The organism is Pseudoalteromonas sp. CNC9-20, from assembly GCF_022347875.1.
Lineage (GTDB): Bacteria > Pseudomonadota > Gammaproteobacteria > Enterobacterales > Alteromonadaceae > Pseudoalteromonas > Pseudoalteromonas ruthenica.
In genome coordinates this window covers 173,015-386,349 of record NZ_JAKRFS010000006.1, presented here as the reverse complement: position 1 = coordinate 386,349, position 213,335 = coordinate 173,015, and the positions used below count along the sequence as shown (strand labels likewise).

General features: G+C 47.1%; 202 protein-coding genes and 1 tRNA gene (1 of these 203 cut by a window edge). 127 read left to right on the top strand and 76 right to left on the bottom strand.

From position 1 onward, the window contains the following. Positions 1-994: 994 nt before the first annotated feature. Both MHM89_RS16395 and MHM89_RS16390 read right to left on the bottom strand, forming a co-directional pair. Complete coding sequence (locus MHM89_RS16395; RefSeq protein ID WP_239409250.1) at positions 995-3,559, bottom strand: hypothetical protein; 2,565 nt, start codon at positions 3,557-3,559, stop codon at positions 995-997. An 805-nt stretch (positions 3,560-4,364) separates the two neighbouring features. Further along, positions 4,365-4,673, bottom strand: coding sequence for a hypothetical protein (locus MHM89_RS16390; RefSeq protein WP_239409249.1), 309 nt, complete (start codon positions 4,671-4,673; stop codon positions 4,365-4,367). 426 nt (positions 4,674-5,099) lie between these two features. Between MHM89_RS16390 and MHM89_RS16385 the strand changes: the two genes are divergently transcribed. The 3 genes from MHM89_RS16385 to MHM89_RS16375 all read left to right on the top strand — a co-directional run bounded on the left by MHM89_RS16385 (position 5,100) and on the right by MHM89_RS16375 (position 7,657). Next, complete coding sequence (locus tag MHM89_RS16385; protein WP_022946228.1) at positions 5,100-5,486, top strand: hypothetical protein; 387 nt, start codon at positions 5,100-5,102, stop codon at positions 5,484-5,486. A 598-nt stretch (positions 5,487-6,084) separates the two neighbouring features. After that, positions 6,085-6,894: a hypothetical protein gene (locus MHM89_RS16380; RefSeq protein ID WP_239409248.1), complete on the top strand. Its 810-nt coding sequence runs from the start codon at positions 6,085-6,087 to the stop codon at positions 6,892-6,894. 121 nt (positions 6,895-7,015) lie between these two features. Beyond that, the gene (locus MHM89_RS16375; RefSeq protein WP_239409247.1) at positions 7,016-7,657 is read left to right on the top strand and encodes a lysoplasmalogenase; all 642 of its coding nucleotides are present in this window, start codon (positions 7,016-7,018) and stop codon (positions 7,655-7,657) included. Positions 7,658-7,703: 46 nt separating this feature from the next. On the opposite strand, the gene MHM89_RS16370 is transcribed toward MHM89_RS16375, so the two are convergent. Beyond that, a complete protein-coding gene (locus tag MHM89_RS16370; protein WP_239409246.1) occupies positions 7,704-8,468 on the bottom strand; it encodes a transporter substrate-binding domain-containing protein in 765 nt (254 codons plus the stop codon). Between the two features lie 171 nt (positions 8,469-8,639). Next, a complete protein-coding gene (locus MHM89_RS16365; RefSeq protein WP_239409245.1) occupies positions 8,640-9,674 on the bottom strand; it encodes a hypothetical protein in 1,035 nt (344 codons plus the stop codon). Between the two features lie 323 nt (positions 9,675-9,997). Between MHM89_RS16365 and MHM89_RS16360 the strand changes: the two genes are divergently transcribed. Beyond that, positions 9,998-10,309 carry a hypothetical protein gene (locus MHM89_RS16360; protein WP_239409244.1) on the top strand — a complete coding sequence of 104 codons (312 nt, stop codon included), beginning with the start codon at positions 9,998-10,000 and terminating at the stop codon, positions 10,307-10,309. A 73-nt stretch (positions 10,310-10,382) separates the two neighbouring features. Here MHM89_RS16360 and MHM89_RS16355 read toward each other — a convergent pair whose 3' ends face one another. Then, positions 10,383-11,192: a sulfite exporter TauE/SafE family protein gene (locus MHM89_RS16355; protein ID WP_239409243.1), complete on the bottom strand. Its 810-nt coding sequence runs from the start codon at positions 11,190-11,192 to the stop codon at positions 10,383-10,385. Positions 11,193-11,666: 474 nt separating this feature from the next. Between MHM89_RS16355 and MHM89_RS16350 the strand changes: the two genes are divergently transcribed. Further along, positions 11,667-12,644: a DUF1852 domain-containing protein gene (locus MHM89_RS16350; protein WP_239409242.1), complete on the top strand. Its 978-nt coding sequence runs from the start codon at positions 11,667-11,669 to the stop codon at positions 12,642-12,644. Positions 12,645-12,672: 28 nt separating this feature from the next. Further along, a complete protein-coding gene (locus MHM89_RS16345) occupies positions 12,673-13,704 on the top strand; it encodes a methionine synthase (protein ID WP_239409241.1) in 1,032 nt (343 codons plus the stop codon). 119 nt (positions 13,705-13,823) lie between these two features. On the opposite strand, the gene MHM89_RS16340 is transcribed toward MHM89_RS16345, so the two are convergent. Next, positions 13,824-14,483, bottom strand: a complete 660-nt coding sequence (locus MHM89_RS16340) for a hypothetical protein (protein WP_239409240.1) — start codon at positions 14,481-14,483, stop codon at positions 13,824-13,826. A 288-nt stretch (positions 14,484-14,771) separates the two neighbouring features. Here MHM89_RS16340 and MHM89_RS16335 point away from each other — a divergent pair, with 288 nt between their 5' ends. After that, on the top strand, positions 14,772-15,299 hold the full coding sequence (locus tag MHM89_RS16335; protein ID WP_239409239.1) for a hypothetical protein: 528 nt from the start codon (positions 14,772-14,774) through the stop codon (positions 15,297-15,299). A 96-nt stretch (positions 15,300-15,395) separates the two neighbouring features. On the opposite strand, the gene MHM89_RS16330 is transcribed toward MHM89_RS16335, so the two are convergent. Next, entirely contained in the window at positions 15,396-15,740 is a 345-nt protein-coding gene (locus tag MHM89_RS16330) for a mannan-binding lectin (RefSeq protein WP_022946214.1), read from the bottom strand. A gap of 308 nt (positions 15,741-16,048) precedes the next feature. After that, positions 16,049-17,053 (bottom strand): fibrinogen-like YCDxxxxGGGW domain-containing protein, encoded by a 1,005-nt coding sequence (locus MHM89_RS16325; protein ID WP_239409238.1) that lies wholly within the window; start codon positions 17,051-17,053, stop codon positions 16,049-16,051. Between the two features lie 202 nt (positions 17,054-17,255). Between MHM89_RS16325 and MHM89_RS16320 the strand changes: the two genes are divergently transcribed. Both MHM89_RS16320 and MHM89_RS16315 read left to right on the top strand, forming a co-directional pair. Then, the gene (locus MHM89_RS16320; RefSeq protein WP_239409237.1) at positions 17,256-19,655 is read left to right on the top strand and encodes a TonB-dependent receptor; all 2,400 of its coding nucleotides are present in this window, start codon (positions 17,256-17,258) and stop codon (positions 19,653-19,655) included. A gap of 142 nt (positions 19,656-19,797) precedes the next feature. Continuing rightward, entirely contained in the window at positions 19,798-20,820 is a 1,023-nt protein-coding gene (locus MHM89_RS16315; protein ID WP_239409236.1) for a kelch-like protein, read from the top strand. Positions 20,821-20,906: 86 nt separating this feature from the next. Here the strand turns inward: MHM89_RS16315 and MHM89_RS16310 are convergent, their stop codons facing one another. After that, positions 20,907-21,596, bottom strand: coding sequence for an alpha/beta fold hydrolase (locus tag MHM89_RS16310; RefSeq protein WP_235419775.1), 690 nt, complete (start codon positions 21,594-21,596; stop codon positions 20,907-20,909). A gap of 116 nt (positions 21,597-21,712) precedes the next feature. Between MHM89_RS16310 and MHM89_RS16305 the strand changes: the two genes are divergently transcribed. Continuing rightward, positions 21,713-22,798, top strand: a complete 1,086-nt coding sequence (locus tag MHM89_RS16305) for a hypothetical protein (protein ID WP_239409235.1) — start codon at positions 21,713-21,715, stop codon at positions 22,796-22,798. A gap of 113 nt (positions 22,799-22,911) precedes the next feature. Next, positions 22,912-23,160, top strand: coding sequence for a hypothetical protein (locus MHM89_RS16300; RefSeq protein WP_239409234.1), 249 nt, complete (start codon positions 22,912-22,914; stop codon positions 23,158-23,160). A gap of 49 nt (positions 23,161-23,209) precedes the next feature. Here MHM89_RS16300 and MHM89_RS16295 read toward each other — a convergent pair whose 3' ends face one another. Beyond that, entirely contained in the window at positions 23,210-24,358 is a 1,149-nt protein-coding gene (locus MHM89_RS16295) for a hypothetical protein (RefSeq protein WP_239409233.1), read from the bottom strand. A 233-nt stretch (positions 24,359-24,591) separates the two neighbouring features. Between MHM89_RS16295 and MHM89_RS16290 the strand changes: the two genes are divergently transcribed. Both MHM89_RS16290 and MHM89_RS16285 read left to right on the top strand, forming a co-directional pair. Beyond that, on the top strand, positions 24,592-24,837 hold the full coding sequence (locus tag MHM89_RS16290) for a DUF3297 family protein (protein ID WP_022945333.1): 246 nt from the start codon (positions 24,592-24,594) through the stop codon (positions 24,835-24,837). Positions 24,838-25,073: 236 nt separating this feature from the next. Beyond that, positions 25,074-27,089: a TonB-dependent receptor gene (locus MHM89_RS16285; protein WP_239409232.1), complete on the top strand. Its 2,016-nt coding sequence runs from the start codon at positions 25,074-25,076 to the stop codon at positions 27,087-27,089. Positions 27,090-27,134: 45 nt separating this feature from the next. Here MHM89_RS16285 and MHM89_RS16280 read toward each other — a convergent pair whose 3' ends face one another. The 5 genes from MHM89_RS16280 to MHM89_RS16260 form a co-directional block, all read right to left on the bottom strand. Further along, entirely contained in the window at positions 27,135-27,767 is a 633-nt protein-coding gene (locus MHM89_RS16280) for an SDR family oxidoreductase (protein ID WP_239409231.1), read from the bottom strand. Between the two features lie 129 nt (positions 27,768-27,896). Beyond that, positions 27,897-28,520 (bottom strand): trimeric intracellular cation channel family protein, encoded by a 624-nt coding sequence (locus tag MHM89_RS16275; protein ID WP_045978255.1) that lies wholly within the window; start codon positions 28,518-28,520, stop codon positions 27,897-27,899. A 122-nt stretch (positions 28,521-28,642) separates the two neighbouring features. After that, positions 28,643-30,043: an ATP-dependent RNA helicase DbpA gene (dbpA, locus tag MHM89_RS16270; protein ID WP_022945329.1), complete on the bottom strand. Its 1,401-nt coding sequence runs from the start codon at positions 30,041-30,043 to the stop codon at positions 28,643-28,645. A gap of 82 nt (positions 30,044-30,125) precedes the next feature. Beyond that, complete coding sequence (locus MHM89_RS16265) at positions 30,126-31,172, bottom strand: NAD(P)-dependent alcohol dehydrogenase (protein WP_239409230.1); 1,047 nt, start codon at positions 31,170-31,172, stop codon at positions 30,126-30,128. Between the two features lie 53 nt (positions 31,173-31,225). Next, positions 31,226-32,287, bottom strand: a complete 1,062-nt coding sequence (locus tag MHM89_RS16260) for an alpha/beta hydrolase (protein WP_239409229.1) — start codon at positions 32,285-32,287, stop codon at positions 31,226-31,228. A gap of 334 nt (positions 32,288-32,621) precedes the next feature. On the opposite strand from MHM89_RS16260, the gene MHM89_RS16255 reads away from it, so the two are divergent. Then, entirely contained in the window at positions 32,622-33,062 is a 441-nt protein-coding gene (locus tag MHM89_RS16255) for a cupin domain-containing protein (RefSeq protein ID WP_045978252.1), read from the top strand. Here MHM89_RS16255 and MHM89_RS16250 read toward each other — a convergent pair whose 3' ends face one another. After that, positions 33,063-33,980, bottom strand: coding sequence for an AraC family transcriptional regulator (locus tag MHM89_RS16250; RefSeq protein WP_239409228.1), 918 nt, complete (start codon positions 33,978-33,980; stop codon positions 33,063-33,065). It abuts the gene before it with no gap. A 208-nt stretch (positions 33,981-34,188) separates the two neighbouring features. Here MHM89_RS16250 and MHM89_RS16245 point away from each other — a divergent pair, with 208 nt between their 5' ends. Genes MHM89_RS16245 through MHM89_RS16235 form a run of 3 tightly spaced genes read left to right on the top strand, consistent with a single transcriptional unit; the run spans position 34,189 to position 36,228 of the window. Further along, the gene (locus tag MHM89_RS16245) at positions 34,189-34,671 is read left to right on the top strand and encodes a cupin domain-containing protein (protein WP_239409227.1); all 483 of its coding nucleotides are present in this window, start codon (positions 34,189-34,191) and stop codon (positions 34,669-34,671) included. Between the two features lie 12 nt (positions 34,672-34,683). Beyond that, positions 34,684-35,028: a cyclophilin-like fold protein gene (locus MHM89_RS16240; protein ID WP_239409226.1), complete on the top strand. Its 345-nt coding sequence runs from the start codon at positions 34,684-34,686 to the stop codon at positions 35,026-35,028. A gap of 3 nt (positions 35,029-35,031) precedes the next feature. Then, positions 35,032-36,228, top strand: a complete 1,197-nt coding sequence (locus MHM89_RS16235; protein ID WP_239409225.1) for an MFS transporter — start codon at positions 35,032-35,034, stop codon at positions 36,226-36,228. A gap of 31 nt (positions 36,229-36,259) precedes the next feature. Here the strand turns inward: MHM89_RS16235 and MHM89_RS16230 are convergent, their stop codons facing one another. Genes MHM89_RS16230 through MHM89_RS16220 form a run of 3 tightly spaced genes read right to left on the bottom strand, consistent with a single transcriptional unit; the run spans position 36,260 to position 40,994 of the window. Continuing rightward, on the bottom strand, positions 36,260-37,378 hold the full coding sequence (locus tag MHM89_RS16230; protein WP_239409224.1) for a tryptophan 7-halogenase: 1,119 nt from the start codon (positions 37,376-37,378) through the stop codon (positions 36,260-36,262). Positions 37,379-37,420: 42 nt separating this feature from the next. After that, positions 37,421-39,532: a LodA/GoxA family CTQ-dependent oxidase gene (locus MHM89_RS16225; RefSeq protein WP_045978247.1), complete on the bottom strand. Its 2,112-nt coding sequence runs from the start codon at positions 39,530-39,532 to the stop codon at positions 37,421-37,423. Position 39,533: 1 nt separating this feature from the next. Beyond that, positions 39,534-40,994 carry a hypothetical protein gene (locus MHM89_RS16220; protein WP_239409223.1) on the bottom strand — a complete coding sequence of 487 codons (1,461 nt, stop codon included), beginning with the start codon at positions 40,992-40,994 and terminating at the stop codon, positions 39,534-39,536. A gap of 285 nt (positions 40,995-41,279) precedes the next feature. Between MHM89_RS16220 and MHM89_RS16215 the strand changes: the two genes are divergently transcribed. After that, on the top strand, positions 41,280-41,753 hold the full coding sequence (locus MHM89_RS16215; RefSeq protein ID WP_239409222.1) for a VOC family protein: 474 nt from the start codon (positions 41,280-41,282) through the stop codon (positions 41,751-41,753). 30 nt (positions 41,754-41,783) lie between these two features. Here MHM89_RS16215 and MHM89_RS16210 read toward each other — a convergent pair whose 3' ends face one another. After that, positions 41,784-43,667 (bottom strand): propionyl-CoA synthetase, encoded by a 1,884-nt coding sequence (locus MHM89_RS16210; RefSeq protein WP_239409221.1) that lies wholly within the window; start codon positions 43,665-43,667, stop codon positions 41,784-41,786. Between the two features lie 66 nt (positions 43,668-43,733). Here MHM89_RS16210 and MHM89_RS16205 point away from each other — a divergent pair, with 66 nt between their 5' ends. From MHM89_RS16205 to MHM89_RS16195, 3 genes are read left to right on the top strand one after another with little or no spacing between them, the layout of a single operon-like run. After that, on the top strand, positions 43,734-44,654 hold the full coding sequence (locus MHM89_RS16205) for a LytTR family DNA-binding domain-containing protein (protein WP_239409220.1): 921 nt from the start codon (positions 43,734-43,736) through the stop codon (positions 44,652-44,654). 47 nt (positions 44,655-44,701) lie between these two features. After that, complete coding sequence (locus MHM89_RS16200; protein WP_045978243.1) at positions 44,702-45,241, top strand: cytochrome b/b6 domain-containing protein; 540 nt, start codon at positions 44,702-44,704, stop codon at positions 45,239-45,241. Beyond that, positions 45,238-46,455: an erythromycin esterase family protein gene (locus tag MHM89_RS16195; protein ID WP_239409219.1), complete on the top strand. Its 1,218-nt coding sequence runs from the start codon at positions 45,238-45,240 to the stop codon at positions 46,453-46,455. Before MHM89_RS16200 ends, MHM89_RS16195 begins: the two co-directional genes overlap by 4 nt. Before the next feature lie 38 nt (positions 46,456-46,493). Here the strand turns inward: MHM89_RS16195 and MHM89_RS16190 are convergent, their stop codons facing one another. After that, positions 46,494-48,533 carry a S9 family peptidase gene (locus tag MHM89_RS16190; RefSeq protein ID WP_239409218.1) on the bottom strand — a complete coding sequence of 680 codons (2,040 nt, stop codon included), beginning with the start codon at positions 48,531-48,533 and terminating at the stop codon, positions 46,494-46,496. A 208-nt stretch (positions 48,534-48,741) separates the two neighbouring features. On the opposite strand from MHM89_RS16190, the gene MHM89_RS16185 reads away from it, so the two are divergent. Beyond that, positions 48,742-49,125: an MmcQ/YjbR family DNA-binding protein gene (locus tag MHM89_RS16185; protein ID WP_045978240.1), complete on the top strand. Its 384-nt coding sequence runs from the start codon at positions 48,742-48,744 to the stop codon at positions 49,123-49,125. Between the two features lie 7 nt (positions 49,126-49,132). Here the strand turns inward: MHM89_RS16185 and MHM89_RS16180 are convergent, their stop codons facing one another. Then, positions 49,133-49,558, bottom strand: coding sequence for a CBS domain-containing protein (locus tag MHM89_RS16180; protein ID WP_045978239.1), 426 nt, complete (start codon positions 49,556-49,558; stop codon positions 49,133-49,135). Positions 49,559-49,765: 207 nt separating this feature from the next. Between MHM89_RS16180 and MHM89_RS16175 the strand changes: the two genes are divergently transcribed. After that, positions 49,766-50,356: a VTT domain-containing protein gene (locus tag MHM89_RS16175; RefSeq protein ID WP_022945313.1), complete on the top strand. Its 591-nt coding sequence runs from the start codon at positions 49,766-49,768 to the stop codon at positions 50,354-50,356. Here MHM89_RS16175 and MHM89_RS16170 read toward each other — a convergent pair. Further along, on the bottom strand, positions 50,346-51,845 hold the full coding sequence (locus MHM89_RS16170) for an amidase family protein (RefSeq protein WP_239409217.1): 1,500 nt from the start codon (positions 51,843-51,845) through the stop codon (positions 50,346-50,348). The genes MHM89_RS16175 and MHM89_RS16170 overlap by 11 nt on opposite strands. A gap of 144 nt (positions 51,846-51,989) precedes the next feature. Between MHM89_RS16170 and MHM89_RS16165 the strand changes: the two genes are divergently transcribed. Then, positions 51,990-52,340: a hypothetical protein gene (locus tag MHM89_RS16165; RefSeq protein ID WP_239409216.1), complete on the top strand. Its 351-nt coding sequence runs from the start codon at positions 51,990-51,992 to the stop codon at positions 52,338-52,340. An 89-nt stretch (positions 52,341-52,429) separates the two neighbouring features. Beyond that, entirely contained in the window at positions 52,430-52,783 is a 354-nt protein-coding gene (locus MHM89_RS16160; protein WP_022945309.1) for a hypothetical protein, read from the top strand. Between the two features lie 17 nt (positions 52,784-52,800). Here the strand turns inward: MHM89_RS16160 and MHM89_RS16155 are convergent, their stop codons facing one another. Continuing rightward, positions 52,801-53,187 (bottom strand): hypothetical protein, encoded by a 387-nt coding sequence (locus MHM89_RS16155; protein WP_239409215.1) that lies wholly within the window; start codon positions 53,185-53,187, stop codon positions 52,801-52,803. Positions 53,188-53,262: 75 nt separating this feature from the next. Then, the gene (locus tag MHM89_RS16150) at positions 53,263-54,432 is read right to left on the bottom strand and encodes a GGDEF domain-containing protein (RefSeq protein WP_239409214.1); all 1,170 of its coding nucleotides are present in this window, start codon (positions 54,430-54,432) and stop codon (positions 53,263-53,265) included. A 234-nt stretch (positions 54,433-54,666) separates the two neighbouring features. On the opposite strand from MHM89_RS16150, the gene MHM89_RS16145 reads away from it, so the two are divergent. Then, the gene (locus tag MHM89_RS16145) at positions 54,667-55,362 is read left to right on the top strand and encodes a LiaF domain-containing protein (RefSeq protein ID WP_053910256.1); all 696 of its coding nucleotides are present in this window, start codon (positions 54,667-54,669) and stop codon (positions 55,360-55,362) included. A gap of 38 nt (positions 55,363-55,400) precedes the next feature. Here the strand turns inward: MHM89_RS16145 and MHM89_RS16140 are convergent, their stop codons facing one another. After that, positions 55,401-56,741 (bottom strand): sigma-54 dependent transcriptional regulator, encoded by a 1,341-nt coding sequence (locus MHM89_RS16140; RefSeq protein ID WP_235419758.1) that lies wholly within the window; start codon positions 56,739-56,741, stop codon positions 55,401-55,403. A 163-nt stretch (positions 56,742-56,904) separates the two neighbouring features. Between MHM89_RS16140 and MHM89_RS16135 the strand changes: the two genes are divergently transcribed. Genes MHM89_RS16135 through MHM89_RS16125 form a run of 3 tightly spaced genes read left to right on the top strand, consistent with a single transcriptional unit; the run spans position 56,905 to position 58,699 of the window. Continuing rightward, positions 56,905-57,381: a DUF2383 domain-containing protein gene (locus MHM89_RS16135; RefSeq protein WP_022945304.1), complete on the top strand. Its 477-nt coding sequence runs from the start codon at positions 56,905-56,907 to the stop codon at positions 57,379-57,381. 45 nt (positions 57,382-57,426) lie between these two features. Then, a complete protein-coding gene (locus MHM89_RS16130; protein ID WP_239409213.1) occupies positions 57,427-58,068 on the top strand; it encodes a sulfotransferase family protein in 642 nt (213 codons plus the stop codon). 58 nt (positions 58,069-58,126) lie between these two features. Continuing rightward, positions 58,127-58,699 carry a tRNA-(ms[2]io[6]A)-hydroxylase gene (locus MHM89_RS16125; protein ID WP_152440433.1) on the top strand — a complete coding sequence of 191 codons (573 nt, stop codon included), beginning with the start codon at positions 58,127-58,129 and terminating at the stop codon, positions 58,697-58,699. A gap of 24 nt (positions 58,700-58,723) precedes the next feature. On the opposite strand, the gene MHM89_RS16120 is transcribed toward MHM89_RS16125, so the two are convergent. Continuing rightward, positions 58,724-59,275, bottom strand: a complete 552-nt coding sequence (locus MHM89_RS16120) for a DUF308 domain-containing protein (protein ID WP_022945301.1) — start codon at positions 59,273-59,275, stop codon at positions 58,724-58,726. A 215-nt stretch (positions 59,276-59,490) separates the two neighbouring features. On the opposite strand from MHM89_RS16120, the gene MHM89_RS16115 reads away from it, so the two are divergent. The 5 genes from MHM89_RS16115 to MHM89_RS16095 all read left to right on the top strand — a co-directional run bounded on the left by MHM89_RS16115 (position 59,491) and on the right by MHM89_RS16095 (position 65,774). Further along, entirely contained in the window at positions 59,491-61,140 is a 1,650-nt protein-coding gene (locus tag MHM89_RS16115; RefSeq protein ID WP_239409212.1) for a mechanosensitive ion channel family protein, read from the top strand. Positions 61,141-61,478: 338 nt separating this feature from the next. Further along, positions 61,479-63,746 (top strand): TonB-dependent receptor, encoded by a 2,268-nt coding sequence (locus MHM89_RS16110; protein WP_239409211.1) that lies wholly within the window; start codon positions 61,479-61,481, stop codon positions 63,744-63,746. Positions 63,747-63,869: 123 nt separating this feature from the next. Next, positions 63,870-64,166: a hypothetical protein gene (locus MHM89_RS16105; protein ID WP_022945298.1), complete on the top strand. Its 297-nt coding sequence runs from the start codon at positions 63,870-63,872 to the stop codon at positions 64,164-64,166. Between the two features lie 84 nt (positions 64,167-64,250). Continuing rightward, a complete protein-coding gene (locus MHM89_RS16100; protein ID WP_235419754.1) occupies positions 64,251-64,907 on the top strand; it encodes an HAD family phosphatase in 657 nt (218 codons plus the stop codon). Positions 64,908-64,949: 42 nt separating this feature from the next. After that, positions 64,950-65,774 (top strand): DNA ligase, encoded by an 825-nt coding sequence (locus tag MHM89_RS16095; protein ID WP_022945296.1) that lies wholly within the window; start codon positions 64,950-64,952, stop codon positions 65,772-65,774. 29 nt (positions 65,775-65,803) lie between these two features. Here the strand turns inward: MHM89_RS16095 and MHM89_RS16090 are convergent, their stop codons facing one another. From MHM89_RS16090 to MHM89_RS16075, 4 genes are all read right to left on the bottom strand, one after another. Further along, a complete protein-coding gene (locus MHM89_RS16090; RefSeq protein WP_045978231.1) occupies positions 65,804-66,271 on the bottom strand; it encodes a methylglyoxal synthase in 468 nt (155 codons plus the stop codon). Between the two features lie 31 nt (positions 66,272-66,302). Beyond that, positions 66,303-66,935 (bottom strand): LysE family translocator, encoded by a 633-nt coding sequence (locus MHM89_RS16085; RefSeq protein WP_235419753.1) that lies wholly within the window; start codon positions 66,933-66,935, stop codon positions 66,303-66,305. A gap of 99 nt (positions 66,936-67,034) precedes the next feature. Beyond that, the gene (locus tag MHM89_RS16080; RefSeq protein WP_239409257.1) at positions 67,035-68,861 is read right to left on the bottom strand and encodes a S8 family serine peptidase; all 1,827 of its coding nucleotides are present in this window, start codon (positions 68,859-68,861) and stop codon (positions 67,035-67,037) included. A 251-nt stretch (positions 68,862-69,112) separates the two neighbouring features. Next, positions 69,113-70,297, bottom strand: coding sequence for a multidrug effflux MFS transporter (locus tag MHM89_RS16075; protein WP_239409210.1), 1,185 nt, complete (start codon positions 70,295-70,297; stop codon positions 69,113-69,115). A gap of 149 nt (positions 70,298-70,446) precedes the next feature. Between MHM89_RS16075 and MHM89_RS16070 the strand changes: the two genes are divergently transcribed. Next, positions 70,447-70,920 (top strand): hotdog fold domain-containing protein, encoded by a 474-nt coding sequence (locus tag MHM89_RS16070; protein ID WP_081604426.1) that lies wholly within the window; start codon positions 70,447-70,449, stop codon positions 70,918-70,920. Between the two features lie 2 nt (positions 70,921-70,922). On the opposite strand, the gene MHM89_RS16065 is transcribed toward MHM89_RS16070, so the two are convergent. The 5 genes from MHM89_RS16065 to MHM89_RS16045 all read right to left on the bottom strand — a co-directional run bounded on the left by MHM89_RS16065 (position 70,923) and on the right by MHM89_RS16045 (position 76,823). After that, positions 70,923-71,348 (bottom strand): polymer-forming cytoskeletal protein, encoded by a 426-nt coding sequence (locus MHM89_RS16065; RefSeq protein WP_022945290.1) that lies wholly within the window; start codon positions 71,346-71,348, stop codon positions 70,923-70,925. After that, a complete protein-coding gene (locus MHM89_RS16060; RefSeq protein ID WP_239409209.1) occupies positions 71,317-72,420 on the bottom strand; it encodes a M23 family metallopeptidase in 1,104 nt (367 codons plus the stop codon). The genes MHM89_RS16065 and MHM89_RS16060 overlap by 32 nt, the downstream gene beginning before the upstream one ends. 157 nt (positions 72,421-72,577) lie before the next feature. Beyond that, positions 72,578-73,885, bottom strand: a complete 1,308-nt coding sequence (gene fahA, locus MHM89_RS16055) for a fumarylacetoacetase (RefSeq protein WP_022945289.1) — start codon at positions 73,883-73,885, stop codon at positions 72,578-72,580. Positions 73,886-74,014: 129 nt separating this feature from the next. Then, positions 74,015-75,061, bottom strand: coding sequence for a 4-hydroxyphenylpyruvate dioxygenase (gene hppD, locus MHM89_RS16050; protein ID WP_130147455.1), 1,047 nt, complete (start codon positions 75,059-75,061; stop codon positions 74,015-74,017). A gap of 295 nt (positions 75,062-75,356) precedes the next feature. After that, the gene (locus MHM89_RS16045) at positions 75,357-76,823 is read right to left on the bottom strand and encodes a peptide MFS transporter (RefSeq protein ID WP_022945287.1); all 1,467 of its coding nucleotides are present in this window, start codon (positions 76,821-76,823) and stop codon (positions 75,357-75,359) included. 531 nt (positions 76,824-77,354) lie between these two features. Here MHM89_RS16045 and tyrR point away from each other — a divergent pair. Then, the gene (gene tyrR, locus MHM89_RS16040; RefSeq protein ID WP_022945285.1) at positions 77,355-78,911 is read left to right on the top strand and encodes a transcriptional regulator TyrR; all 1,557 of its coding nucleotides are present in this window, start codon (positions 77,355-77,357) and stop codon (positions 78,909-78,911) included. A gap of 18 nt (positions 78,912-78,929) precedes the next feature. Here the strand turns inward: tyrR and MHM89_RS16035 are convergent, their stop codons facing one another. Then, positions 78,930-79,415 carry a hypothetical protein gene (locus MHM89_RS16035; RefSeq protein WP_130147453.1) on the bottom strand — a complete coding sequence of 162 codons (486 nt, stop codon included), beginning with the start codon at positions 79,413-79,415 and terminating at the stop codon, positions 78,930-78,932. 145 nt (positions 79,416-79,560) lie between these two features. Here MHM89_RS16035 and MHM89_RS16030 point away from each other — a divergent pair, with 145 nt between their 5' ends. Beyond that, entirely contained in the window at positions 79,561-80,094 is a 534-nt protein-coding gene (locus MHM89_RS16030; protein WP_022945283.1) for a thioesterase family protein, read from the top strand. Positions 80,095-80,139: 45 nt separating this feature from the next. On the opposite strand, the gene MHM89_RS16025 is transcribed toward MHM89_RS16030, so the two are convergent. Beyond that, on the bottom strand, positions 80,140-80,793 hold the full coding sequence (locus tag MHM89_RS16025; protein ID WP_022945282.1) for an OmpW family outer membrane protein: 654 nt from the start codon (positions 80,791-80,793) through the stop codon (positions 80,140-80,142). Positions 80,794-81,039: 246 nt separating this feature from the next. On the opposite strand from MHM89_RS16025, the gene dapE reads away from it, so the two are divergent. Next, positions 81,040-82,209 (top strand): succinyl-diaminopimelate desuccinylase, encoded by a 1,170-nt coding sequence (gene dapE / locus MHM89_RS16020; RefSeq protein WP_138588783.1) that lies wholly within the window; start codon positions 81,040-81,042, stop codon positions 82,207-82,209. A 56-nt stretch (positions 82,210-82,265) separates the two neighbouring features. On the opposite strand, the gene MHM89_RS16015 is transcribed toward dapE, so the two are convergent. After that, positions 82,266-84,008 (bottom strand): lysophospholipid acyltransferase family protein, encoded by a 1,743-nt coding sequence (locus MHM89_RS16015; protein WP_239409208.1) that lies wholly within the window; start codon positions 84,006-84,008, stop codon positions 82,266-82,268. A gap of 136 nt (positions 84,009-84,144) precedes the next feature. Here MHM89_RS16015 and MHM89_RS16010 point away from each other — a divergent pair, with 136 nt between their 5' ends. Next, positions 84,145-85,068, top strand: a complete 924-nt coding sequence (locus MHM89_RS16010; RefSeq protein ID WP_239409207.1) for a glyoxylate/hydroxypyruvate reductase A — start codon at positions 84,145-84,147, stop codon at positions 85,066-85,068. A gap of 319 nt (positions 85,069-85,387) precedes the next feature. Here MHM89_RS16010 and smrA read toward each other — a convergent pair whose 3' ends face one another. From smrA to MHM89_RS15995, 3 genes are all read right to left on the bottom strand, one after another. Continuing rightward, entirely contained in the window at positions 85,388-85,981 is a 594-nt protein-coding gene (gene smrA / locus MHM89_RS16005; RefSeq protein WP_053910275.1) for a DNA endonuclease SmrA, read from the bottom strand. A gap of 113 nt (positions 85,982-86,094) precedes the next feature. After that, complete coding sequence (locus tag MHM89_RS16000; protein WP_231658063.1) at positions 86,095-86,319, bottom strand: hypothetical protein; 225 nt, start codon at positions 86,317-86,319, stop codon at positions 86,095-86,097. 115 nt (positions 86,320-86,434) lie between these two features. Then, complete coding sequence (locus MHM89_RS15995) at positions 86,435-86,890, bottom strand: hypothetical protein (protein ID WP_239409206.1); 456 nt, start codon at positions 86,888-86,890, stop codon at positions 86,435-86,437. 135 nt (positions 86,891-87,025) lie between these two features. Between MHM89_RS15995 and MHM89_RS15990 the strand changes: the two genes are divergently transcribed. After that, complete coding sequence (locus MHM89_RS15990) at positions 87,026-87,409, top strand: response regulator (protein WP_022945274.1); 384 nt, start codon at positions 87,026-87,028, stop codon at positions 87,407-87,409. Positions 87,410-87,474: 65 nt separating this feature from the next. Here MHM89_RS15990 and rpsT read toward each other — a convergent pair whose 3' ends face one another. Beyond that, positions 87,475-87,735 (bottom strand): 30S ribosomal protein S20, encoded by a 261-nt coding sequence (rpsT, locus tag MHM89_RS15985; protein WP_022945273.1) that lies wholly within the window; start codon positions 87,733-87,735, stop codon positions 87,475-87,477. Between the two features lie 325 nt (positions 87,736-88,060). Here rpsT and murJ point away from each other — a divergent pair, with 325 nt between their 5' ends. From murJ to MHM89_RS15920, 13 genes are all read left to right on the top strand, one after another. Further along, positions 88,061-89,641, top strand: a complete 1,581-nt coding sequence (murJ, locus tag MHM89_RS15980) for a murein biosynthesis integral membrane protein MurJ (RefSeq protein WP_081604425.1) — start codon at positions 88,061-88,063, stop codon at positions 89,639-89,641. A gap of 61 nt (positions 89,642-89,702) precedes the next feature. Beyond that, positions 89,703-90,656 carry a bifunctional riboflavin kinase/FAD synthetase gene (ribF, locus tag MHM89_RS15975; RefSeq protein WP_045978216.1) on the top strand — a complete coding sequence of 318 codons (954 nt, stop codon included), beginning with the start codon at positions 89,703-89,705 and terminating at the stop codon, positions 90,654-90,656. A 21-nt stretch (positions 90,657-90,677) separates the two neighbouring features. After that, positions 90,678-93,500 carry an isoleucine--tRNA ligase gene (gene ileS, locus MHM89_RS15970; protein ID WP_239409205.1) on the top strand — a complete coding sequence of 941 codons (2,823 nt, stop codon included), beginning with the start codon at positions 90,678-90,680 and terminating at the stop codon, positions 93,498-93,500. A 20-nt stretch (positions 93,501-93,520) separates the two neighbouring features. Beyond that, positions 93,521-94,018 carry a signal peptidase II gene (lspA, locus tag MHM89_RS15965; protein ID WP_022945269.1) on the top strand — a complete coding sequence of 166 codons (498 nt, stop codon included), beginning with the start codon at positions 93,521-93,523 and terminating at the stop codon, positions 94,016-94,018. Beyond that, positions 94,011-94,454: an FKBP-type peptidyl-prolyl cis-trans isomerase gene (gene fkpB, locus MHM89_RS15960; protein ID WP_045978213.1), complete on the top strand. Its 444-nt coding sequence runs from the start codon at positions 94,011-94,013 to the stop codon at positions 94,452-94,454. Before lspA ends, fkpB begins: the two co-directional genes overlap by 8 nt. Beyond that, a complete protein-coding gene (gene ispH, locus MHM89_RS15955) occupies positions 94,451-95,380 on the top strand; it encodes a 4-hydroxy-3-methylbut-2-enyl diphosphate reductase (protein ID WP_138508776.1) in 930 nt (309 codons plus the stop codon). Before fkpB ends, ispH begins: the two co-directional genes overlap by 4 nt. Before the next feature lie 17 nt (positions 95,381-95,397). Beyond that, entirely contained in the window at positions 95,398-96,447 is a 1,050-nt protein-coding gene (locus tag MHM89_RS18940; RefSeq protein ID WP_239409204.1) for a histidine kinase, read from the top strand. Further along, positions 96,428-97,144 carry a LytTR family DNA-binding domain-containing protein gene (locus tag MHM89_RS15945; RefSeq protein WP_022945265.1) on the top strand — a complete coding sequence of 239 codons (717 nt, stop codon included), beginning with the start codon at positions 96,428-96,430 and terminating at the stop codon, positions 97,142-97,144. The genes MHM89_RS18940 and MHM89_RS15945 overlap by 20 nt, the downstream gene beginning before the upstream one ends. Positions 97,145-97,251: 107 nt before the next feature. Then, complete coding sequence (pilV, locus tag MHM89_RS15940; RefSeq protein ID WP_239409203.1) at positions 97,252-97,809, top strand: type IV pilus modification protein PilV; 558 nt, start codon at positions 97,252-97,254, stop codon at positions 97,807-97,809. A gap of 2 nt (positions 97,810-97,811) precedes the next feature. Next, positions 97,812-98,819 (top strand): PilW family protein, encoded by a 1,008-nt coding sequence (locus tag MHM89_RS15935; RefSeq protein ID WP_022945263.1) that lies wholly within the window; start codon positions 97,812-97,814, stop codon positions 98,817-98,819. Then, a complete protein-coding gene (locus MHM89_RS15930) occupies positions 98,807-99,286 on the top strand; it encodes a pilus assembly protein PilX (protein WP_328283397.1) in 480 nt (159 codons plus the stop codon). The genes MHM89_RS15935 and MHM89_RS15930 overlap by 13 nt, the downstream gene beginning before the upstream one ends. An 18-nt stretch (positions 99,287-99,304) precedes the next feature. Continuing rightward, the gene (locus MHM89_RS18935) at positions 99,305-102,340 is read left to right on the top strand and encodes a PilC/PilY family type IV pilus protein (RefSeq protein ID WP_239409202.1); all 3,036 of its coding nucleotides are present in this window, start codon (positions 99,305-99,307) and stop codon (positions 102,338-102,340) included. Further along, positions 102,330-102,743, top strand: coding sequence for a type IV pilin protein (locus MHM89_RS15920; protein WP_235419739.1), 414 nt, complete (start codon positions 102,330-102,332; stop codon positions 102,741-102,743). The genes MHM89_RS18935 and MHM89_RS15920 overlap by 11 nt, the downstream gene beginning before the upstream one ends. A 47-nt stretch (positions 102,744-102,790) precedes the next feature. Here MHM89_RS15920 and MHM89_RS15915 read toward each other — a convergent pair whose 3' ends face one another. After that, entirely contained in the window at positions 102,791-103,318 is a 528-nt protein-coding gene (locus MHM89_RS15915; protein WP_235419738.1) for a GspH/FimT family pseudopilin, read from the bottom strand. 375 nt (positions 103,319-103,693) lie between these two features. Between MHM89_RS15915 and pilV (MHM89_RS15910) the strand changes: the two genes are divergently transcribed. Genes pilV (MHM89_RS15910) through MHM89_RS15885 form a run of 6 tightly spaced genes read left to right on the top strand, consistent with a single transcriptional unit; the run spans position 103,694 to position 110,120 of the window. Further along, on the top strand, positions 103,694-104,233 hold the full coding sequence (pilV, locus tag MHM89_RS15910) for a type IV pilus modification protein PilV (protein ID WP_022945258.1): 540 nt from the start codon (positions 103,694-103,696) through the stop codon (positions 104,231-104,233). Beyond that, complete coding sequence (locus MHM89_RS15905) at positions 104,223-105,239, top strand: PilW family protein (protein WP_045978206.1); 1,017 nt, start codon at positions 104,223-104,225, stop codon at positions 105,237-105,239. Before pilV (MHM89_RS15910) ends, MHM89_RS15905 begins: the two co-directional genes overlap by 11 nt. Continuing rightward, entirely contained in the window at positions 105,233-105,721 is a 489-nt protein-coding gene (locus MHM89_RS15900) for a pilus assembly protein PilX (RefSeq protein ID WP_239409201.1), read from the top strand. Before MHM89_RS15905 ends, MHM89_RS15900 begins: the two co-directional genes overlap by 7 nt. Before the next feature lie 18 nt (positions 105,722-105,739). Then, a complete protein-coding gene (locus tag MHM89_RS15895; protein WP_239409200.1) occupies positions 105,740-109,402 on the top strand; it encodes a PilC/PilY family type IV pilus protein in 3,663 nt (1,220 codons plus the stop codon). Then, positions 109,402-109,806 (top strand): type IV pilin protein, encoded by a 405-nt coding sequence (locus MHM89_RS15890; protein ID WP_239409199.1) that lies wholly within the window; start codon positions 109,402-109,404, stop codon positions 109,804-109,806. The genes MHM89_RS15895 and MHM89_RS15890 overlap by 1 nt, the downstream gene beginning before the upstream one ends. Before the next feature lie 5 nt (positions 109,807-109,811). Then, positions 109,812-110,120, top strand: a complete 309-nt coding sequence (locus MHM89_RS15885; RefSeq protein WP_022945253.1) for a TapY2 family type IVa secretion system protein — start codon at positions 109,812-109,814, stop codon at positions 110,118-110,120. Between the two features lie 3 nt (positions 110,121-110,123). Here the strand turns inward: MHM89_RS15885 and MHM89_RS15880 are convergent, their stop codons facing one another. Continuing rightward, a complete protein-coding gene (locus tag MHM89_RS15880; protein WP_053910291.1) occupies positions 110,124-110,663 on the bottom strand; it encodes a GspH/FimT family protein in 540 nt (179 codons plus the stop codon). 48 nt (positions 110,664-110,711) lie between these two features. Continuing rightward, positions 110,712-111,266, bottom strand: a complete 555-nt coding sequence (locus tag MHM89_RS15875; protein WP_239409198.1) for a GspH/FimT family pseudopilin — start codon at positions 111,264-111,266, stop codon at positions 110,712-110,714. A gap of 129 nt (positions 111,267-111,395) precedes the next feature. Here MHM89_RS15875 and MHM89_RS15870 point away from each other — a divergent pair, with 129 nt between their 5' ends. After that, a complete protein-coding gene (locus tag MHM89_RS15870; RefSeq protein ID WP_022945250.1) occupies positions 111,396-111,734 on the top strand; it encodes a P-II family nitrogen regulator in 339 nt (112 codons plus the stop codon). A 74-nt stretch (positions 111,735-111,808) separates the two neighbouring features. On the opposite strand, the gene MHM89_RS15865 is transcribed toward MHM89_RS15870, so the two are convergent. Then, entirely contained in the window at positions 111,809-112,567 is a 759-nt protein-coding gene (locus MHM89_RS15865) for an outer membrane protein assembly factor BamD (RefSeq protein ID WP_045978199.1), read from the bottom strand. A 123-nt stretch (positions 112,568-112,690) separates the two neighbouring features. Here MHM89_RS15865 and rluD point away from each other — a divergent pair, with 123 nt between their 5' ends. The 6 genes from rluD to MHM89_RS15835 all read left to right on the top strand — a co-directional run bounded on the left by rluD (position 112,691) and on the right by MHM89_RS15835 (position 120,487). After that, positions 112,691-113,668 (top strand): 23S rRNA pseudouridine(1911/1915/1917) synthase RluD, encoded by a 978-nt coding sequence (rluD, locus tag MHM89_RS15860; protein WP_045978198.1) that lies wholly within the window; start codon positions 112,691-112,693, stop codon positions 113,666-113,668. After that, positions 113,658-114,398 (top strand): peptidoglycan editing factor PgeF, encoded by a 741-nt coding sequence (gene pgeF, locus MHM89_RS15855; RefSeq protein WP_239409197.1) that lies wholly within the window; start codon positions 113,658-113,660, stop codon positions 114,396-114,398. The genes rluD and pgeF overlap by 11 nt, the downstream gene beginning before the upstream one ends. An 86-nt stretch (positions 114,399-114,484) precedes the next feature. Further along, positions 114,485-117,061: an ATP-dependent chaperone ClpB gene (clpB, locus tag MHM89_RS15850; RefSeq protein WP_045978196.1), complete on the top strand. Its 2,577-nt coding sequence runs from the start codon at positions 114,485-114,487 to the stop codon at positions 117,059-117,061. A gap of 116 nt (positions 117,062-117,177) precedes the next feature. Then, positions 117,178-118,119: an NADP-dependent oxidoreductase gene (locus tag MHM89_RS15845; protein WP_239409196.1), complete on the top strand. Its 942-nt coding sequence runs from the start codon at positions 117,178-117,180 to the stop codon at positions 118,117-118,119. Between the two features lie 60 nt (positions 118,120-118,179). Then, positions 118,180-119,769: a glutamate--cysteine ligase gene (gshA, locus tag MHM89_RS15840; RefSeq protein WP_239409195.1), complete on the top strand. Its 1,590-nt coding sequence runs from the start codon at positions 118,180-118,182 to the stop codon at positions 119,767-119,769. A 109-nt stretch (positions 119,770-119,878) separates the two neighbouring features. After that, entirely contained in the window at positions 119,879-120,487 is a 609-nt protein-coding gene (locus MHM89_RS15835; protein WP_022945765.1) for a transglycosylase SLT domain-containing protein, read from the top strand. On the opposite strand, the gene MHM89_RS15830 is transcribed toward MHM89_RS15835, so the two are convergent. From MHM89_RS15830 to MHM89_RS15810, 5 genes are all read right to left on the bottom strand, one after another. Further along, positions 120,476-120,889 carry a GFA family protein gene (locus MHM89_RS15830; protein ID WP_022945764.1) on the bottom strand — a complete coding sequence of 138 codons (414 nt, stop codon included), beginning with the start codon at positions 120,887-120,889 and terminating at the stop codon, positions 120,476-120,478. The genes MHM89_RS15835 and MHM89_RS15830 overlap by 12 nt on opposite strands. A 59-nt stretch (positions 120,890-120,948) precedes the next feature. After that, positions 120,949-121,746 (bottom strand): alpha/beta hydrolase-fold protein, encoded by a 798-nt coding sequence (locus MHM89_RS15825; RefSeq protein ID WP_239409256.1) that lies wholly within the window; start codon positions 121,744-121,746, stop codon positions 120,949-120,951. Positions 121,747-121,798: 52 nt separating this feature from the next. Next, positions 121,799-122,836, bottom strand: coding sequence for an acyltransferase (locus MHM89_RS15820; RefSeq protein ID WP_239409194.1), 1,038 nt, complete (start codon positions 122,834-122,836; stop codon positions 121,799-121,801). Positions 122,837-122,931: 95 nt separating this feature from the next. Next, positions 122,932-123,720: a trypsin-like serine protease gene (locus MHM89_RS15815; RefSeq protein WP_138547813.1), complete on the bottom strand. Its 789-nt coding sequence runs from the start codon at positions 123,718-123,720 to the stop codon at positions 122,932-122,934. A gap of 158 nt (positions 123,721-123,878) precedes the next feature. Continuing rightward, the gene (locus MHM89_RS15810; protein WP_138547814.1) at positions 123,879-124,103 is read right to left on the bottom strand and encodes an SDR family NAD(P)-dependent oxidoreductase; all 225 of its coding nucleotides are present in this window, start codon (positions 124,101-124,103) and stop codon (positions 123,879-123,881) included. Positions 124,104-124,211: 108 nt separating this feature from the next. Here MHM89_RS15810 and MHM89_RS15805 point away from each other — a divergent pair, with 108 nt between their 5' ends. Both MHM89_RS15805 and MHM89_RS15800 read left to right on the top strand, forming a co-directional pair. After that, positions 124,212-124,922, top strand: coding sequence for a hypothetical protein (locus MHM89_RS15805; protein ID WP_239409193.1), 711 nt, complete (start codon positions 124,212-124,214; stop codon positions 124,920-124,922). A 368-nt stretch (positions 124,923-125,290) separates the two neighbouring features. Further along, a complete protein-coding gene (locus MHM89_RS15800; protein WP_239385340.1) occupies positions 125,291-127,051 on the top strand; it encodes a hypothetical protein in 1,761 nt (586 codons plus the stop codon). A 742-nt stretch (positions 127,052-127,793) separates the two neighbouring features. Here the strand turns inward: MHM89_RS15800 and MHM89_RS15795 are convergent. The 3 genes from MHM89_RS15795 to ccsA form a co-directional block, all read right to left on the bottom strand. Continuing rightward, the gene (locus MHM89_RS15795) at positions 127,794-128,237 is read right to left on the bottom strand and encodes a hypothetical protein (protein ID WP_045978191.1); all 444 of its coding nucleotides are present in this window, start codon (positions 128,235-128,237) and stop codon (positions 127,794-127,796) included. A gap of 340 nt (positions 128,238-128,577) precedes the next feature. Then, positions 128,578-129,861: an HlyC/CorC family transporter gene (locus MHM89_RS15790; RefSeq protein WP_082079246.1), complete on the bottom strand. Its 1,284-nt coding sequence runs from the start codon at positions 129,859-129,861 to the stop codon at positions 128,578-128,580. Between the two features lie 90 nt (positions 129,862-129,951). Next, on the bottom strand, positions 129,952-130,758 hold the full coding sequence (gene ccsA / locus MHM89_RS15785; protein ID WP_239409192.1) for a cytochrome c biogenesis protein CcsA: 807 nt from the start codon (positions 130,756-130,758) through the stop codon (positions 129,952-129,954). Between the two features lie 167 nt (positions 130,759-130,925). Between ccsA and ffh the strand changes: the two genes are divergently transcribed. The 8 genes from ffh to tyrA all read left to right on the top strand — a co-directional run bounded on the left by ffh (position 130,926) and on the right by tyrA (position 136,932). Further along, the gene (gene ffh, locus MHM89_RS15780) at positions 130,926-132,308 is read left to right on the top strand and encodes a signal recognition particle protein (protein ID WP_022945758.1); all 1,383 of its coding nucleotides are present in this window, start codon (positions 130,926-130,928) and stop codon (positions 132,306-132,308) included. A gap of 114 nt (positions 132,309-132,422) precedes the next feature. Beyond that, a complete protein-coding gene (locus MHM89_RS15775) occupies positions 132,423-132,947 on the top strand; it encodes a DUF3750 domain-containing protein (protein ID WP_239409191.1) in 525 nt (174 codons plus the stop codon). Further along, positions 132,937-133,440: a GNAT family protein gene (locus MHM89_RS15770; protein WP_239409190.1), complete on the top strand. Its 504-nt coding sequence runs from the start codon at positions 132,937-132,939 to the stop codon at positions 133,438-133,440. The genes MHM89_RS15775 and MHM89_RS15770 overlap by 11 nt, the downstream gene beginning before the upstream one ends. A 177-nt stretch (positions 133,441-133,617) precedes the next feature. Then, positions 133,618-133,866 carry a 30S ribosomal protein S16 gene (gene rpsP, locus MHM89_RS15765; RefSeq protein ID WP_045978188.1) on the top strand — a complete coding sequence of 83 codons (249 nt, stop codon included), beginning with the start codon at positions 133,618-133,620 and terminating at the stop codon, positions 133,864-133,866. Positions 133,867-133,883: 17 nt separating this feature from the next. Beyond that, entirely contained in the window at positions 133,884-134,420 is a 537-nt protein-coding gene (gene rimM / locus MHM89_RS15760; protein WP_022945754.1) for a ribosome maturation factor RimM, read from the top strand. Further along, on the top strand, positions 134,420-135,172 hold the full coding sequence (gene trmD, locus MHM89_RS15755; RefSeq protein ID WP_239409189.1) for a tRNA (guanosine(37)-N1)-methyltransferase TrmD: 753 nt from the start codon (positions 134,420-134,422) through the stop codon (positions 135,170-135,172). Before rimM ends, trmD begins: the two co-directional genes overlap by 1 nt. A gap of 44 nt (positions 135,173-135,216) precedes the next feature. After that, a complete protein-coding gene (rplS, locus tag MHM89_RS15750; RefSeq protein WP_022945752.1) occupies positions 135,217-135,576 on the top strand; it encodes a 50S ribosomal protein L19 in 360 nt (119 codons plus the stop codon). Between the two features lie 216 nt (positions 135,577-135,792). Continuing rightward, entirely contained in the window at positions 135,793-136,932 is a 1,140-nt protein-coding gene (gene tyrA / locus MHM89_RS15745) for a bifunctional chorismate mutase/prephenate dehydrogenase (RefSeq protein WP_239409188.1), read from the top strand. Positions 136,933-137,001: 69 nt separating this feature from the next. Here the strand turns inward: tyrA and MHM89_RS15740 are convergent, their stop codons facing one another. Next, on the bottom strand, positions 137,002-138,159 hold the full coding sequence (locus MHM89_RS15740; protein ID WP_239409187.1) for a chorismate mutase: 1,158 nt from the start codon (positions 138,157-138,159) through the stop codon (positions 137,002-137,004). 435 nt (positions 138,160-138,594) lie between these two features. On the opposite strand from MHM89_RS15740, the gene MHM89_RS15735 reads away from it, so the two are divergent. Together MHM89_RS15735 and MHM89_RS15730 are read left to right on the top strand one after the other, a co-directional pair. Beyond that, positions 138,595-141,594: an EAL domain-containing protein gene (locus MHM89_RS15735; RefSeq protein WP_235419726.1), complete on the top strand. Its 3,000-nt coding sequence runs from the start codon at positions 138,595-138,597 to the stop codon at positions 141,592-141,594. After that, positions 141,591-142,028, top strand: a complete 438-nt coding sequence (locus MHM89_RS15730; RefSeq protein WP_239409186.1) for a GNAT family N-acetyltransferase — start codon at positions 141,591-141,593, stop codon at positions 142,026-142,028. Before MHM89_RS15735 ends, MHM89_RS15730 begins: the two co-directional genes overlap by 4 nt. On the opposite strand, the gene smrB is transcribed toward MHM89_RS15730, so the two are convergent. Further along, the gene (smrB, locus tag MHM89_RS15725) at positions 142,012-142,575 is read right to left on the bottom strand and encodes an endonuclease SmrB (protein ID WP_026111224.1); all 564 of its coding nucleotides are present in this window, start codon (positions 142,573-142,575) and stop codon (positions 142,012-142,014) included. The two genes, MHM89_RS15730 and smrB, sit on opposite strands and share 17 nt — an antisense overlap. Positions 142,576-142,663: 88 nt before the next feature. Here smrB and prmB point away from each other — a divergent pair, with 88 nt between their 5' ends. The 6 genes from prmB to MHM89_RS15695 all read left to right on the top strand — a co-directional run bounded on the left by prmB (position 142,664) and on the right by MHM89_RS15695 (position 148,480). Then, positions 142,664-143,599, top strand: a complete 936-nt coding sequence (prmB, locus tag MHM89_RS15720) for a 50S ribosomal protein L3 N(5)-glutamine methyltransferase (protein ID WP_138588745.1) — start codon at positions 142,664-142,666, stop codon at positions 143,597-143,599. 42 nt (positions 143,600-143,641) lie between these two features. Beyond that, positions 143,642-144,739 carry a chorismate synthase gene (aroC, locus tag MHM89_RS15715; protein WP_022945746.1) on the top strand — a complete coding sequence of 366 codons (1,098 nt, stop codon included), beginning with the start codon at positions 143,642-143,644 and terminating at the stop codon, positions 144,737-144,739. Positions 144,740-144,827: 88 nt separating this feature from the next. Further along, a complete protein-coding gene (locus MHM89_RS15710) occupies positions 144,828-145,382 on the top strand; it encodes an elongation factor P hydroxylase (RefSeq protein WP_239409185.1) in 555 nt (184 codons plus the stop codon). Further along, the gene (locus MHM89_RS15705; RefSeq protein ID WP_045978181.1) at positions 145,372-146,499 is read left to right on the top strand and encodes an ATP-NAD kinase family protein; all 1,128 of its coding nucleotides are present in this window, start codon (positions 145,372-145,374) and stop codon (positions 146,497-146,499) included. The genes MHM89_RS15710 and MHM89_RS15705 overlap by 11 nt, the downstream gene beginning before the upstream one ends. Before the next feature lie 2 nt (positions 146,500-146,501). Beyond that, on the top strand, positions 146,502-146,780 hold the full coding sequence (locus MHM89_RS15700) for a YfcL family protein (protein WP_022945743.1): 279 nt from the start codon (positions 146,502-146,504) through the stop codon (positions 146,778-146,780). Between the two features lie 143 nt (positions 146,781-146,923). Continuing rightward, positions 146,924-148,480, top strand: a complete 1,557-nt coding sequence (locus MHM89_RS15695) for an AbgT family transporter (RefSeq protein WP_045978180.1) — start codon at positions 146,924-146,926, stop codon at positions 148,478-148,480. A 55-nt stretch (positions 148,481-148,535) separates the two neighbouring features. On the opposite strand, the gene MHM89_RS15690 is transcribed toward MHM89_RS15695, so the two are convergent. Further along, positions 148,536-151,136 (bottom strand): TonB-dependent receptor, encoded by a 2,601-nt coding sequence (locus MHM89_RS15690; RefSeq protein WP_239409184.1) that lies wholly within the window; start codon positions 151,134-151,136, stop codon positions 148,536-148,538. Positions 151,137-151,536: 400 nt separating this feature from the next. Then, complete coding sequence (gene smpB, locus MHM89_RS15685; RefSeq protein WP_239409183.1) at positions 151,537-152,019, bottom strand: SsrA-binding protein SmpB; 483 nt, start codon at positions 152,017-152,019, stop codon at positions 151,537-151,539. A gap of 147 nt (positions 152,020-152,166) precedes the next feature. Here smpB and MHM89_RS15680 point away from each other — a divergent pair, with 147 nt between their 5' ends. From MHM89_RS15680 to MHM89_RS15670, 3 genes are read left to right on the top strand one after another with little or no spacing between them, the layout of a single operon-like run. Then, entirely contained in the window at positions 152,167-152,610 is a 444-nt protein-coding gene (locus tag MHM89_RS15680) for a type II toxin-antitoxin system RatA family toxin (protein ID WP_022945739.1), read from the top strand. Further along, positions 152,607-152,927, top strand: coding sequence for an RnfH family protein (locus tag MHM89_RS15675; protein ID WP_022945738.1), 321 nt, complete (start codon positions 152,607-152,609; stop codon positions 152,925-152,927). The genes MHM89_RS15680 and MHM89_RS15675 overlap by 4 nt, the downstream gene beginning before the upstream one ends. Then, a complete protein-coding gene (locus tag MHM89_RS15670; RefSeq protein ID WP_239409182.1) occupies positions 152,908-153,468 on the top strand; it encodes a YdcF family protein in 561 nt (186 codons plus the stop codon). Before MHM89_RS15675 ends, MHM89_RS15670 begins: the two co-directional genes overlap by 20 nt. Positions 153,469-153,545: 77 nt before the next feature. Here the strand turns inward: MHM89_RS15670 and bamE are convergent, their stop codons facing one another. After that, positions 153,546-153,908, bottom strand: a complete 363-nt coding sequence (gene bamE / locus MHM89_RS15665) for an outer membrane protein assembly factor BamE (protein WP_022945736.1) — start codon at positions 153,906-153,908, stop codon at positions 153,546-153,548. Between the two features lie 69 nt (positions 153,909-153,977). Here bamE and MHM89_RS15660 point away from each other — a divergent pair, with 69 nt between their 5' ends. Further along, positions 153,978-154,325, top strand: coding sequence for a GIY-YIG nuclease family protein (locus MHM89_RS15660; protein WP_022945735.1), 348 nt, complete (start codon positions 153,978-153,980; stop codon positions 154,323-154,325). Here the strand turns inward: MHM89_RS15660 and MHM89_RS15655 are convergent. The 4 genes from MHM89_RS15655 to ilvC form a co-directional block, all read right to left on the bottom strand. Then, positions 154,294-155,169 carry a M28 family peptidase gene (locus tag MHM89_RS15655; protein ID WP_239409181.1) on the bottom strand — a complete coding sequence of 292 codons (876 nt, stop codon included), beginning with the start codon at positions 155,167-155,169 and terminating at the stop codon, positions 154,294-154,296. The genes MHM89_RS15660 and MHM89_RS15655 overlap by 32 nt on opposite strands. Beyond that, entirely contained in the window at positions 155,166-156,335 is a 1,170-nt protein-coding gene (locus tag MHM89_RS15650) for a tetratricopeptide repeat protein (RefSeq protein ID WP_239409180.1), read from the bottom strand. The genes MHM89_RS15655 and MHM89_RS15650 overlap by 4 nt, the downstream gene beginning before the upstream one ends. Before the next feature lie 104 nt (positions 156,336-156,439). Beyond that, the gene (locus MHM89_RS15645) at positions 156,440-158,353 is read right to left on the bottom strand and encodes a methyl-accepting chemotaxis protein (RefSeq protein WP_239409179.1); all 1,914 of its coding nucleotides are present in this window, start codon (positions 158,351-158,353) and stop codon (positions 156,440-156,442) included. 103 nt (positions 158,354-158,456) lie between these two features. Beyond that, a complete protein-coding gene (ilvC, locus tag MHM89_RS15640) occupies positions 158,457-159,929 on the bottom strand; it encodes a ketol-acid reductoisomerase (RefSeq protein ID WP_130147365.1) in 1,473 nt (490 codons plus the stop codon). Positions 159,930-160,061: 132 nt separating this feature from the next. Here ilvC and ilvY point away from each other — a divergent pair, with 132 nt between their 5' ends. The 5 genes from ilvY to MHM89_RS15615 all read left to right on the top strand — a co-directional run bounded on the left by ilvY (position 160,062) and on the right by MHM89_RS15615 (position 164,263). Then, entirely contained in the window at positions 160,062-160,946 is an 885-nt protein-coding gene (gene ilvY / locus MHM89_RS15635) for an HTH-type transcriptional activator IlvY (protein WP_239409178.1), read from the top strand. 131 nt (positions 160,947-161,077) lie between these two features. After that, the gene (locus MHM89_RS15630) at positions 161,078-161,911 is read left to right on the top strand and encodes a MipA/OmpV family protein (RefSeq protein ID WP_239409177.1); all 834 of its coding nucleotides are present in this window, start codon (positions 161,078-161,080) and stop codon (positions 161,909-161,911) included. A 1-nt stretch (position 161,912) separates the two neighbouring features. Further along, complete coding sequence (locus MHM89_RS15625; protein ID WP_239409176.1) at positions 161,913-162,293, top strand: DUF3019 domain-containing protein; 381 nt, start codon at positions 161,913-161,915, stop codon at positions 162,291-162,293. Positions 162,294-162,308: 15 nt separating this feature from the next. After that, positions 162,309-163,001 (top strand): response regulator, encoded by a 693-nt coding sequence (locus MHM89_RS15620; protein WP_022945728.1) that lies wholly within the window; start codon positions 162,309-162,311, stop codon positions 162,999-163,001. A gap of 5 nt (positions 163,002-163,006) precedes the next feature. Next, complete coding sequence (locus MHM89_RS15615) at positions 163,007-164,263, top strand: ATP-binding protein (RefSeq protein WP_045978174.1); 1,257 nt, start codon at positions 163,007-163,009, stop codon at positions 164,261-164,263. Between the two features lie 66 nt (positions 164,264-164,329). On the opposite strand, the gene MHM89_RS15610 is transcribed toward MHM89_RS15615, so the two are convergent. Continuing rightward, positions 164,330-165,502, bottom strand: coding sequence for an acyltransferase family protein (locus MHM89_RS15610; RefSeq protein WP_239409175.1), 1,173 nt, complete (start codon positions 165,500-165,502; stop codon positions 164,330-164,332). 183 nt (positions 165,503-165,685) lie between these two features. On the opposite strand from MHM89_RS15610, the gene MHM89_RS15605 reads away from it, so the two are divergent. The 6 genes from MHM89_RS15605 (at position 165,686) to MHM89_RS15580 (ending at position 173,251) form a co-directional block, all read left to right on the top strand. Continuing rightward, a complete protein-coding gene (locus MHM89_RS15605) occupies positions 165,686-165,916 on the top strand; it encodes a helix-turn-helix transcriptional regulator (RefSeq protein WP_239409174.1) in 231 nt (76 codons plus the stop codon). A 16-nt stretch (positions 165,917-165,932) separates the two neighbouring features. Further along, positions 165,933-166,547, top strand: a complete 615-nt coding sequence (locus MHM89_RS15600; protein WP_235419715.1) for a hypothetical protein — start codon at positions 165,933-165,935, stop codon at positions 166,545-166,547. 333 nt (positions 166,548-166,880) lie between these two features. Continuing rightward, complete coding sequence (locus MHM89_RS15595; protein ID WP_239409173.1) at positions 166,881-168,638, top strand: DUF4856 domain-containing protein; 1,758 nt, start codon at positions 166,881-166,883, stop codon at positions 168,636-168,638. A gap of 126 nt (positions 168,639-168,764) precedes the next feature. Continuing rightward, positions 168,765-170,045: an imelysin family protein gene (locus MHM89_RS15590; RefSeq protein WP_235419713.1), complete on the top strand. Its 1,281-nt coding sequence runs from the start codon at positions 168,765-168,767 to the stop codon at positions 170,043-170,045. A gap of 8 nt (positions 170,046-170,053) precedes the next feature. Then, the gene (locus MHM89_RS15585; RefSeq protein WP_239409255.1) at positions 170,054-172,258 is read left to right on the top strand and encodes a TonB-dependent receptor; all 2,205 of its coding nucleotides are present in this window, start codon (positions 170,054-170,056) and stop codon (positions 172,256-172,258) included. 12 nt (positions 172,259-172,270) lie between these two features. Beyond that, entirely contained in the window at positions 172,271-173,251 is a 981-nt protein-coding gene (locus tag MHM89_RS15580) for a sterol desaturase family protein (RefSeq protein ID WP_239409172.1), read from the top strand. A gap of 76 nt (positions 173,252-173,327) precedes the next feature. Here the strand turns inward: MHM89_RS15580 and MHM89_RS15575 are convergent, their stop codons facing one another. Both MHM89_RS15575 and MHM89_RS15570 read right to left on the bottom strand, forming a co-directional pair. After that, positions 173,328-173,594: a hypothetical protein gene (locus MHM89_RS15575; RefSeq protein ID WP_022945719.1), complete on the bottom strand. Its 267-nt coding sequence runs from the start codon at positions 173,592-173,594 to the stop codon at positions 173,328-173,330. Between the two features lie 270 nt (positions 173,595-173,864). Beyond that, positions 173,865-175,439, bottom strand: a complete 1,575-nt coding sequence (locus MHM89_RS15570) for a cation:proton antiporter family protein (protein ID WP_045978168.1) — start codon at positions 175,437-175,439, stop codon at positions 173,865-173,867. A 195-nt stretch (positions 175,440-175,634) separates the two neighbouring features. Between MHM89_RS15570 and MHM89_RS15565 the strand changes: the two genes are divergently transcribed. From MHM89_RS15565 to MHM89_RS15555, 3 genes are all read left to right on the top strand, one after another. Further along, positions 175,635-176,378, top strand: a complete 744-nt coding sequence (locus MHM89_RS15565; RefSeq protein WP_022945717.1) for a sporulation protein — start codon at positions 175,635-175,637, stop codon at positions 176,376-176,378. Between the two features lie 67 nt (positions 176,379-176,445). Next, positions 176,446-176,889 (top strand): GNAT family N-acetyltransferase, encoded by a 444-nt coding sequence (locus MHM89_RS15560; protein WP_151173720.1) that lies wholly within the window; start codon positions 176,446-176,448, stop codon positions 176,887-176,889. A 116-nt stretch (positions 176,890-177,005) separates the two neighbouring features. Further along, positions 177,006-177,980, top strand: coding sequence for a diguanylate cyclase (locus MHM89_RS15555; protein ID WP_197275948.1), 975 nt, complete (start codon positions 177,006-177,008; stop codon positions 177,978-177,980). Positions 177,981-178,006: 26 nt separating this feature from the next. On the opposite strand, the gene MHM89_RS15550 is transcribed toward MHM89_RS15555, so the two are convergent. The 6 genes from MHM89_RS15550 to MHM89_RS15525 form a co-directional block, all read right to left on the bottom strand. Further along, a complete protein-coding gene (locus tag MHM89_RS15550) occupies positions 178,007-179,356 on the bottom strand; it encodes a sodium-dependent transporter (protein ID WP_045978167.1) in 1,350 nt (449 codons plus the stop codon). A gap of 210 nt (positions 179,357-179,566) precedes the next feature. Continuing rightward, on the bottom strand, positions 179,567-180,835 hold the full coding sequence (locus MHM89_RS15545; protein ID WP_235419710.1) for an ATP-binding protein: 1,269 nt from the start codon (positions 180,833-180,835) through the stop codon (positions 179,567-179,569). 19 nt (positions 180,836-180,854) lie between these two features. Next, positions 180,855-181,562 (bottom strand): response regulator transcription factor, encoded by a 708-nt coding sequence (locus MHM89_RS15540; RefSeq protein ID WP_235419709.1) that lies wholly within the window; start codon positions 181,560-181,562, stop codon positions 180,855-180,857. Then, on the bottom strand, positions 181,563-181,958 hold the full coding sequence (locus MHM89_RS15535; protein ID WP_045978164.1) for a DUF3019 domain-containing protein: 396 nt from the start codon (positions 181,956-181,958) through the stop codon (positions 181,563-181,565). It abuts the gene before it with no gap. Further along, positions 181,948-182,778, bottom strand: coding sequence for a MipA/OmpV family protein (locus tag MHM89_RS15530; protein WP_235419708.1), 831 nt, complete (start codon positions 182,776-182,778; stop codon positions 181,948-181,950). The genes MHM89_RS15535 and MHM89_RS15530 overlap by 11 nt, the downstream gene beginning before the upstream one ends. Before the next feature lie 101 nt (positions 182,779-182,879). After that, on the bottom strand, positions 182,880-183,734 hold the full coding sequence (locus MHM89_RS15525; protein WP_052698096.1) for a hypothetical protein: 855 nt from the start codon (positions 183,732-183,734) through the stop codon (positions 182,880-182,882). A gap of 111 nt (positions 183,735-183,845) precedes the next feature. Between MHM89_RS15525 and MHM89_RS15520 the strand changes: the two genes are divergently transcribed. Further along, positions 183,846-185,000 carry a serine hydrolase domain-containing protein gene (locus MHM89_RS15520; RefSeq protein WP_026111214.1) on the top strand — a complete coding sequence of 385 codons (1,155 nt, stop codon included), beginning with the start codon at positions 183,846-183,848 and terminating at the stop codon, positions 184,998-185,000. A 60-nt stretch (positions 185,001-185,060) separates the two neighbouring features. Here the strand turns inward: MHM89_RS15520 and yhbY are convergent, their stop codons facing one another. Continuing rightward, positions 185,061-185,357: a ribosome assembly RNA-binding protein YhbY gene (yhbY, locus tag MHM89_RS15515; RefSeq protein WP_022945707.1), complete on the bottom strand. Its 297-nt coding sequence runs from the start codon at positions 185,355-185,357 to the stop codon at positions 185,061-185,063. Positions 185,358-185,446: 89 nt separating this feature from the next. Here yhbY and rlmE point away from each other — a divergent pair, with 89 nt between their 5' ends. From rlmE to MHM89_RS15405, 22 genes are all read left to right on the top strand, one after another. Then, entirely contained in the window at positions 185,447-186,076 is a 630-nt protein-coding gene (rlmE, locus tag MHM89_RS15510; RefSeq protein ID WP_022945706.1) for a 23S rRNA (uridine(2552)-2'-O)-methyltransferase RlmE, read from the top strand. A gap of 64 nt (positions 186,077-186,140) precedes the next feature. Continuing rightward, positions 186,141-188,075, top strand: coding sequence for an ATP-dependent zinc metalloprotease FtsH (gene ftsH / locus MHM89_RS15505; protein ID WP_022945705.1), 1,935 nt, complete (start codon positions 186,141-186,143; stop codon positions 188,073-188,075). Between the two features lie 96 nt (positions 188,076-188,171). After that, the gene (folP, locus tag MHM89_RS15500; RefSeq protein WP_151172984.1) at positions 188,172-189,020 is read left to right on the top strand and encodes a dihydropteroate synthase; all 849 of its coding nucleotides are present in this window, start codon (positions 188,172-188,174) and stop codon (positions 189,018-189,020) included. Between the two features lie 8 nt (positions 189,021-189,028). Beyond that, positions 189,029-190,372 carry a phosphoglucosamine mutase gene (gene glmM / locus MHM89_RS15495; protein ID WP_239409171.1) on the top strand — a complete coding sequence of 448 codons (1,344 nt, stop codon included), beginning with the start codon at positions 189,029-189,031 and terminating at the stop codon, positions 190,370-190,372. A gap of 80 nt (positions 190,373-190,452) precedes the next feature. Further along, a complete protein-coding gene (gene tpiA, locus MHM89_RS15490) occupies positions 190,453-191,196 on the top strand; it encodes a triose-phosphate isomerase (RefSeq protein WP_022945702.1) in 744 nt (247 codons plus the stop codon). Between the two features lie 6 nt (positions 191,197-191,202). Next, positions 191,203-191,556, top strand: coding sequence for a preprotein translocase subunit SecG (gene secG, locus MHM89_RS15485; RefSeq protein WP_022945701.1), 354 nt, complete (start codon positions 191,203-191,205; stop codon positions 191,554-191,556). An 8-nt stretch (positions 191,557-191,564) separates the two neighbouring features. Next, a tRNA-Leu gene (locus MHM89_RS15480) sits at positions 191,565-191,650 on the top strand. Between the two features lie 442 nt (positions 191,651-192,092). After that, entirely contained in the window at positions 192,093-192,548 is a 456-nt protein-coding gene (gene rimP, locus MHM89_RS15475) for a ribosome maturation factor RimP (protein WP_022945699.1), read from the top strand. Positions 192,549-192,587: 39 nt separating this feature from the next. Next, positions 192,588-194,087: a transcription termination factor NusA gene (gene nusA / locus MHM89_RS15470; RefSeq protein ID WP_022945698.1), complete on the top strand. Its 1,500-nt coding sequence runs from the start codon at positions 192,588-192,590 to the stop codon at positions 194,085-194,087. Positions 194,088-194,112: 25 nt separating this feature from the next. After that, positions 194,113-196,782, top strand: a complete 2,670-nt coding sequence (infB, locus tag MHM89_RS15465) for a translation initiation factor IF-2 (RefSeq protein WP_022945697.1) — start codon at positions 194,113-194,115, stop codon at positions 196,780-196,782. A 78-nt stretch (positions 196,783-196,860) separates the two neighbouring features. Beyond that, positions 196,861-197,250: a 30S ribosome-binding factor RbfA gene (gene rbfA / locus MHM89_RS15460; RefSeq protein ID WP_022945696.1), complete on the top strand. Its 390-nt coding sequence runs from the start codon at positions 196,861-196,863 to the stop codon at positions 197,248-197,250. Between the two features lie 5 nt (positions 197,251-197,255). Beyond that, positions 197,256-198,191, top strand: coding sequence for a tRNA pseudouridine(55) synthase TruB (gene truB, locus MHM89_RS15455; protein WP_022945695.1), 936 nt, complete (start codon positions 197,256-197,258; stop codon positions 198,189-198,191). 128 nt (positions 198,192-198,319) lie between these two features. After that, positions 198,320-198,589 (top strand): 30S ribosomal protein S15, encoded by a 270-nt coding sequence (gene rpsO, locus MHM89_RS15450; protein ID WP_026111212.1) that lies wholly within the window; start codon positions 198,320-198,322, stop codon positions 198,587-198,589. Positions 198,590-198,853: 264 nt separating this feature from the next. Next, entirely contained in the window at positions 198,854-200,983 is a 2,130-nt protein-coding gene (gene pnp, locus MHM89_RS15445) for a polyribonucleotide nucleotidyltransferase (RefSeq protein WP_239409170.1), read from the top strand. Between the two features lie 88 nt (positions 200,984-201,071). Continuing rightward, a complete protein-coding gene (gene nlpI, locus MHM89_RS15440; protein WP_022945693.1) occupies positions 201,072-201,950 on the top strand; it encodes a lipoprotein NlpI in 879 nt (292 codons plus the stop codon). Next, positions 201,940-203,154, top strand: coding sequence for a hypothetical protein (locus MHM89_RS15435; protein WP_239409169.1), 1,215 nt, complete (start codon positions 201,940-201,942; stop codon positions 203,152-203,154). Before nlpI ends, MHM89_RS15435 begins: the two co-directional genes overlap by 11 nt. Positions 203,155-203,388: 234 nt before the next feature. Then, a complete protein-coding gene (locus MHM89_RS15430; protein WP_022945691.1) occupies positions 203,389-206,181 on the top strand; it encodes a monovalent cation/H+ antiporter subunit A in 2,793 nt (930 codons plus the stop codon). Next, a complete protein-coding gene (locus tag MHM89_RS15425) occupies positions 206,181-206,519 on the top strand; it encodes a Na+/H+ antiporter subunit C (protein WP_022945690.1) in 339 nt (112 codons plus the stop codon). The genes MHM89_RS15430 and MHM89_RS15425 overlap by 1 nt, the downstream gene beginning before the upstream one ends. Next, positions 206,520-208,046 (top strand): monovalent cation/H+ antiporter subunit D, encoded by a 1,527-nt coding sequence (locus MHM89_RS15420; RefSeq protein WP_053910343.1) that lies wholly within the window; start codon positions 206,520-206,522, stop codon positions 208,044-208,046. Continuing rightward, entirely contained in the window at positions 208,047-208,583 is a 537-nt protein-coding gene (locus MHM89_RS15415; RefSeq protein WP_239409168.1) for a Na+/H+ antiporter subunit E, read from the top strand. It begins immediately after the preceding gene. Next, positions 208,577-208,846, top strand: a complete 270-nt coding sequence (locus tag MHM89_RS15410) for a K+/H+ antiporter subunit F (RefSeq protein ID WP_022945687.1) — start codon at positions 208,577-208,579, stop codon at positions 208,844-208,846. Before MHM89_RS15415 ends, MHM89_RS15410 begins: the two co-directional genes overlap by 7 nt. A gap of 8 nt (positions 208,847-208,854) precedes the next feature. Next, positions 208,855-209,184: a Na+/H+ antiporter subunit G gene (locus MHM89_RS15405; RefSeq protein WP_022945686.1), complete on the top strand. Its 330-nt coding sequence runs from the start codon at positions 208,855-208,857 to the stop codon at positions 209,182-209,184. A gap of 69 nt (positions 209,185-209,253) precedes the next feature. Here the strand turns inward: MHM89_RS15405 and MHM89_RS15400 are convergent, their stop codons facing one another. After that, on the bottom strand, positions 209,254-209,658 hold the full coding sequence (locus MHM89_RS15400; protein WP_022945685.1) for a phosphate ABC transporter substrate-binding protein: 405 nt from the start codon (positions 209,656-209,658) through the stop codon (positions 209,254-209,256). A gap of 15 nt (positions 209,659-209,673) precedes the next feature. Further along, positions 209,674-210,753, bottom strand: a complete 1,080-nt coding sequence (locus MHM89_RS15395; RefSeq protein ID WP_022945684.1) for a porin — start codon at positions 210,751-210,753, stop codon at positions 209,674-209,676. 226 nt (positions 210,754-210,979) lie between these two features. On the opposite strand from MHM89_RS15395, the gene MHM89_RS15390 reads away from it, so the two are divergent. Further along, complete coding sequence (locus tag MHM89_RS15390; protein ID WP_239409167.1) at positions 210,980-212,605, top strand: HAMP domain-containing methyl-accepting chemotaxis protein; 1,626 nt, start codon at positions 210,980-210,982, stop codon at positions 212,603-212,605. A gap of 292 nt (positions 212,606-212,897) precedes the next feature. Beyond that, on the top strand, positions 212,898-213,335 hold the 5' portion of the coding sequence (locus tag MHM89_RS15385; RefSeq protein ID WP_239409166.1) for an alpha/beta hydrolase. The gene runs 456 nt beyond the window's last position; the window shows 438 of its 894 coding nt (coding positions 1-438); the start codon lies at positions 212,898-212,900; its stop codon lies beyond the right edge, outside the window.

Sequence of the window (213,335 nt, the reverse complement as noted above, 5' to 3'; positions counted from 1 at the left end):
AGCGCCAGCTTCATGTTGTTTGATTGCTCGGATAATTTGTTCTTCGGTGTAACGTTTTTTCATTTTGAGATCTCCATTGTCTCCAGTTTATTAGAAATCTCATCAAAGTCATGGTGTTAATTTTGGGGGAAAGGTCAATTTATTAAGTTTGTAGAGCCGAACAATTAATTGTAACTAAGGCTGTATAAAATCTACTGCAATTGAAGAAAGAATTGTTTTTGCTTGTTTAGTGAAGTATTCATCTTTAATTGTTTAGAACTGTGATAAAAATCTCCCGCTGATATGGTGTCATTAATGGCTTGGAGCTTACTATTTCTCGATAGTGCTTTTTTTCATTATTAATGACATAAACACGATACTACAGTGGAAAAAAGCATTATTGTGATTGGTTAATTAATTAGATGTTCTCGAACCACAATTTTCTCTTTGGTAACGAGGTTAAACCCCGATATATAAAGCCCTGTAGCCTAGTTGCCAACTACTATTGCTTTACCAGTAAGCTTTCGGCAACAAAAAAGGGGTAAAGTTTCCAACTAGGTTTGTAACAAGCCTTTTCGTAACTTATTGAAAAATAAAGGTGCTTAGTTTCCAACTAGATCTGTTGTGATCAGGATGTTATTCTCGCTGCACAGCGAGGGCTAATTAACTAAATTCGAAAGCGCCCCTAACAAGGGGCGCTTTTTTGTGGGTGTTATTAGGCGAATGACCCCTGTAGGTCAGCTTTGCTTTTCTTGTAGGTCAGGCTTTAGCCTGACAACTTGATATTCCTGATAAATCTAAACTCAGGCTTTTCAAATTACTACCTTGTCGGGCCGCCGACTTCGGGGCAGAGGAAATGCGCGCCCATTTCCTCTAACAACTCCTAGGGCGCCCGTAATTCGCTCATGCTTTCGAACTCAGGTCTTTCTGTTAGACGCTCTGCTCAGCAACTTTTCTACTTACACATTCTGTTCATAGCAGACTCGTTTTTATAGATAAGACGATCTTCAAGCTATTAAATTACGGATATACAGTTAAATCGTTCACTCTCTAAACGTTGGCAAATATTGTGATTTGGTTTTGAATCACCAACCCATTTAAATAGCTGATTGGGACTTTCATTGGGGAATATGCCTATTACTTTGTTAATTTTAATGTGCGATGGCTGTACATTTTTAATAAATAGAATTCCAGAATCTTTCTTTGCGTTTGCTTTATTAATTAATATATCATTGCTAAACAAAGGGAAAGTGGATTTTGGGTTGGTTGGGTTGAAGCTATCGGGAGCGTTGCCGCCGTAAACCTGATCGCATGTTCCAACATTGATGGAGCTCACTTTACCTTCAGCTACATCCGAACCAACCCAAATACCTGAATAAGAGTATTGTTCATAGCTTTCAGTGTAGTCATTATGCATCGTGGCTGAAAAACTTACATCAATATCACAAACATTAGCACCGTAAATAATATCACTTCCCGAATTTTCATGATGTTGAATTCTAACGCCATCGCTTCTAATATTTGTAACCTTCACGCCTGTTATATCAGCCGAAGTAACGCCTTCACCAGGCCTTAATGACTGGATGTTTACACCTATGGTTACATTATCTCCTGTTATGTCGTGAATACCAATGTTTGAACCTCTTCCTTTAACTAGAGCGCCGCCGACGTTCATTCCATTGACACCATTTATTCTGACATTTTGGCCTGAAGATACGTAGACGCAGTTATCGTGGATATTGTTACAACTAATATCTGACACTTTAACATCATTAGATGATGAGCCGAGTACTACTGCAGCCCCACTATCTGATGTAGAGACATTTCTTATGACACGGTCAAATATGGTATTGGATCGTGCATGTTCAATCCGGATGGCAGCATTCCAGTTTCCACCATTCTGCTCGCCATTAAATATCTTTTTCTCGGGCTGGTCACATGGGTTTTTACTATAGCTTCGACTCGCTGCGAGGTTGTTTATACAGGCATAACCTGATGAGAATAGTTTATTGAATGGCGCACCGAATGGGCGTTCTATTCGCTCTATAATGTTATCATTTGATACTAGCTTATGTAGGAAGCTATCATTAGCTATATTTTTAAAATAAAAGCCACGTGGTGACTCCAGCTCAAAGCCGTAAACGAACCCTGATGTAGAAATATTCTTAGCGATAATATTCCCAGAGCTAATGGTATTTACAAAAGCGTTATCAAAAGTACTTTTACATTTCTTGTTACTACAATCGTTACTCTTTTCCCAAGCTTCACTAAAAGGAAGTGATAACCATTTATGGAAACGCTCGTTTTTACTATCTTGTAAGAAAATACCTTGGGCGCTAAGGTCATCAATTCTAAATAATTTAGATACATCTCTGTAGTCAGCCTTAAACATTGACATAGCTATATCAACTGAGTCTGGCGCTACATCGCATTGCTTTAAAATTGTTGCGTTTTTACCAGCACCTACAATATGGACACTTCGGTTAGTACTTTTAGATGATCCCACTCCAAACAGAGAGTGTGTGTTCAGAGTGCTATTTATGCAATAAGTTGATGGAGCTAGCTTTATTACTGAATTAGTAGAGTCATCACCTTTTATTGGCTCTTTGTCTATTTCTTCTCCGCTAGAGCATTTGAGCATATGTTTAAATGCCTCAAAATCGTCATGCGTACCATCTGCATGAGCACCAAACTGCTCAGGCATTAGTTCTCCCTCGATTCTATTTTGAGAGACTAACTGTGAGTTAAAAATTGAATTGCATAGGTTAAAAGTGTGATATGTGGTGCCATTGACCTCATTTAAAAACCTTTTAATTGTCTCGTTACCATTTTTATCGATAGCCCTAATTGTTAGAGAATAATTACCAGCCGTTAGGTTCGTTATGTTATAAATCCACTCGCCATTAGTAGATAGGGTCATAGCAACTTCTGGATAACTTCCTATTTTAATAAAAATACTCTCTTGAGGTTTATGAGCCTCTAAGCGAATAGACGTGTCTACCAGTGCAATAGCTCGCGATTTTTTCACCGTACCATTTTTTATAGTGAAAGGTTCTACACTTACGTCAATACCGTCGCTGATTGGACCACAGCCGAATTCGTTACAGGCCTCTATTTGATAGCGCTTAACATTTACAGTTTCCATATATCTGCTGATAGGTAAGGTGTCCCTTTTCGCCAATAACTTTCCGTTTTCGTACAGGTTATAAAAGCTTGCATTTGGGATAGTCGTTTTGATATCAATGTCGAAGTATTTATTTAGAAATACGCTTGTATTCGCTAACTTCATAACTGGTTTCTGCGTGACTGGTCTTCCAATAATCACCGTGACTCTGTCACTAACCGGACCACAGCCATAGTTATTGCAAGCTTGTACCTGATAGTAGCGCTCACCTGTATCGTTTGGATAGCGCTTTATAGGCAGGTTTGACCTGGTAGCAAGCAAAGCACCATTTTCATATAAATGATAAAAAGTAGCATTCTTAGCTTGGTTTTGGACATCAATATCAAAATATACACCCACTGGCACAGTTGTATTTATAATAGATACAACCACCTTGCCAGGAATAGATGCATTCAATTTTTTCTCATTGGTTTTTTCAGGTAAATCGCAATTTATTGACTTGCAACTTTTTTCTTTGTGGACTCTGCTACTGCTACTGCTACTGCTACTGCTACTGCTACTGCTACTGCTACTGCTACTGCTACTGCTACTGCTACTGCTACTTTCTAAATTTAATTCAGAGGGGAAGGCTGTACTAAATTTTAAAGCGAATGTAATAATTATAGTTAGATAAAAAATCCTTAAATACATTTTGATGTCCTTATGTCAATAAATAAATGAGAGTTTTTATTTGTTTGAGATAATAGCATGTTTTATTTTTGTTTCATATTTAGGGTTAAGTTTTATAAATATTGGTTTGAATCGAAATTTCGCCTTATAACTCATCTTTTAAGAGTAATTCATCACTTTTAATCTGTGCTATGGAAGCCGCTTTTGTTGTATAGATTGGCGGTTGCTGCGAGGGTATGACGCTGAGCTGGATATACCAGTATAAGGCTTGGCCGTTAAGTCATGTCAGTAGCTAAGTGAAGCGGGTAACAAAAAGGCTGAGTTCTCAAGCAATAGCGAATTACGGGCGTCCTAGGAGTTGTTAGAGGAAATGGGCGTGCATTTCCTCTGACCCGAAGTCGGCGGCCTGACAAGATCTACCCAAAGATACTTTTGTCGGCACAAAGCAATGACCTACATGAGCATAGTTGCCAGGCTAAAGCCTGACCTACAGGTATCATCCTTGCCCGTATTGAAAGCTAAGTAAGCCAATGAGGGCAGGTCTTGCATTGTTCAGTCCATCACATTCACCTAGCCTCATGTTTCTTCTATCTCAATCCTCTGGCCCTTTGAGGGTAAAGGTTAGGTGCTTACGCATATCTTTTAGGATCACGCCTTTTTTCAGCATGGCGGCGCTTAAGCGTTTTTGCCATTTGAGTAGTTGAGATTCGGCGGCTTTGAGTGCTTGTTCATTTTCGAATTGAAAACACAGGAGCAGGGAGCCAGGGAATAATTGATACTCCACATCAAACCAGCATTGCAACATGCCGGGTATTTCTGCGCGCGCTTGTTCTTCGAGTGTATCGGCAACGTTGATCACCAGTGCCCGTTGTTTTAACTGGACTTTGGAGAGTTTTTTCATGGAAGTTCGAGATAAGGATTGACGATAATAGAGCATGATTATAACCGGGCAGAGGGCGCTATGGAATGTGGAGTGTATTAGGGAAGGAGTGTTGGGCAGGTCTTGCTTTTTTACCTCACAGCGGCTCTTAATTAACAAGGCACTCTTTTAGTTAGATAAGGTGTAGTGCAGATATTTTCACTCGGTTTTAGGGAAGTGGGCAGCTAAAGCCCGGCCTAAAAGGGTTTCACTATGATTGTTAGGCTAAAGCCTAACCTACAACGATTCACTAGCCCGACCAACAACGGCTCACTATAAAGCCTGTCAACAATGCGTGGTGGGGGGCTTTGGGGCTAAATTATCGTGTTCTTTGTCTATTTGTTGACAAAGTTCAACGCTGGCGATTAAATGCATCCCTAATATTTATAATAAGAAATTCAACTAACAATGAAAATATGCAAGGACGTATCGTTAATCATTTTCACCATGTTAGCTCTACAAGCATGTGTCTCCGCAGATATTGTATACACCGAAACCCATGCCATAGGGGATAAATCAAAAATCACCGAAGATGCAGAGCAAGTGTTTCATCACGACGGCAACTACAAATGGGCAGGTATTGTTGTTGGCCCCGTTGTTCCCCTTCCGATCCCTTTAACCATTCCCTATGGTCAAACAGGCACAACGTCATGGGTTGTTGATGGAAAAACAGTTTATTCAGAGTATGTAACAACGAAAGTAGACGGGGCGACCTGTACCATATTAATTGGGCCGTACTGTGGCACTGAAGTTACATGGGGTAACCTTCTTTTTGGCAGCATTCGCTGGCACTAGCTCTATCAGCTAAATTGAGACAAGTTCAGCATGGGGTAGGGCTTTGCTCAATGCAAAGCTTACATTAATGTATGAGTAACTAGAGCTATATAAACGGCTTTACTCAGTTGTGACGCGTTAACGTGTGATTTCGCCCCTGCCTCTCGGTATTGTTGGGGCCAGCGAGGTAAGTTCAGTTACACCGGATACTATACTTTCACGGATGGATCAGCTAACTCTACATCTGACTAAATAAACTGGTGTTGTTAGTGCTATCGTCAATTGCTCCTGTATTCCTTATTACCGATAAAAATTGACCTGCAAGGGTTGTATATGTTCGTCAGGCTAAAGCCTGACCTACAAGGATTTCACTATGATTGTTAGGCTAAAGCCTAACCTACAACGATTCACTAGCCCGACCTACAACGCTGCACTGTGCTTTTCAGGCTAGGGCCTGACCTACAACGCTGCATTGAGCTTGTCAGGCTGAAGCCCGACCTACACGCCTAAAAGGCTGACCTCCAGTGGTTTAGTGGGTGCCATATTATTATGGGATTTGCTTTGCTAATGATTGAAAAAGTGAGAATATTATCAATCTGCTGTATATGGAGATGTCAGCGTGGGTGTTATCTTTCCTATGATCATGTCGTTACCGGCTTATTTCTTTCTTTGTATTTTTGCCTTTGGTTTGGTTGACGATATCAAGCTATTCGCAGGTTTATGTCTTGTCGGTGTGCTCTTAAGCCTGTCTAATATTTACTTTTTGAGTAAGGCTAACTTTAAGGAAAGCTGGCAAGAACTAATACGGGCTTTTACTGATTCAACACGCCTCGATGCGCTACAAGAGCAAGTGGCTAAAAAAGAGAACCAACATCTACGTGGTTACGAGTGGCACAAAGTAGAGCCGGTGAGCTCTTTTACCATGCTATCGCCCTATGCGGACGGCTATAAGTCAGCATTGTCGTTTAAAGATAAAGTCGTGTCGTTAAACATCCTTGGCTTGGTTATGTTTTTCGTTGCAATCGTCGAAGCTATTATCGTGCCAGAGGAAGGAGTTATTCCAGGATATAAACTGACTCGCTCACCCACCTTGGAAGGAGGCATCTTTTTATTGCTGTTACTTTTTGCCGCCTATAAAACCTTTTCCCCTAAAAACACGTTCTACTTTGACGAGCAGGGAGTGTATTTGTCGAACGTGGCGTGTTTGTCAAAGGACACCTGTATAATGGATACCAGCGACATCGATAGCTTGCAGATCATCCGCTATGCTAGGCGCAACCAGCCACTACTCATTGACTATCAGCTCAACGTTGTAGCGCACAGCGGCGAGCGCATCAATATTTTGGAAAGTAACAGCTTAAGTGCAGCCTCTGCCTACGCTAATAGGCTTGCTAATCTATTCAAGAGCAAAGTGATAACGCTAAGCTAGAGGCATTTTGGATACATGGTTATGGGAAGCACTGACATAAGAGGCACTAAAAAGCTTAAGTGTCATCGTACTTTATCCACCCACACGGCAGTTAGAGCCTAAGGCAACTACAACGATTACTATGTTATTTCACACTTTATTGCTATTAATTTTTGTCTCTGCATGCGCTCATATTATTGCTGATAGTCGCCATAGCAGCGCGCTGTGCTACGTGTTTAAGCCCTTAACGACCGTGCTAATTGCCGTGTTGGCATATACCCAAACAAGCGGGCTTACACTGATAGAGTATTGGGTATTTGCAGGATTATTTTTCTCCCTTTTGGGTGACATCTTTCTAATGTTGAAAAAAGACTACTTTTTACAAGGGTTGGTCGCGTTTTTTATCGCTCATTTAGCTTATATCATCGCTTTCATTTACAACACCGAGTTCGTTCTAAGCCCCTTACTGCTGGTGGCACTAGTCATATACGCAGGTGTTCTTATCCGGTTATTAGATAAGCACCTAGGTGCGTTACGTGGGCCTGTTTATGCCTATGCTGCTGTGCTTAGTCTCATGGTTTTGGCAAGTTATATCTTTTGGCAGAGCTCAGGTTATTCGCTCAGCGTTTACGCCTTTATTGGTGCACTCCTGTTTATGATGTCGGATTCCATCTTAGCCTACGGTCGCTTTGTTACAAGTTATCAATGGACTCAGCCGATGTTACTTGCAACCTACTACCTAGCCCAGAGCTGCATTGCGTTGAGTATTACTCATCAAGGTTAGCTGCGAGGGCTCAGCTAGGGCGCATGAATCTTCTCGGTAACGCACCTTAATAAGCTGAGAGTGTCAATTGCCACTTGTTTAGCAAGGCTTGATATTGCCCTGATGCTTTGATGGCTTTAAGTGACTGGCGAAGTCGGGTGGCAAGGTCGGCTGGAAGCTTCTTGTTGGCAGTAATATGCAGCTCGCTGGGGAACTCGGGGAGGTGCAGTTTCTTTTCAAGCCGGTTGGGGTCAAGGCCGATACTGCGAAGTTCTTTATCTAACGACAAGGTGTTGGTAAGTACCAAGTCGGTGCGCTGTTTGTAGAGCATTTTCATTAAGCTGGCAGGCTCGGGCGCCAGTACTAAGTCATGTTGCAACGAAAAGCCTGCTTTTTGTAAGTATTGGTGGCTATAATAACCGCGTACCGTGCTTACTCGTAGCCCGCGAGCACTTTGCAAGTCAGTTAACTTAAATTGCCGCTCTTTAAGGCCAACCAGATAGGCGTGAGCATTAAAAACAGAACCTAAAAAGATGAATTCAGTCTCTCGCTGTGGAGTTTTTAGTAACGAAATCATCAGTGTGTTTGGTGTTGTTCGCAGCTCTTTAAATGCTCTTGCTTGAGGCATAATTTCCACCTGCCCTTGGCAACGGCACTGTGCTAAAACAATATTGACCACATCGACTAAGAAGCCTTGTGGTTGTTTTTCAGAGTCTGCAAAGTGTAACGGGTATAAATCTTCCGCTACAAACCTTAGCGGTGCTGAGGACCACGCTGAGGTGGGCAAAGCCAGCATTAATAACCACGCCAAAAGAGCAATACATGCGCGCATAAGTTACACTTTATTTACATCTTAAAAGACTAGCTTGCCGCAGTTATGCACATTTTTCCAGTGCTTTGGCATGCCCAGGTGAGTTTTAATGCAAAAAATAGCTTTATAAATGGTTAAGCGCTGAAAATACAAGTTCGTCCGGTTCTCATCCTCAGCGCTCATTGGGTTTTATCACTCTTTAATTATCAGCTTAAACGGATAGTAGCGGTCGATGCTGTCTTTATAGCCACCAACAATCACCTTGCCGTTGGATGAGATGTTACTGATAGTGACTCTTTTCATCGCTTTATTTGGGTTGAGCTGTTTTACAATGTCATCAAGAAAGTAAATGTGCTTTTGATGCCATAAGATAGGGCGATAAGTATCAATGTAATTTTCACCTTTATACTTTGCTGAGCCGAGGAATTTTGTGCCATCCCCTGACATAGCTGTGGCCGCCTCAGCTGGTATTGGCAAGGTGCTAAAACCATTAAACTCGTTCCATACCATGGGCGTATCGATGCTACAGCGTCCACCAATAGTGTGTCCGTCATGAGAGACGTCCTCGGCAATAAAGTGGCAGTCCTCTGGCGCGATGATAGGGGTTATAGTGTTATCACTTTTCCACACATAAACTTGCCCAGGTGTGCTGCCAACAATCACGCTGGCGTCTTCTGAGCTGTATGTTGCGTTACGCCACTTTACTTTGTCTTTGCCTGTACCAATCTCTTGTAATGATTTACCTATTTCCCACCGGAAGGCTCGTATATCCGATTGCCAGCCGGTATAGCCGACCACGGTTTTACCGTCTGCCGAAATGGATATCGCGGTGTTGATGTAATGGCTTTTTAGTTTGGGCACAGTGCGCATTTGTTGCTGCTTGGTCCACACAAAACTGGCCCCTCCATTATGGCCGACGATGACCTTGCCATCATCAGAGATATCCATGGGGAGCAGTACGTTGCGGTTATTTAACAGGCCAAGGTGGGTATGGCCGTCGCGCTCACTCCAATGAAATGCCATAGGGATTTTATCATCATGCTCATCCACTTTTTTGCCGTACACAACCACGTGCGAGCCGTCACCATTGACTAGTATGGCTCTTGTCCCTTTAGGTGCTTGATAAGGGTTAGGTATCATTTCTAATTGGAAGCTTAACTGGGCGCGGGCGGGTAGTGATTGCAAAAGAAGAAAAAAGCAGGCGATCAGCCAATGGAGTTTGTTCATCGTTTTTCATTTCCCTAAATGATTGAAGTGATAGTGCTGGCGGCACTACAAAAGTCCTTAACTGATTAATAATAAACTGTAATTTTGTCTTATGAAATAGCTAATAGAGAATGGTTATCAGGCTTTCGTGGCAACCTATATGAGCTTGGATTTTTATCAGGGCGGATAAAGTTCGTAATTAAAGGGCTCAGCTCTAGGTTGTCGCCTTGTAGATATGGCGTGTTATATTTATTCTTACTGTGTTGGCTTTGCTTTACTCAAGTGCGAGAAGAGTGATTAAGCCAGCTTATAAATAACCTGCAATTAAATAACGAAGAGGCTGTATGCAAGAGTCTGAATTAATGTCACAAGTGGGCCAGCGTAAGCAGCAGCAAAGCGAACTGGTTAACATTGTGCACCAGCACTATGGCGATTATGTGTTTGATTCTCCCGACGCCATCACCACCAGTGAAAGTGTTTATTTCCCCATAAAGGAAGGAGTGTTAGCTGGCTACTGGCTCGATACCGATGCCTCGGATTACCCTATGTTGCAGGGCAAAGCAGTGGCGACAATTGAAAATCTCTATTTCTTTGTATTTACGCCACAACAAATGCAGGAACTGGTCCTTAACGCCAGCGCGGACGAAGAACAATAGCGCCGGAATAAAAACGCCCAGAAACCAAGAGCAAGGTACGTGATCGGCCCATACTTTAAGGCCGATTTGCTCGCTACTTTAAGAGCATATTAACCGCCATAATAACCAACAACAGTGCAAATATTTTCTTAATGGTGGCCACAGGCAGGGTTTGCGTGGCCTTGGCTCCTAGAGGCGCGCTAAACCATGAAGTACAAACTATTCCCGCTAACGCTGGCAGGTAAACAAAGCCAGCAAAACCATCTGTAAGGGCGAGATGTTGCGCCCCTGCACTGATGTAACCAATTGAGCCGAATAAGGCAATAACAATGCCGCATGCAGATGCACAGCCAATGGCTTTTTTCATATCCACAGAGAAAAAGTTCAACAGCGGCACTAAAACTGCGCCGCCGCCGATACCGATCATGGCCGATAAGCCACCGGTAAGAGTTGTTAACGTTGTTAGTACTGCTTTATTAGGCAAGGAGCGTGCATTGGTGCTGGTACTTTTATTGCCCATCAGCATTTTTATAGCGATGGCAAACACACTAACAGCAAATACCCAGCGCACCACGTGCTCAGGTAATAGTGCTGCCATAAAGCCGCTGATCAGGGCGCCTAAACCAACACCTAGCATCACCCAAGGCGCTAACTGCCAGGGAACGTTGCCATGTTTATGATGAGCGATGGCTGACGATGTAGATGTAAACAAAATCGATGCCAATGAGGTGGCAATGGCGGTAACTACAACCTGCTCAGGGGGCAACACGTCAAAGTGCAGCAAAATCATGCTCAGAATAGGCACAATGACGAGCCCGCCACCAATGCCAAGTAAACCCGCTAAAAAGCCCACAGCATTGCCCAGTATTGCGCAGAAAACAAATAGTACGACTAACTCACTCATTTCATTATTCTCTTTGTTATTTGCTTGAAACGGCTAATGACCCCTGCAAGGGGGTGTATCGCGTTATCTAGCAATCCACCTATTGTGTCACTTGATTGCCACCTGAGGCGTGAGTATATCAATATCATTACGGCAATTAGTGCTGCTAAGTCATGAATATTCCTCAGCTTTTACTTGAGGAAAATACATCCTTATATATAGATGGCTAGAAGTCTGTTTGTTTTTGGGGCGGTGTGCTCACGATTTGCCAGGGCTTTTTGAGGGAATAGCAACGGCTTTGCCAGCAAATGAATCATGCTCATGTTTTACCTGAAATTAAACCGTTTTTCTTCATCCAAGTATGTACGTATAACTTAAGCCATGTTGTTGAGTAGGTTGGCTCACACAGCCACAGCGGTCATCACCCTGGCAGCATCAGCATACTCAGCACGAAGACGTTTGCTTTCACCTTAGGAATTTGGATACCAACGAGTCATGAAAAAAGATTTCACATTTACCATTAAGAGCATTTGTCTTGATGAGCACTATACGCCGTCAGACACTACGCGTATTACCACCAACTTTGCTAACCTGGCTCGCGGCGAGAGCCGCCAAAAAAATTTACGCAACGCCTTAAGAATGATTGATAATCGTTTTAATGCGTTGGCCAATTGGGATAACCCCGAAGGGGACCGTTACGGCGTAGAGCTAGAAATTGTGTCGGTAGATATGCACATCGACGGCGATGAACAAGCCTTTCCATCGATTGAAGTGCTGAAAACCAACATTATCGATCATCGCACCAATGAGCGTATCGAGGGCATTGTTGGCAATAACTTCTCGTCATATGTGCGCGATTATGACTTTAGTGTGTTACTGCTAGAGCACAACAAAGATAAAGAGGGCTTTAGTGTCCCCGGTGATTTTGGTGAACTGCATGGCAAGCTGTTTAAGCATTTTGTTGAGTCCAACACTTATAAACAGCATTTTGCCAAGCTACCTGTTATATGCCTTAGCGTGTCAGACAATAAAGTTTATCGCCGCAGCGAGAATCAACATCCAGTCTTAGGTGTTGAGTATCATCCCAACGAGTCATCATTAACCGAGCAGTATTTTAAAAAGATGGGGCTTCAGGTGCGTTACTTTATGCCGCCAAACAGTGTAGCGCCGCTAGCCTTTTACTTCTTTGGTGACTTGTTAAACGATTACACCAATTTGGAATTGATCAGCACTATTAGCACCATGGAAACCTTTCAGAAAATTTATCGCCCAGAGATCTACAACGCCAACGCAGTAGCGGGCAGCTGTTATCAACCTAACCTGAGAAATGCGGATCACTCGCTCACGCAAATTGTTTATGACCGCGAAGAGCGCAGCCGATTGGCGATTGCCCAAGGTAAATTCGCCGAGCAGCACTTTATTAAACCCTATCAGTCGGTACTTGAGCAGTGGTCTGCCAACACCGCTTTATAAATAACAACAATCTAGAAGAGTGCTGATAATGAACAAGTTATTACCCACCTCAAGCGCTGGCAGCCTACCTAAACCGGTATGGTTGGCTGAGCCGGAAACACTGTGGTCACCGTGGAAATTGCACGGTGACGCGTTGATTGATGGTAAGCAAGATGCCCTGCGGGTAGCACTGCATGAGCAGCAAGTCGCTGGTACCGATATTGTCAGCGATGGCGAGCAAACACGACAACACTTTGTGACCACCTTTATTGAGCATCTTAATGGTGTTGACTTCAATAACCGCAAAACTGTGAAAATTCGCGACCGTTACGATGCCAGTGTGCCTTGCGTGGTTGGCCCCGTTTCTCGCAGCAAGTCGGTTTTTGTCGCTGATGCTGAGTTTCTTCGCCAGCAAACCACACAACCGATTAAATGGGCGCTGCCGGGGCCGATGACTATGGTCGACACCTTGTATGACGAGCATTATCAAAGCCGCGAAAAGTTAGCCTGGGAGTTTGCCAAAATACTTAACCAAGAGGCTAAAGAGCTTGAGGCCGCTGGCGTTGATATTATTCAGTTTGATGAGCCGGCATTTAATGTGTTCTTTGACGAGGTTAACGATTGGGGCATCGCATGCTTAGAAAAAGCAATTGAAGGACTGAAATGCGAAACCGCTGTGCATATCTGCTATGGCTATGGCATTAAAGCTAATACCGATTGGAAGAAGACTCTGGGCACGCAGTGGCGGCAATATGAAGAGGTGTTTCCGAAGTTACAAACATCAAATATCGACATAATTTCCTTGGAATGCCACAACTCCCATGTGCCTATCGAACTACTGGCGCTGATCCGAGGCAAAAAAGTGATGGTGGGGGCCATTGATGTGGCCACCCACAGCATTGAAACCCCTGAAGAGGTGGCCAGCACGTTGCGCGCGGCACTGAAATATGTGGATGCTGACAAGCTCTATCCTTGCACTAACTGTGGCATGGCGCCGTTGCCTCGCTCGGTAGCGAGAGCCAAACTCAGTGCGCTCAGTGCCGGAGCCGAGATTGTACGTAAAGAGTTAAGTGCCTCGTAACGGGCTTAAACTAAGCTTGAAAGTATAAGGTAGCTGATGGCGTCCGTTCGCCAGAGGCTACTTTTTTACAACTAGGTATGGCATTGCCGACTTGTACGGTTCATCAGTAAACAAGCTCACTAATCAGAACTTTGCCCTTGATACACTTGCCTAAACTTTTGCGCTTGCCACGTTGGTGCGTCTGGCTGTGCATCCATAACGATAAGGGTTACATAAGCTTTGTAGGTGCCTTGCTTGGACTCATCCACCATCCAAATAACCCAATCGGGTATTGTGTTACTGTTTAAGTCTAAAACGGCTTTCAGTCTGAATTCAAAGTATTGCTGTGGTGTATTTATGAACAGCTGATTGTTTTTATATTGCACTGCCTGTTGAGTAAGAGTTGATAGCGTATAGTTACTCTCATTGAGCTGAGCTCCAAACGAAGAGGGTATTGAGCGTAAGTCTAGTTTAGTTGCTAAGGGAGTTAAATCTGGCAAGGCGAGTTTATTACTAACCAGTTTATTGCTTTTTTGGATTAACCCATGTACTTCACAAGATAAATACTCAGTTTTAGCGAGGTAATTGTCGCTGGTTTCTTTTAAGTGATGTGCTTTTATAAGTGATAAGTAGTCTTCACAGTTACGTGCAACGTCGCCTGAATCGAAGTAAACAGGATGACGAGGCGCGTCTAAAAACGCACTGCCATCGAGGTTGTCCAGAGTGCTTTGGTCTAGGTAGTTATACTGTGCACTCGCACATGAAGAGATAAGCGCGCACACAAGTGTTATCTTTTTCATTTTATTTTTTCCAGCAAATCAGCTTCACTATTTCTTCGAGTTGGATACATATCGCCAAAACTTTTTACTTAAAAACCAATGTTTACATCCGTGGTTTGAATTATATAAAAATAACTGAGTAGCTAATCGGCTATAGGTTATCATGTTATTATAATTGAATGGTTTTTTTCGCTAGTTATTACTTCCAATTAGCTGGCAAATAGGAGCCCTTCAAAATTTAATACAAGAGAGGTTCATAAGGCACGTCATTAATTGCAGAGCCTAGAATGGCAGGTGGGAGGCATTGACATGTTGATTGGTAAGGTATCGATTCTTTCCCTTGTTGCGGGGGCTTTTTTTAACTCCCCTTCAATAGCTGGTGAAACTTCAACTCTAGAACCTAATAAAGCATGGTGGACTGCGAAAAATTTTTGTGCTGAAACGTCTAATTTCATGGAGATTCCGGTATCGGAACTAAATCCAGATTGGGAGTACATTACGGTCTTCGATAAGAGCTATTTCGAGGAGACGTTGCCTGAGTCTCAATATCTGGATATTCAGAGTTCCCCATTAAAGTTCTCCATTCGAGCAAACTTAGATGACGAGCCTAGTGAAGAGCGTGTTATCGTGGGTGTTTATAAAACGAAATCCGCTCAGCAAGGGCGGTTTCTGGCGATTTTACGTGACTCTAGCGTAGTAAAAGTTTTTACTCACCAAGGAGATGCCGGATACAGCAGCCTTTTTTATGATAGTGAGGCTGTGAGATGGTACAAGTGTATGCAGTGTAGTGATTACGACTCTATATTTTGGTCTGGTACAAGCTTTACGCTTAATTAAACCCCGTAAAATGAGAGTGTTGTTTTATATATAATAACGGCTGGCTTTTTAGGGTTGCTAGCCGTTATTATAAAAATTAAAGTAATATAGAATAACTTAGAACTTGAACTCAACTTCAATCACACTCATTTTGCCTTCAACAATGGTGTGCCACTCACCGGTAAAGGTGCCGCCGTAAGAGGCTGCTAAGGTTTCCCCCACTTTTTGCGCTTCATCGTTGCTCCATAGCGGCCCCGCAAGAACGTTTGTTTTGAAGCAGTCTGAGCCAGTGTTTTTCACTTGCAATTCAACTTCCACAACACTCATCTCTCCTTGGACGACAGTGTTCCACTGTCCCGTCCATTTGCCCTGGTGTGCTGCCGCTACAAGGGGCGCTTTATCCTCAGCATCTTTTTGGTCCCAAATTGGACCTGCGGGAATGTTTACTTTAAATGTTGACATAATAATCTCCTTTTTCGATTAAAATCTAATTTTTATTCGTGCAAGGTGTTTGCACATTTTTAAAATTAGCTTTTTTCTGAAAATTGTTTATTACATCAGATAACAATTTATAAAATCATTAAAAAGCAGTATCTTAAATAGGGGTATTTTGTTTCTTTTATTTTTATGGTGTGTACCAGGTTGGTTGTTAGGAAGAGTTGCCTATGAAAAGGTAATGATCAACCGTTAGATCAGAGCAACAAGCTTAGAAGAGAAATGCAGCTCGACAAGCTCTGCCATTTAGAGAATGCCGAGATGCGAAAAAATTTCTACTTTGCCCAAATAGAAAAGTTGCAACTAGCAGTAAGTCCTGTGCACCAACTAGAGCGTATGTTGCCTCCTAACGCCCAAGCCCTGTTTGCGTAGCTACTGTAAGAGTATAAAAATACTTGGGTACTGTCACTGTCGGTTCTGTCAGAAGATATTCCTCCCCTGATATTTTCGTAGCGGCTTCCATTTACACCTTTTACGTAGTCTTGAGTAAGAGCTTCATCTGCATAAGTACCTTTATAAAATCCACATGTATTCGCGGTACCATGGCAATAGGGACCAGTTGCGAATCGTGGTGCTAAACCATCATCAGCCATAATCTTCAGGGTGTTGTTGCCAGAAGACGCGATAGTGTTCAGGTTCTTATCAGAAAACTTAAAAGTTTCTTTCATCATTGGAGATTTATCTGCGCTTACATTTAAAGCCCCTGATTTTACATTGATCCATTCTCCGGTTCTGTTTTGTCCATAGCCCCTCATAACTAGTGTCCAGCCACCATTGGTCATATCGCACCACGTTGTAAGTTGTTCACCATTAACAGCCAGTGTGTATATGCCGTCTCCACTGTGCTCACCTGATTCCAGAAGCTTTGCACATGATGAAAAAGAACTTGTTTTCTGACCTTTAATTATACTAAAAGAGCTACTGGCTATTAATCCTGATTTTCTATTTAATGCTGAATAGTTGAACTTATACTCTCCATTTGGAAAGTATCCAGGGATTTTTATGTGGTTAATGTTTTCATTGAATTCAGAACCAGGATCTAAAGTTAATACATCACCCATAGAGAAGTTATAGATGCTGCCATCTGGGAATGTTAAATAACTATAATAATTAACCTCTGACGTCTGGCTGTCTGGGTTTGATATGTTTTCAGAATAATATACTACACCGCCATCACTGGGCACTATAGGGTCGTAGCTGTTCGGTTCTACATGAGTGGTTATTTTTGACTGAGCGATAAAGCTTGTTGCTGTTAATGCAATGTAAACTAGATTTTTCAATGTGGAATCCTTCCATATTTTTATTTTCCATCTAATTTATTACTTTTTACAACCATAATAAATAGGAACAAAATACTACTTTTTATATTGTAAATCATTTTATTGCAATAGTTTAAATTACCTGTTAATAGTAATTGTTATCATTTGTATTTGCTGCTAGAATGCGCGCGTTTTTTGCTGTATCTCATATAGGGAAGAGATAATGAACGTATTTCAGTTTTCACTCGTAGGTGCTGCCGTAGGCGCAGCGCTGCTGTCGTCTGATGCATCTGCCAACACCTCGTCGTCGCAAGAGCTAGACAAGGTTGAGCGCATTAGCGTCTATGGTCGCCATAACGAACTCGTGCTCAACAGTGGCACGGCAACCAAGTCGAATATGGCCTTGATGCAAACCCCCGCACCCATTGTTGTGGTTGATAAAGCCTTGCTGGATCAGCAATCGGCTGACACTTTGCAAGAAGCGGTGCGTAATGTCTCCGGATTAGCACAAGCGGGCAATAACTATGGTGTCGGTGATAATCTTATTATTCGTGGCCTAGGCGTTAACTACACCTATGATGGCATGTATGGTGGCGCTGATTTAGGCAACGCCTTTAACCCAACGCGGTCGATGACCAATGTGGACAGTGTTGAGGTGCTTAAAGGCCCGGCTACCGGGTTATATGGTATTGGTGCCGCTGGTGGCGTTATTAACCTAATTGAAAAGAAGCCACAAGACCAAGCCCAGTATGAGGTGGCGGTTAATGTTGGGCAATGGCAAAGCTACGGGGTGATGTTTGATGCAACTGGCGCACTCAGTGAGAACTGGGCTTACCGCGCAGTCGTCAATCACCAATCGAGTGATGGTTACCGCGATTTGGGTAGTGAGCGCAGTGAGTTTTATGGGTCATTGCGCTATCAGGCAAGCGATAACCATCGTTTGTTATTATCAACGGCTTATATTGACGATGAAGTGCAGGTAGACTCCGTAGGCTTTCCAGTGCGTATTGTTAACTGGGATAGCATTGACGGTGACTACCCTTTGAGTGGCGCTGATCTCCCCAATGATGCTGCGAGCGAAGCGCTCCAGCTAAATGCCGAGCAACGACAACAACTAGCGCTGAGCATTAAACACAACGATGGGCTTGAACCCTTTGATCTCGGTGATGGCAATGTAATTTCGCCGTTAAGTCGCCCTAATGCTGGTACTGAGCAACGTGTGAAGCTGCGGTGGGATTGGTATCTCGGTGCTAATACAGAGCTTACGCAACAACTGCAATTTCGCGATTATGAGTCCGATTTCGTGCGCCAAACTGGAGCTTACAACTATGTGTATTGGCAGCGTCGAGGCACCATTAATCTAGCGCCGCGTGCACCGCTAATGGTCGATGGTGAACTCTACCCCTATGCAGCGCGACGCCAAGAATATCGCAAGCAGCATGCGCAAGAACAAATGTTTCAGTACTTTGCCGATCTGCAGCATACGTGGGATTGGGGCTCGGTAGTTGGTGAGCACTTACTGAGTGTGAATGCAGAAAAACGCGATATTAGCCTTAAAAGCTGGTCAATTTACGATGCCGATGGCGCCGCTGCGGATGCCAACGCTGTTGATTATATTCTTGATATCCGTAACCCCAACTGGCCAACAGGGCATTTTGAAGACTACAGCCCAGTGCTGCGCAGTCACTATGATAAAAGTGTTGAAGCAGTGGGGATAAGCGGCCAAGAAGTTCTTTATTTAAGTGATGCACTTACAGCGCGTGTGGGCGCAGCCTATACGCGCATTAAGCAAAGTTATCAGCATCGAGGCACTGCGCGAGTACCCGAAGTCAGCCTAGAAAACGACAGTGATGATGCCGGTATGACCTATAACCTAGGCCTCAACTATCAGCTGTCATCGCAATTATCGACCTTTGTGAATATGTCGAAAGGGCGCACGGCCTATAGTATTTTAGGGTCAGTAAGTGAAAACCAAGCGGATAATCGCCCTGATTCTGAATCCGAGTCATTGGATATTGGCGTGCGTTTTACTGCCTTAGAGGAAGACTTACTCGGTTCACTAGTGCTATTTGACACCCGACGCACTAATTTACGCTACGCCAATGAGGCGTTTAACGACAATCCCAATGACCCCGAGTTCAACATCAGTGTGCCACAATATTTTTATGACGATGAGGACTCCACTAAAGGGGTGGAGTTTGATCTGAATATGGCGCTCAGCGAGGTAATGTCCGTCAATGTTAATGGTACTTACCAGGACGCAGTGACCGTGCGTGCAGGCGAGCGCTCTGGACAAATAAAAGGAGTGCCAAGGCGCTTTGCCAGCACTTGGTTACGCTATGATATGAGCGCCTTTGAGCTTGCGCATCCTGTGGTAGTGAATCTCGGGGTGACTTATGTTGATGAGCGCACCATTAATTCCACCGCATTTGGCTTGCCTAAATCCGTGGTCCCGAGCTACGTGCGTTGGGATGCCGCCTTTGCCTACGAGGCAGATAACTACAAAGTCCAATTAAACCTAGATAACCTATTTAATGAGCGTTACTACGAAAAGGCACTTTTCCTAGGCGGCTTGCCCGGAGAGGAAAGGAACCTTGAACTCAGTGTTCATTATCAGTTCTAACTAAGCGCCTTCGGGCGCTTTTTTGTCACTCATGGGTGTTGATAGGGGGGGTTGTAAGACCTTTAGTTAGTTGTTTTTAAAGCACTGTTCTGTCTATGCTAACGGTTGTTTATTCACCCTGCGGAGTCATCCAATAATTATTATGCGACAGTTTAAATACCCTCTGATATTGGTGTTGAGTGCTTTATGGGCCGCTGGTTTACACGCTGAGCCACAACATTCGGGTGCATCTCTTGTGGAGCCTATACAGGAGATATACCCCACATTGATAGGCGATAAGATATGGGTAGCAGGTGGAATTTCTAGCCAGCTGCCAGTGTCTCAAGGGCAAATGACAGCGAGAGTGCATTACTGGTCTCCTGGAGATTCGCACTGGCAGAGCGCACCAGATTTACCCCAAGGGCGTCATCATACCTATCTACAAGCGGTTGGCGATAAGCTGTTTGCATTGGGTGGCTTTATCAACTCCGAAAGCGGCCAGTGGTTTAATACTGGTGACATTTTAATGTTGTCTCAATCAGCGGCGCAGTGGCAGCATGTGGCCACTTTACCTATCCCATTAAGTGAGACGGTTGCAGCAGTTATCGATGGCAAGATACACCTCGCCGGTGGGCGCACACCACATAGCGATAAAAATGGTCAGTGGCAGCATAGCCATGATACTGCACGCCATTTTGTGTTCGACCCTGACACATTTAGCGTCACTGAAGCAGCGCCGCTACCCAGTGCTCGTAACAGCGCCGCAACCGTGCAGATTGATGGACGATGGCTCATCCTTGGCGGGCGCCAAGTCGGTATGCCGCCGATGACGGATGTGTTGGAGTATCAGAGCGAACAAGATACATGGCGACACTTGCCTTCTATGCCACAGCCAAGGGCAGGGCACGCTGCAACAGTCAATGATCACTATGTATCTGTTTTTGGCGGTGAACACGCCGAGGGAGTCTATACCGATGTGCTGCGCTACAACGCTCGTACTCAGCAATGGCATGTGCAAGGACAGTGGCCTTTGGCTCGTCATGGTCTAGGGGCGATTTCCTTAGGCGCACAAACCTGGCTGATTGGAGGGGCTCAGGCGGTCGGTCTGGCAAAAACCAGTGCGCAGGTTAACACCGCCGCTGAGGCCGTGGTAGTAGCGAACGAAGCCACAAGTTCAACGAAATAGTCACGAGCCGGTATGATGTTACCGGCTATAAATGCGTATATTTAGTTATAAAGCGTGAGTATTGGGTGCCATATACGACAAGGTTGTTATTGAATTAGACTAACCTGCTTAGCAGCGGTATCGGTTTGTAGGCCAAAATGGCCAAGAGCGTAAGTAAAAGTAGCAGTTTCATGCCAAATTCGACTGCTGTGAATGCCGTACACGTAGCAACTCCCCGTTGCGCAGATGACCTGATCGGCATAGCTTTTAATGGAATACACTCGGTTTGCGAATTGCTGCCCATATAGACCGTCAAGAAACGGGCTACTCACTGATAGGCCGTGATACCCACAGGTACTGTTCCACACATTGTAAGGATAAACACCGCAACTTAATAAACCGCGCAACGCCCCAGCAATACCGACAAATGCATCGACATCAGCACTTAACCCCAGTTTGTAAACTTGCTGCGCAGCTAGGGTGACACCCATCGAATGGCCAATAATGTCTATTTTTCCACTGCACGATTGGTTGATGGCATCAAGAATTGCTTCGCGCACGGGAAGCTCTTCACTGCCGTTGTGATCGTTGCAGCTGGCGCATGTTTTAGAGCCCCAATTTGGGGCAAAGATTTGTGTATCGGTATAACCTTGAGCATATAGTTGCTCACGGGTGTTGTTCCAACTCGAGGGGGATGATGTGTTGCCATGGACCAAGACGACATTATCGCGACACTGTGCCCAAGCGAATGGACTTAAACCGACCAATAAAGCGATAGCGACAAAAATATGTTTCATGAGTATAAAACCTATTATTAACATAGAGTTTACACGGTATGAAAATGATACGGCGCTGGGTATAGTTCTTTGGTACAGTCAGCCATTATTTATATTCTCAAGCCGGACACATTATCATGAATCTAGAGCCGAGCATGGCAAAGCGAGTGCACACGCAACTCAATAACCAACATGCATTAAAAGCCGCCTTGTACACAAGCATGTGGTGTATACCTATTTTACTGCTGTGGTATGGAACGTTTGCTGTGTTGCCTAAGGCATCTCCTTTGATGTTATTTGTCAGCGGTGCTCTGTTAGGCGTTGCTGTGCGTTATCATGGCAAGGGCTTTATGCGGCGTTTTGCCGTGCTCGCTTTGTTGGCGCACATAATAGTCGTGGGCGTTGCCATCAATATCGGTATTGTCCTTTCAGGCACAATTTGGGGAATTATATTGCTGGCATTGTATGTCAGTGGTGCGTGGGCTGCCGCTTTTTTTGCTCGCAGAAGTGTGCCGTTGACAGACCATCGTGCTTTTTACTTGCTCAGTGAACAGCAGCCACACGCTAGTCGCCAAAAGCTAAAAAATCGTAGTTATGTTGCGTTTCCAGTGCTGCTGCTTGGCGCTTCCTTTTGTTGTGCCGCAACTGCGCTAGCGATTCATGTTGTTCATGGGGCGAGGCTTCAGCAGCAGTGGGCGCAGGACTATCAGCAACAATTAACGCAGCATCGTGAAAAAAGCATAGATGTGACACCACAGGCATTGCAGGGCTTATCTACCGAGCAGGCTTTTTATTACGCTTATAGTTATTACACTGGTCGTGATATGCGCCCTCAAGGGCAAATGCGCGGCGCCTATCCCCACTCACCGTTTAAAGCGCAAACGATCCTGCGTTATTTGCTCCGCTATCGTCAGCAGCCTCGCGCTGCGTTTATCTTGGCTCGCACGAGTGAGGGATCCAAGCGAGGTGAGTATCTCCAACAGGCTGTAAGCTTGGGCGATAACTACGCAAAATTTTACTCAGTGGTTGACTACGGGTGTGGGGGCCATGAAACTCGAGCCAAAGAGCTACTCACAGCGATGGCTTCGCTGACGCAAGAAGGCGCTATTGGCGCTGATATTGATACCGTGTTGCATTATGGGTTCGATGTCATGTGCGCAGACTTTGATAACACCGAATTCCAGTTGCGTTTTATTCGTGATTATCGCCCAGATTTGGATTGATAAAACCAACAGACTTAACTTGTTGAGTTCTGATGCAACATGGCACAGCCATGTTTATCTGTCGAGCAAGAGTTGCTACCCTTTGCGCTTTAAGCGGTAATTGAGAACCTAAAATGATAAACGATAATGACATTATTGATACGCTAGAGGAATTAGAGGTGTTTCTGCGCTCGGTGGAAAGCGGCAAATTAGGCTTAGACAATGCGGCTGGCATTGCCCTGGCGACTAACAATGCCGATGGCCGACCTTTTATTGCGGTACTCGATGACAATCACCAGCTACTACTTGGGCGCTGGGTGACTCAAGAGGTGTACGATAATGGTAAAGATTTAGTGCGTAATGCACCGCAGCAGCGTCATTAAAGACGCGCTGAGGTCAGAGGCTGCCTAGCTAGGCAGCCTCACTTAACAGTTATAGCGCTGTTAAGCTTTGCTTTAGCATGGCTTTAATTTGCGCTACGATTTTCGCTTCCGTTTGTGGCTCAAACTGCGCAATGCGAGGGGTGTGAATATGTCCTGTAGGTACATCTGAATTAAGCTCGTTGCGCAAGCGAATACTGCGGTAAGAGATTTCATTCGATAAGTAGCCACCGCCACCGCCATTGACCGCGATTGCACCTTCCAGCTCGGCCAACGAACTAGGCTTAAATGTCTTCTCTAGAGTGGTTACTTCATGATTATCATTGATTTCATAGGGGCCTTGCGCTTTTTGCATGTGCGCGACTGGCAAACTGAATTCAACAAACTCTGCACCGGGAAGAGGGCGGCCATTAAGGCTGGATATTTTCGGTGCGGTTTGCGTGCCCCCATAAACTATATTGGCGTTATCGGGAGCGGTCACGCTGCGGCGCTTACCTGGAAAGCGCTCTAAATCAAAGTGCTCTCGGCCCATACTGATAGTGACGACCATATCAACGTTGTTGAGCGCGTAGTAGGGCGCTAGCAATGCTTCAACCAGACCTTCATCAAAGTCTTTATAGCGCACCGGGATCATCACGGTGTTAATTTCTGCGCGTATACCCTTGTGGCTGAGCACCTGCCCATCTAATAACAATGCAGCGACCCCTGAAGGATTACTTTGGTCAATGTGTTCATCAAGCAAAAAAGGGTCAAAGCCGGTGATCAGAATCTTTTTCTCAGTGCCCTGGCTGTACGCTAAGTCGTATTGTCCTCGGCTGCCTCGCTCTAGGGTGTTGAGTAAGCTTTGACGCTGCGCATCGCTGAGCGCAAAGTGTGGGTTAGTGGCACGAATAATCTTACTCGACTGTAACCGTGCCCAATACAATGTGCGGTCATCGTAATCTTTTTTCGTTGTGATACGCTGTTTGGCGTTGCGCCACAACTGGTTGGCGTAATCATAAACCACATCCTGAGCACGTTCGAAGCTCTTTAGTTTTTGCCACTGTTGTGCAAACGCGCTTACATCACTGGCAAAGGCGCTGGTTACGTTGGGCATTGCTTCAGCAGCTGCGGGTAGACGCTGCTCTTCCACCGTAAGGTTGGCGGCCAAAGCGGTGGCACAAGAAAAGACTAAACTCGAAGCTAGCAATAGTTTGAACATGATTATCCTATGTAGTTACAGCATTTAAACCGCGTATCACTATCCTACGTCTGAGAGCTGAGCGCAAATAATTCAGCTCTATTGGCGATAAGGCTAAGCACACTTGTTTGAAGTACATTGCCAACGAAAGCAACATAGGCGAGATTATTTTCCTATCGGCAACTTTAATAATTGAGCCTAAGGATGGGATTACCTACAATAGCGCCTACGTTTATTTGTAGAGATACGTCATCATGACCGACAACAGCAAACCTGATATTCCCAATATGCTTTCGATTAACCCGCGCAGCCCACATTACAATGAAGAAGTGCTAAAACACGATATTGGCGTGCGTTTCAATGATAAAGAGCGTAATGATGTAGAAGAGTACTGCATCAGTGAAGGCTGGATTAAAGTAGCCCATCCGAAAGCCCGCGACCGTCGCGGTCAGCCTCTGTTGATTAAAAGCAAAGGAACGGTTGAGGTCTTCTACCGTTAATCCGTTGGGCAGGCCGTTGTGAGCTTGCCTGAACTTTACACACCCCCTTGCTCTGGCGCAGTTTGCAGGCGGCTATTGTTAGCCGCACGCCTGGCAGTTACCCTTTTCGCTTACCGCTGCATTATCAGTGACACTGACAGTGGGCTATCGTTTCTAACTAACTTTCCTTTTTTGCATCCAAAATCAGTGCTTGTCCGTTACCACCTTTGATATTAACTGGTAACAAGGAACAAGCCATGAGGTTTAACACATTACTACTTTCTCTCGGGGCGATTACGGCTCATCCATTGTCGGCTAATGTAGAAACGATCACCGTGTATGGGCACCGCAGTAGCCTTATTGGTGAGTCGATTAGCGCATCAAGTGGCGTGATAGGTCAGGGTGAAATTGATAGCCGGGCCATGTTGCGTAGCGCAGAAATGCTAGAGTTTATACCGGGTATGGCCGTGACACAACACAGCGGCTCGGGTAAAGCGAATCAGTATTTTATTCGTGGTTTTAACTTAGATCACGGCACCGATTTTGCGACCTATATCGATGGCATGCCCATTAATATGCGCAGTCATGGGCACGGTCAAGGTTATACCGATCTTAATTTTATTATTCCTGAAACGATTGCCACCATTACCTATCAAAAGGGCAGTTATCACGCAGAGCAAGGAGATTTCTCCAGCGCCGGCAGTGCCTACTTTCACCTTGCTGATAACCCCACACATCAGCAGTTAACGTTGAGTATTGGTGAGGATAACTATACTCGAGCGGTTGCGATGGCGAGTGTTGCAGCGGGGCAAGGCAAGGTTATTGGCGCTGCACAATGGCAAGGTTATGACGGCCCTTGGCAAGATATCAATGAAGATATCAGCAAGAAAAATGCGTTGCTACGTTATGTAGGCCGCGCTTGGGACGGCGATATGTCTATAACGGCAATGGCCTACGACAATCGTTGGAATGCCGCCGACCAAATACCACGTCGCGCGGTACGCCAAGGAATAATAACAGAGTTAGGTTCTTTAGATAAAACCTTAGGGGGGCATTCCAGTCGCTACAGTGTATCAGCCAATTGGCAAGGGCAACGCGTTAGCGCAAGTGCCTATCTTATTGACTATAAATTGGATTTGTTTTCGAATTTTACTTACTTTCTCAACGACCCCATCAATGGCGATCAATTTCAGCAATATGATGAGCGGGTGATCAGCGGCGCAGCGCTAGGGTATACCTTTTCACAACAGACGCCCTGGCCCATCGAGCACCGCGTCGGGATCACCCTGCGTAACGATAATGTCGGTGAAGTGGGGCTGTATAATACACGTGCGCGTCAGCGTTTAAGTACTGTGCGTGAAGACAGTATTGATGAGCGTAGTTACAGTGCTTATTGGCATTCGCAGATAATCATTAGCTCAAAGCTCGAAGCTAATCTAGGTCTGCGTTATGACTATCTAGAAGCCAATGTGCAAAGTGATAACCCAAGTAACTCCGGCGATGCCAGCGATGACTTATTCAGCGTGAAGGCGAACATAAACTACCTCTTTACGCCGCAATGGGCCGGCTATTTTAATTTTGCTCAAGGGTTTCATTCCAATGATGCTCGCGGAGCAACGATAAATCTAGACCCTATCACCCTGGAGGCGACAGAGCAGGTTGACCTACTTGTACGCAGCGAAGGAGGTGAAATAGGCGTGCGCTATTTCGATGAGCAGCAGTTTAATTTTTCAACCGCTCTATGGTGGTTAGAGTTAGACTCGGAGCTACTATTTGTTGGTGATGCCGGTAATACCGAGGCCAGTGATGCTTCGCGGCGCTATGGTTTGGAGCTGAGTGCTTATTATTGGCTCAATGAGCGCTTTAGTGTTGATATGGAAGCGTCGTTCACGCGTTCGCGCTTACGAAATGGCACTAAGGATGATCGCGTCGAGGGCGCAGTACCCGTAGTGGCAAGTGCTGGTGTCAATTGGCATATCAATGAGTTGTGGTTGAGCTCGTTACGTTTTCGTCATATTGGCAAGCGCATACTCAGTGCCGACGGCGAGCGACGTTCGCAGCCTCTGAGTGTGGTCAATGGGTTGCTCAGTTATCGTCAAACCCACTGGAAAGTGGATGTCGAGCTACTCAACATGTTTAACAGTCAGGATCATGATATTGACTACTACTACAGTTCTCGCTTGCCGGGTGAGGCAGATGAGGGTGTTGCGGATATTCACTTTCATCCCATTGAACCACGGACGTTGAGACTCTCGGTAAGCTGGTTGTTTTAATTGGCGTAAAAATGAGCGCCCAGCTTGGGGCTAGGCGCATTGGCTTTAATCTATGAGCGAAGTGATTGGTTCGGGACCATCAAACAGCTCAAACACTTGGCTCGTTTTACTGTCTTTGCCAGCGATATACACCAGCGCCTCTGCCACGTTCTCGCGAGAGATCACCGCGTCTTGGCGCGACTCTGGGCGCTTGATACGGTATTTTTTGGTCGCTGGTTCATTGAGCAAAGTACCCGGGCGCACGATGGTGTAATCAAGGCTACTGTTTATCAGTTGCTCATCGGCCATGTGTTTGGCTACCAAATAGGGCTTTATGCTGCTTTCAATATTATCAGGTGCGTCGGCACCAATTGAGCTCACCATAATAAAGTGTGCAAGCTTATGATCTTTCGCAAAATCCACGGCCCGCTTTGCAGCCCATAAATCAATGAGTAAGGTTTTATCAGCCCCGGTACTGGCCCCAGAGCCTGCAGCAAAGATCACTTGTGTGCAATTATCAAAGGCAGCGCTAAAATCATTTTCCAAATCTTGCTCAATAATAGTTAGCCCTTGTTGGGGCAAGTCACTTAGCTTGCTTTTATCGCGTACTAAGGCCACGACTTCGTGCCCTTGGGCTAACAGTTTCGCGGTCGTCATTTTGCCGATTTGACCACTGGCTCCGATGATCAGGGTTTTCATATCGCGCTCCTTAAAGTTCTGCTATTTTCCCGTGCCGGTGAGGTCATCACCCACGGCTTAAAAAGGTGTACAGTTAAAACCTTGGGGCGGAGCATATGATTTAAACCCCAAATTATAAAATGGTTGGCATTACTGCATTCGGCCTTTCTTGAATATACTCGGTTGCCAACCCCAATGAATTGCGCCAAGGCGCAGCAGCACAGTGACCAACACAGACCCGATAATGCACCACAGGTAAGCAATATCTAAATGAAATAGCACGGCATAAGTCAGCCCTCCCAACAGACAGGCTGTAGAGTAAAGCTCTTGGCGCATAACGAGAGGGACTTCGGCGCAAATCACATCCCGCAGTAAGCCGCCAAATATGCCTGTGGTCATCCCCATGGTGATGGCCACGATCATATCGGTGCCTTGCAGTAGCGACTTCTCAATGCCGACGATATTGAAAATAGCCATGCCAATGGCGTCAAGTAACAGCATGTAGTAACTCGATACATTGGGAAGGTGGCGGATAAACAACACCGTGATAAAAATAGCGCTGTAGGTGGCATAGAGGTAGTTGGGGTTGTCTATCCAGAATACTGGTTGATTTAGCAACACATCGCGCAGGCTGCCGCCGCCAAGCGCGGTGACTGAAGCAACAACGACGACACCAAAACCGCCGATGTTTTTATCATGGCCTAGCAAAGTACCAGAAATGGCAAAAAATGCGACGCCAATAATGCTTAAAAACTCAAAGTAGTCAGATGTCACCGAAGGCCTCCATTGCAGGTGAAAAAGAGTTCCTGAACAGGCAACGCTAACTAAAGCAAGGTGTATTGATACTGAATGACAAAGTGGGTAGCAGGCCGCAGCAATGTGCGGCCAATGGAATGTTACTTAGTGAGTTTACGAGCGCGAAATTGTCGGCCTTTCATTTTGCCTTCGCTGATCACCTTCAAGGCGGTATTAGCTGCTTTTCGTTCCACTGCGACATAAGCGCTGATCGCCGTGACTTTGATTTTACCTATTTGTGCGCCTTTCACCGCATCCTTTGCCGTCAAGGCACCAAGAATATCACCGGGGCGCAGCTTAGACTTTTTACCACCATCGATTTGAATTGTGACCATAGGCGCACGTTTAACGGGATTACCAAACACGTTGTCGTTAGGTAAGTCTGTTGGCTCCACTGTGGTATTTAGATAATCTTCTAAAGCGTTGACCTTGTGGGATTCTTTATAGCTCATCAATGAACATGCAACCCCTTTATTGCCAGCCCGACCGGTGCGGCCAATACGATGCACGTGCACCTCAGGGTCGTGCGCAATATGGTAGTTAATGACCATATCAACATGGTCAACATCAATGCCACGAGCGGCGACATCGGTGGCAACCAGCACGCTCATGCTTTGGTTAGCAAAGCGCACTAACGTACGGTCACGGTCTTTTTGTTCCAAATCGCCATGCAGTGCACCACAATCAAAGCCACACTGGCGCAGGCTATCGCAGAGCTCTTGGCATTGTGCCTTAGTATTGCAGAAAATAACCGCTGCACTGGGAGCAAAGTGCAATAACAGCTTTTGCGTTGCTTGCATACGCATGGCATTGTCGTCCACCTCGTAGAAATACTGCTCGATAGTGGCATGATCATGGGTGGACTCAACGGTGATTTTTTCCGGATTGTGCATAACATGTTGAGCGAGCTGTTCTATTTTTGCCGGATAAGTGGCGCTAAAGAGCAGGTTCTGTCGCACCGCAGGGCAGTGGTCAACAATGTATTGCAGCGGCTGTTCGAAGCCCATTTCCAGCATGCGATCGGCCTCATCAAGCACAAAGGTATTTACCTCATCTAAACTGAGGCGGCCCTTACGCAAGTGCTCTTCAATGCGCCCTGGGGTACCGACAACAATATGCGCACCATGCTCCAACGACCCAATTTGTGGGCCCATCGGTGCACCACCACATAAGGTTAACACCTTAATATTATGGATTGCGCGTGCTAACTTGCGGATTTCGACCGCCACTTGGTCGGCCAGCTCACGAGTGGGGCAGACAACCAGAGACTGTACTCGAAAGCGCTGTACATTGAGGTTATGCAGTAACCCCAAAGCGAATGCTGCGGTTTTACCTGAACCGGTTTTGCCCTGACCAATGACATCTTTGCCGGCCAAAATAAGCGGCAAGGTTTGCGCTTGAATATCGGTCATCGAGTGATACCCCAATGATGCGAGGTTATCTAACAACGCAGGGGACAGTGGAGTGGAGGAAAAGGGCAATGCAGTCACGGCAAGGTTCATCTTATTGAGTACAAAACGCCATTATAACACGTTCGTGACGATAATAATGAGGGTCAAGTGCTGCCACTTGACCCACCGAACTTTAAAAAGTGGATTTTTGCATATCAATGACAAAGCGGTAATGCACATCGGCGCGCTCAAGTCGTTCAAACGCCTCATTTATCTGCTCCATGGTGATCATTTCCACTTCCGGCAAAATGTTCATTCGCGCACAAAAATCGAGCATTTCTTGAGTTTCAGCAATCCCCCCAATGAGCGATGCGGCAATACGACGACGACCCATGACTAAAGGCACCGTGTTCATTTCGGCCATCGGGCCTACTTGCCCGACTAAGGTCAAGGTGCCATCTATTTTTAGTAGCGGCACATAGGGCGTAACATCGTGTTTTACTGGCACCGTATCAACGATAAGATCAAAGGTGCTGGCGGCCTGCTCTATGCTGTGCTCATCATTGGAAAGTAAAAAAGCGTCGGCGCCCAAGGCTTCGGCATCCGCTTTTTTATGTGCAGAGCGACTGACAACCGTTACATGTGCTCCCATAGCAACAGCAAGCTTCACAGCCATATGACCGAGTCCACCCATGCCAATGACAGCGACATGACTGCCTGGGCCAACATTCCATGTTCTCAGGGGCGAATAGGTGGTAATGCCCGCGCAGAGCAAAGGTGCGGTCTTTGCTAAATCGAGCGCCGCTGGCACAGCGAGTACAAATTCCTCGCGCACCACGATGTTCTTTGCATAACCGCCTTTAGTGATCTCTTTAGTATGGGGGTCTGGGCTATTATAGGTTTGGGTAAAACCGTGCTCACAAAACTGCTCCTCGCCTGCGTGACATTGGCTGCATTGTTGGCAGCTATCGACCATACAGCCTACCGCCACATGATCACCTTTGTTGTAACCTGTAACTTTGGCACCAACCGCAATGACTCGGCCGACGATCTCATGGCCAGGCACACTAGGGTAAAGCGTCCATCCCCAATCATTTTTTACGGTGTGCAAATCACTGTGACAAACGCCACTGTAGAGGATCTCGATGGCGACATCGTCCTCTCGTAACTGCCGACAATTATATTCATAAGGCACCAATGGTGTGTCATGTGAATGTGCAGCATAGCCTGTGGTTTTCATAAAGCCTCCAAAATAATGATAGGGCAGTGATAGACTGCCCTGAGGTCAGCAAATTATAGATGGGTGTTGAAAAAGTCGCCGAGCTTAGCAAATGGGATCAACTCAACACGATCATATAAGTCAACATGGCCGGCGCCTTCAACTAGGTAGAGCTCTTTGGGCTCAGCTGCGCGGGCATAGGCATCTTGGCTAAATTCAATGGAATGCGCTTGGTCGCCGGAAATAAAAAGTAGCGGACGCGGCGAGATCAGTTCCATGTCATTAAACGGATAAAAATTCATAAACTTAGTATTGCTGCTAAGCGTAGGGTGCGTGGTCAGCTCAGGTGAGGAGCTCGCAGGCGTATATTGGCCGCGTGGTGTGCGGTAAAAATCGTAAAACTCTTTAGCTATGGGGTGTGAATCGTCATTGATTTCATGAGGAGTGCCGCCGGTGTATTGAGTTTCACCGCCTGCAAACTCAACGTCACGCTGCGCAGCAGCTTGAGCGATCACTTGTTTACGTTGTGCCAGCGTTTGCGACTGGTTATAAAGGTTGCGAGTGAATGCCCCCATGTTATACATACTCACCGTGGCTATGGCTTTCATACGCGGGTCGATTTTCGCAGCACTGATTGCGAAGCCACCGCTGCCGCATATGCCCAGTACTCCGATACGTTTGGCATCGACATGCTCGTTGGAGCCTAAGTAATCGACTGCGGCACTAAAATCTTCGGCATACATGTCTGGTAGCACGGCATTGCGCGGGCTGCCTTCGCTTTCACCCCAAAATGACAGATCAATGGCCAATGTGACAAAACCCATTTCCGCAAGCTTTTGTGCATAGAGTACGGCACTTTGCTCTTTCACCGCTCCCATTGGGTGACCCACGATAATTGCAGGTTTGCGCTCATTCGCTTGCATGTTTTCGGGCAGGTATAAATTACCGGTAACCTGCATGTGATATTGATTGTTGAATGTAACTTTTTGCATAGAGATACGCTCGCTTTGATAGAAGTTATTGGCTCCGTGACTCACCTGTGCAGTATGGGCATTATTTGCAGCTAGGGTTGCACTTGCCCATAGGGCCGAGCAGATAAGCACGCTAGTGAATGGATTTATAAATGTGGCTTTCATCAGAACCTCCGGTTGTGCAACACAGTGTTGGTGATCACTAGGGTTACCAAGTGCGCACAATGTGTTGCGTTGGTGAGCTCATTATCAGGTAAAGGCTGGTTGTTAAATAGACACAAAGCTGTTCGGTTCTTGCCTAAAAGTATGAGTGATAGGAAAAGGGTTACCGCTGACTATCGAATATCGGGTTACTTTGCAGAGCTAATGTAGACGTTATTCTTCGTTTTCAAGCGCGAGCTACAATCAGGCAATGATGCTGCTGTTTTTGGCATTCTATTAGGCACAAATCATCGTTACTGTAATCACTACTAGGTGTTTTTAGAAACGGGAGAAAACCATGTCAAAAAGTGAAGATATGAGCGTTATCCGGGCGCACCAGAGTGAACCCATAACGGGCCCTGCGGAATGTTTTACCGGCTCGGTAACTATTAATAGTTTATTTAACGCCCCGGCACCATCACGATTAGGTGCTGCGGTTGTTAATTTTGCTGCTGGCGCACGTACACACTGGCACTCACACCCATTGGGACAAATTTTGGTGGTCACTCAGGGCATCGGTTGGACCCAATGTGAAGGGGGTGAGAAAACGCAGATCGGGCCGGGTGATTTGATTTGGTGTAACTGTGGTCGTCGTCACTGGCATGGTGCAACCAGTAGTGAACCGATGCAGCACATCGCGGTGCAAGAGGCGCTGAATGGTGAGGCTGTGCAATGGTTTGAAGCAGTGAGCGATGAGCATTATTTGGCGCCTGTAGTTAAGGCCAGTGAAGCACCTTAGTTAACCTTTAATTTGCTGGCGCTGCGCAGCGATATCGCGTTTGGGGGAAGTGCCGAACAAACGCGAATATTCGCGAGAGAATTGCGATGGGCTTTCGTAGCCCACCTTGTAAGCCGCACTTGAAGCATCGAATTGCTCGCCGAGCATAAGCCGACGGGCTTCAAGCAAGCGCAAGCGCTTTTGATATTGCAATGGGCTCATGGCGGTGAGTTGGCGAAAATGATGATGGAAGGTGGACTTGCTCATTTGCGCCATGTCGGCCAGCTCATCAACACTTTGGTGTTCTTGGTAGTGTGTTTTCAGCCACTCGATGGCACGTGCTACTCGCAGCCCCTGGCTGCCAGCAGAGACCACTTGGCGTAACCGTGCCCCTTGCTCACTGATCAGCACCCGCCAGAACATCTCACGCTTGATAAGCGGCGCCAATACCGCCTGTGAATCGGGTTCATCGAGCAGCGCAACTAAGCGCAGGCAAGCACCGAGTAAGGTCGTGGTCATAGTCCCCAGTACCATGCCCTTGTCATGCTCGCTGGGGGGCTCTTTTTGCAGTGGCGCTTGAACGATTAGCTCGCTCATCACCGCCAAATCAAACTTAAGAACAAGGCCTAGATATGGTGCTTGGTCGTTCGCCTCCAACACTTGCATTCTTGCCGGTAAATCCAGTGATGTAATGAGAAAGTGATAAGGGTCGTAACGAAACTCTTGGTCCCCTAAGGTCATGCTTTTCGCACCTTGCACCACCAGAGCAATGCTTGGTTCAACCACACACAATGAACACGAATCGGCGGGCTCTGTTTGGCGATAAAATGCCAACCCTTCAATCGCGGTTTCTTGCATCGCTTGGCCCTGATTGTGGCGTTCGATCATTGCAGCCAACTCATTGCTGATGGCACTGATACGGTTTTGCTCTGTGTTCATAGTCTTGTCTACGGCGATGGAGTGGGTAACTGTGAGTGTAATGCACAGAATAAAGCTTGCCTAGAAATTGTTCTGTACACTCAGAGTTATAGGCAAGTAAAGCGGAATAATATACTACCGAGATAGGCTGAACTCAGAAAAAATAGATGCAATCGACAGCGCAAATCACAGCTGTTGATTACACCTACTTAATCTGAGGAGATGACCTATGAAAGCGATTATTCCGACGTTGATGTTAATTATTGGCCTGACAATGGCGACTCAGGCCATGGCACAAAGCGCTCCTGAGGCGCAAATCAGCGTACAAGTTAACGGTAGCCAGTTACCTCTGCAGGGGCTTGAGCAATACTTTAGCGGCGCGGTGCGCGTGGAACCCCTATTTCAGCCGCAACCACAGACCCGTGCCGGCGGTGCGAATGTGACGTTCGAGCCCGGCAGTCGCACACATTGGCATACTCATCCACGAGGGCAAACGTTAATTGTTACCTCGGGTCAGGGTTGGGTACAGCAGTGGCAGGGTCGGCGTTTAGTGATTGAGCCTGGTGATGTCGTACACATCCCTGCGAATGTGAAACATTGGCATGGTGCGACTGCGCGCACGGCAATGACACATATGGCTATTCAAGAGTCGCACCAAGGCAGTGTCGTGACTTGGATGGAGGCCGTGACCGATAAGCAGTATCAGCCTTAGGTGCGGGGGCTTATGCATATTAGTTTAACTATAGGCGAGACAGCATTGACTGGCACCCTGCTGGATACCCCTGCGGCACGAGATTTCTATGCCCTATTGCCTTTGCTGGTGTCGCTCAGTGATTTTGCTCAAGCAGAGAAAATTGCCAATTTACCGAAGGAGTTGAGTTTATCCGAAGCCCCAGCAGGTTGTGCAGGTGAGCCTGGAGATATCGCTTACTATGCTCCTTGGGGGAACTTGGCGATTTTTTATCGCCACACCGTCTACGCCAAAGGGTTGGTGAAGCTAGGCGCGTTAACAGGGGATCTCTGTGCACTATTGGCAATTGATGATACTGTGTGTATTCGAGCGCAATAAGCAATGATAGCGAAGCACCAGGCATTTTTTGTCGCCGCGAGTATACAAATTTTGGTGTTTGCTTGCGCCGGCGCGCCAATTTCACTCTTTAATGTATATCGTGCGCAAGATGGCCTTTCGCATAGCGACTTAGGCTGGGTTTCACTAGCCTACTTTATTGCTGCTGCACTGGCTTTATTGGTATTTGGAAGGTTATCAAATCATCTCGGTCGCAAGCCTATGGCCGTGGCAGCGCTACTGTGTGTCTTACTTTCTTGTGTCACTATGATTGCCAAGCAAACCTCGCTTGCGCTGCTCATTGCACGAGCCTTACAGGGATTTGCGTGCGGTGTGGCTGCAAGTTCCGTAGGTGCTTATGTCACCGATTTGGGAAGCTATAGACGTAAATCATGGGTGGCACTGATCACCAGTTGTGCACCCATGATAGGTATCCCTTTGGGAGCGGTAAGCTGTGCCTTACTCGTGAACTATGCTCCTGCGCCAAAATTACTCATTTACACCTTGATAGCCACTGTGGCGGTGATGCTACTTGGACTACTACTTCAATGCGAGGAAACGGTGCAGCGTAAAGGCAATGTGCGCTCAGCACTAACGCCTGATTTCTACATGCCCAAAGCAGCATTGAGGCCGTTTGTCACTTTGTCAGCTGTGGTGGTGGCTACTTGGTCTATTGGTGGGTTCTACCAAGCGTTTGGGCCGGAAATTGTCGCCACTGCGCTGGGCAGTGATAATGCCCTTATCAGTGCGTTGGCATTTTCCTCAGTGATGGTGCTCACCCCCTTGGGTGGGGCGCTCGCGGGCAGGTTCGTTGCCCAGCGCGCGATTGGGGTGGCGATGTTGATTTTAGTAACGGCCCTTATGGTTATTGCCTGTGCGCTCTATTTCGGTTGGCTCGAAGTCTTTTTGGCTGCGAGCTTGAGTGTGGGGATTGCGCAAGGGGTTGCCAGTAGCGCGGGAATGTCTGTGTTGATGGCAGATATTAGCCGAGAACATCGCGCAGGGATGCTGGCAAGTGTTTACATGGTCTCGTATTTGGGGGCGGTGTTGCCTGCTTTAGTTGCGAGTATCGCTGCTAACTATGTGGGTGTATTTACTTTATTTTGTGGGTACGCAGTGCTTGCCGGTATTACCGCGCTAATCGCTCTACTTAGCTGCACTCTTCATAGCGCTAACAGGGCAGAGCCCAGCAAACCCACTTAATAATGGGTAAGTTTATATAACCTATGTGTTACTAAGCCTGTGTTACGGCGCGTCGTGCTTGCCAAAATGAGGCGTCAGCAAAGCGTTGATTGCAACCGTAATGCTGTGCATGAAGCGCTATATATTGATTAAAATCGGCAAAAACACGCTGCTCATAAGCCAGTAAAGCCTCTTCACTGCCATATTGGAAACACTCAGCAATGGCTTTACCTGCGAGTTCACCATGTATGAGCGCTTTGGTAATACCGGCAGAGGAGATGGGATCGTAGTTACTTGCGCTATCGCCTACTGCCAGCCAGTTGTTACCAATAACCTTACTAAGAATACCTGAGCTTACGCGCCGCTTTGTTATATGTATCTCATTAGCGCTGTAATTACGTAAGTGGTTAAACCCATACTGAAATAACCCGTTTTCGCAGGCCCGACATAAAAATTCGTAACTGTTATCAAGACCATATTGAGCAACATTATCGCGGTCGGTACATAACATTAGCATCAATTGCTTACCAGGTAAGGCTGCGCCATACCACCATCCATAAGGCTGTGCCTCAACCACAGTACGCTCACTGCATGAAGGCGATTGCTCAACTGAGACAAGCGCACTGAGATAGAGCACTTCATCGAAGGTGTTTTCTGCAACTTCTAAAGTACGGGTCAGGCGGCGCTGCTGAGCGCTCGCATCCACCACAAAGCGGGCATGGTATACTTTCTTGTCACTCCCAAAGTGTACAGACAAGCGAAAGCCAGTGGTACTTGCAGCGACAGCGTTAACTTTTGCACCACGTAATAATGTGACACCCAGTTGGCAGGCATAAGTACTTAGGTCATGTTCAAAAAGCTGTCGATCTAAATGATATCCTTGGCCTGTCAGGGCAAAGAAAAAGTCATTAAAGCCAACTTGTTCATTATGCCATCGCGAAATCGACCCTGGGCAAATGAGGTGCTTAGATAAAAGCTCCTCTGAATGCTCGCCAAGTATTCGCCTAAGCACCTCGTTAGCAGCTGGTGGAATAGTTTCACCAAGCTTTGCTTTGGCACTGGTTGCGGCATCAACGAGTGTAACAGTCAAATGTGGTGCCTGCTTTTTGATTGCGATTGCAGTGGCAATCCCAGCAGGCCCAGCACCAATGATCAAGACATCGTCAGTCATAGTTAATCCTTAGCCGGTCCCAAAAGAACCGGCTATCAAGCGTTATTTACTAGTTGGCTCTGGGATCACTGAAGTTGGCCAAGGCTGTACCAACTGCCCATTCGACTGATACAAGCTCTCTACTTCAACGAACTTGTCGCTACCATAGTTATCACCTTTAGGAGCACTTACTTGGTGACCTTGAATAATAAATCCGGTTTTATGCCAATTAGCCAAGTAATCGAGGTACTGACGGTACCGGCCTACATTTTGCGGGTAATCTGAGTAGGTTAAGTTATCCTCACCATCAGCATCACCGCGAATACTAAAGAGTTGTCCGCCAAGGTTCCAAGTGCCTTGTTGTTCGTTAAATGTACACAAATTGGCTGGGTGCACTTGAACCGGGCGTTGGGCAGGCCAGGACCAATACAAGGTGTTACTTGCAGGGGGCACGGGATCAGGCTCATGCACGGCACAACTGTTGTAATCGGTATGCCAAGGTTGTGCCATAAACTTACTTAAATCTCCGGGGGTTACTTTGGCACTGTTATTGGGTATATAGCCAAAACTTAGGAACGGCTGTGCTTTACTCGCATGGCTATAATCCAATGGCTGCTCGTTTATCCTAAATGGTCCTTGTGTGGCGGGAATCGTGGCTACACCATTGCTATTGTCTACTTTATAAAGGTGTGTATCACGCACAATGAAGGTCAGCTCAATGCCTGGCGAATAGCGTCCTCCCAAGCAGTTTTCTAGAACTACTTTATCAAGCTTTTCACCCTCACCTAGGTTGGGTGCTTGTTCTTCACTGTGACCTTCGTACCACTGTTTCATAAGGAAGTACTGGGTGGTAGATAACGATAAAAAGCTCTTCGTTGCATCGCCCAGCGACAATGGCATTTTCGTGCGTTCGCTATCATCAGCAGGCAAGTTAGGGTTGCGTATCAAGCCATCGAAGTCTTTGATGAACTCTTTAGGGTTGTCGGAAGGTTTAATTTTAGCGATAAAGTTGTGCCCTTGTATTCCCTTATTCGGTAGATTGGTATTCCAGCGTTGTAAAAACGCACCATGCAATATAGGTAAAACATCGCCATTAAAAGAGGCTTTGTAGTTGCTGTTATACTGGCCTTCGCTATAGAGGTCAGGAATAAGGTTGAGATGCTCCACCCAGGTATTAAAAATATCATCCCACGTTGAGACAATGTTTCGCGTTTGCGGAGCATAGGCGGGATCGGTCGATACAAACCAACCGGCGACAACTTGAGCTGTTGAGCCATCATCGAACACAATCGTTGCATGCACTGGGCCATCGGCAACGTCATCGAACCACCCATCATTATCAATAGCGCCATTGAGCTCAACCTTTCGCTTTTGCGCTTCACTCATATGCGCACCTGCGCCATAGTTACCTTTTTTAAAAGCAAAAGCATTACCGTACCCCCCAGTAACGACTAAACGCCCAGTATTAGACTCGACTCGCAGCTCACCTAGGGTGGTAATGTCACCGGAACTGGGATTGAGATTGTCAAAATGATCGCTCGGGAAACTAGTGGGGTAGTTTGGCTGTTGCTGAATTTGCCCCTGTTGATCAATATAAGAGGCAGTAGTGTGAGCATCAAAATGCACTACCGTATTGCTATCACTGGCACGAATGCAACGAGGGCCAGGGTCTATGACTAATTGTAATAGGCGCTCTGGCATGTTTGGGTCAAGACCATAAGTGGGGTTACGCAACGGCGGAGTTTGTCCATGAGTGTAGCTATTTATGCCCTCTTCATTGCCTTCACTATCGGCAATTGTAAAGTTATTGTTCTTTTTATTGGCTACATGCACTTGCCAAATAATATCGCTGACGGTCTTGCCATTGATGGTATCGCCAAGGGTTATTTCCCGGCCTTTGTCATTACTTGGGTAGCTACTTTGTGGTTCATCGTACGCGTAGATACGAAAGCGTGCGGCTTGACGTTTTACCCGTTGTTGCTGGTCGCGAAAGTCATCGGCAGTGATAGGGGTCGCTTCGCTTCCCCATTTAATAGGTAAACCACCAAATAGTCCCGATGATTTGTCCAATAGCTCACCGGCGGCTGTCTCCGGAGCGATATAAAACTCTTCACTGTTGCCAACGCGAGCAAAGTTGATGGCTGGGTGAACGCGAAAAATAGTATTAGTACTCATGTTATTTCTCTCCCTTTTTGGCTAGGTTTTCCTTCACGTACTGCTTCATTTCCTGATCCCAGAAATAAATATTCATAAAGGCATGGCTGATATTGAGGTTGGTGGGCTTTAATGGCGACAGTTTATGTGAACCATTCGGGGGAAAGCGTTGTGAACTATTATGACAGCGGAAACAATTATCCATAGTGCTTTGTGTTTGCGTAAAGGTCTCTATGGTTGCGTTTGATAAATGTAAACCGCCAATAAGTAATTGCTGTCCCTTGTCATCGACGTTAGTAGCCAGTGTTTGTCCGGGTTTAAGAGCATTTGCCTGGGCAAACCAAATAGCCGAGACCTCAAAATAATTTTTTAACCATTGGCGATCTTGCGGCAGGGCAAAGCCCTTAGAGGCCAGTAAATCATCGACACTGTGGTTCAGTTGTTGTACTACTCGAATATTAGTTGGTGCTTTGAAGGTGGCTTGGGTGGCGTCATTACCCCAGGCATAACGGCGACAAACTTGGGTACTAGGGCTAAGTGTTTGGCTTTTTTCGTCAAGTGTGAGCCGGCCCGAAACACTGTAGTTTAAATTACACTCTTTGTACTTAGTATTGGCACTGTAAAACGTCCAGTCCCGCTCTGAGACAATCTGGTTGGGGTCGATGTTTTGTACTACTGGGCAGGGATCGTCATAACTGTTCTGTGGCTTAGAGCACACATTGGGAGCGTTGTCTTTATGCTCGAAAGTGGCCCAGATCATCTCCGGGTGCCCTTTGACCACGCCTGCAATATGAAACCCTACCAGAGCCAAGTACTCGTTGCTTTGTTGCGTTATATCCACCACTATTTGACCACCCTTATTTACCAACTTATAAACCGGTTGGCGGGTAACAAAATACTGGCCACTGTTAGCGGTGGTCGCATCAACGATTTTCCAAGAAGCTTTAAACTCAGCAACATTAATATCGAAGCTCAGAGATGGATCAATCTTCTGTACACTTTTATAGTTAGTCAGATCATGCTCGCTGACAAAATCGACAAATTCAGGGTTTAAGTATTGAGAGTAGTAAACAGGTTTGCCTTGTCTGTCGACGAGTAATCCCTCAGTGCCTGCTTGCAGATACTCATCAAGTGCTTTGGCATCGCTCGACTTTGCCATTCTTGGCAGTAAACTTTCACGGTTTTCTACACCCAGTAAATCATAAGGAGTCTCAAACCCTAGGAAGCGTGGTTGTCCAGTATTATGTGGATCTTCTTGCATTAGCCACATAAACATCTGCCATGACCAGGCGTGGAACTCGCAGTTTGAAGACGAGCTAAAGTCATTGCCATCAGGCATAGTGATACTTTTAAAGCTTTGCCAACTCTGTGGCGCTTGGCAGTGTTGGTCATTAAAGTCGTCGGAACTGGCGGCAACAGAGTTGGGACTGCTAAATGTCAGCAGCGAGCTACTTAGCAGCGCAAGTGCGGCAGGTGTTTTCATCAATAATCTCCTTGCTACAAAGAATCCTTTTAAAGCAGGCCTGTTTTACCTTAGGCACCCAATAATAGTGTTGGCCATAAAAGAACAGTGGGTGTAAAAGAACACGATAGATGGTCTCCCCATAATGGGTTCAACATCTAAATTTAATGTAGTTAGTTAACATTTAAATAACAATTACAGCGCATAACATTTGTACCTTAAACTGTTTTAACTTGGTTGTAGTCTGTGTTTGTATAGGCTCATCAACTAAGCTAAAGCTGAGCGATTAACATAACCGGAGGTCATATGAGTGTGTCTGCCAAGCCCAAAGGGTTTCACTCGCTTACTGCCTATTTAATTATTGATGGTGCAGCGAAAGCGATGGCGTTTTATCAACACGTATTTGCCGCAGAAATCGTAATGCAAATGCCGTTGCCTGATGGCGGCATTGCTCACGGTGAGCTTAAAATAGGTGATTCATACTTGATGGTGGCCGATGCTTGCCCCGATGAACATTTTGTTAGTCCTCACCAACTCGGTGGTACTCCCGTGAGTATGATGTTGTATGTGGAGGATGTTGATACCACGTTCGCTCGTGCTATTGACGTAGGTGCAAAAGAGCTGCGTCCTGTACACGATCAATTTTATGGCGACAGAGCAGGAACCTTGGAAGATCCCTTTGGCCATATTTGGACCATTGCTACCCATCAAGAGGATCTCAGTCCAGAGCAGCTGCAACAGCGTATGGCTGACTTTATGAGCGAGCAACAGGATGCTTAGTGAGGGCCCACTACCGTAGGCACCGGGTCTTTAGGCACTGCGTAATTGTTGTGCTATCTGGGTGAAAATACTGGCATCATCAATGGTAGAGGGAATTTGCAGCGCTTCGCCATCAACCAGTTGACGGAGGTTTTTACGCAGTATCTTGCCCGAGCGAGTTTTCGGTAAACGCTCAACACACAGCACTTCTTTTAAACAGGCAATGGCGCCGATTTGTGTGCGCACGCTGCTGATAAGCTCGGCGCGAATATCAGCCCAAGTGCCGGAATAACTGTCTTTTAGCACCACCATTGCCATCGGCAGCTGGCCTTTTAAAGCATCACTTATACCAAACACCGCACATTCGGCAACAGCGGGGTGGGCAGCAACGATTTCCTCCATTTCGCCTGTGGATAATCGATGTCCGGCGACATTAATCACATCGTCGATACGGCCCATGATAAACACGTAGCCTTGCTTATCGATGTAGCCGCCATCACCACAGAGATAATAGCCGGGGTAGGTACTTAAGTAACCGGCTTTGAAGCGCTCATTGTTTTGCCAAATGGTCGGTAAACACCCCGGAGGCAGTGGTAACTTAATGGCAACTGCACCACTTTCACCTGCAGCGCAGGGGGTGCCATCAACATCAAGTATATGCACATCAAAACCGGGGGTGGGCACACTGGCACTGCCTGCTTTGATTGGTAAAGGTTCAATGCCTATAGGGTTACAGGCGATGGCCCAGCCGGTTTCGGTTTGCCACCAGTGATCTAATACGGGTAACTGGGTGGTTTCGGTTAGCCACTCATAAGTGGGCGGATCGAGGCGCTCTCCAGCTAAAAAGAGCCGCTGTAAACTTTGCGTGTTATGGCGCTTAAACCCTGCGCCATTAGGGTCTTCTTTTTTTATCGCGCGAAAAGCGGTTGGCGCGCTAAACAGCGCATTTACGTGATGTTCTTCAACCACACGCCAAAAGGCACTGGCATCAGGGGTTCGCACTGGCTTGCCCTCGTACAAAACCGTTGTACAGCCGTAGATCAACGGCGCGTATACAATATAGGAATGGCCGACCACCCAGCCGATGTCCGATGCAGCCCAAAACACCTCCGCCGGTTTCATGGCGTAAACCACTTCCATACTGTAATGCATTGCCAGGGCATGGCCGCCATGCTCGCGCACGACCCCTTTTGGAGTGCCGGTTGTCCCCGAGGTGTAGAGAATATATAAGGGGTGATCTCCGGCTACGGGAACAGCGTCAACGGCAGTGGCTGTTTGCATTGCTTGATGCCAGTCAACATCACGCATGGGGCTCAATTCAGCAGGGCATTGTGGGCGCTGGTAAATAATACAGTGCTGCACCTTATGATGTGCCTTGGCTAGGGCTTCGTCAATGAGTGGTTTGTAAGCGATGACACGCTCTACTTCAATGCCGCAAGAGGCGCCGAGCACCAGCTTGGGTGTGGCATCATCAATGCGCACCGCTAATTCATGCGCCGCAAAGCCGCCGAATACCACCGAGTGAATGGCGCCCAAGCGTGCACAGGCGAGCATCGCTATCACTGCTTGCGGGATCATCGGCATGTAAATCACCACTCGGTCACCTTTGCCGACGCCTAATTCACGCATGACTCCAGCAAAGTGAGCCACTTCATCGCGCAGTTCGCGGTAGCTGTATGTTTGTTGCGTGGCGGTGACGGGTGAGTCATAAATCAGCGCTGGGCGCTCACCATAACCTTGGTTAACGTGACTATCTAATGCCAAGTAACTGGTATTGAGTTTGGCATCGGCAAACCAATGATAAAGCCCTTGTGAGTCTTGATGGCAAGCCTCAGTGGGTGGCGTATGCCAATCGATGCGCTGGCTCTGGTGCATCCAAAATTTCACTGGGTCGCTTTGAAACTGCTGGTAAATGCGCTGATATTCGCCCGCCATAATTATTTTCCTCGTATTACATGTGAGAGACCCTACAAAATGTAGGCTCTTTTTCGAGCAAGCTGTATGCGACCTTGGTCTGTGCTGCATGGCTTTGTTTATCGCGTTAGATTTGTTATTTTTGCCAATCTATTAGGACAATGGATTGACACCATGACTTGGCTGCAGCGCTGGCAACAGCTTAGCCACCCAACGCTGAAACTGGGCGTCTTATGGGTAGCCTCGCTTTTTATATTTAATTTCTATTGCTTGTTTTGGCGCCACTACGTGGGTGGTGCACGCTGGGACTTTATCGACTCACAGTTATTTTGGTTGAAAGAGTGGGGTGCTTTATGGGGGCTATCTATGGCAGCACTATATGCGCTAACACGTTCTCAGCGAGTGTATAAACCGCTGTTGTTGAGCTGTGCTGTGGTGAGTGTGTTGTTGCTAAGTTATATCCGAGTGTCGCTCGATTTCGATTTTTACGGTCCTAATTGGGCTGGCGCAGTCATTAATTTACTACCTAAGTACACCTTTGCAGTGCTTTTGGTGATGGGAGCCATTTACCTGAGCTTGGTAACCAAGGTGAAAGCGCGCGACTCAGTTAACGGGGCCGATATCGCTCCTGCATGTCTCACAGTGCAGCATCGGGGCATGGAAAAAGCGCTCGCTATCAGTGATATTCAGTATGTGCGCGCTGCAGGCAATTATGTTGAGGTTGTCGATGCTGATAGCCGTTACTTAGTGCGCACCACCATTAAACAACTGAGTGAGCAGCTAGGCGCGGCGCCTATGATACGCGTCCATCGCAGTTACCTGATTAACCTACACCATGTACGTGAGCTTAAGCCATTGGAAAATGGCAAAGCGCAGGTGTTAGTGGGTGAGGATCATTGGGTACCAGTGAGCAAAACTTTTAAACCAGCGCTGAAGCAAGTATTAACTCAAAGCACACAGCCAGGCATTTCGTCACAAACTCAGTTGTTTCATCACAAAGTTATTTAAATCAATGCGTTAATAAGTACCTTTGAAGAAAAAAGAGGAGGTACTTAATGACTTATGCAGGTGTAAACCGACTACTACATTGGCTGATGGCGGCGCTTATTTTGGGGTTGCTGACCCTGGGATATTACATGACCTATGTCGCCGACTATGGCCTATATCACTTACACAAATCCGTTGCCGTGGTGGTGGCACTATTGCTGCTACCCCGACTGGTGCTGCGCTGGTTCAAACCCTGGCAGAGCACGGTTAAAGGTAAGGGCGCGAAAGCGGTGCATGGCTTTCATTGGTTGTTGTTGGTGCTGCTGGTAATAATGGTGGTGTCGGGCGCTGCTTACAGCGGCTTTGGTGGCTATGGCATTGCTTTATTCGATTGGCCGTTGTTGGCGCAAAACATAGATGCTCAGCAGCAAGTCGTTGCTCACTCAGCAGCGCTTAGCGACTGGGGGTTAGCGGTGCACATATACTGTGCTTGGGCGCTGTGCTTTACACTGGCTATCCATGCATTGGCAGCATTAAAACACCACTTTATTGACCGAGATGGGACATTAATACGGATGTTAGTCGGCGAAAAAGGAGCGCGTCTATGAAGTGGCTAGTGACGTTATTGTTGAGCCTTTATGCAGCAGCATTAAGCGCCACAACAATAGAGAAAATAAACCTCGATAACCACTGTGAACAGGCTAATTTTGCGCGCTTTGGCGAGGCGATTGGCGATGCACGTATTGTTATGCTGGATGAACTGACCCATGGCGAGCAACAGAATTTTGCACTCAAGACCTGTTTGGTGCGTTATTTACACCAACACCAAGGCTTTGATGCGCTGATACTGGAAAGCGGTCTATTTGATGTTGCGCAAATCTGGCAACAGCCCGGTCAAGCTATCACTGCTCAAGCATCGGGTAACATCTTTTATATGTACGCCGCAAGTGCGCCAGTGCAAGCGCTCATGCGGTACATTGACGCACAGCGAGACAGTGAGCGGCCTTTGCAGCTGGCTGGCTTTGATGGTCGTCTCAGTGGTGAATATTCTAAGGCGCAGGTAAGCGAATTTATCATCCAGCAAAGCCAGCGTTTCATCCCAAGTGTTGCTAAAGAGGTCGACTGGGCAGCGTTTAAGCGCACCAACGCAGCGGTGCTGAAGCGCCAACCACAGCATATTAATGCAAAGCAGCAACAAGCCTATGTTGCTACCTCCTATCGCCTCCAGCACGCTTTAAACACGGCTGTCAGCGACCAGCAAGGATACCAAGGACCAAAGTATGTCGCCCGGTTACTCCATGGTTTAGTGCTCGTGGCGCAGTCGATGGCAGTGCAGCGACGTCATGACGAGCACGACTTGGCTATGGCCGACAACGTGAAGTGGTTACTGAGCAGTGAATTGGCGGATAAAAAAGTGATTATCTGGGGTCACTATATCCACTTAAACTATGGCGGTTTTATTGATCATCACTATGCAAACTTAGGCACTATGCTGAAGCAACACTTTGGCGATAGCGTGCACTCAGTGCATATTAGCGCCGCCAGTGGCGAATATCGCGACTATGTGACGATGGCAAGTAAAAAGATTATGGCCCAGCCACAGCAATTTGAACGTCAAGTTGCGCAACAGCATGAACTGCAAACACATCAAGCACTCTTTATTGACCGCGCAGCAATGCAGCGCTTTGTGCAAAATGCGCCGTCTACTAGCGTATTGTTTGGCCATCAATATCGTTACGGGATTGCGTTAGCGCAGTGGCAGCAATACTGGGATAGTCTCTTTGTCTTGGCGCACACCAAAGCGTCGAAAGAGCAACCATAAACCTATGCGGGGCAGTGAATGCCCCGCTGATGTTGAGGTTATTTCCTGTAGCGCTCGAACCAGGCTAGTGTATGCTCTATTTTAGTAATCATCCGCGAGGGGCGCCCAGCAATACCGTGGGCAGAGCCGGGTACACGGATCAGTACAGTATCTATTTGTTGCAGTTTTAACGCTTGATAGAACTGCTCGGACTCCGATATGGGCGTCCGGCGGTCCTGCTCTCCTGTCATGATCATCGCCGGTGTGGTGACGTTGCCCACTAACGACAGCGGTGAACGTTGCCAGTAGTGGCTGAGGTTGTCCCACGGCATGCCCGGAAATTGGTTGCGAATTTGCCCTAAATAACTGTCGGCGGTAAGTACTTTACTGACCCAATTGATCACCGGCTTGGTGATTGCCGCAGCATTAAAACGATCGCTTAAACCAATGGCGTAGGCAGCAGCAATGCCGCCGGCTGAGCCACCAGCGATAAAAAGGTTGTTTTTATCAATAAAGCCTTTAGCGATTAATGCGTCAACGGCGGAATTATGATCGGCAAAATCCTCCTTTGAGGAATACTTACCATCAAGTAACAAGGCAAAGTCTTTGCCGTAGCTGGTGGAGCCGCGATAATTCATATAGACCACCACATAGCCAGCGGCCGCATAGCGCTGTAATTCGGCGCTAAAGCTGGGGCCATAGGCTAGGTGTGGGCCGCCATGAATTTCCACCAACAGTGGGTATTGCTTGGTCGCATCAAAATAAGGAGGGGTGATATACCAGCCATGAATAGGTTCTCCATCAAACTGCGACTCAACCGTTAACTCATGCACTTGCCCTAAGGTTTTATGGCCGAGGAGGTCCTCATTGAGCGCCGTTAGCGTGCGCTGCTTGTTGCGGTGAAAATACCCTAAATCAGCGGGGCGCTCAGCACTGCCCTGAGTAAAAGCGAGGGCACCATTGTTTGCCATGGAAAATTCACCACTGACATAAGGGCGACCTATGGATGTGCCTGCGACTGAGCTGACGCGTTCAGTGATGTTTCCTGCGCGGGTTAGGGTGGCAAGCTTACGTTGGCCGCGATCGTCGTACTGAATGACAAAATCCCCTTTGCCCGCCCATTGATAATGGCCAACAGCGCGATCCAGTGCTGATGTCAGTGACTTGACGGCCCCGGACTTGAGGTTTAACAAGTTCAGCTCGGTATTAACGTAAGGAACAGCGGCGTTACCTCGGGATAGAAAGGCTAGCTGCTGAGCATCATGACTGAATTGGGGGTGGGTCTCACGGCCGGGCAAATCGGTGAGCTGTGTCGTACTATACGTACCAATATCCACGCCATACAGGTCAAGCTCAGTGGTGCGATACTCCCAATCAGGGTGCTGATCCGAGGCATACACAACTTGTGTCGCATCTGGGCTCCACGCCAATGGCCCATAATGTTGATAATCGCCTTGTGTTAATTGCCGTGGTGCGCCGCCCTCGGCTGGAAGCACAAACACATGACGAAAGCTGGGCGTTAAAAAGCCTTGGCCATCGGCTTGATAACGAGCCTTGTCAATAACTGTAACCGGTTCAGACCAGTCGGCGCCTTTGGGTTTTTTCGGTAACTTCACTGACTTTACAAAATCGGAAGGGCCTTGTGGCACCGTCATGGTAAAGGCCAGCTGTGTGCCGTCAGGAGACCACGTGAGGTCGCGCACTGGTTTTGGCAATTGTGATAATAACGCCGTTTTATCTTGCGCCAGCCAGTGCATATGCACTTGCAAAGAGCCACTGCGGTTACTGGTAAAGGCGATGCGTGTGCCATCGGGAGACCAGCGTGGCTGAGCGTAGCTATATTGATCTGCAAACAGCGGAGTATGCTCATCAGTGCTTAGGCTATAGAGCCACAGGCTTTGCTTATTGTTATCCTTCATAATGTCGTAGCCACGACGGACATACACAATGTGCTTGCCATCTGGGCTAATTTGCGGGTCGCTGGCATACTCGAGGGCAAAAATATCCTCAGAGCTGAAGGTCTTGTTGTCGGCTTGGGCGGGCAACGATGCGCCGCCAAGCAGCGCAGCTGTAAGTATCAAAGGGGTTAGCGCATTCATAAGTAAGTACTTTTTTTAACCAGAAAATATCATCCTAGGTGGGCGGGTTAATGCTGGCAACTGCAATGCGATTAACGGCGAGTATGAGTAAGTTGCGGATATGAGGTACTTTTTCAATATACTTGTGGGGTATTAGATTAAATGGTTAGATTAGGCCCTACTTGGGCGAGTGCTCGTCCTAGTTTGCTTAGCCTTAAAAGGAGTTTATATGGACAGTCAAGGCGTACATGATTATTTGCTCACTAAGCCATTGAGCTCAGTGGCGCAGCCCTTTGGCCCTGGGGTCGACGTCTACAAGGTAAAAGATAAAATGTTTGCCACCCTAGCGCTTGGAAAAATGGGGAAAGAGGATGAAGACAATCGCCACTGGCGCGTAAATTTAAAGTGTGACCCTGATGAAGCCCAGGCTCTGCGCGATATTTTTACTGCGGTCATCCCTGGTTATCATATGAATAAAAAGCTATGGAATACGGTGATACTGGATGGCTCCATTCCAGCGGGCGAAATCCAAAGAATGATAGATAATTCCTACACTTTGGTGGTGAGTAACATGCCCAAGAAAGAGCGTGAACAGATTTTGTCGTTACTTTAGTGCCTGCTTATTTACCGGCCTTGCTTTGATAGCGCTCGAGTAACAGACGCATAATATCGCGCCAAGTCACAATCCCCACCGGTTGGCGCTGTTCATTAACGATAGGCACACAGGTAATAATATGTTCGTTAAATAACTTCACCACATCAATAAGTTGCGCATGTACTGGTAAGCAAACAGGGGAATGAGTCATAATTTGGCTAACGCGTTTATTGAGAGTGGCTAAGTCGGCTTTGGATGCCGAGGCCTTACCAACATTCGGGCTTAATGCCTTAAAAATATCGCGATCAGAGACGACCCCAACTAATAACGATTGCTCTACCACCAGCACATGGTGAAATTGCGTGCGTTTGAAAATATCATTGACAACGCGCAGGGTGTCATCGGGTGAACAAGTAACCACTGGCGTGCTCATTAAGTTACTTAACTTCATAGGCGCTGGTTCCCATACAGAAACGGTTAAAGTGACTGCTGATACACTGTTTTTATTATGACATTTAACAGTCTTATACGTGACTAAAAGCCTATAAGACTGCATTAAGTGTAGTAAATATAAGCTTATAAAGCTTCTTTGCTGAGCGAACAATAGCAGAGTCATTAGTACTCACTAAACTTTTGAATTTTATACAAGGCACATCGGATGGCAATTTCAAAAACGTTAAAGCATAAGACCCAAAAACTCGTAGACTCGAAGCATATGCTTAAAGGCATCACTTTCGCTTCTTTTTTAGAGTCGACCATTGTGCCTATTCCTTTAGAAGCGGTGATGGTGCCATTGATGCAAGCACGACGAGATAAACTATGGTTAATCGCGCTTATGGCTACTTTGGGCTGTATAGTCGGTGCCTTGTTTGGTTATGCCATCGGTTATTTTTTGTTTGACCTGGTCGGTCAGTGGGTTATTGATACGTTCTCTAGCCCTGAGCAATTTGAACAAGTCAAACAACAGATGCAAGCACAAGGGTTCTGGTTTGTGCTCACGTTAGGTATTGCGCCTATTCCTTTTCAAATAGCGATGCTGGCTGCGGGAGCGACCAAGTACTCCCTATTAATGTTCGTTTTAGCCAGTGCAATAGCGCGCTCAATTCGCTATTTTGGCTTGGCGGCGGTGGTATATTTTGCTGGTAATCATGCCGAGCGGGTGATCAGAAAACACAAAACAAAGGCCATTGCTGGCCTCTCTATTGCGGTGCTTTTATTGTGGTGGGCAGCCAACGCGCTTAAAGGCTAGTGTGCTCAAGCAGTGAATCAATGGTTTTGGCCGCTGCAATGGCTTGTTCATCGCCGCCGACATTCGCCATAACAGAAAACCCTACAGGCAGACCCTGAACATCAGCTAAAGGCAGAGTAATGTGGAGCGTACCTGCCACGGCAGCGAGCGTGCTGGCGCCACCGAGATAATGATCGCCATTAATTTTATCAATCTTCCATGCCGGAGAGTTGGTGGGGCTGATAATGGCATCGAGCTGATTTGCTGTGAACCAATGTTGTAGTGCATTACGCGCAGTGAGGCGATACTGCTGTGATGCCTCCAAGTAATCTTCGCGTTGGGCTTGTAAATCGATGGCATTTGCTTGATGTAACAGCTCTTGACCGAAGTAGGGCATGGTGCGATCTTGGTGCTGTTCATTAAAGGCGATCAGCTGGCTTAGCGTTTTCACCTTTACCTGCGCTGGCGTGGCGGCCAGATAGGCGTTCACATCGCGTTTGAATTCATACAATAACACTTGGAACTCTTGGCGGTACATACTACCCAGATCAGCTTGAGGCAGTTCGATAAGTTTAATGCCATGGCGCTCTAATTGCTTGAGCTGCTTTTTGAACACAGCCTGGGTCTCGGCGGTAAAGTGGCTGTAATCAACATAGCCAAGTGTTAATTCCTTTGCCTTACTGGGCTTTACCTCTGTGTAATTGATGGTGCGAAAGGCGTGGTGATTTTGGTCTTGGGCGTCGGGTGCAGCGATGACCTGAGTCGCTAATAACACATCCGCTAGCGAATTAGCCATTACTCCAACGGTATCCTGACTTTCAGCTAGCGGCACCACACCCACGCGGGAGACTTGACCATAGCTAGGTTTGAGCGCATAAACACCATTTGTCGCAGCAGGGCAGACAATCGAGCCGTCGGTTTCAGTGGCTAACGCGAGGGGCGCGAAGCCCAGTTTTACCGCCACGGCTGAGCCAGAACTGGAGCCGCATGGGCTACGGGTTGCATCAACGGCATTAGCCGTTTGTCCACCTAGGGTACTCCAACCAGATGAAGAGCTGTTGGAGCGAAAGTTCGCCCACTCGCTAAGATTGGCTTTACCGAGGATAATCGCTCCGGCGCTGCGTAACTGAGAAATGACCTGGGCATCAGCGCTGCTGACATTCTGTGCTAAGGCCAAGGCCCCAGCTGTAGTGGCCATGTTAGCAACGGCTATATTGTCTTTCACCAGTACCGCCATACCATGAAGTGGTCCTTGCCATTGACCTTCACGAGCCAAGTTATCAAGGCGCTGCGCATCGTGTAGGGCGTTATTGTTAATGGCCATCACCGCACGATAGTTATCATTTAGCGCGTCAATACGTGTTAAATAGTGTTGGGTAAGCTTAGTGGCAGAGCTCTGTTCACTATGAAGTTGTTGTTGAAGGTGCGACACTGTTTCGGTCTTTTGCGCATTGGCGCTGAAGGCCATACACAAGAGCAGTGCTGATATCGTAAGCCGGGTGTGGTTCACGAGCGTATCCTTGTTGTTATTACGTGCCTTTAGATTAGCGGCCTTCGTTGTCTGCGGTCAACTGCAATAGGTTGAGTGAAGCGCTTGCCAACATCGGTGTCATTTGCGTTACTATGGCTTTTTCATAACCCATGGACGATAGCTATGAGCCAATATTTACACCAAGCCTTTCAAGACCTTCGTATCCGTAAAAATGACGTCACGAACGACCAAAACAAACACCGCTCGCAAGGTAATAGTGCGCATTTGCAGGCACTGGAAGAGAAAATCGATTCCCTATATTTAATGAATTTAGCCGCGTTGGAGTTGTTGCAAGATATGGGAGTCAGCCGCAGCGATATTGTACGAAAGATAGAGGAAATCGACCTACGTGATGGCAAACTCGATGGTAAAGTTGCATCGTCGAGTCACTGCAAAGACTGTGGTCACAAGGTGAGCCCTCGTCGCCGTCATTGCTTTTACTGCGGCGCTAATATCGCTCAGCTGCAATTTTAGCTCCCTCCTTAGTTGCAGCACTAAAGTTAAGCCTAGGGTCAGTGATCAGTCGCTAGGTTATAAGCTCGAATAGAGCAAAGGGGCAAACAGTGCGATTACTAACAGGGTTGTTACTGACGTTATCACTTGCGGCGTGTAGCGAGCCACAAACCCGCTATTACGCTAGTTATGCAGATGCACACAGAGCACAACTATTTGAGCAGGGGGAGCTACCTGAGGTATTGCCGTTATCGGCCAAGGCATTTCAAGTTAACACCCATGCCGATAGAAAACGGGCGACGGGACGCTTTAAAATTGCGCCAGCGGATATCAATACCTTTGCCAGCCGGTTACAGCAAAGCCCATACCCAGGCTACGAATTTGTGTATTATCATGGCGAACAGGTGTGGTTGTTTAATTTACATAAAGACGGCAAGGTGGAGTACCGCTCACATTCAAAGTGAGGCAATACCCCGTTGCGTTAGACTACTAATTCAGCCTGAATATGGCGTATTAAATTATTGACCCAATTGACATACTGGCGATGGATTTTCTTGCCATCGTATCTTAAATTGACAGAGTCAACATACTCTACCGAAAACTGGCTCGGGGTATAATTAATATCAACCGTCAACTGATGAGTGCGAATATTGAGCACCGCAGCAACGACCCCTTCGCTTTTAGCTGCACACTGCCAGCCGAGCTGCAGGCATGCTTTGATAATGGCTTTTTCAATATCCTTATCACTGTGGTTTTGGCTCTGAGCCATAGGAATGGCATTATAGGGAAAGTCTCGCATTGGCACTGTGGTTTTGCAGGCACTCAGGGTGAATAAGGCCACCAAGGCAATGACAAGGGTGTGACGCATTTACTGATCTCCGTGTAAAAGCGTTATTGTCTCTTAAAAGTTATTATTACTCAAACCCTTGTATGTCGGTTTGTGTTAGCCAGTAGAAGCCGTGGTGGTGTCGCTATGATGGGTTTCAACCAAGCAGTTACGGCCACGGCTTTTTGCCTCGTAAAGGCCTTTATCCGCTTCAATCAGCATCTTTTTAATATCAAAATGGCCACTCTCTCGGCAAGTGACGCCGATGCTAATGCTCAGCGGCAGGCGCTGATGGTGCCAATAAAATGAGCCCTCGGCAATGGCCTTACGTAAGCGATCGCCCACTTTGAGCGCCGTGCATTGATGGGTATTGGCTAAAATCACAGCGAATTCCTCTCCGCCAATACGCGCAGCTAAATCATCTTCTCTGAGTTGCTCGCGAATGCGCTGACTCACCCATTGCAACGCAGCGTCTCCGCCATCGTGACCAAACTGATCATTGACCTTCTTAAAGTAATCCAAATCTATCATCATGACTGCAAGTGGCTGCTGCTTAGCAATACACTGCGCGAGTCGTTTTTCGCCTTCATAGAAAAACGCACGACGATTGTACAAGCTTGTGAGTGGGTCGAAATTAGCTAAGTTAGTGAGTTTAGCTTCTGAGCGTATGAAAAAAAGCATCGGAAACACTAGTGCCGTGCATGTGGTCAGTAGTAAGTGAACAGCAAGAACTAACTGTTTGGTCCAAGGCGGTAATGATTGCTCCCAGTGCAACAAATTGGTAAGCAACAGGCCCGTTTGAACCAACATTACCAGCGCATGCAAGGTGACGAGAACAAGCAAAGTGGCGGCATATATATTGCCTTTGGTTGTTGTTCTAATAGCCGCTGCAGCGGCAAAGAATAGTGTGGCAATAGCCATAGAAGTGTAAATCTGCCCCCACAGTGGTTGGTGGTGCAACAACGCCAGTAACAACGCACTGAAACCCAGAATAAAATAGATAAACAACGGGTTATGGTGTTTTGAAGAGCTGTACCAGAGTATACCTCTTAGCACCAGCAATGGCGCTGTTATCATCAATAGTTGGGCGCTGTAATGGGTCAGTACCGGTAAGTCGATAAACACACGCAGAGTCGCGCTTATTTCAGCTAAACTAAATACCAGACAAGATAATCCCCAATACAAAAAGCTTCGTTGTGCACGTTGGTAAAACACCAACAACAAAAAGACGCCAATAAAGGCGTTTAGTAAAGTCGATACCACTATCAATGTTGGTAGATGTAACATGGCACTCGGGATGTTGGGGAGACACTTGAAGTTTAGTTCACCTACTTGGCGTCGCAACCCGCGCCATGGGGAGTTACTCAGTAAAGATAATTAAAATATCGTTAATTAAGCGTAAATATGGTGGTTTTGGCGAATGCGGTGAACTGGCTTAATCTCCATCTAACTGAAACTAAAGGAATTAATATTTGGCGCTGATTTTGCTTAGGTAAGCAAAACGACAACAGGAGTGTGAACATGAGTGTTCCTTTAAAGGACAGGCCGTTAGCGCAAGTAAAAGAAGAGATCATCGATCAGCTAATTTTAAATTACAGTCATGGTGAAATTTCAGCGCAGGCGTTTGAACGTCGCCTTGATCAAGCGTATGACTGCAGCTGCCAAGAGCAACTAGCAACATTGGTTGCTGATCTGCCGCTGCACAGCGACCCACGCTACAACAGCGAGAAGGCGGCACGTATGCGCACTCCTTTCACGCAAAGTAGCGAGCAGGTTAATGGTGAGAAAATTACCGCCATATTAAGCTCGGACCAACGCAGCGGTGAATGGGTTGTCCCTAAAGAAATTCATCTAAACAACTATTTGGGAAGCATTGAATTAGACTTTACCAACGCTATCTTTTCTCACCCTGAAGTACACATTTACGTTAATTGTATTTTGGGCAGTGATGAAATTGTGGTGCCAGAGAGTGTAGATGTGCAAACTCAGACCACCAATATCATGGGGTCACTGGTTAATAAGCGGGTCTCACTTGGGCCGCGATACGAAGATAAACAGCGACCGCGCATTATTATCCATGGGCGTATTATTCTCGGGAGTGTGGAAGTCAGTATTAAGCGAACGATGAAAGAGAAATTAAAGGCCTTTGCCTTTGACTTACGTGATTTATTTGATGGCCGAGAGCAGGGTAAAAGCCGTAACCGATATGATGGCTAAAATGTCGGGGCTTGTTCATAGCAAGCCCCGTAAACTGATTAGTCCTGAGAGTACTTTTCTAGTTTGTTGTAGAGTGTTTTCACACTAACACCTAATTGTTCAGCGGTGTCCGTTTTGTTGCCGGCGTTCTCTTCCAAGTTTTTCAAAATTGCCGCTTTTTCCAACTCTTCCAAGGAAACGCCAGTAGGAATATCGACGCTGTTGCTGTCGCTTTTGCTTACTGATTCACCCAATGAAAGATGTTCGGCTTTGATTACGTCATCGGCCAAGATCATCGCTCGTTCAATGGTGTGTTTTAGCTCCCGTACGTTGCCTGGCCAGTTATAAGCAGCAATGCGGCTAAGTGCATCGGTAGCGATACGTTTGTGGCTCAATTCTTGGGCATTACGGTAGGCAAGGAAGTGCTCAGCGAGGCCGGTGATGTCATTGCCTCGATCGCGCAGTGGTGGCACTCGGATAGGGAAGTGCGCTAAGCGGAAGTATAAATCCTCACGGAAAATGCCATCATCAATGGCTTGTTGCGGGTTACGGTTGGTTGCACAAACAATACGCACATCAGCATGTTTCACTTGTTGACTGCCTACGGCGCGATACTCTCCGCTTTCGAGCACGCGCAGTAACTTAACTTGTTGCTCTAATGGCATCTCTGTTACTTCGTCTAAAAACAGCGTACCGCCTTTAGCTTGGTCGAAGACCCCTTGGTGATCGCGGTGTGCACCTGTAAATGCGCCTTTCACATGACCAAATAACTCACTATCTATAAGCTCTGGGGAAAGCGCACCACAGTTTATCGCAACGAAAGGTGCTTGTGGCTTATCGCCAGCAATATGAACGGTATTGGCAACGAGCTCTTTACCTACACCACTTTCGCCAATAATCATCACGTTGGCATCAGTGCGTGCGACCTTACGAATAGTGCGATACAACTTGTGCATAGACTTAGAAGAGCCGACTAATAAACCAAATTGGTCAAGGTCGCTGGACTCAACAGCTTTACTTGATTGGCTGGCTTCACCAAACAGTTCGTAGCTGTCTTGCAGAGTTTCGCTAATCAGTTCCAAATCATAAGGGGCACGGCAGTGGAACCCGGCACCATCGCGCATCAACTTATCAAGATATGGATTTGGCTTACCTTTACTTAAAAATAGAAACTCAACGTGCGATAACGCGTCGGTGTCATTTAGGGTGTTGTATCCTTGTTCATTGAATTCTTCGAGTTCCACCAATGCAATATCACACCCCGACTGGGCAACTTGCGCTTCCCACGGCTCAAACTCGTTTGCGTAGACCAGCTGAAACTTTTTTAATACTTCTAATTTAGCCAGCTTCGAGACCAGCTCGGGATCGCTGAGTTGTACAAACATTTTAACCTGGTGCATACATCACTCTCCTTGAAAGAGTTGTAAAAATAACAAGTCAGCGGGTAGATGTTACTCGGGTTCAGCGAGGAGGTCCTTCTAACCTTCTGATTTATAATAAAATAAATAATGGTATATGAATTGCAGGTGAACTTGGTACATCAGCGACCATAGGAGTTTAGATATGGTTAACCTTGACCAAACACAAGCAAAACGTGATAAAAAAATTGCCAAAGATATTCTTAAGCTGAACCGAGATGCGGCGACGTTTTATAAGCAGGCAGCCGAGCAGGTCGGTGACTACAACGTCAGGCATGTCTTTATCAATATGGCAAAAATACGGGAACAAGCCCAGTTATCTGTCTACGATGTGGATGAAAATCCCGATCACAGCAGTATAGAAAATACTTGGCTGGGTACAGCGATCGCTTGGTACGCGCAAGCTAAGAGTCATTTTTCTAACAGGCCTGAGCAGTCAATGATAATCGATCTCATTGAGTTCGAGAAGAAGTTATTGGCGAAAATAAAAAAAGCAGTCAGTGAAGCTCGCGACCCAGCACTCAAAGGCGCTTTAGCGAGTATTACTGCCGATATTCAGATGTGTATCGACCAACTCAGTGCATGTAAACCAGCGAATACTCGCAGCCACGCAACGCAGTGAGTACAATAACGGCCACAGCAATGTTTAACAACCCATACTATGGCCATGTCGAAAATATTTGTGATAGGTTTACCGCGCAGCGGCACCACCAGCGTGTGTGCTGCTGCGCTCGATTTAGGTCTTCGCACCGCCCACACAGCTTATACTAAAGCGTGTTTTGAGCGTGCGGAGCTCATCGCCGACACACCCTGCTTTAGCCACTACCTGGAGCTGGCTGAGCGCTTCCCTGAAGCAAAATTTGTGCTCTTGCAACGTCAACCAGAGCGTTGGCTGGAGTCTATCCAACGCTTATTGCAGCGAATGAAAACCAATTTATTGAGCGATACAGGGGGGTTTAGTCCGCTTCTTAAAGCAAGTTACCATCGTGTATTTTCGCCTTTGAATGAACAAAGCCTAATTGATGGTAAGCACCTTGAATATTGCTATAAGCGGCATCAGCAACAGGTATCGACGTATTTTGCTCAGCAAGCGCACCGTTTACTGACAATTGATATCAGTGAGCCGCAGAGTTTTCAGCAATTTTGCCAGTTTGTTGGAGCCAATAGTACGAGCAAGCAATTTGCGCACCTTAACCAGCATAATAAGGTGATGGCTTGGCGCGACTTAAAGCACCCGCTGAAAGTACCCTCCACGCGCAACGGCAAGGTCGATAACCTTGAGGCGTGGCTTAGGGGTGAAGCGGTATGAGTGCGTGCAAATTTGGTATAGAATGCCAGCCATTGTTTATATACCCATCATATTGACCATGTTCGAACTCAAATACCACACGCCAGCACAATGGACTGACGCTGTACTGGCCGATTTTGACGCATTTTTACAAGACCATGCTGGCGCTGAGAAAAAAGCCTCGGGCATGGCGTTGTCGATGCTGTCTCACTACCCAGATAAACGCAAGCTCGTTAAAGCGATGACTGATTTAGCACTCGAAGAGATGATTCATTTTAAGCAAGTGGTTAAGTTGCTAAGCGAGCGCGATGTGAACCTAGGGGATGATAAAAAAGACCCTTATGTGAATCAGCTGCGAGGCATGTTTCGCCATGGTAAAGACGTGTTTATGATGGACCGGCTGCTGGTCGCGGCTGTGATTGAAGCTCGAGGCCATGAGCGCTTCGCGCTAATAGCTGAAGCCTTGCCACCTGGTAAAGACAAAGAATTTTATGTCGCGATTGCAAAATCAGAAGAAAAACATAAAAACTTATTTGTTGAGCTTGCTTATGAGTATTTCGACAAGGCTGAAGTCGATGCGCGGTTAGCCCAAGTGATTGAGCGCGAGGCACAAATTTGCGCCTCTTTACCATTTCGTGCAGCCTTGCACTAATAACTTAAATTCGACTAGCGTGAGCTAGTCGAATTGCTTCTCGAGGGTACGTAACTTAACCCCTAGCCAACATAAAATAAGGCCAAACACAAAGGCATACAGAGCGACTAGCCAAAGCATGGCAATAATACCTTGTCCGGGGTTGAAAATAAGGTAGCCACCAAATAACACCGACAATATACCACTGATTAATATAAGCGTGGTGCCCTGTAAATGTTTAGCTAATTTCACCGCCGCAACGATTTCTGTAACACCGATAGCGACTGCCCAAAAGGCGATAAGGTAGAGCATCACGTAGGCCGTTAATTGGGGCATGATCAAGGTGATAATGGCCGCAACAATCCCCAAAAGGCCGGCTATTAAGGTGACAAACCAATAGCCGTTCTGGCCTTTTTGTTTTAACGCCAGCCAAACTCTTGAGCCGCCATCAAGTAAAAAGAAGGCCGCAAAAATAAAAATTAACACGTTGATAGTTAATTGCGGTGATAACCAAGCGATGGCCGCAAATATGATTGCTACTAAGCCTTGCAGTATGAAAATGGGCCATTGTCCGGGTAGTGACTTTGCGATACTCATCATCCCTCCTCGCGATAACAACACAGTTCAAAAGATTGCGCCCGTGCTACTTATCGATGCAGCCTGCAAACAGGCTAAGTGGTTAAATTGATAGTGCCAATTGCTTAGTCAATCTAGCAAGTGCTTGCTTTGAAGGCAATTTATATCGACCCACGTGCGCAAGTTTGGCGCTTATGGCTATGCTTTATAGAGTGCGAAAACAGATGGATGATGTGATGAACCCTTGGCGTAGTTTCAAATGTGGGCTTTTGGCCCTTGCCCTTGTTTTACCTTACTCGCTTGAAGCCAAAGTTACGGTGAAAGAAATTTTAAACAATGAGCAACAACAAGCAAAGGGTAACAGTGAGCACGCTGAGCAGCCTACGTTACCAGACGATGAGGTTGCTACTAACGAGCACCTAATAATCGATGAGTTTAATCGACAAACGCCGCGTAGTGCTATGCAGGGATATTTGCATGCGGCCCACCAACGCGACTTTGAGCGTGCGGCGCACTATTTGGATTTTCGCAATTTATCGCTGCAAGCTCAGGCGATGAATCATGCTGAGCTCGCGCACACCCTCTATTTGGTGCTTAATCGCACTTTATGGGTAGATACGCAGGCGCTGAGTAATCACCCCGCAGGCAGTCGTAATGAGCCTGTGCCTAGTTATCGCGACCTAGTGGGAGAGATAGACACCTCACGAGGAGCGGTGCAAATTTTATTGCAGCGTGTGCCCGGTGACACCCCGGGTAACTACATATGGAAAGTGTCCAATGCGACCGTAAACCAAGTGCCATTTTTACGCCAAGAGTTTGGTTATTCTCAAGCGGGTGAGTGGCTGTATCGCCACCTACCTCATGGAGCATTTTTAGGGGTTGAGTTGTGGCAATGGGTTTATTACAGCCTGAACCTGCTCGCATTTTTACTGATTGCTTATCTAAGTACGCGCATTTTTCTGTATTTGCTATTGCGTGCTAAAGCCGACGTGAGCCAGCCAGCAAAAGCGTTAGTAACCGGGCCATTATGTTTTTTACTGGGGATTGTGTTGGCCCGCACTTTCTCCTCGGAGGCTAATTCCACCTTGGCCACCCGGGCTATATTCGAAGGCGCAACTTTGTTAATTCTGGCGTGGACGTGGTTTTTGCTTAAAGTCGTTGATGTTATTCGTTTGCGTCTAACGTTACGCTTGCAACGCAACAACAATACTCAGGCCGAATTTTTACTGCGCCCTGCAGGGAATGTCGTGAAGATTCTGCTGACTCTTATTGCCTTATTAGTCTGGTTTGAGAATTTAGGTTTTAGTGCCACAACACTGATTGCCGGGCTTGGAATTGGGGGCTTGGCGCTGGCCTTAGCAGCACAAAAGTCGGTAGAAAACATTATCGGTGCGATTACCTTGTATGCTTCTGCGCCGGTCAAAGTTGGTCAGGTATGTCGTGTTGGTCGCTATTTTGGTGTTGTTGAGGAGATAGGCCTGCGTGCGACGAGAATGCGCACTTTGGAACGCAGCGTTATACACATAGCAAATGCCAAGTTTGTCGATATGGAAATTGAGAATATATCTGAGCGTGAGCGCATAGCCTATAGGCCCGATATTGTGCTTGAGCGCTCAACTCAACATCAGGTGTTAGCGCAGTTGTTAGAGCAGATCCGTGAGATACTTGAGCGGCACCAAGATATTGCCGACCAACCGTGTCGAGTACGACTCAGCGGGTTTGTGCCCAGAGGCATAAAAATAGATGTGTTAAGTTATGCACAAACCACAGACTTTGACTATTATCTGCACATAGTTGAATCGTTAAACCTACAAATTATCGAGTGCTTGAACCGACTAGGGATCGCATTAGCTGCGCCTGAACCACTGAGTTTTGCAAAACTATAATGCAGGCAGAGCGAGATATAGCAAATGTGTCTAGGTACGCAAGGGTGAATTTGCGCTTAAAAGGACAAATGTCCTTATTTGCATCTAAAATCGGTTAAAAAAATCAAACCTGTATCTAAAAGTAGATAAATGTTGCAAATTAATGAATTTTTACTGAACTAATTTCAGATTTCAGTGCTATAATTCTCGCCCGTAATGTTCAGCCTTATTTTTGCTCTTACACTCTCAAATTTAAGGTCCGCGCTCGAGGATGCGCGCAAAATTGAACATTGTGCCAGGTGAAACGGCGCTACATATCTACCGTTGAACAAAAGAGTGTACAAAAGGCTAAAACCAACATGAAAGCAATGAAACGTACCACGCTTGCAACATTAATTAACGCAGCGTTGTTCTCAGCCGCTGCCGGCTCTTCATTCTCTTCAATCGCTGCTGAACAACAAGGTCCTGCAGCAAAAGACAATTCTCTCGAAGTTATTCAAATTACCGCACGTAAGCGTGTAGAAAACGCTCAGGAAGTGCCTGTTGCGGTATCTGCACTGCAAGGTGATGGCTTAGAAGCCTATAGCTCTGCGGGCATGGACATTCGTTTTATGAATGCGAAAATCCCAAGTCTATCTATTGAATCTTCGTTTGGTCGTTCATTTCCACGCTTTTATGTTCGTGGTCTAGGTAATACAGACTTCGATTTGAATGCCTCACAACCGGTTTCGCTTGTTGTTGATGAAGTTGTTCAAGAAAACGCCATTTTAAAAGGCTTCCCGGTATTTGACGTTGCCCGCGTTGAAGTACTTCGCGGTCCACAAGGTACATTGTTTGGCCGTAACACCCCAGCAGGCTTGGTGAAGTTCGATACGGTCAAACCGAGTCAAGAATTTGAAGGCTATGGTTCAGTCTCATATGGTAGCCGTGGTGCCGTAGATTTTGAAGGTGCTGTCGGTGGTGGGTTAACCGATCGCCTGTCAACGCGTGTCTCTTTGCTATGGCAAGAAAAAGACGATTATATTGATAACCGCGCGCCAGGTTTTGAACAAGAAGATGTGCTTGGCGGCTACAGTGAAAAAGCAGCGCGTGTACAATTCTTGTACGAAGGTGACGACTTCACCGGCTTGTTTAACTACCACGTACGCGACCTTGATGGTACGCCTATCGCCTTTCGCGCCAATGCTATTAAACGCGGTAGCAACGATTTAGTCGACAACTTTGAGCATGACGTGGTTTACCACGATGCTGCATCGCGCGCGACGCAACAGGTTGAGTCGCAAGGTGCGAGCCTTAAGCTTGAGTGGGACGTTAATGATTTTTACACCCTGACTTCTATTTCTGCATGGGAAAGCGCAGAAATTTATTCGCGCGCCGACATTGACGGTGGTTACGGTGCTGCGTTCTTACCGGACATGGGCCCGGGTGTTATTCCATTCCCATCTGAAAGTGCCGATGGCATCCCAGATCAAGACCAATACACACAAGAGCTTCGTCTATCGAGTAACTTTGCCGGTGACTTCAATTACCAAGTGGGTGTTTTCTACTTTGATGAAGCATTAACCATTGAAAACTTTAGCTATGACACCTATGGTGCGCAGCCTGGTATATTGAATGGCTACGTGATTCAACAGCAGGATACCGAAGCATGGGCGGTATTCGGCTCAGCGGATTACACCTTGACTGATGATTTGAAAGTCACTGTGGGTCTGCGTTACTCAGACGATGAGAAAGAATTCTCAGCAAATCGTACCCAAAGCCCTGTCGGCGGCGGTGCATTGTTCCTTACTGAGAACCCAAGTGATGACCACGTGAGCTGGGATATCTCAACCAATTACAAAGTGAGCGATGACATCAATTGGTACGCTCGGGTAGCAAATAGCTTCCGCGCTCCAAGTATCCAAGGTCGTATCTTATTTGGTAACGAAGTGACGATTGCAGAGTCTGAAACCGTAACCTCTTTCGAAACCGGTATTAAGTCGGATATTCTAGATGGCCGTGGTCGTGTCAATGCGGCGGTATTCTATTACACCATGGACGACCAGCAGCTTACTGCGGTTGGTGGTGGTGCTAACTTTAACCGTTTAGTGAATGCTGATGAAACCACCGGTTATGGCTTCGAAGTTGATACCCAGTGGGTGTTAACCGACAACCTTAATGCGACCTTTAACCTCAGTTACAACAACACTGAACTGAAAGATGACACCCTAGCAGTTGATGTCTGTGCACAGTGTATCGTTACCAATCCTGTTAACAACAGTGGCCAGGCAATTCTTGACGGTAACAGCCTACCGCATGCGCCTGAGTGGATCTCAAACCTAACGCTTAGCTATATGAGACCTATGGGCGAGGGTGATTTCTTCACTTACGCCGATGTTTCTTACCGTAGTGAAATCAATTACTTCCTATACGAGTCTGTTGAGTTTGAAGGCAAACCGCTAACGGAAGTAGGCCTACGTGCTGGTTATACTTGGTACCAGGGTGATAACGAGTATGAAGTATCAGCTTTCGTACGCAACATGTTTGATGAGCAGCAAGCTATCGGTGCTATCGACTTCAACAACAACACCGCAATGGTGAATGAAGAGCGCTACATCGGTGCTGAATTTAAAGTGAGTTTCTTCTAAGCGAGAATCATTTTTAGCTTTATTGAAACCCGCCAATTGGCGGGTTTTTTCGTTTATATTGGGAGCTTGAGCTGGTAAAGTTTGCGCTAAGCCCTAAGGGGAGTGTTTATAGAGAGAGTAACTATGTCTGGATTTTGGAACTACCGCGTTATTTTGGCTGAGGAAGCCGGAAAAGAGCCGCTTTATCAGATTCATGAAGTGGAATATACCAGCAATGGTAAAGTGACCAATTGGTCAGAGACCGGCGCTGCGCCCTTCGGACACGACATAGAAGAGCTAAAAGCGGATGCTGAGCGCTTAAAAAGTGCCTTTGCGAAACCGGCTTTGAAAGTCGTTCGTCAAGCCAGAGGCTATGAACTGGTAGAAATAGAAAGTGGCGAGCCGGCTTCAGCAGAGCCGCCTGCAGGAGTACAGCAATAAGCATCTAGCGGCCCATTTTACTCGCCCTTGCTGATACATTTCATAGCGGTCGGGGCGGTAACATGAACATGAGAGAGTACCCACATGATCACCACCGTATTATTTGATTTCGACGGCACTTTGGTTGATTCCGAATCGCTGCACTTTCAGTGTTGGAATAACATCTTAGCACCTTATGGTATTGCCTATGATGAGGTGGAGTTCTGCCAGCGTTACAGCGGTCGTCCAACCTTGGCATCCGCGAAAGAGGTGGTCACACAGCATAATTTGGCGATTAGTGCAGAGGCATTGGCGCAGCAAAAAAATGACCAGTTTGCCAAAGTAGCCGCCACTTCTTTACCACGGCTAATGCCCTATGCGCTGGAAATCTTGCAACATTGTCGTGAGGATGGCTTCAAGATAGGGCTTGTGACCGGCAGTACGCGTGATGAGGTGATGCCAATATTGCACGGTTACGAATTGGCAGAGTACTTTGCGTGTGTGGTCACCAAGGACGATGTTAGTGAGCCAAAACCCGCGCCGCAGCCCTACCTTTTAGGCCTGTCCTTATTAGGTGCGAATGCGCAGCAAAGCCTCGCCATTGAAGACACCCATACCGGCTCTATGTCGGCCAAAAGTGCTGGTCTGCGCGTTGCTGTGGTGCCCAATACACACACTATTACCCAAGATTTTAGCCACGCGGATGGGCGCTTTGCTAACCTGGCGGATTTATATCAACAGTTGCTACAAATCCGTAAATAGCCACTACACTAAAGAGTAAGCGAACAGCATAAGGATATGGTCATGCGCTTACTCTTCACATTAATTCTTTTAGCCAGCCCCGTATTGTGGGCGACGACACCGCCGTTGGAGTTGGCGAAACAGCTCACTGATAAACACCAAGTAGAGCGCTACCTTGCGTCGGAAAAGTACGACGGGATCCGTGCGACTTGGATTAACGGCGAGTTGCGCAGTCGTGGTGGTTTACTTATCAATACACCCGCTAATTTTACCGCAAACTGGCCATCGATGCGCCTTGATGGTGAGCTCTGGGCGGGACGAGGGCGCTTCAATCATGTCAGTAACACCGTATTAGACAATCAACCCAATGCCCAGCATTGGCAGGACATTCGCTTTATGGTGTTTGATGCACCGAGCGATAAACCTTTTTTCAAGCGCTACAGTGACTATACACATGCGATAGCTCACTGCGACTGCAATAACTTAGAGGCGATTAAACAACATCGCTTTAACACCCGTGCACAATTATCGCAGTGGTTTAATGAGTTAGTTAGCCAAGGCGCGGAAGGGGTGATATTGCACCGTCGTGATGCGCGTTTTAATCCCGGGCGCAGTGATAATGTTTTAAAACTGAAACCTTACATGGATAGCGAAGCTAAAGTCATTGGTTATCAGCAGGGACGGGGTAAATATCAAGGTATGCTTGGTGCTCTGATAGTCGTTGATAAGCGCGGTAAGCAGTTCAAAATTGGCACTGGGTTTAGTGACGCCGAGCGGGCAAATCCTCCCGCTATCGGCAGTACTATAACGTTTAAATACCATGGCTATACAAAAAATGGCGTGCCACGTTTTGCCAGCTATTTGAGACAAAGAAAACCGCTTAATTAATGCGCTCTATCAGCGTCGTGGGCAGTGATTTACTCGTTGTCGAGGCTTCTGTCAGCGAGGTAATTGTCATAATCTGGTAAGCTACGTGGCATAATGCTTTGCATGTAAGTGCTTGCTAGCAACATATCGGCTGTGGCTTCATTACAAGCCACGGGGATATTCCAAACCGCAGCTAAGCGCAGTAGCGCTTTAACATCGGGATCATGGGGCTGAGATGAAAGCGGATCCCAAAAAAATATGAGCATATGGATGTGATGCTCAGCGATTTTTGCTCCGAGCTGCTGATCGCCACCCATAGGCCCACTTAGCAATTTAGTAACACCTAACCCCGTTTCTTTTTCTATGCGCAGCCCCGTGGTTCCTGTGCCGTAAAGATTATGCACTTCGAGTACGCTTTTATGACGCTGACACCAATCTACCAATGCTTGCTTTTTGCCATCGTGAGCCACTAAAGCAATGGTTTTAATTGGCGGAAGGGGCTGTTGTTTTTGTTTCACTGCTGGGCCTCAATAAATCGTATTTATCATTTTATAACAGCAGGTTGATAGCTAATGCAATGAAAATAAAGCCAGTCAGGCGGTCTATCCAGCACTGTGCACTCGGGTGAGTCTTAAAGTACTGGGCAATTTTATCGCCGAAATAAATATAGGTGCAGTCAATAGGCAGCGCCAGTACGGGATAAAGTAGTCCAAAGATAGCCAGTTGAGCAGTGGTTGAAGTGGCCAATGAAGGGTCAACAAACTGCGGAATAAAGGCAATGAAAAACAGAGCCACTTTGGGGTTTAGCACTTCCGTCATCATTGCTTGAAAAAGTGGGCTTTGCTTTTTGACACTGACATGCGGTTTATCCTCTTGCTCTATGGCCGTTGCTTGCCAGCTTTGCCACAGCGTCATGATCCCTAAATAGGCTAAATAACATGCCCCTAAATACTGCACGGCTGTATAGGCTGTCGCTGATGCTTTCAGTAATGCAGATAAGCCAATAACTGCAAAAAGGGTATGAATAACACCACCGAGTGCGAAGCCAATAGCACATTGAATCCCTGCCTGGCGACCGTTGGCAAAGGTTTGCGCCATTAGAAATGCATTAGAGGGGCCGGGGCCCACGGCAATAAGGAAACTGGCACCAAGAAATGAAAGTAATAGTTCAGGGTTGAGCATGATGGTGTGCTTAAAGCTAAAGCGGTAAATCTATCAGCTTAGCTATGAAGAATAAAGCGGGCATAGAGCCCGCTTTGAATGCTTGTCAAAGGCAGTAATTTAGAAATTAACAGTGATGGTTGCTGAGCACACTGTTGAACCTTGCTCACAGACTTGATAACCGAAGCTACCACGTACTTTACCTAGGCTATCGGTGTAGCTGTTGGTGTTTGCGGTGGTCGTGATCAAGTTACCATCACGGTAGATGTCAACATTTGAGGTAGCCGCACCGCTGTAGCTCAAATCAACAAAGGCTGCACCGCGAGATTTATAACCAGAGGCGCTAAGGTTAATGTCGGCCTCAGGCTCACCGCCGGTATCTCCGCCGCCGCTGCCACTGCCGCCACAACCATTCGCTAATAGGTACTGATCAGCGGCGGCCGCTTTGACGATGCCGTAACCGAAGTATACATCTTTACCGGCAGCGCCTTGGTCTTGTGCCGTCGCTTTAAAGGCGTTACGAATTTCTTCACCACTACAGCTGGCATGATTTGACCAAACTAAGGCCGCAAGGCCTGCCACAGCAGGTGTGGCCATGGATGTACCGCTCATGTAACCGTAGTCACTGGCGCTAATATTAATGCTTGCGTTCGTTGCTGCCATCAGCGTGGTGCGCTGTTCTAACGCTGCGCCTACTGCGGGAATAGTGGTGCTGTTAGTATCCCCAAGCGTGCCGTAAAGCATGCCTGATTCATTATTGACAATAATAGCGCCAAGGCCGCCGGAGTTTTCACAGTTAGCGACTTTATCGTGGAACGAGATATTGCCTCTATCGATTAAGCACACTTTACCGGATGCGTTGCTGTCAACTGCTTCAGCGGTGCCCATGAAGTATAAATCGCCACTGGTTGCACCGGTGTTTTCCATTGCTGATACTTCAAACGCGGCGCCATCAGCGGTCGCCGAAGCAAATGCAGCCATCCCTGCAGGGTAAGTTGAGAGCGTATCAACACCGCCTGCGGTAACTTCAACACAGATACGCTCGTCGTCAGTGGCTTTCTTACCACGTCCTGAGGTACAGCTGGGATACTGGGAGAAATCGGCAATGTTATTATCGGCATCATTGGCGCCAATCATCATGACCGAGGTATATCCTGCAGGGTATGAGCGCACGTTATTACCATCGTTACCTGCGGCCGCAACGGATAAGCCACCATTGGCAGCGAAATTGGCAAAGGCATTTTCTTCAGTGCTATTGCTGCCACCACCGCCTAAACTCATGTTAATGATATTGGCACCCGCTTGCGCGCATAAGTTGGCAGCATGCGCCAGATCAGAAGAATAACCCCAGCCGCTTTCATTAAATACTTTAATGATGTGCATATCCACGCCCGGTGCCATGCCTACAACACCTTGGTTATTATCAGCAGCACCAATGGTACCAGCAACATGCGTACCGTGAGGGCCGCCATGCTCAAACCAGTTACCTGTGCCTGAGTCATTGTCGCCCGTAATCGCGCCCCAGTTAAAGTCGGTATTTGAGCTATCTAAACCCGAATCGATAACACAGACCTTCATGCCACTGTTAGCGTTAAAAGTGACTTGATCCGCTTGCGACTGATACACCGCATACGGGGTAAGTTGCTGAGTCATTGGATCGCCAATATCGTCACTGTAAGCAGACATGGGGTAGCGGCGACTATCAGTCTCAATCAACTTGATGTGGGGGTTGTTCAACAAACCTTTAACTGTCGATAAGTCCATTCCGGTAAAGGTAGCAGCAAAAAAGCCATTGCCATCAACCTTAACATCACCACCAAGCTTTTTAGCGAGCGCTTTAACGACGCCTTTTTTATCGTTGTCAACTTGGATGATGTAACGGTCGTCAGCCGCAGATACCTGCGTGGCGCCGCCCAAAATAGCAAGCGCAATTGCGCTGCGAATCATTGTTTTTTTCATAGTTTCCTCTGTATGTAGCGGTTGGAGGTTGTTAACTATAGATTAACATTCTTTAACAATAGTACGCGCTTTAGGGAAAACAGCAAGGTTTCAGGCTCGTTATTAGTAACTTTTTTGGAATAATAAAAGGTGGAGAACAGAAGCTTTGTGTATATATAGGAGTCTAAGAGTCTAAAAAATATAAAAATATAGTGAGAACAGTAACTGTTCTCACTAGAGTACCTGAAAAAGGTTGGTTCTTATTTGTGCAACAAACGTCCCCGCTTACTTAATAGCACTAACCAAAATGGCAATAACGCGGCGATGTGCAATGCAATGGCAACGGGGGCTGCTAGTTGTAATTGCTGACTTAAAAGCACGAGTACGCCAGCGCCACTCATTTGCATAACGCCAACAAGTGCCGAAGCAGTACCGGCTTGTTTGGCAAAAGGCGCGAGTGCTGCGCCAGCTGCACTGCCCAAAATCAGTGCATACCCCATTGCACATACAAACATGGGGAACATTAACGCAGCGATAGCGCTAGAGTGACGCAACAACACCAAGCTTCCGGCACTGACTAATAGCAAAGATAGTCCCCACAGTAAGGCTTTATGGCTCGATCGCTTTATAAATTGAGGAGCGATAAAGCAGGCGAGGACACTCAATGCACCGTTAACGGTGAACCAAAAGGTGAAGGTGCCAATATCATGGCCTAGGTGCTGCATGATCCACCCTGGGGCTGCGGTCACGAACATCAAGATGGAACTCATAGTGATCATCGCTATGGCCGCATTAAAAGTAAAAATGGGCGAGCGGATAATGGGCACAAAGCGTCGTAAGTCGAGGAGGTGACCTTGATAGTGACTATCCGCAGGGCGTGTCTCGCGATACAGCATAAGGGTGGCGGTGATACCAATCACAGCCCATAGCGCCATAAATACAAAATTGCTCTGCCAAGAAAACTGTACGGTGAGCCAGGCCCCTAAAATGGGGGCCAGTGCTGGGATAAAACACACAATACCATTTAAATAGGTCAGCATTTGTCCACTACGGGCAGGTCCAAAAACATCGCGCACAATGGCAAAGGCAGCCACAAACGTCGCGCATGCCCCCAAGCCTTGAATTGCTCTTGCGACTAGCAGCCATTCGAAGCTCGGTGCCCAGGCCCCGGCCAGTGCCGATACCCCATATAAAACGGCTCCTCCAATGGCGACAGGGCGTCGGCCTATCTTGTCGGCAAGCGGGCCGGCGGCTAGCTGACCTAAGCCAACGGTGAGCATAAACACAGCAACGCTTTGTTGTAATTGTGCTTGAGACACAGCCATTTGCTCGGCCATAACCACAAAAGCGGGTAAATAAATATCAATAGCGAGTGGACAAAATACCACTAGCAGCATCAATACGAGTAGCAGGGTTTTACTTTGCTTGGAAGATGAATGACGCACAGACTCAGTAATACTCTAATAATACAAGCCAACATTGTAAGAGTAACACTATTAGATACCAGCATTTTCGTGTTATTTGTTTGTTATGAATTGATTTTCGTGGCGATTCTAGGTTTACTGGTAGGATGAGTTAGATAGAGAACCTTATCATGTCCATGCCTCCTTTACTTAAAACCTATAAAAAACTGACCAACTGGCCATTTGGGCACTGGTTATTCTCCAAAGCCGTATGCTTTAAAGCGCCTTACTTTGGCTCAATAAAGCCTTTTATCACTCTGTTAGAGCCAGGCAAGTGCGTCGCCCAAGTAAAAAACCGCCGTGCTGTGCATAACCATATCGGCACCATTCATGCGATTGCGCAATGTAATGCTGCTGAGCTTGTCGCGGGGGTGATGACCGATGCCACGGTGCCACATAAAACCCACCGCTGGATCCCCAAAGGGATGACGGTGGAGTATCTAAACAAGGTGGACACCGATATGACAGCAACGGCGCACATCCCACTGCCACATCAATGGCAAGATAAGGAGGACTTGCTGGTTCCTGTCGAGGTGACTAATACGCGAGGGGAAATTGTATTCCGCGCGACGATAAACATGTATATCACCGCGCGAAAAGGGTAAAACTACTCGTTCACTTGGCTGTCAGCAACATCATTGTTGCTGACCACGCTAAAGCTGTCTTTTTTGTTTAACTGCTTTATTTGTCCTTCCATGGTCGCACCGGCGGCAATGCTTAGGGTGTCGTGAAAGACATCGCCCTGTACTTGGGCGGAGCTTTCAATCGCCACTTTACTGGCACTAATTGAACCACTTACTCGACCTTTTATAGTCACATCAGTGGCCTCAACACTGCCTTCAACTTGACCTTGGCTGCCAATAATTAAGGTATCAGCCTTAATGTCGCCGTCAATACGGCCATCGAGCTGAACTTCGCCTTGGCTGGAGAGGGTGCCTGTTAAGCGAACATCTGCCGCTATCAATGATGGGGTAGCTGTATTTTTACTCAAAGCGGGCCTACTATTCTGTGTATCTTTGTTCTTTGAAAACATCGGTTAATGCCTTGGTGATTTTTACCGGATTAATATGTTTGTTGTTATGCAGCACTTCATAATGCAAGTGAGTCGCTGTGCTACGACCGGTACTTCCCATAAGCGCGATGACTTGTCCTTTAGTTACGGTGTCACCACGTTTTACTTTAATTTCATTGAGGTGGCCAAAGCGGGTGCTAAAGCCATTTGCATGCTCTATTTCGATGAATCGACCATACCCGCCATTGCGCCCTGCACGAACGACAGTGCCCTCAGCAGGTGCAAAAATCTCGGTATTGCGCCAAGCTGCTAAATCCACGCCTTTGTGCATAGCACGGCGGCCATTCATGGGATCCTTACGCAAGCCAAAACTGCTGGAGATATAATAGTCGGCAGCGGGAAGTACATGTGGAACTTGCGCGAGCATGGTTTCTAATTGGTTAAGTGTGAGCAGACGGTCGACTACATCCATTGACGTGTCGATTTGCTGATCATCAAGGATCAGCTCCAGTGGTCCACCTTGAGCAATGGCTTGTTCACTCTTTTCGAGGAGCTCGTCCATCACCGTTTGTGGTAACCCGGCTCGAGCAATCGCTTCTGACAGTGCCTGCTCGCGCTTGGCAATCACTTGGTCTAGCAGCGTAAAGGTGTTGTCGTGGCCTTGTGTTAGGCGAGCCACACGAGTATCTATATTGCTGTCACTGACATCTGTGGCCTCAAAGGGTAAGCCTTGCTCTGGCATTAATGAAGCCGGTAAGGTTGCCAGCACGCTTTGTGTTAGTTGTTGGCGCTGCTCTAAATGCCCCAACTTGACGATTAACTCATCTTGCGCCAACCGTGCTTGTTGCAACTCGTGTTTTAGCTGTTCATTTTCGGCCAGTACATCGCCGCTGGTGTGTTGTAATTGCGTTTGTTGCCAGAAGTTATAGGCGCCAAAGCTCGCCAAGGCACCAATGCATGTCAACACCCCAAGGGCAAACATGCACTGTTTGGTCGTGCTCATTTCAACAACTTTGACTTCGCCGTGTTGACGGATCAAGAGTTGCTTAGCTGGGAATAACTTAGTAACTAAGTATGATGGTGTTAACTTCATAGCGACAAATTACTGACAAAAACGCAGCTAAGATATCAAGGTGAGATTAAAAAGCCAGCAAAAAATTGTAACTGAACGGAAAAAAAGTGCGACTTATCGCACCCTGAACGGGGGATAAATCGCACTTTTTTATGGCGTATTGCCATATCAAAGAATGTTATTTAGCAGGGAGTACGGTGCCACGGCATTCGCCAAAACCGATACGAGCATAGCCCTCTTTTTCGCACCAGCCACGCATGATTACGGTATCGCCATCTTCGAGAAATTTCCGTTGTTCGCCATTGCCTAGATCAATGGCCTCTTTGCCGCCGCGTGATAGCTCTAACAGTGAGCCCGCCTCTTCGTGCTCAGGACCAGACTGAGTGCCTGAACCTAGCATATCGCCTGGCTGGAAGTTACAGCCGTTGACGGTGTGGTGGGCGACCATTTGTGCCACGGTCCAGTACGAGTGTTTAAAGCTTGACTGTGATAAGCGGTACGGCGCTTTGCCTTCGCTGCGCATTTTTTCGGTTTCAACGGCGACATCCATTTGAATATCAAGCGCACCGAGTTCGCGGTTTTTACTGGATTCAAGGTAATCAAGCGGTTGAGGGTCATTTTCGTCACGTGTCCAAGCGAGACGGTAAGGTGCTAGCGCTTCGTTGGTAACAATCCACGGCGATACGGTAGAAGCAAAGTTTTTCGCTAGGAATGGCCCAAGCGGCTGATATTCCCATGCTTGCAAATCACGTGCAGACCAGTCATTGAAAAGACAAAAACCAAACACATGGTCATCAGCGTCATCCAAGGCAATAGTGTCGCCTAGCTCATTGCCTTTACCAAGATAAATGCCAAGCTCTAATTCATAGTCCAAGCGCTTACAGGGGCCAAACGATGGCGTATCGGCATCAGGTGCCTTGGTTTGACCTTTAGGGCGCGGGAAGCTTTGTCCACTTACGCCAATGCTAGAAGCGCGACCATGATAGCCAATGGGCACCCATTTATAGTTTGGTAGCAAGGGGTTATCCGGACGGAATAAACTGCCTACAGCCGTAGCGTGATAAATCGAGGTATAAAAATCAGTGTAGTCGCCGATGTGACAAGGCAGGTCATACTCGACGTCACTCTGTGCGATTAACGCATCTTGCAGCTGGTTTTGTAACTCGCTATCAGTGCGTAAGGCGCGCGATAAAGCCAGACGTAATGCTGACCAATGTGCTTGGCCCATAGCCATAAATGCGTTTAGATTTTTTCCTGCTGCGGCTTCAACAGCCTGCTGTGCCTGTTCATCAAACAGCTCTAGGCGTGCAACTGTGGCTAGGTCAAGGACTTGATCGCCAATGGCGACACCACCGCGAAAGACTTCGTTGCTGCCTTTGCGACGAAAGGTGGCAAATGGCAAGTTTTGGATAGGGAAATCGGTATTGGCGTTGGCTGAGCTGACCCAACTGGTTAAATTCTTATCGTGCGTTTCATTGAGTTGCATAAGAGATTCCTTTTGCTGATTCTAAATTGGTTATTGAGCCGTTCACACAAAAAACAAGGGCTCGAAACGTGAAAAAGCAGTACCCGCCATAAATGGCGAGCCTGCTTTTAACGCTAGATAAAAAGGGAATTATAGAACGCCACGGCGCTCTTGATCGCGTTCGATAGACTCGAACAGCGCTTGGAAGTTACCTTCACCAAAGCCACCATCATCAACACGCTGGATCATTTCAATGAAGATAGGGCCAAATAAGTTCTTGGTGAAAATTTGTAGTAAGTAGCAGTTTTCTTTTTGGCTATCGACCAAAATTTGATGCTGCTTGATTTTCTCGCGGTCCTCTTTGACCCAAGGCACCCGGTCAAAAATAGTGTCGTAGTAATGCTCGACAATGTCCAAGGTGGCGATATTGCTCTTATCTAGCTTATCCAAAGAGCCGACTAGGTCATCAGTTAAGAAAGCCAAGTGCTGCACGCCCGGACCATTGTACTCGTCTAAGTACTCATCGATTTGGTTGTTGTTGTCATCCTTACCTTCATTGATTGGAATAGAGAAGGTGCCGCAAGGTGACTTCAATGCATATGACAGCAGTGCAGTTTTTTGGCCTTTAATATCGAAATAACGTACTTCGGTAAAACCAAACACATCTTTATAGAAGTTAGCCCATGTTTCCATGGTGCCTTTGTAAACATTGTTGGTTAGGTGGTCGATACGTGTGAAGCCTTTGCCTTCAACCACATTCGGTTGCGCTAAATCTTCAAAATCGGTGTCATAAATTGAGCCGTTGTCGCCAAATTTGTCGATAAAGTAAATTAAGCTGTCGCCAATACCGAAAATAGCAGGGTAAGGCATATCTTTATTAGTCGCATCGGTTGCCGGTTTGGCACCGCGCTCAACCGCCACTTCAAAGGCTTTATTCGCATCTTTTACGCGCCAGCCCATAGAGCAAATGGCAGGGCCATGGCTTTTAGCAAACTCAGCAGAAAAACCACCGCGCTCATTGTTTAAAAGGAAGTGAATGTCGTTTTGGTTGTAATAAACAATGTCTTTACCTTTAAACTTCTTCAACTTTGAGAAGCCAAACTCACTAAAGATAGTGTCCATATAATCCGCATCTGGGGTTGCGTATTCAGTAAACTCGATGCCCATTAGGCCGAGAGGGTTATTTACTTCGCTCATGTTGTTACTCCACTTGCATAGGTAATAGGTGGCTGTGATTGCGGTGAGTCCGCACTAATAATGGTTATAAATTGCAACAGCCAACCTCTGATCATTTGATGGCATCATCGGAGAAAAAGTGCCAAAGAGAAAGCCTAGGCAGGGAATTAACCAGGAGGGGTAATGTAAATATAAGTGGACGTTTTTAGGTAACTGTAAGCTTTTCGTTAAATTTGTTCTCTAAATAGATTCAGCCATCAAAAAAAATGCACAAAAAAGGCGCCATTAGGCGCCTTAGTGAAGAGGGGATTAACGGTTACTGCTTCTCACCAGTGATTTCCAACTCTTCTTCTAGCAGTTGCTCTTTATCATGCTGGCCCTCGGCGCCGTGCATCCAGTCAACCAGCTTGTCGGCCATTAGCCACAAGCAAATACCTGCGATAAAGGCCATAATGGCAACGCCGCCAAAGGTGCTAAGTGGTCCACCTTCGCCAACTAGTTTACCGATTTCGGCTGCTACGTAGTTACCCAAGCCCGAGAATAAGAACCACATACCCATTAGTAACGAAGTAAACTTAAGTGGTGCTAGCTTCGAGACCATAGATAAACCGATCGGCGATAAGCACAGCTCACCCATGGTGTGGAAGATATACGCCATCACTAACCAAATTACATGGGCTTTCATATTCGCATCATCGCCAATTTGTAAAGCTGCTCCGACCATAGAAATAAACCCTAGGCCAAGGAAGAACATGCCTAAGGCAAACTTACGTGGTGAATCCGGTTCTTTATCACCCATACGAATCCACAGGCTGGCAAAAATAGGCGCTAAGATAATGATGAAAATAGGGTTAACTGCTTGCAACCAACTGGCCGGCATTTCCCAACCGAAAAACACCAAGTCGGTTTTGTATTTCGCAAAGAGGTTCATTGACCCCGCTGCTTGCTCAAACCCAGCCCAGAAGATGATAGTGAAAAAGCTCATAATAAGGATCACTTTAACGCGGTCGCGCTCTTCACTGGTTAGCGGCTTTTTGTTTGCGCCTTGGTCGTCCTCAGACTGCTTAGCAGATGGCACAGTACCAATACTACCTAAGTATTTTTTGGCTAATAGTAATTGCAACACCACACCCAGTAGCATACCGACGCCGGCGGTGAGGAAGCCGTATTGATAGTCAAACTTTTCACCGATAGAACCAACGACGAAGTAACCTAAAATAGAGCCTAAGTTGATCCCCATATAGAAGATGGTAAAGGCGCCATCGCGGCGTTTATCACCTTCGCTATATAGGTCTCCCACCATGGTAGAGATATTAGGTTTGAAGAAGCCATTACCTAGAATTAGTAGCGCTAAGCCCAGGTACATCATCTCTTTCTCAAAGCCTGACACCATGGCATGAGGCGTGCCTAAAGCAAATTGGCCGAGGGCCATGGTGAGGCCACCGAAAATGATGGCTTTTCGCTGACCAGATACATTGTCGGCAAACCAGCCACCGAGTACCGGTGTTACATAAACAAGCAGCGCATAGATACCCAAAATGCTGAGTGCATTTGATTGTAGCGCTTTGTGATATTCGTCTTGGGCGTTGGCACTTAAAGGGTCAATGCCAAAGTAAGCCATATCCCAACCCATGGCTGCGGCGGTGGCGATAGTGGAAAGGTAAAGCACGAAGATACCGCGCATACCGTAATAGCTCATGCGCTCCCACATTTCTGTGAAAAATAGCAAAAAGAGCCCTTTAGGGTGACCGAAAAGATCACCTGTTTTAGGTGCTGAACTCATGAAAATTTACTTCCTAAATAAATCAGTATCAAAGGCTGTGAGCCTTGAATACTATTACTGCAATTTACAGTACTGCCGTACTGTCACTTATTTAGGCCTTATTATTATTGTTATGATGTTCAAGTATTACTTCGGCGACGCCAAGTAATGGTGTGCCATAACCTCAACTGGAGTCTGAGGGGGCACATTTTATGTGAACGGGTGGCCCGCTATCACCATGGTAAAAAAGCGAGGTTATGCATAGAATTGCACGCGCTGCGCTGCTTTATCCTGATGACAAGCGCGCGACAGTATACATAGAGCCATGCATCAGGGGAAGTACTGACGCTTAACCGCCAATGAACCCAGAGCTCTACCATGCTGGCTTTTTAGCCTTATATTGTGCAATCCAGACGATAACTTCTTGGCGTGGGGGTATAAAATAGAATCGATTATTTGTTCAATTTTCTTTACGTTTTGCTATCCATCTTAGCCTTTTATAGCGTATGATTGCGCCCAGCATTTGATTGGTAACACGTGATTGAGGGATCCATGCGCCTTGAAATATATTGCCAAGACCGAATCGGTATCGCCCAAGAGATACTGAATATCCTGGTGAGCTACCAAGTTGACCTAAAAGGCATCGAAGTAGATGCTAAGCATTGTCGTATGTATGTCAGCTTCCCCCCCATCGAGTTTGAGCAATTCCAAAAAATTATGCCTTCTATCCGCCTAATTGACGGTGTTGAAGACGTTCGAACAACCGCGTTTATGCCCTCCGAGCGTGAGCATAACGAGCTTAATACGCTGCTCAGTGCGCTCCCCGATGGCGTTATCTCCATTGATAACAAGGGCTGGGTGCGGTTGTGTAATGCTGCGGCATGTCGCGACTTACAATTGAGCGAGCAAGACGTGGTCGGCGCCAATATCAATAACCTCCTTAAAGGCTTTAACTTTACCCGTTGGTTAGAGGGGTCAGAGGTATTAGGACAAACCACCCGTGTGGAAGTGGCCGGAGAAGATTTCATTGCCGATATTCTGCCTATCTCTGTGCCTCAAGGTGAAGAGCAAGACGCCTTGGCGGGGGCGGTTATCAATATCAAATCACAAAGTCGTCTAGGTCAACAAGTCAGTGCATTTCGCCGCTATGGCCAAGAAAGTTTCGCCACCATACATAATTATTCAACGGCGATGCGCCGCACTGTACGCGAGGCGCGCAAAATGGCGCAGCTTGATGCGCCGATTTTGATCACCGGTGAAACGGGCACAGGTAAAGAGCTTATGGCCAGAGCCTGCCACTATGCCTCTAATCGTTCGGTTAAACCCTTTATTGCGTTGTCATGCGCCTCACTGCCTGATGATGTTGCTGAATCAGAGTTATTTGGTTATGCCGGGTATGAAGACAACGCCGCCCCCAAACGCGGGGTATTAGAGCAAGCCGATGGCGGCACGGTATTTTTAGATGAGGTTGGCGAGATGTCGACCCAGCTGCAGACCAAACTGCTGCGCTTCTTACAGGACGGTACTTTCCGCAAGGTCGGCGATGAGAACGAAGTAAAGGTCAATGTGCGCATTATCGCGGCGACGCAAAAAGATCTTCCAGCCATGGTGCAAGAGGGAGGCTTTCGCGAGGATCTCTATTATCGTATCAATGTACTGACGCTGGAAATATCACCACTGCGTGATAGGAAAGCAGATATTGGGCCCCTGGCCGAGCACTTTGTGCAAAAGTATGCGCAGCAAAACGGCGCGACAGTACCTAGCTTAAGTAAAGAGTGTATTGAGTATTTGGAGCAGTATCCATGGCCGGGCAATGTGCGGCAATTAGAAAATGCCATTTACCGCGCGGTATCTTTGCTCGATGATAGCGAACTGACGGTGGAGCACTTGCAACTTCCGAGCTTCACCAATGATCTTGGTTACTTGGAGTCTGATTTTGAAGGCAGCCTAGATCAGGCGGTAAAACGCTTTGAAGCTACGTTATTGCGTAAACTTTACCCTGCATACCCCAGCTCTAGACAGCTTGCGAAGCGTTTGGGCCTGAGTCACACCGCTGTGGCGAATAAGCTGCGTGAATACGGGATAAACCGAAAAACGGTCAAAGTTTAATAATGGCGCCGTCAGGCGCTATTTTTTTGTGCCCATGTTCTTAGTGACCCCACTGACGGTGATTGATTCAACGCCCTCAGCTGCGAAATTTACTTTTATAGCGGCATTATTGCTGGTGAAAAAGTAACTGCGATCATCAATATGTAACTCGTAATTGCCTTTAACCTGTTGCTCGAATTGTCCTTTCTCTAGGCGAATTACATGTTCGCCGAGTTGCCAGTAAAAGCTGTCAAACCAGCCAGAGTGGAACTCTTGCAGCCATACTTGGCTGTCGTCTTTACTAAGCACTAAGGCCAAAGAGTATGACTCGGGGAGGGTGTCCATATCATAACTTTTGTTGCCGATACGCAACGTACCTTGCTCACTGTCCCAAGCGAAACCGAAGGTGAAAGGCGTTTGTTGCCCGGCGCTGTTTGCGGTTGTGCCCTTGCCGACGTAATCAAAATCAGCAAAGCAAGGCATACTCATTGCCAATGTGGCCAGAGCAAATAAAGTTGGTTTCATATTAACCCCTTTGTGAGCGAGAAGTTTTAACCATAAATGACCTGGCGTCGCTGCGCAACTAACGCACTAAGGTGCTCGACGACTCAAGCAATGCTATGATGGTGGTCTTACCTGTTTATTAACACGCTACCACAAGGAGAGCGCGGTGAACTTATACTTCCGTTTATTATGGCTGTTTTTCAAAATCAAAGGTAATAAAACACAACAGCCGCTGTTGGATACGGTCGATATTGACTTTCGGGCCTGGCCGCTGGATTGCGACATTAATTTACATTTAACGAATTCTCGTTATTTGGCGTTAATGGATATCGCTCGGACATGGATGACTGCGCGTTTGGGACTATTGCGTGCGGTGATGAAGCGCCGTTGGTTCCCTGTGGTTAATGCGACAGCCATTACCTATATTCGCGATGTAAAACCATGGCAAAAATTCACGGTTTCGACCCGATTGGTAGGCTGGGATCATAAGTATTTTTATATCGAGCAAAAATTCACCTCACACCGAGGCCTGCATGCTATTGCTTATGTGCGGGGCGTGTTTCGCTCGCGAAAAGGGGTCGTCGATATCGAAGAGATTTTGGCGCTGGCTGATTTTAATGATGAGGCACCCATTTTACCGCCGGAAATCATGCACTGGAAAGCCATGTTGGAGCAAAAAAAAGCGACTAACAAGAATTAGCCGCTTTAGTTGCTTACATTAGCAAGTGGTAACCGTGAATCGGTATTAGAAGGTGTAACGTACACCTAGCATAGCCACAACAGGGTCAATTTTGACATCAACGGTCAGTGCTTTCTGGCCGTTTGCATATACACTGGCATCGCTATCAATGTCCATGTAGCTCACCATACCGTGTAAACCCCAGTGTTTGTCGAATGCATAGTTAAAGCCAACTTGAGCGGCCAAACCAACTGAATCGTCAAGCTTGAGTTCAACATCATCGGTTCCTAACGTGGTTTTTAAGTCTTGGCTTGCTTGCTCATCAAAAAATACCGTGTAGTTTACGCCGGCACCCACAAAGGCACGGAACTTATCACCTGCTTGGCCAAAGTGGTATTGACCTAATAGCGTGGGTGGAAGGTGCTTAATGTTACCAATTTTCGCACCTTCAAGGCCAAGGCGACCATTAACGTCATGGCTAAATGGCGTGGCGGCGATAAGTTCAATGGTCCAATTGTCATTGAGTGCATAATCGAACGTGAGACCAAGCTGAGTATCATCGTCGGCGTTAAGTCCTAAGGTTGGGGCTTCGTTAATTTTAGACACTTCACTATCAGGGTTTACGTTGATAGCGCCAACGTTAACACTTAGGTTAGCGTGAGCGTATGAAGAGGTGCCAAGGAAAAGGCCAATTAGAGCTGCGCTGAGTGTTTTTTTCATCATCATATTCCTGTTCGATACATCGGAAAAGCTTTGCTGTTGGCGCCATTATCACTACTTAAGAAAAATAAAAACTGTTCTAGATCAAGCTTTGCCTCAGGTACGCTGCAGAGCGATTAAAAACCTTGATTTAGATTAAACTTTTATCCATTTCATGCACACAAAGGAGAGTTCATAAGCTGACATTAAGATGTCATATGAGCAGGTTGTAATAGCTTTACCAACAGCTGCAACAGGGCAGGCGTTATGCAATTGAACACATCGCAACAACAACGCGTTAATCAAGATAATGTCGTTTCATATTTACAACAGCTTATTCGGTTTCGCTCCATTACCCCTGAGCAAGGTGGGGCTATCAATTGGTTACAACAACAGCTGCAACAGCGTGGTTTTAATTGTCATGTATTCACCTGTCATGGTGTCACGAACCTTGTTGCCGATTGCTACTTTGGTCCAGGCGCCAAGTTTGCCTTTTGTGGCCATATCGATGTTGTACCTGCTGATGCATCGCGGTGGCATGTTGATCCCTTTGCTGCTGAGATAATCAATGGTGAAATTATTGGCCGAGGAGCCGCTGATATGAAAGGCGGTGTCGCAGCAATGTTGGAAGCGACCGATAGGGTGCTCATGCAAAGCCCAACACAGGGGCACTTTTATTGGTTGATCACCTCTGATGAGGAAGGTGAGGCACTTTATGGCAGTGCGGAAATAGCTAACTATCTTGCTGCCCAAGGCAAACATCTTGATGTCTGCCTAGTGGGTGAGCCCACAGCCGATAAACGCGTTGGCGATACCATCAAAAATGGCCGCCGTGGTGCACTTTCAGCACGTATTGAAGTTCTTGGTAAAGCCGGGCATGTGGCTTACCCCGAGCACAGTGTGAATGCCGCACATTTGGCTGCTCAGATGAGCATGGCTTTGCAACAAATAGATTGGCAAAAAGATATTGAAGGGTCGAAAACAACATTACAAATAACTGGCCTCACAGTCCCTAACAGTTTAGATAATTTGGTGCCAGCCAGCTGCTTTATAGAGTTCAATGTGCGCTATAGTCATGGCTATCGTAGTGAAAGCGTTAAACGCTTAATCACCGCTGCCTTGGCGCCTTGGCAGCAACATACGACAATTAGTTGGCAGCGTCCCTGTGAGCCTTATTACACGGCGGGTGGGGGAGCGTACGACCTGCTCGCAGCGTTGGAAGAAGCTATTTACCAAAGCACTCAGAGTTACCCGCAACTGAGTACCAGTGGCGGCACCTCTGATGGGCGCTTTTTTGCCAGTGCTGACACCCAAGTGGTCGAATGCGGTGTACGTAACCACACCATACATCAAGACAACGAGCGTGTGGCTGTGAGTGATTTAGCTAAGATCACCGAAATCTACGAGCGCACGTTGGCGCATTTTTTCACTAAATAACTCAAGTGAGTCATGAAAAAGCCGGCATACGCCGGCTTTTTTTGGTTGGGAGTTGGTTAATTCATATTGCAGGTGCGCTTAATGAGGGCTTCGTTGTTAAGGTAACGGCGCGCCTTTTTTTCTTTTAGCTTTGCCATATCTACCAGCACTAGGCCATCAATACAGTTGTTGAAGTCAGGGTCCACACTGAAGCTTAAAAATGAGACGCCCTGAGGCTGGCAGAGTTCAGTGTATTGTTTGAAGAGCGTGGGAACTTGTGCCCCCATATTGGCAAGCACGTGTTTTAACTCTGCAAAGTCAGCTTTTGCATCACTGCCATTAAACAAACGTTGGCACTGCTCTTTTACACATTCGCTGTATTTAAACTCATGTTTAGCCGTTGCTAACGGCTGTTGCTGAGCGTAGTAATGCTGATAATAATAAACTAACAGCTCTTTGGCATTTTGAGGCAGTGCATTGGATAAACTGACTGCCCCAAATAAATAGCGATATTGCGGGTAGCGACTAATAAACGCACCAATACCAAACCATAAGTAATCGAGGCTTTTGCGGCCCCAGTACTTGGGTTGCACAAAGCTTCTGCCAAGTTCGATGCCAGCACCGAAGTAAGGCGCCATATCGTCTTGGTAGTTAAACAAACTGTCCGTGTATAACCCTTGGCGTCCGTGTTTGGCAATAATATCATCGGCACATGCAAGGCGGTAAGCGCCCACGAGCTCTAGCTGTTTAGGATCCCATAGAATGAGGTGGTGGTAGTCCATGTCATATTTATCGATATCACGGCGGCGACCACTGCCTTCGCCGACAGCGCGAAAGGCAATTTCGCGAAGGCGTCCGAGCTCACGAAATAGCGGTGAACTGCCTTGGTAATTATATAAGTAGATTTGCATGCCATCTTGGGTTTCTCCCAGGCGCTCGCATTCACCGAGCGCCCCTACTAAAGCTTGGCGGCACTCGGCGTGGGCAATGGGAGCTTGGGTTTTTAAGAGTTCAGGCTTTTTAGTTCCCAATCTATACAGCTGCTTACGAATAAGCCGGCTGATCTCTTTGTCATTAAGGTTATCAATAAGGTAAGACTTCGGCGGAATGGCAGTGCCTATTTCGAACTCCAGCGACTTTTGCCGTTGCTTAAACATTTCTTGTACCAATAACAAGGTGGCAAGCGGCTTGTAAATCATCGACGTACCGTAAAACAATGGACTGTTCTTAGCTTTTACTAGAATCGGTAAGATAGCCGCATTGGCCTTTTTGGCTATACGCAGGTAGCCATTGTTCCACTTGCAGTCTTTAACGCCTGTTGGGCGTAGCCGCGACACTTCGCCAGCAGGGAAAATTAACAAGGCTCCTTCAGCTTTAAGGTGCTGATGAATGGCATTGAGTTCTTGCTTGCGGCTGTTGCCAGACATGTTATCAACCGGCAGTAGTAATGAGTGCATTGGCGTTACACTCATCAACAAACGGTTGGCAACAACACGGATATCTGGGCGTACGCGAGCTAGCACGCTTATCAGCGCCAAGCCATCCAATGAGCCAATCGGGTGATTCGCGATAATCACGAGGCGGCCTTCGCTTGGGATATTATCCAACTGTGATGAGCTAAAGCGAGCACTGAAGTCCAGCTCTTCGAGCACTTGCTCGATAAACTCTAATCCTTGTAGGTGAGGATAGGTATCGGCAAAAGCAACAAACTCTTGTTCGTGTAATAAATAGCCCAGCCCTTTCTTTACCAGGCCTTTTACTTTTGGTGAGTTGGCAAGACTCGGTAAGTTATCTTCAACCACTTTATCAATACTGATCATATTACCACCCTTTGGTAATGAGATTAGCCACAGGGTAAGAATTAACCATGACATCAAAGTGTAAAATAGATGACAGTTTCAAGACGACATCGGGTTGTGGGATACTGAGGAAAACTATCGCTGTGATGGAGATAATATGAGTTTATTAGTGGCAATTGCGAACAGAAATACAGATAAGCTGCAGAGCATGCTTAAACAGCAACTGGGTGAGCAGCAAGTACAAGTATGGCCTGATATTGAGGATGCTGCAGCGATTGATATGGTGCTTGGCTGGCAGGTACCGGCTGAGGTGTTTAGTGCTTTGCCAAATCTAAAAGCGGTGTCTTCTTTTGGTGCCGGTGTCGACGGCCTTAACCTGGATGCCATTGCAGATCATGTGTCGGTCACGCGTATTGTTGATAATGAGCTGGCAGCAGATATGGCTGAATACGTATTAACGCAAGTGCTGCTGCATAAATCTCATATGCCTCGTTACTGGCGTCAGCAAAGTAACAAACAATGGCGAGCGAAGCGGGTGCGCGCACACAATCGCGTCGGCCTGCTCGGGTATGGTCAGCTTGGTAGCGCTATTGCGCAGCGTTTAGCGGCTAATGGCTTTACTATCAAAGCGTGGTCGAACTCAGAAAAACCTGACACAGCGACGGTGACACACTTTTGCGGTGATAGCGGCCTAAACGAGATGCTTGCGCATGTCGATTATTTGGTTTGTGTACTGCCTTTGACTGCAAAGACCCGCAATATAATTGATGCTGAGCTGTTGGCAAAACTGCCTGCGCATGCGGTATTAATTAATGTTGGCAGAGGAGAGCATGTATGTGAAAGTGCATTACAAACCGCACTATCAAAACACACTTTAGGCGGTGCCACCCTTGATGTGTTTCGCCAAGAACCTTTGCCAGAGAAGAGCCCTTTATGGCACCAAGAAAACCTCATTTTGACCCCGCATTGCAGTGCGCTTAGCCGCATTGAAACGGTTGTTGAGCAAGTGGTCGACAACTATCAACGCTTGCAGTCTGGGCAAGCATTAAAGCACCTCATTAGCCGCGAACGAGCTTATTAAGTTGTTTTAATAGGAACTAAACACTGTGTAAGTAAACAGCTTGTTAAGTTTTAGTCAGTTGCTATAGTAAACAAGCTACATGCTTGATGTATAAAAAAAATAACAAGTTAGGCTATTTTATTAGCCGCAACCTTTATAGGAAGCGCTATGAAACATAATCAAGGCGGAGCTAAGCTCAGCTATGTGTTGTTTTGGGTTGCTTTGCTGGGACTCGCAGCTTGGTTCAACCAAGCCAATGCCATGCCGCTGTAAAGCTCCTATTTGTAACTGACATTCGACGGACAAAATGCCGAAGCCTAGGGTTTCGGCATTTTTATTTTCAGCGTTTAGCGTGGCGTTCTCGGTTTTCTAATTTCTTATCTGCACTTTTCTTTAATAGCACGTAGGTTGCGCCTAGGCCGCCATGGGGCTTCAACGCACTGTGGCAGGCAAGTACGCAGGACAATTGTTTGAGCCAATGATTGACGTAGCTTTTGAGCAGCCCTTTTTGGGATTGATTACGCTCCCCAGTGCCGTGACGCACTAACAATACGCGAATGTTACGCTGGTGGCAGTCGCTCACCGTTTCATACAGTGCCTGGCGTGCCTGAAGCAGTGATTGACCGTGCAAGTCGAGTGTGGCGTCAACGCCATATTTTCCTAAGCGAAGGTTTTTGTATACACCGTCTTGTACACCATCTTTTTTGTAGGCGATAAAATCGAGTGGATCAATCAAATCAATGTATTCGGTGCTGAGGATGTTGTCATCTAACTCTGCATCTAACTGCGCCGCCAAACGTTTGTGTTGTTGCGCGAGGGTGGGCGTGGTGTGCGGTTCGAAGTAGCTTACCTTATCATTTTGCTTGAGCGGCGTTACATCCTCCATTAGCTCTGCGAAAAGATCCGAGTCTGGGCTTTTATGAGACGCTGTCATGATGACCTCGCTTACATGGTTACTACTAGCTTTATACTAGCCCAATATACGGTGTCAGTACTATGATGATCACTCTCGATAGTACTGACTGCGTATTTTTAAACCAATTCAAGCTAAACCGATGGGCCACTGATGCGCTGTGTGTACACCTTAAATAAATAAAACGTATTAATTAAAACCAGGGAGATGTTAGTCAGTCCATTGGGAGTTACTAATTGTTGCGCATGCACAAAAAATAACAGACCAATCGCTACACTTGCGCCAATGCGCAGTAAGCGTCCATGACTAATAAAAAATGCGCCAATAGCCAGTGCTCCAAGCAAAATCTGAATTCCCAAGTTGACGTCCAAGGTGTATCGCTCCACAACGTGATGGTTAAAAAAGGAGCGCTATTATGCGAACGTGAAGGCCCTTAAGCAAGCGAAAAAATATATCTTTTTCGGATAAGTTTTTCTAACTTGAAAAAAGATGCACTAAGACTGCAAAAAAACCTTCTTGTTTGATGATTTCATAGCGATGACAAGTATCTGCTTGCGTGCGATCTCGGCATAAGTACATGGCCTTGTTGGCGTCTATGGATTGCAGGTAAAGCTCTGAATCTACGAGCGTTGGGCCACCAAGTAGGGTGGGCACATAAATGCTACTGGCCACTAACCCCAGCTTTTGATAAGTGATCAACTGAGGCTTTGGCATCAGCATAAATATTGCCAGCAGCGCTAATAACGCAAATAAAATAATTTGGCCTAACTTACCTTTTGGCTTAGTGCGCTGAGGAACTCCTTGGCGCGACGGCTCATCCTGCTGTGCTTGGCGCTGCGAGGCGTTATCTGCCGAAGAGGGCGGCCGCTTAATTCTTTTTGGCGTCGCTGCTTGCTTCAATAGTGAATGCTTTTTAGTTTTTTTTACCATAACGCTCTACACACAGGTTTACTTGGCCTAAACTATATAGGACTCTATAATATAAACGTTTTTTTAGTATAGCGTGGCTAGGGCTGGAAGTTAACTTAAACCCCAGTGGCTAAGGCGCAAATTAGGGAAGGTCCAATGGATGAGGATATAGCGATTTTAATCGTGGATGATGTGGGTACGGTGCGTAGCTTTTTACATCAAACGTTAATGCATTTAGGCATTGAAAATGTAGATGAGGCGGCAAATGCTGCGCAATGCATGTCTGCGTGCGCGAATAAAGAGTACGATATTATCTTTCTCGACATCGAATTGCCTGACGGCGATGGCAAAGACATGATTGCAGACATAAATAGTCAGCTCCCCGAGGCCAATGTGGTTATGGTCAGCGCTCACTCAACAATTGATAATGTTAAGGACGCAATTGATAAAGGCGCTAAGGGGTTTGTGGTTAAGCCGTTTTCGCCAAAGAAAATAGCAGCCATGCTGAAAAAGTTTTACCCCAACATGGAATTTGTTTGATTTCTTGAATTATAGGCATAAAAAAACCGGCTAATGCCGGTTTTTTGCGTTATCAAAAAACTAAATTATAGTGCTTTGATTTTCGCTGCAAGACGGCTCTTATGGCGAGCAGCCTTGTTTTTATGGATTAGACCCTTAGTCGCGTAACGGTCTAGGATAGGTGTTGCTTGTGCGAAAGCAGCTTGTGCCGCTTCTTTGTCGCCAGCTTCAATAGCAGCAGATACTTTTTTGAAGTATGTACGCATCATTGAACGACGGCTTGCGTTGTGCTGACGGCGTTTTTCGCTCGTTACAGCGCGTTTCTTTGCAGACTTGATGTTAGCCAAGGTTTGCTCCTAACAATCTTAAATAAAGCTTATATTTAAAGGCCGTGGACTATGCCCTCTTTTTTCCAATTTGTCAATCAAATTAACAAAAGACAAAGCAAACTGCGGGAGTAACGAATCGCCAATGGCTACCGGGAGACACATATATACAGTGCAAAGTTGGGTTAACGCACTATATACCCAAATAAATGATTGGTCTGTTATTGCAGTTTAGGCCTCTGACCTCGGCGGATTATAGCAAAGCTATTAGGCAACCACCAGCGCTGTATTCGCTGCCTATTTGTTGGCATAATGCCGCCATTATCGTTTGCCTCAGTGAGGATATGTGGCTAACAGTTTATTTCGTTCTGGCATGATAGTCAGCGCCATGACCATGATATCGCGCGTACTGGGCTTAGTGCGTGACGCCGTTGTGGCAAACCTTTTAGGAGCTAATGCGGCTGCTGACGTATTCTTATTTGCTAATCGCATTCCCAATTTTTTACGCCGTTTATTTGCAGAAGGGGCCTTTGCCCAAGCTTTTGTGCCAGTGCTCAGTGAAATCAAGGAGCAGCAAGGTGATGATGCCGTGCGCTTATTTGTGGCGCGGGCGGCAGGCACCTTAGGCACTATCTTGTTGGTGGTGACCATTGTTGGCGTGATAGGTTCGCCCATAATCGCCGCACTGTTTGGTGCTGGGTGGTTTGTTGATTGGTACCAAGGCACAGGTGAGGGCGATAAATTTATTTTAGCTTCGGCGCTGTTGAAGTGGACCTTCCCGTATTTATTTTTTGTTTCGCTGGTCGCGCTCAGTGGCGCCATATTGAATGTGTATAACCGCTTCGCAGTGGCGGCCTTCACCCCGGTGCTGTTGAACGTTGCCATTATCAGCAGCGCTATATACTTGCATCAGTATGTCAGCATTGGAGCTTACGCTTTAGCTATCGGTGTGTTCATTGGTGGGGCGGTGCAATTAGCCTTTCAGCTACCGTTTTTATACCGCGCCAAAATGCTAGTGAAGCCACGATGGGGGTGGCAAGACCCTGGCGTGGTCAAAGTGCGAAAACTGATGATCCCAGCGTTATTCGGTGTATCGGTGTCGCAAATCAACCTCTTTCTCGATACCGTGATTGCCTCTTTTTTGGTGACAGGCTCCATCGCCTGGTTGTACTACGCGGACAGGCTCATTGAATTTCCTTTAGGTTTATTCGGCATTGGCATTGCCACGGTGATTTTACCGACCTTATCTAAACTCCACGCCGGTGATAAGGGATCTGATTTTCAGCACACCTTAGATTGGGGAGTGCGTTTTGTGATCTTTCTAGGGTTGCCTGCCATGCTAGGACTGATGGTAATAAGCCCGTTGATTATTACCGTGTTATTTGACCACGGTGCGTTCGCAAGCGCTGAGGTGGATCATGTCCGCGCAGTGTCCTTGGGGGTGGCCGCCTATGCTGTTGGTCTGGTCAGCTTTATGCTGATTAAGGTATTAGCGCCGGGCTTTTATGCTCGTCAGGATACCCGCACTCCGGTGCGCATCGGCATTATCGCCATGGTTTTGAATATGGTATTTAACTTACTGCTCGCCCCGTTTATTGGGTATTTGGGTCTTGCGCTGGCCACCGCACTCTCTGCGACTTGTAACGCCCTATTGTTATATCGACAGCTGGCTAAAGAGCAGGTCTATCATTTTTCAAAAACCAGTGTCATTTTTACTGGCAAATGCTTATTTGCTACTGCCTGTATGGGGGCGGCGGTGTATGCTTTACAAAGCCAGTTTATGTGGCAGCAATGGCCTTTTTATGAGCAAATCGCTTTGTTGGCAGGGCTGATTTTTGTGGCGATGAGTTGTTACTTTGGCGTGCTATTCATTATGGGCGTGCGCCCAAGTATGATAAAAAACGTGGCAACTACTGAATCACATTAAAAAAAAGATTATAATCGAGCACTTTCGTCAGTCGTAGTGCGTAAAACAAGGCCTTTTAGAAATGGAGCTGATACGCGGGATCCACAATATTCGAAGCCAACATCATGGCTGTGTACTCACCATAGGCAATTTTGATGGTGTGCACCTGGGTCATCGAGAGGTGATAAAAGGTTTATTGCGTGATGCTAGCGCGCTGAACTTACCTAGCACCGTGATGTTATTTGAGCCGCAGCCGCAAGAGTTCTTTTTAAAAGAACGGGCTCCGGCACGCTTGACTCGACTACGTGATAAGCTTGCCTTACTCGCTAAACTGGGCGTGGAGCGGGTGGTCTGCGTGAGCTTTAATGGCCGCTTTGCCAGCCAAAGTGCAGCTGAATTTGTTAGCGAAGTACTGCTGAAAAAGCTTGGCGTCAAAGCACTCACTGTGGGCGACGACTTCCGCTTTGGCAAAGGCCGCAGTGGAGATTTCTCGTTGCTCAAAGCCATGGGTGAAACAGCTGGTATGGCGGTGAAAAGCACCGAGAGTTTTAAAAAGGCCAATGCGCGAGTCAGCAGTACAGCTATTCGTGAAGCGCTCAGAGCCGGTGACTTAGAGCTGGCTAAAGCGATGCTGGGTCACGATTACGCCATCAGCGGACGCGTGATTCACGGTTGGAAAAAAGGCCGAGAGCTTGGTTTTCCAACGGCCAACGTGGCTCTGAAGCGGCAAGTTTGTCCGCTCAGCGGTGTCTTTGCGGTGCAAGCAAAAGTGGGTACGCACACTTATAACGGCGTCGCGAATGTGGGCAATAAGCCCACCTTTAACGGTACCCGAGCCTTGTTGGAAGTACACTTGTTTGACTTCCAGCAAAGCATCTATGGGCAATTTATCGAAGTGCAGCTTAAAGCGAAGCTGCGCGATGAACACAAATTCAATGGTCTTGATGCCTTGGTGGCGCAAATTAATCAAGATATTATCGAGGCCAAACAGTTTTTTACTTTATCGACTACCGCAGATGTCAGCGGCGGTCTGTAGCCGGAACGGAAAGTAGGATTAATGAGCGACTATAAACATACCTTAAATTTACCGGAAACTGAGTTTCCCATGCGCGGCAACCTGGCCAAACGCGAACCAACCATGCTCAAGCAATGGTATGAGCAAGACTTGTACGGCAAAATTCGTGCAGCAAAAAAAGGTAAGCCGTCTTTCATTTTGCATGATGGCCCTCCTTATGCGAACGGTAACATTCACTTAGGTCACTCTGTTAATAAAATCCTTAAAGACATTATTATCAAGTCTAAGACGCTTTCAGATTATGATGCGCCTTATATTCCTGGCTGGGATTGTCACGGGCTACCGATCGAGCTGATGGTAGAAAAGAAAGTCGGTAAGCCAGGCAAAAAAGTGTCGGTGGCGGAATTTCGCCAAAAATGTCGTGAGTATGCGGCGAAACAGGTAGACGGCCAAAAAACTGACTTCAAACGTTTAGGTGTGTTAGGGGATTGGGATAAGCCTTACCTAACAATGAACTATGATTTCGAAGCCAATGCTATTCGCACCCTAGGTCGCATTATCGATAAAGGTCACCTGCATAAAGGGGCGAAACCAGTGCACTGGTGTACCGACTGTGGTTCAGCGTTGGCGGAAGCCGAAGTGGAGTACCAAGATAAACAGTCACCGGCTATCGATGTGAAATTCACCTTCGTCGATCAACAGGCCATTGTTAGCGCCTTTGATTTGGCACAGGGCCATCAAGGAAATGGTCCAGTAGCCACGGCGATTTGGACGACAACGCCATGGACTCTACCGGCAAACCGCGCCGTTGCCGTGCATGAGAATTTGGAATATGCCCTAGTGCAGGTCGAAGATGAAGGCCAACAGCAGCGCTTTGTGCTGGGCTCGGAGTTGGTCAAAGACTGCATGGATCGTTTTGGCTTTAAGCACTATCACACTTTGGGTTATGTTAAAGGTGAAGTGCTTGATAAACTAAGCGTTGCGCACCCATTCCTTGATATCAATGTACCTGTTATTTTGGCTGATCACGTAACCACCGACTCAGGTACGGGCATTGTTCATACCGCACCAGGCCATGGTCAAGAAGACTATGTCGCAGGCCAAGCGTACGGCTTAGAAGTAGCCAACCCAGTGGGTGCAAACGGCGTTTATTTGCCAGACACCCCTATTTTTGCCGGTCAGCACGTATTTAAAGCCAACCCTAATGTGATTGAGCTGTTGCAAGAGAAAGGCGCGTTGTTGCATCACCATGCGCTTGAGCATAGCTACCCGCATTGCTGGCGTCACAAAACCCCCATTATTTTCCGCGCCACACCGCAGTGGTTTATTTCAATGGACAAAGCCGGCCTGCGTAAAGACTCTATTGCCGAAATTAAAAAGACTCAATGGTTACCAGGATGGGGTGAAAGCCGCATTGAAAATATGGTTGAGGGGCGCCCGGATTGGTGTATTTCACGTCAGCGTACTTGGGGTGTACCTATTGCCTTGTTCGTAGATAAAGACACCGGTGATTTGCACCCTAACAGCGCAGAATTGATTGAACAAGCTGCGCAGCTAGTGGAAAAAGACGGTATCCAGGCGTGGTACGACTTAGAGCCACAGACCTTATTAGGTGATGATGCTGAGCAGTACGTGAAGGTACAAGATACTTTAGATGTGTGGTTTGATTCTGGCGTAACCCATGCCTGCGTGATTGATGCACGTGACGAACTGACGCGTCCTGCCGATCTTTACCTTGAGGGGTCAGATCAACACCGTGGTTGGTTTATGTCATCACTGATGACCAGTGTGGCAATTCATGGTCACGCGCCATATCGCCAAGTAATGACTCACGGCTTCACGGTGGATGAAAAAGGCCGCAAGATGTCAAAGTCTTTGGGCAATGTTATTTCACCGCAAGACGTGATGAATAAAATGGGTGCGGATATTTTGCGTCTATGGGTGGCTTCGAGTGACTTCACCGCAGAGATGACCGTGTCTGATGAGATCTTTAAGCGCTCGGCGGACCGTTATCGTCGTATCCGAAATACCAGCCGCTACTTGTTAGCCAACCTTAATGGTTTTAACCCTGAGACTGACCTTGTTGAGGTGGCAGAGATGGTTGAACTAGACCGCTGGATTGTTTCTCGCGCTGCCAGTCTACAAGAAGAGCTCATTAAGGCTTATGACGAGTATCAGTTGCTATTAGTAACGCAAAAACTGATGAACTTCTGCACCGGAGAGCTCGGCTCATTCTACTTGGATGTGATTAAAGACCGTCAGTACACGGCAAAGGCTGATTCTCATGCGCGTCGTTCGTGTCAGAGTGCGCTGTACCATATTGCCGAGGCAATGACCCGCTGGATGGCGCCAATTCTGAGCTTTACTGCGCAGGAAATTTGGCAGGCACTGCCCGGTGAGCGCGAAGAGTTTGTCTTTACCGGACTGTGGTATAACGGCCTTCAGGCGGTATCAGGTAAGTTCACTGATGAGCAGTGGCAACACGTATTAGAAGTGCGTGATGCCGTGAACCGAGTACTGGAAAATGCTCGTAAAGAAGACATTATCGGTGCCACCTTGCAAGCTGAGGTAACGCTTTATGCCGACGATACGTTAAAAGCAACACTGGATGCCCTGGGTGAAGAGCTGCGCTTTGTGTTGTTAACATCAAAAGTAACGGTGCAAGCGCTCAGTACTAAACCGGCAGAGATTGCGGATTCAGAGCTGTCAGGGCTTGGCGTACAAGTGGTGGCGACCTCGGCGAGCAAATGTGAGCGCTGTTGGCATTACTGCGATGATGTAGGCACCCACGATAAGTATGATGATCTGTGTGGGCGTTGCGTAACTAACGTTGAGGGCGATGGCGAAACACGCCAGTTTGCCTAAGCAGTAAGTAAGGAGCGAAGGTGTTAGCAAAGCGAAGTGGGCTTATATGGCTGACGCTTTCAGCGCTGGTTTTAGTGCTCGATTGGGGCACTAAAACTTGGGTTGTCAGCGCTATGTCGTTACGGGAAAGCATTGATGTTTTGCCGTTTTTTAATATTACCTATGTACATAATTATGGTGCCGCATTTAGTTTTCTCAGTGATGCCGGCGGCTGGCAACGGTGGTTCTTAAGTGCCATTGCAGTGACTATCTCGGTGCTGCTGGTATGGTGGCTAAAACGCTTGCCAGCGACCAATAAGCTGCTCGGCAGTGCTTATGCATTGGTGCTCGCGGGAGCACTCGGTAACCTTTACGACCGACTACACTATGGGTATGTTATCGACTTTATCCATGTCTATTATCAGGACTGGCATTATCCCGCGTTTAACATTGCCGATTGCGCCATTTGTATTGGTGCGGCGCTGTTATTATTCGATGCCTTTAAATCCAGCAGTAAAGAGGAGCAGGCCCATGAGTAACATGGTGATCGGTGCCAATTCCGAGGTTGTTTTTCATTTTTCTATCAAGCTCAGCGATGGCTCTGCAGCGGATTCTACTAAAGTGCACGATAAGCCGGCTAAGCTGACCATGGGCGATGGCAGCTTAACGGAAAACTTTGAAAAATGTTTGCTAGGGCTGTCGGCTGGTGATGAGAAAAGCTTTGAACTTGAGCCAGAGGATGCCTTTGGCCAGCCCAACCCTGACAATATTTATCATGTTGATAGAAGCAAATTCGGCAGTGATGCACCGGCTCAAGTCGGTGCCATTATTGCGTTTACTCAGCCCGATGGTACTGAACTTCCTGGTGTTGTTCGCGAAGTGGTCGGTGAGTCGGTCACTATTGACTTTAACCACCCGTTAGCCGGGCAAAAGTTAACCTTTGAAGTGGAAATTTTGGAGGTCACAAACCCATGAAAATAGTGCTTGCTAACCCGCGTGGGTTTTGTGCTGGCGTCGACCGGGCTATCAGTATTGTTGAGCGGGCTTTGGATATTTTTGAGGCGCCTATTTATGTGCGTCATGAAGTCGTGCATAACAAATATGTGGTTAATGGTTTAAAAAACCGGGGAGCCGTGTTTGTTGAAGAGCTGCATCAAGTGCCCGACGACAGCATCGTCATTTTTAGTGCTCACGGCGTCTCCCAAGCCGTGCGTCAAGAGGCCAAGCGTCGCGAGTTAAAAGTATTCGATGCCACCTGTCCGTTAGTCACTAAAGTGCATATGGAAGTGACGCGAGCATCACGCAAAGCGATTGAGTGTATTCTCATTGGTCACCATGGCCACCCTGAGGTAGAGGGTACCATGGGGCAATACGATAACCCCGAAGGCGGGATTTATCTGGTCGAAACTCCAGAGGACGTCGCTAAGCTTGAGGTGAAAAATCCAAGCAACTTGTTCTATTGTAGTCAAACCACGTTATCGGTAGACGATACTGCAGATGTGATTGATGCGCTGCGAGCTAAATTCCCAGATATAGACGGCCCGCGAAAAGACGATATTTGTTATGCCACGCAAAACCGGCAAGATGCAGTGCGAGACTTAGCTGATAAGGTCGATGTTTTATTAGTTGTCGGTGCCAAAAACAGTTCAAACTCTAATCGGTTGCGAGAGCTTGCCAGTAAGATGGGCACTAAAGCCTACCTTATCGATGATGCCAGCAGCATTGATTCCAGCTGGCTTGAGGGCATTGATTCTGTGGGCGTGACAGCAGGCGCATCAGCACCTGAGGTGTTAGTACAAGAAGTGATTGCTCACTTGCAGTGTGCAGGTGGTGAACAAGTCACGGAAAACCCCGGGCGTGAAGAAGACATCGTGTTTGCTGTACCGGCCGAGCTACGATAGCTAGTATCGAGGTAAGCGTGGAACCAGCATCGCAACCGCACAGCAATCGCTACAGCCTGCTGACCACGCTTTGTCAGACCCGAGGGGTATTAAGTGCCTTGGTCGTAGGGGAGGCATTGGCGCTGATCATTAGCTTTAGCGTCAGTGCGTTGGAAAACTTCTGGGTCGTGTTAGGTCAGGTCAGCCTGCTGGTGCAGTTCATTGTTTCTCTTAGTTTTGCTCTGCTGTATGCGTTGAATGGCATTAGAGCGCAATTAAGTGACAATATCCAAGCTGGTGCAGTGATCGGCACTCTGGTGCTTGTCACTTTCATGACCACTTTATATATCAGTTATTTGGCGCTGTTTGCCGAACAAGCGCCAGTGTGGTTCGTAATTAAAAGCTGCGCCATTAGTGCGCTAGTCGCTGCGCTGTTCGTGCAGTTTATGGCCATTTATAATGAACATGCTAAGGCGCACTCAGCCTACGCCAGTGCTCAATTGGACGCGTTACAAGCGCGTATCCGCCCGCATTTTTTATTCAATACCTTGAACACCATCGCTGAATTAGCGCATCAAGATGCCCATGCTGCAGAGGACTCGGCATTAGCACTGGCATCGTTATCTCGCGCTGCTATGAACGTAGGAAAGCAAAGTACCCTTAATGACGAGCTCCAGTTAGCTCAGCGCTATATCGCTCTTGAACAATGGCGCTTTGGCACACGCTTAGCTGTGCAGTGGTCGATTCCTGATATGGTACATAACATTGCTATGCCGTGCTTGACCTTGCAGCCGTTACTAGAAAACGCAGTGTTGCACGGAGTGGAGGCTAGCGCGACCGGCTCGCTGATAGAAGTCGAGGTGTACCTCAGTGAGCAAAGCGCAACGGTGATAGTCAGCAATAGTGTGTCAGCTAACAGTGAGTCAAAACGCAGTCACAACGGCATTGCCTTAGCCAACATCCGCAAACGGCTGGCGATTTTATATCATGGTAGAGCACGATTAAGTCAGCATCGCTTTGACAATCGTTACCGAGTAAAGCTTGTGATCCCAAGAATGGAGTCTTTTAATGAAAGTATTAATCGTTGATGATGAACCGCTCGCCCAAGCCCGCGTCGCTCGCCTACTAGGTACCTATGGGCACATCCATATTGCCGGCTATGCTAGTAGTGGCGCCGAGGCGCTTGAATTGGCTGCGAAAACACAGCCAGATGTTGTCTTTATTGATGTTGAAATGCCGCAAATGAATGGTTTAGAGGCCGCGCAGCAACTCTCCGAACAGTCATTGCCCCCGGCTATCGTGTTTATTACTGCCCACCCGAACCATGCTCTGGATGCCTTTAAAGTGATGCCTACAGCTTATTTGCTCAAACCACTGGAAGCAGCAGAGCTGGATAAGGTCATCAATAAGCTCGGTCAGCAAAATCGTGCGCAAGTGAACCATAAACAGCGTCAGCAATTGAGCTACAAACTGGGGAACCAGCTAAAAACACTTAGCCTTGATGAAGTGCTTTATGTCGCTCGAGATGGTAAATATACTCAGGCAGTCTGCGAAAGCGCTCAAGTGTTATTAGATACAAGCTTAAAAGAGCTAGAGCAGCAATTTCCCACTACATTACTCAGAGTGCACCGAAATACCTTAGTGAACCGCAATAAAGTCACATCGCTTACGCAAAGCCAGCGCCAATACCAAATTTTTCTACAAGGGTGTGAGCAACCACTGCCAGTGAGCCGTCGTGAAGTGAGCAAAGTCAAAGACTTACTCTATGGTGATAGTTCCCAATAAATGACCGTTCATACCTAATATAGTACCGTTTATTCCTTCCTGGCTTGTTCCTAATTTCAATATCATTATCCTGCCGTTAACAAAAATTAAAACATCAGGTACATTTCATGTCAGGAAGACACTCGCGACAAGCGCATCAATCTGGCTTTACCCTGCTCGAAGCACTGATTGCATTCATTATTCTCACCATCGGCTTATTAGGCACGGTTGCGCTTCAAGCCAAAGCTAAACAAGCCTCATTCGACTCTATGCAGCGCTCTGCGGCACTGGCTTTAGGCGCCGATATCATGCAACGAATTCGTGTAAATGATACGCAGACGATCGCTGCTCTGTACGCGATGACGTTTAATAGCGCCGACCCCTTACAAACAATTGATTGCAACAACCAAGTTTGTGGCCCTGCTGAACTCGCTAACTATGACAGAAATCAATGGCTTGCTGCTATCAAAGCGAGAGATAACAGTGGCTCACTAGATGATGCCACAGTCTGTATCAATACCACTGAAACCGATGGCGCTGTGACCGATCGTGTGGAAGTGGAAATCATTATTGCTTGGCGGGGTAGGCAAGAACTTAATGGTGGTGACAACAGCGTTGCCTGTGGAAACTATGGAAATAACCGCCGCTTGGTGAGGTTAACCAGCACAATTCACATGAGAGCGTAACGATGAATAATAGATTTAAGAGACAACAAGGTTTAACGCTTGTAGAAGTCATGGTGTCATTGATCGTCGGTGCGGTGATCCTCGCCGGAGTAATGTTTACCTACATTGGTATGAAAGGCACCACGAGAGATACTCTGACTATTGGTGAGTTGCAAGAAACCGGTCGTTTAGCTTTGGACATCATGACCGCCGACATAGCGCAAGCAGGTTTTTGGGGGACATTTTACGAATCTAGTTTCACTGCAGCAAACACGACCGTCCCTGCTGCCCCAGCGAATGACTGTCAAAGTGGCCTGAATAATGGCTCTTTCCCTGATGGCAGCACTGTCGAATTTCGATATATTTTTGCGATTACTTCTGCTGGAGGAGCGCAGCTAAACTGTATCGATGACACCATAGCTAATTCTGATATTTTACAAGTCAAGCGCTTGGATGGGCAAAATGTCGCTCCTGGCGCGACTAATGCACAACGCTTTTATTTCTTAGCGGCTCAAAATAGGGCCGAATTTTCTGATAGTCCTGCCGCTGTTCTACCTCGTCCTGATGCAACATTGTGGCCCTACAGCCACCATGTTTACTACGTGCAGGAACAGACCTTTCAAGTTCAGGGGCAAACCCGGGTTATTCCCACTTTGATGCGCAATCGACTAACCACGGGCGCAGGCGGAGCTGCACCTATTCAGTCAGACGTAATTATGGAAGGAGTCGAGAACATTCACTTGTTGTTCGGTTTGGACACCAATGGAGACTCCCGTGTTGATCAATACAGTACGAGTAACACCATGACAGTAGAGCAGTGGCAGCAACAAACTGCCAAGGTATTAACTGTACAAATTAGTATTTTGGTTCGTTCATTAACGCCAGATCCGGGTTTGAATTTACGAAACCAAACCTACCAACTAGGGGGCACCAATGGGCGTGAATTAACCTTTAACGATGAATTCCGTCGTGCTGTATTCACCTCAACTGTGCAATTACGCAATGTAGGAGAAAATTTGTGGGCAATTTAAAAACTCAGCAAGGGGTCGTGCTCGTGGCTGCCTTGATTATGTTGGTTGCTGTGACAGGGATAGCGGTGACATTAATGAGTAGTTCAAGCATTGATGTCAAAGCCACCAATGCAGCCTTGATTCGTGAAGAAGCAGATCATGAAGTGCTTGGCGAGCAAGAAACGGTGATCGCCGATGAAGTAAATCAAGAGAGCAACAGTGAGTTTTTAAACTCTCGAGCTCAAATGCCAGCGTTTGGAAACACCATTACTTTAGCTACAAATGGTGATGCAACCACATTGATGCGTGATCTCAATCCTGGCCCGATGATGCTAAATTGTCCGCGTAAGTTCAACTTTACAGAGGGCATCGTATGTAATTTGGTGGAAGTGCAGACCGCCTATGACTATGGCGCTAAAACACGGCACCAACTTAATCTTCTCAGCGGAATCGCCCAAGAGATGTTAGAAACCAATAAAGCCCGTTGATATTCAAGGATGTAACCTGTGAAATTATTTAAATACAGCGCCATCGCGGCAGCGGTGAGCGTGAGCTCGTTTACAACTTATGCAGATGACACCGATCTTTATCTGAATCGCGATGCAAACTCTGAAGAAAAACCGAAGGTGATGATTGTTTTCGATACTTCAGGGAGTATGGGTTGGAAGTTAGATCCCAATTGTTATTACAACTGTGACAAGAAAATGCCCGTCGCAAAACAAGCGATGAAATCGTTAATAGACGCGAATGAGGACGTTGAATTTGGCCTAGCTCGGCTGCGCTCAAGCCAAGGTGGCTACATAGTGAAAGGGATTGGTAGCGATCATAGCCAAATAAAGAACAAAATTGATAGCTTTGATGCAGACGGCTCTACACCTATCTCTGAGACGCTTTACGAAGTATATCGATATATCCAGGGAGGAAACTTAGACCAAGCTAAAAATGTCAATAACAGGGATAAAAGTATTGATAATGGAAGCAAGTATACTTCTCCTTTTGCCAGTGACAAAACTGAGCGATGTGATAACTCTGTCAACCTAATTCTTATGACCGATGGCGACCCTACAGGTGACCAAAACAGGGATGCAAAGATAATCTCTGAATATACGGCTAAGTTTAGTACGGCACCAACGTCCCTACCTGGAGACTCGACACAAAACGGTACTCATGCAAGCTACCTTCACTCTTTAGCACGGCTTATGCACGGCATCCCCGCAACCGCCAACAACAGTGGCGTTGCTGTTGATGTTTATAAACCAAATGACGATATTAAACACTTTGCACGTGTTTATACCGTTGGTTTTGGTGATGGGCTGTCAAAAGAAGGTCTCGCAATTCTTGAGCAAACTGCAGCCTATGGAGGCGGTCAATATAAGAAAGCAGACAGTGCTAATGAACTTTCTGCAGCACTAACACAAACCATCAATAGTATTCGTCAGGTCAGCGATACCTTTGCGTCGCCTGCATTTGCCAGCAATAACTTTGATAAAACCCAAAGCCGTGACTCGCTTTATTACGCCATGTTCTACCCTAGCGAGACGGCTCGATGGTCAGGGAACTTGAAGAAGTTGAAGGTCAGTGGTGACAAAGTGGTGGCGACTGGAGGCGCGGAGGCGCTAAATGATAGTGGCGCAATAAAAAAAGGCGTAACCACATTTTGGGCGCAACCTAATACACCACCTGACGGTGCTAGCATCATTAATGGCGGTGTTAACAGTGCTTTGGCTTCCGCTACCACAAGTCGGAAGGTGTTTACTTACCTAAAGGGCGATAAAAAAGACTTCACCTACTCTAATGTTGAAGATGCGTTATCTGAAGAAGATTTACATAAGTATTTCAACAGTGACAGCACTAAGGCCAGGGCGATGATCAATTGGTCAGTAGGTAAAGATGCCCAGGATGAGGATGCGGATGGCAATATCAATGAAATGCGTCAAGCGGTTATGGGCGATCCCCTACACTCAAAGCCTTTGGCTATCGACTATGGTAATGATATTCGTATTTTGCTTGGTACTAACGCCGGCTATATCCATATGTTCAAGGATAATGAAGCAACTGACAGTGCTAATAACACGGTAGAAGAAAGCTGGGCATTTATACCACAGGAGTTGTTCTCGGTGGTTAAACCTTTGTATAACGACAGTGCCGAAAAAGTCTATGGAATGGATGGCCCTATTTCTTTGTTCTTCGATGATAAAGGACAACCGAATGTAGTCGATGGGGGTGATAGAGTATGGGCATATTTTGCTATGCGCAGAGGGGGGTCTAGCTACTATGCAATGGATATTACGGACCCTGACAACCCGACCTTACTATGGCAAATATCTGATCAAACCCCCGGCTTTGCAGAACTTGGTCAATCTTGGTCTCGTGCAGAGGTGATATACGCCAATATTGATGGTTATAAAGATAAACCATTGCTTGTATTTGGTGCAGGCTACGATACTAACAAAGATAATGTCGCTAGTGGTGCAGATAGCAAGGGTAGAGGTATCTATATTGTTGATGCCGAAACGGGTAAAAAGGTTTGGTCACTCACACCGCAAAATGGCTTTGCAGGCAATCATAGTATTGTGGCAAATATCGCGTACCTTGACTCCGACTATGATGGCTATGTTGATCGCTTATATGCAGCCGATTTAGGCGGGGATATCTGGCGTGTGGATATGCCTAGTAGCAACCCTACAGACAGTGCTAATCCATGGACTCACCATAAGCTCGCCGCATTAGGTGGCAGTGGCAGCAATCGACGATTTTTCTATCGCCCAGTCGTGGCAAGAACTTACTTCAGTAAAGTCACTGAGACAACCACTGAGGTAAATGGTCAAAGCAAAACGACGCTCACGCGAAATACCACCCCCTATGAAGCAATACTTATTGGCAGTGGGAACCGTGCATCACCATTGGATAACACCATTAATGATCGATTGTTTATGGTGCGTGATGAGAACACCTTGACCCAGTCTTTCAACGATGGATTACCACAAACCATTAATTTAGGTGATTTACTGGATATTACCGGTGATCCCTTTGCTAATGCTCTCGATGATGAAACGCAATTTAGGAATTTAGAGCGCAATATTGGTGAAAACTTTAATGGCTGGCAATACCGGATCAGTTCGGGCGAAAAGGCGTTGGCTTCGCCCACAGTAGTCGGAGGGGTTGCTTATTTCCCAACTTTTAAGCCCGCATCTGACGACTCTACAACCAATCAATGTAGCCTAGCAGCAGGTCAAGGCGGAATTTACGCATTGCACCTCCATTATGGTACTAAGGTTTATGACTGGCGCTACAAAGAAGTCGGTGAATTGGTTCCTGATACACCTACCGTGGTTTGGCAAAAGGATGGAAATAATAAAAGCTCAGGAAAAATAGTACTGCCAAATGGCGTACTAGACCCTAAAGAGCTGGTAGAGCAGGAAGTACCTAGAGACATGGATGGTGATGGCAAAATAGACCTAGTTAAAACTGGGTTGGGAATTAGTCTCAAAACACAGCAAACGTATATTTACAGACGAGAGGACAACCGTGATGAATTCTAATCACACTCAAGAGCATGGATTTACATTAATAGAAGTGATGGTTGTAGTCGCAATTGTTGGTATTTTGGCCGCAATTGCTTACCCATCGTATGCCCAGTATGTGCAGACATCAGCTCGGGCTGAGGCGCGAGCTGCACTTCTTGATGTTGCTAATCGCCAAGAGCAGTTTTTCGTAGATAACAGACAGTATACAGCAACCTTAAATGACCTGGGATTAGCTTCAAGTGACACCGAAACAGGTCTATATGAGCTAACCGTGGCAGTAAATCCGAATGCGTTTACAGTAACGGCTACGGCAAAAAAAGGAGCTGCAAAGGAAGATGTTTGCCAAAGCCTTAGCATTGATGAAGCGGGAGAGAAAAGCGCATCTGGTGCTAGCAAAGAAGAATGTTGGGGGCTGTAGAAAAGCGAACAAAAAAGCCTCATTCTGAGGCTTTTTTACATTTTGTGCTAACTGCACTCAGTGGTTGTTTGCCCTTGATAGAGTGCTGTTCCAGACTGGCTTAGCCGCATATCTCTGTTAGACTCTGAGGTCACACCATTTGGACAATATGTAAACGTGCCTGCTTGAGTGTTGCCCACACGGCCCGTTGCATTATAGACAATGGGGCTCGACCCTGTGTAGCTTAGCAAGTCTTCACTTATTACCCCCTTCATTACCCTCAACAGTGGCTCATCAGCATCGCGCTGGTTATTATTGTTATTATCAACAAACACAGCAATATCATCATTTGTCCAATCTGCAGAGCATTGGCTACCGGAAAGTGGGCAAACGATTACTCTTGACTCAGTTGTTGTGGCTTTGGCGCGGGCAAAAGAAAGGTTTCTTTTTAACTCTTGTAACTGATTCTCTGCTCTATCCTCAGCTAATAACTCTGTTGAGTCAGCGAATGCAATTGCAGCAACTATACCGACAACGCCCATAGTGACCAGTAATTCCAATAAGGTAAAACCGGACTGAAATTTACGTAGCTCCATTGTTGTAAAATCCGTGTTTTTCATTTGGAAACAATCATATCATTTTGATTATACATGTCATTAACTTTGTTCCCATGCAAAGACCTCAGCGCCGTGGAGTTTGGAGTCGGTGAATATGGTGACCATATTCTATTGGTCTAGCCTCTTAGTTTTTATTGGGCTGTTTACGTAATCTGTGAGTAGATAGTTGCGATAAGTAGGTTAGTGATAATGACCTAGTAAAATAGGCTTGTTGCTGTTCCTGTACTGGGTTATTTATCAATTTAGGGTGCCGCTCATGACTGATTTCGCACCGTTAGCATCTCTTTCAGTTGTGGCTTTTGCATCAGTTACTAGAATGTTAACTATGAAGTTGCAAATTAGAGTTTAACTATTATGCGAGAGCAAAATGGCTTCACTTTACTAGAAACATTAATAGCTTTTATTGTGCTTGTCTTTGGTTTACTGGGTGCAGTTGCGCTACAAGCCAAAGCTAAGCAAGCCACCTACGATTCTATGCAGCGATCTGCTGCGTTAGGTGTTGCTCATGATGTTATTGGCCGCATTAAAGCCAATACACTAGCAGCAATGGCGGGAGCATATAACGTCACCGTCTCAAGCGACGATCCTGTTGCTGCTAATTATGCCTCGTGTATCAATGCTAATTGTGGTTCAGGCGCACTTGCCGCATTTGATATCGAACAGTGGCGCCGGGCAATAAGAGCTCAGGAAAACACTGGTGCATTAGCCGATGCCACTGTTTGTGTTGATACACGTGTCAATGGCGAACAGCTAGATATCGATGTCATTGTTTCTTGGGCATCTCGCCAAGAACTCGCGAGCACCGGGGATATTGTTCAAAGCAAAGATGAGTGCGGTGGTCAGAGCAATCAACGAAGAGCCCTCGCTTTGGAGTCATTCGCCTATGTTCGCTAATTCTATTCCTTTAAATAAAGCCCATGGTTATACACTGGTTGAGTTAATTGTCGCCATGGTTGTGGGTTTATTCCTTCTAGGCGGTGTCATGTTTACGTATGTAAGTATGAAAACAACGACGTCCGATACCGTCGAAATGGGTGAGCTACAGGAAACCGGCCGAATGGCCTTAGATATTATCAGTCGCGACTTGGAAATGGCGGGATTCTGGGGCACTTACGGAATGAGTTCTCTCAGTACCGGTAGTGTCGATGTCACTGGGGTGGTCAATCCAGGCAATGATTGCACCGCTGGGCTGAATAATGCCAGTTTCCCTGTTAACAGTCCAAGCAGCTTTAAATACTTGTATAGTGTCACGGCTGTGGCTGGCGCTAATTTAGGGTGCATAGATGATGCGGTCGCTGACAGCGACATTATCCAAATCAAGCGTGTCGCTGGAGACGATGTAACGGGTCAGGCAACCAATAATAATGATTACTATATAGAAACAGATATATCCTCAGCTCGCATTTTCATAGGGGACGGTGCAATTGCCACTCCTGCCAATATGAATGGATCGGTATGGCGCTATACCCATCATGTTTACTACATCAATGAGCAGTCGTATCAGTCAGGGGATGAAACCGTAACTGTCCCCGTACTGATGAGAAAACGCCTTACGCCAACAGGGGGAATGGTGACTGAGTCGGTGCTTGAGGGAGTGGAGAATATTCGTCTTCTTTACGGGCTGGATAATAACGGTGACCGCAACGTCGATACCTATTTAAGCGCAGCGCAAATGAGCGCCTCTGAGTGGGAACAAGTAAGCTCTAAAGTGTTAACTGTGCAGCTATTTGCGCTAGTACGGGCCACAGAGTCAGATAGAAATATGAGTAAAACAAACCAAACATATATCTTAGGTGGGGAAGGTGGAACTGAGCGACGTTTAAGCTTTGATGATAATTTCCGTCGTCTCGTTTATGTATCCACTGTTCAAGTACGTAATGCAGAGGTCGAAACATGGTGAATGCGCAGCAATATCAAGGTGGGGTCGTACTTATCGCATCTTTAGTCATGGTGCTTATCGTATCCGGTATCGCGGTAACCCTTATGAGTGCAAGCAGTGTGGATATGAAAGTTGTGAATGCCGCTCAAGATTATGATGTTGCCAGTGAGCAAGCATTGGCTGACTCGGAGCGCGCGGTGTTCGATGAAAAGCAAAAGGCAGCGACGGTAAGCGCGCTTTACTTCAATCGAGGTGAATTTAACGCCGGTGGCGACGAGTTTGTCCAGCTTGAGCCTGCAGGAGCACAAGCATCGCTGCGATTATTTCACAATAACGACGGCCCCCAAGACTTGGACTGTCCACCCAGAGCCAACCCAACACCAGGTATAAAATGCAATATGCTGAGTCTGCGAAGTCGCGTTGAGTATGGTAAATCGAATAGGCATAACGTGACTGTTGTCTCGGGGTTAGCCCAAGAGATGGCAAGTATATCGAGCCAGTAAGTCATATAGGTGAATGACATGAAACTGTTTAAATTATTAGTAATAGCATCGCTCACCTTCAGTGTGAGCAAATCCTTTGGTGAGGATATTGAACTTTATGTAGGCAATAAATTTTTCACCTCATCAGGAAAGCCTCAAGTACTTATTATTTTTGATAACTCAGCCAGTATGAATGGGCTGATAGAAACGACAAAAAGCTACGACCCTGATGTGACCTATGATGTCGTATCCTCTTTTGATAACTCGCTTAATGAAGACTTCGTTTATTTTACTATTGGTTCAGGCGTGGATCAGCAGCTACCGCGTACTGACAGCAACAGTGATACCAAGCGCTTTCATAGCTATGTTAACGGGTGTGATGCTGCGAGAGAGTCTTTGCAGCAATATGGCTTCTATACCGGCTATATTCGAGAGCATCAATATAAAGGAAATACCGGCTCTTGGGTTGATCTCAAAGACAATAGCGGTGCCAATACTATCTCCGCACTTGACTGCCTCGATGATATCCTTAACGAGAATACTGATAATACCGGGTTGGAGATAAAGATAGGCGGCACAACCTATAAGTCTGGGGACACCGAGTTGACGGGCTTACCTATCAGCGGCGCATCAAAAAGCAGAAATGACTTTTACACCCAATCCAGTTCCGTGACGAAGGAGCAAAAGGACAAAGCCAGCGCGGATTTCAGTGGCGGCGAGGTCGTGACACTTTACCATCCTAATTACCTACGTTGGTATCATGCGACGGACAAAGAGACAGAGGTTAAGTCCAAGTTAGATGTGGCCAAAGAATCCATCACGACGGTGCTAAACGCTACACCCATTGTCGATTTCGGCTTAATGGTGTTCAACCTTAACTACCCTAGAGAAAATACCCGAGATGGTGGCAGGGTCATTGCCAATTTTGGCCAGAGCAACGCCGATATTATCGGTGAAATTTCGGGCATCGATGGTGAAACCAATACACCATTATGTGAGACAACTTACGAGGCGTTTCGCTTTTTCGCTGGCCAAAGTGTATGGTACGGCGATGATGATACCAATTGCAGAAGTAACGAATGTGGCTTTAAGTATACTGGCAACACCCCTGCAATGGATCTATCGGCAGTCAGCAATAGTGTATATAAATCACCGTTTTCTGGTGGTTGCTCTAAAGAGGCTTACATTATTCTCATTACAGATGGTGTTCCAACGGTGGACAAAGCGGCAGATGGCTTAGTGTCTTCCCTTGTTTCTACGACTAATCAGCCTGATATCAGTGATCCAGTGGTGACCTCAACGACTCCCTATAATGATGACACGTTAAGCACATCTAACTATCTGCCGAACTTAACCCATTGGATGCATCACAATGATGTGAATACCTCGGTAGATGATGTACAACGGGTGAGTACTTTTACCATTGGTTTTAGTGATGGTGCTGATGATGCTGCCGGGCTACTTAAAGAGGCGGCTACGGCAACAAAAAGTAACGGCGATAAAGGGTACTTTGCGGCGCAAAATGCCATTGAACTATCGCAATCTTTTGGCCAAGCGTTAGCGGAAATCCTCAAAGTAAACACTACATTTACGGCACCAGCCGTTGCCAGTAACAACTTTGATAGAACTCAAACACTCGACTCGGTCTACTATGCCATGTTTTTACCTGAAGAAGGTGCGCGTTGGTCGGGTAATTTGAAAAAGTTAAAAGTAGATGGCACCAAAATTGTTGACAGTAAGGGCAACTTGGCTATCGATGGTGCCTCAGGCAGTGAAGGAAATATTAAAGACAGCGCCGTTACTTTTTGGACGAAAGATGGCAAAGCCGATGGCAACGAGGTTAAAAAAGGTGGCGTAAACGCGGTGCTAGCAGGTCTTAATAGTCGTACTATTTACACTGATATTGGCGCAGGGACAGGCGAAATGCCGAAATTTACCTTGGCGAATGCGTTATCCTATGCAGGTTCTCAAGCCGACCTTGGCTCTTATCTCGGTACACCCGTTGAACGACTAGACTCATTATTCGAATGGGCTAAAGGTAAAGACGTTGATGATGATGACTCCGATGGTAATACATCAGAGCTGCGTAGTGATATATTCGCCGACCCGCTGCATTCTAAACCACTTGCTATAGCCTACAGCGACGGCAGTATCCGCATTGCGGTAGGAACCAATGGCGGTTCATTGCATCTTTTCAAAGACAACGGCAATACCATTGAAGAGGAGTGGAGCTTCATTCCTTATGAACTTTATCCGAACCTCACAACTTTACGTCGCAATATAAAAGGCGAGAAAGTCTATGGTATGGATGGTTCTCCCTCTATGTACTTCGATGATAAAAATGAGAACGGTGTCGTCGACCCCTCTGACCGAGTATGGTTATTCACTGGTATGCGTCGTGGCGGTGATTCTTACTATGCTTTTGATATCAGCACCCCAAGCTCGCCAAAATTAATGTGGAAGGTAGACGCCAACACCACCGGGATGGAAGAGCTTGGGCAAACATGGTCTCAACCTAAAGTTACGTTTATAGAGAAAAACGGTACTAAACCAGTCGTGGTTGTGGGCGCAGGCTATGACATTAATAAAGATGCTGACAACATTAGCCCGGACAACTCTGGCCGGGGTGTTTATATTTTAGATGCACAAACCGGCGATTTAGTGTGGTCTTTTACTCCCGGAGCTAATGGTAATGGCAATACCACTTATGAAGGTGAGCACAGTATTCCCGGTGACGTAGCGTTGCTAGATTCTGACTACGATGGTTTCACCGATCGTCTCTACGCAGCCGATACCGGTGGTGATGTGTGGCGATTCGATTTACCAACGGATAACCCTGTGGGCAGTGAGCCGTGGACTGCCGTACAGATTGCTGATTTGTCAATTACTGGCAATGAACGTCGATTCTTCTATCAGCCCGAGGTGGCGAGGACTTACTTTAGTAAAGTATCCGAATACACCACTATCATTGATGAAGAGTCTTCGACACAAGTTGTGCGTGAGGAAACTCCTTATGAAGCGATTGTGCTTGGAAGTGGTAATCGGGCTCATCCACTTGATGAAAGTGAAAATAATCATCTAATTATGCTGCGTGATGAAAATACCATAACGCAGTCATTGCGCGGTGAAGATATACCAGCCGTCATCACTATGGATGATTTGATGGATATTACTAATGATCCGTTCACTGCCAAATTAAATGACGACAGTGGTTTTGTAGAGCTAGAGAAAGATCTCGCTCAATTCTCAGGGTGGAAGTATAGCCTTGGTGCAAATGAGAAGTCGTTGTCGGCAGCTGCCGTGGTCGGTGGTGTTGCTTATTTCACTACTTTTGTTCCCTCGGAAGAGAATGACCTACAGCAGTGCTCGCTCAAAGGCGGTGGTGGTAGTTTGTATGCATTCCATCTGCACTACGGTGCAAAAGTGTATGATCAACTAAAATTTGATGTAGGTAATAAAGTGCCTGATACGCCGACACTATTCTTTACCAAAGTAGATGATCCGGATACCACAGAGGAAGAAAGCGAAAGTCAGTTTATTTTAATTGGTGCGGGTAAAGGTGATGGGGAAGGCACCTTGAAAGCGAAATCGATTGAGCCAAACGGACGTCCCGGCGACTGCGGTATGGCAAGTTGTGATGAAAACCCATTTGGATTTAAAACGCACCGCACTTACATATATAAAGAGGAGACAATTGATTAATGAAGCATGTAAAAGGGTTTACCTTGATTGAGCTCATGGTGGTGGTTGCAATTATCGGCATACTGGCGGCTATTGCTTACCCTTCTTATCAGCAATTTGTCATCAGTAGCGCACGCTCTGAGGCTATGACAGCCTTGCTAGACGCTGCAAGCAAACAAGAGCAGTTTTTTGCTGATAACCGTCAATACACAGCCTCCATGGCCGATCTCGGGCTTTCAAATTCAACGGAGTCAGATTTGTACTCATTGTCGGCAACAGTGAATGCTCAGAGCTTTATTATTACTGCTACTCCAGCATCTGGAATAGCTTTAGAAGACAGTGAGTGTACGTCTTTCACTATTAATGAAGTGGGTGTGAAGGGGTCCACGGGAAGCGCTGACACCGACACTTGCTGGAAGAGGTGATTTAAATGTTCAGATATATGTTTTTGGCCTTAGTTGTAATAGCCGCGACTCAGGCCAGTGCGAAAGTAGAGCTTAGGTTACTTAATGAATATAAGTGTTACGTATCGCTGGAAACCGGTGTAAACCAGGTTATTGATGTACAAGTGAAGCAAAAAAGCCGACACCAAGCGGAGCTTGCTGCGTATCAAAGGGGGTACGCAGCACCACAACAGCAGCAAGCGACGAGAGTTGAACAAGTCATTCAATGTGTTGAATTCAAACAGCAATTTGGCTCAGCTGAGGCTCGCGCTCTAGATGCTAAAAAGCTGCGCTAGCTTTTAGCATTTATCACTGTCTTGCTTTATCCGCAATCGACCAGTCTGACTAACGGTAATACGATAGGCAGGCTGGTTTAATTTATCTTCCACTGAGCAGTACACAAAGCTACCAGATTGAAAGCCACCAAGAGCCCCCGTAGGTTTAAAAGTAACAGCTCGCCTTGGGTAGTCGATGGTATCGTTGCCAATCGGAACAGTGAGAATATTCAAAATCGGCTCATCGCCGCCACGCTGTTTATCGTTATTACTATCAACAAACACCATTATATTATTTTGCCAATTCGGCACGCAGCGCTCAGCAATCGCAGGGCATACGCTGACGTAATGGTTGTTGAATATAGCGTACGATCTTGCCGCAAACAGATGCGTGTAGAGTTGTTCAATATAATCTGAGCGGCGGTTTTGATACGCCCAATCTTGGGCATTAAATAAAGTGACTGCTGCAAACATCGCGGCGATACCGATAGTCACAAGCAGCTCAATCAAGGTCGTGCCTACATTTGTTACATGTGAGCACATGGGGGGAGTAAGCGCGTTCATCCTTGACGCCTCAATAATCCTTCTTTGGTCTTGTAAATAGTAGAACAGTTAGCCCGATGTGCAAGCTTGCTCGGTCTTACCTAAGTCTCGTACCGTTCCCGAGGCCATTACTGAAACTGCCACGTTATGTTCGTTGTCATCGGTGGGACAAAATATAAAGGAACCGTTTTGTCCTGCGGTCAGCTGGCCGCGTTGGTCAAACCGCAAGCTTCGTGCATTGCCACTGTGTACAAGCTGACTGTTGGCGACCAAATTGTTGATAGAGCGGTGCAGGATATCTGCATTGGCCTCGAATGTGCCGTTGTTATTTATGTCTGAGAAAATGACGATAGTGCCATTTTGCCAGCTATTGAGGCAATTTCCTGAGCTACCAGGGTTGGTCATCGCACACACAATCACAGGGTCACCCGTGGTCATCGCTTTGGCTCGGGCGAACTTAACGTTACGTTTGAGCTCGGTACTAAAATTGCTCGCTTTTTCCTGTGCTGACATTTGCGTGCTATCAAATAATGCGATAGCCAGTAATATGCCTGCAATTGCAATGGTCACCATGAGTTCTATAAGAGTGAAGCCCTTAGATGTTGAGGTGTTACAGGTTTTCATAACTTCATCCTGATGTGGGTATTATATTAATTTTAACACTATTAACGCATTAGTCACCCCTTGGGCGTTTGCTTCAACACTCACAATTGACTAAAATCGGCGCATCTGTCATCGCGAATATAAAAAGTCATGAAAAAAATAGAAGCCATCATCAAGCCATTTAAGTTAGACGACGTCCGTGAAGCCCTTTCAGAAGTAGGTATCACCGGTATGACGGTCTGTGAGGTTAAGGGATTTGGTCGCCAAAAAGGCCATACTGAGCTTTATCGCGGTGCCGAGTACATGGTCGACTTTTTACCAAAAGTGAAGCTCGATATCGTGCTAGCCGATGAAGATGTCGAGCGTGCTATCGAAGTTATAGTGAAAACCGCACAAACCGGCAAAATAGGCGATGGTAAAATTTTCGTGACGGAAGTCGAGCGAGTGGTACGTATCCGTACGCAAGAGGAAGACGAAGAAGCGATTTAAAAGCATGTGATTTAATTTATAAATATAAAAAAACCGATGCCTTCACAGCATCGGTTTTTTTATGTGTGCGTTACTTAGCGTTCGCGTTTATTTGCCTCAAGGGTTTGTTGGGCATGTTCAGCCATATCTGGTAAGCCAAGTTTTTCGTAGCTTTTCACCATCATTTCTAACGCAGGCTCAAGGTAACTGCTTTGTGAGAAATGCTCAACAACGTACTTACCGCGATTTGCTGCGGCCAGGTAAGCTTCACGCTCGTAATAATACTGTGCCACTTTCAACTCGTTGCGAGCCATGCGGTTGAGTAGCCAAGCAAGACGACGCTTTGCCTCAGGTGCATATTTGCTGTCAGGGTAGTTATTGACTAGAGTTGATAAGTCTTTATAGGCCACTCGAGTGCGTTTTGCGTCTCTATCGGCTCGATCTACACCAAAGTATTCTTGGAAGGCATTCTTATCGGCCTTAATATTGACCAAGCCACGCATGTAGTACATGTAGTCTAAGTCTTTGTGGTTCGGGTTTAAGCGAATAAAGCGGTCAATAGTGGCCAAAGCTTGCTCTGTATTGCCAGTTTGGTAATGCGCATAGACTAAGTCCATTTGCACTTGTTTAGAGAAAGGGCCAAACGGATAGCGAGAATCAATGGCGGTAAGTAGCTCGATTGCCCGGGCATATAAGCCTGAATCTAAGGTTTCGCGTGCATCTTCATACAAAGCTTGTGCGGATTTGTTGGGTACGCGCTCAATTTCTTGTTGTTCTGGCGCGGATGAACATGCGCTAAGTAAGGAGGCCGTAAATACGACTGCAAGTGCCCGTTTACTTATTTTATTTATCATTAATTAGGTACCTTCGTTGTCTTCGGCTAGGCCAAGTAGGTAAAACCGAGTAAACTATGCGAATTATGCGATTCTAACCCAGTCGAGCAGAGCTTGCACTGGTAAATTAGGTAAAACTTGCTTATGGCAGAACAAATTTCCCTCAGTGCAGAGGTCCCCGTGGAACTAGGCGGTAAACGTCTAGACCAAATTTTGGCGCAATTGTTCCCGGACTATTCGCGCTCACGAATAAAAACGTGGATTCTCGATGACATGGTGCAGGTTGATGGCCTCACCTTCAACACCCCCAAAGAAAAGCTGTTGGGCGGTGAACACGTAGAGATCAACGCGCAAATTGAAGCGCCGCGAGAATATGAAGCACAAGATATTGCTTTAGATATCGTCTACGAAGATGACGATATTTTGGTGATCAATAAACCTGCGGGCTTAGTGGTCCATCCTGGTGCCGGCAACCCAGATGGCACAGTGTTAAACGCGTTATTGCATCATTGTCCAGAGATTGAAAATATCCCTCGTGCGGGTATCGTCCATCGTCTTGATAAAGACACCACAGGGTTGATGGTGGTTGCGAAAACCTTGCCAGCACAAACGCATTTGGTTGCGGCATTGCAAAAACGTGAAAATTTCACCCGTGAGTATGAAGCTATCTGTTATGGCACTATGACCGCAGGCGGTATGGTCGATGCGCCCATCGGTCGTCATGCCACTAAGCGTACGCATATGGCCGTCAATGAATTTGGTAAACCTGCGGTCACGCACTACCGAGTCGCTGAAAAGTTCCGTGCTCATACACGCTTACGGCTGCGCCTAGAGTCGGGTCGTACCCACCAAATCCGTGTGCATATGGCGCATATCAGTCACCCACTTGTTGGTGACCCCTTTTACGGCGGACGCCCACGTCCTCCTAAGCATGCCAGTGAAGAGTTTATGGCGACCTTACGAGGCTTCAAACGCCAGGCTTTGCATGCCATTAAGTTGCAGTTAGCACACCCGATCACCGGTGAGCAAATGCGTTGGCAGGCCCCAGTCCCTGAGGACATGGTGGCGCTGACCGAAGCGCTGCGCCAAGACACCGAAGCCAACGGCTACGATGACCTCTAAAACACCATTTTATACTCCAACCTGGGGCGCTGATGAGTCCCTGGTAGGGGTGCTGCAAAGCACCCGCCAAGGCGGGTATAGTCAGGGCGTGTATCGCAGCCTCAATGTGGGGCTGCATGTGGGCGACCAAGAGTCAGCTGTGCTCGCCAATCGCGCTGTGCTCAACAGCCAACTGCCGCGTCCTGCCTGTTATGTAAACCAAGTACATGGGACCCATGTTCATTGTGTTACTCAGTACAGTGAACAGCTTAGAATCGAAGCGGATGGCCTGTTCACACGCTTAGCAAAGCAGCCTTTGGCTATTATGACTGCTGATTGCTTGTCGCTTTTATTAGCCAGCCAAGATGGCGCTGAAGTGGCCGCTTTGCATTGTGGTTGGCGCTCCCTTGTCGGAGGTATCATCGAGCGGGCGTTACCCTTATTTAACACCCCCGCGAAAGATATTCATGCTTGGCTTGGGCCTGCTATAGGGCCCTCATCCTTCGAGGTCGGGAATGAGGTTAAAAGCCAATTTTGCGCTCACAGCGGCGACTATCAGCAGGGCTTTACAGCACACGGCGACAAATTTCTCGCCAACTTGCCACTATTAGCCGAGCTTGCGCTTAATCGAGCCGGTGTGAGTAATGTCACTAAAGCTCAGGCCTGCACTTATACCCTTGCCGATACTTACTTTTCTTATCGACGCGATGGCCAAACCGGTCGTATGGCCAGTGTGATCTGGCGCAAATAATCACCAAAATTTTAACCGTATAACTTGATCAAACGCGCGCTAGCACCCATTAAATAGGTAATTAAAGTTTTAGTGGAAACAAACAGATGCGTTTAGATAGATTTACCAGCAAATTTCAGCAAGCGCTCTCCGATGCTCAATCATTAGCACTCGGTCGCGATCATCAATTTATTGAACCCGTACACCTAATGTACGCACTATTGCAGCAAACAGGCTCGAGTGTGCGTGCTCTTTTTGCGCAAGCAGGCGTCAGCGCCGATGAGCTCAACACTAAGCTTTCTCAAGAAATTGAGAAGTTGTTTAAAGTGGAGGGCGTCGGTGGCGACGTGCAGTTGTCCAATAATATGGTGTCATTGCTGAACTTATGCGACAAATATGCGCAAAAGCGTAAAGACAAATATATTTCCAGCGAGCTGTTCGTACTGGCTGCCTGTGAAGATAAGGGGCCTTTAGGGGAGATTTTTAAAGCTCTAAATATCACCACAGGTAAGGTAGAAAAAGCCATAGACGCACTACGCGGCGGGCAAAAAGTGGATGACCCCAACGCTGAAGATACTCGTCAGGCGCTGGAGAAATTCACCATCGATCTCACCGAGCGGGCCGAGCAAGGCAAGCTTGATCCCGTTATTGGTCGTGACGAGGAAATCCGTCGCACCGTGCAAGTGTTACAACGGCGCACTAAAAATAACCCGGTGTTAATTGGTGAACCGGGCGTTGGTAAAACGGCGATAGTTGAGGGCCTAGCACAGCGTATCGTAAACGGTGAGGTTCCTGAGGGCCTTAAGAATAAGCGCGTGTTATCGCTGGATTTGGGCGCCTTAGTGGCCGGAGCTAAATACCGTGGCGAATTTGAGGAGCGTCTTAAGTCGGTCCTCAACGAGCTGGCTAAAGAAGAGGGGCAAGTGATCCTCTTTATCGATGAAATTCATACTATGGTTGGTGCGGGTAAAACCGACGGCGCCATGGATGCCGGGAACATGCTTAAACCGGCGCTAGCACGAGGTGAATTGCATTGTGTTGGGGCGACAACCTTAGATGAGTATCGTCAATACATTGAAAAGGACGCGGCTTTAGAGCGTCGCTTCCAAAAGGTATTGGTAAATGAGCCGAGTGTTGAAGACACCATTGCTATTTTGCGTGGGTTAAAAGAGCGCTATGAGCTGCACCATTCTGTGGAAATCACCGATCCGGCGATCGTTGCAGCGGCGAATTTATCGCACCGTTATATTAGCGACCGGCAATTGCCCGATAAAGCCATCGACTTAATAGACGAGGCGGGCTCTTCCATTCGTTTACAAATTGACTCTAAGCCAGAGCAGTTGGACCGCCTTGAGCGGCGTATCATTCAGTTGAAACTTGAAGACAATGCCTTAGCTAAAGAAAAGGACGAGGCCAGCCAAAAGCGCCGTGAGGAAATGCAGGAGCTGATCCAAGAGCTGGAAAGTGAATATGCTGAGTTGGACGAAGTATGGAATGCGGAAAAGGCCTCGCTGCAAGGCACTCAAGTCATTAAAGCGGAGCTCGAGCAAGCGCGTTTGGACTTAGAGGTGGCACGTCGAGCTAGTGATCTACAGCGAATGTCGGAACTGCAGTACGGCCGAATTCCCGAGCTGGAGCGCAAATTAGACCTTGCCTCGCAAGTCGAAATGCAAGATATGAACTTGCTGCGTAATAAAGTTGGTGAGGACGAGATTGCCGAGATCCTCTCACGCTGGACTGGCATTCCAGTGGCGAAAATGCTTCAAGGCGAGCGTGAAAAGTTGCTGCAGATGGAAGACGAGCTGCACCAGCGCGTTATCGGCCAAGACGAAGCGGTCACCGCTGTTGCCAATGCCATCCGTCGCTCTCGTGCAGGATTAGCTGATCCCAATCGACCCATAGGCTCATTCTTATTCTTGGGCCCTACAGGGGTGGGTAAAACCGAGCTGACCAAAGCATTGGCGCAACTGATGTTTGACACCGAAGATGCCATGGTTCGTATCGATATGTCAGAGTTTATGGAGAAACATTCAGTGGCGCGTTTGGTCGGTGCGCCTCCGGGCTATGTTGGCTATGAAGAGGGCGGCTACCTCACTGAGGCTGTGCGCCGTCGTCCTTACTCGGTGGTACTGCTTGACGAAGTGGAGAAGGCGCACCCAGACGTATTCAATATCTTGCTACAGGTATTGGATGATGGTCGTCTCACTGACGGGCAAGGGCGCACCGTGGACTTTAAAAACACGGTGATCATTATGACTTCTAACTTGGGCTCGGATGTGATCCAAGAGCAAGCTGGGAATAATGATTACGCCACATTGAAAGACAAAGTGATGATGGTGCTGGCGCAGCAATTTAGGCCAGAGTTTATAAACCGTATTGATGAAACCGTGGTATTCCATCCACTAGCCGGAGAGCACATCAAGCAGATTGCTGATATTCAGTTGGCGAAGTTGCATGAGCGGCTCACTGAAAAAGGCTACCTATTGGAAATCACCGATGCGGCATTAGCTAAGCTGGCCGAGGGCGGGTTCGATCCGGTCTATGGTGCTCGACCTTTAAAACGGGCTATCCAGCAGGCCATTGAAAACCCACTTGCACAGAAGCTGTTGGCGGGTGAGTTGGCTGATGGCAACTTGATTTCCATTGATGCTGACGAGCAAGGCTTTTTATTTAGCTGTAAATAAAGGTCAGTTATAACTCATACGAAAGGCGGCAATAATTTGTCGCCTTTTTTATTGTGTCCATGCAGTGGTAATGTCAATATAGGTTTAGGAGCAATCATTCAACAATAGTGTTAGCTATGGAACACGGATACCAAGCCATGGTCATTCATGCTTTTGGTGAGCCAGGGGTGCTAAAACCAGTGACCCTATCGCGGCCAAAGCCCGGTGAGCATGAGTTACTTATCAAGGTGCTGAGCACCGCTATTAACCCCATTGATGTAAAAACCCGCGCTGGTATCGGCTTTGCGGCAGAGCAAAACAAACATCACCTGCCTATGAGTTTAGGCTATGATCTGTTTGGTGAGGTGGTCGCTTGTGGTGAGGCGGTAAAAACGCTTAAAAAGGGTGATAAGGTAATGGGTATGGTTGGCTTTGCCACCCAGCCAGGGACCTATGCACAGTATTGTTTGGCCCGTGAAAACGAACTCATTAAAGTCGATGCGGTGAATGAAGATGCGGTGCTATCCGGTCTGTGTTTGGCAGGGTTAACGGCCTTCCAATCGCTCTCGGCGCTCGCCTGTCCAAAAAGTCAGCCCATTTACATTAATGGTGCTAATGGCACAGTCGGCTCGTTAGCTGCACAAATTGCCGCGCGAATGGGGTATCAGGTTGTTGCTATTAGCCGCAGTGAGCTGCCAAAAAGTGTCGCTTCTTGCGCTCAGCAAATGAATTATGACCAGTTTGTGGCTGAGCAACGTAAGGGTTATTTGCTCGATGTTGTGGGCCTGGAGGTCGGGAAGCGTTGTCTACAAGGATTAAGTGCACACAGTCGTGTAGTCACTATTCCGACATTGTCACAAAAAGAGATTATTGCTGCGGCCAATGAGCAAGGAGTGACTGCATGCGCTGTGCTGGTGGTTAAAAACAATGCCCAGCTTAAACGTATTTACCAGTGGTATCGCCAAGGTCACTTAGAGCTGGCTCACTGCACTATGCCGCTCTCGGCAGCGGGCATGGCGCATCAGCGTTTAGAGCAAAATAGCAGCAAAGAGAAAGTTATTTTACTGCCCTGGACTTGAGTATTTGGCAGCGCACCCCATAACAACAGAATTAAGCCGCTTGGCTAGAGGTAGTATTTTTTGACTTGTACACAATTAAATCAGCGTCTTAGCGAATTGTCGTCCGCTGAAAATCAAGCCGCAATTGTCGGCATTGTTCGGGGTATTGAGCGCGAGGCGCTGCGTACCAATCGCAGCGGCGGGTTATCGACAAAGCCCCACCCAGTGGCGATTGGTTGTGCCTTAACCAACTCGATGATCACCACCGATTTTTCTGAAGCTTTACTTGAATTCATTACCCCAGTAAGCACCGATCCTGAGGAAACATTGGCTCAGTTGCGTGACCTACAAAAGTTCACTCTGGCGCAACTTGAAGATGAATTATTGTGGCCGGTGAGTATGCCGTGTTATATCCAAAGCCAAGATGAAATCCCGTTGGCGCAATTCGGCTCATCCAATGTCGGTCGTATGAAAACGCTATACCGAGAGGGGTTAAAAAACCGCTACGGCAGTATGATGCAGGCCATAGCCGGGGTGCATTTCAATATCTCTTATCCGCAAACGTTTTGGCAAACTTTGCAGGGTTTAGCTGGGCAAAGTGGTGACTTACAGTCTTTTATTTCCGACAATTACTTAGGTCTAATTCGTAACTTTAAACGCGAATTGTGGTTAATTAGCTATTTATTTGGTGCATCACCGGCATTGTGCGGCTCCTTTTTAGAAGGGCAAGAAACCTCACTACCGTTTAAAGAGCTTGGTAAAGGTAGCCTATACCTCGAGCATGGCACAGCTCTGCGTTTGGGTGATTTAGGTTACACTAATAGCGCGCAATCGAGCTTGCGGGTAATGTATAACTCATTGGAGGAATATGTTGCTGGCTTAAAGAGCGCGATCAACTCACCTTCTGAGTTGTACCAACATCTTGATGATTACCATGCACCAAAACCGCAGCAATTAAATAAAAATATTCTGCAAATTGAAAACGAGTTTTACTCGCCTATTCGCCCGAAACGCAATGCTCGCTCTGGCGAGAAGCCAACGCAGGCGTTATTGCGCGGCGGCATTGAATACATCGAAATTCGCGCTTTGGATGTGAACCCCTTTGCGGATACCGGCATCGATTTAACGCAAATTCGTTTCTTGGATGTGTTTTTGACCTACTGCTTATTAAAGGCATCGCCGCACATGGATTGGCAGGAGCAAGGCCAGACACAAGAGAACCTCGATCGGGTGGTCAATCAAGGTCGCGATCCGCAATTGCAGTTGCAACGCGGTGACGAGTCTGTCTCTTTGCAGCAATGGGCCGAGGACATTTTTACCGATCTTGCAAAAGTCGCTGACTATATGGACCAAGCGCATGGCAGCGATGTTTATCAGCATACCATTGCTGAGTTACAGAGCTGGGTGAGCGATCCTAGTAAGACCATATCAGGGCGCTACCTACAACAATTACTCAGTGATGATGTTGACAATGGTCAGTTTGCCTTGCAATTGGCACAACGTTACAGCGACGCTCATAGTCAGTGGCAGTACCAATGCTTTGACGACGCACATTTAGCTGAGCAAGCCGAACTGTCGGTTAAGGCACAACAGCAGGTGGAGCAGGAAGACACTGTGAGCTTTGAAGCCTTTTTAGATGAATACTTTGCGGTGGAAAAGGTAGAAGCATAAAAAAAGCGCGGCTAAGGTAGCCGCGCAAATTATTCTACAGGGATGAAACAATGCTAAACTGCTGCATTCATAAGTTCAGACTAAGGCTTGCGGATTAAGTTCAAAATAAATGAAAAAAAATTTATCGCTTATTTTTACCCTGTTTATACTTGCTGGGTGTGCGACCGCGCCACCTAAGCAACCCGATGATATCTGCAAGATTTTTGAAGAGAAAGAAGATTGGTATTTTGATGCCAAGGACGCACAAGAGCGCTGGGGCTCACCTAAACATGTGTTAATGGCGATGATGTATCAAGAAAGCTCCTTTCGTCATGATGCTGCCCCGCCCATGGAATATTTCTTATGGATCATCCCCACAGGTCGTGCCAGTGACGCCTATGGTTACTCACAGGCAAAGACCATGACCTGGGAAGATTACACACGCGAAACCGATAACGGCGGCGCTGATCGTGACGATTTTGACGATGCAATCGATTTTATGGCGTGGTTTGTTTGGAAAACACATCAGATTAACGGCATTTCGAAGTGGGATGCGTATGCTCAATACCTTAACTATCACGAAGGGTGGGGCGGTTATAAACGCGGCACCTATCGCAGTAAGGCTTGGTTAATGCGCGCCGCGAATAAAGTGAAACGTCGTGCCAGTCGTTATGCGGTTCAGCTTAAGCGCTGCGAAGAGGAGTTAGATAAGAACTGGTTTGAGCGCTTATTCTTCTGATTGCTGCAACTTAGGAGCACCACTGAAGCGCTGGATATCTTCAAAGCCCTTCTCCCAGCGCGCTTTATCGGCGTAAAAAATATGTGCTGTGACATTGATATTAGGGTCATCGTCGAGCGAGCCTGCAGGAACAACGAGTAAGTCTCCTTGTTGTTGATACATGGGTAATGCCGAGCCACACCGACTACAAAAGCTTTTGCAGTGAGCGCTGTGTGGGAGTTGGTAATGTCTTACCAACGGCTCACCCGATAGCCAAGTGAGCGTGGCCGAGTTTGAGAACAAGTTTGCTCCGTGCGCCGAGCCACTGTCTTTGCGGCAGTGACTGCAGTGACATAAATAGAAATGACTGAACTCACCTTTTATTTCGAAGCGTACCTGTGCGCATAAGCAGCTGCCTTGCATAAGCCTTCTCCTTTGTTTTCATTACTACAAGTTTAGCCAGTGCCACTGTAGTTGCTCATTTATTGCTGCGTATAAATCCAGTCCAATCCTTGGATCAAGGTGCTCGGAAACGCTGTCGCGTGTTTAGCCCCTTCAATAATGCGAAACTTAATCGTCGTATTTTTTCCGCATTCAGCGGTCATTTTCTCTATTAGTTTTTGCGCCCCAGCCATCATATGCTGCTTTTCTCCATACTTTGGCTGTTCCAAGCTGCCCACTGATACATAGACCTTGGTTGGTAAACGAGGTTTCATCACAGATGAGTGTAAAATATCGTTATTGGCAAACCATACCGATGGGCTACCGATTATATAACTGCTGAACATATCAGGGTAATTGAACAGGATATAGGCGCCAAACAACCCCCCTAATGAGTGTCCCACAAAGGTGCGTTGTGAGGGAAGGGTTCGGTAGTTCTGCTCAATATAGGCGAAGACGCTCTCGCGGATAAACTTAGCATGACCATCAGCATGGCCAGTTTGAAACTTCCAGTTTGTGGCTTGCACCGGAGTGTAGTCTCTTATTCGACTAGATGGGCCTTTTGAGCCTCGGGAATAGGATATCCCCACAATGATTGCCTCTTTCATTGTGCCGCTGTTCATCGGAAAGCGTGTAGCACCTGAAGCAATCTGAAAGCTATACCAGGCATCCATCAGGTAAATGACGGGATACTTCTTATCCTTATTTATCGCATAAGAGCGAGGCAGCTTTATAAATACAGGGTATACCCGTTTGCTCGCAGGCTCTGTTAATTCGATAACTGCACTTCTTGGTATTTCAAAGGGCTCGTTTGCGAGTCCTGTAGCGCATATAACCATAAGAATAAAATACAGTAAATAACTCAAGGTCGTTTCCATAATAGACAACAGTTTAACCGGCGCGCACAGGCGTATCCTGTGCTTTGGCCGCTGTGAGGTGACGAATACGCTTGGCGATAGGTTGCTCGAAGCATCGGTATGACAAGTAGGCCACCATTATGCTTAATGCTAAGGCGACAATGAGTTTGAGTTCAACAGTCAACGCCAACTTATTTACCTGCATAATAATGGGCATATGCAGCAGGTATAGCGAATAGGAGATTTTGCCGATGAAATCACCAAGGCGATTGGCGAGTACAATATTGTTATCAGGGACGAGAAATACGACGCAAAAGAATACCGTGCTCATAACTAGTAACACTTCATAGCTTAGCCACATTCGTCTTTCATCGCCGCTGGTTAGCGGAGTGAATTGTGGATACATAAGTGGTATTAACAGAAGAACCAGTACAAAGCGGTGCTTTCGCATGTAGTTAGGCACTTTTAGGGTAGGGTACAGTAAGCCCAAAATCACACCCACAAAAAAGAAAGGTAAGGTGCGCAATATGCTAAAGAGGTTATAGGGTATTCCATAAATATCGCCATAAATCCTCGGAAAGTTGGTAAAAAACAGCGCAATCATTACCGCCACAATAGCGAGATAAATATAGCCTGCTCTGTTTTTAGCCAGCATCCAAAAAGCAATAAAAACCACATAAAAGTGTATTTCAGGTGGAATAGTCCAAAGTACGCTCTCGCCGTGAATAAATAGCAAGTGGCCGAGTAAGGCGTTGACATCAGGTATGTTATATAGGCTGTCATTCCCGCCTTTAGCGAGTATGAACGAGGTAAACACCACAGCTAGGTACAAGGGCAGCACCCTTGCTGCTCGGGCCAATAAATAGCGCGTGAGGTTAGTGCGATTGAGCTCTTTACCTAAATAAAGGTATGCCATCAAAAAGCCGCTTAGTAAAAAGAATAGCATCACCCCATAGGCACCGGAGCCGCCTCCTAGTGCGCCATCAAACCAGAGGGTTATATCACTGAAATGTGTAAAGAAAACAATAAGTGCGGCGAGCCCTCGTAAGGCATTCAGCTTTCTAATTTCCAACCTAGACTCCTAATCTGAGCATTATTATTATTCGCCGTAGGGCGTGAAGAGTTAGCGCTGCAGTTGAAATTATTAACTAATAATATAGTATCTTGTTAGCTACCCAATACACCTAATATCCAGTCATGGTAATTTGACACCCTAACTTGATAAGCAGTGGTACCATACAATCCGGCTTTAAAAGTAGCTATATCGCCATGCCCTAATTGCCAACTTGATAAACCTACAAGAAAAGGGACACCGTCTCGAAAGATAACAGAAGCTCCTCCGCTATCTCCTGAACCATGCATACCTTCGAGTGGTAGTGCGCTTTCTGGTTCGTCAAATTTAAATGCTAACCAGTTACCTTCCGCTCTTTCAACAACATTTTGAAACCGGTTCATCACACGAAGTGATTTGGTATCTGGGTCTTCGCCAGTTAATCCGTTCCCAGTAGCTCCCCTACCATAGACTGTAATTGTTTTGCCTTTTTCACTATTACCAGAATAAATATTGATTGGTTCTACACCGCTAACAGTTGAAGCTAATTTGATTAACGCTATATCACTTCTAGATTTGAAAAAATTCATTAAGGGCGCTAAATCACCTTTAAGTAAATTTTTATTAGGTTGAGTGTAATCTGGGTGTATATGAACGCTTTCAATTTCATACTCTTTTGAACCAATTAATAGATCCTTGCCAACATAATCATAAAAAATAGTGTGTGCTACAGTTACAACCCATTGTGAATTAATTAATACACCATGTCCTTCATGGGGCATATCAACTAAGTATTCAGGCATTTTATCAATGACATAATTTTCAGGGGGAACATCATGTCTTTTTACTACAGCATTACTGCAGGTAGAAAAGAAAATAATGGATAAGATAAATAAGACTTTCATAATACGTCCATGTTTATTGTTGTATAGCTAACGCGGAGCCCATCGGTGCACTTTAGAGCGTACGAGTGACGTGAATTGTTATAAATTGTCCCGGACAAACTGTCAACACTTCCAAAACACCTGCGTTGTTCACTAGCACTGCTAGTCGTCCTATTTTGCTATTTTGTCGACGGCATTAAACAGTTTTGCGACATATGTTCCTGCGATACGTCGGCTTGCACGGCTATACACTCGCTCCCTTTTTGTACTACTTCTTGTTTTAAAATATCTGACTCTCTGTGGTTAAGAACAATTGGGAAGCCTTCATTAACCAAACGCACCGCTGCTTTAGCTCCAACTCCCTGACTACTGCCGATGATAAGCGCAACTTTTCTCTTACCCATAACTCCATTTTGATGTATTGTCGACAATATGCAATAAATTTGGCATTTAGGTAAACTTTATATACCAAAAATATGCTATATTGTCGACGATTTTTGCTGGTATGAGGGATGGGTTTGGATTTTTACAACATTGCCGGGACGGTAAACACAGCATTCATATTCGTTAGTTTATATGGTGTATTCTCGCAATTGAGAACAATTTGTAGAAGAAAAGCGAGTAGTGACAATAGCGTACGTCCTACTGAGCTTTTGTCTTTGAACCAATTTACAGTAAGTTACTTGGCCTATTTATCTTTTTTTGTTTACGGCTACTCAATATCGCCATTTAACCACTATATTGTCTGGCCCAGATTGATAGCGTCTATATTGGTGCTACAAATTATCATGGAAATCTTATTAGATAGAAAGTCAGTAAAATCTGCAATAAGCTTTGCAGTCGCTGCTAGTAGCCTCATTCTAGCATTTGTCGGCCTCTTCTTTGGTGAGACTATCTCTGACGAGGGGAAATTGATTTCTACCTCTATCATACTCGTTGTTTCATTTTTACTTGCTCAAGGCTACTTTCATCAGATAAGGCTCATCTATAGCTCTGGACACACTGGTGCGGTCGACCTTAAAATGAGCCAGTTCATATTTATGATGGATATCTCTACGATTATATTTGCTTTAAGTATGGGATTAGTAGATGGCTGGCCGCTGTTGATGTTGGCCGTTACAAGCGGTGTCACAAAGCTGATTATAATGTACCTGTTTAGATGGGTTGATAAGAGTCCGCTTGCTGCAAAGCGCAGGAATGCTGAGCTACCCCAAAGTAGCTGATATAAATTGATTTATGCATATCAGGGGCAATGTAGCTAACTCAAAGTTTCGAATTAGCTGAGTAACAAGAAGTCCGCTTGACGAGCGGAGATGCCATCAGCAATGGCTGACGGGCATTAATAGACAAATACCGGAAGTTCAGCTCCAGTTATTTTAACTACCGTTTCATGCCTTAAGCCGCCATCTGTTGACAGTCGCCCAATAGCAGCCAAGCGATAAAACTAGCCATTTCCTTGTTTAGTTTTGGCTAATTATTTTGGAAAAAATAAAAATTAGATTATTTAAACTTTTTCATACATACATGCGACCAACGTTGCATAAAAAATAAAAAATCTCATTGAATGATACTAATTCAGGGAAAGGTCAAGATGAAGCTAATAAATAATTTGATTAACAAGGAAAATACGTTGAAGCATTTGCTTTTAAGATTCATTACCAGCATCGCTCTAGCTGTTTCGTATTCAACCTCGGCGTCCGACACTTTACAGTGTGTTTCAGATAGCTATATCTTTCCAGATAAGAAGGTAAGTAGCCTTCCGAATCCAGCAAAAACAGGTAAATACAAATACGATGTGATGACTTATGGAGAAAAACCCTATTTATTTTCTATCGATAAGCCAGATCTAGTCGCACCTGACGTCACTCTACCAAACTTTCTTGCTGACCACTCCAAAAGCCAAGGCTATAAATATGATGCCTACCATAGATTTGATAGCAAAGATTTACCTTTAGAAGCGAAAGTTTGGCTGCCACAAACTTCTGAAAAGCGGCCTGTCATTTTCTTGGTTCATGGTAACTCAGATCCCGGTTTTGATTATTTAGGAGAGATGTTTTCCAGTCGCGGTTTTTTTGTTGTTCAGGTCGATCAGACTTATTTAAATGGTTTGTGGGGAGAAAACGGTGCTCGCGGGTGGATTCTTTTAGAGCATCTAAAGCTACTTAGCGTGTGGAATAACCAACATGATCACAGATTTTATAACAAGCTGGATTTAGAAAATGTTGCTCTCATTGGCATGTCTAGAGGCGGAGAAGCCGTCGCCTTAGCTTCGACATTTAACAGTTTAAAAACGATACCGAACAGTGAAAAACCTACAGAGTTTGGGTTTGGAATTAAATCGGTAGTGGCATTAGCGCCCATGGACGGACAATACCAACACGCACACGGCAAAAACATTCTTAAGAATACTAACTATCTTGTTTTACAGGGCGGGCATGACGCCGATGTTTACCAGTTCTTAGGGAGTCAACAGTGGCAGAGGGTTGAATATGATGACGGCAAAAATTACGTGAATCATTCAATCTACATCCACAAAGCAAACCACATAAATTTCAATCAAGATATGTCTGATGATTTTCATTGGGGAGGCAGTAAGAATTTTTATAAAAAGCTCTTGACAGCTAAACAGCAAGAGCAACTAACCAAGGTATTTGTGTCAGCGTTCATTGAACTTACTTTATCTGGAAAGAAAGAATATCAGGATATATTGAGGCACCCGCCAAACTCAGAGTTTGGCTTACCCGATGATATCTATGTATCTCGGTTCAGTACTTCAACATTCTGGTCTATTGAAAACTTTGAAAGCGTTAAGACAGAAAACAAGAACTTTCAGATTAGGGTTGACAGCCAAAATGAGCCAGTGTCATTCTCGATTGAAAAGGAACGATTAAGAGGCGGGGTGGATACACCAAACAAGGTACTGAAACTGAAACTCGAAGAACAAGTTGCAACGACGCTACAACTCGCATTACCAACCTTTCATGTTATCGCTGAAGATAAACAGAGTCTAACTGTCTCTATCGCGATAGAGACATCCGAAGAGCATGAAGCATGCAGACCCTATAACTTAGCTTCTGACATTAAGATAGAGTTTCTGAATAAGAATGGTGTTGTGATAAGTAAAAAGACGAAATCTACAGCCAGTATTTCTCCGTTGCTAGTATCTGACTACTCAGAGTTAGAAAATGAAGATGTAAAATTTGCACCTACGGAACCAACTTTGCAGACAGTGGTTTTTCCGATTGAATTTTTATCTGAAGTTAAACAAGAAGAGAGCTTGATCCTTAATATAACATTCACTCCAAGACATGATATCTCAGTTATTTTGGATGACATTGGCATTATTCATTAATGCGTGTTAATGCCTAAAAAGCCTAGCTCTTGTCGTGCTGGTTTGAAAAAGGGCAAAAATAAGTCAGCGCCAACGACCGGTTTACGCACGCAAGAGAATGTCAGAATTGATACCACTTTGTTATCAGAACTGTCAGAACAAATGACAACCAATCCAGATTAAACTCTTTACTTAAATAAGGGTATGCCATTAAAAAGCCGCTTAGTGCGCCGTCAAACCAGAGGGTTATATCACTGAAATGTGTAAAGAAAACAATAAGTGCAGCGAGCCCTCGCAAGGCATTCAGCTTTCTAATTTCCAACCTAGACTCCTAATCTGAACATTATTTTTATTATAATTCGCCGTAGGGCGTGAAGAGTTAGCGCTGCAGTTGAAATTATTAACTAACATTATTGCAGCGAGTTATTGCTCATCCTTTGTAAATTTCTGAATGACATCCGTAGCGGGATTCGGTCTTGATACTCATTCCCTGTTTTCTCTTACCCGGAGAGTTTCTTTGAAACGTTCCTGAAGTAGGCAGTAGTGACTGGCCTCCGTGTAAAAGCCTCTACCAACTGTGGTTCGCGATTACAGATAGGAGGAAGCTTCCCCAGTGGTAAAGCCAAGATAGTTAGAATAAAAGCCCGCTATAAAAACAACAACAGTAAATAAACCACCACACGTGCTAATCAATACCTAGGAACTTATAATACTTCTTTATTCTGTGCAGCTTGTTGAAAATAGGTCTTATTTGGTCCGGTAATTAAAGATCCCACACTTCCAGGGTCATTCCATTTTGGTTCTGTAGCCATTCGATCATTGCTTTGCGACCCGGCTGATTGCATTTTTTATAGCCACCGGGTTTGCAAATAAAGACAAGGTTTCTAATTTTATTACCTAAGCTTCTGGCCATAAGAGCCTTAAGAATATCTTTTTCAAATTCAGTGTTTGGGTTTTTTATCCCCAATGCAATTTCCACAACCGTCTGTTCTTCGGGAAAATAAAAGTCCACCGCCATCGAGTTGTCGCCACAAATTTTTTGTTCGCTATAATCCTCGCCAAAGGCCTGTTCCGCGCGGCTGCGAACTAAATCAATGAATTGATTTGTTGAAAGGTTCCCGGCTCCAGGTCCTTTTGTATCAAAAAAACCATCCGTTTCATGCGCAATGCTTGAGGCAATTGCATAAAGCTCTTTACTGAGTTTCAAACCGTATCCTTAAGGTATGGGTAATATCGAGGTGCAACTAACAAACGCATTTGTCGCTCCTAGCTAAAGACACCTTAAAGCTTGAGCAGTGCATATTATTTATCCATAAAGTCATGAAGTTAGCAAAGGCAAAGGATAATGTCTAAGTATATGTTGGGCGCTGAAAGCGAGCATGACTCTATATGGGGCATTTCTCGGGCTTATTCTTTAGCGACCACAAACGCAGTCAGATTAAAAACCGATTTGGTTTGTGGGTCTTTTTATCGCTTTGCGGACTTTTAGGTTGGTTGCACATGGACAGAGGCTGCTACCAGGAAAGGTAGCAGCCCTAAAAGGACGGCTAGTCTTTAGACTTCTTGCGACGCTGCTGTGGGAGCACACGTACCAGCTTAATCATGTTTTCTTTTACTTCCATGACCTCAATCGGGTAGCCCTCAATTTTAAGCCCTAAATTGGCGTCGGGAATATCTTCTAAATATTCGACAATCAGGCCGCTGAGAGTTTTTGGCCCATCTTGGGGAAGGTGCCAACCCATTTCTTTATTGAGGTCACGAATATTAGCACCACCATCAACTAGCACTGAGCCATCGTCCTGCTCACTGACTTCCTCGCTTGGTGGTCGGGTTTGTGTGGTGGTGAAGTCGCCAACCACTTCTTCGAGAATATCCTCAAGTGTGACTAGACCTTGAATATCACCATATTCGTCAACAACTAAGCCAATACGCTCTTTAACCTGCTGAAACTTGTGTAACTGGGTATTCAAGGAGGTGCCTTCGGGGATAAAGTAAATCTCCCTTACTGCGCGAAGCAGCGACGACTTATTAAACTGCTCTTTGGTGAGTAGACGAAGTGCGTCTCGAGCATGAATAAAGCCCACGGCATCATCGATTTGGTCACGGTATAAAAGCACCCGGGTGTGCTGTAAGTTGGTGAGCTGCTTACTGATCACCTTCCAGTCATCATTAACATCAATGGCGTTAATTTCATTACGCGGGATCATAATGTCCTCCACGGTGACCTGCTCAAGGTCTAAAATCGACGTCAGCATGCTTTTGTGCTTGGCCGGCAACATGGCCCCGGCTTCACTTACCACGGTTTTCAGCTCTTCTTTAGAAAGGCTGTGCTCTTCCATTTGCTCTGGGCTAAAGCCAAGCAGACGCAACAAACCGTTAGTGATCCAGTTTAGGGCAATCACAAAAGGCAAGGTTAAGCGCAGCAAATTTTTAAGAATCAGCGAGCTTGGAAAGGCGATTTTCTCTGGGTACAAAGCGGCAATGGTTTTCGGAGTCACCTCTGCAAAGACCAATAAAATAAAGGTCAACCCAAAAGTGGCCACCGCTAAGCCGACAACATCGCCAAACAGGCGAATACCAATAATCGTGGCCACTGAAGAGGCCGCAATATTAACAAGGTTATTGCCAATAAGGATCAAGCCGATAAGGCGATCAGGTCGCTTGAGTAGGCTGCTGACTCGCGTGGCTCCGGCGTGTTTTTGTTTTTCTAGGTGGCGTAGTCGAAATTTATTTATCGACAACATCCCAGTTTCGGAGCTAGAGAAGTATGCGGAGAGTACGATCAGTATTGCTAGAATGATAAACAACGTACTCGTCGATATGTCGTCCAAAGAAGGATCCTTCTATTAAAAATCAAGGTATATTAAGCGGCACTCGCCGCGCGTAGTCAAGTGAACTTGCCCTGAAGATAAAGTAATTGCTTAAAAACGCTGCAATATTATTTCTTGGACAAAGCGACTGCCAAAATAGGCAAGAGTGAGTAGGCCGGCACCGACCATAATGGTGATCACAGAGGATTTGCCGCGCCAACCTCGCAGCTTGCGGCCAATAACAACGGCTAAAAACACCCCCCAGGCGATAATGGAAAGCACCGTTTTATGCGCGTTTTCAATAGCCAGCATGGAATCTAGGAATACAAACCCAGAGAGCAGGGCGAGGCTCAACAAAGCTGTGCCAACAAACACTAATTGGTAAAGTTGACGTTCGACCACCATCAGCGGTGGCAGGTGGCTGTATACAATGGCTAGGTCTTTGCGTTTAAGGCGTTTGTCGATGAAATAAAACTGCACCGCATATAAGGTAGCAATCACCAGCACGCAATAAGCCAGCAGTGAAATAGAGATATGTGTCACTAACCCAATTTCCAGGCGAATACTTTGCACGATGATATCGTGCGGCATGAATAGGCTAGCGAATAATAAAATAGTGGCAAACCCATACACGACAGGTAGCAATAAGGTGGCAGGAAAGCGCAGTGACACGGCGGTCACTGATAATACGATAACCCAGCAGGTCAGCAGCGATACATTAATAAAAGATAGGTCTTGGCCTTGGGTAGTGAATACCGCATTTACGAGCAACACCATGTGCGTCAAAATCGCAAGTGTACTGAGGATCACCGTGGTTTTTTGCGATGGGCCTTTGGCATCAAACAAGCGAGACAATACGTGCGCGGTAGCAGCACCGTAAAAAGCACAACTCAACAGTGTCAAAATTGTAATCAGCATGATGACCTTTTTTGCTCGTAGTTATTATTCCATCAAGAAGCCATTGTATTTAAAGCGAACACGCTTGCCTAGATCTAATTGCCTTTGCTTTGCACTTGGTGCTGGGATTTGCCCCCCGCTTTCAGTTATAATCGGCGAAAATGTAAGTAGCAACGGAATCGTTAGCGATGTTTGAAAATCTGCAGGAACGATTAGGGAAGACCCTAAAAACCATCAGTGGCCGTGGCCGCCTCACTGAAGACAATATTAAAGAGACGCTGCGTGAAGTGCGTATGGCTTTGCTTGAAGCTGACGTCGCTTTGCCCGTTGTTCGTGATTTCGTCAAGCAAGTCAAAGAGCGTGCCGTCGGCACAGAGGTGACTAAAAGCCTGACTCCTGGCCAAGTGTTTGTCAAAATAGTCCGTGAAGAGCTTGAAAAAGCCATGGGCGAGGCTAACGAAGAACTTAACCTCAATGCCCAGCCGCCCGCAGTCATTATGATGGCTGGCTTACAAGGGGCGGGTAAAACCACCAGTGTTGGCAAGTTGGCGAAGTTCCTAAAAGAGCGCAAGAAAAAGTCGGTATTGGTGGTGAGTGCCGATATTTACCGACCAGCGGCAATTAAACAGCTTGAAACTCTAGCATCTGAAGTAGATGTCGAGTTTTTCCCCAGCGACACCTCGCAAGACCCAGTTGATATCGCCAATGGCGCCATTGCTCACGCCAAGAAAAAGTTTATTGATGTGGTGTTAGTGGATACCGCCGGTCGTCTTCACGTTGATGAAGACATGATGAGCGAGATTAAAGCACTGCACAGTGCTATTAACCCAATTGAAACGCTGTTCGTGGTTGACTCCATGACCGGTCAGGATGCGGCGAATACCGCGAAAGCTTTTGATGAAGCACTACCACTTAGTGGCGTGATCTTAACTAAGACCGATGGTGATGCCCGTGGTGGTGCCGCGCTATCGATTCGCCATATTACCGGTAAACCCATTAAGTTTATCGGTGTTGGTGAGCGTAGCGATGCTCTAGAGCCGTTCCACCCCGACCGTGTTGCGTCGCGTATTCTCGGTATGGGCGACGTTTTGTCTCTTATCGAAGAAGTGGAAATGAAGGTCGATAAAGACAAAGCTGCAAAAGTGGCAGATAAGGTCTTTAAAGGCAGCGGCTTTACATTAGAGGACTTTGCCGACCAACTGCGACAAATGAAAAACATGGGTGGCATGATGTCCATGCTTGATAAGTTGCCAGGCATGAGTAACTTACCTGAAGGAGTAAAAGGGCAAGTTAACGACAAAACATTTGTGCAAATGGAAGCCATTATCAACTCCATGACACCGAAAGAGCGCGCGCGTCCGGAAATTATTAAAGGCTCACGCAAAAAGCGTATTGCTGCGGGCTCTGGCACACAAGTACAAGACATCAACAAGCTGCTGAAGCAATTTACACAGATGCAGAAAATGATGAAAAAGATGAAAGGCAAAGGCGGTATGATGAAAATGATGCGCGGCATGAAAGGGATGATGCCACCAGGAATGATGGGTGGCCCCGGCGGCCCTAAGTTCTGAGCCAATGCGTTATATAAAAAAAGCGTGACAACCGTCGCGCTTTTTTTTTGCGTTGCAAAGCGCGTTAAGCGGTGAAATAGTAGGTTCTATATCAATATAACAAGCGAGGTTGATGTGAGAGCGCTAGTTATTACCATGCTTTTTTGGGTATTGGTTGGCTGTACTAGCACGGATTGGCGTACTGCCAGTCGTGAAAGTGCAGGCATTGCGCAGCCGGTGAGTGAGCCGGGGGCGGTGATTGAGTTTTATGCCGCTGATGCATTCAGCTGGCGTGGTTGGTTTGCCGTGCATACTTGGCTTGCAATAAAAGAGCAGGGGGCACAGCAGTATACAGTGTATGAAGTGGTCGGCTGGGGCGTGGACCAAGGTCGATCGGCTTTGCGCAGCTATAAAACATCCACACCTGATCGTTACTGGTACGGTGCTAAGCCTGATAAATTTCATATGGTCAGCGGCGCCAAAGCAGCGGAGCTTATTCCCAAAATCCAAGCGGCTGCGCAGCAGTATCCATGGGTAAACGAATACACGCTCTTTCCAGGGCCGAACAGCAATACCTTTCCCGCATGGATAGGCAGGCAAGTTCCCGAACTTGAACTGGCGATGCCTTTTAGTGCTATTGGCAGTGGTTATGGCGATTAGCTTACGTCGTTTTGCCCGAGGCGATGAGCACGCGTTAGTGTCTTTGCTCAATAATGCCCAGGTACAACGTTTCTTATCGCCCAAAATCCCCTATCCTTACACTGAGGCGGATGCCAGTTGGTGGGTTCGAGAGGGCGCTCAAAGCGAGCACATCTATGCCATAGAGCACGATAATGAGTTGATTGGCTGTATCAGTGCCACAGTGGGGCAGTTCGAGTACGCTAAATCAGCTGAGGTAGGTTATTGGCTGGGTCAGCCTTATTGGCACCAAGGCTTTGCGAGTGAAGCGCTGCAACAGCTATTAAACAAGCTCGCTCATGGAACTGATTTACTGCGCCTGCATGCAGTCGTATTTGCAGGGAATAAAGGTTCTCAGGCGCTGTTAACGCGCTGTGGCTTTGTCCTCGAAGGACGACTAAGGCAAGCGATAGTGAAGCAGGGCCAGCGTGTTGATGGCCTTATTTATGGGCTATTACTTGACGACATACGCTGAACAAACCGGCCTTTAGCGACAGCTCAAAAGCCAAGATCATCATTTAACCCACACAAACCACGTATTTAATGCAGTTCTTACTTGCATTGTGGCAAAAAATTCGTACAATTCCCGAGCTTCCCTGTATGGGGAAGTTTCACTTATTAATGAAAACAGTCAATCTATTTAGAGGACGGTATGGTAACTATTCGTTTGCAACGTGGTGGCGCTAAGAAGCGTCCTTTCTATCAAATTGTGGTTGCGGATAGCCGTTTCTCGCGTGACGGTCGTTTCATCGAGAAAGTAGGTTTCTTTAACCCTATTGCTGCTGGTCAGGAAGAAAAACTTCGTCTAGACCTTGCCCGTGTTGATCACTGGGTAGGCCAAGGCGCGTCTCTTTCAGATCGCGTAGCAAAGCTAGTTAAAGACGCTCGTAAAGCGGCTTAATAGGCGTAAGTGTAACCATGAGTCAACAAGAGCAAGCCTCAACAATCGTCGTTGGCAAACTCGGAGCCCCGTATGGGATCAAGGGTTGGCTTAAGGTGCATTCATTTACTGATGATCCCCAAGGGATCTTCGATTTCAGCCCATGGTTGATAGGGCAACAAGGTAAATGGCAAACCTTTGAAGTGAGTGACTGGCGTCGCCACAACAAAGGCTTTATCGCCAAGTTTGCGCAAATTAATGACCGTGACCAAGCAATGGCTATGACCAATGCGGAAATCTCGGTTGAAGTGGCGCAATTACCGGAGCTTCCCGAAGGGGAGTTTTATTGGCGAGATCTCATCGGCATGGCCGTGGTAACCACAAAAGGTTATGACTTAGGTCAAGTTGATGACTTGATGGAGACAGGCTCGAATGATGTGCTGGTTGTGAAAGCAAACAGTAAAGATGCATTCGGCAAAGGCGAGCGTTTAATCCCATTTTTGACCGATTCGGTCATTATCAATGTGGACCATGACGAGCGTCAGATTACTGTGGACTGGGACCCAGGCTTTTAATGGCACAAACACCGTTTTGGATGGGGGTAATAAGCCTCTTTCCAGAGATGTTTTCGGCAATTACTGAGCAGGGCGTAACAGGCCGCGCAGTGAAACGTGGTTTAATCGACTTTCACTACTGGAACCCGCGCGATTATGCAACGGATAAGCATCGTACCGTGGACGACCGCCCTTATGGTGGAGGTCCAGGCATGTTGATGATGGTTGAACCATTGAAGCAGGCCATACTCGATGCGAAAGCTGCGGCAGGCGAGGGTGCTAAGGTAATTTACATGTCCCCACAAGGGCGAAAACTAGATCAGCAAGGCGCACAAGAGCTCGCTCAGTGCGATAAACTGATTTTAGTAGCTGGTCGTTATGAAGGTATAGATGAACGGCTCATCGAATCCTATATCGATGAAGAATGGTCGATTGGGGATTTTATCCTCAGCGGCGGTGAACTACCGGCCATGACATTAATTGACGCTGTTGCGCGATTAGTGCCAGGGGTGTTAGGTCATAACCAATCGGCTGAGCAAGATTCATTTTCGGATGGCTTGCTCGATTGTCCGCACTATACCCGGCCAGAGATATTGGATGGCAAAGCGGTTCCACCGATTCTACTCAGTGGTAACCACCAAGCAATCGCAAAATGGCGGCAAAAGCAGTCATTAGGGAGAACTTGGCAAAGACGTCCAGACTTGTTGCAAAACCTAGCTCTGACTGAGGAGCAAGCGCAGTTACTCGCTGAATATCAGCAAGAAAACTCATAGCTTGTGGCTAGAAGACAGTTACACCTAGGAAAGTGAGAAATAAAATGGCAAAAGTAAACCAAAATATTATTAAAGAGCTTGAAGCTGAACAGCTTAAGCAAGACGTACCAAGCTTCGGCGCTGGTGACACAGTTGTTGTACAGGTACGTGTAAAAGAGGGTAACAAAGAGCGTCTACAGGCCTTTGAAGGTGTTGTAATCGCTAAGCGTAACCGTGGCCTACACTCTGCATTCACCGTGCGTAAAATTTCAAGCGGTGAAGGCGTTGAGCGTGTATTCCAAACGCACAGCCCACTTGTAGATAGCATCACAGTTAAGCGTCGCGGTGCAGTACGTCGCGCGAAACTTTACTACTTGCGTGAGCGTTCTGGTAAGTCTGCACGTATTAAAGAAAAACTTAATTAATACGCGCGTTTTACTAAGACGTGATAAAGCGGGCCAGCTAATGATAGCTGGCCCGCTTTGGTTTTTACAGGCAGCGCCTAATGCTCCCTCTCGCTGCAGGTGACTCCTCGCATATTATTCAACACCTTGTTACCTCTTGCCCCTTTTCCAGACTGACTAATATTGCTACTATCGATGTATTAATTAGTTTACCACGTGTAATTTTAAGTTTACATTATGACCCCAAAGCAGCAGCTAGCCCAACTTCGCAATCAAATCGATGCCTGTGATACCGAACTCGTTCGCCTCCTTGCCAAGCGTAACCAAATCACCGAGCAGGTAGGCAAAATAAAGCAACAAAGCGGCGCTCCTTTGCATGCCCCCGAACGCGAGGCGGCGTTGATCGCGGCGCGGCGTAAAGAGGCTGAAGAAGCGGCGGTTAACCCTGACTTGGTCGAAGATATTTTGCGGCGCATGATGCGGGAGGCCTATCAAAACCAACAAAGTGAGTTGGCTTGTGTTTGTAAGTCGCTCAATCCGGTGGCGATTGTCGGTGGCCGTGGAGCGATGGGGCAACTATTTGCTAAGCAGCTTACCCGTAGTGGTGTTGAGGTGCGTATTATTGACCGCCAAGAACAGCAAAGTGGCGAAGCTGCAAAGTTACTCAAAGGCGCTAAATGTGTGCTTATTAGTGTACCTATCAACGCCGTAGAGGAGGTTGTCGCCAACCTTCCTGCTTTGGACGAAGATGCCTTGCTAGTTGATATTACGTCTGTGAAAGAAAAGCCCTTAGCGGCGCTGACCAACAAACACAGCGGTCCGGTATTGGGCTTGCACCCGATGTTTGGACCAGATATTAGCCACTGGGTTAAACAAACTGTGGTGGTGTGCAAAGACGTAGAGAGTGAAGCAGGTGAGGCGTTGTTGGCTCAGCTTAAAGTGTGGGGATGTCAACTTGTCACTATGAGCGCACGCAAACACGACGAAGCCATGCAAATAATCCAGGTTATGCGCCACTTAACCACCTTCGTATATGGCCAGTTTCTAGCTAAACAAGAACATAGCTTAGCAGAAATTCGCGATTGCTCGTCCCCTATCTATCAGCTGGAATTAATGATGGTGGGCCGTTTGTTTGCACAAAGCCCGGAGCTGTATAGCGACATCATGCTTGCGCAGTTTGAGCGCGTAGAGCCGCTCTTGGAGGCGTATAAAAATACCTATGAACATACTTTAAGCATGCTGCGTGATAAAGACAAAGAGGCGTTAATGACCGCATTCTCTGATGCAAAAGTGTTCTTTAGTGATGCCAGCGATCAGTTCTTAAGCCAAAGCCGAGCTTTGTTAAATAAAGCTAACGATGCCAAGGTGTTAGGTTAGTATTTGCTTTATCAAAGATGTATTCCGTGTGTAGAAAGGCATTGATGGCGCCTTTCTACACAGACAGGATTACATTTTTGGCGTAACCGCTTTAAGCGACTCACTTTGGTAGCAGCCTAAAACGCGGATAAACTCAGTGAAGGGTTTAAGCTCTTCTAAGGCTTGATTAACATTAGGGTCGTCGATGTTTGCTTCTAAGTCGACATAAAACACTTCTTCCCAAGGGTTGCCTGGCACCGGGCGAGACTCTAGTTTCACTAAGTTAATTTCACGCTGTTTGAAAATCATTAGAGCATCAGCTAAGGCGCCCACTTGCTGCGAGGTCGACATAATTAGCGATGTTTTTGTGGGGATTTGCATTGATACCTGAAGCGGTTTGCGGGCAACCACAATGAAGCGGCTGTGGTTTTCACTTTGATTAGCAATCGCCGTTTGCAGCACCTCTAACCCTAAATGCTTACCGGCCTGCGCCGAGCCAATTGCCGCGCTATGCTCGCACTCAAGCGCTGCCTTCATTGCACTGGTGGTGGAGTCGCAATGCTCGAGCTGCACCTGATCTAACCCTTGGATAAACCGGTTGCACTGAGCGAATGGCTGAGGGTGGCCAAAGAGCTTATTGATATTGCCCAGCTCGGTCCCTGGTTTGGCTAATACACAGTGCTCAACGCTGTGGGTTACTTCACCGACAATCGACACTTGGGCATGTTGCAAGAGGTCAAACACCTCATTAATACTGCCAGAGCTGGTATTTTCAATAGGCAGTACGCCAAAGTCTGCTTGGCCTTTTTCCACTGCGCCGGTGATTTCATCAAATTGTGAACAACCAAGTTCTACGAGCTTGCCTGGGCGGCGGCTGAAATACTTATGTACGGCCAGTTGCGAGTACGAGCCTTGCCCTCCTAAGTAAGTGACTCGGTTGGTCGTCCCTAGGGCTTCGGGGTTGAGGTTTTGTTGCAACATGGCCTGTTGGTGCAACACCGAGTCCTCTAAAATACGCTGGAACACATTGTTGATATAATAAGCGTCTAACCCTAAGGATTTGCCATAACTTATCAAGTTCTCCAGCAGTGCCTGTTCCCGGGCTTCATCACGTATGGGTTTATTGTTGTTAATTTTATACTCCACAACGGAGTGTGCGATACGGCGGCGTTTAGCCAGCAAAATCAAAAGTTCGGAGTCTATTTCGTTAATATCCCGGCGCAATGCATGCAGCGTTTCGTTAGTCATTATTAGGTTTCCTCATTCCCAAAACGAAAAAAGCCTCCCGGTGGGGAGGCTTTAGCATAAGGTGAATCTCACGTACTCGCTATCGGCCTCCCTAACAAGGGCGGAAGATAAAAAAGCGAAAAAATACGAAAGAGATACTGTTCATACTTTCAATCTACTGGTTCCACTCTATGCAAGTCAACAGCTAAATCGGGCTAATTTGATATTTCTCAATTTAATGTCTTAGCGCCGGTAAACTAGGTGAGTAGAAAACGTTATTGTGTTACAAATACTATGCGAACTAGCAACGCGGTGTTATAGCTCATACCTTTGTATGGGCTGCAATACCGTGCAATCAATTATTCCACGAAAAAGGTTTATATAAGTGCCTGAGGCCTGTTATATTTGCTAGCTGGCTAAAAGTACATTAATCCAGAGACTTAAAAAGGATAGGCAGTGGTCTACAGGCGTCCGCCATCTCGGTTTGGCATTCATTCCCTCAGCATCAAGCTCTCGGCATTGATCTCTGCTATTTGTTTGATTGCCGGTATTTTTGCGGCGGTGCTGATGCTCAAGTCAGAGCAAAAGCAGTTGATGTTTGAAGAGCATGAACAGTTAAACCAATATAGTGCACGTTTTATCGGTCAGTTTGGCCGTTTTATTGATACCAAAACCAACATTGCTGAGCAGGCCAACGAGGTCGTTAAACGCGCTTTATTCACTCACACCAACACCAACGCTTCCTTTAAGTCACCTCAATTTATAATTACCGATGAACTAACGCTGCGCAGCATGTCTGATGATGGCCTTTCTGCTGCCATCATCCCGAAAAAGAACTATTCACCTGCCTACGAGCGACTGTTTGCAAAATCAGAGCAGCTTTGGCAGGTCATCTCACCCACGTTGATTCAAGACTATTTTAATTTCTATTTGCTGACCGAGGATGACTTTGTCCGAGTGGCGCCGCCGAACTGGGCATTGGATGTGCCAGCGGATTATCGCGCCGTGAACTCATTGAATTTCGATCGCGTTAATGAGCAAAATAACCCCACCCGTCAGGCAGTGTGGACGCCGGTGTACTACGACCCTATCTGGGGCAAATGGATTGTCAGTATTGTCACGCCCATTTATAAGCAGGATCAGCACGTCGCGCTAACAGGTGCGGATTTAGAACTGGATAAATTACTCGAATACTTACCAATAGATGACCCACATCAGCAGATGTTTGTTGTTGATGCACAGGGACAGTTATTGGCTCACCCGCGCTTAGACAATGCCACCTACCAACGCTATGGCCGCCAAGGTAAACCGCTACGCATGTCTGACTTTATTAACCCTAAACTGGTTGAATTAGTCAGTGGGGCGCTGCGCTTAAAACTGCCAACAGTGACAGAGCAATTCAGTTACGAGGGAGAGAATTACCTCACCACGATTCGCAAAGTTGAAGGGCTGGATTGGTACGTAGGCATTTACCGTAAGCAATCCAGTGCTTTAGAAGCGCTTGAGGCATTGCAAATAAAGTTCTTAGGGCTGTTTATTCTCTACGCCATTCTCGTTGCTCTGCTACTACACCAAGCTTTATATCAGCTCGTGCTTCGGCGCATTTATTTGCTTGTGAATGCGGTATCCAGCTTTGGCAAAGGCAAAATGGACACCGACTTCCCGCCAGAGAGTAAAGATGAGATAGGCGTTCTCAATGGCTCATTTAAAGACATGAGTGTCGAGCTGAGTAACACCATCACCGGGCTTAATCAGCGTATTAAAGAAAAAGAAGTGGCCGAGCAGGCTGCCAACCGGCTCTCTAAAGCGGTCGCTTACTCTGGTACTGGGGTGTTGATCACCAACTATCAACTGCAAATTGAATATGTGAACCCGAAAATGCTGGAGATGACCGGGTACAGCGAAGAGCACTTTATTGAGGCCAAATTACTCAGTGTTATTGCCCGGGAAATGGCGATTCTCAATGAAGACATTGAGTTTGACTTACGCTCACGTAATTATTGGCGTGGTGACACCATGCTGCAGCACATTGACGGTCGAGCCATATGGGTATCGCTCAGTATTTCTCCCATCCGTAATGAGGAAGGGGATGTCGATAGCTACGTCGTTTCCGCGCAAGACATTTCCTTTGTAAAAGAGAGTCAGCGCAAAATGGAGCAGCTGGCTTATTTTGATACCCTTACCGGTTTGGCCAACCGTACTTTCTTCCGCATGCAGCTACGTAAGTCGATGGCGCTCGCGGATAGAGGGCATTATGCTTTTGCCTTGTTTTACTTCGACCTTGATGAATTTAAACGAATTAATGACACCTTGGGCCATGATGTCGGTGACCAATTGCTGGTGGAGGTAGCTCGGCGCCTCAAAAACCGTCTTCGTACCGAAGACACCATTGCCCGTTTAGGCGGTGATGAATTTGCGGTGTTACTCAGTGGTATTGAAAGTCATGAGCGTGCAAAAGAAGTCGCTAACACCATTCAGCGCACTCTTAATCAGCCTATTCAGCTTGGCAATAACGAGGTGATTGTGAGTGCCAGTATTGGTATTACCATGGCGCCAGATGACAGTAGCGAAGAAGATCAATTGCTAAAGCACGCTGATTTGGCAATGTACGAGGCCAAGGCAAAAGGCAAAAATACCTATCATTTCTACTCCAAAGAGCTTAATGCCGCTGCAAACGAGCGCTTATACATAGAGAATGAGCTACGCCAAGGGATCCGTGATAGTCAATTTCATCTTCATTATCAACCACAGGTTGATAGCCGTGATGGCCGTATTCTTGGTTTTGAGGCATTGGTGCGCTGGACTCATCCTGTGCAAGGTCCCATTTCACCATTTAAGTTTATTCCCATCGCTGAAGCCACAGGACTCATTGTTGAGCTTGGCGAGTGGGTGATGCGCGAGGCGTGCGCATTCTCGGCGCGTCGAGCTAAAGCCGGGCTTGAAGCCAATGTATCGGTGAACTTATCAGCGCGGCAGTTCCAAGACGCCAACCTCATTGCCACTATGAGTAAAACCTTGCGTGAATCTGGCATTGCCCCTGACAAGCTCCACCTTGAGCTCACTGAATCTATGTTAATGGGAGACGTCGATACCGCTATTTCGCAGTTGCTTGAAATGAAGCGTTTGGGCGTGTCTATTTCCATTGATGACTTTGGCACCGGCTACTCGTCGCTAAGCTATTTAAAACGTTTCCCGGTTGATGTGCTGAAAGTGGATCGCTCTTTTGTGCAAGATATCCCTGAAGACTCTAATGACATGGAGATCACCGCAGCTATTATTGCTATGGCACAAAAATTAAACCTCAATGTTGTTGCCGAAGGGGTTGAAACGAAAGAACAAATGGAGTTTTTGAAAGCCAATAACTGTTTTATTGTGCAGGGCTATTACTTTAGTCGTCCGCTGGAAGAGGGAGCGGTCAATGCGTTGCCTGAACACCTCGAAGTGGAAGCCCCATGAGTTCAGTGCATATAGATACAGACAAAGCAAAGCTGCAGTTTGACGTGATTCACGGGTTTATAAGCCGCACTTACTGGGCTAAAGATATTCCTGCTGCGGTGATGCGTCGCGCCATCGATAACTCCTTGTGCTTTGGCGCCTATAACCAGCGGGGCGAGCAAGTAGCCTTTGCCCGCGTGACCACGGATTACGCCACATTCGCTTATCTGGCTGATGTGTTTGTATTGCAGCATTATCAAGGACAGGGGATAGGCAAAGCGCTTATTGCTGAGGTGGTCGCCCACCCTGAGCTGCAAGGGTTGCGGCGTTTTATGCTCGCCACCTTCGATGCGCACGATTTATATCGTCAGTTTGGTTTTAACGCCATTGATGAGCCAAGCATTTTGATGCAGCGTCATAATGCCGATATATACCAGCCTAAAGAAGTGGGCTGACATCCACGGGCAAGTCAATAAGAATTAACAACGCCCCTTTACCGCCATATTCTAGTGGCGCTTGGTGCATGGCAATCACATCAGGATGCTGCACCAGATATTGCGGCACTTTGTGCTTTAACACCCGCTCACCAATACCATGCACTACACACGCACAGGCCACATGCTGTTTTTTGCAGGCGCTGATCAGCGCTGCTAATTCCTGTTTGACCGTTTCTTTGTTGAGGCCGTGCAAGTCGAGGATCAGTTCCGGGTTGTAATCGCCACGACGCAACTGCTTTGCCAGATAGCGGTCTTCTCCTGCTTTGACATAGCTAATGGTGCTGTGTGTATCTATGTCGGGAATATATTCGTCTGAAAAGTAGAATTCGGTATTACTTTGGCGCTCCACTTGTTGGCGCTGAGCGATCGGCTTTTTCTGTTGCCCAGTCAAACGCACGGTGTCATTTTTGACCCGCTTGGTGGCGCCAATGCTTTGGCGAAATAAATCGATGTCCTGTTGCGACAATGGCTGTGCGTCAGGTGCTGTTGGTTGCTGTTTTTTCATGGTCGAGAGTTTAGCCAAAAAAAGCATAAAAACCTAGCGTTAAACACGCTACAATGGCGCTATTAAGGGATAACGAGCGTTTACAAACATGAGCGACATTTTGCTAACCGACGCCCAGCGCGAAGATGCTGAGCACACCTTAGAAACTATCAATGATTGGCTGCGTTGGGCCACAAGTCAGTTTAGTGGTCATGGCTTATTCTTTGGCCATGGTACTGATAATGCTTGGGATGAAGCCGTAGCTCTGGTATTACCGGCACTGCATTTACCTATGGATGCGCCGAACACGCTTCTTAGTAGCCGTTTAACCACAGCTGAAAAGCTGCATTTGAGTGTGCTGATTGCAAAACGTATTAATGAGCGCACACCCGTGGCGTATCTAACCAATCAAGCATATTTCGCTGGCATGCCATTTTATGTAGATGAGCGGGTATTAGTGCCGCGCTCACCGTTTGCAGAGCTCATCTCGCAGCGGTTTTCACCTTGGGTGCAAGAACCCGAAAATGTAATGCGTATACTCGATATGTGTACTGGCTCAGGCTGTATCGCCATAGCCTTAGCGCAGGCATTTGAAAATGCGCTGGTGGATGCTGTGGACATCTCCCCTGATGCACTGGCCGTGGCAGATATCAATATCCAGGATTATCAACTGCAAGATAGGGTATTACCGATTTTATCCGATGTATTTAGCGGCGTAGGCCAAGAAAAGTACGACTTGATCATTGCTAACCCGCCTTATGTTGATGCTGAGGATATGGGCGATTTACCTCAAGAGTTTCACCATGAACCGGAGTTAGGGCTGGCTTCGGGTGAAGATGGCTTGGATGTGACCCGCCAGTTGCTTGCCAATGCAGCTCAGCATCTAACAGATAACGGTTTATTATTTGTTGAGGTGGGCAACTCTATGGTACACATGGAAGCGCTATACCCCGAGGTACCCTTCACATGGCTTGAGTTTGAGCAGGGTGGTTTAGGGGTGTTTATGATTTCAAAAGCCGATTTAGATGCCCACTTTGGCAGCTAGGTTGGCGATTAGGTAACGCCATTTTTGGAATGAGGAAAGAACATGGCAGGTAACAGTATAGGGCAGCTATTTAAGCTCTCTACCTTTGGCGAAAGCCACGGGCCAGCGCTAGGGGGGGTGGTCGATGGCTGCCCACCCGGGCTGGAGCTTAATGAGGCTGACTTACAACACGACTTAGACCGGCGCAAACCGGGGCAAAGCCGCTACACTACGGCGCGCCGAGAGGCGGATGAGGTGAAAATTCTCTCTGGGGTGTTTGAGGGCAAAACTACCGGCACCAGTATTGGCCTGGTGATTGAAAACACCGATCAACGCTCCAAAGACTACAGCAAAATTAAAGATGTGTTTCGCCCAGGCCATGGTGATTACAGCTATTGGCATAAATATGGCGTGCGCGATTACCGTGGTGGTGGGCGCTCTTCAGCCAGAGAAACCGCTATTCGCGTCGCTGCGGGGGCAATAGCGAAAAAGTACCTGAAACAATTTCACGGTATCGAGGTGCAAGGGTGCTTATCGCAACTAGGGCCTATTAAAGCGCAGCAGTATGATTGGAATGAAGTGCATAACAATGCTTTTTTCTTCCCTGATGCCAGTCAAATTGATGCCCTTGATGAGTATATGCGAGATTTAAAAAAGCAAGGCGACTCCATCGGCGCAAAGGTCACGGTCGTGGCTAAAAGTGTGCCGGTAGGTTTGGGTGAGCCTGTGTTTGACCGTCTTGATGCGGAATTGGCGCATTCATTGATGAGCATCAACGCGGTTAAAGGGGTGGAGATTGGCGATGGCTTTGCCGTGGTCGAGCAAAAAGGCTCTCAAGGTCGCGATGAACTCACCCCGCAAGGCTTTACCTCCAATCATGCTGGCGGTGTGTTAGCGGGCATCTCTACTGGCCAAGATATCGTTGCCAGCATCGCCCTCAAGCCCACGTCAAGCATTACCGTGGTGGGGCAGAGTATTAACACTCGTAATGAGGCAGTAGAAATGATCACTAAAGGCCGTCATGACCCTTGCGTAGGTATTCGTGCGGTGCCCATTGCCGAGGCGATGATGGCTATTACCTTGATGGACCACCTATTGCGTCAACGGGCGCAAAACCCCCATGTGGCCCATGAGTTTGGGCCTATCCCAGGGCAAAAATAAATAAAGTGACGCAGCCAATAGGGCTGCGTTTTTACTTTGCCTCGCAAAATCCGTACAATCCTGCGGTGTTTTTGTTTTCAATTTTGTTATGCACCACGTTGATGAATTAATCGCGCTATTTGAGCGCACGTTTTATGCGGATTACACCACTCGCTTGGTGCGCGGTGAGGACGAGCCCATTTACTTGCCCGCAGACGAACATTGCGGTTATCACCGGATTGTCTTTGCCCATGGATTTTTCGCAAGTGCTCTGCATGAGATTGCTCATTGGCTTGTCGCCGGTGCTGAGCGTAGAACCCGTGAAGACTACGGTTACTGGTATTGCCCTGATGGTCGCAGCAAAGAGCAACAACAGGCATTTGAGCAGGTGGAAGTGCATCCGCAAGCAATTGAATGGGCGTTGTCTCTGGCGGCGGGTTTTCCCTTTAACGTGTCAGCGGATAATCTTGGTGGCGAGCAAACCTGCCGATTTCGTTTTCAGCAACGGGTGTACGACAAGTTAGTCAGGCTTATTGAGCAGGGCTTTAATGCTCGCACTGAGCGCCTATTGCAAGCCTTGAGTCAGCATTATCAGCAACCTTACCCACTGACGCCAGAGCGGGTGCAGTGGCGGGGTATACAGGAGCAACACGATGCGCTTTAAACTAGGTTTAATTGTTAATCCCTTGGCTGGGCTTGGGGGGTCCGTTGCGCTTAAAGGCAGTGACGGTGCGCAAACGGCAGCCAAAGCCATCGCCCTTGGCGCCGAGCCGAAAGCGAACCTACGTACCCGTGCGGCCCTAGAGCAGCTTCTCGCTTATCGCGAGCAACTGTGTATTTACACTGTCAATGATTCCATGGGTGAACAAGTCGCCAAAGAGCTCGGCTTTGACGTTGAAGTGGTGTATCACAGTGAGCGCTCAACCACGGCTCAAGACACTGAGCTGGCGGCAAAAGCGCTACAGGCTATAGGTGTGGATTTATTATTGTTTGCCGGAGGCGATGGCACCGCCAGAAATATCTGTCATGCCATTGATGATGCACTGCCGGCGCTGGGCATTCCTGCGGGCTGTAAAATTCACTCAGGCGTGTATGCCATTACCCCAAAAGCGGCGGGTAGGGTGGTTGAAATGCTGGTTAAAGGCGAGCTGGTGACCCTCAGCGAAAGTGATGTTATGGACATTGATGAGCAGGCTTTTCGCCAAGGTGCAGTGCGCGCCAAACGTTACGGCGAGCTGCGCGTTCCCAGCGAGTTACGCTATGTGCAAGCAGTGAAAAATGCCGGCGGTAAAGAAGTCGATGAGTTAGTGCTTGCTGACATCGCGGCCTTTGTGGTCAGCGAGATGGATGAACAATACCAGTACATTATGGGCTCCGGTTCTACGGTTGCGGCCGTCATGGAAGAAATGGGCCTAGAGAACACCTTGCTAGGGGTGGACTTAGTTCAAGATCAAGCGTTGATAGGGCAGGACATGACCGCGCAGCAGTTGCTCAGTGCTGTCGAGCAGGCGCCAACCAAACTGGTTATTACCCTCATTGGTGGCCAAGGACATTTATTCGGCAGAGGTAACCAGCAACTGAGCCCAGCGCTTATTCGCGCTATAGGAAAAGACAATATCATCGTTGTTGCTACGAAAAGCAAATTGCAAGCGCTGCAAGGGCGGCCATTGGTTTGTGATACCGGCGACAGCGAACTAGACGACGAATTATCCGGTTATATACAAATAACCACAGGCTTTAATGACCATGTGCTCTACGCCGTGGGCCACTTTGAGGAGTAGTAATGCCTTACACACAGTATGTCGATGCGGCACAGCAGTTTTTTGATGATTTGGTTGATAATGCCGATGACGATCAGCTCTTCGCGGGCGGTTATCTGCGCGGTCACTTTGATTTGGCTGTCGGTTATGCGCAGGTTGAGAACTTGCCGTTAACCCCAGATGAGCTCAACCAACAGGTGGAAGAAAGCTTGGTAAAGGCCTATCAAAATGGTGAGCTGGATGACACCGACCGAGATCATGTGGTGGTGATTTGGGAGCAAGTTAAGGCGCTTGCCAACTAGCCCCATTGCGTTACACGAATACCTAAAAACACCAGCTAGCTGGTGTTTTTGTCTATATAGCCTTTATGGGCATTTTGCAGTAGTCTGCACAGTGGAAATTGCGTGGCGGATGTTCACGCACTCGCTTTAGCTAAGGAGTGATAATGAATAATAATAACGGTGGCCAGCAAGGAGCTGCACCAACTGGCGCTATCGCGCGCTTTTTAAATACTATTGAGCATGTGGGGAACAAGTTGCCCGATCCGGCAATGATTTTCTTGTTCTCTATGTTACTGATCTGGGTGCTTTCTTGGGTATTCTCAGGCGTTACCTTTGATGTCATTGACCCGCGCACTAATGCGCCTATTGTGGTTAATAACCTACTCACCGGCGATGCGTTAGCGGGCTTTCTCGCCTCGATGGTGAAGACCTTCACCGGCTTTGCGCCACTAGGTGTGGTGCTGGTGGCGATGCTTGGTGTTGGCGTTGCTGAGCACAGTGGTTATATCAATACCGGCATTAAGCTGATGCTTAAACGCACTCCGCAAGCCTTACTTACACCGATGATTATTTTGGTCGGTATTGTGTCGCATACCGCGACAGACGCCGGCTATGTATTAGTGATCCCACTTGCCGGGGTTATTTTCTACGCCATGGGGCGTCACCCATTGGCGGGTATCGCAGCGGCATTTGCCGGTGTGAGCGGTGGTTTTAGTGCTAACTTTATTCCCTCAGGTATCGACCCGCTATTACAAAGCTTTACCCAAAGTGCGGCGCAGATCATTAACCCAACAATGGAAATCAACCCGCTTAACAATTACTACTTTACCTCAATGTCGAGTATCTTCATTGTCTTGGTGGGGTGGTACATCACCGACAAGATTATTGAGCCACGGTTAAAGAACTCTCCGGTTGATGGTAACACCGATGAATTGCCGGCTTTTGAAACGGCGACCTCGAAAGAAAAGAAAGCCTTCTTTATTGCCACTGCCGTGATGCTAGCTGGCTTGGCGCTGTTAGCCTATGTAGCTAGTTTAGGTGACTCACCACTGCGCGCCGAAAATGGCAAGCTGGCTGATTTTAGCGCACCAATCATGCAATCCATCGTACCGCTTATTTTCTTATTGTTCTGGATCCCAGGGGCGGTGTATGGCTTTGTTGCCGGTACTTTCCAATCCTCAAAAGACATGGTGATGGCGATGACCAAAGCCATGGAAGGGATGGCTTATTATGTGGTGATGGCGTTCTTCTGTGCGCTATTTATTGCCGCATTCGCACAGTCTAATCTGGGTGCATTACTGGCGATTGAGGGCGCAGCAGTGTTGAAAGCCTTGTCCTTGCCAAGTGGCGTGACTATTGTCGGTATTATCTTTTTAACTGGCTTTGTAAACTTGTTTGTCGGCTCAAGCTCGGCGAAATGGGCACTACTTGGGCCTATCTTTGTACCAATGTTAATGCAGCTGAATATCTCTCCTGATTTAACTCAGGCTGCTTATCGTGTTGGTGATTCAAGCTCAAACATTATTACGCCATTGATGCCTTACTTCCCGCTGGTGGTGGTGTATTGCCAAAAGTATGTGAAAAATACCGGTATAGGTACGCTGATAGCGATGATGTTGCCTTACTCTATCGCCTTTTTGATTGGCTGGAGCATCTTCTTGCTAGCCTATTGGGGCTTAGATATTCCATTGGGTATTCAATCTTCGTATACCTATGGTTAAGGGTTGAGCCCAGCAAAAAGGCCGCGATATTCGCGGCCTTTTTTGTGTGAGTGGCTTAGTTAAAACGCCACGTTAAGTTGGTGTATACGTAGCGTCCACGGGGGTTATGGATAGACGATACATAACCGTAAAGGTCAGAATCACCATCGCCAATGGCAAATGGCGGCTCGTCGTCAAAGAGGTTATTCACACCCACAGATACGCGTACTGCATCATTGATGTGATAAGCACCTTGAATATCGACGAGGGTTTGCGAGGCAACATCACGAGAAGTCTCGGTGTCGAAATCCAGGTTACCATCGAAGTCGATATCCGGCGTGTCCTCGAATGAACCGATATAGCTGATATTCATATTGACGTTGAAGTCGTTGAATTCCCAGTTCGTGCTAAACAAGCCACGGTGTTTGGGATACTCGTACTCGCCAATATACTCACGGTCATCTTTGTTGAACTCATGCATGTAAGACCATTCAAGGTTGAACTTCAATAGTCCCATGTCGGCAAGGTCCATGCTGTAGTTGGTTGATAAATCAACCCCTGACGCTTCTTGTGATGAGACGTTCTCAAAGGTGCTATTGACGGTTTGAATAACGCCTAGCGCCTCGCCATTGGCCGGTGGCAAGCGTACACACACGGTGCTGTTTTGATCGTTACAGTGCGTGTTGTAAATCATACCGAAGTCTTGCTCGTCGATTTTGTTATCTTGTTCAATGCTCCAGACATCAACAGAGATACCTAAATCGGTGGTGGGTGCCCAAATAGCACCAACGTTCCAAGACTCAGACTCTTCAGCTTCTAAGTCTGGGTTACCAGCAAACTCAATATTGTAATCAAGTAGATCGCAATCTTGTCCGGTGGCTTGACAGCGATAGGTATCGACGAAGAATTGGCTTTCTTCTGATGGGCCTAGGCCGATCTGCGCCAAAGACGGTGCGCGGAAGCCTTGTGCCCATGAACCACGCAGGGAAAACTCATCACTAGGCGCCCATTTCAAGGCAACCTTAGGGTTAGTGGTGGAGCCAAAATCACTGTAGTCATCGTGACGACCGGCTAATTGCAACTCTAAGTCATCGCGCAGAGGAATGGAAAACTCCACATAAGCCGCCCACTGGTCGCGCTCTGCAGCGGCAGAGACGGATTCAGTACCAAAGATAAGGCCGCGCTGGAATTGATCGTCAGGCACATCGCTGACATCTTCTTCACGGTACTCAAGGCCTGCAGCCATCATCACCATGGCATCGTTAAATTCGAACGCTTCACCACTGATACTGGCGTCAAAAGAAGTCATATGCGACTCACCACGGCGCACTAAGTTGGTGGTAATGCGGTCAATCACCGCCGGATCGTTTTGGACACCGCCGAAGGGGTTATAGTTACCGGCATCAATCTCCTGCTGTAGGAAGTCAACACGGACCCAACCCATAGATCGATCGCCTGTTTGCTCTGACTTTGAGCGGCCTTTTTGCGCGGCCACTTCCCAGTCCCAGTCGTTGATAACACCGCGCAAGCCAGCTACAAAGCGCAGTGTATCAGACTCGATATCCCAACGACGAGGACCCGCATCAACAGTACGATAACGACCAATTTCAATGTCTTGTCCGAACGGGTTGTTAGGGTGGGAGCCCGGAACGGTAAGGCCTGCGTCTTCATCAAGTGGTGTTGGTGCACCACCGGCTTCAGAGGTGTTGTGCTGCGCTGCAATTTCCAAAAACGCAGTGATATCGTTATCGAAGTTGTAATCAAACTGAGCAATGGCGCCTACGCGCTCTGCAGGAGGCGTGATAAAACCGTACGGACCATAGTCGAACAAACAGCTGCCACTGGCGGTGGCACTCTCGGGTGGACAGTTCGGGTCGATAGTCTTTTCACCATTGACGTAAAAGTAGCCCGGGAACCCACGTGATGAACGAAAATCCATGCCACCATAAGGCGCTTGGTTTGCAGTACCCAGTTTACCCATTTCTGCAGACTCTAAACCGGTATTCTTGAAATAGTCCAGAATCACCGACGCACTGCCTTTATCACTGGTTGTGCCCCATACTAAACTCGCAGTGGTTTCATCATAATCGGGGCCGGTTGTTTCTCCGTAGCCAAGGTTGATTTCAATCCCTTCAATGTCTTTTTTCAAGATTACGTTCACTACCCCAGCAACAGCGTCTGAGCCATAAATGGCCGAGGCGCCGTCCTTAAGGATATCGATACGTTCAATGGCTGATACTGGAATCGAGTTGATATCGACAAAAGAATTGGTGATGCTCTCGGCGAAGGCGCTGATGGCGACTCGGCGGCCATTAATAAGCACCAAAGTGGCATCCGGTCCTAGCCCCCGTAAGCTAACAGCGGCGCCGCCGTTTGCGGTTGAGTCTTGGTTGTTGCCGCGAGTAGAGAAGGTGCCGTTACCGGCTACAGGCATACGTTCTAGCAATTGTTGCAAGTTGTCGTAGCCCATATTGGCAATGTCTTCTTTACCTATACTTTGTACAGGAGATGGCCCTTCCATATCGGTGCGCTTAATACGCGAGCCAGTGACTTCTATTCGTTCTACACCTTCACCACCGGTTTCGTTAGCGCTGGCAACAGAGGGGAGGGATAACGCAGCAGAGCCTAAAGCGAGGCTTAGGGCAGTGCGCACAGTGCACGGAGTAAACTTTCTCATCCTGAAATCCTTGTTGTTATGTTTCCTAAAGGGAAACTTTTAGTTGTCTTAAATACATTTGCTAGAGACACCTAAGCCAATCGGCGTGGGCAAACGGCTGCATACTCAGTCAATGCGTGAGGAGTCGCCAAGAGAATCCTTTTAGCTTCCCGACTTACGGGGATGGAGTATGTCTACACGTCTTTGATTAACAATCAGTTAGGGTGACTGTCGTGAATCAAGCAAACAACATAGGATTAACATTCTTTACAAGAATTTGGCAATGACCTATTAGGGGTAATTTGTAATAAAATTTGTTATTGACCAGTGATTTAGCTGAATGCCAACTGAAGGTGATAAGTAAGGTGTTGAATTTAAGAGGGATTTCTTGAGTAATAAAAAAGCGAGCTAAAGCTCGCTTTTATCTGACTTTATGTTTCATTGTGCGCTCTTTTTCTCGAGCCCAATCTTTATCTTTGGTATCAGCACGTTTATCGTGCATTTTCTTACCTTTGGCGAGGTGGAACTCCAGTTTCACCCAGCATTTTCTCCAATACATAGCGGTGGCAACAAGCGAGTACCCTTCGCGTTCGGTTGCGCCAATAAGACGGTCAATTTCACGCTTATTCAATAGCAGCTTGCGATAGCGCATCGGATCACACACTGTGTGTGTCGAAGCACTATTAAGGGGCTGAATTTGACTCCCCAATAAAAACGCTTCACCGTTTTTAATATGAATATACGTTTCCGAGATATTGACCTTACCGGCACGGATACTCTTTACTTCCCAGCCTTGTAGTTCAACGCCAGCTTCGAATTTATCGTGTAAAAAATACTCATGGCGCGCTTTTTTATTTAGCGCGATGGTATTTGAGGTCGATTTTGCGGTTTTTTTCTTTGCCATAACGTCGCCATTATACTGATTGTCTGTGTATTTACATCATTTTTTTGCTTAGCGCTCAATGAATAAAGTGAGTTTTCTGGTTTTGCACAGGGTACTTGGGGCGCTTAAGAAAGCTTGCTAGAATTGCGGCTATTGTGAGGAGAGGTTATGCCCCAGATAGAAAAGTCAGCGCTGGTCATGTACAGCAGCCAAGAAATGTTCGACTTAGTGAATGATGTCGACGCGTACCCGCAGTTTTTGCCCCATTGTAGCGACTCCAAAGTCTTTGCTCAGGGAGACAATACCATGCGTGCCGGTCTGGAAATTTCCAAGGCCGGTTTAAAAAAGTGGTTTACTACAGAAAACAAGCTCGATGAGCAAGCATATACCATTGCCTTACAGCTGGTGGATGGCCCTTTTAAGCACTTACATGGTCATTGGCATTTTAAGCCTCTTGATGAGCATGCTTGTAAGGTCAGCCTGAAATTAGAGTTTGAGTTCGCGAGCAAGCTAGTAGAAATGGCCTTTGGTCGTATTTTCAATGATGTAGCTAAAAATATGGTAAAAGCGTTTACCCAACGGGCCAAGGTCGTTTATGGGGAGCGGGCATGATTGAAGTCGAGGTCGTGTTTGCACTGCCGGACAAAGCCACCACCTTACGGGTGGAGATCCCTAAGGGCAGTACCGCAGAAGAAGCCGTGCTGAAGTCAGGCATCGTTGACAAGTGCCCTGAGATTGACATGGCGAACTTAACTTTAGGGGTGTGGAACCGCACCTGCAAGCTTGATACTGAGCTCAAACAAGGTGACCGGGTAGAAATCTATCGCCCACTTATTGCTGACCCCAAAGAGGCTCGCCGTCGTCGTGCGGAGAAAGCCAAAGAAGAGGGGCGCGCCAATAAAGTGACCGGTGGTAAAGTCAAAGAATAGCGCGCAAAGCGCTGATAGCGGACTTTCTCGCGCCGTGGTGGTTGTGCTCGGAGCACCGAATGACCGCTTCGGGCAACTGAGTGACATTGCTCGAGCCCGGGGAGAGTATGCGGCTAAGCTCTATCATCGTTTAAATAGCCAAGGTCAGACGCATGTGCTGTGCACGGGTGGCTTTGGGGAGCACTTTAATCAATCACCCTGGCCTCATAGTGCGCTTCAACAGCAGTATTTAATAACCCAGGGCGTCGAGCGCAAGGCACTGCTTGCGCCAACTATAAGCCGCTTTACCTTTGAGGATGCACTGCTTAGTCAGCCAGTGTTGGCAGGCCATGCAAAGGCTCGCTTACACATCGTTACTTCTGGTTTTCATCTAGCACGAGTGGCGAGCATTTTTGACGCTTTATATAGCCAGTACAGACGAACTTACCATGGTTGCAAAACGCCTGTGAGTGCGAGCCAATATCAGGCATTGCTGGCCCATGAACGAAAGGTTATGGCTCGGGAGCTGCGTAACATTGCCGCTTGGCGAGCAGGGAATTAAAAAACGCGGCATGAAAGCCGCGTTTTTACAACGTAAGAGTCCAAGTTGTCAGCCTATTACGTATCACCTATGAGCGTTTATTGCTCCAAAGGAGTGTTAAATTGTTCTGGTTGCTCGTAGTCGTCAGAGATAACTCGGGCGAGTTTTTGGTCTTCAAACTCAAGCGTAAGCTGCTTGCGTTGTTCGTTTTTACGGCCCAAGTTAAATACATATAGATAGTGCCAAGTGTCGTCGTCGAACGCATCTTCGGCAACTGGTTTACCCAACACGAACAACACTTGCTCGCGGGTCATATTAACGCGAAGCTGATCCACGTCAGATTGCTCTAAAAAGTTCCCTTGGGGAATGTTAATGCGGTAGACCCAACTAGAGCATGCGCTTAGAATACTGCATGACAAAACTACGGCTACGGCCAGCGAATACGGTTTTAACCACTGCATGTTCGTTTATCAGTCCTTATTAATTATTGTTAGCATGATACCTATTGTGCACTGAAGGTAAAGCGTCAAATGCTACATCAGACCGCCGCGAAGGCAAATAGTTTTATAGAAAGTGAAAGTCATCAGTGGTGGTGGTTATATATCGTACAGACACGTCATAACCATTGGTACACAGGCGTAAGTAACGACGTTGTAAAGCGCTTTGAGGCTCATCAGCAGGGTAAAGGGGCTAAGAATTTACGTGGCAAAGGACCGTTATCACTCATTTTTGCGACTCCAGTTGGCTCACGCAGTGACGCCTGTAAGCTAGAATGGCAAGTAAAAAAAATGCGTCGCGCAACGAAAGCCCATTTTATCGCCACTACCGATAATTATGCGGCGGCTATTATGGATGCGCTACAGCCTGACACTGCCTAGTGAGTAGAGCGCGACTAAACTGCGCTAGCATGGGCAGTGTAGCTTGATAACGCGCTTTGTTGATATGCTCGAAGGTATCTTCAGGGCTGTGGTAATGCTTATCTTCTGCTGCGGTTATAAATATTGCCGCAATCCCTCGGCGCAAAAAGGCATAGTGATCACTGGCCCGGCGCCAATCGGTGATGTTTTTCCCCAAGCGACGATTAATGCTTCTTCCCGAGCGCACTACACTGAGTTTTACTGGGCTGTTGATTAAGCTTTGCTTTGCCGCTGCACACATTTTATGTGGCGCGTATACGAACAATCTGCTGCGAGCGTTGGTTAAATTCAGCATGTCGAGGTTTAAGTTTGTATACAGGCGCTGCGCAGGCTGAGTTTCGACAAAATGCTTGGCCCCATGCAGGCCTTGCTCCTCGCCATCAAAGGCGACAAAAATAATTTGCTCTTTCATGGCTTGCAGTTGCTGCGCTAAGTACAGCAGGGCAGCGACTCCTGAGGCATTATCGTTGGCTCCTGGATAGTAGCGCTGACCATGGCGGCCGAGATGATCATAATGAGCACTGATCACTAAACAGCGGGTTTGGCATTCGCTGGTAAAGATGTTAATGCCTTGAGTGTTGGCAAAAAAACCACTTGTAAAAGAGAAGCCAGCGCGCTCAGTGCGATAACCTAGCTCGGTGAGACGCTGAACAATATACTGTTGAGCGAGCTTACTCGGCGCTGAGCCTGTTTTTCGTCCCGCTAATGCCGGGCTAGATAAATAGGCGATATCATCTTGCCAGTTTGTCGCTGAAGCGCCAGAGCTCAGCGACAACATCAAAATAAGCCATGTGTATTTGCTCATCGATTACTGGCAACTAAATTCAGCGCTGCCAGCTTACCGCGATAGCGTTCTTTATCATACTTAAACTGCGCGCGCTGATGTGCCATTGTGAGGTGCTTGCGTGCGGCTTTGATATCGCCCATAAGGTAATAGGTACGCGCCAGTCCAAAGTAGCTCTCATGCATGCGTCCGTCTAACTCACGGGCCTTGCGGAAATGCGCTAAAGCTTGGCTATATTTTTTCTTTACAATGTCTTCATTGCCAAGGGCCACTTGGTAATAAGGGTTAGTTTTGCGTTTATTTGCCAACGCGGTTTCAATTTCTTGAGCCTGTTGCTGACGCCCAGTAAGTTGATACAAAATGGCTAAATTACCCGCTGCTGTATTATTGTTCGCATCGGCTAATAAGGCATAGTCATACGCTTGTTCGGCGCGCTGATAATCCTCGATCACCCGAAATAAGATACCGAGATTACCCCACCCACCAGAGTAGCTTGGGTCCATCTGTGTAGCCGCCAGGAAATAACTGAACGCCTCGTTACGCTTGTTATTTACCAACGCCGCCGCCCCTTTATTGTTATAAAACATTGCTGCTACACGCTCTTTGCTGATGGTTGTGGTTTTGAAGTTGTCACCGGAGATATCTGGCGCAAAGTCAACCAGCATAGCGCCTTGGTTGTCATAAAGGTTAATGACATCGCTGCGGCGCACTTTTGGCATGCGTAATTTTAAGTTGATATGGCCGGTGAGCAGGTTGTAGCCTTTGTCGAGGGCCCAATATTCGGGGATATGGACGCGTTGAAATTCACCTTCTAAGCCTAAGTGCTCGGCCATACTGAAGGCCAAAATAGACAAGGATAAGCAATTAGCGTTGAGCTGGTTATAGGTCTGCTGAGCAGTCAGCGTAGCACCACTTTGATAACGCAAACTCTTATCGCCATTATTGAGTAAGAACATAATTAAGCGTTTGGTTGCACTTAAATCACCAAAACGCGAAGCGAAGGCTTGATTGAGTTGTGCTTTCATATCGCTGTTGAGGTTGAAAATATCGTCCATGCTTTCAACAGGCAAGGCTTGAAGCTCGGGGTGGTAGGTTAAATTCACCGGCGGCGGTGGCAGGTGTGATTGTTCAGTACTGCTACAGCCTGCCAACAACAATATGAAGGCCAGTAAAGATAAGCACCGCATTGTTACCTCCTACCGAAAACCTCGGTCTACAATCAACAACATATTGATTAATTATAGACCGAGAGGCAAGCATTAGGGCGCTAAATTGTTACAAATGATGAGTGTTAGCGCTTATCAAAGCTTGCCACTAACGCATCAAGCTGCTCTGCACATTCGTGCAAGGTCGTGACTGTGGCTTTCACATCGGCGCTTTGCATGGCGATAGCGTCACTGGCACTGCTGATCAGTTCAACTTGTCGGCTCACATCACTCATTACCGAGCTTTGCTCTTCCGTCGCGGTGGCAATAATAGTGGTAATGTCGTTAATTTGTTCGCTAGCTTTGGCGTTATCATTTAGCAGGGTGCTGCTTTGCTCCATAATTTCAACACTGCGCAGCGCGCCTGAACGGGCTTGCTCCATACGCGCCACCATATTGTTGGCAGAGTCGTTAAGGCTATCGATAGTGCGTTGAATCTGTGCCGTGGAGCTAGACGTTCTACTTGCTAGCGCGCGCACTTCATCAGCGACAACGGCAAAGCCTCGGCCGTGTTCACCAGCGCGGGCAGACTCAATCGCTGCGTTTAGCGCCAGTAAGTTAGTTTGCTCGGATATTCCCGTTATGGCACTGACCACATCGGATATTTCTGAGGTTTTGGCGACTAACTCTTGCAGCTCTTCGCTCATTTGCTCTACGCCTTGGGCGAGGCTGTTTATTTGTGCCAGTGCATCGGCTACCTGGGTACGATTAAACTCATTATGCTGTTGCCCTTCGGCAGTGAGCGAGGCTGCACTAGCGGCGTTGTTGGCTATCTCTGCAACCGTGGCTTCCATTTGGTTTGCAGCCGTTGCTACACTGATTGTTTGCTGCTTTTGTTCCTCTAGCGAACTGGCTTGAGCACCGGCTTGCTGGCGCAACTCGCTAGCGCTGTGGCCGACCTGCTGGCTTTGCTGTGCGACCGCTTTAATCGCATTGTCTATTTTCGATAAAAACTCATTAAATCCGCTGGTGAGCTCGCGCAGCTCGGGTTGACGCAGGGTATCAAAGCGATGATCCAAGCGTGCTTGCCCTTGCCCAAGCTCAATAAAGCGTCGAGCGATGTCTTTAATGGGGGCAGTAATATTCGTTGCTAATACAAACCCAGCCACACACATTAACGCTGCAACGACGATGGAAATCATAACAATCTGCCACATTAGCGCATTGACACTGGCAAAGACTTCATCCGCAGGGACTTGGGCAATAACGTACAAATCGGTATTAGTGATAGGGCTGGCGGCAACAAAGTAGTCACTTTGGTGCAGGTTGAGTTCAGTGATCGCAAACTCATTGCCCAGTAGCGCTGTGCTTACCGGTTGTTGATAGATATCTTCTAGTGTGGCTTTGGCGACCAGTGCTGCGTCAGGGTGCAGCTGCACTAAGCCTTGGCTGTTAACTACATACACAAAGCCAGACTTTTCGATTGTGAAGCGCTCGAGCATCTGCTGCATGTCATCAATACTTTTCGCTAGGCCAGACAGTCCAAGTCCGCCCACTTGCTGGTAATTGACGAACATTTTCACGTCCCCTGGGGCTTCTTGATAAATGCTGATGGAGCGGGGCTGTGCGCTGTCTTTAAAAGCAAAAAACCAACCGTCTTGCTCAGCAGTGAGGACGCGTAAAAAGCCGTCTTGATTCCAGTATTCGCCGCTATTGCGGTTAGCCCAAGAGGCAGTGGCTAAATCATATTGTTGTGCGACTTGTTGCAACTGCTGAATCAGCAGGGCGTCATCGGCGCGTCCTTGGGTTTGCGCCCAACGCGCCACCATAGCGCTGCTAGCTAGCTGCTCACTGGCATTGAGCAGGGTGTTAATCTCGTTACTGATATGGTTATTAATGGCTTCTACTTTAGCGGGTAACTCGGAGTGGAGCATGCGCTCGGCAATAGCCTGTTTAGCACTATACAGTGAAATGGAGCCAATAATGGCCGCCACTACGATGGCAATAAACGAGGCCAGTAGCGTGACTTTTTGGCGAATTGTGAGTTGAGCTAGCTTCATACAACTTTAGGGCAACAATAAGTAGGTTAAGATAATTCTACCCGCTGCAATAAAAAAAGCCCAGTGCAAAGCAGCTGGGCTTGGCTTCTAACAAGCGAAAGGGTTATACAATTTTCTTCATGGCCGACATATAGCCTCGCAGTACACCACCAACTTGCTCGACCGGGTGAGCGCGCAGTGCATCATTGACTTGGATCAGCGCTTGGTTATCAACGCCTAAATCTTGGCTATCTAGGCCTCGACCGATGACGTCGGTGTCAATATTCGCCATAAAGGGTTGCAGTAATGGCAAGCAAGCATGGTTGTATAGGTAGCAGCCATACTCTGCCGTATCAGAGATAGTGCGGTTCATTTCGTAGAGCTTCTTCCGTGCAATGGTGTTGGCTATCAATGGTGTTTCGTGCAGTGACTCATAATACGCAGACTCTGCTTTGATACCCGCTGCAGTCATCGTTTCGAACGCCAGCTCTACGCCGGCTTTCACCATGGCAACCATTAAAATCCCGTTGTCGAAAAACTCTTGTTCAGCTATTTCCACGTCACTATTTTGTTGTTTTTCAAAGGCGGATTGCGCTGTTTGCTCGCGCCAATTAAGTAATTTAGTGTCGTCTTCGGCCCAATCGGCCATCATGCCTTTGGAAAATTCGCCGCTGATAATGTCATCCATGTGCTTGTTATAAAGCGGGCGCATAATCGTTTTTAGCTCCTCGCTTAGAGCAAAGGCTTTCAGCTTGGCAGGGTTACTTAAGCGGTCGAGCATGTTGGTAACGCCACCATGTTTGAGGGCTTCAGTGATCACTTCCCAGCCATATTGGATGAGCTTGGATGCGTAACCAGCGTCAATGCCTTTTTCGACCATTTTATCAAAGCACAATAGTGAACCGGTTTGTAACATGCCACACAAAATAGTTTGCTCGCCCATTAAGTCGGATTTTACCTCGGCGACAAAAGAAGAAAGCAGCACCCCAGCGCGATCGCCTCCGGTGCCTGCCGCATAGGCCTTCGCTTGTGTTAAACCTTTGCCTTCAGGGTCATTTTCTGGGTGCACAGCAATGAGTGTGGGAACACCAAAACCACGTTTGTATTCCTCTCGTACCTCAGAGCCTGGGCATTTCGGTGCCACCATGATCACGGTGATGTCATCGCGAATTTGTTGACCTTCCTCAACGATATTAAAGCCATGAGAATAGGCCAAAGTTGCGCCTTGTTTCATCAGTGGCATGACCTTTTCCACGACGTTGCTATGTTGCTTATCTGGCGTTAGGTTAAGCACTAAATCAGCGTCTGGGATCAGTTCCTCGTAAGTCCCGACGATAAAGCCGTTTTCACTGGCATTTAAAAATGATTGACGTTGTTGTTCAATAGCAGAATCACGCAGTGCATAGCTTACGTTCAAACCTGAGTCACGGAGATTAAGGCCTTGGTTGAGTCCCTGCGCACCACAACCTACAATCACGAGCTTCTTACCTACTAATGCATCGACACCGTCGCTGAACTCACTGCTGTCCATAAATTCGCATTGACCTAACTGAGCCAATTGCTCTCGCAGAGACAGGGTATTGAAATAGTTTGCCATGGTTAAATCCTTGAATAAAAAATTGCTGCACTTTGAAAAGTCATTGCTAGAGAATGTAGGCCACTTTTTATATTGCGTAAAATGATATATTTGTATTACTGTGTTTCATAATATGAAATTATGGAAAGTGTTATGCATCATAAACAGTTGGAATATTTTTTAGCCTTGGCGGAGACCTTGCATTTTGGCCGTGCCAGTGAACGCTGCTATATCAGTGCACCGACGCTGAGTCGTAATATAAAGCAGTTAGAGCAGCTGTTAGGTGCCAAGTTGTTTATCAGAGACAATCGTCAAGTGGCGCTGAGCGATGCCGGTGAGCATTTCATCACCTACGCGAAAAATACGTTGATGCAGTGGCAACAGCTAAAGGCTAGTTTACATGGTGCGAAGGAGCTTCAAGGAGCGCTGAGTATTTATTGCTCGGTCAGTGCCGCGTATAGTTTTTTACACCCGTTATTAAGTGCTGTGCGCGAACGTTATTGCGGCGTCGAAGTAAAGCTGCATACCGGAGACCCTGCCTATGCGCTAGAACGTGTGTTGGATCACCATGAAGATGTGGCTATCGCCGCTAAACCGGCGAAGTTACCCGCGCAAATTGCCTTTCGCCGCCTAGGGTGGTCGCAATTAGTATTTATTGCTCCTAAAACACCGTGCGATATCAGTCGTCAAGTGGCTAACTCACCTTCCATTCCTTGGCAGCAACTGCCTTTTATTATTCCTGAGCAAGGAGAGAACCGTACCCGACTAATCAGCTGGTGGCGAAAGCGGCGTATACAACCGCCTATTTATGCGCAAGTCAGCGGTCACGAGGCGTTGGTCTCTATGGTATCCTTGGGGTTGGGTGTTGCTCTAATTCCTCAGGTGGTGTTAGAAAATAGCCCATTTGCACAGAGCGTGCAGATCTTAAATGTGGACGATGCGCCACCGCCCTTTGAAATAGGTTTAGTCGCGCAACAGCGCCGTTTAAGTGAATCAGTACTCGGTGCATGTTGGCAATTGGCGGCGCAACTGAAATAATGCCTAAGTGCATTCACTGTCGGTTCTATAAGCGTGATTAAAAGGACGCAATTTGTGAATGATTGTAATTATTGCTGATCTGTTAAAAGGGTGTTGCTAGCATGTCGAGACGTTTAATTTAGGGGTGATCTATGCTTGGCACGCACAGTCGACTATTGGCTATGTTTCTGATCGCTGCGGTGTTTAGCGCGCTGTCGGCACGAGGTGAGGAAGTCGCGCTAAATCAGTGGCATGTAGGCGCTAACATCGGCTACGGCAGCATGACCAATCCACTTCATGGTGGTGATAATCTGCCGTTAATACTTATCCCCGATATCGCATACTATGGCGAGTCTTGGTATTTTGACAATGCGCAACTAGGCTACACCTTTGTTGAACACTCCGAACATGTGCTTAGTGTCGTCACTGAATTTAACCCTGAAACCCGTTTTTTTGTTGATTGGCACCCGAGCCGCGTCTTCGCTTTACAAGGGAATTCTTTCGCTAGTATGGAGATGGATGGCCCACGGGTCGTTGATATTCACGATGTACGAAAGCGTCAGTGGGCATTAGATGTAGGCTTGGAGTACCATTACTTTTCCAGCGCCGGGCAAGTCACCGTTAATGCGCTGGCGGATACCACCAGTGTCTATAATGGTTGGCGCGCGGATATTAGTTGGCGTAACAGTTATCGTATGCAGCGGTGGGTCGTCGAACCGACGGTGGGTATCAAGTACGCTAATGCAGAAATGAATACCTACTTTTATGGCCTACAACAGCAAGAGGTGACCGGGCTAGATGCGTTGAGCCTAGGCAGCACTTTACAGCCCTATGCCAACATTGATGTCAGCTTTATATTGAATAAGCGCAATGCGCTGCGCTTTCATGTGGGTTATATTGACTACCATAGCCTAGCCAGCGATAGTCCCTTGTTTGAGGAGTCGAGCGCAGTAACGGCCTTTATTGGCCTCAAGCACGTGTTTTAATATGATCAGCGCCGTTTTTGCCGCGACCTTAGTTAATGCCATGCAACTTAGCAGTACGCTTACGCTAAGTGATACGGCATTGGTGATTGCTCCGCAATATTGTGTTGTTGCCGAAAAGGGACAGGCGTGCGAAACGGCCATGCATGTCCGTTGGCAACTACCGCAAGCGATGCCGGTGTGCTTGCGCGAGAACGAGCGAACCTTGCAATGCTGGCAAGACCAGCGGCAAGGGCAGTGGCAGTATAAAGCCAAGGTTCAGTTACCGGCCATATACTCCCTTACCCATGCACAAACCGGCGAATTAGTCGTAGATACCCAACTGGAACTGCAAACGATGCAAAGCTCGCGTCGGCGCTTACGTTCGGTGTGGAGTTTTTTTTAATTCAGGAGTTGGCACATGGCGAACATACTCTTAGTTGAGGACGATTTGGCTCTACAAGAGCTAACCCGAGACTATCTGCAACAGAATAATTTACATGTCGCAGTGCTGTCTCGCGGTGACGAGGTGATGGACTACCTTAGTAAACACAAGGTGGATTTAATGATTTTAGATGTCATGCTGCCAGGCAAGGATGGCTTCACTGTGTGCCGCGAAGTACGTGATAAGTACGCGCTACCCATTTTAATGTTGACCGCCAAAGGCGAAGATTTTGATCAGGTTATCGGTCTTGAGCTAGGTGCAGATGACTATGTGATAAAACCTGCTGAGCCTCGGGTGCTGCTGGCGCGTATTACCGCACTGTTAAGGCGCACCCAAGAGCAAGATAAAAGCGTGCAAAGTGTCACCTTTGGCGAGCTGAAAATTGATAAAAATAGCCGCATTGTGACGTTGAAAGGGCAGGAAGTATCGCTGACCTCTCATGAGTTCGAGCTATTGTGGTTACTGGCAAGCAATGCCGGTGATGTACTGAGCCGCGAATATGTACACGAACAAATGATTGGCCGTCAGTACGATGGTTTAGATAGAACTGTTGATGTACGAATTTCACGATTACGCAAAAAACTAGGTGATAATAGTGATAAACCCTATAGAATAAAAACGGTATGGGGTCAGGGTTACCTGTTTGTAAGCGATGCGTGGAGTGAATAACTAATTTGGGCAAACTGTTCGTCAGCCTTTATCTATATATCATTGTATCCTTAGTGTTGGTGACCGGCGTAATCGAGCGCCTGTGGCCCGTTGATGAACAGTCGACTCCGTTAGCGTTGGAGTTAGGCCATAACTTCAAAGCGCTGGCACAAAGCCCATTAGGGCGTCAATATATCCAAAGTCACTATCCTATGCGCACCATCGACAGTGGTGCCATTGCCTTGCCTGTTGAGCTACAAACTCGGATCGATAATAAAGAAGCTGTGCATGTGTATGACGCCAATGAGCATCTTATTTGGTATGTCCCTGTAGGCGACTTACAGCTTTTACAAGTGGGCCCCGTACGCTTGGAAAAGCCTGAAAAAGAAGGCTTCTTTTGGCCGTACCTGTTGGTGCTCTTGGTTGTTGGTGCGCCGGTGGGGCTGTGGAGCTTCATGTTGTGGCGGGATTTTAATAAGCTCAGCGAAGCCTGTGCCGAAGTGGATGGCCGCCGCGAGTTTCAGGTCAGTGACATTGGCCGCTCGTTTTTATTGCCCATTACCGATGCGCTGCAAGTGATGCAGCGACGTATTCACAGCTTGCTAGACGCACAACGTGAACTGACTTCCTCCGTATCCCATGAGTTTCGCACCCCTCTAGCGCGTCTTAAATTTGCCTTGGCAATGGTTGAGCAGGGCGCCGATGAAAAACAACGCAAGTATGTGCAGTCGATGACCGGTGATGTTACCGAGCTGGAAAATTTAGTCAGTGAAATGCTGCATTATGCGCGCTTGGACGCGCAAAGTCCGAGTTTAGAATCTCATTTAGTGGATTTGAATGAGCTGATGGAATCACTGGTAGACAAGCTCAATTTTGACAGCGCAATTGCAATCTCAGTAATTTATGAGCAGCCTAATTTGTATCGTTGCGATCCACACTTTATCAGCCGTGCATTTCAAAATATTTTAGGCAATGCCATTAAACATGCCCACAGTCGTATAGAAGTGCGCCTCCAAGCCAGCGAGGAGCAATGTATCATCAGTGTCGAAGATGATGGCGAGGGGATCCCTGATAGTAAACGAGCAGATATCTTTAAACCATTCATTCGCTTGGATAAAAGCCGTGATAAACGCACTGGGGGCTACGGCCTTGGTTTGGCTATATGTGGCAAAATTGTTCACTGGCACCAAGGCGAGATCAGTGTCGACGACAGTCCACTGGGTGGGGCACGCTTTACCATCACATTACCGTTTATCAAAGGCAAAACCCTTGGCTTAGACTAGCCAAATACAGACCTTGCCTTACTCGCCTTGCGGTACTATCACAACAAGAACGACGGCAGATACCCCCTAGCGCGGTGAATCCATCGCCTTGCTTTGCATAGGCGTTGCTTTGGTGCCATTTAACAACATCCCCAGCACGGTATATCTTACGCCGAAATGGTAGCTGATAAAACCTATCAACAACGTGGTACTAAGTGAAATAGTAAACTTGGCTAAGGCTGGAAGTAGGGTATTGCTGAGTGGTATTTGCACGCACATTAATACTGGAATGTGCATAAGGTAAATCCAATAGGAAGCGTCGGAGATGTAGCGGCTATACTCATTGTATTGGTTCAGCCAGCGATAGCCCGCTAAATATGCCACAGCGGTGCAGCTTAATATGGCGAGGGTTTGTACTACAACTAACAACAGGTTGATATGCGCTACGCGAGTTTCACCGGTATTTACGGCAATCCTTACTTGTTCAAGGCTCGGTGCTTCAGGTAATAGGTAAAAATACGCGCCCACGGTTAAACAGGCAACGAGCACGAGCGGCTTAAAATAACGCAGCGCAGCTAATACGGTAGTGTGGTGATGGTATAAACTTGCACCTAGCATAAACAAAAGCCCATAGGTGCAATAAGCCCAAAGTTGCGGCTGTAAGGTGTGGGGTGCAGGGAAGGGCACGACTAAGTGAGCCATCCCAGCACTTATTACAACGGGTAACGCAACCACTATAAATACCGGATTAACAACCACCTCAAGCAACTTGCTTATTAACCGCTGATTTTTATTCAGCAACCAAAACAGTGCACAGAATTGCATCAAGTACCATAAAAACCATAGATGCATAGTGTTGATCTGCGGCTCTTTCACAGCCATTAGTAGATTTACTAACGGCGGGGGATAGTCACTGAACTCTACTCCCCATATCATTAATTGAAATAGCACCAGCAGCGTCAGTGGCAAAAAAATAACAAAGGGTAGCAGCACACGCTTGGAGCGGTTGCGAATAAAATGACCGTTACCGCGTTTGGTCACTAAAATAGCGGCGCAGAACCCAGCGATAACAAAAAACAGTGGCATGCGAAATAGGTGTGTCCACATGGCGAGATAATCAAACAGCACATGTTTGTTGGTATCGACACTCAGCCACATATTGTGAAAATAAGGGCCATAGGCCAAGGCGGCATGGAACACGACGCCAAGTAATAACGCTAAGCCCCGTAAATTATCAATATAATGAAAACGCTGCTGCATTCGGCATTCCTAACACTTCCCTGTTCCTTTAATGCTAACACTGAGTGGGCGTGTATGACCACTGCTGAAACACGCTTTTGTCATTGAAAAAGAACCTTTCTCAATCAGCCCAAACCTAATTATTTTATGTTTATCGTAAAATATATTTTGACAAACATTGTTTTTGGTCGTAATTTAGTCAGCATGAAAATACGCATAAACCTTGATGTTGAGTTAGCAAAGAAAAAGATGTCACTCACGGAATTGTCGCAAAGAATAGGCATTTCGATGACCAACTTATCTTTACTCAAAAATGGCAAAGTAAAGGCGATTCGCTTTAGCACCTTGGCTGCGATCTGTGATGTATTGCACTGTCAGCCCGGTGATATTTTGGTCTACGAGCGTGATGCTGATTACTCAGATAATGATAAATAAAATCTCAGGAGCAGATATGTTAAACCGTGATCTCGTTATCCCGGCTATCGCTACGGTATTGCTAGCGATTCTATTTCCACTATATTGGAGCAACCTATATGGCCACGCGTTTGATGGCTTTGACACCGCATTTCAACAAGACCTTTATAGTCTGTCTTGGTCCGATGCCTTGTTTATGGTGATTGGTGCTCTTGAGATCTATATTTATTGGACCCTGGCGAGAGTATTAAAAAATCATTTGAGTTTGCGCTTGGCGCGGACAATGCTCATCATCTTGGCGTGTATTGTCGCTATATTTCACGCCACCATACTCTTTGATCTGTTCTTTGCGATAACAGGCCAGGAGATGCAGCCTGATACGTTTTCAAATAGTGCGGTTGTTGCCCTATTTATTGCCGGTGGTTGCTTGTTACTGTACAGCGTTTTCGCTATTGCCTTGGCGCTTATCTTGCTGGTTGAGACAGCTCGTGATCAAGTGTTGCTAAAAGTCTTCGCAATCATGCTACTCATCATTGCTACTTTGCAGCTGACGATGGTGTTTGCCTACGTGAACTTGCTGCTATTCCCAATGGCACTTATTGTGCTAACGCTATTTTTCAGTAAAAAACCAGACACGCTGGAGGTGGTGTAACAGCACATCACTGACATACATGGCTTGGCGCCCTTGGCGCTGAGCCAGCATTTCGGCTTATGTCTTTAGCCAGTCCATCCTAATTGTCGTCCGATTGTTATCCTTTATATACGATTGCTCGTGCGCGCAGCGCTTATTCGCGTCTTAATTAAGTATGCTCACATCGGTGATGTGAACAGTGTGAGCCCTCAGCGGGTTTCTTACGTACCTGTTTAATTTATTTTAATTTGTGATTTTAAAAAAACTTATAAATACCATTGATTGTTATTTGAGTATCCCTATAATGACAGCAATTAAAATGAGAATGATTCACATCTTTAGTGGGATAACAACATGACATTGCGTAAATCTTTAGTTGCTAGTGCCGTGCTAGCTGCCACCCTAGGTTTAACTGGCTGCGGTGGTTCATCAGATTCATCAGATAACACCACCCCAGAACAACCAACAAATACAGCTCCTACCGACATCAGCTTGTCTAGCACGTCGGTAAATGACGATTTGGTGGGCGCTGAAGTAGGCGCGTTGAGTGCCACTGATGACGCTGATTCTGGTTTTACCTATACGCTGAGCGCTGATGAAGCGCGTTTTGAAATTGTTGACGGTAATACCCTCAAGCTTAAAGATGGTATTGCTCTGAACTACGAGCAGCAAACTGAGGTTAGCGTAAGCGTCACAGTGACCGATGCGGGTGGTTTAAGCTTTGCAAAAGAATTAACCGTAACGGTTGCCGATGTGGCCCCTGAAGCAGGTGTTAACCTTTATGAGTTCGATTCTAAACTAGGAAGCGGTTCTTCGGTGAGCTACACCGGACAGATCGCTCGCCATGCCCTAAGCGCAGAAATCAAAAACTACATTGGCCAACTCACTGGTGACTTTGTAACCACTAACAGCTTGACCGGCGATGCTGTCAAAGCGCAGTTGATGGCATTGTGGGGTGACTATGAAGCCATCAAAGACGGCAGCCTTAACTTCGCAGATGGCATTGAGACAGAGCAAAACTCTTTTGCTCAAATCTCTTCATCAGGTAAAGAGCTTAGCGGCAAAGTCGCTGGTGCAGACGCAGCGAAAATGCATAAAGACTGGCTTGCAGCCGGTAGCTTTGTGGGATGGAGCGAATTTGGTGCTGAGGCCGCAACACCTGAAGGCTTAGTGTTTCATTATTTCGACCTGCTAGCGGCAAACATTGATAAATACAATGCAGGCGAGCTGTTGGTTGACCCAGCGGGCAATCAAATCACTAAGTTGTACATTACTGAAACTGGTCTTGACCTCAATCAGCTTATTCAAAAGCACACCCTAGGCGCATTGATGTTCTCTCAAGGCACCGATGACTACCTTGATGAAGGTCTGACCACCGATAACATCGTGGCGCAAAAAGACGGTGCTTTATACACCACGCTTGAGCACCAGTTTGATGAAGGTTTTGGTTATTTCGGTGCGGCGCGCAATTACCTAGAGTACAGCGACGATGAAATCGCCGGTAAGGGCGGCCGTGATGGTTTTGCTAATGGTTACAACGATTACGACAGCAATGGTCAGATTGACCTAGCTGCAGAGTATAACTGGGGTAACTCAACGAACGCCGCTAAGCGTGACCGTGGCGCGACAGTGACCACAGATTTCACCGCAGCAGCGATGAACGCCTTTATAGCCGGGCGTAAAATCATCAACGATAATGTCGGCAGCGAGCTTAGCGACGCGCAAATGGATGAGTTATTGGCGCACCGTGATATCGCCGTTGCCAATTGGGAAAAGGCGGTTGCCGCTACGGTTGTGCACTACATCAACGATACGATGGCTGATTTAGATGAAATTAGCGATGGTGACTACAGTGCCGACAGCTTTGCCGACTTAGCTAAGCACTTTGGTGAGATGAAAGGCTTTGCGTTGAACTTCCAGTTCAGCCCATTCTCTCCTTTTAATGACGATGCCAATGCTGGTAAGTTCGCCGAGTTACACGCGCTGTTTGGTGACGCACCAGTCACCGGCGACGCCGATGCTATTGCCGCATATAAGGCTGACCTAGAAACAGCTCGTGACTTGATGCAACAAGTATACGGTTTCAACGCTGAGAATGTTGCCAACTGGTAAGGCTCAGTTGCATGGCCTAAGGCCAGCATAAAGATCATAAAAGGTTAGCTTTTAGGCCTCGGCTTAATGCTAGCCTTTTTGTCGTTTAAATCCCCTAGTGGGAAACCTAGCAAGTGGGAAGGTAGAATGAAAAAAGCAATCCTCAAGCAGGGCGCTCTGGCTCTTGCTGTGGCATTCGCTCTGGGCGGCTGTGGTGAGAGCACCTCAAGCTCGCAAGGCGCCGGTTTTAATGACAGTGGCAGCGGTGAGCCAACCTCACCGACCGAGCCGACCAGCTTTGATGAAGCGGCGCTGGTGGCAAGCTTAGTTGATAACGTGATCACCCCGGCGTTTACTTTATTTCATCAGCAAGCACAAGCGCAGCAAAGTGCGATTGCCAGTTATTGTGAGCTGGAGAAAGCCAGTGTCCAAACCAGCTCGGAGCAGGCGCAAACGGCCATGCTTGAAGCCCAAGATGCATGGTTAGATGCCATGGGCGCTTGGCAGCAGGTAGAGATGATGCAAATGGGACCGCTTTTGACCAACAACGGCGAGCTGCGTAACCGCATTTATTCGTGGCCTGCTATTAGCCGCTGTGGCATTGACCAAGATGTGGTGTACCACCAAGACGGCGTCATTAATAACGACCCTGAGCGACCATACGATATCAGTGCCCGTACTGCCACACGGCGGGGCCTCTTTGCGTTGCAACATGTGCTTTTTAATGAGCAGTATGATCACCATTGTAGCGTTGCTAATGATGCTTTAGCGGATTGGAATAGCCGCACTGTGCTGGCGCGTAAAGTGGCGCGCTGTGAGTATGCTGTCACCGCAGCAATGGATGTGCGCAACTCCAGTGCTGAACTGTTGGAAAAATGGCAGGGCGACAATGGCTTTGCCGCCGAGCTCAAATCAGCGGGACAAAGCGGGTCGCAGTTTGAATCTGCCCATAGCGCCCTGAATCACATCTCCGATGCAATGTTTTATTTAACCGAAGTGGTCAAAGATAAAAAGTTGGCGGAGCCCATAGGGATTTTACCTAACTCCTGTGGTACGTCTGCGTGTCCACAGGATGTAGAGAGCCTCGATGCTAAAAGCTCATTGGCGAATATCAAAGCCAACTTGCTCGCCTTTGAAGCCCTAGTCGTGGGTCAACGCCAGGGCGAGCCCGCGTTAGTGGGTTTCGACGATTACCTTGATGATGAGCAAGCAAGCGCCACTAAAGAGCGTATGCTGCAAGGGATCAGTGACACTAAAGCGGCGATTGCGGCAATTGAAAGTGACTTAGCCACTGCATTACTTGATAACGAAGAGCAGGTACGTGAAGTGCACACCCAAGTTAAAGCCATTACCGATGAGTTGAAGAACGACTTTATCAATGAGCTGGCACTTGAGTTGCCGACCACTTCGGCGGGTGATAACGATTAAGGATCATGATGAAACACAGTAAACTTGCCTTAGCCGTGAGTATTGCGGCATTTGGATTGAATGCTTTTGCTGCTGATAAAGAGCTCGAGCATATACAGATTATTAGCCACCACGACAAACTGCGCACCGAAGCAGGCTCGGCCACCTTAATAGGTGAAGCGCAGCTTGAAGAGTTTGAATTTGACGATATTCACCGCGTGCTATCACAGGTACCCGGAGTCAACATACGCGAAGAAGATGGCTATGGCTTGCGCCCGAATATCGGCTTTCGTGGGGTGACGCCAGAGCGTAGTAAGAAAATCACCATTTTAGAAGACGGGGTGTTGATTGGTCCGGCTCCTTATTCTGCGCCCGCCGCTTACTACTTCCCGTTAACCACGCGGATGACGGCGGTGGAGGTCTTTAAAGGGCCAGCGGCGATAAAATACGGCCCACAAACTGTGGCCGGAACACTAAATATGGTCAGCCGCCAAGTGCCAGATTATCGTATTGGTGGCGTCGATTTATCTGTCGGTGGAGATGGCTACAAAAAAGCCCATGCTTATTATGGCGACCGTCAAGGCAACCTTGGCTTTTTAGTCGAAGGGGTGCACTTACAAAGTGATGGTTTTAAAGAGCTCGATGGCGGCGGTGATACTGGCTTCGATAAAGACGATTTACTGGTCAAAGTGGATTATCAGCTGGATGGCCAGCGTTTCGACCAGCGTTTTGAGGTCAAGCTTTCTTACGCCGATGAGCTCTCCGATGAGACCTATTTAGGCCTTACCGACGCCGATTATAAGGCTAACCCCTATCGCCGTTATGCCGCATCCCAGCCGGCACAAATGGATACTAAGCATACGCAAGTGATGTTTACCTATCAGCTAAGCGCTGAAGATGTAAACCTAACAACCCGGGTTTATCGTAACGATTACGAGCGTGCTTGGTTAAAGCTAAATAGCCTGTCTAACAGCAATGCTAGCTTATCTGATATTTTGGCAAGCCCTGAGCAGTTTGCTGGTCAATATCAGGTGTTAAGTGGCCAGCGCGATTCTGTGCTCGCCGGTGAAACTAATTACTTTTTAAATATGGGCACCAATGACCGTGAGTACTACTCACAAGGCATTCAGCTCGATGGTGATTGGCAAGTGCCGCTGTTTGGCTTGCAGCACACAGTCTCGTTTGGGGTTCGTTTCCACCAAGATGAGATTGAGCGTAATCACTATGAAGACACCTATGCCATGGTTGACGGCATTAATACTGCCATCGCCGAGACCCGCCGGTTCACCACCGAGAACACAGAAAGCACCGATGCCTGGTCGGTGTATATAGAAGATCAGGTAACCATCGATAAGCTAACCTTAGGTGTTGGCGTGCGCGGTGAGCTGATGGATATGACCTATCAAAATGATAAGTCGGGTTTTGCTGATGATTGGCAACAAAAGACCACCCGTGTATGGTTGCCAGGGATCAGCGGCTTTTATCAGTTAGATGATAACAGCGGCTTGCTATTTGGTGTTCACCAAGGCTTTGTTCCTGCTAGCCCGTCAGCGCCAGTGCGCGATGGCGAAGACGAGTTTGAAAAAAGCGTGAACTATGAATTTGGTGGTCGTTATAACGACGGCATCACCCAATTTGAAATGGTTGGCTTTTTCAATGATTACGCTAATCTAATTGAAAGCTGTGGCCAGTCAAATTGCGGCAGCCAAGGTCAGCTTGATCAAGAATTCAGCGGTGGCGAGGTCGATGTGTGGGGAGTCGAGTCGCAAATAGCTCAAACCTATCCGTTAAATCTGCAACTCGATATTCCTATGAGTTTGACTTATACCTATACGCAAAGCGAGTTTAAACAAGCGTTGTTCTCTGAGTTTGTGCAGTGGGGTTACATTCGCCCTGGCGATAGGCTGCCTTATTTGCCAACGCACCAAGCGACGCTCAGTATCGGGTTGGCACATAAAAATTGGGCGGTTGATATGCTCATTAAGTATGTCAGCGATATGCCAGAAACGGCAGGCGTCGGTTACGAGGGCTTTGATGTCGCCTTAGCGGGTCAAGAAGTGCCGGCAACCACAGTGGTTGATATCGCGGCTCATTATGAGCTTGGCCAATATGGCCGCGTGTATGCCAAGGTAGATAACCTGTTTGACCAAGACAACATCGTCAGCCGTCGTCCTTATGGGGCGCGACCGGGTAAACCACGGACGCTGTCGCTTGGTTATAAATACCAGTTCTAAGAGGGTCGGGCCATGCTAGAGACTATTTGGCAAAGCATCGCGCAAACGCCGGATTATCTATTTGACGCCAATAAGCGTATTTTTATTGGTTACAGCATCATGGCCCTTATCTTAGCTGCGCTTGCTTATGGCTTGCGTAAGAGCAAGAAATCAACACGTGGCTTTTTTCGCTATGTGTTTGCCAAAAAAATCTGGTGGGCACCCAGTGCCCGCCTAGACTATCAGTTATGGATTTACAACCGTGTGCTTAAGGCGCTGTTGTTCACGCCTATTATTTTGACCATGGTGCCAGTGGCGCTGGCGACAACGGAGTTATTAGAGGGCGCGTTTGGTTTGCGAGCGCCGATGCCGTTGAGTGAAACCAGCGTGGTCATCATTTTTACCGTATTGCTGTTTTTAGCCGATGACTTTTCACGGTTTTTACTGCATTACGCACTACACAAGGTGCCTTTTTTGTGGCATTACCACAAGGTACACCATTCTGCTAAAGTGCTGACCCCTTTCACCATTTATCGCTCTCACCCGCTAGAGAGTTACCTTTATGCCTGCCGTATGGCGCTCTCACAAGGGATGGTGGTCGGTGTATGCTACTACCTATTCGGGACTAAGTTATCCATGGTGGACATTCTCGGTGCTAACATTTTTGTGTTCGCTTTTAATGCCATGGGGTCAAACTTGCGCCATTCGCATGTGTGGCTGAGTTGGGGGCGCCATGTTGAAAAATGGTTGATTAGTCCCGCGCAACACCAAATTCATCACAGTGACAACCCGCAGCACTTTGATACCAACCTGGGTTCGGCTTTAGCCATATGGGACCGATTATTCGGCACCCTCATTCGCGCCGATGAAGTGGGCAAGATCAGTATCGGAGTGGGTCAATACGATGCCGGGCATGATTCTATCTGGGCTATTTACACCAAGCCGGTGCGCGATTCTTTCGCAAGCCTAAAACCTAAGCGCAAAGCGGATACTTTGAAAAAGCCAGTGGCATAAAAAGTAAGGTAGAGGAATAGGCTGGCGACGGGCATTGCCAGCCTATTAAATGAGGGAGTAGGCCCTCAGAAAGTAGTTAGTGGTAGGCGCTGCGCTTGGCAAAACCTAACTGATGTAGATGATTGATCAAGGCCGGGTCGTCTAAGCGCTCTGGGGTGCTGTCACCGCGCAGGGCATGATCTTTTGGCACTTGATAGACATCGAGCATTTTTTGGAATAGTACGTAACGTAAAAATTCCGGAGTCACACCTGAGTCTTGGATATCGTCGAGCTGCGACTGCAATTCACGCATTTGCTGCTTATCAAGTTTGCTGTGCGTTGCTTGCTTATTGTCGATGGTCATAATCAACCTCCTACACACATCGGCAATTGCATATTAACGAATGTAATCTGGTTGCCTTTGCTAAATTCTGTGTTAAAAATAGTGACTTACATCACTGTATAGACCTAGTTTACTCCTTTTTTTACGGTTATTACCAACAACCGTGTAAAGCTTTGTAAATAGCGCCACACCTGTATTCGGAACGTTCCAAGCTTGGTGACAAGGTACAAAATTGATAAGTAAGTGATAACTAAATAAAACGCGTTATCACTTACCTAAAAGCGGGATTATTTAAGAAAGTGAAATTTTCTCTTTGACGTGTTCAGCGAAACCACTACCGGCCTCAAGGTAGAAGTTGTAAGTAGAGTTTACGCCCAATTCCTCGAGCTCTTTTTGCTGATCTGGGTAATTTGCAATGGCGGTAACTTGCCCCTCATACCCCGAAGCTTGTAACTGTTCTAAGGCGAAGATATTTTGATTGTGCTTGGGCATGGCTAACATCACCATTTCCACCTTCGCATGGTTCAATCGTTGCCAAAAATCAGGATCGGTGGCATCGGCAGTGACCACTCGACGCCCGCGCTTGACATGACGAGCCACCACTTCGGGTTTAATATCGATCCCCGCCACCGCTTGTGGGAAGCTCTGGGCTATAGTCTCATAGGCACCGGTGCCTATGCGGCCCATGCCAAAAATAGCGATGCGGGTATTATGTAGATTCACAGGTAGCTCTTCTGGCAGTCGCGAGTCACTTTCAAAAGGCAGTAGCCAACGCTCTATTTTTACATAGATATCATTGGCTCTGGCATTTAACGGTGAAGCAATCACGAAGGTTATGGCGACCGCCGTGGCCACCACGGCCAGCCATTGTGACGACAGCCAACCACTGCTTGCGGCTAGCGCACAGACAATAAGACCAAACTCACTGTAGTTGGCAAGCGTAAAAGCACTCAATAGGGAAGTACGCGCACGTAGGCGCACAGCATTAGTCAGCACATAATAAAGCGCGACTTTAAAGACCAGCACAGAAACCACCAAGATAGCTGCAACCAATGCACTGGCGGTGAGCTCGGCATTAAGACCTATGGTTAAGAAAAAACCAACCAGGAGTATATCTTTAAAGCTCAGTAATGACTTAGCGAGTTCCCCCGCTTTTTTGTGGCTGGCAAACATCATTCCTAAGATCAAGGCCCCTAAATCACCTTTGATGCCCGCAAATTCAAAAGCTTGATAACCGGCGACAAGTGCGAAAAAGAAGCCAAACAGGGGCAGTAGTTCGCCGTGTTTGGAGCGGTTCAATATCCAAAACATAACTGGGCGCATCAGTGGCAACAACACCACCAGGGCAATTGCCCAGTAATTGGGTAGTTTGCCAGTACTGGCTACTAAAAATAGCACCGCGAAGATGTCTTGCATGACCAGGATGCCGATGGATATTTTACCATGGAGGCTCGACATCTCACCGCGATCTTCAAGCACTTTAACGGCAAAAACGGTACTGGAGAAACTAAACGCAAAGCCAAGCAATAATGCAGTTTGCCAGTTCAGGTCGATAAAGAGGGGCAGGGCGAACACCCCGAGCAGTAGCAAAAAGCCACAAAACAATGCGGTACTAATAATAATGTGGGCACTGGCGGGGAGCCACACTTGCACTTTCATCAGGCTCGACACTTTGAGCTTCAAGCCTATGCTAAACAACAATAGGGTGATCCCCAACGCGGCGATTTGATCCAATAATGCGGTGGTTTTATAGCCAGCCATATGTAAGACAAATCCGGCTACCAAAAAGCCGACCATGGGGGGAAGTTTCACTTGATAGGCGGCAAAACCACAAACAAAGGCAACGGCAAAAAAGATCAGTTCCATAAAAGTGTTATCTTAGTGCAGGTGTAATCAGTGTAACTAATTGTAGAAGTTATTGAAAATACTATGTATGCCAGGGCCCATTTCCTCTCGCTTTAATCGTGATTGAAGTTTTTTTATGGTTTGCATAAGTTTTCACTGACAAGGGCGCGCAATTGTGGTTAAGATGCAATAAAGGATTCATTAACAGGAGAAGTGATGTTTAAAAAAATCCTGGCCTCTGTAGGAATTGGTGCCGCGAAAGTCGATACGGTACTACAAACTGAGCATTTACACCCCGGGCAAAAGTTTCATGCCGAAATCATTATAAAAGGGGGTGATGTAGAACAAGATATTTCTGGTTTGGAATTGGCCTTGATGACCCGCGTAAAAGTAGAGTCAGATGATGGCGATTACTTTACGAATCATATTATTGAAAAGTGGCGTGTGGGCGAGAAGCTGACCTTACAACCTGGTGAAGAAAAACGTATTCCGTTTGAAGCACGATTGCATTCTGAAACTCCGATCACCGAATTTATCGCCGGTTACAACCAAACCCATGTATGGATTCAAACAGGTTTAAATATCGATTTGGCCATTGACGCCAGCGATCGCGATCCGTTGCATATTTACCCTAACGAAGCTGTTAAAGCCTGTATGCAGGCAATGGATAGGCTGGGCTTTAGGTTAATGAAAGCCGATGTTGAAAAAGGCTATTTGCGCGCACCGAGCTTCCATTCTACCTCGGGATGCTATCAAGAACTTGAGTATCGACCGCAAAGCGGCGGCATGTTTGGCATTCAAGAGGTCGAGCTATCGTTTGTCCCCGAAGCACATAAAACGCACGTTTTAATTGAGCTAGATCGCGCGTTTCGCTCCGACGGGTACATTGATTTGACCATAGAGCACGATCATGTGAATTTATCACAGATCTGCGACCAATTAGAGCGCTTAATTCACTAAGTTAGCAGAACAACAAAGCGTTAAGCCCAGCACCGCTGGGCTTTTTTAATGGGATATAAGTATGACGATACACTGGCTATGTAAAGGCTTTGATGAGCTGACAACCACCGAATTATTTACTTTGATGCGTGCTCGTGTTGATGTTTTTGTCGTCGAGCAGAACTGCCCCTATCCAGAGCTAGACGATGGCGATATTGATGCCAATAGCAAACATATTTTAGGGTATCAGAACAATCAATTGTGTGCTTATGCGCGTTGTATCGACAAGTCAGAAAGTGTCGCTATCGGACGCGTGCTCGTGCTGCCCCATGCACGAGGACAAGGGGTAGCCCAGCGCTTAATGCAGCATGCTCTAGGTGTGTGTGAGCAGTTTTTTAGTGAACGTCCGGTAATGTTAAGTGCGCAGACCTATTTACTTGGCTTTTATCAGCAATTGGGGTTTGTTACGCGTGGGTCGCCTTATCTGGAAGACGGCATTGAGCATCAGGATATGTATTTGCATAAGCGCTAACCCCCGCTAAAGTTGCTTAATGGCTCATATCACCTACCTTTAGGGAATAAAAGTAACGAGTAGATGACAAGCCACCGGCTGGGCATTACAGCGCCAGTGACTCAATGGAGGGCGACTTGAGTGCAACAAACACCCCGATGGAACCGGATACTGAAGAGGTCGAAGAACACCTAAGAGAAGCTATCGACGATAGCACTGTCTTAATAGTCGAAGACAACGATGCCGACTTTGATTTACTGCGGGAGGTGCTATCCCCTCATTTCAATGTTAAGCGCTGCCGTGATGGTGAAGCTGCGCTGCGACTTATTATGGACATTGCCCCGCATATCGTGATCACCGAATTTAGTTTGCAAGGCATGGACGGTATTGTTTTATGTCAGCGAATTCGAGAGCACAGCCGTTTTGATGATATTCCGGTATTAATGGTCAGCAGTGAGGAGCATGCCCAGCGCGAAGTTGATTTTTGGGATGCTGGGTGCAGTGACTTTGTGCGTAAGCCCTACAGCTTAACGACCTTGTACAAGCGAGTAATGCACCATTTAAAATACAAGAAAATGCTCGATGAATACAAAGAAGCGGCCATGGTTGATTCACTCACAAAAGTGTTTAATCGCCGCTACCTTGAGTCCACCATGCTGCAATTATCCAGTCGCCATGAAACACCGGAAATATCGGCCTTGCTGATTGATGTGGACTGGTTCAAAAAGTACAACGACAGCTACGGCCACCTCGCCGGGGATGCGGCGTTGGTACAGATCGCTGAAGTACTCACGCGTAGCTTAATGCGCTCGACAGACTTTGTAACCCGCTTAGGAGGGGAGGAGTTCGCGGTTATTTTGCCGCATACCGATGCAAGCGGAGCACAACTTATCGCAGAGCGGGTGCTCGCCGGTGTCAGGGCGTTAGCCTTACCTCATAAACACTCGGACTATCACCGTATTAGCGTCTCTGTTGGCGGGATCACTTGTGGATTTGCACCTGAGGACTGGCGCAGCATGATTAAACAAGCAGATGAAAACCTATACCAAGCAAAAGCACAAGGACGAAATAAAGCGATATGTACTGTTGAGCAGGGGAGTCAGCCGCAGTAACTCAATGCGGCTGACTAGCTAGGCTGTTAGCGCAGCGAGTTGATAAATACCAAGGAAATACAAATGGGGCAAACGAACTTGATATACCAAGGCCAGATTTTCCAGAACCAGCTATTCGCAGCCTCAGGGCAACCAGACTGAATTTCTTTGAGCAGTGACGCTCGATGCCAAATCCATCCCACAAAAACACAACACATAAGTCCAAGTAGGGGTTGTCCGAAGCGCGTTGTTAGCGCAATCACGAAGCCAAACAGTTGCTCAAAGTTGAAAATGATAGTGAAGCTCACTAAACAAATCAGTACGCCGATCACCCAGGTTGCTGGGCGGCGGTTAAGGCCAAACTTCTCAACGGTATAAGACACAGGTGCTTCAAGCATGGAAATAGACGAGGTTAGCGCGGCTATACTCATCAAGGCGAAAAAGGCAAAACCTACATACAGCCCCGCACTTCCCATGGAGTCAAAAAGTGCCGGTAACACTTGAAAGACCAGCGTGTCTTCAGAAAGTAATTTGCCAGAGGCATCAAATATTTCAACACCTTGGGCTTGTGCTACGTACATCGCTGGGATTATCAAAAGGCCAGCAACAAAGGCTATAAACACGTCAATTAAGGTAACCGATGCACCTAGGGTAACGAGGTTTTCGCTTTTAGAGATATACGAGCCATAAATGATCATCACACTGGTGCCCAACGACAGCGAGAAGAATGCTTGGCCTAAAGCACTGACCAGCAGCGCCGGTTCAAATAGCGCAGAAAAGTCAGGCAGCAAGTAGTTCTTTAATCCTTGTGTAGCGCCGTCTTGGCTCATTACGTAGGCGATCAGAGCGAATAAAATTGCCAGTAACGCTGGCATCAATCGTTTCGACCACTTTTCAATGCCATTTTCAACGCCCTTACTAATGATCATCACGGTCAGGAGAATAAAGCCGCCTGCAAAGAGTAAGTTGCGTGACAGTGACTGGCTAGTCAGCCAATTAGCAGCCTCGTTCTGCCCGGCTAGTTGCGCTACCGGCTCAGCAGTGAAGCTGATCATCCAACCCGCCACTATGGCGTAAAAGCTTAAAATTAATCCCGCACAAATGATGCCGCCAAAGCCAACAATAAAGGCTAAGGGATGTTGCCAGCGATGGTTCGACACCTTCTTTAGCGATGCCACCGCATTGGCCTGACCATAGCGACCAACGACCAATTCCGCCATCAGTGCGGGATAGGCTAAGCAAAACGCCAATACTAAATAAGCCAATACAAAAGCAGCCCCGCCATTGGAGGCTGTTTGGGTGGGGAAGCCCCAAATATTACCGAGTCCGACCGCTGAGCCAGCAGCGGCCATTATAAAACCAAAACGGGAGCTAAACTCCCCACGCGACGCACTCATATTATTATATTTCTCTGTAGGTGAACGGCGCTCCCAATCTACTGTAATTTCCATGAAATAAAAAGCTCACGGGGGCATTTATTGCCCGTATAGCAGGGTAAAGCGCGCTGTACATAGAAAAAAGGTCGCCTATCATAAAGGGCCGTAATCTCGCTGTTTGAGCTTATTTGCGACCAAGTGTGATTCAGTGTAGGGAATGTAAATTGAAGGTTACAGAGGTAATTTAAGGGTGAATTTTGCCCCGCCTAAAGAACTTGATTCACTCACTGCTAAGTAGCCGTGATGCCAGACCATGACTTTTTGACATATGGCCAAGCCTAATCCATAACCCTGCGCAGAGCGGTGTTTAGCACTTTGATAGAAAGGTTTTAATATTGCCGCACGTTCTGCCTGAGGGATCCCGGGGCCATCATCTTCAATCGTAATCGCTAGAAAGTGACCGTCAATATCTGCACAGACGGTTACTGATTGGCGTGCATAGCGAAGAGCATTACCCAAAATATTAATCAATGCTCGCGCTAGCCAGTGCAGGTCGGCGTTTATTTTTAATGCACTTGAGCAGCGTACCTCAATATGTTGCCCATTGGCCTTCGCTTGCGCTTGTAATTGCTCGCAAATATCGTGCAAGTAGAGCGACGCGCTTGTTTGGCTATAGGTTAATTGTTGAGTTTGCTGTTGCAGAGCCGCGTAGCTCAGGTAGCTGTTTAGCATCGACTCCATGGTGTCTAAATCTTTTTCCATACGCTGGAGGTAGCGCTGTTGCGCGCCCTGGTCGTCACTTTCAATTGCCGCATCCAAGCCAAAGCGCAGGCAGGCAATGGGTGTACGAATGTCATGAGAGAGGCTCGACGCCATCAGTTTATTCTCATCCAGTAACGCATTAATTTGCTCCGCCATGGCATTAAAGCGTCGCTCTAATTGTGTGGTATAGCTCCAGCGGCTGGCGCTAATACGTTTTTCTAAATGACCGTCAGCAAACTGCTGGGTTACATTAGAGAGCACACTAATACGACGGGTGAGGGGGATAAGAGGGAGCCACATACACAAACTGACCCCAGTGTAGAATAACACCGTGAGTAGCAAGTCATGATCCGCCGCTTTGGGTTTGGGTAGGCGCATGGTGAGGTGCTTCCCATGCAAGCTGTCGGCAGCGCGCACTAAATAAAGGCCCTGGTTATCGGCAAGTACTAGTCCGGAATTACTATACAGCTGGGTGATTAAAGAAGGGGGAAGGGCTAACGTAGCGTTATTCTCAAGACCGATATCGAGTTTGAAGTGTTGGTTTAGCGCATCCAATCCATGTTGCTGATTTTTCGCCTCGTACTCACTAAGGTAAGAGACCATTCCTGCAAGCACTTGCCGTTGTTGTGTGAAGTCATCCTGTTGCGTTGGGCCACTAGCGAAGCTGTCGATAAGCCAGCTTAGCAACACCACAGAAATTAACGCTGTGCACAACAAAGATAAGTACAGTTTTTTCATATAAACGCACGATTAGGAGCTAACTCCACGCATCCTTCACTAACAAGTACCCTTTGCCCCATATGGTTTTAATGCGCTGCGGCTTGTTGCCATTGTCATTAAAGTGTTTGCGCAGCGCCGAGACCACTACATCAATACTGCGGTCAAGGCCATCGTATTCTCGTCCCTTAACGGCACGAAACACGGAATCTCTGTCTACCACTTCACCGGCATGCTGGGCAAGGTAACAGAGCAAGGCAAATTCGGCATTCGACAGTGCCACCTCGTTATTGTTAAAACTGACCCGTCGCGCTTCAGTATCGATTCTCAGACCGCCCACTTGAATGCTCTCGCGTTCTTTTTTGGGCGGTTGCTCGTCGCTGCCTGGGCGTAACGCTGCTTTAATGCGAGCGAGCAGAACTCGAGGGCGTACCGGCTTGGCGATATAGTCGCTAGCACCCACTTCAAGGCCGATGACTTCATCTAATTCATCATCGCGCGCAGTCAACATAATAATGGGTTGCTGATAAAATTGCCGTAAGCGTGTACAGACACTTATGCCATCCATTCCTGGTAGCATGACATCGAGTAACACCAAATCAGGATGATGACTTTGTACATAGCCTTCTACTTCCTTGCCGTTACCACAGCAGCCGACCTGATAGCCATTTTGGCTTAGGAAGTCTTGCATCCACTCGCTCAGAGAAAGGTCGTCTTCAACAACAAGAATATGGGGTGATTGCTGCATCTAAAATAATCTCCAGCGACGTTTTTTCTGTCCATTGGTGTAAACCCACTGCACTCGCACTTCGGTGTCAGCAATGGTCTCGCCTGATGCTCTTGGAAAGAGTTCGAAGCGCACGGCTTTAGGGCTGGCAAAATCGACGATAATATAGCCTTGACGTTGTCCTTGCCAGCAATGCAGAGGTTGCTGCTTAGTTTGTTCACGGATGCAGTAAGCTGCGTCATTGGCCACTTGCCATTGCAACTCGATATCAGAATAACAGGTGCGGCCCTGACGCAGTGCTACACAGGTATTGGGCGTTGCCAATAAAGCGTGCGTTGGCGGCGTTGTTTGCTGTGCTAAGGACGCACTCGGGAACACGGTTGTGCCGATGAGGGCGAGGGCTAATCTAAAACACATAACGCACGCCTACCTTGGCTTTATGCTGATAAGATTGAGAAATGATAGGGCTGTCACTGATCTCACCCGAGAAATAGGTTGATAACCAGCCTGCAAGGAATACCCAATTCTGTGATAGTGGGTGCTCAGCATGGAGCTCTAGCATGACCGCGTATGCGATATCTGGCTTATAATACGGTCGAGTTTCGGTGCTTTCATGCTCATCGATACCAAAGTAATAATCGCTAAACTCACGACCATACACATTAAATCCTAGACCACCTCGAAATTCCCAGTTGCGATATTGCTGAATGCTCGATAGAAACGTGGTAAATACCCAGTCGTTGTGGGTATCAGTGACATCATGAAGTAACTCAAAAGATAATTGGCTGCTCTCAAAGCGCCGCGATAGCCTAATACCCATATCAAAATCATAGTGACGTCGGTCGATACCCGCGAGGGCATCTATCACATCTCGGTCGTATAACTTTAAGCCTGTTTCATCAAAACCGGATTGCACATTGGTGCCAAGAATATCCAAGCCCCAGTCATATTTATCGATGAGTGAATAGCCAATGACCATGCCACCACTGAGTTGGCTATTGTCGACGTCGAGGTAAAACTTATCGTAGCTGAGCACTAAGTTAATATTGGGTTCAAGGCCATCATCGTAAGAGTCCAAACCGACAAGGTACGAGTCCTCGACGTAGTAGCCCAGACCTACGCTCCAGTCCCAGTTGAAACCCTGTTGTGGTTCAAGACGATTATCTGAGTAATAGCGGTTACTCGCAGAGACAGCAAAACTAACAAGTAAAATAATGAGGGAGATTAAGGCGCGCATAGTGGTAATGGTTTTTTATTTTCCAGTGTACCGATCTCCAGCGGCCAAGTCTGTAAGAAAATGTAGCATGGCAGCAAGCCGCCATGCGTGACCAAAGGGGACTAGTTTACGTTGATCTTCTCTAGCAAAATACCACTTAAATAGTAATGTAAATCAGGGACTAAAGCACTGACTTCAGCTTGCTCACAGGCTCCTGCTATTTTACTTAAGCCTGAACTTTTAGTGCGTACTATGTATTGAGGTGCTTGCGGTGCTGGCTGAGCCCCTCGTTTTTGCATCGCATCGGGTGCATTGTGAGTATTTACAAACTGTTGCACTTGCTCAAGGTTTTCTATGTGATCAGACATTACCAGCTTGTAGCGCAGAGGGTTACGTTGGAAACTGGCGGTGTCTATTGACGATTTAGCAAACCATACAACATCTTGAGAGCTTTGATGGGAAAGCTTCATGCTCACAGAGCCGAGAATATTGCTGCACTGTTTGGTGGTAAACTGCTGCGCCAAATCACTTTCGCCAAACACGGTGGCGTTAGCAAGTTGATATTCGATACTTTCGGTTTCACTGATATCTAGCTGGTTTATGCTTAATACATAATCGGCTTGCTTGCGGTCACTGATCACCGTTAGTTGCTTATCATTTAAAATAGCCACTAGGCGATTGCGCAGGCGCTCAGTTAATGCCACCTGCTCACTTTCGATGACCACACTTTGGCCTCGTGTAATAGGGTGTGCGGGCAATTGCACTGATTTCACACGCGGCGCTTGGTGCGCGTATTGATACTCGAGTATGTAGGTGCGCTCACTTAGGCTTGGTTTAATTGGCATCCGTACTTTTTCAGGGACCGGTGCCAAGGTCGTTTCCATAGTGGTGCAACCACTGGCCAATAGCACTGACGCGCTAAAGGCAGTTACTAATAAATGCTTGTTCATAGTGCCATAACTCTCAATTACACTCATTCACTCATATCCCAGCAAGTTGAACCGCAGCATTGTACGTGAGTTTACTGTAAACTTCATGATATTATTCTGCGATTATGATTCAGCATTGCCATAACTATAATAATGAAAATGAAGTTCTTAGTTATTCTCTTTGTTGCTGCGTTTAGTGCATTTTCTTATGCTGAACAACAGCCACCGTTCACCGAGGCAACCGATGCTAAACAATGGCACCGGTTTGTTGATAATTATGTGGCGAGCTTAGAACGTCAACTGGAGCAAAAAAAAGTGCCCGGGGCCGCGCTTTCTATTGTTCACCCTGACTTTCCTTCCATCGCCTTAGGATTTGGTAAAACAAAAATAAGAAAAGGCCGACAAGTGGACGTAAATACCCGTTTTCGACTTGCCTCGGTCTCAAAAACATTTACCGGTTCGTTAGCTGCCAAGCTGGCGGCGCAAGGTGTACTCAATCTAGATGCACCGGTGCAAAAATATTTACCCGCGTTCAATGATACCGTTTATAGGGACAATTTAAAAGTCGCCCATCTATTAAGTCACTCCAGCGGGTTAGTGCCTAACGCCTATGATAACCTCATTGAATCACGCATGGACTATCCAGATATCGTCTCAAAGTTATTGAAAGTTGAGCCATTATGCACACCAGGGCAGTGCTATGGGTATCAAAATGTGATGTTTGCTATGGTCGGTGATGTGATTCGTAATGCCAGCGGCTTAGAGTACGAAACATGGATGCAAGAGTTTATATTTAAACCGTTACGTATGCGTCATGCCAGTATTGGTTATGAGGGGATGGTGCGGGATGAAAACTTTGCTTACCCCCATGTGCGCGGGCGAAAACGTTGGCATACGGCGCGGTTAAAGAAAAATTACTACAAGGTCTCCCCAGCGGCAGGCGTCAATGCCAGCGCCGCAGACATGGTGCAGTGGCTCAAAGCACAGCTTGGCATGTACCCCAGTGTGCTGCCGCCTGAGGCGTTACAGGCACAAGTGCGTCCTTACACGGTGACCAAAAAGGAGCGCTATCGTCGGGTGTGGCGAAAACATGTAAATGAGGCACATTATGGCCTGGGTTGGCGTATCTATGATTATGATGATGAGACCATCTTTTATCACAGCGGTTGGGTGCAGGGCTATCGCACCGATATTGTGGTGATCCCCCGTTTAAATGTGGGTTTTAGTCTGCTGCTGAATGCCGAAACAGGTTTAATTAACGAGTTGACCACGCAATTTCTTGATCAGTTGCTGGCGATGTCACAACCGGCATAAAAGTGGGCGTTGAAATAAAAAAGGTCGGCATGAGCCGACCTTTTTTATAAGCGTTCGTGACTACCCACGAGGTAGCTGAATCTTACGCTCTTCGCTTTGGCGATAAATAGTTAAAATATGACCAATGCTTTGCACTTTGTAAGCACCCGTTTCACGGATGATGGCATCAAAAATAAGTGCTTTAGTTTCTCTATCACTGGTTGGCACTCTAACCTTAATGAGCTCATGGATGTCCAAAGCACTGTCGATTTCGGCAATCACCCCTTCGGTCAGGCCGTTAGCACCCAACAAAACCACTGGCTTAAGTGGGTGTGCGAGGCTTTTTAGGTATTGCTTCTGTTTATTCGATAGTTTCATAGATTTTCAAATTTTGCTGATTCGAGCTTGAATTATCGGTATTCTAACGCCATCTAGCAGATATTACTATTTTAGTTGCGTGTTAATTTATGGCGAATAAGAAGCACTCGGCGAGCTCCCAGCGATGGTTGAAAGAGCATTTCGACGACCATTATGTGCATGAAGCGCAAAAGCAAGGGTGGCGGTCGCGCGCGGTTTTCAAACTTGATGAAATCCAAAACAAAGACAAATTACTTAAACCCGGCATGGCGGTCGTCGATTTAGGCGCGGCCCCAGGGAGTTGGTCACAGTACTTGGCGCAGAAGGTTGGCGACAATGGTCAGGTTATCGCCTGTGATATCCTGCCTATGGACTCTTTGGCTGGGGTCGACTTTTTACAAGGCGATTTTCGCGAAGAGGCTGTGCTAAATGCGTTGCTCGAGCGTATAGATGGGCAGAACGTCGATGTGGTGTTCTCGGATATGGCCCCGAATATGAGCGGTAATATGAGTACCGACCAAGCGGGAAGCATGTATCTGGTAGAGTTGGCACTGGATATGTGCCACCAAGTGCTAAAGAAAAACGGCGCCTTTGCGGTTAAAGTGTTCCAAGGCGAGGGCTTTGATCAGTTTGTAAAAGACGTTCGTGACAGCTTTCGCACTGTAAAAATACGTAAACCCGATGCGTCGCGCCCACGTTCCCGTGAGGTATATGTAGTAGCTACGGGCTACAAACTGTAGTACAGTTGTCGGGAAAAGTTGAATTTAATTAATTTGGATACAAGAGGTTAACACCTTGAGTGATATGGCAAAGAATTTAATACTATGGCTGGTTATTGCCGTTGTTTTGATGTCGGTTTTTCAAAGCTTTAACGGCTCCGACAATTTAGACAGGCAAACGAGTTACACACAATTCGTCAAGGATGTACGCAGCGGTTCGTTGCGCGAAGTCGTGATAGACCGTGGAACAGGCGCAATCACTGGAGTTAAAACCAGTGGTGAGCGTTTTCAAACAACCATGCCTATGTATGACGAAGACCTTATCAATGACTTACTCAAAAATGATGTCAACGTAAAAGGTGTTCAACCTGAAGAGCAGTCATTACTGGCAAGCATTTTCATTTCCTGGTTCCCAATGTTACTGCTTATTGGCGTATGGATATTCTTCATGCGACAAATGCAAGGTGGTGGCGGCAAAGGCGCGATGTCCTTTGGCAAAAGTAAGGCTCGTTTAATGAGCGAAGACCAGGTGAAGACCACCTTCGCTGATGTTGCTGGTTGCGATGAAGCCAAAGAGGACGTTACCGAGCTAGTGGATTTCTTGCGCGACCCATCCAAGTTCCAAAAGTTGGGCGGCAGTATTCCTAAGGGCGTACTCATGGTAGGCCCTCCTGGTACAGGTAAAACCTTGCTCGCTAAAGCTGTTGCTGGTGAAGCGAAAGTGCCGTTTTTTACAATTTCCGGTTCTGACTTTGTTGAGATGTTCGTGGGCGTGGGTGCATCCCGGGTGCGCGACATGTTTGAGCAAGCGAAAAAAGCTGCTCCTTGCATCATCTTTATTGATGAGATTGATGCCGTAGGTCGCCAACGGGGTGCTGGTATGGGTGGTGGTCACGACGAACGTGAGCAAACCTTGAACCAAATGCTGGTAGAGATGGATGGTTTCGAAGGTAACGAAGGTATTATCGTTATTGCTGCAACCAACCGTCCGGATGTACTGGACCCTGCATTACTTCGCCCAGGTCGCTTCGACCGTCAGGTGGTCGTTGGTTTACCAGATATTCGCGGTCGTGAGCAGATCCTAAAAGTGCATATGCGAAAAGTGCCATTGGCCGATAATGTTGAAGCTTCGGTGATTGCTCGAGGAACGCCTGGTTTCTCTGGTGCTGACTTAGCTAACCTTGTGAACGAAGCCGCACTATTCGCTGCTCGTGGTAACAAGCGTGTTGTGAGCATGGCTGAATTTGATGCCGCCAAAGATAAAATCATGATGGGCGCAGAGCGCAAATCGATGGTGATGTCTGAGGAAGAAAAAGAGATGACCGCGTATCACGAAGCCGGTCACGCTATTGTCGGGCGTATCGTGCCAGAGCACGACCCAGTGTACAAAGTGTCAATCATTCCACGTGGTCGTGCCTTGGGTGTCACCATGTACTTGCCAGAGCAGGACCGAGTGAGCCACTCGAAAGAGCACTTGGAATCAATGATTTCTAGCTTGTACGGCGGCCGTATTGCTGAAGCCATTATTTATGGCGATGAGAAAGTGACAACGGGTGCGAGTAACGACATTGAGCGGGCCACTGAAATTGCTCGTAAGATGGTGACGCAGTGGGGCTTAAGCGCGAAAATGGGCCCGCTACTGTACGCTGAAGAAGAAGGCGAAGTGTTTATGGGCCGAGGCTCATCACGCAGTGCCAGCATGTCTGATGACACAGCCAAACTGATTGATTCAGAAGTACGTGATATCTCAGATAGAAACTACGAACGTGCAGAGCAAATCTTGCGTGATAACATTGATATCCTGCATGCCATGAAAGACGCATTGATGAAGTATGAGACCATTGATGCGCTGCAAATCGATGATTTGATGGAGCGTCGCGAGGTGCGTCCACCACGTGATGCCCATGATCAGAAGCCTCCAGCAGATGCCAAAGCTAAATCGCAAGGTGAGCTGGCCGATGAAGCAACGGCGCAAGACGATAATAACGTCGATAAGCCGAACTCTGACGACAAAGAGTAAAAACCAATAGCCCCAACACAGTTTGGGGCTTTTCCTTTCCCCAAGTTAGCCATTGATTAACCGGTACTTGGAAGACCTTCATAGACAGAGTAAGTAATGACAAGGTTAACACTTCCTCGAGATCGTTATTTGGATCTCAGTACTCCCCAAGTCATGGGGATTTTAAATGTCACGCCGGACTCCTTCTCCGATGGCGGCCAACACAATACCCTAGACAACGCTGTCAACCGTGCCCTAACGATGTTAGAACAAGGTGCCACTATTATTGATGTGGGCGGCGAGTCAACACGCCCAGGCGCAGACGATGTCGCTGAACAAGAAGAGTTGCAGCGGGTGGTCCCCGTAATCAACGCCATTCGCGAGCGCAGTGATTGCGTCATCTCCATTGATACCAGTAAGGCCGGCGTGATGACAGCGGCGGTTCAGGCCGGTGCAGATATCATCAACGATGTGCGCGCGCTGCAAGAACCTGGGGCACTTAGCGCAGCAGCCAGCGCTCAGGTTCCTGTGTGCATTATGCACATGCGCGGGCAACCACGCTCTATGCAAAATGCTCCTGATTACATTGATGTCACCAAAGAGGTGGGTACGTTTTTACAAGAGCGAGCGCGACAATGTATCGAAGCTGGGATAAGTAAAACGAACATTATTATCGACCCCGGCTTTGGCTTTGGTAAATCACTGCAACATAACTATCAATTGTTGAGTGAGCTTGAGCAACTACAGCGACTAGGATACCCAGTACTCACTGGTCTATCGCGCAAATCAATGTTCGGAAAATTATTAAATCGAGATGCAGATCAGCGTCTCAGCGCAAGCTTGGCTGGCGCATTAATCTGTATGCAAAAGGGCGCGCGCATTGTGCGCGTGCATGATGTGCAAGAAACAACGGATATTGTAAAGGTTTTCCAAGCCACCCAGGCCCCTTTGCAAGTACAAGATTAGGAGAAAACATGAGTACAACACGTAAATATTTTGGCACCGATGGCGTGCGAGGTCAGGTTGGTGAATACCCGATAACGCCAGAATTTGCTCTTAAGCTAGGTTGGGCGGCTGGTAAAGTTCTCTCTAAAACGGGAACAAGGAAGGTTGTTATCGGGAAAGACACCCGCATTTCCGGTTACTTACTTGAGACCTCTTTAGAGGCCGGGCTTATCGCAGCGGGCATTGATGTCGTCTTACTTGGTCCAATGCCAACGCCAGCGGTTGCTTATTTAACGCAAACCTTTAGAGCGGAAGCGGGCATTGTGATAAGTGCTTCACACAACCCTTATCATGATAACGGTATTAAGTTTTTTTCCAGCGATGGCCTTAAATTAGCCGACGATATTGAACTTGAAATAGAAGCCATGCTCGACAGTGATATGACCTGTGTGCCTTCTGAAAAGCTGGGTAAAGCGCGACGTCTGGTAAGTGCAGATGGCCGCTATATTGAATTCTGTAAAGGTCAGTTCCCGCAAGGGCATTCTTTGGAAGGGCTTAAAATTGTCCTCGATTGTGCCAATGGCGCAACCTATCACATTGCGCCCGCCGTTATGCAAGAGCTGGGTGCAGAGGTGATCCCTTATGCCTGTCAGCCTAATGGCTTGAACATAAATGCTGAGTGTGGCGCCACCGATGTATCCGCACTGAAACGCAAAGTGCTTGAAGAGCAGGCTGATGTAGGGATTGCTTATGACGGTGACGGCGATCGGGTGATGATGGTCGACCACAAAGGGCAAGTGTTTGATGGCGATGATATCGTTTATATCATTGCCAGCGCGCTGCACCATCAAGGAGAGCTTGGTGGCGGCGTGGTAGGCACGGTGATGTCCAACATGGGTCTTGAAAATGCCCTTAAAGAGAAAGGAATAGACTTTGCTCGCTCGAAAGTGGGTGACCGTTATGTGATGGAACTATTAAAGCAAAAAGGGTGGAAAGTCGGCGGTGAAAGTTCAGGGCACGTACTTAACTTGGATTTAATCAGCACTGGCGACGGTATTATTTCCAGCTTGCAAGTACTTGCCGCTATGGTCACGACGAACAAAACATTGCGCGATTTAGGGCAAGGATTTGTTAAATACCCGATGAATATGATTAACGTGCGCTATGCCCCTGGTAGTGACCCAACACAAGCACCCACTGTGCAACAGGTTGTCGCCGAGGTTGAACAGGAGCTCGCCGGTAAAGGGCGGGTGCTGCTACGTAAATCGGGTACCGAGCCGGTGGTGCGGGTGATGGTTGAAGCCGAGCACGAAAAACAAGTACTGGATTTGAGTAGTAAAATAGCGCAAGTTGTTGAAAGTGTGAGCAGTTAAACAAGTTTGCATAAATAACTACTTGTAAGTTGAAATGACTCGGGGTACTATCTCGTCCGCTTTCAGACATGGAGTAAAACATGGCATCACGTAAGCCTTTAGTGGCTGGTAATTGGAAGTTAAATGGTTCTCAAACATTGCTCAATGAAATGGCTAATGTTTTAGAAGATATTAATGGCCAAGAAGTCGATGTGGCACTGTTTGTTCCCGCCTTATTAGCAGCAGAAGCTGTGAAATTAGGTTTGCAAACGGGCGTACAGACTGTGTCTGAATATGAAGCGGGCGCTTACACCGGGGAGACCCAAGCGGCGCTGGCTAAGCAGCTAGGTGTCACTTACACCTTAGTTGGGCACTCTGAGCGTCGCCATGTTTTTGGTGAGTCTGACGAAGACGTAGCAAATAAATTTGCTATGGCGCAACAGCAGGGCCTTATCCCTGTACTGTGTGTCGGAGAGACCGAGCAGCAACGTGAACAGGGTGAAACAGAATCAGTGATTAGTGCTCAAATTGAGGCGGTAATCCAAAAATTAGGTGTGGCTGCATTATCACAATCTGTGATAGCATACGAGCCGGTTTGGGCTATAGGCACAGGTAAAACTGCATCGCCGCAGCAAGCTCAAGACATACACCAGTTTATTCGTGATAAGATTGCCCAGCAAGATCAGGGTCTATCACAAGGCTTACGCATATTGTATGGCGGCAGCGTAAACGAAAAGAATAGTGAAGAATTATTTGCACAACAAGATATAGACGGCGGCCTTATCGGCGGTGCAAGTCTAAAAACAGGCGCTTTTGTCAGCATCTGTGAAAGTGCAAAAGGATAATATTAAATGTACGAAATTCTATTAGTAATTTATTTGATTGTTGCAATTGCACTGGTTGGTTTCGTGCTAATTCAACAAGGTAAAGGCGCTGATATGGGGTCTTCATTTGGTGCAGGTGCATCGGCAACCGTTTTTGGTTCGTCAGGTGCTGGTAACTTTATGACTAAGACAACCACAGTATTAGCAACTATCTTCTTTGTGCTAAGCATCGTGCTAGGTAACCTAACTGCGGGTCAAATTAAAAAGACCGACGAGTGGGAAAACCTAGAATCAGCACCTGCTGCTCAGACGGTGACTGAAGATGCATCTGATGTACCAGTAGAAGAGCCTAAGAGCACGAATCCAGACGTGCCAAACTAAAAAATTAAGCCGTGGTGGTGGAATTGGTAGACACGCCATCTTGAGGGGGTGGTGAGCTATGCTCGTGCGGGTTCAAGTCCCGCCCACGGCACCAAATTAAAAAAGCCAAGCAGATGCTTGGCTTTTTTATTGTAAAGGCCTTGTTAATACTGGCCTTTAGTCATGCTAGGTGGTTGCTAAATATAAACCTTACCTCTATAATAGTCGCCACGAATGAGGTGATGCAGCCGTATCTCTCATGCAGCAGATTTTCAAACAAGGTTCTCTTTACGTTGGCTTTGTTTTATTTGATGTTCGCGCATTCTTAGTAATGCGCGTTTTGCGTTTAGCCAAGGCAACTTTGCTAAACGTTGCAGCGGTTTTTATCGTGCAGATATAGCCCGCAGCCAAGCTTGGCCCTAGGCCGCTCAGAAGATCAGGAGATCTTCGTACTACGAATATCTCCGGTGTGACGCCCCGCTTGGTTCGGGGCGTTGTTGTATCTGTACTTGAAAAATGGGGCTTAAGCCCTTTTTTTGTTTCTATGGAGGAGTTTCGTGACAAAGCTCGAGCAAACATTAACTGACATGTTAACACCGGCAGTTGAAGCCTTAGACTTCGAGCTACTGGGGCTTGAATTTATTCAAGCGGGTCGCCATTCCACATTACGTGTGTATATCGACCATCCAGATGGCATTACTGTGGATAATTGTGCAGATGTAAGTCGACAGGTGAGCGCGATTCTCGATGTAGAAGACCCCATTACCAACGAATACGACTTGGAAGTGTCGTCGCCAGGCGTTGATCGTCCACTGTTCAAACCAGAACATTACCAACAAGCAGTGGGTGAGGAAGTACGCTTGCGTACCAAGCTTCCACAAGATGGTCGCCGTAATTTTAAGGGCGACTTAGTAGCAGTTAATGGTGATATGGTCACTATCAACGTTGATAATCAAGAGTTTATGTTGATGATCAGCAACGTTGAGCGTGCCAATATCATCGCCAAATTTTAATTTCAGTGCGAAAGGAATAGGGCAAGCGAGGCAATACCTATGGCAAAAGAAATCCTATTGGTGGCGGAAGCCGTTTCCAATGAAAAAGCGGTCCCCAAAGAGAAAATTTTTGAAGCATTAGAGTTCGCACTAGCGACCGCAACAAAGAAAAAACATGACGGTGATATCGATGTGCGTGTATCTATCGACCGCAAAACCGGTGAATACGATACGTTCCGTCGTTGGCAGGTGGCTGAGGCGCTAGAAGATGGCAGCCTAGAACACCCATACCGCGAGATCACCCTCGAAGCGGCGCAGGTAGAAGAGCCTGAAATCCAGCTTGGTGATTTTGTTGAAGAACAGATTGAATCTATTAAGTTTGACCGTATTACCACGCAAATGGCGAAGCAAGTTATCGTCCAAAAAGTGCGTGAAGCAGAACGCGCATTAGTGGTTGAAGCGTATAAAGATCAAGAAGGTGAGTTAGTTACTGGCGTGGTGAAAAAAGCCAGCCGCGACGCCATCGTGCTTGATTTAGGCAACAATGCCGAAGCCGTCATTTATCGTGAAGATATGTTACCGCGCGAAAACTTCCGCCCAGGTGACCGCGTTCGTGGTTTACTCTATGCAGTGCGCCCCGAAGCGCGCGGCGCGCAATTGTTCGTCACTCGCTCTAAACCTGAAATGCTGATGGAACTATTCCGCATTGAGGTGCCAGAGATTGGCGAAGAAATGATTGAGCTACGCTCTGCAGCGCGTGACCCAGGTTCACGTGCCAAAATCGCAGTAAAATCGAATGATAAGCGCATTGACCCTGTGGGTGCCTGTGTGGGTATGCGAGGAGCGCGTGTGCAAGCTGTCTCTACAGAGCTTGGCGGCGAGCGCGTTGACATCGTGTTATACGATGATAACCCAGCACAATTCGTTATTAATGCGATGGCACCTGCTGAGGTCGCATCCATTGTTATGGACGAAGATTCGCGCTCAATGGATATTGCTGTTGAGGCTGATAACCTAGCACAGGCTATTGGTCGTAACGGACAAAACGTACGTTTAGCGAGCCAACTTACAGGTTGGGAACTGAACGTGATGACGGTTGAAGATATGGAATCTAAAAACCGTGAAGAATCAGACAAACTTATCAACCTATTCACTGAAGGGTTGGATATTGATGACGACTTCGCTGAATTATTAATCGGCGAGGGCTTCTCAACGCTTGAAGAAGTGGCCTATGTGCCTACTAGCGAGTTCCTAGAAATTGATGGTCTTGATGAAGAGACTGTTGAAGAGCTACGTAACCGCGCTAAAGATGCATTAACAACGAAAGCGTTGAAAGACGAAGAATCGCTAGAAGGTGCTGAGCCAGCTGAAGACTTATTGAATCTTGAAGGACTTGATCGCCACCTTGCCTTTGTCATGGCAAGTAAAGGGGTGATTACTTTAGAAGATCTAGCTGAGCAAGGCATTGATGAACTAGTTGAAATTACCGAGCTTTCCGAGCAGGAAGCGGGCGACCTGATTATGGCCGCGCGTAACGTTTGCTGGTTCGGTGACGAGTAATTTATTAACGGAGGTAACAAAGAATATGGCAGAAGTAAGTGTAGCAAAACTGGCCGAGGACATTGGTACAACTGTTGATAAATTGCTCCAGCAATTAGACAGTGCCGGTATTAAAAAAGGCGCTGACGACCATGTCTCTGAGTCAGAAAAAGCACAACTACTCGATCACTTGTCGAAGCAACACGGCGGTGCGGGTTCAACCGGCCCCGAGCGCATGACCCTGCAGCGTAAGAAGAAAAGTACGCTCAGCGTGACAGGTTCAACGGGTAAGGCGAAAGCCGTACAAGTAGAAGTGCGCAAAAAGCGCACCTACGTGAAAAAGAGCGCGCTAGAGGAGCAGCAGGAGCAAGCTCGTTTAGAAGCAGAGGAGCAAGCGCGTAAAGAGGCCGAGGCACAGGCCAAAGAAGAAGCAGAGCGTAAGGCCAAAGAAGAAGCCGAACGCAAAGCAAAAGAAGAGGCTGAACGCAAAGCGAAACAAGAAGCAGAGCGTAAGGCTAAAGAAGAAGCGAAGCGTAAAGCTGAAGCACAGCGCAAAGACAGTCATGATTCTGCAAAGGACGAGGAGCAAACTCAGAAAGAACGTGAAGAAGCTGAGCGCTTACAGAAAGAAGCAGAAGAGGCAGCATTGAAGAAAGCCGAAGAAGAAGCGAAACGTCAAGCCGAAGAAGCCCGCCGTCTAGCGGAAGAAAACGAAGCGCGTTGGAAGAAAGAAGAAGAGGAACGTAAGCGCCGCGAGGAAACAGCGGACCATCACCTCACAACCTCGACCTATGCCCGTGAAGCAGAGGACGAATCAGACGCGCGCGAAGAGAAAAGTGCACGTCGTAAAAAGAAAAAGCCAAAGGGTAAAACCGAGGCTCCAGCTAAGCTTAAAGGCAAGAAAGGTAAGCTGAAAGCGCCTACGTCTTTACAGCATGGCTTTAAAAAGCCGGTAGCGGATAAAAAAGCTGAAGTACGCATTGGTGAAACCATCACCGTTGCTGAGTTAGCATCACGTATGGCGGTGAAAGGCGCTGAAGTGGTGAAAACTATGATGAAGATGGGTGACATGGTAACCATTAACCAAGTTATCGATCAGGAAACAGCACAACTGGTGGCCGAAGAAATGGGTCACAAAGTAGTGATCACCAAAGAAAACGAGCTTGAAGAGCGCGTATTAAGCGATCGCTCTGAAGGCGGTCAGGCTGAATCGCGTGCACCGGTTGTAACTGTAATGGGTCACGTTGACCACGGTAAAACCTCGACGCTTGACTACATCCGTAAAGCCAAAGTGGCATCGGGTGAGGCTGGCGGTATTACCCAGCACATTGGTGCTTACCACGTTGACACCGACAACGGCATGATCACCTTCCTAGATACACCAGGACACGCGGCCTTTACTTCAATGCGTGCACGGGGTGCAAAAGCAACGGATATCGTTATCCTTGTTGTTGCTGCCGACGATGGTGTAATGCCGCAAACCAAAGAAGCAGTACAGCACGCTAAAGCAGCAGAAGTACCGTTGATTGTTGCGGTGAACAAAATCGATAAAGAAGGCGCGGACCCAGATCGCGTTAAGAATGAACTTGCAGCGTTAGATGTTATCCCAGAAGAATGGGGCGGAGAAACGCAGTTCGTTCATATCTCAGCGAAAACGGGTGAAGGTGTTGATGAGCTTCTTGAAGCTGTCTTGATGCAGTCAGAAATCCTTGAACTAACCGCTATTCCTGAAGGCATGGCCTCGGGTGTGGTGATTGAATCACGTCTAGATAAAGGCCGTGGTCCAGTGGCAACTGTTCTTGTTCAAGAAGGTATGCTTAAGCAAGGCGATATCGTTCTTTGTGGTCTTGAATATGGCCGTGTTCGTGCAATGCGCGATGAGAATGGTAAAGAAATCAAAGAAGCGGGCCCGTCAATTCCAGTCGAGATTTTAGGTCTCTCTGGTGTGCCTGCAGCCGGTGACGAAGCCACTGTGGTACGCGATGAGCGTAAAGCGCGTGAAGTAGCGCTTTATCGTCAAGGCAAATTCCGCGAAGTGAAGCTTGCTCGTCAGCAAAAAGCGAAACTGGAAAACATGTTTAGCAATATGTCTGAAGGTGACGTGAGCGAAGTGAACATTGTCCTTAAGGCCGACGTTCAAGGTTCTATCGAAGCTATTGCCGATTCACTGACTAAGCTTTCTACTGAAGAAGTTAAAGTGAAAATCGTGGGTAGCGGTGTTGGTGGTATCACCGAGACTGATGCATCACTTGCCGCCGCATCAAATGCGATTGTCGTTGGCTTTAACGTTCGTGCCGACGCTTCTGCACGTAAAGTGATTGAAAGCGAAAGCATTGACCTGCGTTACTACAGCGTTATCTATGACCTGATTGAGGAAGTGAAGCAAGCCATGACCGGTATGCTACAGCCTGAATTCAAACAGGAAATCATTGGTCTTGCCGAAGTACGTGATGTATTTAAGGCACCGAAGATTGGCTCTGTCGCTGGGTGTATGGTAACCGAAGGTGTGGTTAAGCGTTCTAACCCAATTCGCGTTCTTCGTGATAACGTCGTTATCTATGAAGGTGAGCTTGAGTCGCTACGTCGATTCAGAGATGACGTTCAAGAAGTTCGTAACGGTATGGAATGTGGTATCGGCGTTAAGAACTATAATGACGTTAAGGTCGGTGACCAAATTGAGGTATTCGAAGTCGTTGAAGTACAACGCTCGCTGTAAACCTCACAGTTAGTCATAAAAAGTATGGGGGCCTTGTGCCCCCATTTGTGCATTGTGTAATCAATAGAAGTGGTGGAAATGAGAGAATTTTCTCGCACAGAGCGCGTAGCGCAGCAAATCCAAAAAGAAATCGCGGTGATCATCCAGCGCGAAGTGAAAGACCCGCGTTTAGGCATGGTGACCGTGTCTGCGGTGGAAGTATCCCGTGATTTGTCCTACGCCAAAATTTTTGTCACCGTCTTTAACCAAGATGACGACACTAAAGCGAAACAAAGCATGCGTATTTTGAATGATGCCAGCGGCTACATTCGCTCCTTATTAGGCAAGCGTATTCGTGCTCGCATTATCCCTGAGTTGCGTTTCGTGATTGATAACTCGCTGCTCGAGGGGATGCGTATTTCTAACTTGGTCGACACCGTAATGCGTGAAGATCAGGATAAGCGCAACAACAGCGACGAAGAAGAGTAAGCGCGATGGCCAGACGGACAAAAGGCCGCCCGGTCGATGGCGTACTATTGGTTAATAAGCCGCAAGGGATCTCCAGTAACCGTGCGTTACAACAAGCAAAAGGTATTTTCTTTGCGCAAAAGGCGGGCCACACCGGCGCGTTAGACCCTCTTGCTACGGGGATGTTACCGGTGTGCTTCGGTGAAGCGACCAAGTTTTCACAGTTTTTACTCGACACCGACAAAACCTATGTGGTTCGAGCTAAACTAGGCGAGCGCACGACCACCTCTGACGCCGATGGTGAAATTGTGCAAACCCGAGCAGTGGATGTCTGTGAAGCGGATTTACGTGAACAGGTTGCCAGTTTTATTGGGGAGTCGGATCAGTATCCGTCGATGTACTCGGCACTGAAATACCAAGGCCAACCACTGTATAAATATGCCCGTGAAGGCATTGAAGTACCGCGTAAATGCCGCCGTATTCATGTCTACAGTTTGACCTTAGATGAGTTCGACAGTGAGCGCAACGAGATACAAATGACCGCGCACGTATCCAAAGGCACCTATATACGTACGATTGTTGATGACTTAGGTGAGTTACTCGGGTGTGGCGCCCATGTGATTATGCTTCACCGTTCTAAAGTAGGTCACTATCCGGCAGAAAAAATGGTGACGTTAGAGACGTTGCAGCAGCTACTCGATGAGGCCAAAGCCAAAGACATCGCCCCAGCAGAGGTACTCGACCCCTTGCTGTTACCCATGGATACAGCGGTGCAAGACTTACCAAGCATCGAGCTTGACGAACAACAAGCCACTGCTTTTGCCCACGGGCAAACTGTGGTTGTCGGCGAGCAGGTTGCGCCGGTATGTGCGGTGCGCTGCAAAACACGCTTTCTAGGCGTTGGTGAGCGTAACCAACACGGCCACTTAAAGGCCAAACGTGCTGTGGCAATTACCAGCTAGGAAAGTGGCGCACCCTATAAAGCGCTTGTAGTTCTCGCGTAAATTGTTAAAATAGCGCGCTCATTTGGTGGGGCTGGATTAGTGATCGGCTCTTACCGTATTAAAACACTCATTTTTTGGAGTTATTTATGTCACTAAGCAACCAAGAAAAAGCAGATATCATCGCAAAATTCGCACGCGCTGAAGGCGACACAGGTTCACCTGAAGTACAAGTAGCTTTGCTAACTCACGATATCAACAAGCTTCAAGGTCACTTTGCTAACCACAAGCAAGACAACCACTCACGTCGTGGTCTGCTTCGCAAAGTAAGCCAACGCCGTAACTTGCTTAACTACCTAAAAGGTAAAAGCATCGAGCGTTACACTGCACTAATTCAAGAACTTGGCCTACGTCGCTAATTCTTTGAAATCAGTTTACAAAAAGGGGCTATCTAGCCCCTTTTTTTGTGTGCTTTTGGCGAGTATACTAGGCCCTGTCTAAGTCGCTAGGGCAATGTATGGCCGTCGGCTAAGATGGCACCATATTGCCAATTGTAGTAAATAAAGGCATTCCAGCGTGAGTGTGGTTATTTACTGTAATTGGTAAGGTGCTTGAGAAAACCAAACTTTAGTCTGCTTAGTACGATTAAGTAGGGCTAAATGCAACTTAAAGGAAATAATTAAGTGCAACCAATTATTAAAGAATTTCAATACGGTGAACACACTGTAACGCTAGAAACGGGTGCTATTGCACGTCAAGCAGACGGTGCCGTACTTGCTAGCATTGGCGATACCTCGGTACTCGTGACTGTGGTTGGTAAGCGTGAAGCAAACCCAGGTCAAGACTTCTTTCCTCTGACTGTTAACTACATTGAAAAAATGTACGCAGCGGGTCGTATCCCTGGTGGTTTCTTGAAGCGTGAAGGTCGTCCATCAGACGGCGAGACACTGATCGCGCGCTTGATTGACCGTCCAATCCGTCCACTGTTCCCTGATGGCTTCGTAAACGAAGTGCAAGTTATCGCAACCGTTGTTTCAGTAGACCCTGAAATTCAACCCGATATCGTAGCCCTGATTGGTACTTCAGCGGCGCTTGCGCTTTCGGGTATTCCATTCAATGGTCCAATCGGTGCGTCTCGTGTAGGCTTTATCGATGGTCAATATGTCCTTAACCCAACACTTACTGAGCTAAACGAAAGTAAGCTAGACCTTGTTGTTGCTGGTACTGACAACGCGGTACTGATGGTTGAGTCGGAAGCTGAAACATTGCCAGAAGACGTGATGCTAGGCGCCGTTGTTTACGGTCATGAGCAGTCACAAGCCATTATTACTGCAATTAACGAATTTGCTAGCGAAGCAGGCAAGCCTGTATGGGATTGGACCGCACCAGCGAAAGACGAGTCGCTAGCGGAAAAAGTGGCCGCCATCGCGGAAGCGAAAATCGGTGAAGCGTATCACATCACTGACAAGGTAGCGCGTAAAGATGCGCTAAGCGCAGCGAAGGCAGAAGTAATCGAGAAGCTAAGCGCTGAGCTGGGTGAAGACGAAAGCTTAGATGAGCAAGAAGTATCGGGTGTATTCGGTTCACTTGAGAAGAAAATCGTACGTGGTCGCATCATTGCCGGTGAAAAACGTATTGATGGCCGCACTCCTGAGATGATCCGTGCCCTAGATGTTAAAACCGGTGTGCTTGCACGTACGCACGGTAGTGCTATCTTCACCCGTGGTGAAACTCAGGCACTTGTTACCGCAACGCTGGGTACAGAACGTGACGCACAGATGATTGATGCCATTACGGGTACCTCAACTAACCGCTTCATGTTGCACTACAACTTCCCTCCATTCTGTGTTGGCGAAACAGGCTTTGTGGGCTCACCTAAGCGTCGTGAAATTGGTCATGGTAACCTTGCTAAGCGCGGTATTGCGGCTGTTCTTCCTACGCTTGAAGAATTCCCTTACTCAATCCGTGTGGTATCAGAGATCACTGAATCGAACGGTTCATCTTCAATGGCCTCGGTATGTGGTACTTCGCTGGCGCTGATGAATGCCGGTGTACCAACTAAGGCATCTGTAGCGGGTATTGCTATGGGTCTTGTTAAAGAAGGCGACAACTTTGTTGTTCTTTCCGACATCTTGGGTGACGAAGACCACTTAGGCGACATGGACTTTAAAGTAGCCGGTACTTCTGAAGGTATCACTGCGCTGCAAATGGATATCAAGATTGAAGGTATCACTAAAGAAATTATGCAAATTGCGCTTAACCAAGCACAAGCTGCCCGTTTGCATATTCTTGGCGTGATGGATGAAGCCATCTCTTCACCAGCGGCTGAGCTTTCAGATTACGCACCACGCATTTACACGGTGAACATTCCACCGAAGAAAATTGCTGACGTAATTGGTAAAGGCGGTGCGACAATCCGTGCGTTAACTGAAGAAACTGGCACTACTATCGAAATCGATGATGACGGTACCGTTAAGATCGCTGCCACCGATGGCGAAAGCGCACGCGCTGCAATCGCTCGCGTAGAGCAGTTAACTGCAGAACTTGAAGTAGGTACAATCTACGAAGGTAAAGTAGTTCGTATCGTAGACTTCGGTGCGTTTGTTAATGTATTGCCAGGCAAAGATGGATTAGTACACATTTCACAAATCAGCGAAGAGCGTGTGAATAACGTGACTGATCACCTTAGCGTTGGTCAAGAAGTTAAAGTTAAGGTACTAGAAGTAGACCGCCAAGGCCGCGTTCGCTTGAGTATCAAAGAAGCGCAGGAAAAACCAGCTGCAAACGCAGAAGAGTCAAAAAGCTCTGAATAAGCATTAATCTGATGTAAAAGGGGGCTGTTTAGCCCCCTTTTTTGTGGTTTAATGAAAATCTATAGCCGTTGAATATAGGTGCAGGACGTTGAGAAAACCCATTTCGCTCATTATTGCAGGCGCACTAGCCGCTGTGTTGGCCGGTTGCCAATCCACTTCCCAAGAGCCTCAGTATTTAGTTGCAGTGCCATTTACAGCGCCTCTGCCCAGTGATTTTCGCAGCGAAATTGCCATTGCTCGTTATACCGAGCTCATTGAGCAAGCTGAACTTCCTAATGAGCAACAAGCGCAGCTTTATTATGACCGAGGCGTACTGTTTGATAGCTTAGGGCTTAGTACCTTGGCGCGCATTGACTTTAACCGCGCGGTAAAACTTAAGCCTGATTTAGCCGAGGTCTATAACTTTTTAGGCATTCATCACACCCTAATGCAGCAATACGGCAAAGCTTACGAAATGTTCGACTCGGTGTTAGAGCTTAACGCTGAGCATGAATATGCATACTTAAACCGAGGCATCGCCCTTTATTATGGGGAGCGCCCTAAACTGGCCAGTGACGACTTACAAGCCTTTTTAGATTTTGCACCAGACGATCCCTACCGTGTGCTGTGGCTTTATTTAGCGCAAAGTGCGAACGACGCTCAACAAGCAAAAGCCAATTTAGCTAAGATGGCGCAAGCGTTAGACCCACAGAATTGGGCCTATCAGTTGGTCGCTTATTACAATGGCGATATTGATGAAAAGGCTCTGTTAAACACCTTGAGCGAGGGCGTTGAATCGCACCAGGAGTATGCTGAGCGATTGTGTGAGGCGTATTTCTATATCGCCAAGCGTCACCAAGCTGAAGGCAATACAGCCTTGGCCAGTGACTACTTTAAATTGGCGTTATCGACTAATGTGTACGAGTTTGTTGAATATAAGTACGCCCGTTTGGAGCTGAGCTTAATGGCAGGCGAGGGTGCGCACTAGTGTAATTATACTGCTGACACTACTACTTTGTGCCAGCAGCAGTTTCTCACCTCATTTAGCTTCCCATCTAGCGGCAAACTTTGCCAGTTACCTTGGTTATTGGCATCGCTATCAGCCACACAGTATCGACTATCAATCACTTAATCAGGCACAGCTGCGAGTGTTGGCAGGGCAGAGTGTGGCGCCAGCGCAATTGGCTCTAGCCGTCAAGTTACTCAATGACCACCGTATAGAGGATGCCACGCCGTATTGGCAGGCGGCGTTATCACATCAAAGCGACACCCAAGCTGTGCAGTGGCAGCAACTTACCAAGCGGCTACTCCTTAATGAGCAATGGCACTCGCTCACGACCATCTCACAACACCGTGCGCTTAGTGAAGAGGTTGCTCAGCCTCTACTGATGCACCAAGGTGTGCCGCCAAGTCGAATTACCGTTGACTATGCGCAGCATCATGATTTTGAAGTGCGCTTAGGAGCAATTGAGGCACGCCAATGTGATTACAATATTTTATTATTGGCAGATCACGCGCAAGGCATCGAGAGGTTAAAACAATTGCGTGAACGATACCTTGCAAAAGCAGAGCCACAACCGGGGCTGATGTGTTTATCTAAGCCTGTTTATATGGGTAGTCAGCTTGCTTGCACGTCGAGTCGGGGGGAGTATGCGCGCTGCAATTGGCAGTCCTTGGCAGAGCAGCCATCACGACTGCCCCCGGGGTTTGATTTCATTGTTATGATGACCAAGCAGGGGCGCGCCAATGTCCAAGCAGGAGTCATGCAATTAAGCATAGAGGCACCTTATCATGTGTTTTTACACGAACTCATGCATTTTGCCGGGTTCACGGACGAATATCCGGGGCCTAAAGTACAACAACACGCATGCACAGACAAAGGGCAAATCTATGCTAACCTTTATGTCGATGATACAAGGCCTTCTGGTTGGTATAAAAGCGATTTTTGCAACAATGGGCGTGGCTATAAACCCACTGATAAAATCAGCATTATGCAACACTCAGAGGTTGGCTTATCGCCTTTGTATCGTCGCCTTTGGGTGAAACAATTGCGCCAACACAGCGATGAATTACTGCGCTATCAAGATTACTTTCATCGCCTAAGTGCGCTACCAATCTGGCTACAACGCCACCCACTTGCCACACATGGAGCAGGTGAAGGCCGTACAACTATTAACCAAGCTAACAACTAGATTTGTAAGCAAGGTTAGTGAGGTGTTAATCTCAGCCCAAGTTTTAGGCGAATAGCCGCATCTAGGCTAGACAAAGAGTGAGCACAACAGTATAACTGACTAATTATTAATGTTTAATTGGCGCTATACTAACCCTAGTTGAGGAACTTAGCACACGGAAGCAAACCCGATGCTGGAGTTGATTATAAGAAGGTTGTTTGAAGGTTCAGCGACCATAATAAAGGTTCACAAACTATGACTTTGCTGTGGATACCCCTGTTATCCCTTATAGGCAGTTTACTTGCGAGTTTTACTGGTAAATTATCGCGCAATCAAAGTGCGATTATCACCGCAATAATGCCCATTTTAGGCTTAGCCCTAGTACTGAGTTTAGCCCCCGATGTGCTGGCGGGTGAGACCCTCTATTCCAGCCTACCCTGGATACCTGAATTAGGCGTGAACTTGTCTTTCCGTCTGGACGGGTTAGCCCTGCTGTTTTGCTTACTGATCCTGTGTATCGGTTTGCTGGTTATTCTTTATGCTCGCTATTACCTTAGTGAGAATGACTCCATGCCTAAGCTTTATGCCTACTTAATGCTGTTTATGACAGCCATGCTAGGTATCGTCACGGCGAATAATATTATTCAAATGTGGTTCTTCTGGGAGCTCACCAGTATTAGCTCATTTTTATTGATCAGCTACTGGTCCCATAAACCTGAAGCACGTAAAGGCGCACGTATGGCACTGGCTATTACCGGCGCTGGCGGTCTGGCCCTGTTGGCGGGCTTAGTGCTCATTGGCCAGTTAGTGGGCAGCTACGAGCTTGACGTTATCCTTCAAAGTGCCGAGGTGATCAAGTCATCGTCTTGGTATCCGGTTATTTTGGTGTTGGTGTTGCTAGGGGCGTTCACCAAATCTGCGCAGTTTCCCTTTCACTTTTGGTTGCCGCATGCGATGGCAGCACCTACGCCAGTCAGCGCCTACTTACATTCGGCAACGATGGTTAAAGCCGGAATTTTCCTGTTAGCCCGCTTTTATCCCGCACTGGCAGGCACCGAGCTATGGTTCATTATTGTTGGCGTAACCGGCCTGACAACCTTGTTAGTCGGTGCTTACATCGCTTTATTCAAACACGATTTGAAGGGCTTGTTGGCATACTCGACTATCAGTCATTTGGGCCTTATTACCTTGCTCCTAGGCCTGGATACGCAGCTGGCGACAGTTGCGGCGATTTTCCACATTATTAATCATGCTATTTTTAAAGCATCACTGTTTATGGCCACCGGGATTATCGATCATGAAACCGGCACCCGAGATATGCGTAAACTAAACGGTATGTGGCGCTATATGCCCTATACTGCGACCTTAGCGATGGTGGCGGCGGCGTCCATGGCCGGTGTGCCGCTTCTGAACGGCTTCTTATCAAAAGAGATGTTCTTTGCTGAGACCTTACACCAGCAAATGCTGGGGTCTATGTCATGGTTAATTCCAGTGTTGGCGACGGTAGCCGGGGCGTTGTCAGTGGCTTATTCGGCGCGTTTTATTCACGATGTATTTTTCAATGGTGAGCCCAAAGACCTACCAAAGGATCCCCATGAAGCGCCGCGTTATATGCGCGTGCCCATTGAAGTGTTGGTTGCGATGTGTGTGCTCGTCGGTTTGTTCCCAGCCTTTGTAGTGGACCCTATTTTATCGGTCGCTTCCAATGCAGTTTTAGCCGGTGATGCACCGGATTACAAACTGGCTATTTGGCACGGTTTTAATCTACCGCTATTTATGAGCGCGGTGGCAGTCGCCGGTGGTTTGTTTATCTATTCTCAACGCAAATATTTATTCCAGTTCCAAGCCTCGCTACCCAGTGTTAATGCAAAAAGGGCATTCGACGCCGGTATCCAACAGGTGATGACGTGGTCACGTGAGCAAGTTCTGCGTATAGAGAATGGCTCTTTGCAGCGCTATGTCTTTATTTTATTGCTCTCGGCACTGGTTCTTGCCGGTCTGCCATTATTTGAAATGCATACGCTGGCTGGGTCTAAAGGTCTGAGCGATATTGATGCTCATAATGCCATTGGCGCGGCCTTGCTCATGATTGGCGCGCTTGCCACCTTGGTATGGCATCGCTCGCGCATGGTGGCCCTCATCATGATTTCGGTGGTGGGGTTGATGACATCAGTGGCCTTCAGTCGTTTCTCTGCGCCTGACTTGGCGCTCACTCAGCTTACTGTGGAAGTAGTCACGGTGATGCTATTGATGTTGGCACTGTTTTTCTTACCGCAACGTACGCCAAAGGAATCAAGCTCAATTCGAATCTTGCGAGATCTAGGGATCAGTAGTGCCATTGGTATCGTTATCGGCAGTATTTGTTATGCGGTGCTCACACGCCCCCACGAGAGTATCTCGCAATTCTTTGTTGCCAATGCCAAAACGGGTGGCGGCGGTACCAACGTTGTAAACGTTATTCTCGTAGACTTCCGTGGCTTTGATACTCTCGGTGAAATCACTGTATTGGGTATCGCAGCGCTGGGTATCTACAAGTTATTACTAAATCTGCCACTATTTATGCCAGCATCAGACAGTGAAGGGCGCCCTTGGGCTCGCGAACGTCACCCGCTATTGTTGGCGAGTATCTCGCAAAGTTTGCTGCCGCTGGCCATTATGGTGTCCGTGTATATTTTCTTGCGTGGTCACAACTTGCCGGGTGGTGGCTTCATCGCCGGCTTGGTCACTTCTATCGCCTTTATCTTGCAGTACATGGCTAATGGTTCGAATTGGATACGTGCGCGCATGGATATCAATTACCGCAAGGTGATAGCCTCCGGGTTAGCCATTGCCACACTGACAGGCATGGGAAGCTGGCTGTTTGGGCGTAACTTCCTAACCAGCTGGTTTGATTATTTTGATATTCCGTTGGTGGGCAAAACTGAGCTTGCCAGCGCAATGATTTTCGACCTAGGGGTCTATCTCACTGTGGTAGGTGCCACGTTGATGATTTTGGCAAGCCTAGGTAAATTGACAGCAGAAACACCGAAAGAAAAGGTCAACCTCTAATGGAACTCTTATATGCAAGCTGTGTAGGTCTATTAGTGGCCTGCGGAGTGTATCTTATTTTACGAGCGCGCACTTTCCCAGTGGTGCTCGGGCTTACCATGCTCTCTTACGCGGTGAACCTATTTTTGTTCTCCTCAGGGCGTCTACAAATCAATAAGGCGCCGGTGTTGGGTCAGTCTGCAGGGTATGCCGATCCGCTGCCTCAGGCGTTAGTATTGACCGCCATCGTGATTGGTTTTGCGATGACCGCGTTTGTGGTGATCTTGGCTATTCGTGGCCGCGCGGATTTAGGTAATGACCACGTGGATGGTCAACCACGCTCGAAAAAGGGGTCATAGTTGATGCAGCATTTGATCACTTTACCTATCCTACTGCCTTTACTTGCGGGGATCATTTTACTGCTCCCGCCTTGTGGTAAAAACCTCATTATTCGCCGCTGGACAGCGATGTTTATGGCACTGCTTACGTTAATAGCGAGCACGGTGTTATTGCAGCAACTGCTGCAAGGCGGACCGATTGTGTATGCTATTGGTACTTGGCAGCCACCCTTTGGTATCGTTTTATACGCCGATCCGTTGGCGGTGCTACTGACTATCCTAACAAGCTTCCTAACCTTGGTTACCACCATTTACGCCAGTCGCGGTGATGACAAAAAAGGCAGCTTCTATCATCCCCTTACACACTTCTTGCTTATGGGTGTGAATGGTGCCTTCTTAACCGGGGATTTATTTAACCTGTTTGTCTTTTTTGAAGTGCTACTGATTGCTTCCTATGCATTGCTAATGCATAAAACGGATAAACAGACCACCAAAGCCGCGCTTCACTACGTGGTGCTTAACTTGGTGGGCTCGAGTATCTTCCTCATCGCCTTAGGGATTCTTTATGGGGTACTCGGTACGTTGAATATGGCGGATTTAGCCACTAAAGTAGCTCAGCTACAGGGCGATGATATTTACTTGGCTAAAATAGGTGGTTTGTTGCTGCTTATTGTCTTTGCTCTAAAGGCCGCCTTATTGCCATTACATTTGTGGTTAGCGGCAACTTATAGCCGTGCAATGCCTGCGGTAGCAGCGCAATTTGCGGTTATGACCAAGGTCGGTATTTACGCCATGATGCGCGTGTTCACCATGATCTTCGGTGATAACGCCGGCGAGCTCAGCGGTATGGCCACCACTTGGTTATGGCCTCTGGCGCTGGTCACCTTAGTGGTTGGGGCTGTTGGCGTTTTAGCTTCGGAAGATTTACGTCGGCTAACGGCAAATTTAGTCATTGTCTCGGTGGGCACCTTAGTGGCTATGGTGGCTCTGAATAATGAGCAGGCCACGGCTGTGGCAATCTATTACTTACTGCACTCAACTGTGGGCTGTGCGGCAATGTTCTTAGTTGCGGACTTGATTGGCTTACAGCGTGGTAAAGTGCAAGATAGGCTGGTGAATAGCCGCAGTGTTGCTGAGCCAAAGCTACTCGGTATCTGCTTTGTGCTGTGCGCCATTGCCTTGGCCGGTTTGCCACCACTTTCTGGCTTTATCGCTAAATTATGGTTACTGGATGCGGCTTGGGAAAGCAACGTTGCCTGGGTGTTCTGGCCCATATACCTGATTGTCAGTTTGGCAACCCTTGTGGCTTTGTCGCGAGCTGGAACGAGCCTATTTTGGCATGACAACCCACAGCAAGATGAACAATTTGAAGATGCCGTATACGCTGGCAAACGCCGAAGCTTCGCGGTGCTACTGATGCTTGCAGTGCCAGTATTAATGACAGTGTTCGCTGCACCACTGACCGAAGTGAGCCAGCATGCAGCAGCAACACTGCATAATACTCAAGTCGCGGTTGATACTGTTTTTGCGTTGGCTAAGGGGCAATAAATGCGTTTACAAGCAAAATATAAGTGGTTACCCACCCCGTTTCGCACCATATTATTGTTTGCGGTTTGGCTGTTGCTTAACAACAGCGTATCGCCAGGCCATTTAATTTTAGGGGCGGTACTGGCTATTGTTATTCCGCTGTCTATAGCACCATTTCGCAAGCCTCAGCCGTTAATATTGCGCCCCGGCTTGGCATTTAAGCAGCTGCTTATCGTGCTGTGGGACATTATCACTGCGAATATTGAAGTAGCGATAAAAATACTGGGGCCAAGCAAGCGTTTGCGTCCTGGGTTTATTAAAGTGCCGTTAGATTTAAAACATGATTTACCTATCACCATGCTTGCGAGCACTGTGTCATTAACTCCCGGCACGGTCAGTGCTGAGGTGTATCCGATTCCAGAGTCTCTGCCACAAGGACAAGAGCCTGAACAACGCTTCTTGCTGATCCATGTGCTTGATATGGGAGACGAACAGGAGCTGATTAACTCCATTAAAAGCCGTTACGAAGCGCCGTTGAAGGAGATTTTTCAATGTTAGAACATGTTTTACTTATCGTGTTTGCGATGATTGGCGTGTCACTGGTGCTCAATTTGTGGCGCTTAATTGTCGGCCCTTCTATCCCTGATCGTATCTTGGCACTCGATACCATGTACATTAATACCATCGCGTTGATTATTTTGTATGGTATCGGTATGCAAACACAGATTTACTTTGAAGCTGCGCTGCTTATTGCCATGCTTGGTTTTGTCAGCACTGTCGCAGTATGTAAATATTTACTACGTGGCGATATCATTGAGTAGGAGAGGGTATGTTTGAGTGGATAATTGCCGCGTTCTTACTGGCAGGCGGCGCGTTTATTTTAATTGGTTCTATTGGTCTGGTAAAAATGCCGGATTTCTTTATGCGTTTACATGGCCCAACGAAGGCCACCACCTTAGGGATGGCATCGCTACTTATTGCCGCCAATGTTTACTTTAGTGTTACTAATGGTGAAGTGAACATCAAAGAGATTCTTATTTCTATATTTTTGCTGATCACTGCCCCCATCACAGGTTATATGCTTATCAAATCGGCCATTCACCACGATTTAAAAGCGCGAGAAGATACCAAAGGGTTGGATAAAATAGAAGACGACTAAGTAACAATATGAGCAATGAAAACGGGGCGAAAAACGCCCCGTTGTTATATCTACCGCTTAGAATATCCGTTAGAAAGTGGTGACCACTTTAACAGCATCTGTGACGCTGCCAGCATCAACAAAGCCGATAGTATCGGGGTTTGAGCTGACTAACTGAATCACTTCAGCATCGTTATCTACCTCTTTAGGCGGTGTGCCTTTTCCTGTAAACACGAGCTTTGACCAATAAGCCTTAAGTTGTCCCGAGGACTTATTCAGTGCTTTTTGGTTAAATTCATCGGCGGTGGCTCCGCTGGCTTGGCTAATGGGAATTGCTTTATTGCCATTGGAGAACGATTTCTCTTTGCCAATAAAGATGCGCTCCACCGTGTCTTTATTGATATCACTGCCATTACTGGGGTGAACGATAACGGCCACATCAGCCAGAGCGACTGATGAGCTCAATAGCGTGAACAAAAATGCGATCTTATACATAATTGTGCTCCTCATTTAGAATACCGCGTCAACACCGATGGTGATCGACTCACTGTCACCCGCAACCGCTAAGTCAAAAGAATCATCTTCAACTTTATCGAATTGCACTTTAAATGCAGCGGACGGGTGGAAGTCCCACCTTACACCCACCGATGTGGTGTTGTGCTGCTCGGTATCGCCATCGCCTTCTTGATCAAATTCAGAGTAACTCACATAGGGGGTGATGCCATCAAAGCGATAGCCCGCGCTGACCATGTAGGTATCGAGGTTGCCATCGAGATCGAGGCGGTTAAGCTCTGTTAATACAAAGGCGTCGCCAAAGTCGAGGTTCAAGGCGAGACCATAGAACTTACCGTCGCGTTCGGTATCCCCATCTTCCCAAACAACGATATTGCCACTGCGATAACGCTCATTGGTATAACGCATGTGTGTAGCCCGTATTTCAAACCAGTCGTTACTCGCTTGAATTACGCCGCCAATGATATCTTTCCATATTTCTCTGGTTGGCTCTTGGAAGAAAAATTCGCTTAGCAGCTTGTTGCTCTCATCGTCTTCACGGCCGCCATAAATATTACCGCTGATGGACCAATCACCAACATAGCCGTTGTATAGCAAGTTAAGACCGTTGTAATTGAATATTTGCCAGGTGTAATTATCGGCAGGAGGCCGCATCCATACATAGGCATAACCAACATCATAGAAGTCCGAGTAGTAGAATAGCGGTAGGCGCTTCTTACCCCCTTGCAAAGTCCAATTCTCATTGAGCTCATAGGATAAGTAGGCCCACTCGAACTCAGCATCAAAATCATTAGCACCGCGAGCCACTATTTGCCCTGTTGCGCTAAGACCATCCATCAAGTCGGCACTCACTTGAAGGCCGAATAGCGACTCGGGTTCGAAAGATATTTCATCGGTGTAAGCACTAACAATGGGGTAGTCGGCTAAAAAAGTCGGCTCTACACCATATTGTGGAACACCATCACCACTGAGTACTTTACCAGCATTTATGCTGACAAAGCCCGATACGTTGACATCCGCAAAACTTTGCGAGCTGAACGACAACGCCACTGCAATTAACGATAGTTTGAGTTTCATACCTGTTTCCTAAGTTGTGTGCTTAGTGCTTCTTGAGTATAGACAAATATAAGGTTTGTAAATTTTTTGTTGTATATTCAGCAGGCAACCACGGCCATAACGTTTTTTGCATGAACCAATAAAAATGAGAGAAAAAGCAAAAAAAGTTAGAATTTTCTTAAATTTGGTTAACACTTAGAGGTAGCTGGCCGATACCTAATAAGCATTACTTTCTGAGGTGTACACTATGAATACGGGTTTCTCGTTCGCAAACCTAAGCATTACTAAAAAAATCCACGCGATTACTTGCGTCGCGGTGGTGGCTTTTGTGGTGATTGTGTTAGTCAACTATTCCGCCATGAGCTCAAATCAGCAATCACTCAACGAGCTTGAGACTTCCACCTACAACTTGCTCAACATCACCGCAGAAAACGCCACTGCGCTGAACAGCGTTGATGAGCTTTATACCCAGGCAGTTACCTTTGGTGATGCAGAGTTGCTGGATAAGGCCGAAGAGGTCTATCAAACCATCACGGATAATTTAGAAAAGCTAAATAGTATTCAAGGCGGTTTTATGCCTGCGAACACCACTAAGCGGCTACAAGATTATAAAAACATAGCCGCTAGCATCGCCAAGGGGATGATCGATGGCACGGCGGACTTTAGTAAAATTCAACAAAACGCAAAGCAGAAAACCGACATTTTCAATTCCCTCACGACTGACTTTAACAATGCCGAAGAGCGTGCCAATGCGCGGTTTTTACAGCTGATAAACGAAACTGAAAGCCGCTCAGGCACGGCAATGACAACCATGTTAATTGTCGCTGTGGTCTCTGTGATTTTTGTGGTGCTACTTGCGGTGGTGATCGCCCGAGGTATAGGTAACTCGGCAAAAGATGCCGCGCAAAATTTGCATTTGTTGGCACAGGGGCAGGGGTCGTTGTCGACCACGCTCAATGTGCGTTCTCATGATGAAATTGGCCAAGTCTCCATCAACTTCAATGAATTTATTGCTCTGCTAAAAAAAGCGGTGGTTGAAGTGATGAATGTGGTTGAACCGCTGATGGAGAACTCTACACGCTTGGTGCAAGGCATGGAAAAAGCAGAGTCTGCGACCAACCAGCAAACCAGTGATGCAGAAATTGTCCGCCAGTCGATGGAAGAGATGCGCCAGAGTGTGGGCGATATTTCTCATTCTGCTTCGCAAGCATCCGACGCAGCGCAACTTGCCGAGCAAGAGGTGGCACAAAGCAAAGACCAAATCCGCGTATCCGTGAGTGAATCACAAACCTTGAGTGAGGAAATCAACCGCGCCGCAGGCACTATTAATAAGTTGGCGGATGATACCCAGAATGTGACCCAGATTCTCAATGTGATTACCTCAATTGCAGAGCAAACCAACTTATTGGCATTGAACGCAGCAATCGAGGCCGCCCGTGCTGGCGAGCAAGGTCGAGGCTTTGCGGTGGTCGCCGATGAGGTTCGAGAGCTGGCCTCACGTACCGCCAAATCCACCAATGAAATTCGCGAATTGCTTACCGTGTTAACTGAAGCAGCCAATGACGCCGTTAAAGCAATGACCTCAGCGCGGGATATGGCCAGTAATAATGCTCAAGCTGCCGAGCAAACAGGGCAATCGATTGAGCAAATCTCCGAACAGATTTTATCTATTAACACCATGAATGGGCAAATTGCCGCCGCCACTGAGGAGCAAACCTCTGTGGCCACTATGGTCGTTGATAATGTCACCTCAATGCACCGCTCCTTTGAAGATACGATGCAAGCGCTCAGTGAAGTGCGCGATGTCGCTAAAAACCTACACTATCTATCTGACAACCTGTTGGACGCCACTGCCAAATTTAAAGTGGAGTAAGTGAATCAAGGGTGAGTAAGGGCGCTACTAAATAGCGCCCTTTTTTAGGCCTTTACTGAGGTGTCGTCGCGCATTGCTATCCTCATAGCGAAAAGAAACACTCAAAACGGGTGAATTTACCAGCATTGAGCAATCCATGAGGATAGTCAATAAATGGTTAAAACATCCAATTAGCGATCATTTAGACTAATCCAGCTGAGAGCAGAGTTTTTAACCACCTGAAATTAAATCACTTTTATTTGGCACCAAGTTTGCTCTGTAAAGATTAATTCAATTCCATTAAGGATAAAAAGTGAAAAACGTTGGATATCTTTTAGGTTTACTCATTTTTGCGTCAGGTTGTGCAACAAACAGCAGAAATCTAAGCCATGCTCTTGGCGAAGAAAGCGCGCACTCGCGTGACCTTATCACTGTTGAAGAGATCGTGTTTGCCAGCGAAGGGGTGCCACTATCAGGGAGCATATTTATTCCTAAAAACCCACAAGCAGCGGTCGTTCTAGTACACGGCTCAGACCCTGTTCCACGTATGTCAAAGCTAGCTGAGTCATTGGCCAAGCATAACTTGTTGGTTTTGACCTATGACAAGCGTGGGGTGGGTGAGTCTGGTGGGGTTTACGTTGGGCCTCAAGTTGGAACTAATAATATCAGTGTTGATAATTTAACGTTGCTTGCCAAAGATGCCAGTGCTGCGGTAGATGTGGTTCGTGAATATGACAATAGTTTATCCATT

Bases quoted from the DNA above. Each gene is read 5' to 3' on its own strand.
- MHM89_RS16390 (WP_239409249.1), bottom strand. From the start codon at position 4,673: ATGAAAAAACTCTCCAAAGTCCAGTTAAAACAACGGGCACTGGTGATC.
- MHM89_RS16385 (WP_022946228.1), top strand. From the start codon at position 5,100: ATGAAAATATGCAAGGACGTATCGTTAATCATTTTCACCATGTTAGCT.
- MHM89_RS16375 (WP_239409247.1), top strand. From the start codon at position 7,016: ATGTTATTTCACACTTTATTGCTATTAATTTTTGTCTCTGCATGCGCT.
- MHM89_RS16370 (WP_239409246.1), bottom strand. From the start codon at position 8,468: ATGCGCGCATGTATTGCTCTTTTGGCGTGGTTATTAATGCTGGCTTTG.
- MHM89_RS16365 (WP_239409245.1), bottom strand. From the start codon at position 9,674: ATGAACAAACTCCATTGGCTGATCGCCTGCTTTTTTCTTCTTTTGCAA.
- MHM89_RS16360 (WP_239409244.1), top strand. From the start codon at position 9,998: ATGCAAGAGTCTGAATTAATGTCACAAGTGGGCCAGCGTAAGCAGCAG.
- MHM89_RS16355 (WP_239409243.1), bottom strand. From the start codon at position 11,192: ATGAGTGAGTTAGTCGTACTATTTGTTTTCTGCGCAATACTGGGCAAT.
- MHM89_RS16350 (WP_239409242.1), top strand. From the start codon at position 11,667: ATGAAAAAAGATTTCACATTTACCATTAAGAGCATTTGTCTTGATGAG.
- MHM89_RS16345 (WP_239409241.1), top strand. From the start codon at position 12,673: ATGAACAAGTTATTACCCACCTCAAGCGCTGGCAGCCTACCTAAACCG.
- MHM89_RS16340 (WP_239409240.1), bottom strand. From the start codon at position 14,483: ATGAAAAAGATAACACTTGTGTGCGCGCTTATCTCTTCATGTGCGAGT.
- MHM89_RS16335 (WP_239409239.1), top strand. From the start codon at position 14,772: ATGTTGATTGGTAAGGTATCGATTCTTTCCCTTGTTGCGGGGGCTTTT.
- MHM89_RS16330 (WP_022946214.1), bottom strand. From the start codon at position 15,740: ATGTCAACATTTAAAGTAAACATTCCCGCAGGTCCAATTTGGGACCAA.
- MHM89_RS16320 (WP_239409237.1), top strand. From the start codon at position 17,256: ATGAACGTATTTCAGTTTTCACTCGTAGGTGCTGCCGTAGGCGCAGCG.
- MHM89_RS16315 (WP_239409236.1), top strand. From the start codon at position 19,798: ATGCGACAGTTTAAATACCCTCTGATATTGGTGTTGAGTGCTTTATGG.
- MHM89_RS16310 (WP_235419775.1), bottom strand. From the start codon at position 21,596: ATGAAACATATTTTTGTCGCTATCGCTTTATTGGTCGGTTTAAGTCCA.
- MHM89_RS16305 (WP_239409235.1), top strand. From the start codon at position 21,713: ATGAATCTAGAGCCGAGCATGGCAAAGCGAGTGCACACGCAACTCAAT.
- MHM89_RS16300 (WP_239409234.1), top strand. From the start codon at position 22,912: ATGATAAACGATAATGACATTATTGATACGCTAGAGGAATTAGAGGTG.
- MHM89_RS16295 (WP_239409233.1), bottom strand. From the start codon at position 24,358: ATGTTCAAACTATTGCTAGCTTCGAGTTTAGTCTTTTCTTGTGCCACC.
- MHM89_RS16290 (WP_022945333.1), top strand. From the start codon at position 24,592: ATGACCGACAACAGCAAACCTGATATTCCCAATATGCTTTCGATTAAC.
- MHM89_RS16285 (WP_239409232.1), top strand. From the start codon at position 25,074: ATGAGGTTTAACACATTACTACTTTCTCTCGGGGCGATTACGGCTCAT.
- MHM89_RS16280 (WP_239409231.1), bottom strand. From the start codon at position 27,767: ATGAAAACCCTGATCATCGGAGCCAGTGGTCAAATCGGCAAAATGACG.
- dbpA (WP_022945329.1), bottom strand. From the start codon at position 30,043: ATGAACCTTGCCGTGACTGCATTGCCCTTTTCCTCCACTCCACTGTCC.
- MHM89_RS16265 (WP_239409230.1), bottom strand. From the start codon at position 31,172: ATGAAAACCACAGGCTATGCTGCACATTCACATGACACACCATTGGTG.
- MHM89_RS16260 (WP_239409229.1), bottom strand. From the start codon at position 32,287: ATGAAAGCCACATTTATAAATCCATTCACTAGCGTGCTTATCTGCTCG.
- MHM89_RS16255 (WP_045978252.1), top strand. From the start codon at position 32,622: ATGTCAAAAAGTGAAGATATGAGCGTTATCCGGGCGCACCAGAGTGAA.
- MHM89_RS16250 (WP_239409228.1), bottom strand. From the start codon at position 33,980: ATGAACACAGAGCAAAACCGTATCAGTGCCATCAGCAATGAGTTGGCT.
- MHM89_RS16245 (WP_239409227.1), top strand. From the start codon at position 34,189: ATGAAAGCGATTATTCCGACGTTGATGTTAATTATTGGCCTGACAATG.
- MHM89_RS16240 (WP_239409226.1), top strand. From the start codon at position 34,684: ATGCATATTAGTTTAACTATAGGCGAGACAGCATTGACTGGCACCCTG.
- MHM89_RS16235 (WP_239409225.1), top strand. From the start codon at position 35,032: ATGATAGCGAAGCACCAGGCATTTTTTGTCGCCGCGAGTATACAAATT.
- MHM89_RS16230 (WP_239409224.1), bottom strand. From the start codon at position 37,378: ATGACTGACGATGTCTTGATCATTGGTGCTGGGCCTGCTGGGATTGCC.
- MHM89_RS16225 (WP_045978247.1), bottom strand. From the start codon at position 39,532: ATGAGTACTAATACTATTTTTCGCGTTCACCCAGCCATCAACTTTGCT.
- MHM89_RS16220 (WP_239409223.1), bottom strand. From the start codon at position 40,994: ATGAAAACACCTGCCGCACTTGCGCTGCTAAGTAGCTCGCTGCTGACA.
- MHM89_RS16215 (WP_239409222.1), top strand. From the start codon at position 41,280: ATGAGTGTGTCTGCCAAGCCCAAAGGGTTTCACTCGCTTACTGCCTAT.
- MHM89_RS16210 (WP_239409221.1), bottom strand. From the start codon at position 43,667: ATGGCGGGCGAATATCAGCGCATTTACCAGCAGTTTCAAAGCGACCCA.
- MHM89_RS16205 (WP_239409220.1), top strand. From the start codon at position 43,734: ATGCGACCTTGGTCTGTGCTGCATGGCTTTGTTTATCGCGTTAGATTT.
- MHM89_RS16200 (WP_045978243.1), top strand. From the start codon at position 44,702: ATGACTTATGCAGGTGTAAACCGACTACTACATTGGCTGATGGCGGCG.
- MHM89_RS16195 (WP_239409219.1), top strand. From the start codon at position 45,238: ATGAAGTGGCTAGTGACGTTATTGTTGAGCCTTTATGCAGCAGCATTA.
- MHM89_RS16190 (WP_239409218.1), bottom strand. From the start codon at position 48,533: ATGAATGCGCTAACCCCTTTGATACTTACAGCTGCGCTGCTTGGCGGC.
- MHM89_RS16185 (WP_045978240.1), top strand. From the start codon at position 48,742: ATGGACAGTCAAGGCGTACATGATTATTTGCTCACTAAGCCATTGAGC.
- MHM89_RS16180 (WP_045978239.1), bottom strand. From the start codon at position 49,558: ATGAAGTTAAGTAACTTAATGAGCACGCCAGTGGTTACTTGTTCACCC.
- MHM89_RS16175 (WP_022945313.1), top strand. From the start codon at position 49,766: ATGGCAATTTCAAAAACGTTAAAGCATAAGACCCAAAAACTCGTAGAC.
- MHM89_RS16165 (WP_239409216.1), top strand. From the start codon at position 51,990: ATGAGCCAATATTTACACCAAGCCTTTCAAGACCTTCGTATCCGTAAA.
- MHM89_RS16155 (WP_239409215.1), bottom strand. From the start codon at position 53,187: ATGCGTCACACCCTTGTCATTGCCTTGGTGGCCTTATTCACCCTGAGT.
- MHM89_RS16150 (WP_239409214.1), bottom strand. From the start codon at position 54,432: ATGTTACATCTACCAACATTGATAGTGGTATCGACTTTACTAAACGCC.
- MHM89_RS16145 (WP_053910256.1), top strand. From the start codon at position 54,667: ATGAGTGTTCCTTTAAAGGACAGGCCGTTAGCGCAAGTAAAAGAAGAG.
- MHM89_RS16140 (WP_235419758.1), bottom strand. From the start codon at position 56,741: ATGCACCAGGTTAAAATGTTTGTACAACTCAGCGATCCCGAGCTGGTC.
- MHM89_RS16135 (WP_022945304.1), top strand. From the start codon at position 56,905: ATGGTTAACCTTGACCAAACACAAGCAAAACGTGATAAAAAAATTGCC.
- MHM89_RS16130 (WP_239409213.1), top strand. From the start codon at position 57,427: ATGTCGAAAATATTTGTGATAGGTTTACCGCGCAGCGGCACCACCAGC.
- MHM89_RS16125 (WP_152440433.1), top strand. From the start codon at position 58,127: ATGTTCGAACTCAAATACCACACGCCAGCACAATGGACTGACGCTGTA.
- MHM89_RS16120 (WP_022945301.1), bottom strand. From the start codon at position 59,275: ATGAGTATCGCAAAGTCACTACCCGGACAATGGCCCATTTTCATACTG.
- MHM89_RS16115 (WP_239409212.1), top strand. From the start codon at position 59,491: ATGAACCCTTGGCGTAGTTTCAAATGTGGGCTTTTGGCCCTTGCCCTT.
- MHM89_RS16110 (WP_239409211.1), top strand. From the start codon at position 61,479: ATGAAAGCAATGAAACGTACCACGCTTGCAACATTAATTAACGCAGCG.
- MHM89_RS16105 (WP_022945298.1), top strand. From the start codon at position 63,870: ATGTCTGGATTTTGGAACTACCGCGTTATTTTGGCTGAGGAAGCCGGA.
- MHM89_RS16100 (WP_235419754.1), top strand. From the start codon at position 64,251: ATGATCACCACCGTATTATTTGATTTCGACGGCACTTTGGTTGATTCC.
- MHM89_RS16095 (WP_022945296.1), top strand. From the start codon at position 64,950: ATGCGCTTACTCTTCACATTAATTCTTTTAGCCAGCCCCGTATTGTGG.
- MHM89_RS16085 (WP_235419753.1), bottom strand. From the start codon at position 66,935: ATGCTCAACCCTGAACTATTACTTTCATTTCTTGGTGCCAGTTTCCTT.
- MHM89_RS16080 (WP_239409257.1), bottom strand. From the start codon at position 68,861: ATGATTCGCAGCGCAATTGCGCTTGCTATTTTGGGCGGCGCCACGCAG.
- MHM89_RS16070 (WP_081604426.1), top strand. From the start codon at position 70,447: ATGTCCATGCCTCCTTTACTTAAAACCTATAAAAAACTGACCAACTGG.
- MHM89_RS16065 (WP_022945290.1), bottom strand. From the start codon at position 71,348: ATGTTTTCAAAGAACAAAGATACACAGAATAGTAGGCCCGCTTTGAGT.
- MHM89_RS16060 (WP_239409209.1), bottom strand. From the start codon at position 72,420: ATGAAGTTAACACCATCATACTTAGTTACTAAGTTATTCCCAGCTAAG.
- fahA (WP_022945289.1), bottom strand. From the start codon at position 73,885: ATGCAACTCAATGAAACGCACGATAAGAATTTAACCAGTTGGGTCAGC.
- hppD (WP_130147455.1), bottom strand. From the start codon at position 75,061: ATGAGCGAAGTAAATAACCCTCTCGGCCTAATGGGCATCGAGTTTACT.
- MHM89_RS16045 (WP_022945287.1), bottom strand. From the start codon at position 76,823: ATGAGTTCAGCACCTAAAACAGGTGATCTTTTCGGTCACCCTAAAGGG.
- tyrR (WP_022945285.1), top strand. From the start codon at position 77,355: ATGCGCCTTGAAATATATTGCCAAGACCGAATCGGTATCGCCCAAGAG.
- MHM89_RS16035 (WP_130147453.1), bottom strand. From the start codon at position 79,415: ATGAAACCAACTTTATTTGCTCTGGCCACATTGGCAATGAGTATGCCT.
- MHM89_RS16025 (WP_022945282.1), bottom strand. From the start codon at position 80,793: ATGAAAAAAACACTCAGCGCAGCTCTAATTGGCCTTTTCCTTGGCACC.
- dapE (WP_138588783.1), top strand. From the start codon at position 81,040: ATGCAATTGAACACATCGCAACAACAACGCGTTAATCAAGATAATGTC.
- MHM89_RS16015 (WP_239409208.1), bottom strand. From the start codon at position 84,008: ATGATCAGTATTGATAAAGTGGTTGAAGATAACTTACCGAGTCTTGCC.
- MHM89_RS16010 (WP_239409207.1), top strand. From the start codon at position 84,145: ATGAGTTTATTAGTGGCAATTGCGAACAGAAATACAGATAAGCTGCAG.
- smrA (WP_053910275.1), bottom strand. From the start codon at position 85,981: ATGACAGCGTCTCATAAAAGCCCAGACTCGGATCTTTTCGCAGAGCTA.
- MHM89_RS15995 (WP_239409206.1), bottom strand. From the start codon at position 86,890: ATGGTAAAAAAAACTAAAAAGCATTCACTATTGAAGCAAGCAGCGACG.
- MHM89_RS15990 (WP_022945274.1), top strand. From the start codon at position 87,026: ATGGATGAGGATATAGCGATTTTAATCGTGGATGATGTGGGTACGGTG.
- ribF (WP_045978216.1), top strand. From the start codon at position 89,703: ATGGAGCTGATACGCGGGATCCACAATATTCGAAGCCAACATCATGGC.
- ileS (WP_239409205.1), top strand. From the start codon at position 90,678: ATGAGCGACTATAAACATACCTTAAATTTACCGGAAACTGAGTTTCCC.
- fkpB (WP_045978213.1), top strand. From the start codon at position 94,011: ATGAGTAACATGGTGATCGGTGCCAATTCCGAGGTTGTTTTTCATTTT.
- ispH (WP_138508776.1), top strand. From the start codon at position 94,451: ATGAAAATAGTGCTTGCTAACCCGCGTGGGTTTTGTGCTGGCGTCGAC.
- MHM89_RS15945 (WP_022945265.1), top strand. From the start codon at position 96,428: ATGAAAGTATTAATCGTTGATGATGAACCGCTCGCCCAAGCCCGCGTC.
- pilV (WP_239409203.1), top strand. From the start codon at position 97,252: ATGTCAGGAAGACACTCGCGACAAGCGCATCAATCTGGCTTTACCCTG.
- MHM89_RS15935 (WP_022945263.1), top strand. From the start codon at position 97,812: ATGAATAATAGATTTAAGAGACAACAAGGTTTAACGCTTGTAGAAGTC.
- MHM89_RS15920 (WP_235419739.1), top strand. From the start codon at position 102,330: ATGAATTCTAATCACACTCAAGAGCATGGATTTACATTAATAGAAGTG.
- MHM89_RS15915 (WP_235419738.1), bottom strand. From the start codon at position 103,318: ATGGAGCTACGTAAATTTCAGTCCGGTTTTACCTTATTGGAATTACTG.
- pilV (WP_022945258.1), top strand. From the start codon at position 103,694: ATGCGAGAGCAAAATGGCTTCACTTTACTAGAAACATTAATAGCTTTT.
- MHM89_RS15905 (WP_045978206.1), top strand. From the start codon at position 104,223: ATGTTCGCTAATTCTATTCCTTTAAATAAAGCCCATGGTTATACACTG.
- MHM89_RS15900 (WP_239409201.1), top strand. From the start codon at position 105,233: ATGGTGAATGCGCAGCAATATCAAGGTGGGGTCGTACTTATCGCATCT.
- MHM89_RS15895 (WP_239409200.1), top strand. From the start codon at position 105,740: ATGAAACTGTTTAAATTATTAGTAATAGCATCGCTCACCTTCAGTGTG.
- MHM89_RS15890 (WP_239409199.1), top strand. From the start codon at position 109,402: ATGAAGCATGTAAAAGGGTTTACCTTGATTGAGCTCATGGTGGTGGTT.
- MHM89_RS15885 (WP_022945253.1), top strand. From the start codon at position 109,812: ATGTTCAGATATATGTTTTTGGCCTTAGTTGTAATAGCCGCGACTCAG.
- MHM89_RS15880 (WP_053910291.1), bottom strand. From the start codon at position 110,663: ATGAACGCGCTTACTCCCCCCATGTGCTCACATGTAACAAATGTAGGC.
- MHM89_RS15875 (WP_239409198.1), bottom strand. From the start codon at position 111,266: ATGAAAACCTGTAACACCTCAACATCTAAGGGCTTCACTCTTATAGAA.
- MHM89_RS15870 (WP_022945250.1), top strand. From the start codon at position 111,396: ATGAAAAAAATAGAAGCCATCATCAAGCCATTTAAGTTAGACGACGTC.
- MHM89_RS15865 (WP_045978199.1), bottom strand. From the start codon at position 112,567: ATGATAAATAAAATAAGTAAACGGGCACTTGCAGTCGTATTTACGGCC.
- rluD (WP_045978198.1), top strand. From the start codon at position 112,691: ATGGCAGAACAAATTTCCCTCAGTGCAGAGGTCCCCGTGGAACTAGGC.
- pgeF (WP_239409197.1), top strand. From the start codon at position 113,658: ATGACCTCTAAAACACCATTTTATACTCCAACCTGGGGCGCTGATGAG.
- clpB (WP_045978196.1), top strand. From the start codon at position 114,485: ATGCGTTTAGATAGATTTACCAGCAAATTTCAGCAAGCGCTCTCCGAT.
- MHM89_RS15845 (WP_239409196.1), top strand. From the start codon at position 117,178: ATGGAACACGGATACCAAGCCATGGTCATTCATGCTTTTGGTGAGCCA.
- MHM89_RS15835 (WP_022945765.1), top strand. From the start codon at position 119,879: ATGAAAAAAAATTTATCGCTTATTTTTACCCTGTTTATACTTGCTGGG.
- MHM89_RS15830 (WP_022945764.1), bottom strand. From the start codon at position 120,889: ATGCAAGGCAGCTGCTTATGCGCACAGGTACGCTTCGAAATAAAAGGT.
- MHM89_RS15825 (WP_239409256.1), bottom strand. From the start codon at position 121,746: ATGGTTATATGCGCTACAGGACTCGCAAACGAGCCCTTTGAAATACCA.
- MHM89_RS15815 (WP_138547813.1), bottom strand. From the start codon at position 123,720: ATGAAAGTCTTATTTATCTTATCCATTATTTTCTTTTCTACCTGCAGT.
- MHM89_RS15810 (WP_138547814.1), bottom strand. From the start codon at position 124,103: ATGGGTAAGAGAAAAGTTGCGCTTATCATCGGCAGTAGTCAGGGAGTT.
- MHM89_RS15805 (WP_239409193.1), top strand. From the start codon at position 124,212: ATGGGTTTGGATTTTTACAACATTGCCGGGACGGTAAACACAGCATTC.
- MHM89_RS15800 (WP_239385340.1), top strand. From the start codon at position 125,291: ATGAAGCTAATAAATAATTTGATTAACAAGGAAAATACGTTGAAGCAT.
- ccsA (WP_239409192.1), bottom strand. From the start codon at position 130,758: ATGCTGATTACAATTTTGACACTGTTGAGTTGTGCTTTTTACGGTGCT.
- ffh (WP_022945758.1), top strand. From the start codon at position 130,926: ATGTTTGAAAATCTGCAGGAACGATTAGGGAAGACCCTAAAAACCATC.
- MHM89_RS15770 (WP_239409190.1), top strand. From the start codon at position 132,937: ATGGCGATTAGCTTACGTCGTTTTGCCCGAGGCGATGAGCACGCGTTA.
- rpsP (WP_045978188.1), top strand. From the start codon at position 133,618: ATGGTAACTATTCGTTTGCAACGTGGTGGCGCTAAGAAGCGTCCTTTC.
- rimM (WP_022945754.1), top strand. From the start codon at position 133,884: ATGAGTCAACAAGAGCAAGCCTCAACAATCGTCGTTGGCAAACTCGGA.
- trmD (WP_239409189.1), top strand. From the start codon at position 134,420: ATGGCACAAACACCGTTTTGGATGGGGGTAATAAGCCTCTTTCCAGAG.
- rplS (WP_022945752.1), top strand. From the start codon at position 135,217: ATGGCAAAAGTAAACCAAAATATTATTAAAGAGCTTGAAGCTGAACAG.
- tyrA (WP_239409188.1), top strand. From the start codon at position 135,793: ATGACCCCAAAGCAGCAGCTAGCCCAACTTCGCAATCAAATCGATGCC.
- MHM89_RS15740 (WP_239409187.1), bottom strand. From the start codon at position 138,159: ATGACTAACGAAACGCTGCATGCATTGCGCCGGGATATTAACGAAATA.
- MHM89_RS15730 (WP_239409186.1), top strand. From the start codon at position 141,591: ATGAGTTCAGTGCATATAGATACAGACAAAGCAAAGCTGCAGTTTGAC.
- smrB (WP_026111224.1), bottom strand. From the start codon at position 142,575: ATGAAAAAACAGCAACCAACAGCACCTGACGCACAGCCATTGTCGCAA.
- prmB (WP_138588745.1), top strand. From the start codon at position 142,664: ATGAGCGACATTTTGCTAACCGACGCCCAGCGCGAAGATGCTGAGCAC.
- aroC (WP_022945746.1), top strand. From the start codon at position 143,642: ATGGCAGGTAACAGTATAGGGCAGCTATTTAAGCTCTCTACCTTTGGC.
- MHM89_RS15710 (WP_239409185.1), top strand. From the start codon at position 144,828: ATGCACCACGTTGATGAATTAATCGCGCTATTTGAGCGCACGTTTTAT.
- MHM89_RS15705 (WP_045978181.1), top strand. From the start codon at position 145,372: ATGCGCTTTAAACTAGGTTTAATTGTTAATCCCTTGGCTGGGCTTGGG.
- MHM89_RS15700 (WP_022945743.1), top strand. From the start codon at position 146,502: ATGCCTTACACACAGTATGTCGATGCGGCACAGCAGTTTTTTGATGAT.
- MHM89_RS15695 (WP_045978180.1), top strand. From the start codon at position 146,924: ATGAATAATAATAACGGTGGCCAGCAAGGAGCTGCACCAACTGGCGCT.
- MHM89_RS15690 (WP_239409184.1), bottom strand. From the start codon at position 151,136: ATGAGAAAGTTTACTCCGTGCACTGTGCGCACTGCCCTAAGCCTCGCT.
- smpB (WP_239409183.1), bottom strand. From the start codon at position 152,019: ATGGCAAAGAAAAAAACCGCAAAATCGACCTCAAATACCATCGCGCTA.
- MHM89_RS15680 (WP_022945739.1), top strand. From the start codon at position 152,167: ATGCCCCAGATAGAAAAGTCAGCGCTGGTCATGTACAGCAGCCAAGAA.
- MHM89_RS15675 (WP_022945738.1), top strand. From the start codon at position 152,607: ATGATTGAAGTCGAGGTCGTGTTTGCACTGCCGGACAAAGCCACCACC.
- bamE (WP_022945736.1), bottom strand. From the start codon at position 153,908: ATGCAGTGGTTAAAACCGTATTCGCTGGCCGTAGCCGTAGTTTTGTCA.
- MHM89_RS15660 (WP_022945735.1), top strand. From the start codon at position 153,978: ATGCTACATCAGACCGCCGCGAAGGCAAATAGTTTTATAGAAAGTGAA.
- MHM89_RS15655 (WP_239409181.1), bottom strand. From the start codon at position 155,169: ATGAGCAAATACACATGGCTTATTTTGATGTTGTCGCTGAGCTCTGGC.
- MHM89_RS15650 (WP_239409180.1), bottom strand. From the start codon at position 156,335: ATGCGGTGCTTATCTTTACTGGCCTTCATATTGTTGTTGGCAGGCTGT.
- MHM89_RS15645 (WP_239409179.1), bottom strand. From the start codon at position 158,353: ATGAAGCTAGCTCAACTCACAATTCGCCAAAAAGTCACGCTACTGGCC.
- ilvC (WP_130147365.1), bottom strand. From the start codon at position 159,929: ATGGCAAACTATTTCAATACCCTGTCTCTGCGAGAGCAATTGGCTCAG.
- ilvY (WP_239409178.1), top strand. From the start codon at position 160,062: ATGCATCATAAACAGTTGGAATATTTTTTAGCCTTGGCGGAGACCTTG.
- MHM89_RS15630 (WP_239409177.1), top strand. From the start codon at position 161,078: ATGCTTGGCACGCACAGTCGACTATTGGCTATGTTTCTGATCGCTGCG.
- MHM89_RS15625 (WP_239409176.1), top strand. From the start codon at position 161,913: ATGATCAGCGCCGTTTTTGCCGCGACCTTAGTTAATGCCATGCAACTT.
- MHM89_RS15620 (WP_022945728.1), top strand. From the start codon at position 162,309: ATGGCGAACATACTCTTAGTTGAGGACGATTTGGCTCTACAAGAGCTA.
- MHM89_RS15610 (WP_239409175.1), bottom strand. From the start codon at position 165,502: ATGCAGCAGCGTTTTCATTATATTGATAATTTACGGGGCTTAGCGTTA.
- MHM89_RS15605 (WP_239409174.1), top strand. From the start codon at position 165,686: ATGAAAATACGCATAAACCTTGATGTTGAGTTAGCAAAGAAAAAGATG.
- MHM89_RS15600 (WP_235419715.1), top strand. From the start codon at position 165,933: ATGTTAAACCGTGATCTCGTTATCCCGGCTATCGCTACGGTATTGCTA.
- MHM89_RS15595 (WP_239409173.1), top strand. From the start codon at position 166,881: ATGACATTGCGTAAATCTTTAGTTGCTAGTGCCGTGCTAGCTGCCACC.
- MHM89_RS15590 (WP_235419713.1), top strand. From the start codon at position 168,765: ATGAAAAAAGCAATCCTCAAGCAGGGCGCTCTGGCTCTTGCTGTGGCA.
- MHM89_RS15585 (WP_239409255.1), top strand. From the start codon at position 170,054: ATGAAACACAGTAAACTTGCCTTAGCCGTGAGTATTGCGGCATTTGGA.
- MHM89_RS15580 (WP_239409172.1), top strand. From the start codon at position 172,271: ATGCTAGAGACTATTTGGCAAAGCATCGCGCAAACGCCGGATTATCTA.
- MHM89_RS15575 (WP_022945719.1), bottom strand. From the start codon at position 173,594: ATGACCATCGACAATAAGCAAGCAACGCACAGCAAACTTGATAAGCAG.
- MHM89_RS15570 (WP_045978168.1), bottom strand. From the start codon at position 175,439: ATGGAACTGATCTTTTTTGCCGTTGCCTTTGTTTGTGGTTTTGCCGCC.
- MHM89_RS15565 (WP_022945717.1), top strand. From the start codon at position 175,635: ATGTTTAAAAAAATCCTGGCCTCTGTAGGAATTGGTGCCGCGAAAGTC.
- MHM89_RS15550 (WP_045978167.1), bottom strand. From the start codon at position 179,356: ATGAGTGCGTCGCGTGGGGAGTTTAGCTCCCGTTTTGGTTTTATAATG.
- MHM89_RS15545 (WP_235419710.1), bottom strand. From the start codon at position 180,835: ATGAAAAAACTGTACTTATCTTTGTTGTGCACAGCGTTAATTTCTGTG.
- MHM89_RS15540 (WP_235419709.1), bottom strand. From the start codon at position 181,562: ATGCAGCAATCACCCCATATTCTTGTTGTTGAAGACGACCTTTCTCTG.
- MHM89_RS15535 (WP_045978164.1), bottom strand. From the start codon at position 181,958: ATGTGTTTTAGATTAGCCCTCGCCCTCATCGGCACAACCGTGTTCCCG.
- MHM89_RS15530 (WP_235419708.1), bottom strand. From the start codon at position 182,778: ATGCGCGCCTTAATCTCCCTCATTATTTTACTTGTTAGTTTTGCTGTC.
- MHM89_RS15525 (WP_052698096.1), bottom strand. From the start codon at position 183,734: ATGAGTGTAATTGAGAGTTATGGCACTATGAACAAGCATTTATTAGTA.
- MHM89_RS15520 (WP_026111214.1), top strand. From the start codon at position 183,846: ATGAAGTTCTTAGTTATTCTCTTTGTTGCTGCGTTTAGTGCATTTTCT.
- yhbY (WP_022945707.1), bottom strand. From the start codon at position 185,357: ATGAAACTATCGAATAAACAGAAGCAATACCTAAAAAGCCTCGCACAC.
- rlmE (WP_022945706.1), top strand. From the start codon at position 185,447: ATGGCGAATAAGAAGCACTCGGCGAGCTCCCAGCGATGGTTGAAAGAG.
- ftsH (WP_022945705.1), top strand. From the start codon at position 186,141: ATGGCAAAGAATTTAATACTATGGCTGGTTATTGCCGTTGTTTTGATG.
- folP (WP_151172984.1), top strand. From the start codon at position 188,172: ATGACAAGGTTAACACTTCCTCGAGATCGTTATTTGGATCTCAGTACT.
- glmM (WP_239409171.1), top strand. From the start codon at position 189,029: ATGAGTACAACACGTAAATATTTTGGCACCGATGGCGTGCGAGGTCAG.
- tpiA (WP_022945702.1), top strand. From the start codon at position 190,453: ATGGCATCACGTAAGCCTTTAGTGGCTGGTAATTGGAAGTTAAATGGT.
- secG (WP_022945701.1), top strand. From the start codon at position 191,203: ATGTACGAAATTCTATTAGTAATTTATTTGATTGTTGCAATTGCACTG.
- nusA (WP_022945698.1), top strand. From the start codon at position 192,588: ATGGCAAAAGAAATCCTATTGGTGGCGGAAGCCGTTTCCAATGAAAAA.
- infB (WP_022945697.1), top strand. From the start codon at position 194,113: ATGGCAGAAGTAAGTGTAGCAAAACTGGCCGAGGACATTGGTACAACT.
- rbfA (WP_022945696.1), top strand. From the start codon at position 196,861: ATGAGAGAATTTTCTCGCACAGAGCGCGTAGCGCAGCAAATCCAAAAA.
- truB (WP_022945695.1), top strand. From the start codon at position 197,256: ATGGCCAGACGGACAAAAGGCCGCCCGGTCGATGGCGTACTATTGGTT.
- rpsO (WP_026111212.1), top strand. From the start codon at position 198,320: ATGTCACTAAGCAACCAAGAAAAAGCAGATATCATCGCAAAATTCGCA.
- MHM89_RS15430 (WP_022945691.1), top strand. From the start codon at position 203,389: ATGACTTTGCTGTGGATACCCCTGTTATCCCTTATAGGCAGTTTACTT.
- MHM89_RS15425 (WP_022945690.1), top strand. From the start codon at position 206,181: ATGGAACTCTTATATGCAAGCTGTGTAGGTCTATTAGTGGCCTGCGGA.
- MHM89_RS15415 (WP_239409168.1), top strand. From the start codon at position 208,047: ATGCGTTTACAAGCAAAATATAAGTGGTTACCCACCCCGTTTCGCACC.
- MHM89_RS15410 (WP_022945687.1), top strand. From the start codon at position 208,577: ATGTTAGAACATGTTTTACTTATCGTGTTTGCGATGATTGGCGTGTCA.
- MHM89_RS15405 (WP_022945686.1), top strand. From the start codon at position 208,855: ATGTTTGAGTGGATAATTGCCGCGTTCTTACTGGCAGGCGGCGCGTTT.
- MHM89_RS15400 (WP_022945685.1), bottom strand. From the start codon at position 209,658: ATGTATAAGATCGCATTTTTGTTCACGCTATTGAGCTCATCAGTCGCT.
- MHM89_RS15395 (WP_022945684.1), bottom strand. From the start codon at position 210,753: ATGAAACTCAAACTATCGTTAATTGCAGTGGCGTTGTCGTTCAGCTCG.
- MHM89_RS15390 (WP_239409167.1), top strand. From the start codon at position 210,980: ATGAATACGGGTTTCTCGTTCGCAAACCTAAGCATTACTAAAAAAATC.